Origin of the sequence: Streptomyces sp. D2-8, from assembly GCF_023184515.1 — a bacterium.
Taxonomy (GTDB): Bacteria; Actinomycetota; Actinomycetes; order Streptomycetales; family Streptomycetaceae; genus Streptomyces.
The window spans coordinates 1-162,531 of record NZ_JAAHBP010000026.1 but is presented as its reverse complement, the minus strand read 5'-3'; the positions used below and the strand labels follow the sequence as shown (position 1 = coordinate 162,531).

Genomic DNA, 162,531 nt, shown 5'->3' with positions numbered 1-162,531 from the left:
GTCTCCGACGGCACCTCCCGGGCCCGGTGACACCACCCCCCAGGTCATCCGTTCGACAGGGGGCAACAGTCATGGCGGGCCCGGAGGCCAGCGGTCCCGTTGCGGAACCGCGGAAAACATAACGGGGCCGGGCCGCGCGTGGTCACAGAGACCCGCTCCTTCGCGTCTCCCCGCTCTGCCCGGCCGACAGCACCCGGCCCCCGTCCGCCTTCTCCGCCTTCTCGTTCTCCCCCTCCTCCGACACCCGTCGCATCAACACGGCGTACCCCACCCCGGCCACCGTCCCCACCACCGCGCACAACCCCCACAGCCACTGCGCCCCGAACCGGTCGATGACGAACCCGGACAGCAGCGGAGCGACGAGGGCGGCCACGGACCAGGACATCGTGTACATGCCCTGGTAGCGCCCGCGCCCGTGCACCGGGGACAGCCGTACGACAAGGCTCGTCTGGGTCGGCGCGTTGACGATCTCCGCCAGCGTCCACACGCACACCGTGAGCGCGATGACCCCCCAAGACCCCGCGAAGGCGGTGAGCGCGAAGCCGTACCCCGCGAGGACGGACGAGACGATCAGCAGCCGGCGGGGATCGCGGTGTTCGATGAAGCGGGTGACCGGGATCTGGAGGACGACGATCAGTACGCCGTTGACGGCGATCGCCATGCCGTACTCGGCCGGAGTGAAACCGGCCTCGCCCATCGCCACCGGCAGCCCCACCGCCCCCTGCTGGAAGATCAGCGCGACGAGGAACGACAGCCCGACGACGCTCATGAACCGCCCGTCGCGCAGCACGGTGCGCAGGCTCACGGAGTCGTCCCGCGAGGCCGCCTTCACCGCCGTCTCGGCCGGCCTGGACTCCGGCAGCCGCAGGAAGACGAGGATCGCGCAGACCATCGTCATGGCCGCCTCGATCAGGAACCCGGCGCGGTAGCTGACCTCGGCGATGAACCCGGCGGCCGTGGAGGAGACGGCGAAGCCGAGGTTGATGGCCCAGTAGTTGAGGGAGAAGGCGCGGATACGGTCCTCGGGCCGGACGATGTCGGCCATCATCGCCTGCACGGCGGGCCGCGAGGCGTTGCTCGCCATGCCGACGAGGAAGGCGACGCCGCCGATCGCCACCGGGTCGCGCACGAAGCCCAGCAGCGCCACGGACACGGCGGTCGAGGACTGCGCGATCAGCAGGGTCGGCCGTCGGCCCAGCCGGTCGGTCATCACCCCGCCGCCCAGCGAGGAGACGACCCCGCCGAGCCCGTGCAGGGCGACGACCAGACCGGCGTACGTGGCGGAGTAGCCGCGGTCGAGGGTCAGGTACAGCGCCATGAACGTGGCGACGAAGGCGCCGAGCCGGTTGACCAGCGTGCTGGTCCACAGCCACCAGAACTCGCGGGGGAGACCGGAGACCGTCTCCCGGACGGCACGTCGGGCACGCAGGGCGTACGGCATGGATCCCCCGGAGGCAAAAAGTGACAGCGGCGCTCGTAGCCAGCGCATGTAAGCAGCGCCGGAAGTAAGCGCAAATTACAAGCCGCCGGTTGCCAGGGGCCACTCGATTAACAGATCCGGTCAAACGTCCGCCTGCCGGGCAGCCACGCGAACGGGCGAAAGCGTGGATTACGCTCTGAGGCATGGCCGACGCACCGTACAAGCTGATCCTCCTCCGCCACGGCGAGAGCGAGTGGAACGCGAAGAACCTGTTCACCGGCTGGGTGGACGTCAACCTCAACGAGAAGGGCGAGAAGGAGGCAGTCCGCGGTGGCGAGCTCCTGAAGGACGCCGATCTTCTCCCCGACGTGGTCCACACGTCCCTCCAGAAGCGCGCGATCCGCACGGCCCAGCTGGCGCTGGAGGCCGCGGACCGCCACTGGATCCCGGTCCACCGCTCGTGGCGCCTGAACGAGCGCCACTACGGCGCCCTGCAGGGCAAGGACAAGGCGCAGACGCTCGCCGAGTTCGGCGAGGAGCAGTTCATGCTGTGGCGCCGGTCCTACGACACCCCACCGCCGCCGCTGGACGACGACGCCGAGTACTCCCAGTTCTCCGACCCGCGCTACGCGACCCTCCCGCCGGAGCTGCGCCCGCGCACGGAGTGCCTGAAGGACGTCGTCGTCCGCATGCTCCCGTACTGGTTCGACGCGATCGTCCCCGACCTGCTGACCGGTCGCACGGTCCTGGTCGCGGCGCACGGCAATTCGCTCCGCGCCCTGGTCAAGCACCTCGACGGCATCTCCGACGCGGACATCGCGGGCCTCAACATCCCCACGGGCATCCCGCTCTCCTACGAGCTCGACGCCGACTTCAAGCCCCTGAACCCGGGCGGCACGTACTTGGACCCCGAGGCGGCTAAGGCGGCCATCGAGGCCGTCAAGAACCAGGGCAAGAAGAAGTAACACGCCTCCAGCAAGCCCCCGACCTGCGAGTTCCTCGCGGGGCGGGGGCTTCTTGGTGGGGCTGGGCCGTCTGTGGGCCGCCAGAGGCCGCGTGCAGCCGGCGTAGGCAGCGGCCAACGCGCGGTCCTGCCGTACGAGAGCGGGGCGTCGTCGCCGTGCTCCGCCGGCCGGCGGTCGACCCGGGCGAAGAAGTCGTCCTCAAAAAGGTGCCGCCGGCGAACTGCTGGGGGTCAGCGCAGCCGGTCCTTGGCCTTGCAGTACGCCCCGGCGAAGGGCAGGAACCAGGCGGTGCCGCCGTAGAACGGGACCGGAACCTTGGAATCCGAAGCCACGCATGGGTCGATCCTCACCCCGGCCATCTGCGGGCTGACGCGCCACTCGCCTCTTCCTCGCCTCGTCCTTCCCCCCTTGCTCTCCCCTGGTCTGTTTCCGGACCGTTCCCGAACCCCGTTGACAACGGCCACCACTCCCTTCCATCATCATTCCACTAATCACATAGTGGAATGATGATGGAAGGGAGTGGTGGCCGTGGAGTACCGCATCGACAGGCGGAGCGGGGTCCCCGCCTTCCAGCAGATCGTGCAGCAGACCAAGCAGGCCCTGCGGCTGGGCGTACTGGTGCCGGGCGACCGGCTGCCCACCGCCAAGGAGGTCTCCGAGACGAGCGCGGTCAACCCGAACACCACCCTCAAGGCGTACCGCGAGCTGGAGCGCGAGGGCCTGGTGGAACCGCGGCCGGGCCAGGGCACCTTCGTACGCCGCACGCTGGGCCGCCCCGAGACGGGCACCGACTCGCCGCTGTACGGGGAGTTGGTGGCGTGGATGGCGAAGGCGGCCGGGGCCGGTCTGGAGCAGGAGGACGTGGCCGCGCTGGTCGCGTCGGCGCTGGAGAAGCAGTACGCCACCGGGACCACGGCGGTCGCGGGGGTCAGGACAACGAGGAGCACAGGTGAGTGACGTCATGTACGCGGGGGATCCGGCGCTCGAGGCGCACGGACTGGGGATGCGCTACCGGCGGGGCTGGGCGCTGCGGGACTGCACCTTCCGGCTTCCGGCGGGCAGGATCTGCGGGTTGGTCGGCCCCAATGGGGCGGGCAAGACCACGTTGCTGAACATCGCGGCCCATGTCCTGAAGCCGACGCAGGGCTCGCTCAGTCTGTTCGGCGAGGCGCCGGGCTCGGTGGAGTCCGGTCGGCGTACGGCCTTCCTCGCGCAGGAGAAGCCGTTGTTCCGTCGCTTCACCGTGGCGGAGACCCTGCGGCTGGGGCGGGAGCTGAACCCCGGCTGGGACCAGCGCGCCGCCGAGGACATCGTCCGTGCGGGCAACGTGCCCTTCGACGCGAAGATCGGCACCCTCTCCGGCGGCCAGCGCACCCGCGTCGCCGTCGCCCTGGCCTTCGGCAAGCGCCCCGACCTGCTGCTGCTCGACGAGCCGATGGCGGACCTCGATCCGGTCGTGCGCCACGAACTCATGGGCACCCTCCTGGCCGAGGCCGGCGAGCGCGGCACCACCGTGGTGATGTCGACCCACGTTCTCGCCGAGTTGGAGAACGTGAGCGACTTCCTCGTCGTCGTCTCCGGCGGCGGAGTGCGCGTCGCCGGTGACGTGGACGAGCTGCTGGCCATGCACACCGTGGTCACCGGGGCCAGGGAGGGTGAGGGCCTGCCCGACTTCCTCGGGTACCACACCCTCGTCGAGGCCCGGACCAGCGGACGGCAGTTCACCGCGCTCATCCGCCCGGAGGGCCCGGTCACCGGCCCCTGGGAGGCGGCCGCCCCGAGCATGGAGGAACTCCTGCTCGCCTATCTCCGCTCACCCGACGCGCCACCGCTGATCACTCCCACTGCCCAGGTCCAGGGCCAGGCGTTCGGCACCGGGACGGTGGCGGCATGAGCACCTTCACCAACCCCTCGACCGACGGCAGGAACGGGACGGCGAATCGGACGATGAACGGGACGATGAACGCAACGAAGAACGGACCCAGGCACGGGGCCGGGAACGCGAGCACCACGGAGGCCACCCGGCGCCCCCGCCTGAGCGGTATGACCTGGCTGGTCTGGCGCCAGCACCGGGCCGCGTTCTGGACCATGATCGCCGCCACCGTGCTCTGCGCGGCCTGGATGATCTACCAGCGCGCCCAGATGATGGACTTCCTCAACGCCTACGGCTTTCCCGCCAAGAACCTCGACGGCGCGGAGAAGGAGTTCGAGCCCTACATCGGCGCGTTCACTTCCGTCACCACGGGTCTCACGGCGATACCCATCATGCTCGGTGTCCTCCTCGGCGCCCCGCTGCTCGCAGGCGACCTGGAGAACGGCACGGCCAAGCTGATCGCCGCCCAGTCCGTGAGCCGCAACCGCTGGCTCGCCACGAAGCTGGCGCTGACCGGGCTGGCGGTGACGGTGACCACGGTCACGCTGTCGGCGGTGTTCGCCTGGTGGTGGAACCCCATCAAGCTCCATTACACGGACATCGACTGGACCACCAGGGAGTTCTTCAACACAACGGGCCCGGCGCCCGTCGCCCTCTCCCTCCTCTCCGTGTTCGGCGGGGTGCTGATCGGTGTGATCCTGCGCCGCACGCTGGCGGCCATGGTCGTGACCCTCGGATTCACCGTCGCCCTCCAGGCCGTCTGGGGCTACTTCAAGCTGTCGCTCGGCGACATCGTCACAGCCACCAGCAAGCCGGTCAGTCCCGGCACTACGATCACCTTCCCCCCGATGCCCCGCACCGCGCACTGGCTCGACACCTCGTATGTCAGCGGCAGCGGCAAACTGTTCGACCCCCTGACCACGTGTACGCCAACGCTGAGGGAGTATTCGACTACGTCGTGCATGAAGAAAGCGGACATCGTCGGCGCGTCGATCGACTACATCCCCATATCGCAGATGAGCAGTATGCAGTGGTTCGGGGCGTCGATTCTGTTCGCCCTGACGGCCGGCGTCGTGGCGTTCCTCTTCTTTTGGGGTCGTAAGCGGCTCGTCTGAGGAGCCGTTCGCGCCACCGCGATCACCGAAGGCGGTGAGCAGGTGAGGCTTCGGCCCTCCCCCTGCTCACCGCCGCCGACGCGACTACCTTCTCAGCCACGCCAAGGACGACTGGAGCAACGTCGCACCGGCCGTGGCCGTACCCCTGGACGACGTCATAGCGCGACTCCGGGAAGGCTGACGGTCTTCGCCTCACCGAGGGCGTTCCGGTACGTGCTCCGCGCGCCAGTTCGTGATCAGCGCGCGCAGCGTGAGCCGCGCCGGCGCGGCAATCGGCAGCAGAGGAAGTTCCCAGTCCCGGATGGGGCGTGCCCGTTCGTAGCCGGTGACGAAGGCGCAGGCATCCCGCATCTCCTGGGGTCCTGCGCGCAGAGCGTTACCGTTCTCGAGAACCCGCTGCTGCAATCCAGGACCGCGGCGTCGGCGGCCACAGGGATCGAGCTGCCGGCAAAGGTGCTGAAGTACTCCAGCCGTAGTTCGTGACTCGACGAGCACCAGGTCCGCCGCTATGCCTCCTGGTCCCGCTGGGTCACCCTCGCCATGCTCGCGCACGCCTTCCTCGCCGTCGTACGGTTCGGCATGGTTGCCTTGGACCGTCCCGCCCACCGCTGATCTCGCCAAGGTGCAGAAGCTGCTCAGCCATGGCATGGCCAGGGAGTGGTGGGACATGGAAGAGGGGTGCATCACCGCGCAGTGGCGGGTTATCTCCGCCGGCTGAGGCCGTTCATGTGATCCACGGCTGGACCGTGAAGATCAGCAGGGCCCCGCACCCTGTGCCGGGTTCACGCGCTCAAGCTTGGTCCGGCCGGATCAATGACGTAGTGGAGCAGTTCGACAAGCGCCGCGCCGCCCGAGGAAACCGGCTGACGGGTCGTAATTCGGTGGCGGGTCCGCTCCGCCCGGTCCACCATGCCCGCATGGTCTCAGGCGAGCACACCGGCGAGCACACCGGTGAACAAGCGGCGAACGAGCCGTCAGCGATATCAGCGGCATCAGAGAGTCCAGCGGCATCAGAGAGCTCAGCGACAGAAGAGAGCTCAGCGACGTCGGGCACGGCCCGGTGGACGCAGTCGACCATCTACCCCGACATGTGGGTCGACCCCGACGACGACCCCCGCGAGACCGACGCCCAACCGGCCGACGAACGCGGCATTCTCCTCGACTACCTGCGCAACTACCGCCTCACCCTGGAGATGAAGTGCGCGGGCCTGGACGCCGAGCAGATGGCCCGGCGGTCCGTCCCGCCGTCCACGATGTCCCTGCTCGGGCTGGTGCGGCACCTGACCGAGGACGAACGGCACCTCCGCCGGGTGATGGCCGGTGAGGACGCGCCGAAGCTGTACCGCACGGAGGAGGACCGGGACGGCGACTTCAATGGTGCCGTCGCCGACCAGGCGGTCGTGGACGCGGCCTGGCGGCAGTGGCGTGCCGAGACCGAGCGCACCGACCGCTACCTGGCCGGCGTCACCGACCTCGCCACCCGTAACGCCGGCTACTCCGACTACGGCCCCGAACCCGGCGGACAACTCCAGCTCCGCGACCTCCTGGTCGCGCAGATCGCGGAGTACGCACGGCACTGCGGCCACGCCGACCTCCTGCGCGAACGGATCGACGGCCGCGTCGGGCAGTGAGCACCGGCCCATGGAAGATTCGGTGGCAAAAAAAGTCGGCGGCGATGTCGAGAATCCGCGCCCTGCTCCGTCCCCGGGGTGAAGGCGGCCAAGATGGGCCGCACCAGCACCGAGGAGAGTCACCATGGCCAAGTACCTGCTGCTGAAGCACTACCGCGGCGCCCCGACGCCCGTCAACGACGTGCCCATGGACCAGTGGACGCCCGAGGAGATCTCGGCGCACGTGCAGTACATGAACGACTTCGCGGCCCGGCTGGAGAAGACCGGCGAGTTCGTCGACGGTCAGGCGCTGGCCCCCGAAGGGGCATGGGTCCGGTACGACGGTGAGGGGCGGCCGCCGGTCACCGACGGGCCGTTCGCCGAGACCAAGGACCTCATCGCCGGCTGGATGATCATCGACGTCGACGGCTACGAGCGTGCCGTCGAGCTGGCCGGGGAGCTGTCGGCCGCCCCCGGGGCGGGCGGGAAGCCGATCCACGAGTGGCTGGAGGTGCGCCCCTTCCTGGCCGCCCATCCCACCGTCACGGAGTGACCTCACCGATGGACGAGGCCCTGATCAGAAGCCTCACGCCCAGCGTGCTCACGATCCTCGTCCGCCGCGGAGCCGACTTCGCGGCGGCCGAGGACGCCGTGCAGGACGCGCTCGTCGAGGCGTTCCGCGTCTGGCCGGCCGATCCGCCCGGAGACGCGAAGGGCTGGCTGGTCACCGTGGCCTGGCGCAAGTTCCTCGACCAGGCACGGGCGGACACCGCCCGCCGCCGGCGTGAGGACCGCGTCGACGAGGAGCCGGCGCCCGGGCCCGCGCCCGACGTGGACGACACGCTCCAGCTCTACTTCCTGTGCGCCCACCCCTCGCTGACACCGTCGTCGGCGGTCGCGCTCACGCTGCGCGCCGTCGGCGGGCTCACCACCCGGCAGATCGCCCAGGCCTACCTCGTGCCCGAGGCGACCATGGCGCAGCGCATCAGCCGGGCCAAGCGCACCGTCTCCGACGTGCGATTCGACCAGCCCGGCGACGTCGCCACCGTGCTGCGCGTGCTCTACCTGGTCTTCAACGAGGGCTACTCCGGCGACGTCGACCTCGCCGCCGAGGCCATCCGGCTCACCCGGCAGCTCGCGGCCGCGATCGACCACCCCGAGGTGGCGGGGCTGCTCGCGCTCATGCTGCTCCACCACGCCCGGCGCGCCGGCCGGACCGCGCCCGACGGCAGCCTGGTGGCGCTCGCCGAGCAGGACCGCGGCCGCTGGGACACCGGGTTGATCGCCGAGGGGGTCGGGATCCTGCAGGCGGCCCTCGCCCGTGACCGGCTGGGCGAGTTCCAGGCCCAGGCCGCCGTCGCGGCGCTCCACGCCGACGCGCCCACCGCCGAGGAGACCGACTGGGTGCAGATCGTCGAGTGGTACGACGAACTGATCCGCCTGACCGACAGCCCGGTCGTCCGGCTCAACCGCGCGGTGGCCGTGGGGGAGGCCGACGGACCGCGCGCCGGACTCGCGGCGCTCGCGGCACTGGACGACTCACTGCCCCGCCACGCCGCGGTGGCGGCCTACCTCCACGAACGCGACGGCGACCCGGAGACGGCGGCCCGCCTGTACACCGAGGCGGCCCGCAAGGCTCCCAACCTCGCCGAACGCGACTACCTGACCCGGCAGGCGGCCCGTCTCAACGCCGGCCGGCGCCGCTGACGGGCCGCGTGCGGCAGGTCACTGCACCGTCAACGGCACAGGGTGCACCTCGTCCGCCTTGTGCCCGGCGCGCTCGTGAATGCGCTGGACCGCTTCGGCCGAGGGGGCCTCGGAGAGGCAGTAGACGTGGCCGGACTCCGGGTCCGCCCAGGCCATCTCGAAGTGGACCTGCTCGTCCCCCTCTATTGCGAGGTCCGCGTTGTGGGCCTCGCGCAGCTGTTCTTCCGTGATGCCCTTCATGCCGCGGTGGACATCCATGAACTTGGCCATGACCGCGCCTCCTTCCCGGCACGGAGCCTGCCCGCGCCGCCTTGCCTCCCTCTCATGCTCCGCCTGTACGGCCACCCGGGCGACCCCAGGCCCCGAGAACCCGCACACCCCAAGAACTCCCAGGCCCCAAGAAGCTCAGACCTCAGACCCTCAGGCCCCCAGCCCTCAGACCTACGCCGACCCCAACGGCGTAGGGCCCCGGCGACACCGCCGAGGCCCCACAGGTCGTACGAACGACGATGCGCCGGCGTCAGCCGCACTGGCAGGGGCTGCCCGACTGGCACCCGCAGCCGCACCCCGAGCCGCAGCCGCACGCGGCGATCAGGGGCAGGCTCCTGATCTCGGCGGGCTGCTCGGTCTCACGCTGCCGGGCGGGGTCGGGCGTCGTGCTGGGGGATTCGGCCATGGGTCCCTCCTCGAGGCTGGTGCCTGTGCCCATTGGATGCCCCTTCCGCTGGGCGCATCAACGGCGCATTGAGGCGCTCGCGCGCCCCGGCCGATCCCCGGCCGCCCCCGGTCCGTTCCCGGCGCCCGCCCCCCCCAAGCGGCCCGTCAGGCGCTCTCGGTCCCCGAAACCGCCTGGATCTCCGGCTGCGTGTCCGCCTGGAGCTCGTCCGCGTGCTCACCCGTCACCAGGTACACCACGCGCTTGGCCACCGACACCGCGTGGTCGGCGAACCGCTCGTAGTAGCGGCCGAGCAGCGTGACGTCCACGGCCGTCTCGATGCCGTGCTTCCAGCGGTCGTCCATCAGGTGCTGGAAGAGGGTGCGGTGCAGCAGGTCCATCTCGTCGTCGTCCTGCTCCAGCTGGAGCGCCAGGTCGACGTCCTTGGTGATGATCACCTCAGCGGCCTTCGCCATCAGGCGCTGCGCGAGCTGGCCCATCTCCAGGATGGTGGCGTGCAGGTCGCTCGGGACCGCGCGGTCCGGGTAGCGCAGGCGCGCGAGCTTCGCCACGTGCTGGGCGAGGTCGCCCGAGCGCTCCAGGTCGGCAGACATCCGCAGCGACGTGACGACGATGCGCAGGTCCGTCGCCACCGGCTGCTGCCGCGCCAGCAGGGCTATGGCCCTCGCCTCCAGTTCGTGCTGGAGCTCGTCGACCCGCTGGTCGGCCTCGATCACGTTCTCGGCCAGCTTCAGGTCGGAGTCGAGCATGGCGGTCGTGGCGCGCCCGATCGCCGACCCGACCAGCCGGGCCATCTCCACCAGACCGTCGCCGATCGAGTCCAGTTCCTCGTGGTACGCGTCCCGCATCAGGCTTCCCTCTCGTGCGTCTCAGTCGGGGGTCCAAGGGCCGGGGCCCACCGGACAACCGGCGGTACGACCGTCGCACAACCAACGGTCCGAACCCCACGCTCCCACGTTCCGACCTGTACGCGTCCGTTTCCGTCATCCCAAATGAACCAATACTGGCTCCAAGGTGAACTCTGGGCGACGAGTGTTCGAGCTCGCAGCCCGACAGCTGTGGAGGGTGCCCGAGCCATGCCTAACCTGGGTGCATGGACGTGAACGCGGCGGTCGCCGCAGCGGCTGCGATCACCGGGGTGCTCACCGGTGTCATCGCCATGCTCGCGTTCCGCTGGAGTGAGCGCGAGCAGAAGCGCCCCACCCGTAGCTCCCTGCACACGGACGCGGTGCTTCCGCCGGGCGTGGACACGGTCCTGTCGGTCCTCAGGTCGTCAGCCGTCGTCCTCGACGAGGCGGACGCCGTGGTCAAGGCCAGCTCGGCGGCGTACGCCCTCGGCCTGGTCCGCGGCGGCAAGCTCGCCGTCGAGCCGATGCTGCAGATGGCCCGGGACACCCGGCGGGACGGAGAGATACGCCAGGTCGAGCTGGACCTGCCACGCCGTGGCACCGGACGCGGAGAGGCCCTGGCCGTCTCCGCGCGGGTCGCGCCGCTCGGCTCCCGCCTGGTGCTGCTGCTCGTGGAGGACCTGACCGAGGCCCGCCGCATCGAGGCGGTCCGGCGCGACTTCGTCGCCAACGTGAGCCATGAGCTGAAGACGCCCGTGGGTGCCCTCTCGCTGCTCTCCGAGGCCGTGATGGACGCCTCCGACGACCCCGAGGCCGTCGAGCGGTTCGCCGGGCGCATGCAGATCGAGGCCACCCGGCTCACCAGCCTGGTGCAGGAGCTCATCGACCTCTCGCGGGTGCAGAACGACGACCCGCTGGAGGACGCCGAGCCGGTCCGCGTCGACGAGCTCGTCGCCGAGGCCATCGACCGCTGCCGGCACCAGGCCGGGGCCAAACAGATCACCATGGCCTCGAATGTCTGGGCGCCCGAAGGGCCCGATCAGGGTGGTGGCGGGCGACGGGAGGGCGGCACCACCGACCTGCGCGTATGGGGAAACCGCGGCCAGCTCGCCGCCGCACTCGGCAACCTCGTCGAGAACGCGGTCAACTACTCGCCCGCCCGCACCCGCGTCGGCATAGCGGCCCGCAGCGTCAACGCGCCCGGCGGGGACCACATCGAGATCGCCGTCACCGACCAGGGCATCGGCATCTCCGACAAGGACAAGGAGCGCATCTTCGAGCGCTTCTACCGCGTCGACCCGGCCCGCTCCCGTGCCACCGGTGGTACGGGACTGGGTCTGGCGATCGTGAAGCACGTGGCCGCCTCGCACGGCGGGGAGGTCTCGGTGTGGAGCGCCGAGAACCAGGGCTCCACCTTCACCCTGCGGCTGCCGGAGGCCGGTGCGGCCCGAGAACGCGCACATCAGCAGCCCGCCCGAGAGATACGCGCAGGAGGCGCGGGCCTCGACGAGGAGGCCGGGCGGTCCACCCCCACATCCCCCGAATCAACCGCGTACGAAACGCTTCCCGCCCCGGAGGTCCTTCCGTGACCCGAGTGCTCGTCGTCGAGGACGAGGAGTCCTTCTCCGACGCCCTGTCGTACATGCTCCGCAAGGAGGGCTTCGAGGTCGCCGTCGCGACCACCGGGCCCGACGGACTCGACGAGTTCGAGCGCAACGGCGCCGACCTCGTCCTCCTCGACCTGATGCTGCCCGGCCTGCCGGGCACCGAGGTGTGCCGCCAGCTGCGCGGCCGCTCCAACGTCCCCGTCATCATGGTGACCGCCAAGGACAGTGAGATCGACAAGGTGGTCGGGCTGGAGATAGGAGCCGACGACTATGTCACCAAGCCGTTCTCCTCGCGCGAGCTGGTCGCGCGTATCCGTGCCGTACTGCGCCGCCGCGGCGAGCCCGAGGAGGTCACCCCGGCGGCCCTGGAGGCCGGTCCGGTCCGCATGGACGTCGACCGGCACGTGGTCACCGTCGGCGGCACCAAGATCGACCTGCCGCTCAAGGAATTCGACCTGCTGGAGATGCTGCTGCGCAACGCCGGCCGCGTCCTGACCCGCATGCAGCTCATCGACCGCGTCTGGGGCGCCGACTACGTCGGTGACACCAAGACCCTCGACGTCCACGTCAAGCGCCTGCGCGCCAAGATCGAGCCGGACCCGGGCGCCCCGCGCTACCTGGTGACGGTCCGCGGCCTCGGCTACAAGTTCGAGCCGTAAACCGGCCGCGCACGACGACGGAAACAAGGGCGGGACCTCTCGGAGGAGAGGTCCCGCCCTTGTTTCCGCGACTGCTCAGTGCCCGGCGCTCGCCGAGGCCGCGTCGGTCGGTGTGCCGGAGGCCCCGTGGCCACCCGGCGTCTCACCGCCCGCGGGGCTCTCCGGCGCGCCCGACTCACCCTCTGCGGGAGAACCGGACGGCGACCCCGACGGCGAACCGGAAGGCGACGACGAGGCACCCTGCGCGGCCGGGACCTCGGACGGGCCCCACTCGGCGAAGTAGTGCTCGGCGGGGACGACGAACGCGCGCAGGCTCACGGCACCCGTCTTGCTGAAGGTGAAGGTGACCTTCTGGGCGTTGCCGTCCTGCACGGCCTCACGGCTGCTCGGCAGCATCGCCGTGGCGTTGTTCTTGCCGCCCAGGATCAGCGAGCCGCCGGCCGGGATGCTGAGGCTGCCGCCCTTGGCGGGCTTGAGCTCGGCGGTCTTGCCGGTGCCGGGGAGGGTGATGGACTCCAGCGTCTCGGCGCTCTTGCCCGAGTTGAAGAAGGTCGCGGAGATCGCGGCCGGGCCGGTCGACTCGAGGTCGGGCTGTGTGATCACGATCGCGTTCTGGACCTTGATGTCGCCGACGCTCGTGGCCGCGTTGTCCGGCTTGATCTCCAGGGTCTGAGCGCTGTTGCCGGCGCCGCACGCGGCGAGCGAGGCGATCGAGAACGCGGTGACGGCGGCGGCGAGGGCACCGCGTCGAAGGCTGCTGCTCACGGCGGCGGCAACTCCTTGAACTCGAGCGGAGCGGCCGGAAAAGCCGCCCTAAGTGTCTGTCAGCGGGCCTTAGGTTACCGAGCCGTCCCTGTCCGGCCGCACCCGACCCCCCGGCACCGCCGATCCCACCTGAGTCACACATGACCTCGGGCCACATTGGCGTGGTGCTCGTCCGGCATTCACATAAGAGCCCCGGGCGGTACCGCAAATTTTCCGTGAAGGAATGCACGGACCGCCTCGGAATTGATCATCGGAGGCTCGTCATGGCACCTCGTGATCAATTCCGGATTCGACCGGAACCCGGCTCGGCCCTCCGAACGGAGTAGCGGAAGTCGATCACACGGAACCGGACATATGGGGATGTTCGGCCGTCTGGAGGGTGCTCCGGATGCGTGTAACGTACGCGTTTCGCTCACCCCGGAGAGCCGCTCCCACCTGCGAATACCTTCTTCCACTCCCTGTCCGAAGCACGTTCCTGTCGGAGTTGTCAAGCCCCGAGATATGCCCTGACCTGCGAAAACGCCATTCAGAACCCGCAGTTTCCGTGTTACCCTGGATAGCCACGGAAGGGGTACCTGTCACATGACGTTCAAGGTTGGCGACACCGTGGTCTATCCCCATCACGGGGCCGCGCTGATCGAGGCTATCGAAACTCGCCAGATCAAAGGCGTGGACAAGACCTACTTGGTGCTGAAGGTCGCCCAGGGCGACCTGACGGTACGTGTGCCAGCGGACAATGCGGAGTTCGTCGGCGTGCGTGATGTGGTCGGTCAGGACGGGCTGGACCGGGTCTTCGAGGTGCTGCGCGCGCCGTACGCCGAGGAGCCCACGAACTGGTCCCGTCGATACAAGGCAAACCTGGAGAAGCTCGCCTCGGGCGATGTCATCAAGGTCGCGGAAGTCGTGCGTGACCTGTGGCGTCGTGAGCGTGAGCGCGGACTCTCCGCTGGTGAGAAGCGCATGCTCGCCAAGGCCCGCCAGATTCTGGTGAGCGAGCTCGCCCTCGCGGAGAACACCAACGAGGACAAGGCCGAGGCTCTGCTCGACGAGGTTCTCGCCTCCTGAGGCGAAACCCGTCGCTCAGCGCAACTGCTGCTTATCAAGCGCGCGCCTGCACATCGAAATGCCGCGGTGCCCGATGACGAATTTCCTGTCGCCGGGCGCTGCGGCATGTTCGTACTCCGACGCCGATGCGCCGTCACCCCGGGATGTGTTATCACTCACGCCCCGGTGTCTGGCGTGCCGGGCCCGGGCAGCCGGCTCGACCAGCGTCACGGAAGGGTCCGGTCGAGCGCGTCGCGCCCGGCACTCCTCCAGGCCATACCCACGCCAGGCCAGCACACAAACCTGACAGGAACCGATGTCTGACGATTCGCGTCCCTCGCCGTCCGCCGGCCCCTCCGCGGCCCGTACGGCGGCCGTGATCCCGGCCGCCGGCCGTGGTGTCCGGCTCGGCCCGGGAGCCCCCAAGGCGCTCCGCGCGCTGGGCGGCACCCCCATGCTGATCCACGCGGTCCGCGCGATGGCCGCCTCCCGCGCCGTCTCCCTGGTCGTCGTCGTGGCCCCGCCCGAAGGTGCCGCCGAGGTCAAGTCGCTGCTCGACGCGCACGCGCTGCCCGAGCGGACGGACTTCCTCGTCGTCCCGGGCGGGCAGACCCGCCAGGAGTCCGTGAAGCTCGGCCTGGACGCCCTGCCGGCCGGCCACGACATCGTGCTGGTCCACGACGCGGCCCGGCCGCTGGTGCCGGTGGACACGGTCGACGCCGTGATCGAGGCCGTACGGGACGGCGCAGCGGCCGTGGTCCCGGCGCTGCCGCTCGCCGACACCGTCAAGCAGGTCGAGCCGGCCGAGATCCCCGGCGAGCCGGAGCCGGTCGTCGCCACTCCGGAGCGTGCCCTGCTGCGGGCGGTGCAGACCCCGCAGGGCTTCGACCGGGCCACGCTGGTCCGGGCGCACGAGACGGTGACCGGCGAGGTCACCGACGACGCCGGCATGGTCGAGCAACTCGGCCTCACGGTCGTGGCCGTCCCCGGTCACGAGGAGGCGTTCAAGGTCACCCGTCCCCTGGACCTGGTCCTCGCGGAGGCGGTCCTGGCCCGCAGGAGGCTCAACGATGGCTTCTGAGGCATCTGATGTCCGGCTGCCGCCGGGTGGGATCCCGCTTCCCCAGGTCGGCATCGGCACCGACATCCACGCCTTCGAGGAAGGGCGCGAGCTGTGGTGCGCCGGCCTGAAGTGGGAGGGTGAGGGCCCGGGCCTGGCCGGCCACTCCGACGCGGACGTCGTCGCCCACGCCGCCTGCAACGCCCTCTTCTCCGCCGCCGGCCTCGGCGACCTCGGGCAGCACTTCGGTACAGGCCGTCCCGAGTGGTCGGGCGCCTCCGGAGTCATCCTGCTGACGGAGGCCTCGCGCATCGTGCGCGAGGCCGGCTTCCGGATCGGCAACATCGCCGTACAGGTGGTGGGCCCCCGCCCGAAGATCGGCAAGCGCAGGGACGAGGCGCAAAAGCTGCTGTCCGAGGCGGCCGGAGCCCCGGTGTCGGTGTCGGGCGCGACGACGGACGGGCTCGGCTTCCCCGGCCGGGAGGAAGGGCTGATGGCGGTGGCCACGGCGCTGGTCGTGCGCGCCGGCTGAAGGCAAGGCTTCGGGGCGTTCCCGTTGCCAATGTCACGAATGTGTGCGCCCCGAGGTGAAGGTCCTGAGGCACCCCCCGGGGCCCACTACCCTGGAGTGGTGACTATTCGCCTGTACGACACCAGCGCCCGGCAGATCCGTGACTTCTCCCCGCTCCAGCCGGGTTGCGTCTCGATCTACCTGTGTGGTGCCACCGTGCAGGCCGCCCCGCACATCGGGCACATCCGGTCCGGGCTGAACTTCGACATCATGCGCCGCTGGTTCGAGTACCGCGGCTACGACGTCACGTTCGTGCGGAACGTGACGGACATCGACGACAAGATCATCGCCAAGTCGGCCGACCAGAACCGCCCCTGGTGGGCCATCGGCTACGAGAACGAGCGCGCGTTCAACGACGGCTACCACGCCCTCGGTTGCCTGCCCCCGACGTACGAGCCCCGGGCCACCGGCCACATCACCGAGATGGTCGAGATGATGCGCGGCCTCATCGAGCGCGGGCACGCCTACGTCGCGGACGGCAGCGTCTACTTCGACGTCCGCTCCTTCCCCGAGTATCTGGCGCTGTCCAACCAGGACATCGACGACCTGCGCCAGCCCGACGAGGGCGTCTCGGGCAAGCGCGACCCGCGTGACTTCGCCATGTGGAAGGCCACCAAGCCCGGCGAGCCCGACTGGGAGACGCCCTGGGGTCGCGGCCGTCCCGGCTGGCACCTGGAGTGCTCGGCGATGGCGCACAAGTACCTCGGGACCGCCTTCGACATCCACGGCGGCGGCCTCGACCTGGTCTTCCCGCACCACGAGAACGAGATCGCCCAGGCCAAGGCCTACGGCGACGAGTTCGCCCGGTACTGGGTGCACAACGCCTGGGTCACCATGAGCGGCGAGAAGATGTCCAAGTCGCTCGGCAACTCGGTCCTGGTCAGCGAGATGGTCAAGCGCTGGCGTCCCATCGTGCTGCGCTACTACCTCGGCACCCCGCACTACCGCTCGATGATCGAGTACAGCGAGGAGGCGCTGCGCGAGGCCGAGTCGGCGTTCGCGCGGATCGAGGGCTTCGTGCAGCGCGTGGTGGAGAAGGCCGGCGTCGTCGAGCCCGCCGCCGAGGTGCCGCTCGCCTTCGCCGAGGCGATGGACGACGACCTGGGCGTGCCGCAGGCGCTCGCCGTGGTGCACACCACCGTCCGGCAGGGCAACAGCGCGCTGGCCGCCGACGACAAGGAAGCCGCCGTGGCCCGGCTCGCCGAGGTCCGTGCGATGCTCGGCGTGCTCGGCCTCGACCCGCTGGACCCCCGGTGGGCCGGGGAGAGCGACCGCGGTGACGACCTGCACGGCGTGGTCGACACGCTGGTCCGCATGGTCCTCGACCAGCGCGAGGCCGCCCGGGCCCGCAAGGACTGGCCCACCGCGGACGCCATCCGCGACCAGCTGGGGCAGTCCGGCCTGGTCATCGAGGACAGCCCGCAGGGACCGCGCTGGAGCCTCGGCCCGCGCTGAGAGAAGCCCCACGGGCTGATCGATTGTGCCGCCCGGGCCTCCGGGCGGCACACTGCATAGACGTAACAGACGTACACAGACGTACGTACGAATCACTTCACGGAGACGGGTAGCTCAATGGCCGCGAACAACCGCCGCATGTCCGGCAAGAAGGGCGCGCAGGTCGGCAGTGGCGGCCAGCGACGCAGGGGCCTCGAGGGCAAGGGCCCGACGCCGCCCGCCGAGATGCGCAAGGGGCACAAGAAGAACCGCGTCGCCAACGCCAAGGCGAAGCAGGCCGTGCGCCGGCCCACCGTGCGCGGCCGGGGCGGCAAGGGCACGTCCGAGCTGGTCGTCGGACGCAACCCGGTCCTGGAGGCGCTGCGCGAGGGCGTCCCGGCCTCCACCCTCTACGTCCAGCAGTTCATCGACAACGACGAGCGGGTGCGCGAGGCCCTCCAGGTCGCCGCCGAGCGCGGCGGCATCAACCTCATGGAGGCCCCGCGTCCCGAGCTGGACCGGATGACCAACGGTCTCAACCACCAGGGCCTGGTCCTCCAGGTCCCGCCGTACGAGTACGCCCACCCCGAGGACCTGGCGTCCGCCGCCTACGACGACGGTGAGGACCCGCTGATCGTCGCCCTCGACGGCGTCACCGACCCGCGCAACCTCGGTGCGGTCGTCCGCTCCGTCTCGGCCTTCGGCGGCCACGGCGTCGTCGTGCCCGAGCGCCGTGCGGCCGGTATGACGGCCGGTGCCTGGAAGACGTCCGCCGGTACGGCGGCCCGCACCCCGGTCGCCCGTGCCACCAACCTCACCCGGGCGCTCGAGGCCTACAAGAAGGCCGGCATCGTGGTCGTCGGCCTGGCCGCCGACGGCGATGCCGAGATCGGCGAGCTGGAGGCGCTGAGCGGCCCCGTCGCCATCGTCGTCGGCAGCGAGGGCAAGGGGCTGTCCCGGCTGGTCGGGGAGACCTGCGACTACCGGGTGCGGATCCCGATGCCGGGCGGCGCCGAGTCGCTCAACGCCGGTGTGGCGGCAGGGATCGTGCTGTACGAGGCGGCCCGCCGACGCCGCTGAACAGGCGTCCGGAAGTTCACCCGTACGGGGTAATTCCGGTGTCATCGGGGCGACGAGGACAAGCTTGACGGGGTCCGGACAGATCCGGCGAGTCAAAGCAGTGTCCTAACCCGACGTCACTCGGTTAGATGAGTGTGGACACCAGAACACCCCGCACACCCACGGGGGACCGCTCGTCGGGACTCGACGACGCTCCCGCGCTGAGCATGGTGAAGGTGCCGAGCGACCCGGCGCAGGTCATCGTCAATCACGCGAGTTTCCGCGTGCAGTTGGGCGTCTCGACGCGTCGCGTCCAGTCCCCCCGGGTCGCACGGCATCTGACCGCCACTGAGGACACCGCCCGCATCCCCCACGCGGGGGGCGAGGCGGACGGGGCCACCGCCCGTCGCCGGCCCGTCGTCTGGAGCGGCAGATCAGCCCCCGACGACACCGGCGCGCACCGGCTCCTGCAGGCCGTGCGGTACGAGAGCGTCCGCCACGCCGAAGAGCCCGTCTCCGACACCGGAGCCACCCAGGTCATCTCCCGCGTGGACCCGGGCTACGACAGCCCCGGATACCAGGGCGCGGGCTACGGCGGCGCCGGCTACGGGGACGACCTCGCCCAGACCGTCGAGACCCCGGTCGTCGGCCCCCAGCGCACCCACGAGCCCGCCGACGGCACCCGGCTGCTGCCGCCCATGCGCACCGTAGGCAGCGTCTACGACGAACCGGCCTACGAGGACGACGAGTTCGAGGATTCCGCCGCGGACGCGGACGCGGACGACACCGGGCGCCGGGGCAAGCGGCACGGCGATGACCCGGCCCGGCACGCCTACTACCCGGGCCGCCGGATGAACCTCGGCGTCGTCCTGCTCCCGCTGCGCGTCTTCCTCGGCTTCATCTCCATCTACGCCGGCATGGGCAAGCTGTGCGACCCCGTCTACTTCGAAGGCGGCAAGCGCGGCTCCATGGTCAAGTGGCTCAACACCCTGCACCCGTGGGAAGTCGCCGAGCCGCTGCGCCAGTTCGCCCTCGAGCACCCGGTCGGCGCCGGCCTGGTCATCGCCTTCGCCCAGGTCATCGTCGGCGTCCTGTCGGTGCTGGGATGCTGGCAGCGCGTCGCCGCGTGTCTCGGTGCCCTGCTGTCGGCCGCGCTGCTGGTCACGGTCAGCTGGAAGAGCGTCCCCGTCTACGAGACCCCCGACATCATCTACCTCGCCGCCTGGTCCCCGCTGATCATCGCCGGTGCCCCCGTCTACTCCGTCGACGGCCGGCTGGCCGGCAGCGCCTGGCGTCGTCTCGGCCCCCGCGCCGACATCTGGGACCTGCGCCGCTACGTGCTGCGCCGCGGCGCGCTCGTCACCGCCGTCGCCACCGGCATCACCCTGCTCGTCGGCTCGCTGCTCGGCGGCGCCGTCCGCGACGCCGACCGGGTCGTCGTCCCGGGCCCGGGCGAGGCCCCGCGCAACGAGCTGCCCGGCTCCCCGCTCCCGGGTGAGCCCGGCGGCAAGCGGCAGGACAGGCGGACCCCGTCGGCGGCCTCCTCCTCGCCCACCCAGGGCGCCACGGCCGGCTCGGCGAGCCCCAGCGCGGGCACCACGACCCGGCCGGGCGCCACCCGCGACACCACCGGCACCGTCACCGGCGGCGCCCCCAGCCAGACCCAGGGCACCGCGGGCCAGGCCCCGCCCCAGCAGTCCTCCCCGGCCGACCAAGCCCCGAGCACCACGTCCGGCCCCACGTCCGGCGGCACGGCGACGGGCGGCGCGGACTCGACGGGCGGCGCGGACCCAACGGGCGGCTCGGGCAGCGGCGGCTCCTCCAACAGGCGTCCGGGCCTGGTGGGCGGCCTGCTGGGCTAGCGGCCGACCCGAACGACAGAGGGCCCCGCACCAAGAAGGTGCGGGGCCTTTGCACGCGTCAGGGGCAACGGGCTTCAGGGGGCGCGGGGAACTGCGCGACAAGCCACAACGAGCGGTCAGCCGCCGTCCGGAAGTAACCGGCCGCCGAGCTCTCAGTGCCCCAACGCCACCAGCTCCTTGAGGGACGTCAGGCCCCTCGCCGACTGGCGCGACCGGCGGAGCCCTCAGCGCCCCAACGCCGCCAGTTCCTTCGCCGCCTCGGTCAGATCCTTGGCCGTGTCGATGGCCCGCCAGTACGACCCCTGGGGGATCGTGAACCCGGCCAGCCGCCGCTCACGGGCCAGTCGTGGAAACGTCGTCCGCTCGTGGTCTCCGCGGTGCGGCAACAGCCCGGCGAACTCAGGGGAGAAGACGTACACGCCGGCGTTGATCTCGAAGGTCGACGGCGGCGCCTCGATGAAGTCGGTGATCCGCCCGAACCCGTCGGTCTGCACCGCCCCCCACGGCAGCCGGGGCCGCGCCAGCGCCAGTGTGGCCGTGGCGTCCCGCTCGGCATGGAAGTCGGCCATGTCGCGCAGCGAGAACCGCGTCCAGATGTCGCCGTTCGTCGCGTACCAGGGCTGGTCCGGGTGGGGGAGACGGGCCGCGGCGTACTTGAGGCCGCCGCCGCGCCCGAGCGGCTCGGGCTCGACGACCGTCGTGACGGAGACGGGCAACTCGGCCGTCTCCAGCCACTTCTGCAGCACCTCGGCGAGATGGCCGCAGGAGACCACGACGTCCGTCACACCCTCGTCGGCGAGCCAGGACAGCTGATGGCCGATGATCGGCGTCCCCGTCCCGGGGATCTCGACCATCGGCTTGGGCCGGTCGTCGGTGTACGGACGCAGCCGGGAGCCCTGGCCACCGGCCAGAACGACGGCTTGAACGGGGCGGGACGCGGCGCTCGGATCGCTCATGGACACGAACTGTACGTGGCGTCCCGCCCGGGATTGCGGCTGACGATCGTTCCCGCGTCAGCCGTCAGGGACTTCCCACCCGGTGGCAGGGCGGTGCGCTCAGCTGTGCGCGGCGGCGACGCCGGTGGCGAAGGCGGTGTCGCAGACCGGGCGCGCGTAGGACTGGGCGCGGGTCGGGCCGTAGACCTGGACGGCGGCCTGGCCGAGGGCGCGGGCGATGGACGCGCAGTGCTTAGCCAGCGACGGGCGGCCGTTGACGGCCTGCTGGAGGTGGGTGAGGGCGACGCCCGGGTTCTCCTCCTGCAGTTCGGTCAGCAGTTTGTCGCGCAGGACGTCCTGGGGGGCGCGCTTGGCGGCCCGTGGGGTGCCCACGGAGGTGTCCGCGGCGGTGAGCACCGGGTCGGTGGAGTTCCCCGACCAGTTGACTCGGGTGACCGCGAGGGTCCCGGAGAGCACCAGGACGACGGGCAGGACGAAAGCGAGGGTGCGGCCGATCCGGCGGGCGGGGCCCCGGCCGCGTCGCGTCTGTTGGTTCATGGAGTGCTTCACGCGTGTGAGGGTAGCGCCCGGTAGTGGTTTGTAGACATTTAGTCACCGGTTCGGGGGACGAGAGAGTGCCACTTTCCGGGTAAGGCATTGACGCACAAAGCTCGAAACGTCCGGTCTGTCGGGGTATTTGTCGACACCGAGAAGGGCCCCGCAGCACGCTGCGGGGCCCTCTTCGTCAACTTGGGTGAATCACCCGGGGTTGTGCGCTTGCTGGTTGATCAGTCGGACAGACGCGCACCGGTCGACGTCGAGAACACGTGGGTCTCGCCGGAGCGGGGCACGACGTGCAGCTGGCTGCCCTTCTCCGGGACGTCACGGCCGCTGACGCGGACGACGAGGTCCATGGCGTCGTCGCCGACCTTGGCGGTGCCGTAGACGTAGGCGTCGGCGCCGAGCTCCTCGACGACGTTGACGGTGACCGCGAGGCCTTCATCGGCGTCCGACACCTCGAAGTGCTCGGGGCGGACGCCGACGGTGACGGTCTTGTCGGTGGCGGCGGCGATCGCGTCGCGCTGCACCGGGACGACCGACTTGCCGAACTTCACGCCGCCGTCGGTGATCGGCACCTCGACGAGGTTCATCGCCGGGGAGCCGATGAAGCCGGCCACGAAGAGGTTGGCGGGCCTGTCGTACATGTTGCGCGGGGTGTCGATCTGCTGGAGCAGACCGTCCTTGAGGACCGCCACACGGTCGCCCATCGTCATGGCCTCGACCTGGTCGTGGGTGACGTAGACGGTGGTGATGCCCAGGCGGCGCTGGAGCGAGGCGATCTGCGTACGCGTGGAGACACGGAGCTTGGCGTCCAGGTTGGACAGCGGCTCGTCCATGAGGAACACCTGGGGCTCACGCACGATGGCGCGGCCCATGGCGACACGCTGGCGCTGACCGCCGGAGAGGGCCTTCGGCTTGCGGTCCAGGTACTCGGTGAGGTCGAGGATCTTCGCGGCCTCCTCGACCTTCTGCCGGATTTCCGCCTTGTTGACGCCGGCGATCTTGAGCGCGAAGCCCATGTTGTCGGCGACGGTCATGTGCGGGTAGAGCGCGTAGTTCTGGAACACCATGGCGATGTCCCGGTCCTTGGGCGGCAGGTGCGTGACGTCGCGGTCACCGATGCGGATGGCGCCGCCGTTGACGTCCTCGAGCCCCGCGAGCATGCGGAGCGAGGTGGACTTGCCGCAGCCGGAGGGGCCGACGAGGACGAGGAACTCGCCGTCCTCGATGTCGATCTCCAGCGCGTCGACGGCGGGCTTGGTGGAACCCGGGTAGATCCGGGTCGCCTTGTCGAACGAGACAGTGGCCATGGTGAATGAACCCCTTCTACCGGCAGGAACGTGCCGGACGATCCGAGTAGGAAGGCGGTGCCACGACGGTGGTTGCCGTTGTGGTGTAGTCCACGCGTGTGAACTGGCTCAGGACGGTACCTGGCGTTCACACGTCTGTCAGTAGTTCCGGGCCTGTGAACTTCGCGGAAATTTTCGAAGCGGCGCCTCTTGGCCGTCTGTAGCCGCTCATGGCTCTCCGTGCATCGCACAACACGGGGAGACGGCGGCTGTGGCGTACCTCTTCGCGTGCGGGGCGCCGTGACCCCGGCCCGAGCGGAACGTCGTGGCTCGGCGTAACGGGCTCTGTGTACAGTGGTGCCGCCTCGCGTACGGCGTCGTAGTGCGCGCGCCTCCTTAGCTCAGATGGCCAGAGCAACGCACTTGTAATGCGTAGGTCGTCGGTTCGAATCCGACAGGGGGCTCTGCTGAACCCCAGGTCAGGCGTATCTGACCTGGGGTTTTGTCGTCAGAGGATGCGGCGGCGGCGCCGGGCGCGGGCCGCTCGGGTGTCGGCGGTCTCAGTTCTGGTCTCAATGGGGCCCGGATCCGCGGTGGTGGGCGCGGGTACGAAGAACTCGCCCATGCGTCGCATGGCGTCCTTGGACAGGTGGGACCGGCCCTTCACGTACCGCCGGGTCTGGCTGATCTGGGTGTGTCGGAGAATCTCCATGATCGTGGGCATGTCCACGCCCAGCTCGTTGAGGATGGTGCCGGCGGTGTGGCGGCTCCCGTCGTAGAGGCGGCGGTCATCGATCCCGGCCTCCTTGAGCAGCTCCTTGAATTCCTCGTAGTCGGCGCGTGGGTCGAGCGGGCGTCCGTCCGGCCGCGAGAACACGACGTCGTGCTCCTGCCACAGTTCGCCGGCGGCGGCCCGCAGCTCCTCATGCCCGGCCTTGTGCTCGTGAAGGAACGGAATGAAGACGGGCGGGATCGGGACGGCGTTCCGGCTCTTCTTGGTCTTCGGGCGGGTGAAGACGAGACCGCCTTCCTTTCGCTGCGGGCAGGCGCTCGCGTGCCTGGTGCATGCCTTGGGGCACGGCTTCGGGCAGCCGCGCTTGTAGCTCTTGTGCCGGACGCATCCGGCGGGGCATGGCTCGAAGCGGTGCAGGCGCGCCCCGCAGGCGTGGGGGTCGGCGCAGCCGTGCCGCCACGTGAGGCGCTGCAACTGCCACTCGGGGCGGAACAGCTCCGCCTCCAGGTCGACGTACGACCAGCGCAGTCCGAGCGTCTCGCCCTGCCGGAACCCCATGCCGACACCGACAATCCACCGCATGAACGTGGGCCGCTTCGAAGCGGCCTCCAGGAAGGCCTTGGCCTCCTCCTTGGTGAAGGGGTTGGCCTCGATCTCGTCGACGCTCGGTGGGTCCACGAGCGTGGCGACGTTCTCGCCGATGATGCGGCGACGGTGGGCGATCTTCAGGGCCCGGGACAGGATGCGGTGCACCTTTACGACGTGCGAGGGAGCGTGGCCGTCGTCGAGCATGGCCCGGTACATCCGCTCCAGGTGCTCGGGCTGCAGCTTGTCGATGCGGTGCTCGCCGACGCCGGGGATGATGTCGTTCCGGGTCTTCGACCAGTAGTCATCGAGCGACCGCGGCTTGAGCTTCAGGCTCGCGATGTCGGTGAGGTAGGTCTCCATCCACTTCGCGACGGTGGGCTTTCGCCCCGCGGTGGTCGCGCGGCCCTGGTCGCGCAGCCGCTCCAGCTCCCGGACCTTGCGGCGTACCTCCGCCCTGGTCTTGGCGCGGCGGTGCCGGCGGTCGGGGCTGCCGTCGTTCTTCACGCCCATCGTGACGCGTCCGTGCCACCAGCCGTCCGCACCGAAGTAGATGGTCGATTCCATGTTGGGCTTGCGGGGGCTCATGTGCTCCTCCATGCGGGAGGCGCCCCGAGCGGAGTGCTCGGGGCGCCTCGGGGCGTGCTCTGGTTCAGTTGGGCAGGGGGGCGAGGCTCGCCACGTAGGCTTCGAGGTCCGTTCGCCGGATCCGGCGCGTGCGGCCCAACTTGATGTACTTCAGGGCGCCTTCGGCCATCAGCTCGTAGACGGTGGATCGGCCGATGGCGAGCGCTTCGGCAGCTTCCTCGGGCTTGTACAGGAGTCGGTCGACGGGGGCGGCGGTCGCCGTGGTCATCCGGGATGCCTCCTAGACGGGACGGAGGGGTCTTGGGCGCTCTCAGGTCTCGTGTCTGTCCGAAGTGCGGATTTCTGCGTCATTGCGTCATCAGCGTCATCCGCGGTGCTGACCTGCGGCTTTGGGTGACGCAGTGGTGTGGGGGTGCGTCATCGGGGCGTCATGGGCTGCGTCATCGGGTGACGCAGATGACGCAGGATGACGCAGACACCGCCGTCTGCGTCATGCCCCTAGCCGCAGGTCAGGGGCCGTTTCTCTACGTGCATGACGCAGATGACGCAGGGTTCCTCCCCTTGGGACAAAAGAGGGGGTGGTGTCTGTTGCGGTGCGGTGCCGCTTCAAGCATGAAGAGCGAGCCGCTACGCGGCGCGTCCCTCGCAGGGCGCCTGTCGCCGCCGAACAGCAAGAAGAGCACGCCTGGCCGGTGGTGCTCTTCTTGCTTGTCCGGGGACCGTACGCGGGCGCGGGGTCAGAACATCCGCTTCTCCTCGTGGGGCGGCGGCGCCTGCAGGTGGGTCATTTCGAGGTAGCGGCCCTCGCTGGTGCGACCCGATTCGATCAGGACACCCCGGGCGGCAAGCGTGGGCTGGAGGCGCTTGAGCCGGTCGGAGAGGACCTTGCCGGTGGTCGGCCACCCCTTGGGCAGCGGACGCATGTCGTCGCCGCTGTAGAGACGGCTGAGGCAGTGCAGCCACTCCGTGGAGGTCATCCGCTGCCCGCCGCCCGGCTCGATGGTCTCGGCGTGCTTGAGAACGGTCTGCGCGAGCAAGTCGCCCTCGATCACGTCGTCGTTGAGGTCGTCGAGGCTGCGCCGGTAGGCGGCGAGTGCTCCCAGGCCGGTCGCGGCGTCGAGCTGCGCGCACAGATGCGCGAAGTCCGCCATCCGCAGATCGGTCGGGGTCTCTGCCTCAGCCGCGCGGACCTTGACCGTGAGGTCGAGCAGGGAACCGAGAATGACCGGCAGAGCCTCGGCGTACTCCGCCCACAGCTCCGCCTCCGTGCGCCGGACGCGCGGGCGCTCCAGGCGCAGGGGCAGGAGGCGTTCGGCGAGGTCGGGCCGGATAACGCCGACGTCGATGCCGGTCAGAAGCATGGGGCGACGGTAGCGGGCGCGGACCACATCCCCGTCGGTGTACAGGGCGCGCTTGACGTTCTCGGCGCCGGTGACGATGCAGCACATCGCGTCCGACAGGTCCGGGGTCATGTGGGAGAGGTTGTCCAGGGCGGTGACCCATCCGGCGGCCACGGCCGCGATCAGGTTCTCCTCGTCCTTTGGGGCGCGGCGCAGGTCGCCGCTCATGCCCTCGATGATCCGCACGAGCATCCGCCCGCCCGTGGACTTGCCGGCGCCCTGCGGACCGGTCAGGAACGGTGCCGGGACGGGCACGGACGGCCCGAGACAGCCGATCAGCCAGGCGATGGCCAGGCACTCGGTCTCGGCGCCGGCGAAGTTGCATAGCCGGAGAAGCAGATCGATGCCCTTGCCGTCGGTGTCCTTGACCGGTAGAGGCAGTTCGCCCGTGAGCTGTGTGCGGCGCCAGCACACTTCCCGCGGGTCGGGGATGGCAATGTCCCAGCCGGTGGGGTGGATACGGACGGACTGGCCGTCGGTGCGGCCCAGGTCCAGCCACGTCGCCCCGTCGAACCCGGGCGCCACGCGGATGTGGACGGGCTGCACGTCTTCGGTCAGCGCCAGGGCCTCGATCAAGTCCAGTGCCTCCTTGAGGGCGGTTCCGTTGAACACGCCGTGTCCGTCGCGGTAGAGACCGACCATGAGTTCCTGGCGGTGGCTGCCCGTCGTGCCCTGCGAGCGGATCGGGCGGGCCACGGGGTGCCCGTTCTTCTGCGCATACACGGTTCCGTCCGCGGTGCGGAAGTACCGGAAGTGGGCCTGTGCGTAGTCGGTGATGACCTCGCGGGCCGGGGTCTTGTCGTCGTCGGACATGCTCACAGCCCCAACCTGGTACGGGCGTTGGCCCACGCGTCCGTGCAGTGCCCCAAGGTCTCACCCTTGGCCTGCGCGGCGGCGAACAGCCGCGCGATGTACATGTCGGTGAGGCAGCCACACCGACCGTGCGTCGAGAGCACGGCGAGGAACGTGCGGTACACGGTGGTGTGGACCGCGCTGCGGGCCTGCGTGATGCGCTGCTCCGCCATGGCGATGCCACGCTCTAGGAAGGCGGGCGTGCGATGCGGGCACTCAGCCTCCCCGGCCGCTGCAGGGACGGAGAGGCCATGCGGCACCGGCCGGACCGGGGAGGGCTCCTTCACGGCAAGCGCTCGAACGGCGTCCGGTAGAGCGGTCACGGCTCCGGTGCCGGAGCCGAGGTAGCGGGCGTAGGACATGGTCGACTTGATGTCGACGCCGGGCCGCACCGCGTTGTGCGACGACATCGCGCCCCGGTAGATCCAGTGCTCACCACGCGTCGTCTCCACGGTCCGGGTGACAGGCAGGGCGGTGCGGGCCCATGCGACGGCTTCCGCGTCGTCCAGGTCCACCACAGTCAGTTCGGCGCCGCCGGGATGGTAGGCGACGCAAGCGGCCCGTCGCCATGCAGCCATCCAGGCCGGGGAGGTGAGCACGGCCGGATCGGTGGTGGCGGCGGCCCAGCCGTGACATGGAACCGGGCACTGGCAGGGACCCGCCGCCTTCATGTTGGGTCGGTCCCCACAGCCGCCATCCCTGCAGTCGGGGCAGTTGCCGAACGGCATCTTCCCCGCGCGCAGGGGTAGCACCGGCACACCGGTAGCGGCCAGTGTCAGCGCGGTCCGCAGGGCTTCGGGCAGTGCGCTCGTATCGCCGCGCCCTCGCCGGATCAGGGTCGGTTGCGTCATGCTGGGAGACCTCCACAGGTCAGTTGGATGGCAGGTGGGCAAGGGCGGCCCCGGTTCCTTTGGCGAGATGCGGGGGCCGCCCTTGGCGTAGCTAGAAGGGCGGTTCGTCGCTGTATCCGTTGGGCGCCCACGGGTCGGGGTCCTGCCGGTGCCGGTACAGCCAGCGGGGGCGGCGGGGGATGGGCAGCAGGAACCAGCGGCGGTCCTCGTTCCAGCAGGTGCAGGGCTCCCAGTTGGTGCCCGCGTACTCGCCGGTGTCGTGGTCGCCGTAGTGGTGCTCGGTGCCGCCCACGCCGTCGCACTCGGGGCAGTCGGGGTGGGGCGTGTCGGTCAGGATCAGCGCGTTGCGCGGCCACGTGGCGCGCTGGATGCGCAGTCGCATTTGGTCTCCTTGTCAGTGCTTGCCGCGGGTCAGGCGCAGGGTGATGCCGCCGATGCCGACGGGTCCGGCGACTCCGGCGATGACGGTGGCGGTGTGGGCGGCTGCGTCGAGCAGGAAGCACAGGGCGGCGACCAGTCCCCAGCCACCGGCGACGGTCGCCCCGGCGATGGCGAAGGGGATCAGGATGCGGCGCCACGGAATGCCGTTCGGCGGGGCGTCGTGGACGACGATGACGATGGGCTGTCCGGTGGCCTGTGCGCGCTGCCAGTCGTCGGCGGGTATGTGCGGGGCGATGTTCCCCGGCGGGGTCCGGTGGTCCATTGCGGGACTCCTCTTGGATGAGCCGCGGGCCCGCACCATCCGGTGGTGCGGGCCCGTGCGGGTGGGTGTGTGCTTGTCGCGTTGCTTGTCGTCTCCCTTGTCGCGTGCTTGTCGTCTGGCTTGTCGCTTGTCTTGTCTTGTCGCTTGTCGCCTTGCAGGTCACAAGCTGTTTCCGCGCTCTCAGACACGGCACGGCGGCATGTGTTCCGGCGAGGGCGACAAGCGACAAGTGATCAGTCCTCGGGGGGCTGGTCGGGGGCGTGGTGGCGGTGGACGTAGCGGGCTTTGGTGCCCTCTCCGACGCGGACGGCGGTGCCGTCCTTCACCCAGTCGCGCAGCCAGCCGACGACCGTCTGACGGGATGTGCCGTGTTCGTCGGCGAGTGCGCGGGCGATCGCGGAGGCGCCGGTGCCCTCCCGTCCGGCGGCGAGCAGCAGCGCCAGGGCGGCCTGCTGGGCCGGGTTGTCCTGCTCGCCCCGCAGCGCCGACAGGTTCAACCCACCCGCGGTCGGCGTCCCGTGACTCCCCGCGGGACTCTGCGGTTCGGGGGCGGTGCCGAACTGTGCGTCGATCTGCTCCCGGAACTTGCGCAGCATCTCGTCTTCCGGCGAGAGCGGCGCCTGCTCCTGGTCGCTCAGGGCGGACAGCTTCAGCCCTGCTCCCGCCGTGTCGGTGGTGCTGCCGGCGTCGCCGTTGACCTGGTCGTGCATCCACGCGGTGCGCTCCGAATCCCAGCGGCGCGTGTAGGCGGGCCCGGCGGCCTTGGCGGACACCGCGTCGAGGGTGGGGTGTCGGTCGGAGGTGGCGGCGATGATCTCCCGGATCTGGTTCGGCAGGATCCGCCAGGCTTTGAACAGCGCGGCTGGGGACTCCGGGGTGCCCATGAATCCGGCGCCCTTGTGCGGGGCCTGGTCGACGCGCAGTCCGCGGGAGCCGGGGAACATCTTCGACAAGTCCATGCCCTCGGTCTCACCGCCGGTCAGGGCAACCCTGACCTTGGCTTCCCGCCGGATCATGAGGTTGCTCAGCACGCTCCCGGTCGCCCCGAGGGCGGTGAGGACGGTGCGGATGCCCATGGCGCGGGCGATCCGGATCACTTCCAGGATCTTCTCTCCGAGCTTGCGCACTTGGCGGTCCGGGCTGGCCAGGATCTCCGCGCCCTCGTCGATGACCAGCATGATCTGCGGGATCTTGGCGCTGATGGGCAGCAGATCGGTGTTGGCCTTGGCTAGGACGTCCTGGTAGCCCATCTTGCGCTGCTTGGCGACCCTGACGGCGGTGTCCAGCATGGTCATGGCCTCGTTGTACGTCCCAGCGAGCCAGTCAATGCCGGGCCGGACTGGCTTGCCGTCCGGGGTGCTGATCTCGCCGTTGAGGGCGGGGAGCACCCATGGCAGGCCGGCCGATCCGGCGTTGAGGTCGATGACCCAGGTCAGGATGTCGTCGGCGCGGGCGAACCCGGCGAGGATCGAGTGGACCATGTTCGTCTTGCCCGATCCGGTCGGGCCGACGATCAGCGCGCACTGCTCGCGCAGGTAGGCCAGGATCTGCTCGGCGTTGGTCCGATACCCCCACGGGATGCCGGTGTGAACGGACAGCGGCCCGTAGTCGGCGGGGTAGGTGCGCTCCTGCTCCAGCACGTTGACTGTGGTCACGTCGATGATGACGCGTCCCTGGTGGATGCCGGGGGAGGCGGTGGCGGTGCAGCCGTGCGGCAGCCGAGCGTCCGCGGACAGGCGGGCGGACTCGGCGGCAATCTTGTTCCAGGTGGCGCCACCGGCCGGGAGTTCGGCGTCGATGGAGTATCCGGCGCCGGTGGCCCACTGTTCGACTCCGACCACGCGCACGGTGATCGAGCACACCCGCTGGATGCGCTCCACCCACTCCGCAGCGATCGCCCGCCGGTCGGCGGACAGCTCGGCGGCGATCTGCCGCTGCTCCGCCGTGATGGCCTCTTCCTCCCGGGCCTCTTCGAACAGCGCGGTGGAGCGGGCGGCGGCGCCGATGCCGACGCCGATCGTGGCGAGGGAGCCGAGGGCGGCCCAGGTCAGGGGGCCGTGGGTCATGGCCCATGTGGTCCATCCGGCGCCGACGAGCCAGGAGGCGGCGCGGGTGGCCAGGGTGCGGCCGGCGTTGCGCACGCGCAGGCCGACGATGGTGTGTCCGAGGGCGCCAGCGGCGCCGACGGCCAGGGCCCAACCGGGGGGCATGGCGGTGGCGGCGCCGGTGGTGGCGACGGCGAAGGCTCCGGTGGTGGCGGACAGGGCGCCGGTCACGGGTCCGTGACCGGCAGCCCAGTCCAGCACCGGGCCACTGCCCTGCTGTTTGGCGGTGGCGGTGCTGCTCATGTCAGACGTTCCAGCCCTTCTCGGCCTCGGTGCCGTTGCGGGGGTCCTCGTGCCGGGCGATGTCCTGCTCGTGCACCTCGCGGAACAGCGGGCCCATGTCCTCCGCGACCGCGACGGCGGCCATGAGGGCGCCGAAGATGTCGTTGAAGCCGTCGGCAACCGCCTTCTCCAGCGGGAACTCCGAGTCGGAGCGCTCCGCGAGGATCTTCATCACGTTCGCCACGCTCGTGAGCGCGGCGGGCAGGCCCTCGACCATGGCGAGGATCTCCATGGCGTTGTCGGGGTCGTAGGAGTTGGCGGCCTGCTCCATTTCGGCAGCGGCCTCTTCGAACCGGAAACCGGACACGTGCGCTCCTTCACTCGGGTCGTTTGTGCTGGTGGGAACGGTGGACGCGGGCCGCTCCACGCTGTCCGCGATGCCGTCCGCGCCGTCCTTTGCCGCCTCCGCCTCGGCGGCGGCTTCCTGCTCGGCCTGCTCCTGGCGGATGGCCTCATCCCGCGCGGCCCGCTGCTCGGCAGCGACACCGGCCAGCCGCCGGTACAGGCGCCGGCCGGGGTGGATCAGCCAGGGCAGGTTGAGCTTCCGGCCGATCGGGCTGGTGACCAGCCCGAGCAGACCAACCGGCAGGGCGAGCAGGGCGGCGAGCAGGCGACGGCCGTGGAGCCGGGCCGCAGAGCGGCGCAAAGCCTGCCGGGCCGCCCGGCGGGCCGGGGCTTTGCGGACCGCTGCCCGCTTGGCCGCGACCGTGCCGGCCGTCTTGGCGTCCCGCTTGGCGCGGCTCTTGGCGACCGCAGCGTCCCGCGCGGCGCGGGCCTTACGCGCGGTGCCCCCGAGCATCCGGCCCGCCAGAGCACCCTTTCGCCCGGCGCGGGACAGGGCGTCCTTGCCGCCGCCGGTGGTGCGGGCCTTGGCGTTGCGGCGAGCGTCGGCGACCGCGCGGCGGGCGGCGGTGGTCTGTGCACGCTGTCCGGCGCGGGATCCGGCCGTGGCCTGCTGCGCGGTCCGCAGAGCCTTGACCTGTCCTACCCGGCCCGCCGCCTTACCCAGGGCGCCGGCCGCGCGCTTGGACGAGCCCTGACCGGCCTTGCTGCGGGTCTTCCCGGCCGTGGCGGTGCTGCCGTGCCGGGCACTCGTGCCCGCTCCGCGGCGGTGCTGGCCGGACCCGCTGCCCGACCGGCCACCACGAGCAGCAGACGATCGGCCCCCAGCGCGGCTGCCGGGAGCTCCCGCACCGCCGCGGCGCAGACCCGCGCTGCGTGCAGCGGAGCGGCCGGCGGTACGGGCCGCTGCCCGGCGGGCTTCCTTGCGCGGGTCGGCCTTGCGGCTGCGGGTGGCGGCGACGGTGCCGAGGACGACGGCGCCGGTCGCGGCCACCATCGCGGCGATCGGGCCGCCGGCCAGGGCGGCGGTGGCGACCATGCCCACGGTGCTGTTCGCCCCGGACAGAGCGAGCGGCACGACCGGCCAGCCGCCGGGTGTGTGCTCCACCTCGGCCACAACCGGAGCCGGAGCCTGCTCCGTTGGTGCAGGAGAGGGCGGGGGCGGTGCGGGCGCGGGAGCCTCGACGGCTACCGGCTCGGTGCTGAGTTCCGTCATGCTGTGAGCACTCCTTACGGGGAGTAGGGCCCGGCCAGGGCTGTAGGAGGCGTATGGCCGGGCCCGCCAACAGGGCTTATGCGGCGCGCTGTTCGTCGGGGAAGGCGCACGAGGTGCACATGCCGAGTGCCGGCGGGATGACGTATCCGGCATCCCGCCGGCACTCGGGGCAGATACGGCGGGCGGCGTTGGCCTTGGCCAGGGCCGCCCACTTCGCGGGCGTCATCGGCCGCACCGGCTTGGCCGTATCGATGCGGTAGAGGTAAGCGACCAGCGGGTCACGACGGCGCCGGGGACGCTCCACTTGCGCTGCCACGTCCTGCCCACCGGGCCGCAGCCCGAGGGCGCGCAGCTGGCGACGCGTGGCCAACCCGTCCGGCGCCAGGCGCCACCGGTAGACGGGCAGGGCACCCATCACTGACCCGCGATGGCGAGTTCAGCGCGACCACCGTCGGCGGGGTCGCGGTGCTCGGCGTAACGCTGGGAGACCCAGCCGACCGACCAGCCGCACAGCTCCGCAGCCTGGCGCACCGACAGGCCCGACTCGAACGCAGCCGCCACGATCCGGCGCGCCTCGACCTCCGGCAGCTTGTCCTCAGCCGGGCCGCGCTCCAGCAGCGCGGCGCGTTCACGCTCGGCCCGCTCCTCGCGTTCACGGCGTTCACGCTCCGCCGTCTCGGCGCGCTCGCGCTGCTCGGCCTCGGCCCGCTCCCGGGCCTGCTGTTCAAGCCGCAGCCGCTCTTGTTCACGCTGTTCACGCTCGCGTTCACGGCGTTCACGAGCCTCCCGCTCGGCAGCCTCAGCCCGCTCCCGGGCCTCACGCTCCTCGCGCCGCTGCCGCTCCTCCCGCTCCGCCTGCTCACGGGCCAAGCGGGCTTCATGTTCACGCTGTTCACGCGCCAACATCGAGGCGTGCTCACGCTCCTCCCGCGCCTCCGCACGGGCCTGCTCGGCACGCTCACGGGCCACCCGCTCCCGCCGTTCCCGCTCGGCTCTCTGCTCAGCTTCCAGGGCCGCCACGGCGGCGGCGATCGCCCGCCGGTAGGCCAGGCTGGTCTCTGCCGTGACGATCAGCAGCAGCGGAGCAACCGAGTGGACGGCCACGCCCACCAGGTCTTTCTTCAGTGCGGAGTCAGCGGTGTTGAGGGCGAGGGTCATCAAGCCCGTCATCCAGCGCAGGGTGATGGGCCAGCGTCCGCCGTTGCCGCCCAGGCGGGCCAGCACGTCATCGAGCTTGACCACGATGACCACCGCCGCGTCCACCACCAGAGGCAGGATCGGGGCCGTCCAGTCCCATTTCTCGGCCGTGTGCTTGGCCATCAGCGGCGTCACGGTGAGGATCGAGTACAGCATCGCCCCACACACGATCAGCCACGTACCGCCCGATAGGGCGCGCTCCGCTGAACGCGTCTGAACACTGTTCACGCTGCCCCCTCGATCGGCTTGCGGTCGGGCATGTGCGCGCGGCGGAACCCGTTGGAGGCTGCGTTGTAGATGAACGCCTCACACCGCCACATGGACGCGGATGCCGGGCGTTCACCGGCAGGCACCCACACAGCGGTCGGCGAGGTGCCGTGGGTGGCGGTGTCGGCGTAGGCGTCCTCGCGGCTGGCATAGATGGTGTGCGGCTCGCCGTAGTGCAACAGCACCGTCAGCGACCGCCCCTCCATCGACTCGCCCTCCAACTGCTCCCGCAGCCGACGGATCTCGATGTCCTTCAACAGCAGCTCCTGCTGCGCGGCGGCCAGCTCCGCCACCGCGCCGGCCAGGATCTCGCCCACCTCGGCCGTGGCAGCCTCCGCCCGCTCCGCGCGATCGGTGACAGAGAAGAGCTCCCGCACGTGGCGGCCCCAGGCTGCATCTGCCTGCGCCTGCGTGTCCCGGGCGCGGGTGCGTGCCTGCCCGGTCTCCCGCTCCAGCCGACGCAGACGGCCGACGGTCACGATGCGGATCACGCCGCACCCCCAATGAGCTCCGGGGCGCATGCGTCGCTGTAGCCGGTCAACTCCAGCGCGGATCCCGCGAAGTCGGCGGACGCCTTCAGCACGCGCGTCCGGCCGTCGCCCTGCTCGCGGTAGACCACCGCGTCCGGCGAGATGCCCAACGCCTCCCGCCAGACCTCGAAGTCCGGCAGGCCCCGGTGGAAGCCCAGCTCCAGCCGGTCCGGGAAGACGGGGGACACCTGCACGTCCGGCGCGGGAAGATGGCTGAAGTCCACGGCCAGCAGACGCAGCGACCGCAGCGCCACGGCCAGGCCGCCCAGCATCAGGTTCTCGCTCACGCCCCCACCTCCGTCACCGGGCAAGCCTGGTTCGTGAGCTCGCGCCGCGCGGCCAGCACCTTGCGCCGGGCCCGGCGCAGCCGCCGCGCGTCCAGCTCGGTCACCGACCGGTCCATGAGACTGATACGAACGTCCAGCTCCTCGACCTCCGCGCGGATCAGCGGCATCTCGGCGTCGATGGCGTCCAGCTCCGCGTCCGTCGGCTCGCGGTCCTGCTCGATCGCGTCGATGTCGGACAGCTGGTGAAGGGGGAGAATCTTCATGGGTCGTGTTCCTCTCGAAGGGTGGAACGGCCCGAACGCGGCTCCCGGGAGGCACCCCGGGGGCCGCTTGCCGTTGAAGCCGGAAACGTCTCGGCTCCCCACGCCCCGCCCGTACGGCCCCCGCGCGGTACGCGGGCCCGGACGGGCGAGGGAGGCAACCGGCCGCAGCGCTAGCCGCTGCGATGGCAGGAAGAGAGCGGACCGGTTCGGCCGTGAGCGTGCGTTCCGCTCGCGGACCTGGATGACGTACTGGCGCCCGCCGGCCGATCCGTCACGGCGGCGCCCAAAGTCTTCGTCGATGCACTGGAATGCCTATCTGTCGAGGTCAGCAGGGGTGAAGCACTGCAAGGGGGACCACGTCCCCACCCTCCGGCCGTTGCTCGCGGTCGCCGGGCCACCTCGCCAGTACGGGCCGAAACCCTGTTCTGCCTGGCCTTCAGCGGGATTGCAGCGTCCCCGCCTTCTGCGCATGCGGCATGCAGCCGCCTTCCGACCGAGGTGTCGCGTTCGGTCGTTGCAGTACCTGTTTTACAGGTGCTGCATGAGGGTCCGTCAAGTGCGCCGACGGGACCTCTCGTTTTTCGCGCCTGGACTTCTTGGCGCACCATCAGAATCGCCGCAGGTCAGGGGCGTTCGTAACCGCACCCTTGGAAAAGTCGGGGAGCGCTGACTACGCTCAAGAAGTCCCTACAAGTCCCTCAGGGGGTGCAGATGTCCAACGAGCGCTTGAGGTCGGCTCTGTTAGCGCGCGGCATGACTGTTCAGGACCTGGCTGAGGAGATCGGCGTCATCCCGAAGACGGTCGAGCGCTGGATCACACAAGGGAAAGTCCCGTACCGGCGTCACCAGTACGCGACAGCGTCAGCGCTCAAGGTCGACGTGACAACGATCTGGGACGACGGCCGGACCAACGAGAGCGCGGCGGACCTGTCGAAAGCCGAGATAGCGGCCGTCTACCCGCACCGCCACACGGTGCCACCGGGGCTCTGGCGGGAGCTCTACGGCCGCGCTGAGCAGAACCTGGACGTGCTCGTCTACTCCGGGTTGTTCCTCTCCGAGGATCCGCTGTTCCACGACCTCGTGAAGGCGAAGGTGGAAGCCGGAGCCCAGGTCCGGATCCTCCTCGGTGACCCTGAGTGCGCTGCCGTACGGCAGCGCGGCATCGACGAGGGGCACCAGATCATGGACGGCAAGATTCGCAACGCCCTGCTTCACTACCGCGCTCTCATGCGGACCCACCCGGACGTCGGGTTCCGGCTGCACGACTCGACGCTCTACAACTCGATCTACCGAGCCGACGACGAGATGCTGGTGAACCCTCACGTCTACGGCATCGGCGCCTTCATGGCGCCCGTCCTCCATCTGCGCCGTCTACCGGGCGGCGGCATGTTCGACACATACGCGAATAGCATCGAGCACACGTGGGACAACGCCCGCCCGATCACCGAGCAGGACATAGCGAGCATCACGGGAGCCTGAGCCATGGGACGTATCGACTACCTGCACGACCCCGACGCCCCGCCGGCCAACTCGGTGGTGCCGTCCGTCGTCGCGTTCGTGCAGAACGACGCGGGACAGGTGCTGATGATTCAGCGCTCCGACAACGGACGCTGGGCACTGCCCGGCGGCGGTCACGACGTAGGGGAGTCGATCAGCGATACCGTCGTGCGCGAAGTCTGGGAAGAGACCGGGATCAAGGCGGAGGTCGTCAACGTGTCCGGGCTCTACACCGACCCCGGTCACGTGATGCAGTACGACGACGGCGAGGTGCGCCAGCAGTTCAGCATCTGCTTCCGCGCGCGGCCGGTCGGCGGCGAACTGCGTACGAGCAACGAGACGACGCAGGTCCGCTGGGTCGACCCGGCGGACCTGACGACGTTGGACGTACACCCCACGATGCGGCTCCGGATCGAGCACGCCATGGACCGGGCGCGCTCGACTCCCTACATCGGCTGACGCTTGGCCGCGGCGACCCGTTCGAGCACGCGGGACGTACAGGCCAGGATCTCCGGTTCGGCACGGCGGATGAATTGCCCGATCAAACTGTCCGGCCCGTACCGACCGGCGATCTCGTTGATCCGGTCGATCGGGTTCGTGGACGTGCCGTCCGGCGTGGTGTTCATGTCGCAGTAGCAGAGCGCGTCATTCAGGTGCGCTTGCTCGCGAGGGAACTCGCCCTCCAACTCCTCGCGCATGCCGCGCGCCTCCGCCTCCATCCAGGCGCAGGAGTGGTGGGCGACCAGATTGATGACCCGTTCGTCGGCGCCGGCCACGTCCCGGAGGTAGCGAGCCCCGTCCAGCGGGTGAAAGCCCGTCTTGGCCAGGTCCGGCGCGTAGCCGATGTCGTGCAGGACCGCGGCGGCCTCCAGCAGATCGGCGTCCTGGTCGAGAACGAGCGCGATCGTGCGGGCCCTCTCTGCGACACCGAGGCAGTGATTCCACCGCCGTGGCAGCGGCTCGGCAAGCAAGGACTCGGCCAGGGGATAGGCCCACCCAGTCAACTTCGGCAAGCTACGAACGCTCCTTTCGCGTAGGTGCAGCGCGGACAGTCCGCACCTTGCCCTGCCCTCCGTTCGCGAGCACACCGAGGGCCTCCAACCTGTCGAGAGCCTTGGTCACGGTCGGTCGAGACACCCCGAAACGCGTAGCTAGAACACTCGCACTGGGGAAAGCTGCCCCTACTTCTAGGCCTTCATCCGTGACTATGTCCGCAATACGGTCCTCTAGCGGGCGTCGTTCAGTTCGCTCGCCAGCGCGCACGACACACCACCGTCCGCCTGGCGTCGGCTGGGCGATGCCGTCTTGTTGGAGGACGGCGAACGCACGGAGAGCTACTCCGCGCGAAATCCTGTAGTCACGCATGAGTTCAGCAGCAGACGGAAGCTCTGTCATGTCCGGGTCCGCCTCGATACGGGCCCTCACCGCGTCTGCGATCTTCCGGAAGGTCCCCCGAGGGCTGGCCTGCTGCGACACGAAGTCTCCCTCCTGACCTAGTCGTCGTCAGCGACAAGTTTCGCATGTTCTGGCAGCTCCTCAAGATGCGAGGTGTGAATGCCATACTTCTTACCGAGTTGAGGACCCGCAACCCAGGCGTCGGAGATGCCTCCTCGCAAATCCCAGCCGTACGTGGCTAGTCGCTCTGCTTCAACTCCAAGCCCGTTAGTGCGTAACGCCTCAACCGCGATCCGCGTAGACGCCCAGTTCCCAGCCATGGCTGAGCGTCTGAACCAGCGCAACGCCTGATCGATTCGACCCCTATGTAGGAATTCTTCAGAGACTGATGCAAGCACATGGACATGGCTCTTATTGAGTGCGCGCTCAATCCATTCCTCGGCCTCGTTGAGGCGGCCTGCACGAGCAAGGCGTAGTCCTGCGGTGCAGAGCGACTCATCGTCTCCAGCGGAAGCGGCACGTTCATACCAATAGAGCGCCTCGTCCATCTCGCCGGCAGAGGCCAATTCATTAGCAGCCGCTTGCGCAGCGCCCGTATCGCCGGAACGAGAAGCGCGTTCAAACCAGTCGAGGCCTTCTGGTAGACGGTTAGCTTCCGCAAGCACGTGACCGGCACTTCGAAGCGCCATAAGGCTCCCGGCCCTGGCAGCGCGTTCGTACCAACCCAGCGCCTCGTCGACCCTCCCACTCTTAGCGAGCATTTGAGCTGCCTCGGTCAGGGCGTGTAAGTGGCCTAGTTCCGCTGCCTGTTCGTAGAAGTCGAGCGATTCTTCGATGTGGTCTTGGGAGGAAAGTTTGCGTGCAGCAATGAGGGAAAGCCAAAAACGGGCCTTTGGGGTCTTGCTTAGCTGCTCTGGAGCCCCCCAAATTTCGCTTCTGACGCCCAGTCGGTGTGCTGCTTCGAGTGGGGCAGACTCGTCACCTGTCGCGACAGCTTCTTCGTACCAATCTTGTGCCTCTTCTAGCCTTCCCCTGCCCGCTAGATAATTTGCCGCAACCCGAAGAGCCGAGGGATCTCCAGCTTGGTGGGCCCGCCGGTACCATTGCAGGGCCTCATCGATGCGATCAGTCTCGGCGAGCGCGTCAGCGCCATCTCGTAGGGCCGCCACCTTATTAGTGGCAGCTGCTCGCTCGAACCAGTTGAGGGCCTCGTCTAAACGGCCCGCCTCCGCTAGCTGGTTAGCAGCGGACCGTAGGGACTTCTTACTGCCTGCTTCGGCTGCCCTCTGGTACCAGGTGAGTGCCTCCGGCCAGCGGCCTTGCTGGCCTAGGCGATATGCGGCGATGTGAAGGGCGGTAGGGTCACCACACCTGTCGTACCAGTCCAGAGCTTCATCGAGGTGGCCGAGGCTCACCAGCCTATTCGCTGCTAGCCGAAGGGCAAACGAGTTGCCAGTGTCTGCGGCCTGCTGGTACAGCGTGAGAGCTCTGTTCAAGCGTCCCCGAAGCACGAGTTTATCGGCCACGCCTGTGAGTGACTCCATGAACTGAGGTATGGTCGCCCGCTTGAGCAGATCCCTCGCTTCTTTGCGGCGTCCGGCAGACCTGAGTCTTCCTGCGACAAATGGAATCAGATAGGTATCCCCCTTTTCAATTGCTCGCAAGTAACACGGGAGCGCCTCATCGAGTCTCCCTGCGTATGCAAGCTCATTCGCGATATGAACTAACGCCGGACCTGTGTCTGCTTTAATTGACAACAGGAAGGATATCTGCATGAGTCCGTGCTTGGCAGCTGCTACGGCCAGAGGCTCTGCCCTTTCGCTCTCGCAATGGCGCACTGCTGCCAGCCAGAACTCTCCAGGTACTGCATCATGTCGAGTGCTTCGGCCTAGTTGTTCGAGATAGTCGGCCAATCGGTAACTCGGCCCCGGCTTCACTGACGATCCCGCGCCGCGAGGCCTACGAATCGGAGTCAGGGCTCCCCTGGCTCCCTTGACCATTTCCGTAAGGAAGGCGAATGCCCGTTCAAGCCAATTATCAGGAAGAAGGTCCCATTCAGTGTCGGATAGATACCCCTCGGCTGCTTCAGCGAGGAAGGAGTATGGAAGTGAAAGTGGATGTCCCAGTCGGCGCGCATCCATTGCTGCTTCTAGTATGGCTCTGGCGCCAGGCGTCGCTCTGCGGTATCTAGCAAGGAGCTCCGGCGCTCCAGCGAGGTACTGGGTAATCATCCCGTCCTCGGCGTGAGTTGCTGCTGCGACCAAGCGTGGGTCGGACCCCCGCCGGAGGCGTGAAATAGTCAACCGATCGAATTGATTAGGAACAACCAAATCTCTGCCAGCCAGCAGATGGCGGGCTTGTGAATGACTGTCGCCTTGATCCCTAGTGGCAGGCTCTCTCGTGAGCCTCTCATGGTACTCGGGCCAGATTGTGCCCAGCACTAGAACTGGAGCGCGCGAAGTGTCACTAAGTAGTGACCGGAGCTTGGCTGCGATCGCCTCGCCATGAGAGGAAAGGAGGTAATGCTGCGACTCGTTCAGCCAGACGACCGTACGAGGGCCGACATTCGCCAGGTCCCGCAATGCCGCTTCTGGACGATCAGGATCGATTGGGTGCCAGACATGCCAGGTGTCAGGTAGGGCTTGAATCGCCTCCCAGCAGGCGCGTGTCTTACCGGTGGAGGAAGGCCCCACGAGCATCAGCAGATCACTCTGTCCTTCTGCGGCCCTTTCAACAACTTGCGTCAGACGAGCGTCGTGCTCACGTCTCGCATACTCAGGTAGCTCTGGCCACGCATGTTCCGCACCTGCAACATCAATAGCGCGGTGCACTTCCAGGTCCCACGGATCGAGTTTGCTGATCGGGCGACCAAGTACGCACCTATCCTCGTCGCTGGGCTCAGCTTCCCCCTGAAGGCGACTTTGTGGTTGGGATCCTTGCTGACCGGGTGGGACCGCGTTCGCTTGCCTGAGCAGCTCAAGCAACTGCTGGGCGTCTAGACGCAACGGCCCGGCAAGGCAGGCCAGCGTCTCAGCGCTGATGGGACCGCCGTTCAGTGCGTTGCTGACAGTCGTTCGACTCAGCTCAGCTCGCTGAGCGAGGCGCGTGACAGTCCAGCGACCGCGGGCCTTCGCGTCGTTGAGCTGCTGCCGAATCTGCTCCTTCGCTGAAAGATCAGTCTGGTTACCCACCAAGCCTGCCCCCTCGGAGTGTTCAGGAGTGTTCATCTTCGTACGGCTGAACCCTGACGCACAGCCAAACGCCGACCGTCATGTCGGAAGCCGTCCGCTCCACTCAAGCAGCTAGGGGACATGTAGCCGATGACCGTCAGGATGCTCGTCGTCTTCGCCGTATTCACGTTGGTGGCCGTAGTCGCTACCTTGATCGCCGCAGTCACCGCCGTACTGGCAAGGGCTGAGGGCGCCTCCTACGTAACCGCACTTACGAGGGCATCTGCCGCGTTTGCGGCGGTGGTGGGTCTGTGCGCCGCGCTGGCGAGCGCCGGGGCGACGCTGCTTGCGCTTGGGTGACACAGCCGGAATGAGTGGTCTCAGTCTTGGTTTCAGTCGACTGGTTTTCCGGGGCTCACCGTGGGTGTCTGCCGGCGTCCACTCCTGCCTTTGAGCAGGCGTGTCATGCTCGCCGTGGACGATCGTGGACACCCCCGGACCAAGATCGGACAACTTGTAATGCGTAGGTCGTCGGTTCGAATCCGACAGGGGGCTCCGCTGGAACCCCAGGTCAGGTGTGCTCTGACCTGGGGTTTTGTCGTCAGCGGATGTGACGGCGGCGCCGGGCGCGGTCCGCGCGGCTGTCTCGGGGCTCAGTTGTGGCGTGACCTCACCGGCCTGGAGGACGGCGAAGCCCTCGCCGCCGCACCAGGCGACAGCGTCCTGGGGGTCATCACCTTCGAGGTCCTGGCCGACTCCCGGATCGCGAAGGTCCAGTTCGCGATGAGCAGCGGCTTCGCCGGCGACACCGGCCAGTGGAACGTCCCGGCCCGGTGACCGTTGAGCTCCAGGCCGGGAAGGAACGGCGGCACCGGTCAGCACCCGTGGGATCGGAGGCGGCGGGCGATTTCCAGCTGGGCGGCGTCGAGGGGGCGGGCGTCCTCGATGTCCCACAGGGCGTTCTGGAGGAGGCGGCCGAGGGTCCAGGCGCGGGCTCGGGGGCGGTCCAGGGTGAGGATGTCGGTCATGGCGTCGAAGCGCCAGAGGATGTCGTCGGCGGCGTAGCGGTTGTCGATCGCGGGCCACAGTTCGAAGCCGGGGTCGCCGGCGAGGGGCTTGGGGTCGATCGCGAGCCAGGGGGCTCGGTCGGAGGCGAGGACGTTCTCGTCGTGGAGGTCCCAGTGGAGGAGGCGGTCCCCCGGCTCGTCCACGACCTCGCGTACGGCGGCCGCGCAGTCGGCGACCAGGCGGCGGGCCTCGGGGTCGTGGATGCGGCCCAGGGCCCACGGGGTCCGGTCGAGCATGGCCCGGGCGATGTCGCCGAGGCGGCGCAGGCCGGGCGGGGCCGGGAAGGACGTGAGGTGGGCGAGGAGTTCCGCGAGGGTGACGACGGCCTGGTGGGTGTCGGGGACCCGGGACAGCGTGCGGGTCTCGTCGAGGCGCTCCAGCAGCATGGTGCCGGTGGGCTCGTCGTGGTCGAGGAGGCGGACGGCTCCGTCGCCGTTCCAGGCGCGCAGCGCGACCGGTTCGCCCTCGCTCTCCTCGTCGAGGATCTGGAGCTTGAGGACCGCGGGGGTGCCGTCGCGGCACAACACCGGGAGGACCAGGGCGCAGACGCCGTGCATGGGTGGTCCGTCGGGTCTCAGGTCCCAGTGGTCGAGGAAGCGGGCCGTCTGCTCGGGCAGTCCGGCGATGAAGGCGCGGCCCGCCTCGCCGTTGAACTTCTCCTGTGATGCCGCCAGTTCCCGGGGAATGTCGATCACTCCCGGCACGGTAGTGGGGCGCGCCGGGTGCGGCATGTGGATTTGGAGCATGTGGATTTGGAGCATGTGGATTTCGGCCGCTACTCGTCCGGCCGCCACCCGTCCCTCAGGCCACCGGTTCCGGCACCGGCGCGTCCGCCGGTGTGCCGTGTTTCGGGGCCTTCTTCGTCACCATCAGGCCCGCGATCAGGCCGGCCAGCAGCATGATGCCGGCGGCCCACCAGATGGCGACGGTGTAGCCGTGGACGACGCCCTCCCGGACGACCCGGGTGCGGTCCGACGGGTCGGTGAGGTGGGCGGTGACGTACGTGGCGGTGCTGGTCGTCGCGATGGTGTTGAGGAGGGCCGTGCCGATGGAGCCGCCGACCTGCTGCGAGGTGTTGACCGTCGCGGAGGTCACGCCGGAGTCCTGCGGGGCGACGCCCGCGGTGGCGGTGGCGAAGACCGGCATGAACGTCAGGCCCATGCCGAGGCCGAGCAGCAGGAGCGCGGGCAGGATCTCGGTGGCGTAGGACGAGTGCGTCGTCATCTGGGTCAGGATCACCATGCCGCCCGCCGCCAGGACCATGCCGGGCACCATCAGCATCCGCGGCGGCACGCGCGGGAGCAGCCGGGCGGAGATCTGGGTCGAGCCGATGATGATCGCGGCCGTGAGGGGCAGGAAGGCCAGGCCCGTCTTGACGGGGGAGTACACGAGGACGGCCTGGAGGTAGTACGTCATGAACAGGAACAGGCCGAACATGCCGACCACGGCCAGGGCCATGGTCAGGAAGCAGCCGGCGCGGTCGCGGTCGCGGATGATGTGCAGCGGCAGCAGCGGCATGGGCGCCCGGGACTGCCACCACACGAACACCGTGAGCAGGACGACGCCGGCGGCGAAGAGCGACAGCACCGTCGGGTCGGTCCAGCCGAGGGACTCGGCCTCGCTGAAGCCGTAGACGATCGCGACGAGGCCGCCGCAGCCGAGCAGGACGCCGGGGACGTCGAGGCGGGCGCCGGCGTGGCCGGGGCGGTCGTGCAGCAGGGCGAGGGCGCCGAACACGGCGGCGATCGCGATGGGCACGTTGACGTAGAGGCACCAGCGCCAGCCCAGGTACTCGGTGAGCAGCCCGCCGACGATGAAGCCGATCGCGGCGCCGCTGCCGGCCAGGGCGCCGTAGATGCCGAAGGCCTTGCCGCGCTCCTTGGGGTCGGTGAACGTCGTCGTCAGCAGGGACAGCGCGGAGGGGGCCAGGAGGGCGGCGAAGACGCCCTGCAGCGCGCGGGCGCCGAAGAGCATGCCCGCTCCGGTGGCGGCGCCGCCGAGCGCCGAGGCGGCGGCGAAGCCGACCAGCCCTGTGACGAAGGTCCGTTTGCGGCCCACCAGGTCGGCGATCCGGCCGCCCAGCAGGAGCAGTCCGCCGAAGGCGAGGGTGTAGGCGGTGATGACCCACTGCCGGTTGCCGTCGGAGATGCCGAGGTCGCGCTGTGCGGAGGGGAGGGCGATGTTCACGATGGTCGCGTCGAGTACGACCATCAGCTGGGCCAGGGCGATGACGACCAGGCCCCACCAGCGGCGCGGGTCGGTGTCCACGGGAGGGCCCTGACCGCCGGTCCGGGTGGCACTCATCTCGTCAGAAGACCATGGATCGGAGCGGCCTGCATCCGCGGATTCGTTGCCGCCCGGGCGGCGTGGGGTCATGGCTCCAGAACCACCTTTCCGGTCGTGCCACGGGTCTCCAGCGCGCGGTGCGCGGCCGCGGCCTCGGCGAGCGGGAAGCGCTGTACGGCGGGGGTGAGCCGGCCGGCGGCGGCCTCGGTGAGGGCGCGCAGTTCGAGGGTGCGCAGAGGGTCGGACCCCCCGGCCTTCCGCAGCATCACCGGGCCGAGGACCTCCTCGGAAACGCCGTCGACGAGGTAGGGGCCGCCGTCCTGGATGCCCTCGCCGGACCAGCCGAAGACGATGTGCTTGCCGCCCGGGCCGAGGAGTGCGACGGCCTCGCGGGCGATGTCGCCGCCGACGCCGTCGAAGACGACGGTCGCGGTCCGGCCGCCGAGGTGCGCACGGACCTTCGCGGGCCAGCCGGGGTCCTTGTAGTCGACGGCGAGATCGGCGCCGCCCGCCTGCACGCGCGCGGTCTTCTCCGGCCCGCCCGCGAGTCCGACGACCGTCGCGCCGGCGTTCCCGGCGTACTGCACGAGGAGGGTGCCGATGCCTCCGGCGGCGGCCGGGACGATGGCCACCGAGTCGGGGCCGAGGTCGGCGAACTGCAGGATCCCCATCGCCGTACGGCCCGTGCCGATCATGGCGACGGCCTCGGCGAAGTCCAGGTTCCCTGGGATCTCGTGCAGGCGCTCGACCTCGGTGACGGCCAGTTCGGCGTAGCCGCCGGGGACGAAGCCGAGGTGGGCGACCACCTGCTTGCCGAGCCACAGCCCGGCGACGCCCTCGCCCAGGGACTCGACGACACCGGCGACCTCGCGGCCCGGGACGGTGGGCAGCGGCGCCCGCTCGTTCGCCGGGCCGCCCCGCATGCCCTCGCGCAGGGCGGCGTCCAGGAGGTGGACGCCCGCCGCGCGTACGGCGATGCGGACCTGGCCGGGGCCCGGCCGGGGGTCCTCGACCCGCTCGTAGGTGAGGTTCTCGGGCGGGCCGAAGGCGTGCAGGCGGATGGCGTGCATGGCGACTCCTCTGGTGGGGGCGTCCGGTGCGATCAGCCTGCAACCTCAAGCATGCTTGAGGTCAAGCTCGCGCCGGCCGAGGGCCAGGGAGACCGCCGTGAGGGCGCTGTTGAAGGACACCTCCGACAGCACGCCGGGGGCAGCGACCTGGTCACCGGCGAGATAGACCCCGTCGCCCCGGTCCACGGCCGGCCGGTCGCGCCAGCTGGTGCCGGGCGGATCGACCGCGCCCGTACGGCCGCCCGCCACCGACGAGCGCCGCCAGGTGACCCGCTCGCGCCAGCCCGGGAAGCCCAGGTCGAGCAGCTGCTCGGCACGGGCGGTGCCGTCGGCCTTCGATTCGTGCGGGGCGATGGGGATCTGACCCTGGATCAGCTGCTCGCCGGCCGGGGCGAGGCTGCGGTCCTGGGCGGTGAACCGTTCGAGCCAGCCGGGCGCGTCCAGGTCGGAGACCGCGAAGGCGTCCCCGCGCCGGGTGCGTACGGCCAGGTCGACGAGGGCGGTGCGGCCGCTGGGCCAGGTCAGGGAGTCGTCGGCGAGCAGGCGGCGGGCGGCGTCGAGGGAGGTGGCGACGACGACGGGTGTGTCGGTGGGGAGCGTGTCGACGCGGGACAGGGTCTCCATCCGGACGCCCAGGTTCCAGGCGCGGGCGGCCATCCGGTCGATGAGGCTCGCCCAGCCGCCGCGCGGGTAGTGCGCCTCGGGCGGCAGCTTGGTCGCGCGGCGCAGCCGTTCCTGCACGAACGCGGCCGACAGCGACCCGGGGTCGTGGTGGAACAGGGCGACCGCGGAGTAGTGGGCGGCGGCCCGGGCCCCCTCCTCGCCCGCGATGCCGGTCGCCCAGGTCAGGAAGTCGGCGTCGACGGGTGCCCGCCGGCCCGTGCGGCGCAGCAGCTTCAGCATCGGGAAGGGCGGGGTGCGGCGCAGCACGCCCTGGTGCCGCAGGCGGAGCCGGGCCGCCTCCAGGGGCGGGAGCGGGGCGAGGGGCCCGATGAGGTCGCGCTGCTTGAGCCAGGCCCAGTGCGGGCCGCCGTTGTAGAGGGCGTGCGGGCCCTCGTTGGTGCGGTACGGGCCCTCGGCGGTGCGCGCCCGGCCGCCGAGGGTGTGATGGGCCTCGTGGACGGTGACCTTGGCGCCCGCCTCCGCAGCGGTGATGGCCGCGGTCAGACCGGCGAAGCCGCCGCCGATGACGGTGATGCGGTGCATGACTGTGGATCTCCCTCGGGTCGGGGCCGCCTTCTGGGAGTACGACCGATCGAGGGCGCCGGAATGTGACATCACTGACCTCCGCGCAGGTCAGGGCCGTTGTCAGTGGCGGGGTGCAGCATGGGGGCATGGCGAGGAGAGCGGCGGGCGGTACGGGTGTGAAGGGCGCGCGGCGACCGGAGGTGCGGCTGCCGGTGCTGGAGCCGTACGAGGGCGGCGAGCTGGAGCCGGACGGGGATTACGACGGGCTGGAGTTCCGGGAGGCCGACCTCTCCGGGCAGGACGGAGGGGGCGCCCGCTTCATGGACTGCGCCCTGACGGGCTGCGCGCTGGACGAGACCCGGCTGCGGCACGCCCGTGTCCTGGACTCGGCCCTCACCGGCGTCCGGGGCGTCGGCACCGACCTCGCCGAGGCGACCCTGCGCGACGTGGAGCTGACCGATGCCCGGCTCGGCGGACCGCAGCTGCACGGGGCGGTGCTGGAGCGGGTGCTGATCCGCGGCGGCAAGATCGACTATCTGAACCTGCGCACGGCCCGGCTCAGAGACGTCGTCTTCGAGGGCTGCGTCCTGGTCGAGCCGGACTTCGGCGGTGCCCGCCTGGAGCGGGTGGAGTTCGTCGACTGCGCCCTGAAGGGCGCCGACCTGCACGCGGCGACCCTCACGGACGTCGACCTGCGCGGCGCCGCGTCCCTGGAGATCAGCCGCGGACTGGACCGGCTGTCGGGGGCGGTGATCAGCCCGGCCCAACTGCTGGATCTGGCCCCGGTGCTGGCGGCGCAGTGGGGGATCCGGGTGGAGGGCTGACCGGGGCCGCGTCTACGGGAGGCGGGGAAAGCGGGCCTGGAGGGTCCAGAGGGCCGGGTTGTCCCCGAGGTCGTCGTGCAGGTCGGTGAGGTCGGCGATCAGGTCGTGCAGGAAGTCCCGTGCCTCGCGGCGCAGTGCGGAGTGGGAGACGGTGAGCGCGGGCTCCTCCGCACGCATCCAGTCGGCCTCGATGTCCACCCAGCCGAAGCGGCGCTCGAAGAGCATCCGGTCCGTCGACTCGGTGAAGTCCAGCTCGGCCCGCTGCGGCCGGGACGCCCTCGAGCCGGCCGGGTCCCGGTCGATCCGCTCCACGATGTCGCACAGCGCCCACGCGAAGTCGAGTACCGGCACCCATCCCCAGGCTGTGGACACCTCGTGATCCGTCTTGGTGTCCGCCAGGTAGACGTCCCCGCAGAACAGGTCGTGCCGCAGCGCCCGGACGTCCGCGCGGCGGTAGTCGGTCTGCGGCGGGTCGGGGAAGCGGTTGGAGAGGGCGTAGCCGATGTCGAGCACGGAGGTGATGGTGTCACGCGCCCGTAGGATCGCGATCGTGGCCCGATCTGTACGCCTTGTCCCCACGCTGCCCGCAGCCACCCTGCTCGCCTCGGCTCTCGCCTTAAGCGCGTGCGGCGGCGGAGTGCACGGCACCCCGGGCGGTTCCGGCGTCCGCGACCCGTACTTCCCGAAGGCCGGCAACGGCGGCTACGACGTCACCCACTACGGCCTGCGCCTCGCCTACGACCCCGATGCGCACCACCTCACCGGCACGGCCACCCTCACCGCCCGCGCGACCAAGGACCTCTCCGCCTTCAACCTGGACCTGCTCGGCATGGAGGTCGAGAAGGTCACCGTCGGCCGCGAGACCGCCCGCTGGAACCGTGCCGGGCAGGAGCTGACCGTCCGGCCGCACGGCGACATCGACCGGGACGAGACGTTCCGCGTGACCGTCCGCTACTCCGGAGCGCCCGAAGCCGTCACCGACCCGGACGGCTCCCAGGAGGGCTGGCTGCGCACCACGGACGGGGCACTCGCGCTCGGCGAGCCGACGGGGTCCATGGCGTGGTTCCCCGGCAACCACCACCCCTCCGACAAGGCGGCGTACGACCTCACCGTGACCGTGCCGAAGGGGCTGCGGGCCGTCTCCAACGGGGAGCTGCGGAGCGAGACGACCGCGCGGGGGCGTACGACGTTCGTGTGGCACACCGGTGAGCCGATGGCGAGCTACCTCGCCGTGCTCGCGATCGGCCGCTTCGACATCAGCCGTTCCCGGGCCGGGGACCTGCCCCTGTACACGGCCGTCGACCCGGCCGAGGCGGCGGCGAGCCGGCCGGTGCTCGCGCGGATCCCCGAGGTGCTGCGGTGGGCGGACCGGCGGTTCGGGCCGTACCCCTTCTCCACCACCGGCGCGGTCGTCGACAGCGCGGCCTCCGTCGGCTACGCCCTGGAGACCCAGAGCCGGCCGGTGTTCCCCGGTGCGCCCGACATCACGCTCCTCGTCCATGAGCTCGCCCACCAGTGGTACGGCGACTCCGTCACGCCCGGGAGCTGGCGGGACATGTGGCTCAACGAGGGGTTCGCGACCTACGCGGAGTGGCTGTGGGAGGAGGACCACGGCGGGGAGAGCGCGCGGGAGACGTTCGACGCGGTGTACTCCGGCGAGTACTTCGACACGGAGGAGGCCGGGGAGGAGATCTGGGAGTTTCCGCCGGCGGACCCGCCGAGCGCCGCGCGGATCTCCGACCCGCCGGTGTACTGGCGGGGGGCGATGGTGCTCCAGAAGGTGCGGCAGGCCGTCGGGGACGACCGGTTCTTCGCGATCCTCCGGGGGTGGGCGGCGAAGTACCGGTACGGGAACGCCGATACCACCGACTTCACGGCCTATGTGGAGGAGCGGGCGCCGGGGGCGGACCTGGAGGGGGTCTGGGAGGAGTGGCTGTACGGGGAGGGGAAGCCGGAGCGGGCCTGAGGGCGCTATGACGTCTGCGGGTTGGTTGTGGCTGGTCGCGCAGTTCCCCGCGCCCCTGAGGCGAAGCCCCCCGGGCCGGTCTCCGGCCCGGGGGGCTTCCCCGCGAAACGCTCAGGCGTCCGTCAGACGTTCACGCCGAAGTCCTGGGCGATGCCGACCAGGCCCGAGGCGTAGCCCTGGCCGACCGCGCGGAACTTCCACTCCGCGCCGTTGCGGTACAGCTCGCCGAAGACCATGGCCGTCTCCGTCGCCGCGTCCTCCGACAGGTCGTAGCGGGCGATCTCCGCGCCGCCGGCCTGGTTGACGATGCGGATGTAGGCGTTGCGGACCTGGCCGAAGTTCTGGCTGCGGTTCTCGGCGTCGTAGATCGAGACCGGGAAGACGATCTTGTCGATGTCGGCCGGGAGGGCGGCGAGGTTGACGTTGATCGCCTCGTCGTCGCCGGCGCCCTCGCCCGTGCGGTTGTCGCCCGTGTGGACGATGGTGTTGTCCGGCGTCTGCTTGTTGTTGAAGAACACGAAGTGCGCGTCCGAGTAGACCTTGCCCTGCGTGCTGACCGCGATCGCGGAGGCGTCGAGGTCGAAGTCCGTGCCGGTGGTGGTGCGGACGTCCCAGCCGAGGCCCACGGTGACGTCGGTCAGGCCCGGAGCCTCCTTGGTGAGCGAGACGTTGCCACCCTTGGACAGGCTTACAGCCATTGTTGGGAGTCCCTTCCCTCGTTTACGTGCGGCAAAGAAGCTGCGGCAAAGAAGCTACAGCTACCCCCATGAACGTGGAGAGGGGTACGCGAGGTTCCAGCTCCTTTACTTTCTTTACTCGCGATTATTCGGGTGACGTGGACGGGACAGGAGCGGGAACATGGACGGCATGTCTGGTCCTCACGTCATCCGCGGCTCCGTCTCCCTGCCCGAGGCCGAGCTCATGTGGCGTTTCTCGCGGTCGTCGGGGCCGGGCGGGCAGCACGTCAACACCAGCGACTCGAAGGTCGAGCTGAGCTTCGACCTGGCGAAGACCGAGGCACTGCCCCCGGTGTGGAAGCAGCGGGCCCTGGAGCGGCTGGCCGGGCGGCTGGTCGACGGGGTCGTCACCGTACGGTCCTCCGAGCACCGCTCCCAGTGGCGCAACCGCGAGGCCGCCGCCGTACGCCTCGCCGCGCTCCTGGCCGAGGCCACCGCACCCCCGCCCAGGCCCCGCAAGCCGACCCGGTTTCCCCGGGGTATCAACGAACGCCGGCTGCGGGAGAAGAAGCAGCGCGCGGAGACCAAGCGGGGGCGCTCCGCGCGGGACTGGGGTTAGGCCGGCTCGAGCACTCCCACCGTCTGGCCCCCGCTGTCGCTCGGCGGCGACGGACTCGACGGCGATGGGGTCCCCCTGCTCGAGCGGAGCCGTACCGGTCGATGCCGGGGCGACCGTGTGCTCCTGGCCGGGGTGGACGCGGACGCCGAGGGCGGCGTCGGGATTCGCGGGGGTGATCTCTGCGAGGCGTGGGCCGGTCCTGGTCATGCGCGCACCCTGGGAGGGCGGATCACCACCGGACCGGCGATTTCCTCAGCCCAACTGCCGGTACCTGCCCCGGAAATGCGTCAGGGGGCCGCCGTCCGCGCTCGGGACGTGGGCGGTCAGGACGCGGCCGATGACCAGGGTGTGATCGCCCGCCCGGACGCGCTGCTCGGTGCGGCACTCCAGGACGGCCAGGGCGCCGCCGACCAGCGGGGCGTCGGTGTACTCGCCGCGGGTGTACGGGATGTCGGCGAACAGCAGCCGGTCACTGAGGCGGCCCTTCATCGCGAAACGGCCCGCGATGTGCCGCTGGCTCTCGGACAGGACCGAGACCGCCCACAGGTCCTGTTCCTCCAGCAACTCGTCCATACGGGAGCCCTCGCGCAGGCTCACCAGGACCAGGGGCGGGTCCAGGGACACCGACATGAAGGCCGTGGCCGTCATACCCACGTCCTCGACGTCCGGCGCCGTGGGGTCGTCCGGGTCGAGCGGCGGCTCCTGCGCGGTCACCAGGACCACGCCCGAGGCCAGCCGGGACATGGCGGCGCGGAACTCGTCGTTGCTCACCCCCTCAGCATGCCCGGAGGCGGGCGACGGAATGATCGGGGACGTGGCAGCGGGAGTGTTCGGCACACGGGAGACGCTAATCTCCGTCCCGCGCGCCCCGCATCGGACTCCCGCCCGATCACGGTCTTAGGACTACCGACCGAGCCGGCCCGCGGCGGACGTCCGCGGTCTCCCGACGGACACCGGGGAAATACATGTGCGCAACCTGACAAAGTTTGCGTTCGGTAGACGCACGTGAAGAACGCAGAAACTCCTCTCAATTGTTCAGGTTTGCCTGTGACTTGAGTCACAAGGGGCAGGAATTGTTGACCCTGTGTACCGAGTGAGCAGCGCGCTGTGATTCAGTGGCGGGGAAGCTGCCAGGACGATACGCCGACGAGAACCCTTGAATCGCTGCGAGTACTCGGGGGGAGGGCGAGCATGGAGACCGAGTCGGAGCCCTACGTCCGTCTTGCGTCCCTGCGACAACTGCACCAGGTCATGGCCGACATGAACACGGCCCGGAGCCTGGCGGACACACTGCAGACCGTCGCGGAGGGCGTCGTGGCGGCCCTCGGGTACGAGCTGGCGTGCGTGAACCTCGTACGGCCGGACGGCGACCTCGTCGTCGCCGCCTTCGCCGGGAACCCCGCCGCCGAAGCCCTCATCACCGGCCGCGTCGGCTCGCGCGACTCCTGGGAACGCCGCCTCGGCATGGGCGAGCACTGGGGCGACCTGGTGTTCATACCGCACACCGAGGGCTGGGTCCTCGACGACGACGACGTCCCGCAGTGGTACACCGACGGCCCCGCCCCCCGCTTCGAGGACGAGTGGCACCCGGCCGACCGGCTCTTCGCGCCCATGTACGCGCCGGGACCGCAGGGCGGCGGGGGGTGCGGCGAACTGGTCGGCGTGCTCTCCGTGGACCGGCCGCGCAACGGCCGCCGCCCCGGCGCCTGGGGCCGCGAGGCGCTCCAGATGTACGCCTTCCAGGCCGCCATCGCCATCAGCAACGCCCGGCTGCGCGCCAACATGCAGCGCGCGCTCGTCCGCCTGGAGCGGGAGCAGCAGGCGCTGCGGGCGAGCGAGGAAAGCTTCAGGCAGGCCTTCGAGTACGCGCCGTCCGGCATGGCCATCGCCGAGATGGGCGGCGACCAGCACGGCCGCATCCTGCGCACGAACGACGCGCTGTGCCGACTGCTGGGCCGGCCCGCCTCCGCGATGCGCCGCTACTCGTTCTCCGACCTGGTCCACCCCGAGGACATAGGCACCCTGCTGCGCACCTCGGCGGAGGGCGGCCGCGCGGAGCTCCGCCTCGGCCGCCGCGACGGCACGTACGTGTGGGTCAGCCTGCGCAACAGCGTCGTCGCGGACGCCGCCGACGGGCCGCGCTTCCTGCTCACCCACGTCGAGGACATCGAGGAGCGTAAGCGCCGCGAGCTCCAGCTCGCCCACCGCGCCTCGCACGACTCGCTCACCGGCCTGCCGAACTCCGCGGAGCTGCGCTCGCGCCTGTCCGCCAGGCTGTGCCAGCGCACCGCGTCCCCGCACGCCGTGGTCGAGTCGGTCGACGCGGCCTACGGCCACACCTTCGACGTCGTCGGGCCCGGCTTCGACTTCCGGCAGAGCGCCGAGCCGTACGACGCCTACGACCACCATGTGCACACCGTCGCCCCGGACGGGAACCACGACGACGGCACCAAGGGCCTCGCCGTGCTCTTCTGCGACCTCGACGGCTTCAAGTCGATCAACGACCGGTTCGGGCACAACGCGGGTGACGCGGTTCTCATCGAGGTCGCCCGGCGGCTGAGCAACGGCGTACGCGACGGCGACACGGTCGCCCGGCTCGGTGGTGACGAATTCGTCATCCTCGCCGACGGTCTCGGCCGCGCCGACGCCCAGGACCTCGCGGTCCGGCTGCGGAACGAGATCATCCAGCCCATCCGAGCCGAGGGACGGGCCGTCCGGGTGGGCGCCAGCTTCGGCATCGGATGGGCACACTGTGGAATGACGGCGGACGAAGTGTTGAAATCCGCTGACGAGCGGATGTACGTCGAGAAACGATCTCGTCCCAAACAACACAGACGTGCCGGGTGATGCCCAGGTCAGCGAGTTGATGCGGTCTGAGTCACCCGTTTGGGTCTCTGGGAGCGGGTAGGCTCGCTTACTCACCCGTGTACCGCATGCACCGCACCTGACTGAGGAGACCAAGGGATGACGCCCGGCAACAACGGCGCGAGCACGCCCGAGGACGACGACCCGTTCGGCTATCTCTACGCCGACGGGCAGGCCAACGGAGCCCAGCCGCCGTCCGGGGGCTACGGCTACCCGAACTCGGTCAACCGGGTGCGGGCGGTCGGCACCCGCCCGTACGGCCAGCAGTCGCAGGCCGCACAGACCGCGCCCTACGGCCAGGTCCCGCAGCAGCAGGGTGGCTACAACCGGCCGAACGCGCACTACGCGGCGCCGGAGACGCTGCCGGGCGGTGCGACCACCACGCAGCACCAGATGTCGGGCGGCGGTGGCGGCGGCCGGGGTGGCCGCGGCCCGAACACCAAGGGCCTCCTGATCGGCGCGATCGCGGTGGTCGCCGCGGTCGTCATCGGCATCGGCGTGGCCATGCTGGGCGGCGACAAGGACAAGGACGACGCGTCCGACGAGGTGGGCACGAACCCGACCCAGTCCCAGGAGTCGAAGCCGAGCCCTTCGGCCAGCAAGGCCGGCGAGAGCCAGGTCGACCTGCCGACGATCGACGCCAAGGCACTGCGCCTCGGCGGCGGCGCGGCGCTCGCCCAGGACGTCAAGGGCGCCCAGTCCGACGGCGGCATCTACGTGGGGAACCTCAACCAGGTCGGTTCCTCGGTCACCTGGACCGTCAACGGTGTCCCCAAGGACGGTGCCTACACAGTCTTCGCCCGCTACAGCACGGTGGACGAGGACCAGGAGATGACCCTTACGGTCAATGGCAAGCCGTTCGGCAGCAAGCTGAACATGGGCAACTTCACCCACACCAAGGGCGGCGACTTCGCCAAGGGCTGGACGAAGACCTACGCCTGGCCGACCCTCAACAAGGGCTCCAACACGATCACGGTCTCCTGCGCGGAGGGCGACAAGTGCAACGTCCTGCTGGACCAGCTGTGGCTGAAGGCGGGCCAGGTCAAGGACTGAGCCGGCCCGAAATCTAAGCCGCGCTGACCTCCCCCGAAACCGTCACCCTCCCCAGCAGTTCCTCGTACACCCCCCGGTCGAACTCCCCGGCCACCGGTGCCTGCACCGTCGCCGCGGACAACGCCGTCCCCCGGGCCAGGCGGTCCGGCCACGGGAGGTGTTCGATCAGGCCCGACAGCAGGCCCGCGACCACCGAGTCGCCTGCGCCTGTCGGGTTGCCTCGCGTCGAGGTCGGTGGGGTGGCTCGCCAGCGGCCTTCCCGGGTGACGGCGAGGAGGCCCTCGGGGCCGAGGGACGCGACCACCGCGCCCGCGCCCCGGCGGCGGGCGTCCTGGGTGGCGCGCAGGGGCTCGTGGGAGCCGGTCAGTTCCGCAAGTTCGTCGGCGTTCGGCTTGATGATGTCCGGGCGGGCCGCGACGCCCCGGCGCAGGGGTTCGCCGCTGGTGTCCAGGAGGACCGGTATCCCGAAGGCCCGGGCCGTACGGACCAGGCCCGCGTACGCGCCCACCGGTACGCCCGGCGGCAGGCTGCCGCACAGGGCTATCGCCGAGGCGGAGGGGAGCAGGTCCTCGTAGGCCTCCTGGAAGGCCGACCACTCCGCGGGCAGGACCGTCGGACCCGGTTCGTTCAGCTGGGTGGTGTCGCCGGTGAGCTGGTCGACCACGGCGACCGTGCGGCGGGTCGCGCCCGAGACCGGGACCAGCGCGTCCACCACGCCCGGTACCGCCGCGAGCCTCTCCTGCACGACCCGGCCCGTCGCCCCGCCCGTGAACCCCGTCACCGTCACCTCGTGCCCGAGCGCCGCGAGCACCCGGGCCACGTTGACGCCCTTGCCGCCGGGGCGTTCCGTCACCTCGGAGACGCGGTGGGAGGCGTGCGGCCTGAGGGACCGTACGCGGTACGTGATGTCGAGAGCGGTGTTCAGCGTGACCGTGAGGATCACCTGGGCCGACCTCCCCCCGGGACGCGCTTGTTGCCGTGAACGTTCCCTGATCATGCCAAAGAGACAGCGGTCGGCCCAGTCCTGGAGCCGGCCACCGTCTCCCGACTGGGGGATGGATCAGCCCAGTTGGGGACCGACCACCCATTCGCCTCGGCGCATCACGCCCTTGAGGTCGTATGCGGAGTCCAGCAGCAGCAGGTCGGCGTACTTCCCGGGCTCCAGTGAGCCGATCGTGTCGGCCATGCCGAGCAGGCGGGCGGGGGTCGCCGAGAGGGCCTGCACCGCGTCCTCGACCGACAGGCCGTCGACCGTGACCGCCCGCTTGAAGGCCCGGTCCAGGGTGAGGGTCGAGCCGGCGATCGTGCCGTCCTCGACCAGACGGGCCACGCCGTCCGCGACCTCCACCTCCAGCGGGCCGAGCCAGTAGCGTCCGTCGCCGAAACCGGCCGCGTCCATCGCGTCCGTGATGAAGGCGACCCGGCCCGCGCCCGCGTGGTGGAACGCCAGCTGGAGCGCCGCCGGGTGCAGGTGTGTGCCGTCGTTGATCAGCTCGATCGTGATCCGGTCGTCCTCCAGGAGCGCGGTGATCGGGCCGGGCGAGCGGTGGCCGAGCGGCGGCATCGCGTTGAAGAGGTGCGTGGCGACCGTGGCGCCCGCGTCGATGGCCTCCACCGTCTGCTCGTACGTGGCGTCGGTGTGGCCGATCGCCGCGATCACGCCGTGGTCGGCGAGGAGGCGTACGGAGTCCAGGCCGCCGGGGAGTTCGGTGGCCAGCGTGAGCATCTTCGCCCGGCCCCGGGCCGCGTCGATCAGCGTGCGGACGTCCGCGGGGTGGGGGTCGCGCAGGAGGGCCTCGGAGTGGGCGCCCTTGCGGCAGGGGGAGATGAACGGGCCCTCGAAGTGGATGCCGGCGATCTCGCCCTGCTCGGCCAGTTCGCTCAGCAGGCCGGCGCGCCGGGTGAGGAAGTCCATGTCGCCGGTGACGGTGGAGGCGACCAGGGTGGTCGTGCCGTGCAGGCGGTGGGTGTGGATGCCCTTGAGGATGTCGTCGACCGAGCCTGAGGTGAAGGAGGCTCCGCCGCCGCCGTGGTTGTGGAGGTCGACGAAGCCGGGGATCACGTAGTGGCCGGTTGCGTCGATGACGTGGGCGTTTTCCGGGGCTGTGGTGGTGATGCGGGTGCCGTCGATGATCAACCGGCCGTTGTGGACGGTTTCGGTCGGGAGGACGACGGTAGCGCCGGTGAGGACGGCGGGGTGTCCGGCCGTGGCGGGGTGCGGGTGCGTGGTGGCTGGTCGCGCGGTTCCCCGCGCCCCTGGGGGCGTTGCCATCAGGTGGATACCTCCGAACGGTCGGTCGATGTCAGAAGATCCCAGGCCAGCAGGCCCGCCCCCAGGCAGCCGGCGGAATCCCCCAGCGCCGCGGGGACGATGGACGGCTGTTTCTGGAAGGTGATGCGGCTGCGGATCGCTTCCCGCAGGGGTGTGAAGAGGGTTTCCCCCGACTCCGCCAGCCCGCCACCGACGATCAGAGTGCGGGGGTCCAGCAAGGTCAGGGCCGTGACCAGGCCGTCGGCGAGGGCGTCGACCGCCGCCTGCCAGACCGCCCGGGCCTTCGGGTCGCCGGAGTCCACCGCCTTCGCGCAGTCCGCCGCGTCCGCGCCCGGGTCGCCCGAGGCCGCGGCCCAGGCCTCGCTCACGGCCGCCGCCGAGGCGAAGCGCTCCAGGCAGCCGTGCTGCCCGCACGGGCAGGGGGCCCCGCCGGGGCGTACGACGATGTGGCCGATCTCGCCCGCGAAGCCGTGCGCGCCCGCCTCGACCCGCCCGTCGACGCCGATGGCGCCCGCGATGCCGGTGCCCAGTGCCACGAACAGGAACCGGTCCGCGCCGCGGCCCGCGCCGACCCGGCCCTCGGCGAGACCGCCGGTGCGCACGTCGTGGCCGAGGGCGACCGGGACGCCCAGCCGCTGCGTCAGCAGGTCGCGCAGGGGGACGTCGCGCCAGCCGAGGTTGGCCGCGTAGGCGGCGATGCCGTGCGCCTCGTCGACGATGCCGGGGACGGCCACGCCGGCGGCGGACGCGGGCGTGCCGAACTGCTCGGTCCCGTACGCGCGCAGCTCGGCGGCGAAGTCGAGGATGCCCGCGACGACGGCGTCCGGTCCCTGGGCCCGCTCGGTGGCCCGGCGGGCCCGGTGCAGTACCTCGCCCCCCGGTCCGGCCAGGGCGGCCTTCATTCCGGTGCCGCCCACGTCGAGGGCGATGACATGTCTCACGGGGACAGTGTGACCCGGGGACCCGCAAGAGGTCTAGTCCACTCACGTGGTGTAGACCTTGTTCCGCATATCGAAAAGTTTCGGCGGCGGACCACGCCAGAGTTTGGCGAGTGACGCCAGGGTTGGGGAAGAGCAGCGGTGCAGCGGCGGCGGATGGCAGGAACGATCGCGGCGGCGTCCGCACTGGGCATGACGGCGGTCCTCGGCGGCTGCGGCGTCACGGGCGGCTCGGCCGACGTGACCCTGAAGCTGGTCGCCGCCGACTACGGCGACAGCGCGTCCAACAGCTCGAAGAAGTACTGGGACAAGCTCGTCGAGGAGTACGAGGACGACCACCCCGACGTCGAGATCGACGTCAGCGTCTACTCCTGGAACGACGTCGACCGCGAGGTCAGGGAGATGGTCGCCGCCGGGGACCCGCCGGACATGGCGCAGATCGGCGCGTACGCCGACTACGCGGCCCGCAACCAGCTCTACAAGGCCGACGACCTGCTCTCCATACCCGTGCAGGCCGACTTCGTCGGGCAGCTGGCCTCCGCGGGCCAGGTCAAGGGCGTGCAGTACGGGATGCCGTTCGCCGCCTCCACACGGGTGCTCTTCTACAACAAGGCCCTCTTCGCCAAGGCCGGCATCACCCCGCCCGAGTCCTGGGACGATCTGGCCGAGGACGCCGAGGCGCTCAAGGCGGAGGGCGTGAAGGTCCCGTACGCGCTGCCCCTCGGTCCGGAGGAGGCGCAGGCCGAGACCATGCAGTGGATGCTGAGCGGCGGGGGCGGCTACACCGACAGCGTCGACGGCTACGGCATCGACTCCCCGGAGAACATCGACACCTTCTCCTGGCTGAAGGACGACCTGGTCGGCAAGGACCTGACCGGGCCGGTCGCGCCGGGCAACCTGAACCGGGCCGCGGCGTTCGCCGGCTTCGCGAAGGGCGAGGTCGGGATGCTCAACGGCCACCCCTCGCTGATGAAGATCGCCGCCAAGAACGGCATCAAGTACGGCATGGTGCCCACGCCGGGCCACGAGGGCCCGAGCAGGTCCACGCTCGGCGTCTCCGACTGGATGACGGCGTTCCGCAAGAACGGCAACCGCGACCAGGTGGGCGACTTCCTCGACTTCGTCTACAGCGAGAAGAACGTGCTGGCCTTCTCCCGCGAGTACGACCTGCTGCCGGTCACCTCCTCCGCGTCGACCACCATGGCCGCCGCCGACGAGGACCGGCACCTCAGGCCGTTCCTGGAGGAGCTGCTGGCCTCCGAGCTCTACCCGGTCGGCAAGACCTCCTGGGCCGACGTCAGTTCCCAGGTCAAGCAGCAGATCGGCAAGGCCGTCGCGCCCGGCGGCAGCCCCTCGGGCGTCCTGGGCCACCTCCAGGCGGCCGCGAGCCGGGCGGAAGGCGCGGAGTAGGCGCTGTCGGTGGCGGGCGCTACGGTGCCGGGCATGGACGAGGAGTACGACGGGACGCGGCTGGGGCGCCGGGAGCAGGACATCCTCGCGCTCGAACGCCGCGGCTTCTCCGGCCCCGGCGCCAAGGAACGCGCCATACGCGAGGAGCTGGGCCTCGCCCCCGTGCGCTACTACCAGCTGCTCAACGCCCTGCTGGACGATCCACGGGCCCTGGCCCACGACCCGGTGACGGTCAATCGGCTGCGGCGTGTCCGGGAGCGGCGTCGGTCTGAGCGGTGAGGGCCGTGGGGCTTCCGGCCGTCGCGGGGTGCGGGTGCGTCGTGGTTGTTCGCGCAGTTCCCCGCGCCCCTAGGGGACGTCGCCCTTCAGTCGATCCGGTTCGCCAGCGCGGCCAGTAGCCGTACGACTCCCTCCGGGCCGTCCACCACCAAGTCCGCCCGCTCCCTGAGCTCCGTCACCTCGTCGCTGCCGCTGCACACCAGCAGGCCCGGGGTGCCGGCCGCGCGGAGGGCGTCGACGGCGGAGTAGGCGGGCAGGTCGCCCAGGTCGTCACCGCCGTAGAGGACGGACTCGGCGCCGATCTCCCGGGCGAATTCGCTCAGGGCGACGCCCTTGTCCATGCCGGGCGGGCGCAGTTCGAGGACCATCCGGCCGGGCTCGACGATCAGGCCGTGCCGGGCCGCCAGGTCGGTGAGCGGCTCGCGCAGGGCCTCGAAGGCGGCCTGCGGGTCGGCGGCCCGGCGGGTGTGCACGGCCACGGCCCGGCCCTTGTCCTCGACCCAGGTCCCGCTCCCTTCGACGAGGCCGGGCAGTTCGGCGCGCACGGCCGCGACACCGGGGTGCGGCTCCGGGGCGCTGAGTTCACCGCTGCGGGCGTCCCACCGCTCGGCCCCGTAGTGCCCCAGAACGACGAGGTGCTCAAGGCCGGGAACGCCGGCGAAGCCGCCGTTGCGCACCGCGACCTCGGCGGGCCGGCCGGTGATCACCGCGACGGCGGCGACCTTCGGGGCGAGGGCGGCCAGCGCGGGCACCGCCCCGAGGTGGGCGCGGGCCTTCTCGGGATCGGCCACGATCGGCGCGAGCGTCCCGTCGAAGTCGAGCCCGATCAGGGCCTTGCCGGGGCGCGCGAGGAGGGCGTCCAGGCCCTCCCGGCCCGCTTTCGTGGCCGGCGTGGGCAGGATCGTGCCGCTCATCCCCGCAACGCCTCGAGCTGGTCCACGAACCACTGCGCCGGCGGCAGCGCCGTCGCCGCCGCTGCCAGCCGCTTGCTGCGCTCGGCGCGTTCCTCCGGGCGCATCGACAGCGCCTCGTGCAGGGCCGCCGCCGTGCCGGTCACGTCGTACGGGTTCACCGTGATCGCGTCCTCGCCCAGCTCCTCGTACGCCCCGGCCTCCCGCGACAGCACCAGCGCGCAGCCCGCGTCGGAGACGACCGGGACCTCCTTGGCGACGAGGTTCATGCCGTCGCGGATGGGGTTGACGAGTGCCACGTCGGCCAGCCGGTACGCGGCCAGGGAGCGGGCGAAGTCGTCCTTGAGATTGAGTACGACCGGGGTCCACCCCGGCGTCCCGTACGCGGCGTTGATCTCGTCCGAGACCCGCTGCACCTCGGCCGTGTAGTCCCGGTACACCGCGAGGTCCTGCCGCGAGGGGTAGGCGAAGGCCACGTGCACCACGCGCTCGCGCCACTCGGGGTGGTCGTCGAGGAGCTGCCGGTAGGCCAGCAGACCGCGCACGATGTTCTTGGACAGCTCCGTGCGGTCGACCCGGACGATGCTGCGGCGGCCCTCACCGATCTCCTCCCGCAGCGCGGCCATCCGCTCCTCGACGTCCGGCTCGTGCGCCCGCTCGCGCAGGAAGTCCGCGTCGGCCCCCAGCCCGTGCACCCCGACCCGCGTGCCGCCGAGCCCGCCGGCGAACTGCTCGGCGCACGCGGTGAACGCCTCCGCCCAGCGCTCGGTGAGGAAGCCCAGCCGGTCCGCGCCGAGCATGCCGCGCAGCACCTGCCCGGCCACGTCGTCCGGCAGCATCCGGAAGTACTCGGGCGGCGCCCAGGGCGTGTGCGAGAAGTGGCCGATCCGCAGGTCGGGCCGCAGCTCGCGGAGCATGCCCGGGACCAGCGTCAGGTGGTAGTCCTGCACCACGACCGCCGCGCCCCGCGCCGCCTCCTCGGCCAGCGCCTCGGCGAACGCCCGGTTGTACGTCTCGTAGGACGCCCACTGCCGCCGGAACTCCGCGTCGAAGACCGGCTCCAGGGGCGTCTGGTAGAGCATGTGGTGCACGAACCACAGGACCGAGTTGGCGATGCCGTTGTACGCGTCGGCATGGACGTCGGCCGGGATGTCCAGCATCCGCACGCCGTCCTCGCCGACCCCGCGCCTCACCGCCTCCCGGTCGCCGTCGGACAGCGCCGAGCACACCCACAGCGCGTCGGCGTCCGAGCCGATCGCGGAGAGCCCGGAGACCAGCCCGCCGCCGCCCCGCCTGGCGTCCAGCGAACCGTCCTCGCGCACCGCGTACGAGACCGGCCCGCGGTTGGAGGCCACCAGCACCTGTGCAGCACCGTACGTAGAAGCCATAAGCCTCAACCTAGCCCGGCCCGGAAACGCTCAAACGTACGGATCTTCCGTACCCGGCCGAAAACGGCCCCGGTCAGGCCGCCTTCCGCGCCTGGTACTCGGCGATCTCCACCATCGGCGGACGCTCCTCGGTGTCCACGGAGTACGTCCGCGGCTCGAAGCCGTCCTCGGCCCGCTCGAACTGGGTCAGGGACGGCCGGATCAGATGCCCGCGGGCCAGCCGCAGCTGGGCCGTGCGGTAGATCGCGGCGGCCATCCGGCCCAGTGCCTGCCCGTCCTGGTGCCGGTGCTTGCGCACCCCGACGTCCACCTGGGCGAGGGCGTCCAGGCCCACCAGGTGCAGGGCGTCGACCAGCATGCCCAGCTCCACGCCGTACCCGACGGGGAACGGCAGCTGCTCCAGTAGCGAGCGGCGGGCCGCGTACTCGCCGCCGAGCGGCTGCACGAAGCCGGCCAGCTGCGGCCAGTGCATGTTGAGCAGCGGGCGCGCCATCAGCTCGGTGACCCGGCCGCCCTGCCCGGCGGTCTTGCCGGAGGCGAGCGAATCGAAATCGGTGCCGAGCGGACGGTCGTACATGGCCTTCACCAGGTCCACGTCCGGATCGGTGAGCAGCGGGCCCACGATCCCCGAGACGAAGTCGGACGAGAAGTCCCTGAGGTCCGCGTCGACGAAGCAGACGATGTCCCCGCGGGTGACGAGCAGCGAGCGCCACAGCACCTCGCCCTTGCCGGGCACGACGGGCAGGCGCGGGAGTATCTCGTCCCGGTGCACCACCCGCGCGCCCGCGGCGGCGGCGACCTCGGACGTGCGGTCGGTCGACCCGGAGTCGACGACGACCAGTTCGTCGACGAGCGGGACCTGCCGCATCAGGTCGTGGCGGATGACGGCGACGATGTCGCCGACCGTCGCCTCCTCGTTGAGCGCGGGCAGCACGACGCTGACCGTCTGGCCCGTGCGCTGTTTGGCGGCCAGGATTCTATGGAGCGGGCGATCGTTCGCGGACCAGGAACGGGTGCTCAGCCAGCGCTCGACTTCTTCCAGCACCGTGGCGGCTCCTCTGCGTACTCCAGGCGGGACGGACTGTGATCCATCTCGCGGTTCGGACGACTATCTCAACTGTCCTGGTCGTCGGTTACAGTCTTGAACAAGGCGGATGACCATCGCATGTCCGGGGTCACCCGCCGCCTACAACCACATACAGCTCATCCAGAGGGGCAGAGGGAAACGGCCCGTTGAAGCCCCGGCAACCCTCCAGTCGGTACTCGTAGGTCACTGTCGACCACATGCGCGAGGCTCCCGGCTAGGGAAGGTGCCAAATCCGTCTCACGGCGAGATGCGTCGTGAGGAAGATGAGGAGAAAGGGCCTCGCCTCACATGGCTGTGCAGACTGTTGCAAGCACCACTGACTCCACCGTAGACCTGGGTCCCGCGGCTGCCCTGAGCTGCCGCGAGTGCGGTCACCGCGTACCCCTCGGCCCGGTCTTCGCGTGCGAGGAGTGTTTCGGCCCGCTGGAGATCGCCTACGACTTCTCGGCCTACGACACCGAGGAACTCCGCAAGCAGATCGAAGCGGGACCCGCGAACATCTGGCGTTACGCCCCGCTGCTGCCCGTCCCGGCCGACGTGGCCGACAAGCCGAACATCAACCCCGGCTGGACCAAGCTCGTCAAGGCCGACAACCTGGCGCGCGAGCTGGGTGTCGAGGCCGGCAAGCTCTTCGTCAAGGACGACTCCGGCAACCCGACGCACTCCTTCAAGGACCGCGTCGTCGCCCAGGCCCTGGAGGCCGCCCGCGCCTTCGGCTTCACCACCCTCTCCTGCTCCTCCACCGGCAACCTCGCCGGTGCGGTGGGTGCCGCCGCGGCCCGCGCCGGCTTCCGCTCCTGCGTGTTCATCCCGCACGACCTGGAGCAGGGCAAGGTCGTCATGGCCGCGGTCTACGGCGGTGAGCTCGTCGGCATCCAGGGCAACTACGACGACGTGAACCGCTTCTGCTCCGAGCTGATCGGCGACCCGGCCGGCGAGGGCTGGGGCTTCGTCAACGTCAACCTCCGGCCGTACTACGCGGAGGGCTCCAAGACCCTCGCGTACGAGATCTGCGAGCAGCTCGGCTGGCGGCTGCCGGACCAGATCGTGGTGCCGATCGCCTCCGGCTCGCAGCTCACGAAGATCGACAAGGGTCTCCAGGAGCTGATCAAGCTCGGTCTGGTCGAGGACAAGCCGTACAAGATCTTCGGCGCGCAGGCCGAGGGCTGCTCGCCGGTGTCGACCGCCTTCAAGGCCGGCCACGACGTCGTACGCCCCCAGAAGCCCGACACCATCGCCAAGTCGCTCGCCATCGGCAACCCGGCGGACGGGCCCTACGTCCTGGACATCGCGCGCCGCACGGGCGGTGTCGTGGAGGACGTGACCGACGAGCAGGTCGTCGAGGCGATCAAGCTGCTCGCGAGGACCGAGGGCGTCTTCGCGGAGACCGCCGGCGGTGTGACGGTGGGCGTGACGAAGAAGCTGATCGAGAGCGGCGCGCTGGACCCGTCGCTGACGACCGTGGTGCTGAACACGGGCGACGGTCTCAAGACACTGGACGCGGTCGCGGGTACCGGACTGACCGCGACCATCCGTCCCAGCCTGGAGTCGTTCCGGGAAGCCGGTCTCGTCTGACCGTCGTTCGCTGCGGGCCTGCGGGGGCTGGTCGCGCAGTTCCCCGCGCCCCTAGGTTCCGACACCCAACCGGAGGATTTGAAGTCATGAGCGTGACCGTCCGCATCCCCACCATCCTGCGTACCTACACCGGCGGGCAGGCCGAGGTCGCCGCCGACGGGGCGAATCTCGGCGAGGTCATCGCCGATCTGGAGAAGAACCACACCGGGATCGCCGCCCGGGTGCTCGACGACCAGGGCAAGCTGCGCCGGTTCGTCAACGTGTACGTCAACGACGACGACGTGCGTTTTGAACAGGGGCTGGAGACGGCCACGCCGGACGGTGCCGGTGTGTCGATCATTCCCGCCGTCGCCGGTGGCTGAACCGGTCGACCGACTGGTTTGTTACCTTCGGTAACGACGGTTACTGAGAGTTCATCGAATTGCCCCCTCCGTGAGAGAAGCGGAGGGGGCAATTCTGTGTGATTGAGCGCGGTACAGTTGGGGAACGCGATCCCGATCCCCTGATCGGAACCCTGAATTCCCGCCGCGAGCCCGACAGGATGTAGCCAAAGTGTGCGCATCTTTTGTGGCTTTTGTTCCTTTTGTGTGGCCCGACTTGCCCTGAATTCAGGCGAATTCTCCCTACATTCCGGACCTTGTGCGTCCAGAATTCTCGTCCGATTGACCTGTTGCAGACGGCAGTTGGACAGATACATTCAGCCGCGGTCGACGCGTTCCGGCGCACGCCCCCAACCGTGGGGGGTGAGGTCTGACCCGGGTCCGCGAAGTGTGGATCTGTGCAAGGGCCAGTAATAGGGGAGTTAGGCATGGCTCAGGGCACCGTCAAGTGGTTCAACGCGGAGAAGGGGTACGGCTTCATCGCGGTCGACGGTGGTGCGGATGTTTTCGTCCACTACAGCGCGATTCAGATGGACGGCTACCGCACCCTTGAAGAGGGCCAGCGGGTCGAGTTCGAGATCTCGCAGGGTCAGAAGGGGCCGCAGGCCGACATGGTTCGCGTCGCTGCCTGAACGCGCACCACGACCAACGCTCAAGCGACCGGTCTTCTCAGAAGGGCCCGTACCCCCCGGGGTGCGGGCCCTTCGGCCTGTTCGAAGGGCCCGCCGGGCGGTGTTCGCGGGCGGCTGACGACCCCGCCCGATCCCATGGAGGCGCTTGCGCCCGCCCGTCACCCGACCACCACCCCTCAACGAGCACTCGCTACGCGAGCGCGCCTTGCACTCTCGGGGGTCGAGTGCTAATCATTGCGTTAGCACTCTGAAGGTGAGAGTGACAACGTAAGGACCGGGTCGGTGAGGCCCGCAGGCCGGGTGGGGAAGGAACCACAAGGCAAGCGAGCCGTCCGTCGCGGGCGCGGGCGCGGTCCGAAGTAATCACCCCCAGTCCTGGAGGGACCACTTCACATGGCCAAGATCATCGCGTTCGACGAGGAGGCGCGGCGCGGCCTCGAGCGCGGCATGAACCAGCTCGCGGACGCCGTCAAGGTGACGCTCGGCCCCAAGGGCCGCAACGTCGTCCTCGAGAAGAAGTGGGGCGCGCCCACGATCACCAACGATGGTGTCTCCATCGCCAAGGAGATCGAGCTCGAGGACCCGTACGAGAAGATCGGCGCCGAGCTGGTCAAGGAAGTCGCCAAGAAGACGGACGACGTCGCCGGTGACGGTACGACCACCGCGACCGTTCTCGCCCAGGCCCTGGTCAAGGAGGGTCTGCGCAACGTAGCCGCCGGCGCCAACCCGATGGCCCTCAAGCGCGGCATCGAGCGCGCCGTCGAGGCCGTCTCCGCCGCCCTGCTGGAGCAGGCGAAGGACGTCGAGACCAAGGAGCAGATCGCCTCCACGGCCTCCATCTCCGCCGCCGACACCCAGATCGGCGAGCTCATCGCCGAGGCCATGGACAAGGTCGGCAAGGAAGGCGTCATCACCGTCGAGGAGTCCCAGACCTTCGGTCTGGAGCTGGAGCTCACCGAGGGTATGCGCTTCGACAAGGGCTACATCTCGGCGTACTTCGCCACCGACATGGAGCGTATGGAGGCCGTCCTCGACGACCCGTACATCCTGATCGCGAACTCCAAGATCTCCAACGTCAAGGACCTGCTCCCGCTCCTGGAGAAGGTCATGCAGTCGGGCAAGCCGCTGCTGATCATCGCCGAGGACGTCGAGGGCGAGGCCCTGTCGACCCTGGTCGTCAACAAGATCCGCGGCACCTTCAAGTCCGTCGCCGTCAAGGCCCCGGGCTTCGGCGACCGCCGCAAGGCGATGCTGCAGGACATCGGCATCCTCACCGGCGGCGAGGTGATCTCCGAGGAGGTCGGCCTCAAGCTGGAGAACGCCACGGTCGACCTGCTGGGCAAGGCCCGCAAGGTCGTCATCACCAAGGACGAGACCACCATCGTCGACGGTGCCGGCTCCGCCGACCAGGTCCAGGGCCGGGTCAACCAGATCCGCGCCGAGATCGAGAACAGCGACTCGGACTACGACCGCGAGAAGCTCCAGGAGCGCCTGGCGAAGCTCGCCGGCGGCGTGGCCGTCATCAAGGCCGGTGCCGCCACCGAGGTGGAGCTCAAGGAGCGCAAGCACCGCATCGAGGACGCCGTGCGCAACGCCAAGGCGGCCGTCGAGGAGGGCATCGTCGCCGGTGGTGGCGTGGCCCTGCTGCAGGCCTCCCAGGTCTTCGAGAAGCTGGAGCTCGAGGGTGACGAGGCGACCGGTGCCAACGCCGTGAAGCTCGCGCTGGAGGCCCCGCTGAAGCAGATCGCCGTCAACGGTGGTCTCGAGGGCGGCGTCGTCGTGGAGAAGGTCCGCAACCTCACCGTCGGCCACGGCCTGAACGCCGCGACCGGTGAGTACGTCGACATGATCGCCGAGGGCATCATCGACCCGGCGAAGGTGACCCGTTCCGCGCTGCAGAACGCCGCCTCCATCGCCGCGCTGTTCCTCACCACCGAGGCCGTCATCGCCGACAAGCCGGAGAAGGCGGGCGCTGCCCCGGCCGGCGGCGGCATGCCGGGCGGTGACATGGACTTCTGATCGACCTGGTCGATCAACGTCCTTACCGAGGGCGGTACTTCCTGTTCCGACAGGGGGTGCCGCCCTCGGGCGTGTCCGGGGCGTGTCCGGGGCGTGTCCGGGATCACAGCAAGGGCGGGATGCCCCGGGCGGGCCGGGTGGTTGAAACTTGCGTCCTATGCGTATGCACATACCTTCCGGTATCCGAAAGTGAGCCCCCACGTGACTGTCGCCGCCTCCGCTTCCCGCGCCGCCGAAATCCTGTCCCGGCCCGTATCGCTGGGCGGCCTGACCGTTCCGAACCGGATCGCGATGGCGCCGATGACCCGCATGTTCTCTCCGGGCGGTGTGCCCGGCGAGGACGTCGTCTCGTACTACGCGCGCCGCGCCGCCGCCGGAGTCGGCCTGATCGTCACCGAGGGCACCTACGTCGGCCACGACTCGGCCGGGCAGAGCGACCGCGTGCCGCGGTTCCACGGCGATGAGCAGCTCGCGGGCTGGGCGAAGGTCGCCGGCGCGGTGCACGCCGCGGGCGGCACGATCGTGCCGCAGCTGTGGCACATCGGCATGGTCCGCAACCAGGGCGAGCCGCCCGTCGCCGACGCCCCGGCCGTCGGCCCCTCCGGCCTGCGCATCGGCGCGACGGAGCCCACCGGCAAGGCCATGACGCAGGCCGACATCGACGCCGTCATCGGTGCCTTCGCCGAGGCCGCGGCCGCCGCCGAGCGCGTCGGCTTCGACGGCGTGGAACTCCACGGCGCCCACGGCTACCTGCTGGACCAGTTCCTCTGGGAGGGCACGAACCGCCGCACCGACGCCTACGGCGGCGACCGCGTCGCCCGCGCCAAGCTCTCGGAGGAGATCGTCGCGGCCGTCCGCGAGACCGTCTCCGCCGACTTCCCCATCATCTTCCGCTACTCCCAGTGGAAGCAGGAGGCCTACGACGCCCGCCTCGCCGAGACCCCCGAGGAGCTGGAGGCCATCCTGACGCCGCTGGCCGCCGCCGGCGTCGACGCCTTCCACGCCTCCACCCGCCGCTACTGGGTTCCCGAGTTCGACGACTCGGACCTCAACCTGGCCGGCTGGACCAAGAAGCTCACCGGCAAGCCCTCCATCACCGTCGGCTCGGTCGGCCTGAACGGCGACTTCATCAAGGCCTTCCAGGGCCAGGGCGCCGAACTGGGCGACCTCGACAACCTCCTGGACCGCTTCGAGCGCGACGAGTTCGACATGGTCGCCGTCGGCCGCGCCCTGCTCCAGGACCCCGAGTGGGCCCGCAAGGTGCTCGACGGCCGCCTCGAGGACCTGGCGCCGTACAACCCGGCGTCGCTGAAGACCCTCAGCTGAATCCCCCTCCCGGGGGGCTCTGGATCTGCTTCTGTCACTCAAGGACACTGGCCGAGCGCCTGTTCACCGGCATTCCGTGAGGAGATCCAGATGACGACGACCGAGTCCCGCCCGCCGCACGACGGCTCTGCCGGGCAGCCCGGACCGGTGGTGCGCACCACCGCCGGATCGGTCCGGGGCCGCAGGGAGGCGGGGCTCGCGGTCTTCCGCGGCATCCCGTTCGCCGCACCCCCGGTGGGCGAGGCCCGCTTCATGGCCCCGCGCCCCGCCCGCCCGTGGGACGGCATACGCGACGCGTACGCCTTCGGCCCGCCGCCCCCGCAGGACCTCGGCGGCCTGGGCGGCCCGGGCCTGCTCGACGTGCCCGAGGGCGACGAGTGGCTCACGGTCAACGTCTGGACGCCCGAACCCGACCCGGCCGCCCGTCGGCCGGTGATGGTGTGGATCTACGGCGGTGCCTACAAGCTCGGCCACTCCGGCAGCCCCGGCTACGACGCCCGGCACATCGCGGCCGACGGCGACGTGGTGGTCGTGTCCCTCAACTACCGCGTGGGCATGGAGGGTTTCACGTTCATCGAGGGCGCGCCCGCCAACCGCGGCCTGCTCGACCAGGTGGCCGCGCTGGAGTGGGTGCGGGACAACATCGAGTCCTTCGGCGGCGACCCCGGGCAGGTCGCGGTCTTCGGCGAATCGGCCGGCGCGGGATCGGTCGCCTCGCTGCTCACCATGGAGCGCGCGTCCGGGCTGTTCCGGCGGGCGATCGCGCAGAGCGTGCCCGGGACGTTCTTCTCCGACGCCCTGGCCCGTGACATCGGTACCGCCCTCGCCGCCGAGGTGGGCCTGCGCCCCACGGTCGCCGACCTGGCGACGGTCGATCCGCACCGGCTCACGTCGGCGGGGGAGACGCTGAGCGCCAAGATGCTCCAGTACGTCGACCGCTGGGGGCAGGCGGCGCCCACGGTCACGCCCTTCTCACCGGTGGTCGACGGCGAGGTGCTGCCGACGGGCCCGTGGCAGGCGCTGGCGGCCGGATCGGCGAAGGACATCGACCTGCTCGTCGGCCACAACCGCGACGAGTACCGCCTCTTCACCGCCATGGCGGGCCGACTCGGCCAGATCACGGAGGAGCAGGCGGCGTCGGCCCTGCGTCTGTTCGCCCCCGGTGGGGAACAGGCCTACCGCGCCGCGTTCCCCGACGCCTCCCCGGGCGAGCTCTACGAACGCGTCCAGACGGACTGGCTGTTCAACATGCCCTCGCTGCACCTGGCCGAGGCACAGCGCGCGGGCGGCGGACGCGCCCACGTCTACGAACTGACCTGGCCCGCCCCGGGCAACGGCGGCGCGCTCGGCGCCTGCCACGGCCTGGACATCCCGCTGCTGTTCGGCACGTACGGGGCGGACCTGGGGCTTCTGCTGTTCGCGGGCGTGGAGCCCTCCGCCGAGGCGCTGTCGCTGTCGTCCCGTTTCCGTGCGTCCTGGACCTCCTTCGCGCGGTCGGGAGACCCGGGCTGGCCGGCGTACGACGACGAGCGGCGGCTGGTGCAGGTGCTGGACGCGGAGCCGGTGGTCACGGCGTACCCGGAGGAGACGTCGCGGCGCCTGTGGGAGGGCTACGACTTCCCGCCCCTGCCGCTGCTGTGAGCGCGGGAGGTCAGAGGTTGCCCATGGGCTCGATGTCCACCTTCACCGGCGTCCCCCACACCCGCAGCACCTCGTAGTCCGTGAACTCGTGCACCAGCCGGTACGCCATGGCTGCCCGGGGAGCCTTGCGCTGGGCCGCGATGAACAACTCCGCCTCGCGTCGGTCCCGGCGCGGGGTGCCGCACAGCTGCCAGGTCTGGCCGTTCCACAGCTCCGCCAGCCAGCGCTGCTGGGGCTGGGGGCGGTCGCCGCGTGCGCCGTAACGGGACTGGACGGGTTCGGTCTGCGGCTGCTGGGGCGCGGGCCCGTTGAACTCGTTGCGGCGGGCGGCCCTGCGCCGGGTCTCGCACAGCAGGCACAGGTCGGGGGCGGCCTCGTCGACCGGGCCGTTGGGATGTTCGGGGCAGCGCGTACTGGGTGCCGCGGTCGTGACACTGTCCTCCAGCAGGTCCAGGGCGCGCTTCAGGTCGCCCTTGATCTCGTGCAGCTTGGCGTCGGGGGTGTCGGAGGTGAGGGCTTCCCCGTGCTCACCGAGCAGACGGAGAGCACGGCCTAGGGCGGTGAGCTGGGCGTGGTTCATGGGCCCATTGTCCTCAGTCGGCGTAGTCCTTGAGCTTCTCGGTTTCCAGGGTGATGTTCACGGGGGCGGGGAGCTGGACCGTGGCGCCCCAGGGGTGCGGGGAGATCTGCTGGTAGCCGCCGTCTTTGGGCTCGCTGAAGACCGTGAGGGTGTGGTTGTCGCGGTCGATCAGGAGGTAGACGGGGATCTCGGCTTCGGCGTACCCGATGGGCTTGTCGATGCGGTCGCGTTGGTCGGTGTCGCGGTCGTGGGAGGTGATCTCCACGGCCATGAGGGAACCGTCGGGGTCGGACCATTCGCCGTCTCCCCTGAAGCGACCCACGGCCGCGAGGGTGCCGTCCGTCCGTGCTCGGCCCTTGCGATAAGGCTCCGCCTTGACTCCGGATTCGGGGACGAGATTGAGGTCGGGGCGCTGCATCAGGCACTGACGTAGCAGCCACATGAAGATCTCGCGGTGGTTGCCGTCCGGCATGGCCTTGACCTCTAGTTTTCCGTTGATGTACTCAAGCCGCACGGTCTCCGGGGCGCGGCGTTCCAGTTCTTCGAAGTCCTCGACGGTGAGTGGGTCCTTCGTACGGACACGCCCGTCGACGTACTCGAGTCGCACGCCCTTCGGGGCCACCTCGGCCAGATCCTCGAAGTCCTCGATGGGCATCAGCGGGCGGTCAGCGGTACCAGGGGTCATGGTGGTGCCTCCTCCCTTCCATCGTGCCCTGCGGGAGTGACGTCGGACCGTAGGTGCCGTCATGTGCGTGCCTTCTCTCGGCGTCGTTGGGACATCTCGGCGCGGATCTGGGCCGCGCGGTCCTGAACCGTGGGGGCGGACAGGGGTGCAGGGGGTTGCGCGGGGGAGCGTTCGCCCCGGCAGGCGCTGCAACGGCCCCCTGGGAGGGACTCTGGACGCCCCGGGGCGCCGCAATTCGCGCACTCCAGGACCCGCAGGGGTGGGCGTGGAGCGGGTGATGGCGGGAGTTTGCTGGTCAGGCGGTTGCGGACGAGCGCGGCGGGGTGGTGGACGGGCGTCGGCAGGCCGGCGGTGAGCGCGCGCAGTACGTCGTCCTCCGAGGCGCCCCGCTCGAGCCACTCCGTCACCAGCGGGGCGAGTGCCGCGCAATCGGCCTGGGAGAGGGACAGGACGGGTGCCGTACGGCCGAGGGCGGCCAGGAGGATGTGGGCGCGGGAGCGGGTGGGGCGCGCTGCCTGCTTCGGTACGTCGCCGCGGGTGAAGGCGGCCCACCAGTCGTCATCCCGGGCGGTGCGGGTGAACCACGTTCGGGTGATCCAGCGGGAGCTGCCGTCGTCGGCCGTCACACACTCCCGGCCTCGCCGTAGGTGGCCCGCCTGCTGGATGCGGTTGAGGGCGGTGCCGAGGGCGCACTGCCCGTACGGGAGCTGTTTGGCCAGCGTCTTCACCGAGATGTCGGCGCCGTCGGGGAGGCGGTCGAGGTAGGCGGCGATGGCGGCTTCGCGGGGTGGGAGGTGGGCGAAGTCGTGGCTCGTGCCGGGGAGTTGGTCGGGGGCGGTGCGCTTGCCGTAGCCCGGACCCGCCATGGGGTGCGCGGACGGGGAGGCAGCACTAAAGTTGGCGTCAGCCATGGGATCGTTGCTTCCGATCTCGATGGTTAAGCCCCCGCAGGTGTTGGCGCACCGGGCGGGGGCTGTTGCGTATGCAGGCACGTTAGAGGCCTGTCACTGTCCGTGGCAAGCCGAACGCGTCAAGTCAACACGCGGGGTGGGAGGGCGGGTTGAGGCCCTCTTCCCGTTCCTTGAAAAGAGGGCTCGAAGCCCGGGTCCCGAAGCTCAGGCCGTCTCGTCCTTGAGGTTCTCGACGAACGCGGTCCAGGCAGTGGCCCGGAACACGAGCTTCGGGCCGTGGGGGGTCTTGGAGTCGCGGACGGGGATGACGTCAGGGAATGCCTGGGTGACTTCCAGGCAGTTGTCGCCGCTCCCGCCGCTGTAACTGGACTTGTACCACTCAGGCGTGTTCCTCATGGTCGTAATCCTGCGTCATTGCTTCGAGCAGAGCTAGAGACTTCTCAGGCGAGAGTGCGGAGGCCGCGAGGAACTCGTAGTAGAAGCGGTACTCCGCGACGGTGGCGGGATCGTCGTCCAGTCGCCCGGTGCCGACGCCTTCCAGGTACGCCAACGGAGGCGCGTCGGCGAAGTCCATCAGCTTGACGCACCCCTGCATGGCAGGGTGCGCCCCCGCGTCGAACGGCAGCACCTGCACGATGGACCGGCTGCGGCGGGCCAGGTCGGTGATGTGTCGCAGAGCTTCGGCCATGACATCCGGCCCACCTGTCACCCGGCGCAACGCCGACTCGTCAATCACGGCCCACAACAACGGCTTTGTTGGATCGTCGAGGATGCGGGTCCGCTCCATGCGAGCGGCCACCCTCTTCTCGATCTCCTCATCCGGTGCCGTCGGCTGGTAGGCGCGGCACACCGCCCGGGCGTAGGCGGGGGTCTGCAACAGGCCGGGAATCAGCATCGACGCGTACTCCCTGATGGCCGTAGCCCGGGCCTCCGCCTCCGCCGCCTCCGCAAAATGCTCCGGATACTTCGACTTCGCCGCCGCCGCACAGTTCCGCTGGAAGAAGTCCTCCGTCCCCAGCGCCTCGTCCAGCAGCCGCGCGTACTCCCGCTGCAACCTCCGCGTCCCCGCCTCCAGCTGCCCGATGAACGACCCGCTCACGAACAGCCGCTGCCCCAGTTCCTCCTGGCTCAGGCCGGCCTTCTCGCGGGCGTGGCGGAGTTCGGCGCCCAGGAGGGCCCGAGGTGAGGAGGACGGGTCGAGGTCCCTGGATCCCGGCATGGGCGACTCCCTGTCGTACAGATCGGGTTGTTGGACCGCCGTCTCTGGCCAGGTTAGGGACGCGTCGGCCACGCTGTGTGGTGAATCGCCAACTCAGCGTGGAGGTAGCAGAAGGTGCGCTCGACCGAAGAGATCGTGAAGTCGCTGCGGGACGCACTCGCGGGAGTCGGCGTTGTGCTGCCGTCCCTGCGCGTCGATCCGGTCACGGCCGCGAGCAACGAGCCGTTCGCCCTGGTCGATCTGGGGCGGTGCAACGTACGGACGGCCGAGCAACTCACCGACGTCCTGCGGTCGTTGCCCGCGCGGGACACGTTGCGGGCGCGCGTGCGGCAGGTCAACCGGGAGCCGAAGTCACGGTGAAGTAATAGCCAACGATGGATGTACAACCATTCGCCCTCCACCGCCGTCGAACAGGCGTATCGCGCATACGCCGGCGTTCGCCCCACAGCACGCCACTCCGGAAATCACATCCTTTCCCCAGAGGAATCCTGCCTTATGACGTTCCGTTGGCTGTGCGGTGTCCTGCGCGTGCGCGGGAAGACCGACCTTTTGCTTGTGTTCCTGTTCGCTGCCGGTTTCGCCGCCCTGCCCGTCTTCGCGTTGCTCCCGTCCCTGTGGGGTTTCGCCGCGGCCTCGGCCGTGACGTACGCCGTGGACGAGGTGCTGCACACGCGCTCTCCCGCCTTCGTGCGGCGGCTGGCCGCGCTACAGCTGGACCGCACCATGCGGTTCGCCGTGCGGACGGTGATGCTGCTCGCCCTCGCCGACCGGATGAACGCGCCGGGTGCGGTGCTGGTGGCCGCGCTGGCGGTGTTCAGCGCTCACTTCGCGCTGGTGATGATGTACACGGCGGTGCACCACGCGATTCGCCGGCGCCGCACGCTGCCGGTCGTGGTGCGCAACCTGGACATGAGCGGGGCGGGGATCCCGGCGGCGCCGCCCGGCTTCCTCTACCGGCGTTTTCTGCGCAAGCTGTTGCATCTCGACGTGCCCGCGCACGCGGGGCTGGTCGTCGCGCTGGCGGTCGGGGAATGGACCTCGGCGGGCATCGGCTTCGTGGTGACGGCCGGGCTCGGGGTCGCGGCCGTCGTGGCGCTGCTCGGGCAGCTGCGCCGGGCCCGCCGGATGCCCTCGGGGGACGAGGTGATCGCCGAGGTCAACCGGCAACTCGCCGTGTACCGGCCGGAGGTGGCGCTGTACTTCAGTTTCGCGGCCGTGTCCCGGGACTTCATGTACCAGGTCAACATGTGGATCGAGACGCTGGAGCAGCTCGACCGGCGGCCGTTGATCATCCTGCGGGAGCGGGCCTCGTTCCGCTATCTCAGCCGTACGTCGATCCCGGTCGTGTGCGTGCCGAAGGCCGATGACGTGGCGCAGCTGGAGATGCCCGAGCTGCGGGTCGTCCTCTACCCGGGCAACGCGGGCAAGAACGTGCACATGCTGCGCGTCGCCGAGGCCAAGCACGTCTTCATCGGGCACGGCGACAGCGACAAGCTCGCCAGCAGCAACCGGGTGAGCAAGGTGTATGACGAGATCTGGGTGGCCGGGCGGGCCGGGCGCGACCGCTACCAGCGGGTGCGGCACGCCATCAGTGACAACGCGATCGTCGAGGTGGGCCGCCCGCAGCTGTCGTCGATCCGGCTGCACACCGACCACGTGCCGGGGCTGCTGCCGACCGTGCTGTACGCGCCGACCTGGGAGGGCTGGAGCGACGACGACTGCCATACGTCCCTGATCCCGATGGGCGTGCCGCTGATCGAGAAGCTGCTCGCCGAGAACGTACGGGTCCTCTACAAGCCGCATCCCCTCACCGGCAAGCGCTCCCGCGCGGCGGCCGAGGCGGACCGGGCGATCCGGGAGCTGCTGTGCGCCGACAACGAACGGCGTGACGCCGAGTGGGCGGAGGCCGCGGCCGCCGCCGCGCGGCCCCGGCTCGCGGAGATCCAGGCCCGGCTCGGCGAACTGTCCGGGCGGCTCGGCGGCGACGACGCCCAGCAGACCCGCGAAGCGCGTCTCCCCGACCTGGACGGGGAGACCGAGTGGCAGGAGCTGCGCGCCGAGTGGCACCGGATCTTCTGGGAGAGCCGGGGCCCCGCCCGGCACCACGTCATCACCGGGCAACTGCCCACGCTCTACGCGTGCTTCGACCAGGCCGACATCCTCATCAGCGATGTGTCGTCCGTGGTCGCGGACTTCGTGGCGAGCCTCAAGCCGTACGTCCTGACCAACGCGAACGACCTGCCCGACGAGGACTTCCGGGCGGCCTACACCACGGCCGGCGGCGCGTACCTGCTCGACCGGGCCTGCACCCGGCTCCCGGAGATCCTCGACTCGGTCCGCGAGCCCAGGCGTGACCCGATGGCACCCGCGCGCCGGGTCCTCAAGGAGTACGTCCTGGGCCAGGACCGCCCCACCTCGATGGAACGGTTCAGCGCGGCGGTCAACGCCCTGGCCGAGAAGGCGACGGCGGAACAGGCCGAGCGGCTGGGGGAGGGGCTGCGGGTGGCTGTGGGGGTGTCCGACCGGGTGGGGTAGATCCAGTATCCCAGCACCCGGGGGGCCGTGTCACCGTTCTCCGGAATGATCTTCATGGGTGGAATGCGGCTTTAGGGTTTGGGTCAACGCCCCTTCTGCGAAAGGAAGTTCGCGATGACCCTCGCCGCCCTCGCCGAGGAACTCACCGCCATGGCCGCCGCCGACCACGAGCAGGCCGCCGCCGGAGCCGCCCACAGCGACGACCCGGCCGGGCAGCTCGCCTGGCGGCGGCTCACCGCCCGGCACGGGGACCGGCTGAACGAGATCATGGACGAGGCCGGCTGGCCCACGGCGGACCTCGTCGGCGCGGACGCCGCCCGGGCCGCCTGGATCCTCGCTCAGCATGCCGACCGGCAACTGGACGTGCAGCGGCGGGCGCTGCGGCTGCTGGAGGAGGCCGTGGCGGCGGGGCGGGCCGGTGCCCGGGAGCTGGCGTTCCTGCGGGACCGCACGCTCGTCAACGAGGGGCGGGAGCAGGTCTACGGCACCCAGGTCGCCGGAGTGAGGGAAGACGGCAGCCCGATCCCCTGGCCCTGTGCCGAGCCCGGCCGTGTGGACGAGCTGCGCGCAGGGGTGGGCATCGAGCCGTTCGCCGAGTACGTCGCCCGGTTCCAGTGAGTGGAGGCCGGTCAGCGCCGCCGGGGCCGGTGAGTCAGCCGGCCGCCGTCAGGGCCGCTCGCAAGTGCCCGCCGGACTCTTCCAGCAGGCGGGCCGCCGTCGGGCCGTCGACGTCGGCGAGGAGGGTGAGGATCGCGTGCTTCACCTCGCCGTCCGTGGCGGTCAGGGCCCGTTCGATGTCCTTGTCGGCGGCGCCGGTCGCGAGGGCCACGATGCGGTGGGAGCGGGCGCGGAGCTTGTCGTTCGAGGCGCGGACGTCGACCATCAGGTTCCCGTAGGTCTTTCCCAGCCGGATCATCGTGATCGTCGAGAGCATGTTGAGGACGAGCTTCTGCGCCGTGCCGGACTTCAGACGGGTGGAGCCGGTGAGCAGTTCGGGCCCCACGACGATCTCGATGCCGTGGTCGGCGGCGGCCGCGAGCGGGCTGCCGGGGTTGCAGGCGAGGCCGATGGTGAGGGAGCGGCGGGCGCGGGCGTGTTCGACCGCGCCGATGGCGTACGGCGTGCGGCCGGAGGCGGAGATGCCGACCACCGTGTCGTCGGGGGTCAGGGCGAGGGGCGCCAGGTCGGCCCTTGCCAGTTCCCGGGAGTCCTCCGCGCCCTCGACCGAGGTGACCACCGCGTCCGGGCCGCCCGCGATCAGGCCGACGACCCGGGAGGGGTCGGTGTTGAACGTGGGCGGGCACTCGGAGGCGTCCAGGATGCCCAGCCGGCCCGCCGTGCCGGCGCCCGCGTAGATCAGGCGGCCGCCCCGGGCCATCCGCTCCGCGACGGCGTCGATCGCGGCGGCGATCTGCGGCAGCCGCGCCGCGACCGCCCCGGCCACGGTGGCGTCCTCGCCGTTCATCAGCCGGGCGATGTCGAGGGTGGGCAGCCGGTCGATGTCCGCGAGTTCCGGCCGGAAGGCCTCGGTGGTCAGGGACTCCAACTCGGTCCTGAGATCACGGGGGCTGGAGGTGGAGGTCATGAACGGCTCTTTCCGTGTCTTTCCGGTGCTGGGCGGGGCGGCGCGCCTCAGGAGCGATGCCGGTGGGCCAGCGCCTCGTAGGACGCCGACAGCGCCGGCGCCGCCTTCTCGTAGGTCCGCTGCGCCACCCCCACGAACAGGCAGTCCACCACGAGGAGCTGACCGGTACGGGACGACATCGCCGCCGGACGCAGCTCGCTCTCGCGTGCGGTGGACGTGGTGAGGACGTGGTCGGCGTACTGCGTGACCGGGCCGGTGGGCCGGCCGGTGATCGCCACCGTCGTCGCCCCGCGCTCGAAGGCGACCCGCAGCGGTTCGATGACGTCCCCCGTCGCCCCGGAGTGCGTGATGGCGATCGCGACATCGCCCGCGCGCAGTTGCACCGCGTTGGTGACGGCGAGGTGCGGGTCGCTGTGGGCGTGCGCTATCAGCCCTATGCGCAGCAGCTTCTGTGTGAGGTCCTGCGCGACCAGGCCGGACGCCCCGACGCCGTACACATCGGTGCGGCGGGCCGTGGTCAGCGCGGTGACGGCCGCGCCCAGTTGGACGGTGTCGAGGCCGGCGGCGGTGTCGGCGAGGGTCTGCTGCTCGTCGTAGGCGAGCTTGGCGACCACGTCGGCGATCGGGTCGTCCACCGCGATGTCCGTCGTGATGGCCGGGGCGCGGCCCGACTGCTGCTGCGCGGCGAGTCCGGCGAGGGCCAGGCGCAGATCCCGGTAACCCGGATAGCCCAGCAGGCGGGCGGTGCGTACGACGGTCGCCTCGCTGGTGCCGGTGAGTTCGGCGAGGCCGGTGACCGTGAGGGCCGCGCAGCCGGCCGGGTCGCCCGCGACGGCCTCGGCGACGCGCTGCATGGAACGCGTCATCGACGGGCCCAGCGTGCGGACCTTGGCCGCGAGGGCGGCGGGGGCGGGCGGGGTGCCGCTCGCTCCCGAGGGGCCGCCGCGTTCGCTGGCGAAAATTTCCTTCACGTCTCGGGTCACATGTGAAAGATATTTTCGTCGCGGTGTTCGGGTCAAGAGTGCGCACAATGGGTGCATGGATCCCATCAGCCCCCTGGAGCAGGCGCTGCACGCCGCGCGCGCCCTCGTGCTGGCCGACCTCGTCGCGGGCCGCGTCGCCGAGGCCGATGTCGTGTCCCTGGTCGAGCAGTCCGTCGCGCAGCGGCGATGGTGGGTCGAGCAGTGGCCCGAGGGCGCGCAGTACGTGGCCGGCCTGGTCGCGCAGGACGTCCAGGACTCCCTGCTGGAGCGGTACGGCCGCTGGCCGCTGTGCCCGGTGTGCGGCACCGGCGACCCGCACGCCCTCGACGTGGAACCGGAGTTGGGGCCCGACCCGCACTGGGTGTGCAGCGAGGCGGGCGTGAAGGTGGCGGCGGTGGGGTCGCTGAACGAGGCCATCGGCGGGGCGGCGTCCTCGTGAGGCCCTCGTGACGATCTACATCGACCCGCCGGCCTGGCCCGGCCACGGCCGCATGTGGTCCCACCTCGTCAGCGACGTCTCCTTCGACGAACTCCACACCTTCGCCGCCCGCCTCGGCCTCCCCCGCCGGGCCTTCGAGCGCGACCACTACGACATCCCCGACCAGCGGTACGCCGACGCGGTGCGGGCCGGGGCCGTGGAGGTCAGCAGCCGCGAGGTGGTGCGGCTGCTGTACGGGGCGGGGCTGCGGCGGCCCAAGGGGCGCTATCCGTCGCGCGGTTCGCACAGTTCGTAGGTCAGTTGCTCGGGGTCCTCGGCGACCTGGGTGAATCCGGCCCGCGCGAGCACGTTCTGCGAGGGCAGGTTGTCCCGCTCGACCATCGCGACCACGGTCCGCACCTCCGGCCGGTCCAGCGCCCAGGCCGACAGCGCGCGCAGCGCCTCGGTGGCGTAGCCGTGACCGCGGGCGCCCTCGACCAGGTCGTAGCCGACCTCGACCCGGCCCGTCTCGTCCGGGACGCTGTGGAAGCCCATGGCGCCGATCGCGCGCTTGTCCTCGCGCCGGACCAGCACGTACATGCCCCACTCCGGCCGGTGGACCCCGTCCTCGTACTGCTTGTACACCAGCCCGGCGCCGACCCGGGTGCCCTCGATCGGGCCGCCCTCGATCCACTCGAAGCCGCCGTCGCCGACCGCGGACAGGTCGGTGGCGGCCGCGGGGGTGACGCCCTCCAGGGTGAGCCGCTCGGTGCCGATCACCAGGTTGTTGTTCCAGCGCCACTCGGTCACCGGGGCGCGGTCGGCCAGTTCCCCGCGGCCGGTGGCCCACAGCAGGGTCGGCCACGGGGTGGGCCCCGGCTGGACGTGCGGGAAGATCCGGGTGAGCACGAAGTCGCACAGCTCGGGCGCCGGTTCGTAGGACAGGCCCAGTCCCTCGGCCACGTCGTGCGTGTGCAGCAGCACCTCGACCACGCCCATGGCGGCGAACCCCTCACGGTTCGCGCTGCGGAACGGGTACGGATGGAAGGCCCGCACGTCACGCGGGGTGGTGCGGACCGCCGCGGCGAGCAGGGTCCCCATCGCGCCGATCACCCGCAGCGCACCCGCGTTGTCGGTCCCCTCCTCCAACGAGAGCTCGAACGGCGCGTACCCGTCCTGCTCCCGCCCCGCCAGCTGGCCCGCGTAGGCGATGAGATCCTCCGCGATGTGCACCGCCGTCCTGCGGCAACTCCACTCCAGCCGCCCGGCCCGCACCCCTTCCCAGTCCCGATCGGCGACCGCCCCCAACAGCCCGACGCACTCGGCGACGGCCTGCTCCACCTGTTCCGCTCCCGTGGTCCACATGGTGGGCAGGCTACGAGGCGTCGTGAGGTGAGAGCGACAGCATTTCCAGCTCGCCGGTGAGGTTGTAGCGGGCCGTGGCCTCCCACTCGGCTGCTCCGTACGGCGTCCTGAACAGGCGCGGGAGGTCCAGGAGTTGGCGCAGGATCGCGGCGCGGCCCGCGCGGAAGGCGTCGCTGGGGACGAAGTGGTACTCCTCGCGGACGGCCGTGGTGTAGGCGGCGTACGCCGACGGGGGCGAGGCGAGGATCGCGAGGTCGGCGTCGCACAGGACCTGGCCGTCGGGGTCGTCGTCAGCGGGGTCGTGGGTGACGGTGAGCCGGACCAGGCGGGCCACCTCGGCGGTCTTCGCGTCGGGTACGCCGGCTTCCGGGAGGGCGCGCTCGGCGAGGCGGGCCGAGCGCTCCTCGTTCTCGGAGCGGTCGGGCAGGTAGACCGCGTCGTGGAACCAGGCGGCCAGCCGCACCACGTCCGGGTCGTGCGCGTACCGCTCCAGTTCGTCGACGCGGTCCAGGACCGCGGTGAGGTGCTCGACCGTGTGGTAGCGGCGCTGGGGCTCCTGCCAGCGGGTGAGCAGGGCGTCGGCGTACGGCGCCGGGTCCGGGCCGCCGGCCGGGCCCCGGGCTGCTTCCAGGGTGCGGGCGAAGCGGGTGTGCAGGGTGTCGAGGTCGACCATGGTGGCATTCTCCCGCTCAGCGGGGTCGGGCACCAAGGGCCTGCCGTTTGGGTCAGGTCGCAGGGAAGCGACGGTGCCATTCGATGCCGGTGAGCGGGGTCTGGTGCGTGCAGCTGCAAGGCGGAGGAGGGCGTCGACGCGATGGGGGTCCCCCCTGCTCGAGCGAAGCCGAGAGCTTGGGGGAGTCGGCAACCGACGACAACGCGGCAGATGCGCGTGCCAGGCCCCGCGTCTGCGGCCTGATCCAAACGGCAGGCCATAGCGTGGGGGCATGACGACTCCTGCTGATGTGCATGACGTACGGGACCCCGAGCAGCCCGGACGGCTGCTGACGATCGAGCGTGACGCCCTGATCCCGCTGCTGCGGGGCCGGGCCGGGGAGGACTTCGCGCGGCCCGTCGCCGCGTGTCCGGGCTGGACGGTGCGGGATGCGCTGGCGCACTGCTCGGCCGCGCTGACGCGGGTGACGGAGGGCAGGTTCGAGGAGGGCGTGTTCTCGCCCGAGGTAAACGACCGGGACATCGCGGAGCGGTCCGGCTGGAGCGACGCACAGATTGTCGACGAGCTGGAGCGGGGGATGGGCGAGGCCGGGCCGCTCATCGCCGGGGCCGGCGGGAAGCTGGACGGTCTCGCCCTCGGGGTGTGGGTGCACGCCGGGGACGTGCGGGAGGCCTTCGGGGAGCCGGGGGCGTACGGCGGGGCCGGGCTGCCGGACGCGCTGGCGCTGCTCGCCCGGATCACCCGCGAGCGCGGGCACGTGCCGCTGCACGCCGACCTCGACGACCTGGACGAGCCGCTGCGGCTGGGGGAGAGCGGCGGGGAGCGTCCCCCGGGCCGTTTCATCGGGGACGGACCGACGCTCGTACGGCTGTACACGGGGCGGCCGGTCGACGGGGCGCCTTCGTTCGAGCTGGCCGGGGTGGAGGCGAAGGAGCTGAACATCTTCGGCTGAGGCGCCGGCCCGGGGCCCGGGGGCTTGGGATTCGGCGGGAGTGGGCAGCGTAGTCTTGATTGGACTAGACCTGTCGCGACCGTCAGGCGTCCGTACGCCGACGCCGTGCCGACGAAGGGGCCCCATGAGCAAGCGTGCAGTCCTGGAGGTGATCGCCCTCGGCGTCGAGGACGCGGTCGCCGCCCAGGCGGGAGGCGCGGACCGCCTCGAGCTGGTCACCGACATGGCGGCCGACGGGCTCACCCCGTCGGCCGCCACCGTCGCCGGGATCCGCCGGGCGGTCGACATCTCCCTGCGGGTGATGCTGCGGCCGGCCGACGGGTTCGCGGCCGGGGACGTGGACCGGCTGGCGCGGGTGGCGGGCGAGCTGCGGGAGGCCGGGGCGGAGGAGTTCGTGCTGGGGTTCCTCGATGCCGGGGGTGCGGTGGATCTGGCGGCTGTGGAGCGGGTGGTGGGGGTGCTGGACGGCTGCCCCTGGACCTTCCACCGGGCGATCGACCGGTCCGCGGACCGGGACGCCCTGCGCAAGCAGCTGGACGGGATGCCGGGGCTGGACACGTACCTGACGGCCGGGGCTTCGGGTGGGGTCGATGACGGGCTTTCCGTGCTGCTCGCGGAGGCGGCCCGGCAGGGACAGCCGGGGTACGAGCAGCATCTCCTGGTGGGGGGCGGGCTCCGGCTCGACCACGTGCCGACGCTGCTGACGGCCGGGGTCGACGGCTTCCACATCGGCGGGGCGGCTCGGCCGGAGGGCTGGGGGGCACCGGTGTCGGCGGATGCCGTCGCACGGTGGCGGGCCGCCCTGGACGCCGTCTGAACGCCCCCGGCCCTCACCCCTGGGTGACGGTGACCCCGCGTGCGGTTGTCCGCCATCACCGAGTCGTGGACTCCCCGCCGCCGGTGCGCCCCTCCCGGCATCACGAGGCGCCGCAGGGCCGGCGGACCGAGCAGGCCGGGGAAGTCGAGTCCCTGGGAGGGGGCCGTAGCGGTGATGTCTGACAACACCCTGACCGGCGACGGCAGTTCGCCGTCCCGCGTTTCTCCGGGTCGCCTCTGTACGGGGAAGCGGGGGACGGGCTCGTGCGTTGTGCCGTTGCATGAGCCTGCGCTTCTCACTGATGGGTCCGGTACGAGCCTGGAACGACGAAGAGGAGATCGAACTGGGGCCGCGCCAGCAGCGGGCAGTGCTGGCGGCGTTGCTGCTGAACAACGGCATCCGGCTGAGCAACGACCAGTTGATCGGCATGGTCTGGGACGACCCGACGCCGAGCGCGGTGATGGCGTTGCGGACGTACGTGTACAAGATCCGCAAGATCCTTCCGGAGCTGAACCTGAAGTCCAGGGACGGGGGGTACACGGTCCGCGCGGAGATCGTCGACGATTGCCGCGGAGAGCCCTTGGAAGGCCTCCGGAGTGCCTACTTCGACGCGCAACGGGTGCGGCTCGGCGACTACCGGCTCAAGGCGCGGGAGGACTGCCTCGAACGTGAACTCGACGTGCTGGAGCTGCAAAAGCACGTCGCCGCCTTCCCCCTCAGGGAACGACCGCGCGCTCTCCTGATGCGCGCGCTCTACCTGGAGGGCAGGCAGGGCGAAGCACTTGACCATTTCCACCAGGCGCGCGCACGCCTCAACGAGGAGCTCGGCCTCGAACCAGGGCCGGAGCTGCGCAAGGTCCACGCGCGGATCCTCAACGGCGACCTCACCCCGCCGCGCAGACCGGAGCAGCTGCTGCCGGATCTGATCGACTTCACCGGCCGCGCCGAGGAGATCGCGCAGGCTCTCCGGACGTTGCCGGGCACCGTGGGCATCACCGGTATGCGGGGCAGCGGCAAGACCGCGCTGGCCACCCGGATCGGCCACCTCGTCAGGGGCCGCTTCCCGGACGGGCAGATCTTCGTCAGGGGCGGGGACGTCGCCGACGAGCTGTTGCGCGCGGTCGGCGTGGAGAACCCCGTCGGCGACAAAGCCGCACTGTGGCGGGAGAAGGCGCGGGGCAGGCGATTCCTCGTCGTGGTCGACGACGTGCGGGACGCGGCGGCCGTACGCGATCTCGCCACGCCCGGCTCGGCGATGATCCTCACGAGCGTCCGCCGGTTGAACGAGCTGCCGGGGGTGACCTGGCTGAAGACCGCCGGGCTGGCCGAGCGGGAGGCACGGGACTTCTTCCGCAAGGTCCTCGGTCCAGTGCGCGCGGACGCGGAACCCGGGCAGGCCGAGGTGCTGCTGGACCGCCTCTCGCGCCTGCCGGGCCCGATCAGGGTGATCGGCGGCAAGCTCAGCTCGCGTCCGCACTGGACGATCGGGATGGTTCTGCTGCAAATGGAGCGGGAGAGCAAGCTCGACGGCGTGATCCCCTCCGACTGCGCTGCGATGTTCGCCCCGTTGATCGCGGCCGAGGAGCAGCTGAGCGATCCGGAACGGCACATGCTCAGGTGCTTCGCGCGCCAAAACACCGAGGTGATCGACAGCCACCATGCGGCGGAGATGTCCGGGGCCGACCCCGGTGAGATCGAGCTGGTGCTGGAGTCGCTCACGGGCGTGCACCTGATCGAGCCGCTCGTACTCGGCCGCTACCGGCTGCCGCAGTTCGTGCGCCTCTACTTCAGGCTGCGCACAGTGGCCCTGACCACTTGATCCATTTCGACGTCTTCGGCCTGACCAGGCCGTATATCCGGAAATTATGCTCCGACGATCTGGCACCGCCACGTTTGCAGACATGTCAGCCAACGAACTTCAGGACAAGAAGGCACTCGTCACCGGCGCCACGTCGGGGATCGGCCGCGCGATCGCGGTCAAGCTCGCGGAGGCGGGTGCCACCGTCTACGTGACAGGGCGCAGGGCCGAGCTCGGCAAGGAGACCGTCGAGCTGATCGAGCAGGCGGGCGGGACGGGCCACTTCGTCGTCGCGGACGTCGCGAACATCGACGACGTCCGCAAGCTCGCCGAGGAGGTCGGCGAGGTGGACATCCTGGTGAACAACGCGGGCATCTTCCCGTTCTCGCCGACCCCTGAGCAGTCGCTCGACAGCTACGAGCGGGTGTTCGACATCAACGTTCGTGCGTCCTACTTCCTGACGGCCGCGCTCGCGCCGGCCATGGTGACCAAGAAGAAGGGTGCGATCGTCAACGTGTCGTCGGTCGCCGCGCAGATCGGCACCCCGGTCGGCTCCGTCTACAACGCCTCCAAGGCCGCGATGGACGCGCTGACCCGGTCGTGGGCCGTCGAGTTCGGCACGGCGGGCGTTCGCGTCAACTCCGTGGCGCCCGGCCCGATCCGGACCGACACGGCCGTCGACACGGTGGGCGAGATGTTCGAGGCGTTCAGCCAGAGCACACCGCTCACCCGCGCCGGCGAGCCCGAGGAGATCGCCGAAGCCGTGGTGTTCCTGGCCTCCGACAAGGCCAGCTACATCACCGGCGCGGTGCTCACCGCCGACGGCGGCTTGGTCGCGACCTGAGCGCAGGAGCGACTGCCCGGCGCTGAGGGGCGACGCCCGCGGGCATCACCGCCGGTGATGCCCGTCGCACAGGCCCGACCCTTCAGTGAAGGGTGGTTGACGCCAACTGCGGCGGCAGCCCGGCCGTGTGCGTGACGATCAGGCCCGACACAGCTCGCGTCAGCGCCACATACAGGCGTCGCAGGCCCGTCCGTTCGTCCGGTTCGCCGTCGACCACCGCCCGGGGTTCGTCCAGGACGACGTAGTCGTACTCCAGGCCCTTCGCGAGGGACGCCGGGACCAGGGTCAGGCGGGTGTCCTGGGTGGTTTCCTCGCCGGGGCCCAGGTACGGGATCCCGGCCTCCGTCAGGGACTTGGCCAGCTCCGGGACGCGGGCGTCCGCCGCGATGAGGCCCGTCGAGCCCTCGTGGCGCAGCGACGCGCGGCAGGCCTCGACGACGTCCGACGTGCCGGAGACCGGCCGGACCTCGAAGTGGCCGGGGTTCTCGCGGATCGAGACCACCGGGGTGAGGCCCGGGGCGATGTGCGGGAGCAGCCGGGACGCGTAGGTGATGACGTCCGTCGGGACGCGGAAACCGGCCGTCAGCTCCTCCACCGGCGCCTCCGGCTTGCCCAGGTGTGTCAGCGCCTCCTGCCAGCCCCGGGTCGCCCACGGCGTCGTGCCCTGCGCCAGGTCGCCGAGGACGGTCGCGCTGCCGGTGGTGCAGCGGCGGCCGACGGCCCGGTACTGCATGGGGGAGAGGTCCTGCGCCTCGTCGAGGACGACATGCCCGAGGGAGTGCGTGCGCTGGATCAGGTCGGTGGCCTCGTCGATCAGGACGGCGTCCGCGGCCGACCACCTGGCCGACTTCACACTGCGCGCCGGCTTCACCCAGAGGATCGCCTTCTGCTCGTCCTCGTCGAGGATCCCGTCGGCGTGGACGGCGAGGAACTCCGCGTCCGACAGCAGGCGGAGCACCAGCTTCGCCGGGTCAACGGCCGGCCAGACCGCCTTGACCGCCGCCTTGACCGCGCTGTTGCGGGCCACCGCGTCCTGCACCCGGTCGTCCGGCGCCTCACCCGACCGTTCCATCTGCACCAGCACGGCATGCGCGATGCGCTGCGGCAGGGCCTCGCGGGCGGCGCCGTAGCGGATGTCGCGGTCGAGCAACTCGCGGACGAGCTCCTCCAGTTCGTACGCCGGGACCCGCCAGCGGCGGGAGCCGCGCACCACCACGACCGGCTCGGCGGGCATCGTGACGTGCGCGTAGAGGGCCCGGCGCAGCACCTGCGCCAGCCGGGCGTCGCCCTTGACGACGGCGGCCGTCGCGTCGTCCGTGCCCTTGATCTCGACGTGGGCGACGAGGTCGTCGACGGTCGCCTGCTGCACGGTCAACTCGCCCAGCGCAGGCAGGACTTGCTCGATGTAGTGCAGGAAGGACCGGTTCGGCCCGATGACCAGCGTGCCGGTACGGGCGAGCCGCTCGCGGTGGGCGTAGAGGAGGTAGGCGACCCGGTGCAGGCCGACGGCGGTCTTCCCGGTGCCCGGGCCGCCCTGCACGCACACCGTGCCGGAGAGGCCGGAACGGACGATCTCGTCCTGCTCCGGCTGGATCGTCGCGACGATGTCCCGCATCGGGCCGACACGCGGCCGCTCGATCTCCTGCTGGAGCAGCTTGCTGGTCCGGGCCGCCTCGGCAGGGTCGGAGAGGTGCTCGTCCTCGTACGCCGTGATGTCGCCGCGGGTGTAACCGAAGCGGCGGCGCAGCACGACGTCCATCGGGTCCTTCTTGGAGGCCCGGTAGAACGGCTGTGAGACCGGCGCGCGCCAGTCGATGACCATGGGATCGCCGTCGTGGTCGTGCACATGCCGCCGCCCGATGTAGAAGCGCTCGCCCTCCGCGCCCTCCGCCTCCTCGGCGCCCGGGGCGTGCAGGTAGTCGAGCCGGCCGAAGAACAGCGGGGTGTCGCTGAGGTCGGCCAGGGCCTTGATGCGTTCCTCGATCTGGCGGCCCAGCACCTCGGCGTTGACCCAGTTCGCGGTGACGTCGCTGATGTCGAGGGCCTCGACGTCCGCGCGCATGGCACGCAGGGCGGAACGGGAGGCGGAGAGGTGGGAGCGCTCACGCGAGAGCGGGTCGTCGACGGGCGTGGACAAGGGGGTGCCTCCGGAGGGACCTGCTGAAGAGATGGCGGTGAGATGCCGGCCGGTTTCCGTCCGGTCGGCGGCGCTCCGTGAGGGAGGCGGGCAAGAGCGGAGATCTTAGAGGAGCGGAGGTGCCGGCCGCGAACGGTTTTCTCCGCTCGTTCCCTTCCCTCATCCCTTAGGGGACAGGGCCCTCCTCCCTGAGGGGCGGGGTCGCCCCACGGGCGTACACGGACCACCGCACAGCTCGGTCCGGAGACCGACGCTGGCTTTACGGACGAAAGCGCACCATGGAGACATGAGCGCAGCAACCATCTCCCCCGCCCCGGCACCGGGCCGCCCGCCCGGCGCCACCGCCGTGGCAGGCAGCCACCGACACCGGCTCGGCGATGCCCTGCGCGCCGTGAAGGTCTTCGCGGGCGCAGCCTTCGACGTGGTCGTCCTCGGCCAGTACGGAGAGGAAGTCGGCGTGGTCCGCCGCCACAAGTGAGTGCCACGAGTGAGAGGGGTCGCCCTCCTCAGCTCTCCGCGAGCAGCTCGTCCGCGTCCATGATCCGGTACGCGTAGCCCTGCTCCGCCAGGAAGCGCTGGCGGTGGGCCGCGAAGTCCTGGTCGATGGTGTCCCGGGCGACCACCGAGTAGAAGTGCGCCTGGTGGCCGTCGGACTTGGGACGCAGGACCCGGCCGAGCCGCTGGGCCTCCTCCTGCCGGGAGCCGAACGTGCCCGAGACCTGGATGGCGACCGTGGCCTCCGGCAGGTCGATCGAGAAGTTCGCGACCTTGGACACGACGAGCACGCTGATCTCGCCCTCCCGGAAGGCGTCGAAGAGCTTCTCCCGCTGCGCGTTCGACGTCTCGCCCTTGATCACGGGCGCCCCGAGATGCTCTCCCAGTTCGTCGAGCTGGTCGATGTACTGGCCGATGACGAGGATCTGCTGACCGGCGAAGCGGCGGACGATCGCCTCCGTGACCTTCCGTTTCGTCGCGGTCGTCGCACAGAAGCGGTACTTCTCCTCCGTCTCGGCCGTGGCGTACGCGAGCCGCTCGGAGTCCGTCAGATTGACCCGGACCTCCACGCAGTCGGCGGGCGCGATGTAGCCCTGCGCCTCGATCTCCTTCCACGGCGCGTCGAACCGCTTGGGACCGATCAGGGAGAACACGTCCGACTCGCGGCCGTCCTCACGCACCAGGGTGGCGGTCAGACCGAGCCGCCGACGCGCCTGGAGGTCGGCGGTGAACTTGAAGACCGGCGCGGGCAGCAGGTGCACCTCGTCGTAGACGATCAACCCCCAGTCCCGCGAGTCGAACAGCTCCAGGTGCGGGTAGACGCCCTTCCGCCGGGTCGTCAGCACCTGGTACGTGGCGATCGTGACGGGCCGGATCTCCTTCTTGGTCCCGCTGTACTCGCCGATCTCGTCCTCGGTGAGCGACGTCCGCTTCACCAGCTCGTGCTTCCACTGCCGGGCGGAGACCGTGTTCGTGACCAGGATCAGGGTCGTGGACTTGGCCTGCGCCATCGACCCGGCGCCGACCAGCGTCTTCCCGGCGCCGCAGGGCAGGACGACGACGCCCGACCCGCCGTGCCAGAAGTTCTCGACGGCCTGCTTCTGGTACGGCCTGAGCGCCCAGCCGTCCTCGGCCAGCTCGATCTCGTGCGCCTCGCCGTCGACGTACCCGGCGAGGTCCTCGGCCGGCCAGCCCAGCTTCAGCAGCGTCTGCTTGATCTGTCCGCGCTCGGAGGGGTGCACGGCGACCGTGTCCGGGTCGATGCGGGCGCCGACCAGGGGCGTGACCCGCTTCGACCGCAGGATCTCCTCCAGCACCGGGCGGTCGGTGGTGGTCAGGACCAGCCCGTGCGCCGGGTGCTTGGACAGGGTGAGACGGCCGTAGCGGTCCATCGTCTCGGCGATGTCGACGAGCAGCGCGTGCGGCACCGGGTAGCGGCTGTACTGCACGAGCGCGTCCACGACCTGCTCGGCGTCATGGCCCGCCGCGCGGGCGTTCCACAGGCCCAGCGGGGTCACGCGGTAGGTGTGGATGTGCTCCGGCGCCCGCTCCAGTTCCGCGAACGGGGCGATGACCCGACGGCAGTCGTCGGCCTGCTCGTGGTCGACTTCCAGGAGCAGGGTTTTGTCGGACTGGACGATCAGCGGACCATTCACGCGCGGCACCCTTTCTGCGGCCGGACGGCTCGGACGGTTCGACAGCGCGACGCCCCGGCCAAACGTCTAGTGTGCCTGATCGACCGCGTCAGGTGCTGTGATCTGCGCGTCCGGTCGTACTGAATGCCTATTCATCCCAACGTGTGGTGTGAATTCAGTTTTTCCATCGCGGCCCCGAAGAATGGCGCACGTGCAGAACCCGACGACCACCACCCTCGGATACGCCCTGTTCGCCACCCGCTGGCTCCAGGCCCCGCTGTACTTCGGGCTGGTGGCAGCACAGGGCGTCTACGTCTACAAGGTCTTCAAGGAGCTCGGGACCTCCGCGGCGGACGTCTCGCGGCGGCCCCACCCGGACGTCGACGCCGAGGCCCGGATCCGTGCCGCCGGTTTCCCGGCCCGCAAGCTGCTCGAGGAATTCGACCAGCAGCATCCCCGGGAGTTCGACCGGGAGACCGTGGCCCGGCTCGGCAAGGCGGACATCGTCACCACCCGGCGCAACGTGGTCTTCGTCGGCTCGCCCGGCACCGGCAAGACCCACCTGGCCGTCGCCCTGGGCGTACGCGCCTGCCAGGCCGGGCACCGGGTGCTGTTCGCGACCGCCGCCGAGTGGGCCGGCGGCCCGCGGGTGCCCGGGCCGCCGGCCGGCCGGTGGCTGCCCCCGCGCGCACGGCGTGATGCGGCACGCCCGGGAAGGTCGCCCAACGGTGGGACATCCCCGGCGTGGCGTGCATAAACGCCCGCCCGCACCCGAACGGGTGACGGACCGCGAGCTGCCGTCAGCCCGCGTCGTCGGCGAGCTCCGCGACCCCGGTGATCCGGTGCAGCGGATACGTGCGGACCTCGTCCGCGGTGTGGTCGTACGCCGTGACGAAGCCGCCCTCGACGCGGATCGGGGCGACGACCCGCTGGCTGGCGGCGCCCTCGGCGTTGACGTAGCCGATCCACAGGGCCTCGCCGGTGAGGACGGCGGCCTGCATGGTGGCGAGGGTCTCGGCGGTGCCGGTGCGGGGCAGCTCACCGTTGACCACGGGGGCCGTGCCGGGCTTGCGCGGGGTGGTGGAGGCGAGGTCGCCGGCCCGGATGGCGCGCAGCGCGGCCGCGAGGAGCGTGTCGTCGGGGACCGGCGGGCCGTCCGGGACCGGCTCGGGCGCGGTGCGCGGCGGGGTGCGGTGGGCCAGGGCGCGGGTGATCAGCACATCGCCCTCGGCGGACTCGGCGGCCGGCGCGAACCCCATCGCCCGCAGGCCCTCCAGGAGCCCGGCCGGGTCGGCCTGCGCGGCCAGCACGGTCGAGGCGAGCCGGCGCAGCCCGAGCCCGGCGGCCCGCTTGTCGGCGAGGATCTCGCTGAGCACCGCGTCGTCGTCGCAGCGCACGTACGCCGAGGCCGCGCCGACCCGCAGATGGCCGTGCCGGCGGGCCACGTCGTCGATCAGGTACGCGAGCGGCTGCGGCACCGGGGTGCGGGAGTGCGCGGCGAGGAAGGCGTGCAGGTCGGAGGCGGCCTGCCCGGCGTCCAGCGCCCGCCGCACCGAGCCGGGCGTGAACCGGTAGACGGTGGCCCCGCCCTTGGACTCGACGTCCGCCAGCACGCCCAGCATGTCCGCGAGCGGCCGCTGCAAGGGGCCCGGCGCCACCGCCGTCAGGTCGGCCTGGAGCAGCACGTGGTCCAGCGGCTCGGGCAGGAGCGGTGCGAGCAGCCGGGCCGCCGCGGCGGCGGCGACGGCCTGTTCGGCGGGGGAGAGCGAGACGAGCGGGGCGGGGCGGTGATGGTGATGGACGGGCAGCTTGTCCCCCGGCCCGGAGGGCTCCGCTTCCGGGCCCTTCACGGGAGCCGCGGGTGCGCCCAGCAGCGCCCGGCCCTGCGCCGACAGCGCGCCCCGGCCCGTGACGCCCAGCAGCTCCGCCTCGGACAGGGCCCACTCGGCGAGTCGGCTCCGCAGGTCGTCCTCGCGCCGGTCGCCGCGCAGGGGGCGCTCCCAGCGCAGCCGGGCCAGCACCGACCCGGCGGCCGGAGCGGCACCCTCCGGCAGCCCGGCCAGCAGCGCCAGCACCCGGTGCCGTACCTCGGGCGCCGCCGAGCGGTCCAGGCCCGGCCCGAGCGCCGACAGCGTACGGTCCTTCGCGTCCCGCCCGCCCACAAGACCGGCCGTCCGGGTCGCCGCGAGCCACGCCGTGACCAGCCGCGACCAGCGCTCGGCAGCGGGCAGCTCCAGCCACTCGTCGTACGCCGGGGTCGCCGCGTACCGCTCGTCGGCCTCGCCGTCGGAGGCGATCAGGCCCGCCGCGTACGCCAGCTCCACCCAGAACGCGGCGACCGGCTCGGACACGTCGAGGGCGACGGCGGTCCGCTTCAGGTCCCGCACGCTCAGCCCGCCGGCCCGCAGCACCGCGGGCCCGCCCTCGTCCCAGTCCTTCAGCAGTTCCTCGACGGTCGCGAGCGCGGTGTGGGCCTGCCCGGCCGCGGTGCTGTCCACAACCTGTGGACGATGCGCGGCCGCCGCCTCGACCACCGGCGGGACGGGCTCGGGCGCCCGGTGCGCCAGGCCCCGCCGCAGATGCAGGGCGACCTCGCGCGGCAGGACGACCGTCCCGGGCGCCGTCGGCAGCAGCAGTCCGCGGTCCAGCAGCCAGCGCAGCCGGGGCGCCGGATCGGCGGTGACCTGCCCGTACGGCGGCCCCCACACCAGACGCTCCAGTACGTCGAGGGAGTCGGCCGGGGCGTCGGCGAGCAGCGCGGCCATCCGGGCCCGGTCCGTGAACAGCCCGGCCAGGGCGGTCACCGCGGAGACCGAGTCGTGCGTCGAGGCCAGCCCGGCGGCCGTGACGATCTCCTGGATCCGGCCCGGGGACATCCCGGCGGTGGCCTCCTGGACCGTCGGGCCGAGCCCGGTCGGCGAGGGGTGCTGCGGCGAGGGCGCCAGCAGCTCACGCGCCGTGCGGACCAGCCGCAGCCGGTCGTCGCCGCCCCACACCAGCGCCTGCTCGCGCAAGCCGTCCAGGGCGTGCGGCAGCGCGGCGGCGACGGCCGGGTCGGCGTCGTCCCCGGCCATGAGCCCGAGCAGCTCGTCGTACGGCGCCGGGTCCGCCGCCACGGCCAGCGCCTCCGCCGTCTGCAGCGCGAACCGGTCCAGCCGTTCCAGGGCCCGCACGACCGAGGCACGGGTGCCGGCGCGGGTCGCGAGCTGGGTGAGGTCGGTGGGGACGGGCGTGATGAGATCCGGGCGGCTGCGCAGGAGTGCGCCCAGCGAAGCGTCGCCCCGCGCGCGGAGCGCTTCCGCGAGGGAGCGGGGGGCCGGGGGCCTGTCCTCGGTGCTCATCCGGTCCACGGTAGCGGGTTGCCCGCGGCGGCCGGGCCGACTGTGCGCGGCCTCGTCCCCCCGAACGCGGGACGGGCTTTTGGCCGCCCCGCGGGCACTCGCGGTACCGTCGTCCGACGGCGTCACGCAACGCACCCGCCCCGGAGGGGACTTCGTGGGGATTGAGAGCGACCAGGTCGTTTACGAGTATCTGAGCCGCGTCGGCGACGTGGCCCAGCAGCGGCAGTTGTCGTCGGCCACCCGGATGCGTCTGGTCGCGGACCTGCGCAACGAGATCGACAAGCGCCGTGCGAAGGCCACCGTCGACTCGCCCGCCGCCGTCCGCCGCATCCTGTCGCGCCTGGGCAGCCCCGACGACGTCGTGACCGCGGCAGCGGGCGGCACGGGCGTCGAGCCGCGCGGCGCCGCCCCCGCCTCCGTCCCCGTACAGCGCGAGGCCGAGCCGGAGGAACGGGCGAAGAGCGTCATGCGGCGCGTCGTACCGCGCCCCCGCCCGGCGCGACCCGCCGAGGAGGCGCACCCCGCGCCCCTCGACGGCCCTGCCCCGCCGCATCTGGCCGCAGGGCGCGAGCTCGGCGACAGCGCGGTCCAGCCGGACTGGTGGCGGGTGGACAGCAGCCCGTTCGGGGTGGGCGACGAGGTGCCGGGCTTCGTGGGCGGCGTGGTGCCGGACCTGCTGAAGCCGCCGGCGCAGCGCAAGGCGGAGCCGGAGAAGCCGGCGGCCGGGGAACCGGCCCCGGTCGTCGAGGCGGCGGAGGCGGCCGAGGCGGCCGGGGAGCGGAGCCGCCGCCGTCTCCCGCGCCTTGCCGCCGGAAACTGGAGCAACCCGCTCCTCCTGATCGCCGCCGGCCTGCTCGTCGCCGGTGCCGTGCTCGGCAACTGGTTCGTCCTCCTGCTCGGCTGGCTCATCGCCTACGCCTCCCGGCGCCTCACCCAGGCCGAGACGAAGTGGGCGGTAGTGATCCTGCCGGGCCTCGCCGTGGCGGGGGGCCTGGTCTGGCTGTGGGGCCGGATGAACGGCCGCTGGGGCGCCCCGATCGCCGAGGGCCACATGAACGCCGCGGTGGCGGAGACCTGGCCGTGGGTGGTCAGGGGCGCGGCGGTGGCGTCGGCCCTGTTCCTGGTGTGGCGTTCCCAGCGCTCGCGCTAGCCGGTCACAGGGGGACGGGGGCGTCTGCCGTTCACACCGGCTGGGCACAATGGCCCATATGGCTCTCACCGTCGGCTTCGACCTCGACATGACCCTCATCGACTCCCGTCCCGGCATCCGCGCCTGCTACCGGGCGCTGTCCGAGCGGACGGGGACGTACATCGACGCCGACCTGGCGGTCACGCGGCTCGGGCCGCCGCTGGCCGAGGAACTGATCAACTGGTTCCCGGCCGAGAAGGTCCAGGTCATGGCGGACCTGTACCGGGAGATGTACCCGTCGATCGCCATCGCCGCGACCCCGGCGATGACCGGCGCCCGGGAGGCCATCGCGGCCGTACGGGAGGCCGGTGGACGCGCGATAGTCGTCACCGCCAAGTACGAGCCCAACGCCAAACTGCACCTGGCCCACCTCGGCATCGAGCCCGACGCCGTCATCGGCGACCTGTGGGCCGAGCAGAAGGCGGAGGCCCTGCGCGAGCACGACGCGGGCGTCTACGTCGGCGACCACGTCGGGGACGTCCGCGGCGCCCGGGCCGCCGGGGCGCTCTCGGTGGCGGTGGCCACCGGCCCCTGCCCCGAGGAGGAACTGCGCGCGGCGGGCGCGGACGTCGTCCTCACCGATCTGACCGGATTTCCGCGGTGGCTTTCGGACTACCGTCCCGCGCGCGCCTGACGGCGGCCCGCTGCCACGGAACGCAGCATTCCCGCACCGGCCATCAGGAATCCGACTGCCATGAGCATGCTCAATCCGAACATGTACGTCGGAAAGGGCGTCGTCCCGAGGAGCAACGGGGCGACCGTGACCAGTGTGGCCAGGGCGCCGATGAAGAAGACGACGGCTCCGGCACGGACCAGGCGGTCACCGGGAGCGGCGGAATTCGTTTGGGTTTTGTCACGCACCCGACCAGGGTAGTTCCCAGCGCGAAGGAACAACCCGGTGACGTCTTGTCACCGGCTGCAAGAGCATTAGCCTTGGTACCGGCGGGTCCGTTCGACCCGCCCGAGTGCTATCAAGAGCCGTTTCCAGAAGCAGTTTTCCGACGAGTACGAGGACGAGGACAGACATGCCCACCGGCAAGGTCAAGTGGTTCAACGGCGAGAAGGGCTTCGGCTTTCTCTCCCGCGACGACGGCGGTGACGTCTTCGTCCATTCCTCGGTCCTCCCCGCCGGAGTCGAGACGCTCAAGCCCGGTCAGCGCGTGGAGTTCGGCGTGGTCGCCGGACAGCGCGGCGACCAGGCGCTGTCCCTGACGATCCTGGACCCGACCCCGTCCGTCGCCGCCGCGACCCGCAAGAAGCCGGACGAGCTGGCCTCCATCGTCCAGGATCTGACGACGCTCCTGGAGAACATCACGCCGATGCTGGAGCGCGGCCGCTACCCCGAGAAGACCGCCGGCAAGAAGATCGCCGGCCTGCTGCGCGCGGTCGCCGACCAGCTGGACGTCTGAGGCTTCAGGGAAAACGCAGCGCGTCCGGGCCGAGGGGCGGTACGAGTCCCTCGGCCGCCGCGCGGGTCAGCAGCCCGCGTACGGCCGCGTAGCCGTCCTCGCCGAGGCCGGCGGTGAACTCGTTGACGTACAGCCCGATGTGCTGGTCGGCGACGGCCGGGTCCATCTCCTGGGCGTGCTCCATGACGTACGGCCGGGATGCCTCGGGGTCGTCCCAGGCGGCGCGCACCGACGTCCGGATCGAGTCGGCGAGCAGCCGCAGCCCCTGCTCGCCCAGCGACCGCTTGGCGATGATCGCGCCCAGCGGGATCGGCAGCCCCGTGGTGTTCTCCCAGTGCTCGCCCATGTCGGCGAGCTTGTGCAGCCCGTACGCGCCGTACGTGAAGCGCGCCTCGTGGATCACGAGTCCCGCGTCGACCTTGCCGTCCCGCACGGCCGGCATGATCTCGTGGAACGGCATGACGACGATCTCGCCGACCCCGTCGGCCAGGGTGTCCGCGGCCCACAGCCGGAACAGCAGGTAGGCGGTCGACTTCTCACTGGGCACCGCGACCGTCCGCCCGGTGAGGTCGACGTCCGCCTCCCGCGTCAGCACCAGCGGCCCGCAGCCCCGCCCCAGCGCACCCCCGCAGGGCAGCAGGGCGTAGTCGTCGAGAACGTAGGGCAGCACGGCGTACGACACCTTCAGCACGTCGAACTCGCCGCGCTCGGCCATGCCGTTGGTGATGTCGATGTCGGCGAAGGTCACGTCGAGGGCGGGGGCGCCGGGGACCCGGTCATGGGCCAGGGCGTCGAAGACGAACGTGTCGTTCGGGCAGGGCGAGTACGCGATCCGCAGCTGCTCAACTGTCATGCCGGTCCCAACTCTCCAGTACGGGCACGAGCTTCCCGAACCCCTCGCTCAAGGCTGCCAGAGCGTCCCCGATCCGCCACGCGGCGCGGTCACGCGGCCCGACGGGATTGGAGATCGCCCGGATCTCCAGCACGGGCACCCCCTGCGCGGCGGCGGCCTCGGCGACGCCGAAGCCCTCCATGGCCTCGGCGAGGGCGGTGGGGTGCCGTTCCCGCAGTGCGGCGGCCCTGGCGGCCGTCCCGGTCACGGTCGACACGGTGAGCACGGCCCCGGTCCGGGCCCCGGTGGCGTCGGCGACCCGCCGGAGAAGATCCGCGGGCGGCTGATGCCGGACGGTCCCGAATCCGAGCTCGGTGACCGGCACGAACCCGTCCTCGGTCTCGGCCCCCAGGTCGGCCGCCACGATCCCGTCGGCGACGACGAGCGATCCCACAGGAGCCTCGGGCTGGAACCCGCCCCCGATCCCGGCGGAGACCACGAGACCGTAGGGCTCGCCCCGGAGGGAGGCGGCGGTGAGGGCGGAGGCGACGGAGGCGGCGGCGAGAGCGGGCCCGACACCGGCGGCGATCACCTCGATGCCGCCGGCCCCGGGGCAGGCCCGGGCCACCGCGTCCTGTTCCACGGAAACCGCGGTGGCGACCAGCACCCGGTCAAGCCCGGCGGCAGCGATCAGGCGTCCTTCTCCAGCTTGAAGTTCCACAGGCCCGACGTGTCCTTCTCGCCCTCCTTGATGGACACCAGCGTCGAGTTGCCCTGCGCGCCGTACTGGGCGTTGAAGAACACGCTGCCCGGAATCGTGCGGTAGGTCTTCGTGCTGGCGTCGGTCAGCGGCTGACCGTTCATCAGGATCGTCCAGCCCTTGTCGGCGATCTCGGGGTCGACACCGAAGCGCACGGTCTCGTCGGGGTCGACGGAGATGCTCTTGATGCCCTTGTCCTTCAGGCACTGGGTGAGATCGGACGGCTTCAGGGTGTCGCCCTCGCCGCCGCAGGTGGCCTCGGAGTTCACCGAGTCGCTGCCCACGGTGACCGTGGCCATCGGCGTCGGCTTGTCACAGGCCGACAGGACGAGCAGTCCGGCGGATACGACACCGGCGACAGCGACGGCGCGGCGGCGTCGCACAGCGGATTGCAACGTGTTCATGGGCGAAGGCTATCGGGCCCGCGGGTCGCACCGCCCACGCGGGGTACGGCTCCCTGGGAGATCCATCAGAAGGGCCCTACGCGACGCGTGCCCGCCCCGGGCCGCCGTGCCGCGCCGAGTCGATCAGCCCCCGTACGGTCGTCAGCCACCCGGCGCCGACGATCGCGGCGCCCACCGCGAGCCCGGCCGTGCCGTTGAGCGGCACGGCGATGCCGATCGCCCCGCCCAGCACCCAGGACATCTGCAGCAGGGTCTCGGAGCGGGCGAAGGCCGACGTACGGACGCTCTCGGGGACGTCCCGCTGGATCAGCGCGTCCAGCGACAGCTTGGCCAGGGCCTGCGCGAACCCGGCGATGGCGGCCAGCGCGGCCACCATGACCGCGCTGAAGAACACCGCGGCCGTGATCGCCGCGCCCGCCACGCACGCCACGACCACGACGATGATGATCTCCGGCGCCCGGGAGCGCAGCCACGCCCCGACGGCCGTGCCGAGCGCGTTGCCCACGCCCGCCGAGACCGCCACTATCCCCAGGGACACCGCGGCGCTCTGGCCGGAGACCGGGTGCTCGCGCAGCAGGAACGCCAGGAAGAAGATCAGGAACCCGGTCAGGCAGCGGATGGCGGCGTTGGCGCCGAGGGCGTGGGTGACGGCGGGGCCGACCGTGCGCAGCCCGGGGCGCTTGACCGGCTGCCGGTGCGGCCCGTGCAGGTGCTGCTCGTCCGCGGCCAGCAGGGCGCGGTCCTCGCCCTTGGCGGAGTCGACCTTCGGCGGCAGCGTGAACGACAGGATTGTCCCCGCCACGAAGAGCACGAAGGCGCCGTAGAGGGGCCAGCGCGGCCCGATCTGCTGGAGCCCGGCGCCGATGGGCGCGGCGATGCCGGTGGCGAGGAGGCCGCCGAGGGTGACGCGCGAGTTGGCCTTCACGAGGGAGAAGCGGGGCGGCAGCAGCCGGGGCACGACGGCGCTTCTGACCACGCCGTACGCCTTCGACGAGACGAGGACGCCGAGCGCGGCCGGGTACAGCTCGAGGCCGCCGCTGACGACCGCGCCGGACAGGATGAGCGCGAGCAGCGCCCGGGCCAGCATCGCACCCGCCATCGCGGCGCGGCGGCCGTGCGGGATGCGGTCGAGGAGGGGGCCGATGACGGGCGCGAGGAGGGTGAAGGGCGCCATGGTGATGGCGAGGTACAGGGCGACGCGGCCGCGGGCCTCGTCGGTGGGCACGGAGAAGAAGACGGTCGAGGCGAGGGCGACGGTGATCATGACGTCGCCGGCGCCGTTCACGCCGTGCAGTTCGATCAGCTTGCCGAGGCCGGACTCGCCGGCGCCGTGCGCGTGCGTGGCCTTGCGGATGCCGCGGGCCGTGCCGGTCACCGGGAAGTGCAGGGCGCGGCCGACCGCGCGGAGGGAGCCGCCCAAACGGCCCGGTCCGCCCGGTCGGCTGCTTCCCTTAACCCCTTTCGACCCACCGGTCCCGGTGGCGCCCGGGGGTGTCTTCGCGGCTGCCACGACGTCATAGTGCCCCGATAAGGCTGTGGCTAGTGCCATTACCGCTTGTATAGGGCCTGTGGGGTGACTGTCCGGGGTGCGCTCGGGGTCCGGTGGGCGGCGCAACAGGACCGTCGGTGTACGCGAAGTGGGGCGGAAGGGTAGCGTGCGTATCTCAGCCATCCCGCAAAATGGATGAAGGATGTCGACGCGGTCCCCCGGTCCGCTCCGTCCGCCCCCGCGCTGGGAGTGGCGCACTCGTGAGACGGCGTATGGAGAGAAGCGATACCTGTGAGCGCAGCGACAACGCGAAGCCGCACCCCTGACCGTCTGTGCGCCGAGGCCGTCGACCTCGCACGCGCCGCAGCCGAGGAGGCCGCCGCGCCAGGAATCGTCGGGGAGCACGTGGGCGTGGTCTCCGAGGGGGACCGTGTCGTCACGCACTTCTTCCAGTGCCGGGAGCTCGGGTACCGGGGCTGGCGCTGGGCCGTGACGGTGGCCCGGGCCTCCCGGGCGAAGATCGTCACGGTGGACGAGGCGGCGCTGCTGCCCGGCCCGGACGCCGTGCTGGCGCCCGAGTGGGTGCCGTGGAGCGAGCGGCTGCGTCCCGGCGACATGGGGCCGGGCGATCTGCTGCCCACCGACGCCGAGGACCTGCGGCTGGAGCCGGGCTACACGGGCGAGGACGAGCCCGCGCCGAACGTTCCCGTGTCGCACGAGATGGCCGACCTGGTGGAGGCGGAGGACGCGGACCTCACCACGGCTGCCCCGTCCGGCTTCACGGTCGCCCCCCTGCGCGGTTCGATCCCGGCGGTCGCCGAGGAACTGGGCATGCGCCGGGCCCGCGTCCTGTCCCGCTACGGCCTGCACACCGCGGCCGACCGCTGGGAGGAGGCGTTCGGCCCCAAGACCCCCATGGCCCAGGCGGCCCCCGCCGCCTGCGTCAGCTGCGGCTTCCTCGTCCCCATCGGCGGCTCCCTGGGTCAGGCCTTCGGCGCCTGCGCCAACGAGTTCTCCCCGGCCGACGGCCGTCTGGTCTCCCTCGCCTACGGCTGCGGCGGCCACTCCGAGGCCGCGGTCATGCCCCGTCCGCCCCAGCCGGCCGCCCCGGTCATCGACGAGACCCGGGTCGACCCGTTCCCGCTGCGCCCGTCCTCGGACTCGGGCTCGGTATCGGCGACGGCGGACCAGGACACGGAGGAACTGGGCCACTCGTAGCGGCAGCCGCCCGCGCCGGGCGGGGGCACGCCGTCCGCTTCCCAGGCGGTACCTTCATCCTCACGTCCACGAGGAGAAGGAACGGAACGTGAGCAGCAAGTTCGTGCGGCCCGCCGCCGAGGGGGCCGATCCGTTCGGCACCGCCCGTCTGCGGCGCGGTGTCCTCGATTCCTGGGCCACCAGCCCCGCCCGGTTCCGTGAGGACGCCAACGCCGAGGAGGACCTGGCTCTCGGCGGCTACCGGGACCGGCTCGTCGTGGAACTCGCCCAGAACGCCGCCGACGCGGCGGCCCGGGCCGCAGTGCCGGGGCGGCTGCGGCTCACCCTGCGCGACGGGGTGCTCGTCGCCGCCAACACCGGCGCCCCGCTGGACGCGGCCGGGGTCGAGTCGCTGTCCACGCTGCGGGCGTCGGCCAAGAGGGACACGGGCGACACGTCCTCCGTGGGGCGGTTCGGAGTCGGATTCGCCGCGGTGCTCTCCGTCACCGACGAGCCCGCCGTCGTCGGCCGGCACGGCGGTGTGCGCTGGTCGCTGGCCGAGGCCAGGGCACTGGCCGCCGACACCGCCCGGCACAGCCCCGGCCTCGGGGACGAGGTCCGGCGCCGGGACGGGCACGTACCCCTGCTGCGGCTCCCGTACGCCGCCGAGGGCACCGCCCCCGGCCCGTACGACACCGCCGTCATCCTGCCGCTGCGGGACGCGGCCGCCGCCGATCTCGCCGAGCGGCTCCTGCGGGCCGTCGACGACGCCCTGCTGCTCACCCTTCCCGGACTCGAAGAGCTGGTCGTCGAGATCAACGGGGAGAGTCCGCGGACCCTCACCCGCCGGTCCGACGGTCCCTTCACCGTCGTCGACGACTCCGCCCACGGCGTCACCCACTGGCGCACCGCCGTCGCCCACGGCCCCCTCACTCCCGAGCTCCTCGCCGACCGGCCCGTCGAGGAGCGGCTGCGGCCCCACTGGTCGGTCACCTGGGCCGTGCCCGTGGACAGCGACGGCAGCCCGGCCCGGCCCCGCACCAGCGCGGTCGTGCACGCCCCGACCCCGAGTGACGAACCGCTCGGCGTCCCGGCCCTGCTCATCGCCTCGTTCCCGCTGGACTCCACCCGCCGGCACGCCGCCCCCGGCCCGCTGACCGACTTCCTCGTCCGGCGCGCGGCCGACGCCTACGCCGAACTCCTCGGCGACTGGCGGCCGGTGACCTCCGGGATCATCGGCCTGGTGCCCGGCCCGCTCGGCAAGGGCGAGCTGGACGGCGCCCTGCGCCGGGCGATCCTGGAGCGGCTGCCGCGGACTGAGTTTCTCCCGCCCGCCCACCCGGCGTTCCGCCCGCCCGCCCTCCCTCCCCGCGAGGACGACGACCTGCGGGAATCCCTGCGGCCCCGGGACGCCGAGGTCGTCGAGGGCGCGGGCGCGGACACCGTGCGGGTGCTCGCCGAGGTGCTGCCCACGCTGCTGCCCGCCGGGCTGGAGCGCCGCGCCGAGCTGCGGACCCTGGGCGTCGCCCGCGTCCCGCTGACCGACGCGATCGACCGGCTGGCCGGTCTCGAGAAGGAACCCGGCTGGTGGCGGCGGCTCTACGACAGCCTGGCCGGGATCGACCCGGACCGCCTGTCGGGGCTCCCGGTGCCGTTGGCGGACGGCCGTACGACCATCGGGCCCCGGCAGGTCCTGCTGCCGAGCGCGGAGGCCGCGCGGCTCGACCCCGAGGTGCTGGCCCGGCTCGGTCTGAAGGTCGCCCACTCGGACGCCGCCCACCCGCTCCTGGAGAAGCTCGGCGCCCTGCCCGCGACACCCCGGGCCGTCCTCACCACCCCGCAGGTCCGGGCCGCCGTCGCCGCGTCCCTGGACGACGAGGGCGGCGTGAACTGGGAGGAGGACTCCCTCGACGCCGGTGAACTGGCCGACACCGTACTCGCGTTGGTGCGGGACGCCGGGCTGGAACCCGGTGACGAGCCCTGGCTCGGCGCGCTCGCCCTGCCCGACGAGGAGGGCGAACCGGCCCCGGCGTGCGAACTCGTCTTTCCCGGCAGCCCCTTCGCCCAGGTCATGCGCGAGGGTGAACTCGCCGCCGTGGACGCCGAGCTGGCCGGCACGTGGGGTGAGCAGCCGTTGGCCGCCTGCGGTGTCCTGGTGAGCTTCGCGGTCGTCCGCGCCACCGACATCGTTCTCGACCCGGACGAACTGGAGCCCCGCGAGGGCGACTTCGCCGAACCCGACGACGCGGGCCTGCTGGACGCCGTCGACGTCTGGTGCGAGGACATCCTCGACCGCTTCCCGGACAGCCCGGTGCCGCCGGTCGCCACCGAGATCATCGCCGTGCGGGACCTGGACCTCGTGGACGAGGACAAGTGGGCGCAGGCGCTGGCGCTGCTGTCCCAGCCGCCGCTCAGGGACGCGATCGTGCAGCCCGTGCGGATCCTGCTGCCGGACGGGACGTACGAGGTCGTCCGGCCGTACACCGCCTGGTGGCTGCGCGGGAACCCCGTGCTCGACGGCCGCCGCCCGGCCGGTCTGCGGTCCGCCGGCGGCGACCCGCTGCTGCGCGGGCTCTACGACGAGGCCGACGCGACCGGGTTCGAGGACGAGCAGGTGCTGCGGGCGCTGGGCGTGCGGACGTCCGTCGCCGCGCTGTTGGACGAGCCCGGTGGTGCCGCCGAGCTGCTCGACCGGCTCGCCGACCCCGAGCGGGAGGTGACGGGGACTCAACTGCACGCCCTGTACGGGGCGCTGGCCGAGCTGGACCCGGATCAGGTGACCCTGCCGGACGACCTGCGGGCCGTCACCGACGGCCGGGTGGAGGTCGTGGACGCGGCCGACGCCGTGGTGTGCGACTCGCCCGATCTGCTGCCGTTCACCGAGGGCGTCCCGCTGCTTCCGGTACGGCCGTCACGCGCCGCCGAGCTGGCCGAACTGTTCCAGGTGCGGCGGCTGAGCGAGTCCGTCACCGGGGAGGTCACCTCCGAGGGCACCGAGCACGACGTCCCGGAGCCGGTGCGGGTGCTGCTCGGCCGGCGGACCCCGTCCTTCTACGTCGAGCACGAGGAACTCGTCGTCGACGGCGTGGAGATCGACTGGCGGCTCACCGACGACGGCGTCCTGCACGCCGCCACCCTGGAGGGCGTCGCCGCGGGGCTCGCCTGGGCGGCGGGGCAGTGGCCACGGCGGTTCGAGGTGGCGGCGCTGCTGGAGGATCCGTCACGGACGCGGGAACTGGCGCGGGACCGCTGGTTCGACTGATCCGGCGGTGACGTACGGCCGTTGGTGAAAAGTTCCGCACAAATTTTTCACCTGTCGTACAACCATGCGCACTGCTGAGGAATCTGATCACGTGAGTCAACAGACTCCACGATCACTTGGGCCCCGAGAGCCGACGATGAGCACCGGGGCCCCTCTCCACTTGGAGAACGCATGCGTATCCGAGCCACCGTGGCCGCCGTCACCGGCGCCCTGGCCCTCTCCGTCCTCGCCGTGCCGGCCGCGCAGGCCGCCGACGTCCCGTCCTCGGGCAAGGCCGCCTTCGGCGCCGCCACCGCCGACGGTGAGGTGAGCACCACCGCCGCGCTCGACGTCACCTTCTCGAACATGAAGGTGAACAGCGGCAAGAACATAGTCGTCGGCACCACGAACGCGGTCAGGGTTCCGGTCACCTACACCCTGAAGCACCCCTCCGGCATGGACACCGGCGCCGACACCTTCGCCTCCGGCCCGCTCATCTACAAGGGCTCCTCGGTGGACACGGCGAGCAACGTGCTGATCAGCGACGACCCTGCGACCTGCACCACCACCTCGTCGACCACGCTCAGCTGCAAGGGCGTCATCGTCATCCGCCCCGCCGACGGCGAGCTGTCGAGCTCCGAGGCAGGCACCTGGAAGGCGGGCGGCCTCGCCGTCACGAGCGACGACGACGTCACGACGCAGGGCGGTCTCGGCACCACCCGGGTCCAGCGGTACTCCAAGCTGACGGTCAACGCCTCGCCGGAGCCCGTGAAGAAGGGCAAGACCATCACGGTCACCGGCAAGCTGTCCCGCGCCAACTGGGACGACAACAAGTACCACGGCTACACCAACCAGCCGGTGAAGCTGCAGTTCCGCAAGAAGGGCTCCAACACCTACACCACGCTGAAGACCATCAAGTCGAACAGCACGGGCCAGCTGAAGACCACCGTCAAGGCCTCCACCGACGGCTACTTCCGCTACTCCTTCGCGGGCACGACCACCACCCCGGCGGTCAACGCCACGGGTGACTTCGTCGACGTGAAGTAGGGCCCGCTACGCGGGAAAGCGGCGGTCCACCCACCTCCACACGAGTTCCAGGGCGGCCGCCGCCACCGCCGCGATGCCGACCGCGATCCACGGCACCGTCATCCCCACCAGCTTCAGCGCGAAGAAGTGCTGCAACCACGGCACGACCAGCACCAGCAGGAACGCCCCGGCCATGGACGCGACGAGGACGACACGCCACCAGGTGTAGGGCCGGGCGATGATCGCCAGCACCCACATCGAGATGAGGAACAGCGTGAGCGTCGCCGCGCTGGTCTCCGCGTCCAGCGCCCCCGCGCCCGTGTAGTGCTCCCGGGCGATGAGGTACGTCGCGAAGGTCGCCACCGCCGCCACCACCCCGCCCGGGATCGCGTACCGCATGACCCGCCGTACGAAGTTCGGCTTCGCGCGCTCCTTGTTGGGCGCGAGCGCGAGGAAGAACGCCGGGATGCCGATGGTCAGCGTCGACAGCAGGGTCAGGTGGCGCGGCAGGAACGGGTACTCCACCTGGGAGCAGACCACCAGGACGGCCAGCAGCACCGAGTACACCGTCTTGACGAGGAACAGGGTCGCCACCCGCGTGATGTTGCCGATGACCCGGCGCCCCTCGGCGACCACCGACGGCAGCGTCGCGAAACTGTTGTTCAGCAGCACGATCTGCGCGACCGCCCGGGTCGCCTCCGAGCCGGAGCCCATCGCGACGCCGATGTCGGCGTCCTTCAGGGCGAGGACGTCGTTCACCCCGTCGCCCGTCATCGCGACGGTGTGCCCGCGGGACTGCAGCGCACCCACCATGTTCCGCTTCTGCTGCGGGGTGACCCGCCCGAACACCGTGCCGTCGTCGAGCGCGTCGGCCATCCCCTCCGGCTCGGCGGGCAGCCGGCGCGCGTCCACGGTGGTGCCGGACAGCCCGAGCTTGGCGGCGACCGCACCGACCGACACCGCGTTGTCACCGGAGATGACCTTGGCCCGGACGTTCTGGTCGGCGAAGTAGCGCAGCGTGTCCGCCGCGTCCGGCCGCAGCCGCTGCTCCAGCACGACCAGGGCGGTGGGCTTCGCCCCCGTCGTCACCTCGGGATCGTCCAGGTCCCCTGCGACGCGGGCGAGCAGCAGCACCCTGAGGCCCTGCTCGTTCAGCCGTCCGGTCTCGGCCAGGGCCGGATCGTCGTCCGCCAGCAGCACGTCGGGCGCGCCCAGCAGCCACCGGCCGGCCTGCCCGTCGTCCTCGCTGAACGCGGCGCCGCTGTACTTGCGGGCGGAGGAGAACGGCAGCGCCTTGGTGCAGCGCCAGTCCTCGACGGCCGGGTAGGTGTCGATGATCGCCTTCAGGGAGGCGTTCGGCCGTGGGTCCGACGCGCCGAAAGCCCCGAGCACCTTCCGTACGTACGTCTCGTCGGCTCCCTGGAGCGGCCGCAGCTCGGTGACGTCCATGCCGCCCTCGGTGAGGGTGCCGGTCTTGTCGAGGCAGACGGTGTCGACCCGGGCCAGCCCTTCGATCGCGGGCAGCTCCTGCACCAGGCACTGCTTGCGGCCCAGGCGGATCACGCCGATGGCGAAGGCGACCGAGGTGAGCAGGACCAGCCCCTCGGGGACCATCGGGACGATGCCGCCGACCGTGCGGGCGACGGAGTCGTCGAAGGCGTTCTCCTTCACGACCAGCTGGCTGATGACCAGGCCGATCGCGGTCGGGACCATCATCCACGTGACGTACTTGAGGATCGTGGAGATGCCCGACCGCAGCTCCGACTGGACGAGGGTGAAGCGCGAGGCCTCCTCGGCGAGCTGGGCGGCGTAGGCCTCGCGGCCGACCTTCGTCGCCTGGAAGGCCCCGCCGCCCGCCACCACGAAGCTGCCCGACATGACCTGGTCGCCCGGGTGTTTGACGACCGGGTCGGCCTCGCCGGTGAGCAGCGACTCGTCGATCTCCAGCCCGTCCGTCTCGACACAGACGCCGTCGACGACGACCTTGTCCCCGGGCCCGATCTCGATCAGGTCGTCCAGCACGATCTCGGACGTACTGACCTGCCCGGCCGCCCCGTCCCGGCGCACGGTCGGCCTGACCTCGCCGATCAGCGCGAGCGAGTCCAGCGTCTTCTTCGCCCGCCACTCCTGGACGATCCCGATGCCGGTGTTCGCGAGGATCACGAACCCGAACAGGCTGTCCTGGATCGGCGCGACGACCAGCATGATCAGCCACAGCACGCCGATGATCGCGTTGAAGCGGGTGAAGACGTTGGCCCGGACGATGTCGACGGTGGACCGGCTGCTGCGCACCGGCACGTCGTTGACCTGGCCGCGCTCCACCCGCTCGGCGACCTGAGCACCGGTCAGGCCGGTCTCGCGGGAGGTGACCGTCGCCGGCCGCGCGGAGTCGGGCCGGGCACCCGCGTCGAGATGCGTCATGCAATCGACGGTACGTGCGGATTTGACGCTTCACCCGCTGAATGCGGCGAAGATCCGACCTGGGGAGGACGGACTTCGTGCCGTGGTCGTACGGCAGTTGTACGCCGTCGGACCACGGTGCCGCGCCCCGGTGTCAGCCCGCCCGGCGGGCGGTGAACAGCAGGTACTCCCACTCCAGGACCGTCCTGCCCGAGCCGGTGCCCAGGTCGCCGTCGCGGGCGAGGTCCACCAGGGCGGCGTCCAGGGCGGCGGTGCGTTCGGGCTCGCCGGCGATGGCCTTGTAGACGGTGATGGTCGGGCCGTAGCGCTCCTTGAAGTAGTCGCGGAACGTCTCGGGCGTCTCGAAGCGGTCGACCCGGACCGTGCGGCGTTCGGCTCTGACGTCCGTGACCCGGTCGCCGAGGAGGGCGCGCACATGGTCCTCGTCTCCCCACAGCGGCGGCGGCTGGGCCCCGGGCGGGGGCGGTGGCGCGTAGGGCTTCAGCGCGGCGAACATCCGGCCGATGAAGCCCTGGGGCGTCCAGCTCAGCAGGCCGATGGTGCCGCCCGGACGGCAGACCCGGACGAGTTCGTCGGCGGCCTGCTGGTGGTGCGGGGCGAACATGACGCCCACGCAGGACAGCACGGTGTCGAACTCCGCGTCACCGAAGGGCAGGGCCTCGGCGTCGGCCTCCTGCCAGGCCAGCTGCGCACCCTGCTTCTCCGCCACCCGCCGGCCGGCCTCGAACAGTTCCGGCGTCAGGTCGGAGGCCACCACGTCCGCGCCGGCGAGGGCCGCCGGGATCGCGGCGTTGCCGGAACCGGCGCCCACGTCCAGCACCCGCCGGCCGGAGCTCACCCCGCACGCCTCGACCAGGACCGCTCCCAGGTCGGGGATGACCTCGGCGGCCAGGGAGGGGTAGTCGCCCTGGGCCCACATCGCGCGGTGCTTGGACTTCAGGGCGCGGTCGGCCTCGGCCGCGCTGTTCTGCATCGTCATCGCTGCGCTCCTCACCGGTCGGGCGGCGGTTTCGCGCTGACGGTTTTCGAGCGTTTCGCCGCCTTCTACGAGCGTAGGGAGGGTGCGGTGACGTGTCTCGCGGGAGAGCGGGCAGGACGGTGCCCCGGCCCTACTCGGCCGAGGGCGTCGCCGTCAGCCCCTCGGCGGCCGCCGCCCGCTTGAGCGCGGCTTCGCGCTTGCGGACGTACCAGATGCCGATCAGTCCCAGCCCGCCGCCGGCCAGGCAGGTCCACACCCACCAGGTGTGGCCGTGGTCGTCGAACCAGCCGTAGAAGGGGAGCTGGACCAGGAAGAGGACGAACCACAGGATGGTGCCGCCGGTGATGGTGGCGACCACGGGGCCCTCCAGGGGCTCCGGCGCCTCGTGTCGGGGGGTCCATTTCGCCATGGGGACAGCTTACGAGCCGATCAGGTCTACGCGCGGAGATGTGCGATCGGGACCTTATATGTTCATACTGAAACGGTTTGTGTCTGACCACTTCTCTTCGTAGGAAACACCAAACACATGTCCTCCTCGGCTCCCGCCAAGGTCCCCGCCCCTGAACAGCCGGGAGCCGGGCCCACGTACGGCGCACTCGACCGCTTCTTCCGGATCTCCGAGCGGGGCAGCACCCTGTCCCGCGAGGTCCGCGGCGGTCTCGCCACCTTCTTCGCGATGGCCTACATCATCGTGCTGAACCCGATCATCCTCGGCAGTGCCAAGGACATGTACGGTCACCAGCTCGACAACGGGCAGCTGGTCACCGCGACGGCCCTCACCGCCGCGCTCACCACCCTCCTCATGGGCGTCATCGGCAACGTCCCGATCGCGCTGGCCGCCGGCCTCGGCGTGAACTCGGTCGTCGCCCTCCAGCTCGCCCCGCGCATGTCCTGGCCGGACGCGATGGGCATGGTGGTCCTCGCCGGGTTCGTGGTCATGCTGCTGGTCGCGACGGGGCTGCGCGAGCGCGTCATGAACGCCGTGCCCTACGGGCTGCGCAAGGCCATCTCCATCGGTATCGGCCTGTTCATCATGCTGATCGGGCTCGTCGACGCGGGCTTCGTCTCCCGGATCCCGGACGTCGCCCAGACCACCGTCCCGCTCCAGCTCGGCGGCGACGGTCACCTCGACGGCTGGCCGGTCCTCGTCTTCGTCGTGGGTGTACTGCTGACCCTCGCGCTCATCGTGCGCAAGGTCTCCGGCGCGATCCTGATCTCCATCGCCGCCATGACGGTCCTCGCGGTGATCATCAACGCGGTGGCCAAGGTGCCGAGCTGGGGTCTGACCACGCCCAAGTGGCCCGGCAACCCGGTCGCGAGCCCCGACTTCGGGCTGATCGGGCAGGTCAGCCTGTTCGGCGGCTTCGGGAAGGTCGGCATGCTCACCGGCGTGCTCTTCGTCTTCACCGTGCTGCTGTCGTGCTTCTTCGACGCGATGGGCACGATCATGGGCGTCTCCGACGAGGCGAAGCTGACCGACGGCGAGGGGCAGATGCCCGGCATCAACAAGGTGCTGTTGGTCGACGGCCTCGCGGTCGCCGCCGGCGGCGCCAGCTCCTCCTCCGCGACGACCGCCTTCGTCGAGTCCACGGCGGGTGTCGGCGAGGGTGCCCGGACCGGTTTCGCGAACGTCGTCACCGGCGGCCTCTTCGCCGTCGCCCTCTTCCTGACGCCGGTGGCCACGATGGTCCCGTCCCAGGCGGCCACGCCCGCGCTGGTCGCGGTCGGCTTCCTGATCATGGCCGGATCGGTCAAGGAGATCGACTGGGCGGACTACACGATCGCCGTCCCGGCCTTCGTGACGATGCTGATGATGCCGTTCACCTACTCGATCACCAACGGCATCGGCATGGGCTTCATCACCTTCGTGGTGCTGCGGCTGGCGGCCGGGCGGGGCCGCGAGGTGCCGGTGGCGATGTACGCGGTGTCGGCGGTGTTCGCGTTCTACTACCTGATGCCGGCGCTGGGACTGACCTGATCCCCGTCACCGGAGTCGGCTGACCCGTAGAACCTCTCCGTCTCCTCGACGGCGGACTGGAACCGCTGGTCGAAGTCATCTCGAATGAGCGTCCGGACGACATGGTCCTGGACGCTCATTCCCCTTTTCGCGGCATGGTGCCGGAGCCGTTCGAGCAGGTCGTGGTCTATTCGCAGGCTGAGCACGCTGGTCCCCATGACCACGAGGGTCGCGGCAGCCTTCGGTCCGGTGTGTCGCGTTCCGCTGCCGGATCACCCATATGAGTGATGTCGCGGTTCAGTGGCGGGCGTCACGGACGTTCCTGCGTGTTCCGGCTGGTCTTTAGCGAGAGTAATGAGTTACGCTAAAGAACATGCCGGACCTCAGCCATGGCGACGACGTAGCCGCCGTGAACTCCCTCCGATCCGCAGTGATGCGGCTGTCCCGTCGGCTCAAGCACCAGCGGGTCGACGAATCGCTCAGCCCCACCGAGATGTCGGTGCTGGGCACCCTGTCCCTGTGCGGCAGGGCCACACCGGGCGAGCTCGCCCGAAAGGAGCACGTCCAGCCGCCGTCGATGACCCGCATCGTGGCGCTGCTGGAGGCCAAGGGACTGGTCCGGCTGGAGCCGCACCCCGAGGACCGGCGCCAGAAGGTCGTCACGCGCACCGAGCAGGCCGAGGCCATGCTCGAGGAGAGCCGCGCCAAGCGGAACGCGTTCCTGGCCACGCTGGTGGAGAACCTCGACGAGGACGAGTGGGCGAAACTCCGCGCCGCCGCCCCCGTGCTGGAGAAGCTCGCGCATCTGTGAGAAGGCCGTTGCAAGGAGGCGACACATTTGAGTTCGGGACCCGGAGCAGCTTCCGCCCCCGCACCTGATCCCCACCATTCCCCGCCCACCTCCGACGCACCCGCCGCCCGGCCCGCCCGCAAGTCCTCGATGTTCTCCTCCCTCAGGGTGAGGAACTACCGCCTGTTCTTCATGGGGCAGGTCGTCTCCAACACCGGTACCTGGATGCAGCGCATCGCCCAGGACTGGCTGGTGCTCAGCCTCACCGGCTCCTCCGCCGCCGTCGGCATCACGACCGCGCTGCAGTTCCTGCCGATGCTGCTCTTCGGCCTCTACGGCGGTGTCCTGGTCGACCGGCTGCCCAAGCGGCCCACCCTGCTCGTCACACAGTCGTCGATGGCCGTCACCGCCCTCGCCCTCGCCCTCGCCGTCCTCACCGGCCAGGTCCAGGTGTGGCACGTGTACGTGGCCGCCTTCGCGGTCGGTCTCGCCACCGTCGTCGACAACCCGGCCCGGCAGTCCTTCGTCTCCGAGCTGGTCGGCCCGGGGCAGCTGCAGAACGCGGTCAGCCTGAACTCGGCGAACTTCCAGTCCGCCCGCCTGGTCGGCCCCGCCGTCGCCGGCCTGCTCATCACCGGCGTCGGTACCGGCTACGCGTTCCTCTTCAACGGCCTGTCCTTCATCGCGCCCCTCACCGGCCTGCTGCTGATGCGCGCCCGCGACCTGCACGTCGTCGAGCGCGCCCCGCGGGGCAAGGGGCAGCTGCGGGAGGGCGTGCGCTACGTCACCGGCCGCCCGGAGCTGATCTGGCCGATCGTCCTGGTCGGCTTCGTCGGCACGTTCGCCTTCAACTTCCCCGTCTACCTCTCGGCCTTCGCGGACGACGTGTTCCACGCGGGGGCGGGCGCGTACAGCATGTTCAACACGCTGATGGCGGTCGGCTCGGTCGTGGGCGCACTGCTCGCGGCGCGGCGGGGCACGGCCCGGCTGCGGCTGCTGATCGTGGCGGCCATGGCCTTCGGCGCGCTGGAGATCCTGGCGGCCACGACCCCCACGCTGTGGATGTTCGCCCTGCTCATGGTCCCGCTGGGCCTGTTCGGCATGACGGTCAACGTCACGACGAACACCAGCATCCAGATGTCCACGGACCCGGCCATGCGCGGCCGGGTCATGGCCCTCTACATGATGATCTTCCTCGGCGGCTCGCCGGTCGGCGCCCCGATCGTCGGCTGGATCACCGACACCTACGGCGCCCGGGTCGGCCTCGCGGCCGGCGGCGCGGTGGCGGCGCTCGCCGCGGCGGTGATCGGCCTGATCCTGGCCCGCGTCGGCAACCTCCGCCTCTCGGTCGGCTGGCACGGCGGCCATCCCCGGGTGCGCTTCGTGCCCCGGGAGCATCAGGAGGAGCTGGCCCGGGCGGCGTAGGGCGCCGTCAGTCCCGGGGGAACTCGCCGGTCTGGAGGACGAGCCCGACCACGGTGCCCGTCAGGTCGATCTCGTCCCCGAAGTCCAGACTCAACTCGCCCCGGTACTCGCCGTCCTTGGGCTTGGTGTGCAGATGCCAGCGGCCGGTGTACGGATCCACGATCAGGTACACCGGCACGCCGGCCGCGGCGTAGGCGTCCTTCTTCGGGCCGTAGTCGTTGGCTCCGGTCTTCTTGGAGATCACCTCGGCTACGAACTCGACGTCCTGGTAGCGACACAGCCCCTTGGCGTTCTCCGTCGCGCCCTCCGCCATCACCGTCACGTCGGAGGCGAAGCCGTTGAGGTGGCCCGGGTAGTCGACGCGGACGTCGGACCTCACGCGCTTGCGCGGATACTTAGCGCGCAGCTGCTCGACGATGTCCAGGATGATGTCCCAGTGAGTGGCCCGCTGAGGCGCCATAAAGATGTTCCCCCCGACGATCTCAACCTTGTAGCCCTCGGGGACCGGCATCGTCTCCACCCACTCGAACATCGTGTCGAGGGTGAGTTCACCGCTGCTGTCGGCCATCTCGATCCTGTCGTCAAGGACGGTCATCGTGGCGCTCCTCCCCGGCCGTGCCCCGTGGACCGACTCGGCCGCGCGGTACAACGATACGCACGGTGACCTGGACACGCCCGGGTCCGGAGGCCGCCTACACCCGCCGTGCCAGCAGCTGCCCCGGCCACTCGTTCTCGCCGACCGTGAAGGCCTCGGTGCGCGTGAAGCCGTTGGTCTCGTAGTAGCGGACGAGTTTCCCGTCGTCCCCGGCGTAGCAGTCGACGCGCAGGAGGGAGATCCCGGCGCGGCGGGTCTCCTCGGCGGCGTGGGCGAGCAGGGCGCTGCCCACGCCGTGTCCCTTGAAGCGGCGGTCGGAGGCCAGCCAGTGGATGTAGCGCTCAGGTTCGCCGGGCTGCGGGAGGTGGGACAGGTAGGCGCCCGCCGAATCGGTGAGGGTGAGGGTCCCGGCCGGGACACCGTCGACGTCGGCCATGTACACGCTGCCCTCCGCCATGTACCGGCCGACCGACTCCACCGTCTTGGGGCTCTGCGACAGGGGCCGCGTCCCCCACTGCCCCGTGCGCCCCTGGGAGACCAGCCACTCCACACAGCTGTCGAGCATGCCGAGTATCGCGGGAATGTCGTCGGGCCCGCCGTCCCGGATGGTGATCCGCATGGCCTCATGGTGCCAGGCTTGTGCGCATGAGACTCTTCGCGGCCGTGCTGCCCCCTGACGAGGTGTGTCGTGAACTCGGGTCCGTGGTCGACGAGTTGCGCGAGCTGCCCGGCGCCGACGGCATGCGCTGGACCGGCCGTCCCGGCTGGCACTTCACCCTCGCCTTCTACGGTGAGGTCGACGACGGTCTCGTCCCCGCGCTGTCGGAGCGGCTGGAGCGGGCCGCGCGCCGGACCGAGCCGTTCCCGCTGGCCGTGCGGGGCGGGGGGCAGTTCGGGCACGGGCGGGCGCTGTGGGCCGGGGCCGAGGGGGACCTGGCGACCCTGCGGCTGCTGGCCGAGCGGGCCGAGGCGGCGGCGCGGAAGGCGGGGGTGGCGATGGGGGAGCACCGGCGGTACAAGGCGCATCTGACCGTGGCGCGGAGCCGGGCGGCAGGGGAGGTGCGGGCCTTCCTGGACACGCTCGCGGGATTCACGGGCCGGACCTGGACCGTGGACGAGCTGGCGCTGGTGCGCAGCAATCTGCCGGTCTCGGGGGTGCCGGGGGAGCAGCCCCGGTATGAGGCGGTCGGGCGCTGGCCGCTCGGGGGCGCCGGTTAGGCTCGGTGCCGTGGACCCGAAAACCCGTAACCGGATCATGGCCGGTGTGCTCGTGCTGATGTTTCTCGTCGTCGCCCTGGCTGCCGCGCTCGGCAGGTAGGGGGGCGGGGGACTGCCCGTTGCTCTCCGGCTGCGGGCCGGTGGGGGGCTTGTCGCGCCCACGCGGCGCCAGCCGCACATTGACACAGCCCCGCGCCCCTTCAGGGCGTCACCAGGTTCAGGGCGTCACCAGGCGAAGGCCTCCGGAGACGGGCCCGGGCCCGGGAAGATCTCGTCCAGGCCGGTCAGGAGCTCCCCGGACAGCTCCAGCTCGGACGCGCGGACCGCGGAGGCGAGCTGCTCGCCGGTGCGCGGGCCGACGATCGGGCCGGTCACGCCGGGGCGGGTGAGCAGCCAGGCCAGGGCGGCCTCGCCGGGCTCGACGCCGTGCTTGTCGAGCAGGTCCTCGTAGGACTGGATCCGCGCGCGGGTGCCGGCGTCGGCGAGCGCGTCGGCCGCGCGGCCGGAGGCGCGGCGGCCGCCCTCGACCTCCTTCTTGATCACACCGCCCAGCAGACCGCCGTGCAGCGGTGACCAGGGGATGACCCCGAGGCCGTACTCCTGAGCGGCCGGGATGACCTCCATCTCGGCGCGCCGCTCGGCGAGGTTGTACAGGCACTGCTCGCTGACCAGCCCGATGGTCCCGCCCCGCCGGGCGGCGATCTCGTTGGCCTGGGCGATCTTGTAGCCGGGGAAGTTCGACGACCCGACGTAGAGGATCTTGCCCTGCTGGACCAGGACGTCGATCGCCTGCCAGATCTCGTCGAAGGGAGTGGCGCGGTCGATGTGGTGGAACTGGTAGACGTCGATGTAGTCCGTCTGGAGCCGCTTGAGGCTGGCGTCCACGGCACGTCGGATGTTGACCGCGGAGAGCTTGTCGTGGTTGGGCCAGGCCGGGCCGTCGGCGGCCATGTTGCCGTAGACCTTCGTGGCGAGGACGACCTTGTCGCGCCGCCCCTCGCCCTTCGAGAACCAGTTGCCGATGATGCTTTCGGTACGGCCCTTGTTCTCGCCCCAGCCATAGACATTGGCGGTGTCGAAGAAGTTGATGCCCGCGTCCAGCGCCGCGTCCATGATGGCGTGGCTGTCGGCCTCGTCGGTCTGCGGGCCGAAGTTCATGGTGCCGAGGACGAGCCGGCTGACCTTGAGTCCCGTGCGTCCGAGCTGCGTGTACTTCATGGTGTCCAAGCCAACGTCTTGAAGTGCGCTCCAAGCAAGCACAAACCTGGGAGAACCCGGGCTCGACTGCCGGTGGGGCCGAGCTACTTCTCGTAAGGGCCGGCCAGGTCCCAGCCCTGGTGCATCGCCTCCGCGAAGGCCGCCGCGATCTTGTGTTCGCCGCTCGCGTTGGGGTGGGTGCCGTCGTAGGTGTCGGTGGCGACGTCGTACGACGGCGGGGGCGTGGCCAGGAGGACGGGGGAGCCGGGCTCGTCGAGGTCCGCGGCGGTCTTGGCGAGGAGTTCGTTGAAGCGGGCGACCTCGGTGGCGAAGGCCGCGTCCGACTGGGCGCGCACGTTCGGGGTCACCGGCAGCCACACCATCCCCACCCGGCGGTTCGCGGCCCGCGCCTCGGCCGCGAAGGCGCGGACGTTCTCGGCGGTCTGCTCCGCGTTCGTGTAGAAGCCCAGGTCGATCAGGCCCAGGGAGACCAGGAGCACGTCCGCGCGGCACGACCGCACCGCATCGCCGATCAGCGGCGCCATGTGCAGCCAGCCCTCGCCCCAGCCGGCCAGGTGGGCACGCGGGAAGTCCGGCTCGGCGTACGCGTGCGACACCGGGGCTTCGGCGAGCTGGTCGTAGAGCGTCTCGCGCGGGCCGACGAGGGTGAAGGGGCTGCCGTAGGAACGGCACAGGTGCTGCCACAGCCGGTAGCGCCATGTGTGTTCGCCAGTGCTTCCGATCGTCATGGAGTCACCGACGGGCATGAACCTGAGCATCCGCTCATGATGAACGATCTCGATGGCCGACGGAGTGTGAGTCGGGACACGCCCCTCGGCCAGGCCGTCGGGCCCTTGATCCGTTACGCCGATGAACCGCGGAGCGGGATGGCAGGCTTGGGGCATGCGCAGACCGTTCGCCCTTCTCGCCGCGGCCCTCCTCACGGGCGCCCTCGCCGTGCCCGCCTCCGCCGCCGACGGCGACGAGAAGTTCACGATCAGGGACCCGCGCATCACCGAGTCCAGCGGTCTGGCGGCCTCGCGGCAACACCCCGGCGTCTACTGGACGCACAACGACAGCGACGACGGGGCGTACCTCTACGCCGTCGACAGCGCGACGGGCGAGACGGTCGCCACGATCACCCTGTCCGGCGTGGGCAGTCCGCGCGACGTCGAGGCCATCTCGATCGGGCCGGACAACCAGATCTACGTCGGCGACATCGGTGACAACCTCGGCGGCAGCTGGCCGTACGTCTGGATCTACCGGCTGCCCGAGCCGAAGAACCTGCGCGACCAGACCATCCGGGCCACGCAGTACGTCGTGAAGTACTCCGACGGCGCGCGGGACGCCGAGTCCCTCGTGGTGCACCCGAAGACCGGCCGCGTCTACATCGTCGACAAGAACGAGAAGGGCGGGCACCTGTACGAGGGCCCCGCCCGGCTCTCCTCCTCCGGGTCGAACACGTTCCGGCCCGTCGCGGCCGTCCCCGACCTGGAGGCCACCGACGCCACGCTCTCCCCGGACGGTGAACACCTCGTCGTACGCAGCTACTTCGGCGCGATCGCGTACGACTGGAACGGCGGGAAGATCAAGCGCAAGGAACGGCTCGGCGTGCCGTTCCTGGGCCAGGGCGAGTCCGTCACCTACACCGCGGACGGCAAGAAGCTGATGTACGGCGCCGAAGGGGCGGACAGCCCTGTGGAGCCGCAGGACGCGCCGGGGGGCGGGGGATCCGACTCCTCGTCCGGCAGCGGGAGTTCGGCCGCGTCCGACGGTGGGGGAGACGGCCTGGGCGGCAACCTCAAGACGGGGGCGATCGCCGCCGGTGTCGTCCTGGTCGTCGTGCTGGGTCTGCGGGGGATGAGGCGGCGGCGGGGGTAGGAGACGGGATCAGGAGCCTTGCTCTTGGGCTCCCCGGCTTGCCGCGCACCTCCCGGAGAACTGACGCAACATGAGCACGTCAAGACTCTGGGAGGTGTGGGACCGCCGCAATCGCTATCGGCTCAGCTTCCTGAACCGCCGTACCGCCAGCGGCAGGAAGATCGCCGTCAGGATCACCGGCCACACCCCGGCCATCAGCAGCGCGTGCTGCTCGACCCAGGTGTCACCGGTGACCGGCCTGCCGAACAGCTCGCGGGTCGCCGCCGCCGTGGACGAGATCGGGTTCCAGACCGCCAGCCAGCCCAGCCAGTCGGGCATCTGCTGCGGCGCGACGAAGACGCTGGAGACCATCGTCAGCGGGAAGGCGACCGCGAACAGGCCGCCCGCGGCCTCCGGGTTGGGCACGAGCAGGCCGAGCCACACGCCGATCCAGATCAGCGCGAACCGCAGCCAGAGCAGCAGCCCGAACGCGGCGAGGAAGCCGAAGCCGCCGTCCGGGCGCCATCCCATGGCCAGCGCGGTGAGCATCATGATGGTCAACTCGGCACAGGCGATGATCAGATCGGTGATCCCGCGCCCGGCCACCACGGCCGAGGACGCCATCGGCATCGAGCGGAAGCGGTCGATGACGCCCTTGGTGGAGTCGTACACCACGACCGTGGCGGTGTTGATGAAGCCGAACGCCATGGTCATCACGAACATGCCCGGCATCAGGAAGTCCTTGTAGTTCCCGCCCGGCACCTTCATCGCGCTGCCGAAGACATAGCCGTACATCAGCACGGACAGGATCGGGAAGCCCAGCTGCCAGGCGATGTTGACGGGCTGGCGCTGGTAGTGGGTCAGACCGCGGCGGACGATGTTCCAGCAGTCGGCGAGCAGCCAGTACGCACCGCCCCGCGCGCTCGGGGTGCTCAGGTCGAGGGCGCTCACGCCGTGGCCTCCTTCTCGGTCCGGTGTCCGGTCAGGCGCAGGAACACGTCGTCGAGGCTCGGCCTGCGCAGCCCGATGTCCTCGACCCGGACGCCCTCGTCCTGGAGGGTCCGCGCCACTTCGGTGAGTGCCGTGACCCGGTCGGTGACCGGCGCGTGCACCCGCAACTCGGTCTCGTCCGCCTCGGGTTCGCCGTCCGTGACCCGGGCGACCACCTTCACCGCCCGCGGGATCTCGGACCGCTCGGCGACCACGACCTCGATGCGGTCGCCGCCGACCAGGTTCTTCAGTCCGTCCGGGGTGTCGTCGGCGATGGCCCGCCCCTGGTCGATGACGGTGATGCGCGAGGCGAGCTTGTCGGCCTCCTCCAGGTACTGCGTGGTCAGCAGGACGGTGGTGCCGCTCGCCACCAAGGCCCTTACGGACTCCCAGACTTCGCCCCGGCTGCGGGGGTCCAGGCCGGTCGTCGGCTCGTCGAGGAAGAGGACGGCCGGGGCCAGGATCATGGACGCCGCGAGGTCGAGCCGGCGCCGCATGCCGCCGCTGTACTTGCCCACCCCCCGGTCGGCGGCGTCGGTCAGGTCGAACTGCTCCAGGAGTTCGGTCGCCCGGAGCCCGGCCCGCTTGCCGCCCAGGTGGAACAGGCGGCCGAACATCTCCAGGTTCTGCCGGCCGGTGAGCACCTCGTCGACCGCCGCGTACTGGCCGGTGAGGCCGATCCGGGCCCGCACCTCGCGTGCCTGCCGGACGACGTCCAGCCCGGCGACCGTGGCACTGCCCCCGTCCAGCCGGAGCAGTGTGGACAGGATGCGCACGGCGGTGGTCTTGCCCGCCCCGTTCGGCCCGAGCAGGCCGTGCACCGTGCCCTCGCGCACCTCCAGGTCGAAGCCGTCGAGGGCGCGTTTCTCGCCGTACCTCTTCTCCAGCCCCTCGGCCCGCACCGCGTATCCGTCCATGTCGTCCCCTCCCGTGCGCCCGTGCCACCTCGGCACTGAACTGGGTACAGCGTACCCGATTGCGCGTACGCCGTACCCAGTTTTTGGGCGGGGACCTAAGCTGGGTTCCATGACGAGTGGCACGGGCGGTACGGAGACCAGCGGCAGCGGCGACATCGCCCGCACCCTCGAACTGCTGTGGGACACCGGCCGCCGCCCCACGCGCGGCCCCAAACCGACCCTGACACTGGACCGGATCGTGGAAGCGGCCATCCAGGTGGCGGACACCGAGGGTCTGGAGGGGCTCTCCATGCGCCGCGTCGCGACCGAGCTCGGCACCGGCACCATGTCGCTGTACCGGTACGTGCCCGGCAAGGGCGAGCTGCTCGACCTCATGCTGGACCGGGTGCAGCGCCCCTCGGAGAACCCGGCCGACCTCGGCGACGGCGGCTGGCGGGCGGCCCTGGAGGCACTGGCCCGCGCCACCCTCGCCCTCTACCGCCGCCACCCCTGGCTGCTCCAGGTCAACCAGACCCGCCCGATCCTCGGCCCCAGCGCCCTCGACGGGATGGAGAGGGTCCTCACGCGGATCCGCCCGATGGGGCTGACCGACCCCGAACTGGTCTCCGCGATCATCATGATCGACGGATACGTCGTGGGGGCCGCGCGCACGCAGCTCTACGAGCAGGAGGCGGAGCGCCGGACGGGTCTGACGGACGCCGAGTTCTGGCAGGCGCAGGTGCCGGCCCTGGAGAAGGCCATGGCCTCGGGCCGCTACCCGGTGATGGCGTCCCTCGCCGAGGACGCCTTCGGCGCGGAGTTCGACCACTTCGAGTTCGGATTGCAGCGCATCCTGGACGGGTTGGACGTACTCGTGGCGCAACGAGGCCGCCGATAGGCTCACATGCCATGAACACGGGGGCTGTGGCACACACGATGACGACCGTCCCGCCCGGCCGGGTGACCCTGTCGGACCGGCGGACGCGGCGCAGCTGGACGGTCGAGGTCGCACCGTTTCGCCTCGCGGCGTTCCCGGTCACGCAGGCGTGGTACGCCGAGGTCACCGGCGAGCGTCCGAGCACGGCCCGGGGTGACCGGCTGCCCGTCGAGGGCGTGTCCTGGTGGGACACGATCCGGTTCTGCAACACCCTGTCCCGGCGCGAGGGCCTGACCCCCGCGTACGAGGTGCGGCCCGGCACCGGGGAAGTCGAGTGGGACACCGCCGCCGACGGCTACCGGCTGCCGACCGAGGCCGAGTGGGAACACGCCTGCCGCGCCGGCAGCACCGGCCCGCGCTACGGCCCGCTCGACGACATCGCCTGGTACCGCGGCAACGCGGCGGACGCCCTCCACCCCGTGGGCGGCCGGCAGCCCAACGCCTGGGGCCTGTACGACATGCTGGGCAACGTCTGGGACTGGTGCTGGGACCTCTACGACGCCGAGGTCTACGGCAGCTACCGCGTCCTGCGGGGCGGCGGCTGGTCCGACGAGCACTGGAGCTGCCGGGCCTCGGTGCGGCGCCGGAGCCATCCGACGTTCCGGATCGACGACGTGGGGTTCAGGGTGGCGCGCTCGACGCCGGGCGCCGGGGGCACCGGGCCGGCCTGAGCACGAGAGAGGGCGCCCCGCACGAGCGGGGCGCCCTCGACACTCATGGACCCGTGAAGGTCAGAGCTTCTCGATCACATAGTCGACGCACTTCGTGAGCGCCTCGATGTCCGCCGGGTCGATCGCCGGGAACATCGCCACGCGCAGCTGGTTGCGGCCGAGCTTGCGGTAGGGCTCGGTGTCGACGATGCCGTTGGCGCGCAGCACCTTGGCGACGGCGGCGGCGTCCACCTCGTCCGTGAAGTCGATCGTGCCGATGACCTGCGAGCGCTTGGCCGGGTCGGTGACGAACGGGTTGGCGTACTTGATGTCCTCGGCCCAGCCGTAGAGCGTGCGGGCGGAGGTGGCCGTGCGCCGGACCGACCAGTCCAGGCCGCCCTGGCCGTTGATCCACTCCAGCTGCTGGTTGAGCAGGAAGAGGGTCGCGAGGGCCGGGGTGTTGTACGTCTGGTTCTTGCGGGAGTTGTCGATCGCCGTCGGCAGCGAGAAGAACTCCGGGACGTGGCGGCCGGACGCGTGGACGCGCTCGGCGCGCTCGATCGCGGCCGGGGAGAAGACGCCGATCCACAGGCCGCCGTCGGAGGCGAAGGACTTCTGCGGGGCGAAGTAGTAGACGTCGGTCTCGCTGACGTCGACGGGCAGGCCGCCGGCGCCGGAGGTGGCGTCCACGAGCACCAGGGCGCCCTCGTCGGCACCGGCCACGCGCTTGATCGGCATGGCGACACCGGTCGAGGTCTCGTTGTGGGTGAACGCGTAGACGTCCACGCCCGCCTCGGCGACCGCCTCGGGGTGCGTGCCCGGGTCGGCGGAGATGACGTCCGGCTCGGCGAGCCACGGCGCGAGCTTCGCGGCCTTGGCGAACTTGGAGGAGAACTCGCCGAAGCTGAGGTGCTGCGACCTGTTCTCGATCAGACCGTGCGTCGCGACGTCCCAGAAGGCGGTCGAGCCGCCGTTGCCGAGGATCACCTCGTAGCCGTCGGGGAGCTGGAACAGCTCACTGATGCCCTCGCGCACCTGGCCGACCAGGTTCTTGACGGGAGCCTGGCGGTGGGAGGTGCCCATGAGAGAGGTGCCGGTCGCGGCGAGGGCGTCCAGCGCCTCCGTCCGCACCTTGGAGGGACCCGCGCCGAAACGTCCGTCCGCGGGCTTGATGTCAGAGGGAATCCGGATCTCAGCCACGCAGGGGAGCGTAGCCGTTTCCGGAAACGCGGGCGAAACGTCGTCCGTCGGGTGAGACGGTGTCCGGTGGCCGGTCAGCCGAGCGACGGGCCGGGCCAGACGGCCGAGGCGTCGTCGCGGTGCGGGGCGGGCAGCCGGACCGGGCGGACGGGCACGGGACGGACGCCGCCCTCGGTGGTGGCCGTCCAGGGGGCGGGGCGGCCGGAGTAGCACAGGGTCGTGAGGACGAAGACGCCGTCGGCGTAGACCTCGACGTACTCGCCGACGGTGAGGATGCGCAGCGAGGCGGCGGGCTCCGGCAGGAGGGTCTCGCCGAGCGGGACGCCGTCGGGGCCGGTGACCCGCAGGCCCTTGCCGTCGCAGGTGATGGTCAGCGCGGGGCGGTCCGCGTCGGAGACATGTGTGCGCAGGGTGATCTCGGTGCGGCCGGAGAGGCCGATGTCGCCGACCGCGTGCAGGGGGGCGTCGTACGTCTCCTCGCCGAGCCAGGGGTCGAGGCCCGGCCACCATTCCAGGCGGGGCGCCGCGTCCTCGGGTACGACGAGGGACTTGGGCTGGGCGAGCATGCCGCGGCAGCGGTCGCCGGTGTCGGTGAGGCCGACGCGGCGCGGGGTGGTGTGCAGCACGACGCGGGAGCCGTCGGGGGCGGCGACGACGCGCGGGGCGTACGCGCCCGTCGGGCCGAGCGGGCCGCGGCGGGTCCACGGGCCGCGCAGGCGCGGGGCGGTCCACGCCTCGAAGCCCCGGGTGGCGCCGATGGAGCCGAGCAGCAACCAGCTGCCGTCGTCGAGGCGTTCGAGGACCGGGCACTCCAGCTCGTCGACGTCGCCGGGGGAGATGAGCGGCGGGTGGACGTTCCAGTGCTCCAGGTCGTCGGAGGTGGCCCAGGCGACGCAGCCGCTGACCTCGACCGGGAGGGAGGCGTCGGCGGCGCAGATCACCATGACCCAGCCGTCGGATGCGTCGTCGCGTACGACGAAGGGGTCGCGCCAGCCCATGCGTTCGCCCGTGCGGTACCAGCGCCCGTCCGCCTCGACGACCGGTCCCGTGCCGTGGCGGCGCCAGCCGGTGCCGTCGGTGCGGTCGGAGTGGGCCAGGCCGACCGACTGCAGGGGCCAGCCCTCCGGGGTGAGCCCGGAGACCGCGGTGTAGAGCATCGCCATGCCGGTGCCGTGCGGGAAGGCGTGCATGGTCCACACCGCCTGCTGGTCGAAGCGGCCCGGCAGGCCGTTGCCGAAGGCCGTTCCCTGCGGCTCCCAGTGGACCAGGTCGGCGGAGGTGGCCCGGCCGTAGGAGGTCTCCATGCGCAGGTGGTCGAACTCGGCCGTCCACGGGCCCTGCAGGTGCAGCACCGTGTAGGTGCCGTCCGCGTGGCGCAGGAGGTCGAAGTCGTTCACGCAGAGGCCGGGCGGCGCGTATCGCATGGACAGGTCCTGTCTGCCGACAGCGGCACTCAAACGCGTGCGCTGTGTTCTGGCTGGCGGGGGTTTCTCTGAGAGTCAGCCGAAGTAAATCTGAACGCAAACGCTTGCGCAACAACGGGGGCGGGTTTACGGTCTCGTCACTCCCCCTCACGCCGACGTGCTTCCGGGCCCCGACCCGCGGCGTGCACCCGATCAAGGAGCGTCCCGTGACGGTCAGCATCACCGATGTCGCCGAGGCCACCGGGGTCTCGGCGTCCACCGTGTCCCGCGCCCTGCGCGGCCGTCCCGGAGTGTCGGAGGAGATGCGGGCCCGGATCGTCGCGGCCGCCGCCGAGCTGGGCTACACCGCCTCCCGCTCGGCCTCCAGCCTGGCCAGCGGACGCACCCACACCATCGGCGTCGTCGTCCCGTACGTCGGCCGCTGGTTCTTCGGCACCGTGCTGGACGCGGCGGAGAAGGTCTTCAGCACCGCCGGCTACGACGTCCTGCTGTACAACCTCGGCTCACCGGAGGCGCGCAAGCGCTTCTTCACCAACCTGCCGATCCGCAAGCGGGTCGACGCCGTGCTGTCCCTGCTGATCCCGGACCCGGACGAGGCCGCCGCCCTGCGCTCCCTCGACGTGCCGCTGGCCACCACGGTCGGCGGCGCCCGGCCCGGCTTCACGGTGGTCGGCATCGACGACCGGGGCGGGGCGGAGAGCGCCGTACGGCATCTGGTGAACCTCGGCCACCGGCGCATCGGCATGATCTCCGGGGCCAGCGAGCCGCTGCACTGGACCACGCCCCTCGACCGCCGGCAGGGCTATCTGGACGTGCTGACCGACGCCGGGGTCGAGCCCGACCGCGCCCTGGAGGCGGACGGCGGATACACGGTCGAGGGCGGTGAGCGGGCCATGACCGAGCTGCTGGCGCTGCGTCACCCGCCGACCGCGGTGTTCGCCCAGTCCGACGAGATGGCGATGGGCGCGCTGCGTGCCCTGCGCCGGCACCGGCTGAGGGTCCCGGAGGACGTCTCCGTCGTCGGTTTCGACGATCACGAGCTGTCCGAGGTGGTCGGTCTGACCACGGTGGCCCAGCCGGTCGCGGCCCAGGGCAAGGAGGCGGCCCGGCTGCTGCTGGCGCAGCTGGACGACCCGGACGCGGGGCCGCCGCGCCCCGTCGAGATGCCCATTCGCTTCATCCTCCGCGAGACCACCGCTCCGCCGCACAGCGGCCGGCAGCGGTAACCGAACCACTCCCCTCAACCGCCCGTCCCCGCAGGGCCGTTCTCGTCCCTGGCCCCGACAGTCCGCGCACCACCCATCCCCGCACGGAGGCACCACCATGATCACCGGTCACAGAAGGCACCGTCGTACGGCCCTGACCGCCCTCGCTCTGCTGCCCCTGGCCGCGCTGTCCGCCTGTGGCGGGGGCGGCGGCAGCGACACCTCCGCCGAGGAGGGCAGCGGCAAGGGCACCATCAGCGTCTGGGCCCACCAGGGCCAGGCGAGCGAGACGGCCGCGCTGCAGAACGCGGTGAAGTCCTTCAACTCCTCGCAGAACGACGTCAAGGCCGAGCTGAAGCTGATACCCGAGAAGGACTACACGAAGACCATCACCGCCACCGACGCGTCCGAACTGCCGGACGTGCTGGAGTTCGACGGCCCGACGATGGCGAACTTCGTCTACAACAGCAAGCTCGCCCCGGTCGACGGTCACGTCTCCGCCAAGACCCTCGGCAACGCCACCGACGCGATCAAGGCGCAGGGCGAGATCGGCGGCAAGCATTACGGCCTGGGCATGTTCGACGCCGGGCTCGGCATGTACGCCAACAAGAAGCTGCTGGACGCGGCCGGCGTGACGTACCCGAAGAGCGTGGACGAGGCCTGGACGCCCGAGGAGTTCGGCAAGGCCCTCAAGGCGCTGAAGGGCAAGGACTCCGACGGCAAGGTCCTCGACATATCGGAGCAGTACGGCCTGGCCTCCGAGTGGGGCACCTTCGGCTTCTCCCCGATCCTCTGGTCGGCCGGCGGCGCCCTGCTGAAGGACGGCAAGGCGGAGGGCGCCCTCGACAGCCCGAAGGCCGTGTCCGCGATGAAGACCTTCCAGTCCTGGAAGACGTACGTCGACCCCAACACCGACGGCAACGCCTTCGCCAAGGGCAAGGTGGCGCTGAGCTGGGTCGGCCACTGGAACTACCCCGCCTACAGCGAGGCCCTCGGTGACGACCTCGCCGTCCTGCCGCTGCCGGACTTCGGCAACGGCCCCAAGACCGGGCAGGGTTCGTGGGCCTGGGGCATCGGCGCCGACAGCAAGAACGGCAAGGCCGCGGGCACCTTCCTGGACTACCTCCTGAACGACGCCAACGTGGGCGCGATGACGAAGGCCAACGGCGCGGTGCCCGCCACCAAGTCCGCCCTCGCCAAGAGCGAGCTGTACAAGAAGGGCGGACCGCTCCAGCTCTTCGCCGACCAGCTCGCCCGGCCCTGCGGCGACAGCGACATCAACGCCTCCTGCGTCGCCGTCACCCGCCCGGTGACCGCCGGATACCCGACGATCACCGCCAAGTTCAACACGGCCCTGAACTCGATCTACGGCGGCGCCGACCCGGAGGAAGCCCTGCAGAAGGCGGCCCGCGCCATCGACCGGGACTTCACCGACAACGCCGGCTACGAGATCCCGTAACCCCGCAGGACGCATCGGCCGGAGCGGGCCGTCGGCGACGTACCGACCGCGCCCGCCCCGCCGGGAAGAGGACCCTCCCGTGAAAACCGTGGAACCCGCGCACGGCGCGGCCCCAGACCGGGCGCAGGCCGTCTCGCCCGCGCCCTCCGCGAAGCCCCCGCGTCCGTCGCGCGGCAACCGCGACCGGCTGCACGGGCTGCTGATGTCCGCCCCGGCCGTCGGCGGGCTGATCGCCTTCGTCGGCATCCCGTTCGGCTACGCCGTGGTGCTCTCCTTCTACAACGTCCGCCTCGGCTCGCCGCTGGAGCCCGCCTTCTTCGGCGTGGAGCACTACCGGCGGCTGTTCACCGACCCCGACCTGTCCGGCCCGTTCCTGCGGGCGCTGCTGAACAACCTGACCTTCGCCGCGGTCGTCGTACCGCTCCAGACGGGCCTCGCGCTGGCGCTGGCGATCCTGCTCAACCGCAAGCTGAAGGCCATCGGCCTGTTCCGGTCCTTCTTCTTCATGCCGGTGGTCTTCCCGATGGCGCTGGTCGCCGTGATCTGGCGGCTGATCCTCGCCCGCAGCGAGCAGGGCATGCTCAACTCGCTGCTGGACACGGTGAGTTTCGGCAACTGGGGTGCCTTCGACTGGCTCGGCGACGGCCTCACCGCGATGGGCTCGATCATCGTGCTGTCGGTGTGGCAGGGCGTCGGCTTCCAGATGGTCATCCTGCTGGCCGGCCTCCAGCAGATCCCGGGCGAGCTCTACGAGGCCTCCGAGCTGGACCGTGCCTCCCGCTGGCAGCAGTTCCGGCACGTCACCCTGCCCGGCATCCGCGGCACCCTCGTCTTCGTCGCGATGCTGACCTCGGTGCTGTCCTTCCGGGTCTTCGACCAGGTGTACATCCTCATCCGCGGCGGCGGCCTGGACGAGGACGCCACCCGGACGGTGATGTACCAGGCCGTCACCACGGCCTTCGACCAGAACAACATCGGCCAGGCCTCGGCCGTCACGGTGGTGTTCTTCCTGATCGTCGTCGCCCTGACGATCGTCCAGCGCCGCGTCGTCCGGCCCGACAACGAGGACTGACTGACCCATGGCCATGACCCGTACGCCCGTACGCCGCGTCCTCGACTACACCGTCCTGAGCGTCCTGGCGTTCGTCTTCGCCCTCCCCGCGCTCTACCTCTTCCTCGGCAGCCTCAAGCCGTCCGACGAGGTCCTGAACGGCCTGTCCGGCTTCCTGCCCACCCACCTCTCCTTCGACAACTACGCCGCCGTCCTCGACAGCCTCAACTCCGACAGCACGGGCTACTTCTGGCAGTTCATGGGCGTGTCGGTGCTGCTGTCGTTCGTCGTGGTGACGGGCGGACTGATCGTCAACTCGATGGCCGCGTACGGGCTGACGCGGCTGAAGTGGCGGGGACAGAACGCGGTGTTCACCCTCGTCCTGCTGCTGATGCTGATCCCGTTCGAGTCGGTGGCGGTGCCGCTGTTCTACATGTTCAACGGGCAGCGCAACACCCTGTTCATCCAGGCGCTGCCGTTCGTCGCCAACGCCTTCGCGATCTACCAGTTCCACACGTTCTTCAAGAAGATCCCGCCGAGCATCGAGGAGGCGGCCCGGCTGGACGGCGCCGGGCCCTGGCGCACCTTCTTCGCGATCATCGTGCCGATGTCCAGGCCGGTGTTCGCCTCGGTCGCGATCCTCACCTTCCTCATCCAGTGGGGCTCCTTCCTGTGGCCGGTGCTGATGGTGTCCGACCCGTCGGTGCGTCCCCTCCCCCTGGAGATGAGCGTCTTCCAGGGGCAGCAGCCCCCGGACTGGGGTCAGATCCTCGCCTTCGGCGTGCTGCTGGTGCTGCCCGTGCTGATCGTCTTCGCGTTCTTCCAGCGCTGGTTCGTCGAGGGCGTGGCCAGCTCCGCCGTCAAGGGCTGAGGCCCCCGGGGGCATGCTGGACGCATGACGGATTTCGGGGATCTCCCCGCCCTCGGGACGGAGCTGAGCCGGGTCGTCCGGGGTGACGTGGGCTTCGACGCCACCTCCCGGGCGCTGGTCACCATGGACGCCTCCAACTACCGGCGGGTACCGCTGGGTGTGGTCGCTCCGCGGGACGCCGACGACGTGGTGGCGGTCCTGGAGGTGTGCCGGGAGCGGGGGGTGCCGGTCGTCGCGAGAGGCGGCGGCACGTCGATCGCGGGGCAGGCGACGGGCACGGGCGTGGTGCTGGACTTCACCCGGCACATGAACCGGCTCGTGTCGCTCGACCCGCGGACCCGCACCGCCGTCGTGCAGCCGGGGCTGGTGCTCGACCGGCTCCAGGAGGCCGCCGCCCCGCACGGGCTGCGGTTCGGGCCGGACCCGTCCACGCACAGCCGGTGCACCCTCGGCGGCATGATCGGCAACAACTCCTGCGGCTCGCACTCCGTGGCGTGGGGGACCACCGCGGACAGCGTGCGGGAGCTGGACGTCGTCACCGCCCGGGGCGAGCGGCTGCGGCTCGGGCAGGACTGGGCCGGGGCACCGGACGGGCTGCGGGCCCTGGCCGAGGGGGAACTGGCGCGCCTGCGCACCGGCTTCCCGGAGCTGCCCCGCCGCATCTCCGGATACGCGCTGGACGCCCTGCTGCCCGAGCGCGGCGCCGACGTGGCCCGCTCCTTCTGCGGCTCCGAGGGCACGCTCGGTGTGCTGACGGAGGCGGCCGTACGCCTGGTCGAGGCGCCACGCGCGCGTGCCCTGGCCGTGCTGGCGTACGCGGACGAGAGCGCGGCGGCGGAGGCGGCGGCCGGGCTGCTGCCGTACCTGCCGCTGACCGTCGAAGGCATGGCGGCGGACCTGGTGCCGTCCCCGGAGGCGCTGCCGCGCGGCGGGGCCTGGCTGTTCGTGGAGACCGGCGGGGAGTCGGAGGCGCAGGCACGCGCGCGTGCGCGGGAGATCGTGCGGGCGGCCGACGTCGTGGACGCGCTCGTGGTCACCGACCCGGCGGGGCAGCGCGCGCTGTGGCGGATCCGGGAGGACGCGAGCGGCACGGCGACGCGCATGCCGGACGGGACCGAGGCGTGGCCGGGCTGGGAGGACTGCGCGGTGCCGCCCGCCCGGCTGGGGGCGTACCTGCGCGACTTCCGGGCGCTCATGGCGGCGCACGGGCTGCGCGGCACGCCGTACGGGCACTTCGGGGACGGTTGCATCCACGTCCGTATCGACTTCGACCTGCTGACGCGGCCCGGCGTCGCCCGGTTCCGCCGCTTCTCGGAGGAGCTCGCGGAGCTGGTGGTGGCGCACGGCGGGTCGCTGTCCGGGGAGCACGGCGACGGGCAGGCCCGGGCGGAGCTGCTGCCGAGGATGTACGGGGCCGAGATGGTGGGCCTGTTCGAGCGGGTGAAGGGGGTGTGGGACCCGGACGACCTGCTCAACCCCGGGATGCTGGTGCGCCCCGCGCCCCTGGACAGCGGCCTGCGCTTCTCCGTGCTGCCCCGCGAACCGGTCGACGTGGCCTTCGGCTACCCCACCGACGGCGGTGACTTCTCGGCGGCGGTGCGGCGCTGCGTGGGCGTCGCCAAGTGCCGTACGACATCGGTGTCCGGCGCGGGCGTCATGTGCCCGTCCTTCCGGGCGACGGGCGCGGAGGAGCACTCCACGCGCGGGCGGGCCCGGCTGCTGCACGAGATGCTCGCCGGTGAGGTGGTGACGGACGGCTGGCGCTCGACCGAGGTCCGGGACGCGCTGGACCTGTGCCTGTCCTGCAAGGGCTGCCGGTCGGACTGCCCCGTCGGGGTCGACATGGCCACGTACAAGGCGGAGTTCCTGCATCAGCACTACGCCGGGCGGCGCCGGCCCGCCGCGCACTACGCGATGGGGTGGCTGCCGGCGTGGCTCCGGGCGGTGTCCCGCACGCGCACGGCGTGGCTGGTCAACGCGCTGTCCGCGGTACGGCCCGTCGCGTGGGCGGCGAAGCGGCTGGGCGGGCTCGCGCCCGAGCGGGAGATTCCACGGGTGGCGTCGCGGACGTTCAGCCGGTGGTGGGAGCGGCGGCGCGAGGGGGCCGCAGGGCAGGGGCCGCTCGTCGTGCTGTGGCCCGACACCTTCACCGAGCACCTCTCGCCGGCCGTGGGGCGGGCGGCCGTACGCGTACTGGAGGCGGCCGGGCTGCGGGTGGCGCTGCCACCGACCCTGCACCTGGCGAAACCGCCGGTGGGCGACGGCAGGACGGTCGCGCTCGACCCCCTGTCCCTGCTGCGGGGCCGGGGGCGGGTCTGCTGCGGGCTGACGTATGTGTCGACGGGCCAGCTGGACCGCGCCCGGGCCGTCATGCGCCGCACGCTCGACCTGATGGAACCGGTGCTGGAGACCGACGCCCCGGTCGTGGTCCTGGAGCCGAGCTGCGCCGCGGCCCTGCGCACGGACGTCCCCGAGCTGCTGCCCGACGACCCGCGCGCGGCCCGCCTCGCCGCGAGGGTCCTCACCTTCGCGGAGGCGCTGGAGCGCCACGCCCCCGGCTGGGCGCCGCCGCGCGTGGACCGCCCGGTGGCCGGGCAGACCCACTGCCACCAGCACGCGGTGCTCGGCGACGCCGCCGACCGCCGGCTGCGGGAAGCGGCCCTGCTCACCGGCGAACTGAGCGGCGGCTGCTGCGGCCTCGCGGGCAACTTCGGCTTCGAGAAGGGCCACTACGAGGTGTCCACCGCCTGCGCGGAGGAGCAACTCCTGCCCTCCGTACGCAACGCCCCGGACGGCACGGTGCTGCTGGCGGACGGCTTCTCCTGCCGCACCCAGCTGGAGCAGCTGGCGGGTGTACGGGGCAGACATCTCGCGGAGGTCCTGGCCGACGCGCTGGACGAGAACCACCGGCGCGACGGCGCGTGAGGCGTTCGGGCCACGGGACGGGCGGACCCGAGTGTCTGAGCCGGGGGAGGCCGGGGCCGCTCCTAGGCTCGCGGGACCAGCCACCGCCCGCCTTGGGCCGCTGCTCGAAGGAGCCCGCGCATGAGCGTCCGCGTCCAGCCGATCACCCGTGACGAGCACCTCGCGTTCGTCACGGCCCGCCCCTCCGCCAGCCACACCCAGGTCCCGTCCTGGGGCGAGGTGAAACCCGACTGGCAGGCGGAGAGCCTCGGCTGGTTCGACGCCGGCGGGCAGCTCGTCGGCGCGGGACTGGTGCTGCTGCGCCCCCTGCCCGGACCGCGACTGCCCGGGCTGCGGCGGTACCTCGCGTACCTGCCCGAGGGCCCGCTGATCGACTGGCACGAGCCGGGCCTCGACCGCCTGCTGGAACCGATGCTCGCGCACCTGAGACGGCGGGGCGCCTTCGCGGTGCGGATGGGCCCGCCCGTCGTGGTGCGCCGCTGGGACGCCGAGGCGGTCAAGGCGGCGATCGCCGACCCGGCCGCCCGGCGGCTGCGCGACGTGCGGGCCACGTCGTACGAACCGCGGGCCGGTCACGTCGCGGACCGTCTGCGCCACATGGGCTGGCGGCAGACCGAGGCCTCCGGCGAGGACGGCTTCGCCGCGGGGCAGCCCCGGTACGTCTTCCAGGTGCCGTTCGCCGGCCGGTCGCTGGAGGACATCCACAACGGCCTGAACCAGCAGTGGCGCCGCAACATCAAGAAGGCGGAGAAAGCCGGGGTGAAGGTCGTACGCGGCGACCTGGAGGACCTGCCGGCCTTCCACGAGCTGTACAGCGAGACCGCCGAGCGGGACCGCTTCCTCCCGCGCCCGCTGCCGTACTTCCAGCGCATGTGGACCGCGCTCACCGCCGAACACCCGGACCGGATGCGGCTCTACCTCGCCTACCACGACGGCGAGGTGCTCGCCGCGGCCACCATGCTGACCGTCGGCGACCACGTCTGGTACTCCTACGGCGCCTCCACCGGCCGCCACCGCGAGGTCCAGCCGAGCAGCGCCGTGCAGTGGCGCATGATGACCGACGCGCACGAACTCGGCGCCGCCGTCTACGACCTGCGCGGCATCACCGACACCCTGGAGGAGTCCAGCGACCTGCTGGGCCTGCTGCGCTTCAAGGTCGGCACCGGCGGCGAGGCCGTCGAGTACCTCGGCGAGTGGGACTACCCGATCAACCGGCTGCTCTACAAGGCGCTGAACCTGTACCTCGCCCGCCGCTGACGTCTCACAGCCCGAGACAGAGGCAAAAGGGGTTCACGCACCTGACGGAGTCCATTACCCTGGACTGCGCGGTGCACCGGGCTGTACGTTGAGTGCATTCAGGTGTACGCACCGCACACACGCAGCACCCCGGACACCGACCCCGAGCACAGGACCCGCCCGTGACCACGCCGGAGACCGCCACCTCGCCCCAGCCCGCGAGCACCGCCGCCCCTGACGGCACCACGCCGGCCGCCGGCCCGGGCCGGCTCGGCTCCCTCGGGCCCGTGGGCCTGGTGCTCGCGGGCGGGATCTCCGTACAGTTCGGCGGCGCCCTGGCGGTGACCCTGATGCCCCGGGCGGGTGCCCTCGGGGTGGTGGCACTGCGCCTGCTGGTCGCGGCCGTCGTCCTGCTCCTGGTCTGTCGTCCGCGGCTGCGCGGCCACTCGCGCACCGACTGGGGCACGGTCGTCGTCTTCGGCATCACCATGGCCGCCATGAACGGCCTCTTCTACCAAGCCGTCGCGCGCATCCCGCTGGGCCCCGCGGTCACCCTGGAGGTCCTCGGCCCGCTCGCCCTCTCGGTCTTCGCCTCCCGCCGCGCGATCAACGTCGTCTGGGCGGGGCTCGCTCTCGCCGGTGTCTTCCTCCTCGGCGGGGGAGGCCTCAGCGGCCTCGATCCCACCGGAGCGGCCTTCGCCCTGGGTGCCGGCGCCATGTGGGCCGCCTACATCGTCTTCAGCGCCCGTACGGGCCGCCGCTTCCCGCAGGCGGACGGGCTGGCGCTGGCGATGGCGGTGGGGGCGGTGCTGTTCCTTCCCCTGGGCATCGCCGAGTCGGGGACGAAACTGCTCGACCCGGTGACGCTGGGCCTGGGCGCGGCGGTCGCCCTGCTCTCCTCGGTCCTGCCCTACACCCTCGAACTCCTCGCCCTGCGCCGCCTGCCCGCCTCCACGTTCGCGATCCTGATGAGCCTCGAACCGGCGATCGCCGCGACGGCCGGCTTCCTCATCCTCGACCAGGTCCTCAGCGCCGCCGAGGCCGCCGCGATCGCCCTCGTCGTCGCGGCGAGCATGGGCGCGGTGCGCACCCAGGTGGGCGGCGGCCGCAAGAAGACGGCGGCGCTGGAGGGCACGGGCCTGGAGGGCTGACCGGCCCTCGTGAGGGAAACGGCCGCGGTTCCGGTCCGGCCCGGGTGTCGGTGCCGGGTGCGAGACTGCCCGCATGACCGCACCGGATCCCAAGGCGGACCTCCTCCGCTACCTCCAAGACGCTCGCGACGCCCTGCTGTGGAAGCTCGACGGGCTCTCGGAGTACGACATCCGCCGCCCCCTGACACCGACCGGCACCAATCTGCTGGGGCTGGTCAAGCACACCGCCGGGGTGGAGCTCGGGTACTTCGGCGACACGTTCGGCCGACCGTTCTTCGACGGGAACCCGCCGCCCTGGTGGTACACGCAGGACGCCGAACCCCACGCCGACATGTGGGCCACCCCGGACGAGTCGCGCGAGGACATCGCCGGGCTGTACCGCCGGGCGTGGGAGCACGCGAACGGCACGATCGCGGCGCTGCCGCTGGACGCGACCGGTCACGTCCCCTGGTGGCCCGAGGAGCGCCGGGAGACCACGCTGCACCACATCCTGGTACGCGTGATCGCCGACACCAGCCGTCACGCCGGTCACGCCGACATCGTGCGCGAACTCATCGACGGGTCGGTCGGCCTGACGCCGGGCAAGGACAGCATGCCCCCGGGCGACCGGGCCATGTGGGAGGCCCATCGGCACCGCCTGGAGGAGGCGGCGCGCGAGGCGGACAAGACCGACTGAGCCGACCGTGGCGGGCCGGGCCCGATCGCGCCGCCGAAGAACACCCTCTCGGTCACCCCCACAATTTCATGCAAGCACGCTTGATTGTTTCTTGTGCCGCTGCCATGCTCCTCAGCACGCCGCACCACCCCGCACACCGCCGTGCCCCGAGGGGAGCGCCCGTGTCCGATCCGACGTCCGTGCTCGACGATCTGCGCGAGGAGAGCGAGGAACTCGACCGCCTCGTGGCCGGGTCGAGCGCGCACCGCTGGTCGCTCGCGACCCCCGCGCCCGGCTGGACCGTGGCCCACCAGATCGCCCATCTCGCCTGGACGGACCGCTCGGCCCTGCTCGCCGTCACGGACGCCGACGGCTTCCACGCGCTGGTCGACAAGGCCCTCGCCGCGCCGGGGTCCTTCGTCGACGAGGGCGCCGAGGAGGGCGCGAAGCTCCCGCCCGACCAGCTGCTCGCCCGGTGGCGCGGCGGCCGCAGGGCACTGGAGGAAGCCCTGCGGGCCGCCCCGCCCAAGGCGCGCTTCCCCTGGTACGGCCCGCCCATGTCGGCCGCCTCCATGGCGACGGCCCGTCTCATGGAGACCTGGGCCCATGGGCAGGACGTGGCCGAGGCCCTGGGTGTGGTGCGCCCACCCACCGACCGGCTGCGGCATGTGGCCTGGCTCGGGGTACGGACCCGGGACTTCGCCTTCGGTGTGCACGGCCTGACCCCGCCCGCCGACCCGTTCCGCGTCGAACTGCGCGCCCCCTCCGGCGACCTGTGGACGTACGGCCCCGCTGACGCCACGCAGCGGGTCACCGGGCCCGCCCTCGACTTCTGCCTGCTGGTCACCCAGCGCGCCCACCGCACCGACCTCGCCCTGCGCGCCGACGGCCCCGACGCCGACCGCTGGCTCGGCATCGCGCAGGCCTTCGCGGGACCGCCGGGCAGCGGACGCCCGCCGAAGGAGCCGGCCTCGTGACCCTCCGCATCGGCAACGCCTCCGGCTTCTACGGCGACCGCTTCGACGCGATGCGCGAGATGCTCATCGGCGGCGAACTCGACGTCCTCACCGGCGACTACCTCGCCGAGCTGACCATGCTCATCCTGGGCCGGGACCGCCTCAAGGACCCCGCCGCCGGATACGCCCGCACGTTCCTGCGGCAGGCGGAGGACTGCCTGGGGCTCGCGCACGAGCGGGGCGTCAGGATCGTCACCAACGCCGGCGGACTCAACCCGGCCGGACTCGCCGACGCCGTACGGCACGTGGCGGACCGGCTGGGCATCCCCGTGCGCGTCGCCCATGTGGCGGGAGACGACCTCACCGCCGCACACCCCGGCAGCCTCGCCGCCCACGCCTACCTCGGCGGGTTCGGCATCGCCGAGTGCCTGCGGGCGGGCGCCGACGTCGTCGTCACCGGGCGGGTGACGGACGCCGCCCTGGTCACCGGGCCCGCCGCGGCCCACTTCGGATGGACACCGCGGGACCACGACCGGCTGGCGGGTGCCGTGGTCGCGGGACATGTCCTGGAGTGCGGGGCGCAGGCCACCGGGGGCAACTACGCCTTCTTCCGGGACGGCGACGTCCGCCGCCCCGGCTTCCCGCTCGCCGAGCTGCACGAGGACGGCAGCTGCGTCATCACCAAGCACCCCGGCACCGGCGGTTTCGTCGACGTCGGCACGGTCACCGCGCAGTTGCTGTACGAGACGGACGGTGCCCGGTACGCGGGGCCGGACGTCACCGCCCGGCTGGACACCGTACGGCTGAGCCAGGACGGGCCCGACCGGGTGCGGATCGAGGGCGTGCGCGGAGAGGCACCGCCGCCCACCCTCAAGGTCGGGCTCAACCGGCTCGGCGGCTTCCGCAACGAGGTCGTCTTCGTGCTCACCGGCCTCGACATCGAGGCCAAGGCCGCCCTGGTGCGGGAACAGATGGAACCCGCCCTCGGCAAAGTCGCCGACGTGCGCTGGGAACTGGCCCGCACCGACCGCTCCGACGCCCCGGGCGAGGAGCTGGCGAGCGCGTTGCTGCGGCTCGTCGTGCGGGACCCCGACCAGGAGGCCGTCGGGCGGGCGCTGAGCGGGGCGGCCGTCGAGCTGGCACTCGCCAGCTACCCCGGCTTCCATGTGCTGGCCCCACCCGGAAAGGGCTCGCCTTATGGGGTCTTCGAGGATGTATACGTCCCCCATGGTGCCGTCGACCATGTGGCGGTCCTCCATGACGGAGACCGGGTTGCGGTGCCGCCGCCCCACGACACCCTCGTACTCCACGACGTTCCGGAGCCTCCGCTCCCCGAGCCGCTTGCGCCCGGGCCGGTGAGCCGGGCCCCCCTCGGCCTCGTCGCGGGCGCCCGCAGCGGGGACAAGGGCGGCAACGCCAACGTCGGGGTGTGGGCGCGCACGGACGATGCCTGGCGGTGGCTCGCGCACGAGCTGACCGTCGACCGGTTCCGGGAGCTGATCCCCGAGAGCCGCGAGCTGACCGTCGTACGGCATGCGCTGCCCAGCCTGCGCGCCCTCAACTTCGTCGTCGAGGGGATCCTCGGCGCCGGTGTCGCCGCCCAGCACCGCTTCGACCCGCAGGCCAAGGCCCTCGGCGAATGGCTGCGCTCCCGCCACCTGGAGATACCGGAGGCCCTGCTTTGACCGTCCTGACCTCCGCGCTCGACCCCGCCGGCCCCGGCCATCAGTCGAACCGCGAGGCGATGCTCGCCAAACTCGCCGCGCTCGACGCCGAGCACGCCAAGGCCCTCGCGGGCGGCGGCGAGAAGTACGTCGCACGGCACCGGAAGCGCGGCAAGCTCCTCGCCCGTGAGCGCATCGAGCTGCTCCTCGACCCCGACACGCCGTTCCTGGAGCTGTCCCCGCTGGCCGCCTGGGGCAGCGACCACACCGTCGGGGCGTCCCTCGTCACCGGCATCGGCGTCGTCGAGGGCGTGGAGTGCCTGATCACCGCAAACGACCCGACCGTGCGCGGCGGAGCGAGCAACCCCTGGTCGCTGAAGAAGGCCCTGCGCGCCAACGACATCGCCCTCGCCAACCGGCTGCCCTGCATCAGCCTGGTGGAGTCCGGCGGCGCCGACCTGCCGTCGCAGAAGGAGATCTTCATCCCCGGCGGCGCCATCTTCCGCGACCTCACCCGGCTGTCCGCCGCCGGGATCCCGACCGTCGCGGTCGTCTTCGGCAACTCCACCGCCGGCGGCGCCTACATCCCCGGCATGTCCGACCACGTGATCATGGTCAAGGAGCGCGCCAAGGTGTTCCTCGGCGGCCCGCCGCTGGTGAAGATGGCGACCGGCGAGGAGAGCGACGACGAGTCCCTGGGCGGCGCCGAGATGCACGCGCGCACCTCGGGCCTCGCCGACTACTTCGCCGTCGACGAGCCAGACGCGCTCCGGCAGGCCCGCCGCGTGGTCGCCCGCCTCAACCACCGCAAGGCGTACGAGGATCCGGGGCCCGCCGAGCCGCCCGAGTACGACGCGGAGGAACTGCTGGGCATCGTCCCCGGCGACCTCAAGAGCCCCTTCGACCCGCGCGAGGTCATCGCCCGGATCGTCGACGCCTCCGACTTCGACGAGTTCAAGCCGCTGTACGGCACGAGCCTGACGACCGGCTGGGCAGCCCTGCACGGCTACCCCGTCGGCATCCTCGCCAACGCCCGGGGCGTCCTGTTCAGCGAGGAGTCGCAGAAGGCCGCCCAGTTCATCCAGCTCGCCAACCAGCGCGACATCCCCCTGCTCTTCTTGCACAACACCACCGGCTACATGGTCGGCAAGGAGTACGAGCAGGGCGGCATCATCAAACACGGCGCGATGATGATCAACGCGGTCAGCAACTCGAAGGTCCCGCATCTGTCCGTGCTGATGGGCGCCTCCTACGGCGCCGGCCACTACGGCATGTGCGGCCGGGCCTACGACCCCCGCTTCCTCTTCGCCTGGCCCAGCGCCAAGTCGGCCGTCATGGGCCCGCAGCAGCTCGCCGGCGTGCTGTCGATCGTCGCCCGCCAGTCGGCCGCCGCCAAGGGGCAGCCCTACGACGAGGAGGCGGACGCGGCGCTGCGCGCCATGGTGGAGCAGCAGATCGAGTCCGAGTCGCTGCCGATGTTCCTGTCCGGGCGGCTGTACGACGACGGCGTCATCGACCCGCGCGACACCCGCACCGTCCTCGGCCTGTGCCTCTCCGCGATCCACACCGCCCCCTACGAGGGCGCCCGCGGCGGCTTCGGCGTCTTCCGGATGTGAGGCCCATGATCACTTCAGTTCTTGTCGCGAACCGGGGCGAGATCGCCTGCCGTGTCGTCCGCACCTGCCGTGCGGCGGGAATCCGGACGGTCGCCGTGCACTCGGACGCTGACGCGCACGCCCTCCACGCGCGCGTGGCCGACACCGCCGTACGGCTGCCGGGGTCGGCGCCCGCCGACACCTATCTGCGCGGCGACCTGATCGTGAAGGCCGCCCTGGCCGCCGGCGCGGACGCCGTGCACCCCGGTTACGGCTTCCTCTCCGAGAACGCCGGCTTCGCGCGGGCCGTCCAGGACGCCGGTCTGGTGTGGATAGGGCCGCCCCCGGAGGCGATCGAGGTGATGGCGTCCAAGACGCGCGCCAAGGAGCTGCTGGGCATCGAGCCCCTGCGGGAGGCCACCGAGGCCGACCTGCCGGTGCTGGTGAAGGCGGCGGCGGGCGGCGGCGGCCGCGGCATGCGCGTCGTACGGCACCTGGCGGACCTGGACGCCGAGTTGGCCGCCGCCCGCGCCGAGGCCGCGAGCGCCTTCGGCGACGGCGAGGTGTTCGTCGAGCCGTACGTGGAGGGCGGCCGGCACGTCGAGGTGCAGGTGCTCGCCGACACGCACGGCACGGTGTGGGCGCTCGGCACCCGCGACTGCTCCCTCCAGCGCCGTCACCAGAAGGTGATCGAGGAGGCCCCGGCGCCCGGACTGTCCGCCGCACTCGACGCGGAGGTCCGCGCCCTCGCCGTACGGGCCGCCCGCGCGGTGGGGTACGTCGGCGCCGGAACCGTGGAGTTCCTCGTCGCGGGCGAGCAGGCGCACTTCCTGGAGATGAACACCCGCCTCCAGGTGGAACACCCCGTGACGGAGGCGGTGTTCGGGGTCGATCTCGTCGCCGAGCAGATCCGCGTCGCCGAGGGCCACGCCCTCGCGGACGACCCCCCACGCGCGCGGGGACACGCCGTCGAGGCCCGCCTCTACGCCGAGGACCCGGCCAGGGACTGGGCACCGCAGACCGGCCGACTGCACCGCCTCGCCGTCCCCGACGCCGTGCGCCTGGACACCGGTTACGCGGACGGCGACGACATCGGCGTCCACTACGACCCCATGGTCGCCAAGGTGGTCGCCCACGCCCCCAACCGCGCCGAGGCGATCCGCAAGCTGGCCGCCGCCCTCGACCGCGCGGTGATCCACGGCCCCGTCACCAACCGCGACCTCCTGGTCCGCTCCCTGTGCCACCCGGAGTTCACCGCGGCCCGCATGGACACCGGCTTCTACGACCGCCACCTGCCCGGACTGACCGAACCGGCCCCCGACCCGCACGCCCCGCTCGCCGCCGCCCTCGCCGACGCCCACGGCCGCTCCCGCTTCGGAGGCTGGCGCAACGTACCGTCCCAGCCGCAGAGCAAGCGGTACCTGATGGCGGGCGAGGAGCACGAGGCCCGCTACCGGCACGGCAGGGAGGGCCTGGAGGCGGACGGGGTGCGGGTGGTGCACGCCGACGCGCGTCTCGTGATCCTGGACGTGGACGGGGTGCAGCGGAAGTACGAGGTCGCCCGCCACGGCAACCAGGTCTACGTCAACACAACGGCCCTGACCGCCCTGCCCCGCTTCCCCGACCCCACCACCCAGCACGCCCCGGGCTCCCTCCTGGCCCCCATGCCGGGCACGGTCGTCCGAGTCGCCGACGGCCTCACGGCAGGAACACCCGTGAAGGCGGGCGACCCCCTCCTCTGGCTGGAGGCGATGAAGATGCAGCACAAGATCACAGCGCCGGTGACGGGCACGCTGACCGAGTTGCCGGTGGCACCCGGCCAGCAGGTGGAGCCGGGGATGCTGCTGGCGGTCGTACAGGAGGCCTGAAGGGGCGCGGGGAACTGCGCGACCAGCCACGACGAGCCCGCACCCGAAAGGACTCCCATGGACACGGAAGACCACAAGGCCCTACGAGAGGCCGTCGCCGCACTCGGCACACGCCACGGTCGCACCACCGACACCACCCCACTCTGGTCCGAGGCAGGCAAACTCGGCTACCTGGGCGTCAACCTCCCCGAGGAGTACGGAGGCGGCGGCGGAGGCATCTCCGAACTCTCCATCGTCCTCGAAGAACTCGGCGCCGCAGGCTGTCCCCTCCTGATGCTGGTCGTCTCACCAGCGATCTGCGGCACCGTCATAGCCCGCTTCGGCACGGACGCCCAGAAACAACAGTGGCTCCCCGGTCTGGCCGACGGCACTCGCCTCATGGCCTTCGGCATCACGGAACCCGACGCGGGTTCCAACAGCCACCGCATCACCACCACGGCACGAAAAGACGGAGCCGACTGGCTCCTCACCGGCCGCAAGGTCTTCATCTCCGGCGTGGACATCGCGGACGCGACCCTCATCGTCGGCCGCACCGAAGACGCCCGCACCGGCCGCCTCAAGCCCTGCCTCTTCATCGTCCCGCGCGACACCCCCGGCTTCACCCGCCGCCCCATCGACATGGAACTCCACGCCGCGGAGAAGCAGTTCGAGCTCATCCTGGACGACGTGCGGCTGCCCGCCGACGCCCTGGTCGGCGACGAGGACGCGGGACTCCTCCAGCTCTTCGCCGGCCTCAACCCCGAGCGCATCATGACGGCCGCCTTCGCGATCGGCATGGGCCGCCATGCCCTCGCGAAGGCCATCGAGTACGCCCGCGACCGCACCGTCTGGAGCACCCCCATCGGCGCCCACCAGGCCATCGCCCACCCCTTGGCCCAGGCGCACATCGACCTCGAACTCGCCCGCCTGATGATGCAGAAGGCCGCCGCCCTCTACGACGCGGGCGACGACATGGGCGCCGGAGAGGCCGCCAACATGGCGAAGTACGCCGCCGGTGAGGCCTGTGTGAAGGCGGTCGACCAGGCCGTGCACACCCTCGGCGGCAACGGCCTCACGCGCGAGTTCGGCCTCGCCTCGCTGATAACGGCCGCGCGCGTGGCTCGTATTGCGCCGGTGAGCCGGGAGATGATTCTCAACTACGTCTCCCACCAGACCCTGGGCCTGCCCAAGTCGTACTGAGGACCCTGAGACGGCCCGCGCCGCGAGGAGGAACCGCCATGTTCCGCAGCGAGTACGCAGACGTCCCGCCCGTCGAACTGCCCATCCACGAAGCGGTCCTGGCCCGGGCCGCCGAGTTCGGCGACACCCCGGCGCTGATCGACGGCACGGACGGCACCACCCTCTCGTACGAGCAGGTGGACCGGTTCCACCGGCGCGTCGCCGCCGCCCTCGCCGAGGCCGGTGTCCGCAAGGGCGACGTCCTCGCCCTGCACAGTCCCAACACCATCGCCTTCCCTACCGCCTTCTACGCGGCCACGCGCGCGGGTGCCACCGTCACCACCGTGCACCCGCTCGCCACCGCCGAGGAGTTCGCGAAACAGCTGCGGGACTCGGCGGCCCGCTGGATCGTCACCGTCTCACCCCTGCTGGACGTCGCCCGCCGGGCCGCCGAACTCGCGGGCGGCGTACGCGAGATCTTCGTGTGCGACAGCGCGAGCGGCCACCGCTCCCTGATCGACATGCTGGCCTCCGCGGCCCCCGAGCCGCAGGTCGCCATCGACCCCGCCGAGGACATCGCGGCCCTGCCGTACTCCTCCGGTACCACCGGCATCCCCAAGGGCGTGATGCTCACGCACCGGCAGCTCGCCACCAACCTCGCCCAGCTCCACCCGGCGGTCCCCGCGGGCCCGGGGGACCGCGTCCTGGCGGTGCTGCCCTTCTTCCACATATACGGCCTGACCGCCCTGATGAACGCGCCCCTGCGGCAGGGCGCCACCGTCGTCGTCCTGCCCCGCTTCGACCTGGAGCAGTTCCTCGCGGCCATCCAGAACCACCGCATCACGGCGCTGTACGTGGCCCCGCCGATCGTCCTGGCCCTCGCCAAGCACCCGGCCGTCGCCCAGTACGACCTGTCGTCCCTGGAATACATCATCAGCGCCGCCGCGCCCCTGGACGCCCGTCTCGCCGCCGCCTGCTCCGAGCGGCTCGGCCTGCCGCCCGTCGGCCAGGCCTACGGCATGACGGAACTGTCACCCGGCACGCACGTCGTCCCCCTGGACGCCATGAGCCAGGCCCCGCCCGGAACCGTCGGCAAGCTCATCGCCGGCACCGAGATGCGCATCGTCTCCCTCGACGACCCCGCCAAGGACCTCCCCGCCGGCGAATCCGGCGAGATCCTCATCCGCGGCCCCCAGGTCATGAAGGGCTACCTCGGCCGCCCCGACGCCACCGCCGCGATGATCGACGCCGACGGCTGGCTGCACACCGGGGACGTGGGACACGTGGACGGTGGGGGAGGCTGGCTCTTCGTCGTCGACCGCGTCAAGGAACTCATCAAGTACAAGGGCTTCCAGGTGGCCCCCGCCGAGCTGGAGGCCCTGCTCCTCACCCACCCGGGCATCGCCGACGCCGCCGTCGTCGGCAGGTACGACGACGACGGCAACGAGGTCCCGCACGCGTACGTGGTCCGCCAGCCGTCCGCCGCGGACCTCACCGAGGCGGAGATCATGATGTACGTCGCCGAGCGCGTGGCCCCCTACAAGCGGATCCGCCACGTCACCTTCATCGTCGGCGTCCCCCGCGCGGCCTCCGGCAAGATCCTCCGCCGACAGCTCAGGGAGAGCGCATGACGCTGATCGCCCGTACCCGCGCGCGTGCCGTGGAGACCCTGTCCCTCGACTCGCCCCGGAACCGCAACGCCCTGTCGGCGGCCCTGGTCGGCGAACTGGCCGACGCGCTCACCGACGCCGGGAAGGACCCCGGGGTCCGCGCGATCGTCCTCACCCACACCGGCACCACGTTCAGCGCGGGCGCCGACCTCAAGGAGCCCCCGCCGCCCGAGGCCCTGGTCGCCCTGCTGCGGCAGATCATCGAGCTGCCCAAACCGGTCGTCGCCCGGGTCACCGGCCACGTCCGCGCGGGCGGCCTCGGCCTCCTGGCCGCCTGCGACATCGCGGCCGCCGCCACGGAAGCCACCTTCGCCTTCACGGAGGTCCGCATCGGCGTCGCCCCCGCGGTCATCTCCCTCCCGCTCCTGCCCCGCACGAACCCCCGCGCCCTGTCCCGCTACTACCTCACGGGCGAGCGCTTCGACGCGGCGGAAGCAACCGCAACGGGCCTGCTCACCACCCATGCCGCCGACGTCGACACGGCCCTGGCCCCCGTCCTGGAAGGCCTGCGCAAGTCCGCCCCCGACGCCCTGGCCGAGACGAAACGGCTGCTCACGACTAGGGTGCTGGAAGCCTTCGACCGGGACGCTGCCGACCTGACCGCGCTCTCGGCCCGGCTGTTCTCCTCCCCGCAGGCCCGCGAGGGGATGACGGCCTTCCTCGAACGACGGGATCCGGCATGGGTGGTGTGAGCGCGGTCGACCGTGCGGAGAGAGTCCCCAAGCAGGACCGCAGCCGGGCCACCCGGCAGCGGCTCCTCGAAGCCGCGGTGTCGTGCCTGGCCGAACACGGCTGGGCGGGATCCACCGTCTCCGTGGTCGCCGAACGCGCCGGCGTCTCCCGCGGCGCCGCCCAGCACCACTTCCCGACCCGCGAGGACCTCTTCACGGCCGCCGTCGAGTACGTCGCCGAGGAACGCTCCACGGCCCTGCGCGCCCTGTTCCCCGAGGGCGCGGCCGGAGACCGTCACGCCGTCGTCGCCGCCCTGGTCGACCTCTACACGGGGCCGTTGTTCCGCGCGGCCCTCCACCTCTGGGTCGCCGCCTCCAACGAGGAGCAGCTCCGGCCCCGCGTCACCGAGCTCGAATCCCGCGTCGGCCGCGAAACCCACCGCATAGCCGTCGACCTCCTCGCCGCCGACGAATCCGTCCCCGGCGTCCGCGAAACGGTCCAGGGCCTCCTCGACATGGCCCGCGGCCTGGGCCTCGCCAACCTCCTCACGGACGACGCGGCCCGCCGGGAACGGGTGGTGGCCCAGTGGGCGGGGCTGCTCGAGGAGTCGCTGGGCTGACCATGGGGGACCGGTTCCAGACGATCGTCGACCTCGACGCCGGCGCGGCGGACGCCGAACCCCTGGCCACCGGGTCGTGGAGTGGCTCGTGGCGGAGGGCGTCGTCCTCGCCGACCGCACGCGGTGCGTCCTCGGACAGCCTCTGGGCCATCCCCCCGGGCCCCACTGGGAGCGGGCCGTGAGCGACGACTGGGACCACGAGCCCTGGGACGGCCTCGCCGTCCACACGGGCCGCACGGGCTTCACCAGTGGCGCGGACATGCCGGGGGCGGCCGTCTGCCCGCGCTGCCGGGCGGTCACCGCGCTGGACGACGACGTGTGGCCGCGCTTCAGCACCGCGATGCAGACCTGGTACGAGACGGGGAGCGCCTCCGTGCCCTGCCCCGCCTGCACGGCGGCCGTCGCCGTCCCGGACCGGTCCTGGGACGAGTGCCCCCTGGCCTTCGGCCACCTCGGCTTCGAGTTCTGGAACTGGCCCGACCTCACCGAGGACTTCCGCACCCGCCTGGCCGCCCTGCTCGACGGCCACCGCACGGCGTACGTGTGGGGAGCGATCTGAGCCCGAGGAAGCCTCAGGGGCTGAGCCGCTCCACGCGCCAGCTTCCGTCCGGCCGCTCCACGTACCGCAGCCGGTCGTGCATCCGGTTCTCGCGGCCCTGCCAGAACTCCACCGTCTGCGGGGCCACCCGGAAGCCGCCCCAGTGCGGGGGCACGGGCACCTGCTCGCCCTCGGGGTAGCGGGCGGCCAGCTCGGCGTACGCGCCGTCGATGTCGGCCCGCGTGGAGATCACCGAGGACTGGGCGCTGGCCCATGCCCCCAGCTGTGAGCCGTGCGGCCGGGTGCGGAAGTACGCCGCCGTCTCGTCCCGGCCGGTGCGCCGGGCGACCCCGGTCACGATGACCTGCCGGGCCATGGGGTGCCAGGGGAACAGCAGCGAGACGTACGGGTTCTCCGCCAGGTCACGGGCCTTGCGGGAGTCGTAGTTCGTGTAGAAGACGAAGCCCTGCTCGTCGAAGTGCTTGAGCAGCACCGTGCGGGAGCTCGTCCGCCCCTCGGCGTCGGCCGTCGAGACGATCATGGCGTTCGGTTCGAACAGCCCGCCGTCCGTCGCGGCCTGTTTGAACCAGCGCGCGAACTGCTCGACGGGCGTGGCGGCCAGCTCGGTCTCGGAGAGCCCCTCGGCCCGGTACTGCTTGCGCATCGAGGCCAGATCGAAAGGGACGTCGTCGCGGTCGGTCACCCGGTCATCTTGCCGTATGGACGGTGTCCTTCGTCACTGCGTGGCACTGAGTGCCGTGAACCCTCCCCAACGGTGGCACTCGGGGATATCGTTTCCGTGCCGTTCCGGTTGGGTGACCGCCAGCCGTTCGGGGCATCACAGGGGGAGGCCGGCCAGGACCGCGAGTCGCAGGGACGACCGCGGATCCACCGGGCGGCCGCCCGCTTCGCCAGCTGACTGACACATGGTTCGTTCCACCCCACATCACACCATCTGTCACTTACATCACGAGGAGCCGCCTGATGTCCGACTTCGTACCCGGGCTCGAGGGAGTCGTCGCGTTCGAGACGGAGATCGCCGAACCGGATAAGGAGGGCGGCGCACTCCGGTACCGGGGCGTCGACATCGAGGACCTCGTCGGCCATGTCTCGTTCGGCAACGTCTGGGGCCTGCTCGTCGACGGCGCCTTCAATCCCGGGCTGCCGCCCGCCGAGCCGTTCCCCATCCCCGTGCACTCCGGCGACATCCGCGTGGACGTCCAGTCCGCCCTGGCCATGCTGGCGCCCGTCTGGGGCCTCAAGCCTCTCCTCGACATCGACGCCGAAGAGGCCCGCGAGGACCTGGCCCGAGCGGCCGTCATGGCGCTCTCGTACGTCGCCCAGTCCGCCCGCGGCCAGGGCCTGCCGATGGTTCCGCAGCGGGAGATCGACAAGGCCCAGTCCGTCGTAGAGCGCTTCATGATCCGCTGGCGGGGCGAGCCGGACCCCAAGCACGTGGCGGCGGTGGACGCGTACTGGACGAGCGCCGCGGAGCACGGCATGAACGCGTCCACGTTCACGGCGAGGGTCATCGCCTCGACCGGCGCGGACGTGGCGGCGGCGCTCTCCGGCGCGGTGGGCGCGATGTCCGGCCCGCTGCACGGCGGCGCCCCCTCCCGCGTCCTCCACATGATCGAGGAGATCGAGCGCACGGGTGACGCCGAGGCCTACGTCAAGCAGACCCTCGACAAGGGCGAGCGCCTCATGGGCTTCGGCCACCGCGTCTACCGCGCCGAGGACCCGAGGGCGAGGGTTCTGCGCCGTACGGCCCGCGAGCTGGGCGCCCCCCGCTTCGAGGTCGCCGAGGCCCTGGAGAAGGCGGCCCTCGCGGAACTCCACGCCCGCCGCCCCGACCGCGTCCTCGCCACGAACGTCGAGTTCTGGGCGGCCATCGTCCTGGACTTCGCCGAGGTCCCGGCCCACATGTTCACGTCCATGTTCACCTGCGCCCGCACGGCCGGCTGGTCCGCCCACATCCTGGAGCAGAAGCGCACCGGCCGCCTGGTCCGCCCCTCGGCCCGCTACACCGGCCCGGGCACCCGCAGCCCGCGCGAGATCGAGGGCTACGAGGACATCGCCCACTGATCCGACCCGCTCACGGCCTCACCCACCTCCGGGTGAGGCCGTCCGCACGTCTCACCCCGCGAGCCGGTCCAGCTCCTCGCCGATGGCCTCCCGCAGCGGGTCGTGCGCCGGCCCGAGCGCGTACCGCTCCTCGCTCCACATCCTCCGCGGATAGAGCCACACGGGCAGCCGTACGAGCTCCGCGGGCTCCCATTCGTAGCGCGGCCACACATGCGCGTGCAGGAACCCGTCGGCGTTCCCGAGGATCTCCAGATTGACCCGCCTGAACCCCGGCCCCATCCGCCGGCAGGCGCGCTCGACGGCTTCCCCGAGCCGGTCCATGTCGGCCAGGAACGCCAGCCGCCCGCTCCGCGGCAGCTCGGACAACCGCTGCACCGCCGGATCATCGGTCAGCAACACCGAGTAGCCGGGCAGGAACTGCACATCCCCGATCGCCGCGAACCCGGAGCCCAGCCTCCGCATCACGGCCGGGTTCTCCCCCCGCAGGGCACTGCCGATCCGGTCGTCGCGCCACGTATCCACCGTCGTCGCCCCCGAAAAAGCGCGGAAAAAGCAGGCGACCCGCGAGTCTGGTTCCTCCTGAGGAGGAGCCGGCCGGACGTACCGGCGACTCGCGGGTCGGGTGACTGCTTGAGATTGGGCCGGCTGCACGTTGCTCACGCGCTGGCTCGGCACCGCACTGAATGTGGTGTCGGGCCGTCAGCCCGCAGCCACCTCTTCCGTCCGGTATCCATACATCTGCCGAACCACCTCCCTTCTGAAGTGCTTGCCACCCTAGGCAGCCCGCTGTCGGCGGCTCAACTGTTTTTCCGAGACTTCAGGGCGTGCCTCGTCCCGCATTGGACGTATGAACGATCCCCTGCCTAGCGTTCGGCGCATGACGGAGCGGCGGCAGGCGATTCTCAGTGGTTCGGTGTTCGAGGAGCGGATCGGGTACGCCCGGGCCGTCGTGGACGGGGACTGGGTGCACGTCTCGGGGACGACCGGGTTCGACTACGCGGACATGACGATCTCCGAGGACGTGGTGGAGCAGGCCGAGCAGTGTCTGCGGAACATCGGGGCCGCGCTGGAGGAGGCCGGGTCTTCGTTCGCGGATGTCGTGCGGGTGCGGTACCTGCTGCCGGAGCGGGAGGACTTCGAGCCGTGCTGGCCGGTGCTCCGCGCGTGCTTCGGTGAGGTGCGGCCGGCCGCGACGATGTTGGTGTGCGGGCTGGCGGACCCCCGTATGAAGATCGAGATCGAGGTGTACGCGCGGCGGGGGAGCGGCGCCGGGGCTGCGCCGTTGATCGACTGACGGCGTCCATCGGCTGACGGTGTGGCCCGCCGGGCGGCCTCCGGGGCGTTGACGTGGGGATTGCCGCCGTACAACGATTCCTTCAATGTTGTGGGAACTCGGTGTGCGCTGGGTCACGTTCCAGTTGAATGATTGCAAGGAGCGAACCGACGTGCCGTACGTGCGGACGCAGCCTGCAGGGGGTCCAGGTGAGTGCTTCCCGGCGTAGTGGGACCACCGACGAGCTGGGGCCGGACGAGCCCGAGCGGGAGAGCTCGGATGGTTCGGATCTGCTTGCCGCTTTGCTGGACGGGATGGACGCGGCGCTGTGCGCCTTCGACGCCGACGGGGTCGTGACGCACTGGAACCGCGAGGCCGAGCGGATCCTGGGGTGGAGCGCGGACGAGGCCGTGGGGCGGCGTGGGCTGGCCGGGTGGGCCGTGCGCACCGCGGACGCCGAGGCGGTCGAGGGGCGGCTGTTGTCGGTCATGCACGCGCCCGGGCGGCAGGTGCACGAGTTCGCTCTGCTGACGAAGGACGGCGGGCGCGTGCTCGTCCGGACGCAGTCGGCGGCGGTGCGCGGGCCCGACGGAAAGCCGGCGGGTGTGTACTGCGCGTTCAGCGAGGTGCACGCGCAGATCGATCTGGAGCGGTCCATCGCGCTGAGCGAGGCGCTGTTCGAGGACGCCAGCTGGGGCGTCGTGCTGGTCGACGTGGACCTGCGGCCGGCCGTGGTGAACGCGCACGCGGCCCGGGCGCTGGGCACGGGGCGTACGTCGGTGCTGGGACGGCCGCTCGGAGAGCTGCTGTCGCAGGGCGTGGAGGAGCTGGAGAGCGCGTTGCAGCACGTGCTGGCGGAGGGTGCGCCGCCCGCGCCCGCCGAGGTGTGGGTGAGTGTGCGCGCCTCGGAGGGCGAGAAGCGCCGGTGCTGGCGCAGCGGCTTCCTGCGGCTGGCCTCGCCGCTCGCGGAGGAGCCGGTTCCGCTGGGCGTGGGCTGGCTGTTCCAGGACGTGACGGAGGCCAAGCAGGCCGAGCAGGAGGCGTCCCTGCTGCGCTTCCGTACGCAGCAGCTGCACCGGGCGTCGCGGGCAGCGGCCGAGTGCGAGGACCCGACGGAGTCGGCGACGGTCCACCTGGACTTCGCCCTGGCCGGTTTCGCCGACCACGCGCTGATCGACCGGGTCGCCGGCGGCGCGCTCACCGACGCGGAGGCCGAGGGGCCGGTCCGGCTGGTCCGGGTCGCCGCCACACCCTCCGGAGCGCCGGGCCCGAGCAAGCTCGCCGGCCGCGCGGGCCTGCCCGTCCGCTACGCCGAGGGGCACCCGGCCCTGCAGTGCGTGGAGCGCGTGGGAGCCCTGCGCGCGAGCGCGGGCGCCGCCCCGCCCGAGGCGGCCCGTGAGTGGGCCCTGGCCCGCCAGTGGCCCCCGGACGCGGTCCACGCCCTGTGCGCGGTGCTGCGCAGCCGGGGCCGGACCCTGGGCGTCGTGACGTTCCTGCGGGGCGCGGGCCGCAGCGCCTTCGAGCGCTCCGACGCGATGTACGCGGAGGACGTGGCGCTACGGATCGCGGCGGCGCTGGATCTGGCGGGGCTGCCGGATCGCTGAGAGGCGCCCGCCCCGGCTCGCTCAGTGCCGGTAGAAGATCCGGTCGCGGTACTGCTCCATCACCCGGGCGTTCCAGTCGTGGCCGCCGTCGACGTTCCCGGAGCGCAGCAGGGGCGGTTCGATGCCGCGGTCGGCGAGGGCGGTGGCCGTCGTCGCCATGACGGCCTGGAGGAGGGCCGAGGTGACCACCGTCGAGGCGGGGGCGAAGGGGGCGGGGATGTCGTCGTGGGTGAGTTCCGCGTCGCCGACCGCGATCTTCGAGTCGAGCACGAGGTCGCAGTGGTCCTTCAGATACGTCCCGGAGGCGTGCCGGGACTTCGTCTCGGAGGCGTAGGCCACCGACGTCACGCCGATGACCTTGACGCCGAGGGCGCGCGCGTTCATGGCCATCTCCACGGGCAGGGCGTTGCGCCCCGACAGCGAGATGATCAGCAGGGCGTCGCCCGCGCGGAGCGGGGAGCTGTCGAGGACGGCGCTCGCGAGGCCGTCGACGCGTTCCAGGGCGGAGCCGAGCGGCGCGGGCATGACGTCGACGCCGACGACACCCGGCACGGCGAGCAGGTTCATCAGCGCGAGACCGCCGGCGCGGTAGACGAGGTCCTGCGCGGCGAGGGAGGAGTGTCCGGCGCCGAAGGCGAAGAGCCGGCCGCCGCCCGCGACGGTGTCGGCGAGCAGCGTCCCGGCCGCGGCGATGCCGTCGCTCTCCTCGTCGCGGAGCTGCCGCAGCAGGCCGATCGCGGCGTCGAGGAACTGGCCGGCCGGCGTGCGGTCGCTCATACGGGGTCCCTTCGGGCTGGCCTCGGCGGCTTGTGTCGCGCATCACGGTGCGGTCTGGACCAGTGCGGTGTCAATACGGCCGTGAGTGCGGCCGCCGCCCGCGCGCCGAGCGCCGGGAGGTCCCCGAAAAGGAAAGTCCGTACCCTGGCGCCCGGCCGGTTAATCCCCCGGCTTTCCCTCCGGCGGCACGGTTGTCGGTGGTATCCGGCAGAATTGGGTGCAGGGCCAGCGCACACGCCGGTGAGCCGTCCAGCCTCCGGCAGATCTCATTCGAGGGGCACGTATGTCCGGACTGATCGACACCACGGAGATGTATCTCCGCACCATCCTCGAGCTGGAGGAAGAGGGTGTGGTCCCCATGCGCGCCCGTATCGCCGAGCGGCTGGACCAGAGCGGGCCGACCGTCAGCCAGACCGTGGCGCGGATGGAGCGCGACGGCCTGGTGTCCGTCGCCAGCGACCGGCATCTGGAGCTGACCGACGAGGGCCGCCGGCTGGCCACGCGCGTGATGCGCAAGCACCGCCTCGCCGAGTGTCTGCTCGTCGACGTGATCGGTCTGGAGTGGGAGCAGGTCCACGCCGAGGCGTGCCGCTGGGAGCACGTGATGAGCGAGGCCGTGGAGCGCCGCGTCCTGGAGCTGCTGCGGCACCCGACGGAGTCGCCGTACGGCAACCCGATCCCGGGTCTGGAGGAGCTCGGCGAGAAGGACGGCGCCGACCCGTTCCTGGACGAGGGCATGGTGTCGCTGGCCAGCCTCGACCCGGGCGCCGAGGGCAAGACGGTCGTGGTGCGCCGGATCGGCGAGCCGATCCAGACGGACGCGCAGCTGATGTACACGCTGCGGCGGGCGGGCGTGCAGCCCGGCTCGGTGGTGAGTGTGACCGAGTCGGCCGGTGGGGTGCTGGTGGGCAGCGGCGGCGAGGCGGCCGAGCTGGAGTCGGACATCGCGTCCCACGTGTTCGTCGCCAAGCCCTGATCCGACCGACCGACCCGGCCGGTCCCCGGTCAACTCCCGTGGCGTATGAGGCTGTTGTGGCGTTGGCGTGATCCGCACCGAATCCGGGATCCAGTCCGTCGAATGGCAGCGCTCGTACGATTCCCGTGCGACGCTGTCGCGTGAGGCATATGACCTGAGGGGCTCTTGGCCGCGGCTCGACAGCGATGTCACCCGGCCGGGGAGGGGCGGGAGGATGTGCCGTGGAGCTGGGGAGGGCCCCGGCGCCTTGTGGCGCCGGGGCCTGTCCTCCCCTGTGCTGACCCGGAGCCCCGAGCTCTCAGGGTCATTCCCCTCGGACCGGTTTCCCCGAGCGGTCCGCCTCCCGATGAAGATCTCCCCTCGGCAGCGGAGATCAATCCCCGGGGGTGGTCACTCGAACGAGGGGTGTTGCCCGCGAGAACCCCATTCTCGAAAGCGCATTCGATAGTCTGCGGGCGGGGCACGGCACACTTGCACCGACAGGTACGGCAACCAGCACGGCAGAAGGCACAGCAGGCAGAACACGGTTCACAGGACCGGCCGGCTCGAGGGAGCCCCGGTCCGCGCGAAGCTTGGGGGGTGCCAGGACATGGCGCGACGCATCGACGTGACCGGGACGGGCGGCGTACGCCTGGCGGCCTGGGAGTTCGGCGACCCGCCCAAGACCGATCCGGCGCAGGACACGCAGGGGGCGCACGACGGGCACACCGCGCCGGAGGGTTCCCCGGGCGTGCTGTTACTGCACGGCCTCATGGGCCGTGCCTCGCACTGGGCGTACACCGCCCGCTGGCTCTCCGCGCGCTACCGCGCCGTCGCCCTCGACCAGCGCGGCCACGGCCGCAGCGACAAACCCCCGCAGGGCTCCTTCACCCGTGGCGCCTATGTCGACGACGCCGAGGCCGCCCTCGAGCAGCTCGGCCTCGCCCCGGTCGTCCTCATCGGCCACGCCATGGGCGCGCTGACCGCCTGGCAGCTCGCAGCCCGGCGTCCCGACCTGGTCCGCGGGCTGATCATCTGCGACATGCGGGCCTCCGCGCTCGGCGCCGCCTCGCAGCGCGAGTGGGGCCAGTGGTTCAAGGCCTGGCCGCTGCCCTTCGCCACGCTCGCCGACGTCCGCAAGTGGTTCGGCGAGGACGACCCCTGGGTGGAGCGGCCCAATCCGGCCCGTGGCGAGTTCTACGCCGAGGTGATGGCCGAGTCCCCGGACGGCTGGCGCCCGGTCTTCGAACCGGAGCAGATGCTCCGCTCCCGCGAGACGTGGGTGTACGACGCGCACTGGGAGGAACTGGCCCAGGTGCGCTGCCCCGCCCTGGTCGTGCGGGGTCTGGACGGCGAGCTGGGCCGCGCCGAGGCCCAGGAGATGGTCCGGGTCCTGCCCCGCGGCCAGTACGCGGAGGTCGCCGACGCCGGCCATCTGGTGCACTACGACCAGCCGGAGGCCTGGCGCGCCGCCATCGAACCGTTCCTGGACTCGCTGGGCGACAGCTGACGGCGCTCCCCGCCGGCCGTGCCGAGTCACCCCTCGCCGACCGGGTCAGCCCTCGCCGCCCGGCTCACCCCTTGCTGACCGCCGCCAGGATCTCCGGCAGCCGCCGGGCCGTCTGCGGAGCGGCCAGTTTCAGCCCCGCCGCCGTGAGCGCCGCCCCGTACACCGTGCTCACCGGAAGCAGCAGCCACGTCCAGTCGTCGCCGTCGGCGCTCACGTTCAGCCAGATCGTGAGCGCGATGACGGGCGCGCACAGCAGGGCGGCCGCCATCATCCCGCCGAAGATGGAGATCCAGGCGAGCCCGGTCTGCCCGGGGGCCACGTTCTTGTAGCCCTCCTGCGGGATGGAGTACGGGAAGCGGGCGGAGGTCCACGCCCCGGTCGCGAGCATCGCGCCGAGCAGCGCGAAGGACAGCCCCAGGGCCTCGGGCAGCCGCCGCCAGTCGCCGAGCATGGCCGTCGTCAGGACCGTCACGAGCGTGGCGTACGGCAGGGTGATCAGCAGCAGGGCGTACGCCCGGGCGCGCAGTTCGACGTAGGCGTCACGTGTCGATGAGATCGTCATCGCGACCATCCAGAACGCCGAGGTGTCCTGCCCGAACTGGTTGTACATCTGGATGCCGAGCATCCCGGCGGCGAAGCACGCGAAGTACACCGACCCGGTGCCCTGCCAGGCGTTGAACACCGGCACGATCAGCCCGATCGCCAGCGATGTCACCCAGGCGGCCTTGGTCTTCGGGTCGCGCCACACATACCGCAGGCTGCGCTCCATGACCGTGCCCGTACGCCCCGCCGGCAGCAGCCGCCCCAGCCCGGCGGACGAGCGCTCCCGGGCGGCCGACTCGGCGCTCGGCAGGGTGGATCCGTCGGGTGAGGTCATCAGCCGGGTCAGATGCCGCGACCAGAGCGCGAGCAGCGCCACCAACGCACCCGCCGTCAGCGCCAGTTGCGCGACGGCGATGCCGTACGAGCCCTCGCTCACCGCGTGCACGGCCCCGACCGCCGACGCGGGCGGCACCCACTGGAGCACCTCGGCCGCCGGGTCGAGTTCACCCAGCCCCGACGCCCCGAGCCGCTGCGCGCCGAAGTTCACGATCTGCGCCCCGATCGCGATGACGAGGCCGCTGAGCACCGCGAGATCCCGCCCCTTGCGGCTGGTCAGCAGCCGCACGTTGGCGGCGGCGACGGCCCGCGCGAGGGCCACGCACACCAGCAGCGCCAGGGCGACGGCGACGACCCCGACGGCGAACGCGGCACCGCCCCGCGCCACCGCGACCACGGACCCGACCAGCAGGCACAGTGTGAACAGAGGCCCGATCCCGACCAGCGAGGCCGTGAGCAGCGCCCGCACCAGCGGCCGGGGCCGCAGCGGCAGCATCACCAGCCGGGTCGGGTCGAGGGTCTCGTCACCGCTGGGGAAGAACAGCGGCATCACCGCCCACCCGAGCCCCAGCACCGCCACCGCCAGCACGACCACCGACTCGGCGTGCGCGTGCCCGCGCAGCGCGATCAGGCCGATCAACTGCAGTGCGGCGAACAGCAGGGCGAAGACGGCCGACGTGATGTAGGCGGCCTTCCGCCCGCCGGACTGCCGCAGTCCGTTGCGCAGCAGCGACAGCTTCAGCCGTACGAAGACGGGGGTGATCGCGGGGGCGCTCACCGCGCCCCGCCGCCCAGCCAGTCGAGGTCGGACCCGGCGTCCCGGCTCTGCGCGCCGACGAGTTCGAGGAACGCCCGCTGGAGCGAGGGCGCGTCGCCGCGCACCTCGGCGAGCGTGCCGGTGGCGCGGATCCGCCCGGCGGCCATGACGGCGACCCAGTCGCACAGCGACTCGACGAGCTCCATGACGTGGGAAGAGAACACGACCGTGGCGCCCGAGGCCGTGTACCGCTCCAGGACGCCCCGGATGGTCTGGGCGGAGACGGGGTCGACCCCCTCGAACGGCTCGTCCAGGAACAGCACTTCGGGATTGTGGAGGAGAGCGGTGGCGAGCCCGATCTTCTTGCGCATACCGGTCGAGTAGTCGACGACGAGCTTGTGCTGGGCGCCCGCCAGATCAAGGACGTCGAGAAGCTGCGTGGCCCGCTTGTCGACCTCGGCACCGGGCATCCCGCGCAACCGCCCGCTGTACGCCAGCAGTTCCCGCCCCGACAGCCGCTCGAACAGCCGCAGCCCCTCCGGCAGCACCCCGATCCGCGCCTTCACCTCGACGGGGTCCCGCCACACGTCGTGCCCGACCACCTCGACGGTCCCGTGGTCGGGCCGCAGCAGCCCCGTCACCATCGACAAGGTGGTGGTCTTCCCGGCCCCGTTCGGCCCGACGAGCCCGATGAACTTGCCCGCGGGCAACTCGAGATCGACCCCGGCAACAGCGACCTGCTGCCCGAACCGCTTCCAGAGCCCCTGTACACGCACAGCGCTGGATCCCACCGCGCCTCCCTCCGTCACCTTGCACCCTACGGTGGCGGAACGGACCCAAGGGGCGCGGGGAACTGCGCGACAAGCCACGGACAACTCGCAGCCGCCGACGAAGACGAACCAGGCAGACGCTCAGGCGCCTAACGATCCCGGCCGCACGCATAGGCCAACGGCGAGATCAACTCCTCCGCATCCGGCAGCCACCGATTGGCCGGGGTCGGCCGGCAGGCCCACTGCACAGCCCCCCGGGACCCGAACCGCGTGGGCGGCGCCGCCACATACGCACCCTCGCCCAGCACGGTCAGATCCAGCGACGGCACCGACCACCCCAGCTTCCGCACCAGATCGGGCACCTTCACCGCGGCCCCCGGCAGCACGAAGAACTCCATCCGCCGATCCGGCGTGAGCGTCACCGGCCCGAGCGTCAGCTCCATCCGCTCCATCCGCGCCAGCGCGAGGAACCCCGCGGTCTCCGGCACGGAGATCGCGTCGAACGTCCGCCCCGTCGGCAGCAGGATCGACGCGGTCGGCTGCTTCTGCCACATCCGCCGCGCGACCGTCGCACTGCCCGTCGCCTGCGTCGCCCAGTCCGGACGCGCCGGGTGCGACCCGGGCGCCGGACACGCCACGTCACCGCAGGAGCAGCGCTGGCTCCCGTCGACGGCTTCCAGCCAGGTGCCCGGGAACACGTCCCAGTGGCGCTCCTCGGCGTAGCGAACAGCGGCCTCCAGCAGCGATTCCCCGCGCTGCTTCGGGATCTGAGCGGCTTCGGTGCCGGCGATCGTCTCTTCCACGATGAACACAACTCTGGTCGTCACCAGGGGTTACGCCCGCCCGCGTGCGCGGGGGAGAGCATCGCCCCCGTTCCCGGGGCGCATGGGTGCATGTGCGGGGGCGCGCAGGAGGATCCGTCGCCGGAGCTGGGTAGCCACGAGTGGGGCCGGCACCAGCCGTTACCCCGGCATTCCTCACATGCCTCGCATTTTCGCCTGGTCGGCGGGGCATTGATCTTCACGGCCGGATCCTTTCGCCGGGACGTGAGGGGTTCGGCCGCGGAAGACACGTCAACTCGGTGCGTGGGCAGGCACCGCAGCCACAGGGGGTACGCCATGGCCGCAAGGCCGCTCGTCGCCAGGCAGCCGAACGAACGGCTCCAGGCGCTCATCCAGGAAGCCGGATGCTCCAACGCCGGCCTGGCCCGCCGGGTCAACATGTGCGGTGCCGAGCACGGTCTCGACCTGCGCTACGACAAGACGTCGGTGGCGCGCTGGCTGCGCGGACAGCAGCCACGGGGCCGGGCCCCGGCGATCATCGCCGAGGCCCTGGGCCGCAAACTCGGCCGCACGGTCACGATCGACGAGATCGGCATGGCCAACGGCAAGAACCTCGCCTCGGGCGTGGGCCTCCAGTTCTCGCCGACGGTACTGGGGGCCATCGAGCAGGTCTGCGAGCTGTGGCGCAGTGACGTGGGGCGGCGGGACTTCCTGTCCGGCTCGTCCGTCGCCGCGTCCGCGCTGGTCGAGCCCAGCCGGGACTGGCTGATCTCCGCGCCCGACGCGCAGGTGTCGCGTTCGGCGGGGCCGCGGGTGGGGCAGTCCGACGTGCAGGCGGTCCAGGCCATGACGCAGGCGCTGGTGGATCTCGACCACCAGTACGGCAGCGGGCATGTGCGGCCGGTCGTCGTGCACTACCTCAACAGCGTCGTCTCGGGGCTGCTGGCGGGGTCGTACCGGGAGGCGGTCGGGCGGGACCTGTTCGCCGCGGTGGCCCGGCTGACGGAGCTCGCCGGGTACATGGCCGTCGACACGGGACAACCCGGCCTGGCCCAGCGCTACTACATCCAGGCACTGCGACTGGCGCAGGCCGCCGGGGACCGCGGCTACGGCGGGTACGTCCTCGCCGCCTCCATGAGTCATCTCGCCGCCCAGCTCGGAAACCCGCGGGAGATCGCGCAGTTGGCGCGGGCGGCGCAGGAGGGGGCGCGGGGGCGCGTCTCGCCGCGGGCGGAGTCGATGTTCCTCGCGGCGGAGGCGCGCGGGCACGCCCTCATGGGCGACGTGCGCGCCGCCCAGTCCGCGGCAGGGCGCGCCGTGAGCGCCCTGGAGGCGGCCGACCCTGCCGCCGGGGACGACCCGGTATGGATCGCGCACTTCGACGAGGCGTATCTCGCCGACGAGTTGGCCCACTGTCACCGGGATCTCGGGCAGGCCGAGGCGGCGGCCCGGTGCGCGCAGGAGTCGCTGGCCGGGCATCCCGAGTCGCGGGCGCGCCGCCGGGCCATCGGTTATGTGCTGTTGGCCACGGCGCAGGTGCAGCAGCGCGAGATCGAAGAGGCCTGAAACACCGGCATGAAGGCCGTGGAACTGCTCGAGGGGCTGCGCTCCAACCGGGGCGCCGAGTACCTGGAGGACTTCCAGCAGCGGCTGGAGCCGTATCGGGACGAGGCGGTGGTAAGGGAGTTCGGGGCGCGGCTCGACTTGCAGGCGGCGGCGTGAACACAGGGTCTGCGCATGCATGAACGTGCGGGAAACGGCAGCCGGGTGCGCAGGAGGTGAAGTGAGCGGCGCACCGTGATCCGGCGGTGTTACCGCGCTCACAGGGCATGAGGTCGGGCCCTGTGCTGCGTGGCACGGGGCTCTGGGGACCCGGTAGCGTGACCCGACGATTCACAAGGTCCCCCATTAGTAGGAGTCCCGGTGACGCAGAGTGGACAGGGCGAGGAGCCCTCGGCGCGCCCCGCGCGCGAAGGCATCGTGCTGCCCTCCGACGGTGGCGAGCCCCTGCTGCCGGGCATGACGAGCGGACCGGGTGACGCCCCCGGCCGCCGGCCCGCCCCGCCTTCGCCGGGCGGGCCGCAGGCCTCGGCTCCCGCGGAGGGCCAGACCTGGGGCCAGCCCTGGGGCCCCGACCAGCAGCAGACCCCGCCGCCGGGACAGACCTGGCAGTCCCAGCCCCAGCAGTGGAGCACCCCGGAGCCGCCCGCGTGGGACGCCCAGGCCCCGGGCGCGCTCCCCCCGGAGGGCACCCCGCCCCCCAACCCCGGCCCGTACGGCACGGCCCAGCCGCCCGCGGCCGCCGGCGGGTACGACCCGTACGGCGCCCCCGGCGGGGCAGCCCCGCTGCCTCCGGAGGGTCCCGGAGCGCACGGTGATGGATCCACCGGCGGGCAGCTGCCGCAGGGAGGCTCCGGGTACGGGTATCCGCAGGGTGCCGATGCCTATGGCGCTTCCGCCGGGGGTGGCGCGCAGTCGCAGCCGGGGACCGGTGCGCATGGTGCCGGACCCGGCGGTGGGCAGTTGCCGCAGGGAGGGTCCGGGTACGGGTATCCGCAGGGTGCCGATGCCTACGGCGCCCCGGGCGGGGGAGCCTCGCAGGCGCCGGACGCCGGGGCGTACGGGCACGCCGCAGGAGGCGCACCCCTGCCGCCGCCTGCCGACGAGGGCGCGACCCAGTACATACCGCCCGTCGCGGGGGACGCGGCCACGCAGTACATACCGCCCGTCGCGCCGTCCGCCGACGAGGGGGCGACCCAGTACATACCCCCGGTGGGCCCGGGAGTGCTGCCGCCCGAGAGGCCTTCCGGCGAGGACCCGGAGGCGACGCGGTTCCTCGGGACCGGGCCCCGGGCCGGGGCGGGAGCCGGACCGCTGCCGCCCGCCTCGAACCCGGACGCCGAGGCGACCCAGTACATCGCGCCGGTGCCCGGCGGGGACAAACAGCCGCCCGCCGAGTTCGACAACCTCTTCCGCAGTGAGCCCGGCGCCGAGAGCCCGGCCGGGGCCACCCAGCAGATGCCCCGCATCGAGCAGCCCCCGCCGCACGCCTCGTACGGCGCTCCCCAGCCTTCCCACGCCCCGCCCGCCGGAGGCCGGTCGCGCGGCGGCCGTTCGGGCTCGCGCGTCCCCGTGATCGCCGCCGTCGGCATCGGCATCGCCGTCCTCGGCGTCGGCGCGGGCGCGCTGCTCGCCGGCGGCGGAGGCGGTGGTGACGACGACGGCGGCGACAACAAGACCGTGGCCGCCTCCGCGCCCGCGACGGAGGAATCCGCCTCGCCGTCGGCCGACCCGGCCCGGGCCCAGGCGGTCGAGCTGGACAAGCTGCTCGCCGACAGCGGCAACAGCCGCAGCACCGTGATCAACGCGGTCGCCGACGTCAAGGGCTGCGACAACCTCCCCCAGGCCGCCAAGGACCTGCGCGAGGCGGCCAAGCAGCGCAACCAGCTGGTCACCCGGCTCTCCGGCATCGAGGTCGACAAGCTGCCCGGCCATGCCGCGCTGACCACCGCCCTCACCAAGGCCTGGCAGGCCTCCGCCTCGGCCGACAACCACTACGCGGCCTGGGCCGACCAGACCGCGGGCAAGAAGGGCTGCAAGAAGGGCCAGGCCCGCACCACCAACCAGACCCAGGCCGGCAACCGGGCCAGCGGCGTCGCCAGCGCCGAGAAGGCCAAGGCGGCCGGGCTGTGGAACGGGATCGCGAAGAAGTACGGCCTGACCGAGCGCCAGCCGACGCAGCTCTGAGGGATCTGGGAGATCTGGATCTCTGAGAGATCGGGGAGATCGGGGAGATCCGGGAGATCCTGCCCGGACGTGAACTGCTGAGCGGGGCGCTCAGTAGTTCACGTCGGCGTTCTCCAGCGTCCTCGTCGTGTCGACGAAGCCCTTGCGCGCCGAGACCAGCCGCCCCTCCCGCACCACCTGAAGGGTGACGTTCGCGTTGACCAGCCGCGGGAAGCCCACGGCGGCGAGCTTGGCCTGGAACCGCCACTGCAGCGTCGGTGTGAGCCCGCCCGTGCTGACCTTCAGACCGTCGTCCAGGGCCTCCGCCACCGTGTCGGCGCTCACCTCGCCGCCGCCGAGCGACTCGACGATCTGCGTGAACACCGTGTAGGCGATCCACGTGGTCTGCACTCCGGCGTCCGCGGGGTCGATGCGGTTGTCGCCGAAGGCCTCCTCCCGGATCACCCGCTTCATCCCGTCCCAGCGCGGATCGCTCGCCACCGGGTACCAGCCGGTGATGTACGAGCCCTCGTAGGGCCCCGATGCCCCGCCGGTCGCGTCGATCACCGTCTGGTCGGCGCTGCCCAGCACGGTGGCCGTCCGCACCTCCGGGTAGTCCTCGCGGGCCCGCCGGAAGGAGTCCATGAAGGTGCCGTTGCGGTCCCCCAGCGCGGGCACCACGCACCCGTCGTCCGCCGCGCCGGACGTCGTCGTGCGCAGGGCCCGCTCGGCCTGGTCGTCGTACTCGGTGGCGTCCTCCGCCGCCCGCTGGTCGTTCGAGGCCCGGTGTCCGCCCGCCTTCAGGCCGGAGTCGAGCAGCGGGGGCAGCTGGTCGCCCGCGATGGTGTCGGGCCGGATCAGCGCGACGGGCCCGCAGCCGGCGAGGGCGCTGCCGAGACCGGCGAGCAGCGCGGGCTGGCCGCCGTTGACGGGGTAGGACAGGGGGCTGGTGAACTCGGCGTTGGTGATGCCGTAGCCGCCTATGTAGGGGATGCCCGCGCCCTCGAGCGACGGGAAGAAGGAGTCGGCGTACTGGCTGTAGGATCCGACGACCGCGACCGCGTTCTCCTTGGCGGCCCGCCGGGCGCACTTCGCGGCGTCCACGCTGTCGTTGTGGTCGTTGCAGGTCAGCACGTTGAGCTTGCGGCCGTTGATCCCGCCCTTGGCGTTGATCCAGCGGGCGTAGGCGTGGGCGAAGGCGGGCATGCCGGGCTTGTTGGTGGCCTTGGTGTCCTGCGGAGCCCAGGTCATGACGGTGATGGTGTCGTCCCCGACACCCCCCGTGGTGCCGGGGACGACCCCGCATCCGGCGAGGAGCGACGCGCACGCGACCGCAGTGCCCGCGGAGAGGGCGCCGTTTCTGGCGTGACGGGTGAGGAGGCCGGGGAGGAATGTGCTGCGGGTGCGTCGCCTGCCGGTCATGGTTCCGCACGATTCCGTCACACGGCTAACCCGTGAGTGATCAGGGGTCAACAATTGGTGACGCACAGATGAATTGCGGGGGCCGGTGTGACCGATGTGGAGGGGAACGTACGATCGATGACCGTGCAAGCTTCGGAGAACTCTTCCCGTCGTGGCCGTCGCTCATCCACCATGGGCGGCATGCCTGCCAACGACATGCCGTGGTGGCGCTGGCGCAGCAACGTGCGCTCGGCGCTGCACATGCTCTCCGATCCCGGGTTCCAGCGGGACGTCTGGCTGGCCGGCGTGGACGGCTACGGCGACGTGACCGACGCGGTGTACCGGCTGGTCGAGGACACCTGGCTGGACCACTGGTCCGCCGAGAAGTACGTCGGCACGATCTTCCGCGACTCGCAGGAGGCGGCCCTCGTCGACACCGCCGTGCTGCGGGTGCTGCGGATCATGCACCAGGTCGGGCCGGACGCGCCGGTCACCGCGTACCTCGAACACGAGGCGTGGCCGGAGGCGGTCCAGGCCGCCCGGGACGCCCATGTGCGGCTCGCGGCGAGTGACGGCGACGAGCCGGACGCGGCGCCGCGCAGCCTGGAAGTGCTGCGGATCATGACCAGGTCCGCCTAGGGGGCTTCTGATGGATCTCCGCGGCGTCGCGACGCCCGGCACGCACTCTCGCCGCACCGGACGCCGCTCCTTCTTCCACGGAGATCCATCAGAAGCCCCCTAGTAGTGCTTCGTTACGTTGAGTGATCTCGGCTGGTCGTGGGTAGCTTCCTGGAGTGAGGTTGGGGGAAGTGGAGCGGCTCCGGGGTGAGTTGGCGGAGTTCGTTGCCGATGTGTTCGGGTCGT

Annotated in this window: 153 protein-coding genes, 1 tRNA gene, 1 pseudogene and 1 riboswitch; of the genes and pseudogenes, 82 read left to right on the top strand and 73 right to left on the bottom strand. The window is 71.4% G+C overall.

The genetic code is table 11. From position 1 onward, the window contains the following. Positions 1-142 precede the first annotated feature (142 nt). Positions 143-1,441 carry an MFS transporter gene (locus G3I77_RS35385; RefSeq protein WP_248510494.1) on the bottom strand — a complete coding sequence of 433 codons (1,299 nt, stop codon included), beginning with the start codon at positions 1,439-1,441 and terminating at the stop codon, positions 143-145. Positions 1,442-1,623: 182 nt separating this feature from the next. Between G3I77_RS35385 and G3I77_RS35380 the strand changes: the two genes are divergently transcribed. The 8 genes from G3I77_RS35380 to G3I77_RS35350 all read left to right on the top strand — a co-directional run bounded on the left by G3I77_RS35380 (position 1,624) and on the right by G3I77_RS35350 (position 8,690). After that, entirely contained in the window at positions 1,624-2,385 is a 762-nt protein-coding gene (locus tag G3I77_RS35380) for a phosphoglyceromutase (RefSeq protein WP_248510493.1), read from the top strand. A 519-nt stretch (positions 2,386-2,904) separates the two neighbouring features. After that, a complete protein-coding gene (locus G3I77_RS35375) occupies positions 2,905-3,342 on the top strand; it encodes a GntR family transcriptional regulator (RefSeq protein WP_248510491.1) in 438 nt (145 codons plus the stop codon). A gap of 4 nt (positions 3,343-3,346) precedes the next feature. Continuing rightward, positions 3,347-4,279 (top strand): ABC transporter ATP-binding protein, encoded by a 933-nt coding sequence (locus G3I77_RS35370; RefSeq protein ID WP_248510510.1) that lies wholly within the window; start codon positions 3,347-3,349, stop codon positions 4,277-4,279. Then, positions 4,276-5,373 (top strand): ABC transporter permease subunit, encoded by a 1,098-nt coding sequence (locus G3I77_RS35365; RefSeq protein ID WP_248510487.1) that lies wholly within the window; start codon positions 4,276-4,278, stop codon positions 5,371-5,373. Before G3I77_RS35370 ends, G3I77_RS35365 begins: the two co-directional genes overlap by 4 nt. A 583-nt stretch (positions 5,374-5,956) precedes the next feature. Next, positions 5,957-6,091, top strand: a complete 135-nt coding sequence (locus G3I77_RS40750; RefSeq protein ID WP_282574338.1) for a hypothetical protein — start codon at positions 5,957-5,959, stop codon at positions 6,089-6,091. A gap of 370 nt (positions 6,092-6,461) precedes the next feature. After that, the gene (locus G3I77_RS35360) at positions 6,462-7,004 is read left to right on the top strand and encodes a DinB family protein (RefSeq protein ID WP_248510486.1); all 543 of its coding nucleotides are present in this window, start codon (positions 6,462-6,464) and stop codon (positions 7,002-7,004) included. Between the two features lie 124 nt (positions 7,005-7,128). Then, entirely contained in the window at positions 7,129-7,536 is a 408-nt protein-coding gene (locus G3I77_RS35355; protein WP_248510485.1) for a YciI family protein, read from the top strand. 8 nt (positions 7,537-7,544) lie between these two features. After that, a complete protein-coding gene (locus G3I77_RS35350) occupies positions 7,545-8,690 on the top strand; it encodes an RNA polymerase sigma factor (protein WP_248510508.1) in 1,146 nt (381 codons plus the stop codon). An 18-nt stretch (positions 8,691-8,708) separates the two neighbouring features. Here the strand turns inward: G3I77_RS35350 and G3I77_RS35345 are convergent, their stop codons facing one another. The 3 genes from G3I77_RS35345 to phoU all read right to left on the bottom strand — a co-directional run bounded on the left by G3I77_RS35345 (position 8,709) and on the right by phoU (position 10,214). Next, positions 8,709-8,960, bottom strand: coding sequence for an SCO4226 family nickel-binding protein (locus G3I77_RS35345; protein ID WP_248510484.1), 252 nt, complete (start codon positions 8,958-8,960; stop codon positions 8,709-8,711). A gap of 250 nt (positions 8,961-9,210) precedes the next feature. Further along, positions 9,211-9,366, bottom strand: coding sequence for a hypothetical protein (locus G3I77_RS35340; protein WP_167345925.1), 156 nt, complete (start codon positions 9,364-9,366; stop codon positions 9,211-9,213). 146 nt (positions 9,367-9,512) lie between these two features. Next, on the bottom strand, positions 9,513-10,214 hold the full coding sequence (gene phoU / locus G3I77_RS35335; RefSeq protein WP_248510483.1) for a phosphate signaling complex protein PhoU: 702 nt from the start codon (positions 10,212-10,214) through the stop codon (positions 9,513-9,515). A 245-nt stretch (positions 10,215-10,459) separates the two neighbouring features. On the opposite strand from phoU, the gene G3I77_RS35330 reads away from it, so the two are divergent. Both G3I77_RS35330 and G3I77_RS35325 read left to right on the top strand, forming a co-directional pair. Next, entirely contained in the window at positions 10,460-11,803 is a 1,344-nt protein-coding gene (locus G3I77_RS35330; RefSeq protein ID WP_248510482.1) for a cell wall metabolism sensor histidine kinase WalK, read from the top strand. Further along, positions 11,800-12,480 carry a response regulator transcription factor gene (locus G3I77_RS35325; RefSeq protein WP_030243122.1) on the top strand — a complete coding sequence of 227 codons (681 nt, stop codon included), beginning with the start codon at positions 11,800-11,802 and terminating at the stop codon, positions 12,478-12,480. The genes G3I77_RS35330 and G3I77_RS35325 overlap by 4 nt, the downstream gene beginning before the upstream one ends. Positions 12,481-12,555: 75 nt before the next feature. Here G3I77_RS35325 and G3I77_RS35320 read toward each other — a convergent pair whose 3' ends face one another. Further along, on the bottom strand, positions 12,556-13,245 hold the full coding sequence (locus G3I77_RS35320; protein WP_248510473.1) for a copper chaperone PCu(A)C: 690 nt from the start codon (positions 13,243-13,245) through the stop codon (positions 12,556-12,558). Positions 13,246-13,827: 582 nt separating this feature from the next. Here G3I77_RS35320 and G3I77_RS35315 point away from each other — a divergent pair. The 6 genes from G3I77_RS35315 (at position 13,828) to G3I77_RS35290 (ending at position 20,275) form a co-directional block, all read left to right on the top strand. Beyond that, on the top strand, positions 13,828-14,310 hold the full coding sequence (locus tag G3I77_RS35315; RefSeq protein ID WP_003953493.1) for a CarD family transcriptional regulator: 483 nt from the start codon (positions 13,828-13,830) through the stop codon (positions 14,308-14,310). Positions 14,311-14,605: 295 nt separating this feature from the next. After that, positions 14,606-15,370, top strand: a complete 765-nt coding sequence (gene ispD, locus G3I77_RS35310) for a 2-C-methyl-D-erythritol 4-phosphate cytidylyltransferase (RefSeq protein ID WP_248510471.1) — start codon at positions 14,606-14,608, stop codon at positions 15,368-15,370. Then, positions 15,360-15,881, top strand: coding sequence for a 2-C-methyl-D-erythritol 2,4-cyclodiphosphate synthase (gene ispF, locus G3I77_RS35305; protein ID WP_248510469.1), 522 nt, complete (start codon positions 15,360-15,362; stop codon positions 15,879-15,881). Before ispD ends, ispF begins: the two co-directional genes overlap by 11 nt. Before the next feature lie 99 nt (positions 15,882-15,980). Beyond that, a complete protein-coding gene (gene cysS / locus G3I77_RS35300; RefSeq protein ID WP_248510467.1) occupies positions 15,981-17,375 on the top strand; it encodes a cysteine--tRNA ligase in 1,395 nt (464 codons plus the stop codon). A 117-nt stretch (positions 17,376-17,492) separates the two neighbouring features. After that, a complete protein-coding gene (gene rlmB / locus G3I77_RS35295; protein WP_248510465.1) occupies positions 17,493-18,434 on the top strand; it encodes a 23S rRNA (guanosine(2251)-2'-O)-methyltransferase RlmB in 942 nt (313 codons plus the stop codon). A 128-nt stretch (positions 18,435-18,562) separates the two neighbouring features. Next, on the top strand, positions 18,563-20,275 hold the full coding sequence (locus G3I77_RS35290; protein ID WP_248510463.1) for a DoxX family protein: 1,713 nt from the start codon (positions 18,563-18,565) through the stop codon (positions 20,273-20,275). A gap of 224 nt (positions 20,276-20,499) precedes the next feature. On the opposite strand, the gene G3I77_RS35285 is transcribed toward G3I77_RS35290, so the two are convergent. From G3I77_RS35285 to G3I77_RS35275, 3 genes are all read right to left on the bottom strand, one after another. Continuing rightward, positions 20,500-21,231 carry a nucleotidyltransferase family protein gene (locus G3I77_RS35285; RefSeq protein ID WP_248510461.1) on the bottom strand — a complete coding sequence of 244 codons (732 nt, stop codon included), beginning with the start codon at positions 21,229-21,231 and terminating at the stop codon, positions 20,500-20,502. A 99-nt stretch (positions 21,232-21,330) separates the two neighbouring features. Beyond that, a complete protein-coding gene (locus G3I77_RS35280) occupies positions 21,331-21,780 on the bottom strand; it encodes a hypothetical protein (RefSeq protein WP_248510459.1) in 450 nt (149 codons plus the stop codon). A gap of 218 nt (positions 21,781-21,998) precedes the next feature. Further along, positions 21,999-23,081 (bottom strand): ABC transporter ATP-binding protein, encoded by a 1,083-nt coding sequence (locus G3I77_RS35275; protein ID WP_248510457.1) that lies wholly within the window; start codon positions 23,079-23,081, stop codon positions 21,999-22,001. Positions 23,082-23,450: 369 nt separating this feature from the next. On the opposite strand from G3I77_RS35275, the gene G3I77_RS35270 reads away from it, so the two are divergent. Beyond that, a tRNA-Thr gene (locus G3I77_RS35270) sits at positions 23,451-23,524 on the top strand. Positions 23,525-23,568: 44 nt separating this feature from the next. Here G3I77_RS35270 and G3I77_RS35265 read toward each other — a convergent pair. From G3I77_RS35265 to G3I77_RS35205, 13 genes are all read right to left on the bottom strand, one after another. Continuing rightward, on the bottom strand, positions 23,569-24,966 hold the full coding sequence (locus tag G3I77_RS35265; protein ID WP_248510455.1) for a site-specific integrase: 1,398 nt from the start codon (positions 24,964-24,966) through the stop codon (positions 23,569-23,571). Positions 24,967-25,030: 64 nt separating this feature from the next. Then, positions 25,031-25,234 carry a helix-turn-helix domain-containing protein gene (locus G3I77_RS35260; RefSeq protein WP_248510453.1) on the bottom strand — a complete coding sequence of 68 codons (204 nt, stop codon included), beginning with the start codon at positions 25,232-25,234 and terminating at the stop codon, positions 25,031-25,033. Between the two features lie 469 nt (positions 25,235-25,703). Further along, a complete protein-coding gene (locus G3I77_RS35255; protein ID WP_248510506.1) occupies positions 25,704-27,179 on the bottom strand; it encodes an ATP-binding protein in 1,476 nt (491 codons plus the stop codon). Positions 27,180-27,181: 2 nt separating this feature from the next. Continuing rightward, positions 27,182-28,069, bottom strand: coding sequence for a bifunctional DNA primase/polymerase (locus G3I77_RS35250; protein WP_248510452.1), 888 nt, complete (start codon positions 28,067-28,069; stop codon positions 27,182-27,184). Between the two features lie 91 nt (positions 28,070-28,160). Continuing rightward, on the bottom strand, positions 28,161-28,451 hold the full coding sequence (locus tag G3I77_RS35245) for a hypothetical protein (protein ID WP_248510450.1): 291 nt from the start codon (positions 28,449-28,451) through the stop codon (positions 28,161-28,163). A 12-nt stretch (positions 28,452-28,463) separates the two neighbouring features. After that, positions 28,464-28,772, bottom strand: coding sequence for a hypothetical protein (locus G3I77_RS35240; protein ID WP_248510448.1), 309 nt, complete (start codon positions 28,770-28,772; stop codon positions 28,464-28,466). Between the two features lie 233 nt (positions 28,773-29,005). Beyond that, the gene (locus G3I77_RS35235) at positions 29,006-31,120 is read right to left on the bottom strand and encodes a hypothetical protein (protein ID WP_248510447.1); all 2,115 of its coding nucleotides are present in this window, start codon (positions 31,118-31,120) and stop codon (positions 29,006-29,008) included. A 1-nt stretch (position 31,121) separates the two neighbouring features. Further along, a complete protein-coding gene (locus G3I77_RS35230; protein ID WP_248510446.1) occupies positions 31,122-32,717 on the bottom strand; it encodes a hypothetical protein in 1,596 nt (531 codons plus the stop codon). Between the two features lie 76 nt (positions 32,718-32,793). Further along, positions 32,794-33,132: an RRQRL motif-containing zinc-binding protein gene (locus G3I77_RS35225; RefSeq protein ID WP_248510445.1), complete on the bottom strand. Its 339-nt coding sequence runs from the start codon at positions 33,130-33,132 to the stop codon at positions 32,794-32,796. Then, positions 33,132-34,142 carry a DUF2637 domain-containing protein gene (locus G3I77_RS35220; protein ID WP_248510444.1) on the bottom strand — a complete coding sequence of 337 codons (1,011 nt, stop codon included), beginning with the start codon at positions 34,140-34,142 and terminating at the stop codon, positions 33,132-33,134. The genes G3I77_RS35225 and G3I77_RS35220 overlap by 1 nt, the downstream gene beginning before the upstream one ends. Next, complete coding sequence (locus G3I77_RS35215; protein ID WP_248510443.1) at positions 34,139-34,672, bottom strand: hypothetical protein; 534 nt, start codon at positions 34,670-34,672, stop codon at positions 34,139-34,141. Before G3I77_RS35215 ends, G3I77_RS35220 begins: the two co-directional genes overlap by 4 nt. Then, positions 34,669-34,998 carry a hypothetical protein gene (locus G3I77_RS35210; RefSeq protein WP_248510442.1) on the bottom strand — a complete coding sequence of 110 codons (330 nt, stop codon included), beginning with the start codon at positions 34,996-34,998 and terminating at the stop codon, positions 34,669-34,671. Before G3I77_RS35210 ends, G3I77_RS35215 begins: the two co-directional genes overlap by 4 nt. After that, entirely contained in the window at positions 34,995-35,261 is a 267-nt protein-coding gene (locus tag G3I77_RS35205) for a DUF6284 family protein (RefSeq protein WP_248510441.1), read from the bottom strand. Before G3I77_RS35205 ends, G3I77_RS35210 begins: the two co-directional genes overlap by 4 nt. A 753-nt stretch (positions 35,262-36,014) precedes the next feature. Here G3I77_RS35205 and G3I77_RS35200 point away from each other — a divergent pair. Together G3I77_RS35200 and G3I77_RS35195 are read left to right on the top strand one after the other, a co-directional pair. Continuing rightward, complete coding sequence (locus tag G3I77_RS35200; RefSeq protein ID WP_248510439.1) at positions 36,015-36,740, top strand: XRE family transcriptional regulator; 726 nt, start codon at positions 36,015-36,017, stop codon at positions 36,738-36,740. Positions 36,741-36,743: 3 nt separating this feature from the next. Then, positions 36,744-37,217 (top strand): NUDIX domain-containing protein, encoded by a 474-nt coding sequence (locus tag G3I77_RS35195; RefSeq protein ID WP_248510437.1) that lies wholly within the window; start codon positions 36,744-36,746, stop codon positions 37,215-37,217. Here G3I77_RS35195 and G3I77_RS35190 read toward each other — a convergent pair. The 3 genes from G3I77_RS35190 to G3I77_RS35180 all read right to left on the bottom strand — a co-directional run bounded on the left by G3I77_RS35190 (position 37,205) and on the right by G3I77_RS35180 (position 39,928). After that, positions 37,205-37,771 (bottom strand): HD domain-containing protein, encoded by a 567-nt coding sequence (locus G3I77_RS35190; protein ID WP_248510435.1) that lies wholly within the window; start codon positions 37,769-37,771, stop codon positions 37,205-37,207. The genes G3I77_RS35195 and G3I77_RS35190 overlap by 13 nt on opposite strands. A 1-nt stretch (position 37,772) precedes the next feature. Then, positions 37,773-38,123 (bottom strand): GntR family transcriptional regulator, encoded by a 351-nt coding sequence (locus tag G3I77_RS35185; protein ID WP_248510504.1) that lies wholly within the window; start codon positions 38,121-38,123, stop codon positions 37,773-37,775. Positions 38,124-38,251: 128 nt separating this feature from the next. After that, positions 38,252-39,928 (bottom strand): tetratricopeptide repeat protein, encoded by a 1,677-nt coding sequence (locus G3I77_RS35180; RefSeq protein ID WP_248510433.1) that lies wholly within the window; start codon positions 39,926-39,928, stop codon positions 38,252-38,254. 2,052 nt (positions 39,929-41,980) lie between these two features. On the opposite strand from G3I77_RS35180, the gene G3I77_RS35175 reads away from it, so the two are divergent. Next, positions 41,981-42,160 carry a hypothetical protein gene (locus tag G3I77_RS35175; RefSeq protein ID WP_248510431.1) on the top strand — a complete coding sequence of 60 codons (180 nt, stop codon included), beginning with the start codon at positions 41,981-41,983 and terminating at the stop codon, positions 42,158-42,160. A 38-nt stretch (positions 42,161-42,198) separates the two neighbouring features. Here the strand turns inward: G3I77_RS35175 and G3I77_RS35170 are convergent, their stop codons facing one another. The 4 genes from G3I77_RS35170 to G3I77_RS35155 all read right to left on the bottom strand — a co-directional run bounded on the left by G3I77_RS35170 (position 42,199) and on the right by G3I77_RS35155 (position 46,953). Beyond that, positions 42,199-43,122, bottom strand: a complete 924-nt coding sequence (locus G3I77_RS35170) for an aminoglycoside phosphotransferase family protein (protein WP_282574334.1) — start codon at positions 43,120-43,122, stop codon at positions 42,199-42,201. A 70-nt stretch (positions 43,123-43,192) separates the two neighbouring features. Beyond that, complete coding sequence (locus G3I77_RS35165) at positions 43,193-44,695, bottom strand: MFS transporter (protein ID WP_248510427.1); 1,503 nt, start codon at positions 44,693-44,695, stop codon at positions 43,193-43,195. A 68-nt stretch (positions 44,696-44,763) separates the two neighbouring features. Next, the gene (locus tag G3I77_RS35160; protein ID WP_248510426.1) at positions 44,764-45,747 is read right to left on the bottom strand and encodes a zinc-binding dehydrogenase; all 984 of its coding nucleotides are present in this window, start codon (positions 45,745-45,747) and stop codon (positions 44,764-44,766) included. A gap of 45 nt (positions 45,748-45,792) precedes the next feature. Further along, entirely contained in the window at positions 45,793-46,953 is a 1,161-nt protein-coding gene (locus G3I77_RS35155; protein ID WP_248510425.1) for an FAD-dependent oxidoreductase, read from the bottom strand. 128 nt (positions 46,954-47,081) lie between these two features. Here G3I77_RS35155 and G3I77_RS35150 point away from each other — a divergent pair, with 128 nt between their 5' ends. Beyond that, on the top strand, positions 47,082-47,759 hold the full coding sequence (locus G3I77_RS35150; RefSeq protein ID WP_248510424.1) for a pentapeptide repeat-containing protein: 678 nt from the start codon (positions 47,082-47,084) through the stop codon (positions 47,757-47,759). A 12-nt stretch (positions 47,760-47,771) separates the two neighbouring features. Here G3I77_RS35150 and G3I77_RS35145 read toward each other — a convergent pair whose 3' ends face one another. Then, the gene (locus G3I77_RS35145; protein WP_248510422.1) at positions 47,772-48,272 is read right to left on the bottom strand and encodes a hypothetical protein; all 501 of its coding nucleotides are present in this window, start codon (positions 48,270-48,272) and stop codon (positions 47,772-47,774) included. A 37-nt stretch (positions 48,273-48,309) separates the two neighbouring features. Here G3I77_RS35145 and G3I77_RS35140 point away from each other — a divergent pair, with 37 nt between their 5' ends. After that, positions 48,310-49,725, top strand: a complete 1,416-nt coding sequence (locus G3I77_RS35140; protein WP_248510420.1) for a M1 family metallopeptidase — start codon at positions 48,310-48,312, stop codon at positions 49,723-49,725. A gap of 122 nt (positions 49,726-49,847) precedes the next feature. Here G3I77_RS35140 and G3I77_RS35135 read toward each other — a convergent pair whose 3' ends face one another. Further along, a complete protein-coding gene (locus tag G3I77_RS35135) occupies positions 49,848-50,423 on the bottom strand; it encodes a TerD family protein (protein WP_248510418.1) in 576 nt (191 codons plus the stop codon). Between the two features lie 160 nt (positions 50,424-50,583). On the opposite strand from G3I77_RS35135, the gene arfB reads away from it, so the two are divergent. Further along, entirely contained in the window at positions 50,584-51,021 is a 438-nt protein-coding gene (gene arfB, locus G3I77_RS35130) for an alternative ribosome rescue aminoacyl-tRNA hydrolase ArfB (RefSeq protein WP_248510416.1), read from the top strand. A gap of 252 nt (positions 51,022-51,273) precedes the next feature. Here arfB and G3I77_RS35120 read toward each other — a convergent pair whose 3' ends face one another. Further along, entirely contained in the window at positions 51,274-51,858 is a 585-nt protein-coding gene (locus tag G3I77_RS35120; protein WP_248510414.1) for a flavin reductase family protein, read from the bottom strand. A gap of 354 nt (positions 51,859-52,212) precedes the next feature. Between G3I77_RS35120 and cdgB the strand changes: the two genes are divergently transcribed. Both cdgB and G3I77_RS35110 read left to right on the top strand, forming a co-directional pair. Continuing rightward, positions 52,213-53,868: a diguanylate cyclase domain-containing protein gene (cdgB, locus tag G3I77_RS35115; RefSeq protein WP_248510412.1), complete on the top strand. Its 1,656-nt coding sequence runs from the start codon at positions 52,213-52,215 to the stop codon at positions 53,866-53,868. 117 nt (positions 53,869-53,985) lie between these two features. Continuing rightward, positions 53,986-54,939: a carbohydrate-binding protein gene (locus tag G3I77_RS35110; protein WP_248510410.1), complete on the top strand. Its 954-nt coding sequence runs from the start codon at positions 53,986-53,988 to the stop codon at positions 54,937-54,939. Positions 54,940-54,952: 13 nt separating this feature from the next. On the opposite strand, the gene G3I77_RS35105 is transcribed toward G3I77_RS35110, so the two are convergent. From G3I77_RS35105 to G3I77_RS35095, 3 genes are all read right to left on the bottom strand, one after another. Continuing rightward, complete coding sequence (locus G3I77_RS35105) at positions 54,953-55,882, bottom strand: 1-phosphofructokinase family hexose kinase (protein WP_248510408.1); 930 nt, start codon at positions 55,880-55,882, stop codon at positions 54,953-54,955. 117 nt (positions 55,883-55,999) lie between these two features. Beyond that, on the bottom strand, positions 56,000-57,211 hold the full coding sequence (gene nagA, locus G3I77_RS35100; protein WP_248510406.1) for an N-acetylglucosamine-6-phosphate deacetylase: 1,212 nt from the start codon (positions 57,209-57,211) through the stop codon (positions 56,000-56,002). After that, positions 57,211-58,152: an ROK family protein gene (locus tag G3I77_RS35095; protein WP_248510398.1), complete on the bottom strand. Its 942-nt coding sequence runs from the start codon at positions 58,150-58,152 to the stop codon at positions 57,211-57,213. The genes nagA and G3I77_RS35095 overlap by 1 nt, the downstream gene beginning before the upstream one ends. A gap of 153 nt (positions 58,153-58,305) precedes the next feature. Between G3I77_RS35095 and G3I77_RS35090 the strand changes: the two genes are divergently transcribed. Further along, positions 58,306-59,559 carry an ABC transporter substrate-binding protein gene (locus G3I77_RS35090; protein ID WP_248510396.1) on the top strand — a complete coding sequence of 418 codons (1,254 nt, stop codon included), beginning with the start codon at positions 58,306-58,308 and terminating at the stop codon, positions 59,557-59,559. A 33-nt stretch (positions 59,560-59,592) separates the two neighbouring features. Beyond that, entirely contained in the window at positions 59,593-59,838 is a 246-nt protein-coding gene (locus G3I77_RS35085; RefSeq protein ID WP_248510389.1) for a DUF3263 domain-containing protein, read from the top strand. Positions 59,839-59,924: 86 nt separating this feature from the next. On the opposite strand, the gene otsB is transcribed toward G3I77_RS35085, so the two are convergent. From otsB to G3I77_RS35070, 3 genes are all read right to left on the bottom strand, one after another. Next, positions 59,925-60,752: a trehalose-phosphatase gene (gene otsB / locus G3I77_RS35080; RefSeq protein WP_248510387.1), complete on the bottom strand. Its 828-nt coding sequence runs from the start codon at positions 60,750-60,752 to the stop codon at positions 59,925-59,927. Continuing rightward, positions 60,749-62,137 carry a trehalose-6-phosphate synthase gene (locus G3I77_RS35075; protein WP_248510385.1) on the bottom strand — a complete coding sequence of 463 codons (1,389 nt, stop codon included), beginning with the start codon at positions 62,135-62,137 and terminating at the stop codon, positions 60,749-60,751. Before G3I77_RS35075 ends, otsB begins: the two co-directional genes overlap by 4 nt. A 73-nt stretch (positions 62,138-62,210) precedes the next feature. Continuing rightward, positions 62,211-63,182 carry a glucosyl-3-phosphoglycerate synthase gene (locus G3I77_RS35070; RefSeq protein WP_248510383.1) on the bottom strand — a complete coding sequence of 324 codons (972 nt, stop codon included), beginning with the start codon at positions 63,180-63,182 and terminating at the stop codon, positions 62,211-62,213. A gap of 155 nt (positions 63,183-63,337) precedes the next feature. Then, positions 63,338-63,494, top strand: a riboswitch (SAM riboswitch). 18 nt (positions 63,495-63,512) lie between these two features. Here G3I77_RS35070 and thrC point away from each other — a divergent pair. From thrC to G3I77_RS35040, 6 genes are all read left to right on the top strand, one after another. Continuing rightward, the gene (thrC, locus tag G3I77_RS35065) at positions 63,513-64,799 is read left to right on the top strand and encodes a threonine synthase (RefSeq protein ID WP_248510381.1); all 1,287 of its coding nucleotides are present in this window, start codon (positions 63,513-63,515) and stop codon (positions 64,797-64,799) included. 86 nt (positions 64,800-64,885) lie between these two features. Further along, the gene (locus G3I77_RS35060) at positions 64,886-65,161 is read left to right on the top strand and encodes a MoaD/ThiS family protein (protein WP_062927577.1); all 276 of its coding nucleotides are present in this window, start codon (positions 64,886-64,888) and stop codon (positions 65,159-65,161) included. A gap of 446 nt (positions 65,162-65,607) precedes the next feature. Next, complete coding sequence (locus G3I77_RS35055; protein ID WP_003949956.1) at positions 65,608-65,811, top strand: cold-shock protein; 204 nt, start codon at positions 65,608-65,610, stop codon at positions 65,809-65,811. 393 nt (positions 65,812-66,204) lie between these two features. Next, positions 66,205-67,830 carry a chaperonin GroEL gene (gene groL, locus G3I77_RS35050; RefSeq protein ID WP_248510379.1) on the top strand — a complete coding sequence of 542 codons (1,626 nt, stop codon included), beginning with the start codon at positions 66,205-66,207 and terminating at the stop codon, positions 67,828-67,830. Positions 67,831-68,031: 201 nt separating this feature from the next. Further along, complete coding sequence (locus G3I77_RS35045; RefSeq protein WP_248510377.1) at positions 68,032-69,156, top strand: NADH:flavin oxidoreductase; 1,125 nt, start codon at positions 68,032-68,034, stop codon at positions 69,154-69,156. Between the two features lie 90 nt (positions 69,157-69,246). Then, positions 69,247-70,797, top strand: coding sequence for a carboxylesterase/lipase family protein (locus tag G3I77_RS35040; protein WP_248510375.1), 1,551 nt, complete (start codon positions 69,247-69,249; stop codon positions 70,795-70,797). Positions 70,798-70,807: 10 nt separating this feature from the next. Here G3I77_RS35040 and G3I77_RS35035 read toward each other — a convergent pair whose 3' ends face one another. The 5 genes from G3I77_RS35035 to G3I77_RS35015 all read right to left on the bottom strand — a co-directional run bounded on the left by G3I77_RS35035 (position 70,808) and on the right by G3I77_RS35015 (position 74,192). After that, positions 70,808-71,377: a hypothetical protein gene (locus G3I77_RS35035; RefSeq protein WP_248510374.1), complete on the bottom strand. Its 570-nt coding sequence runs from the start codon at positions 71,375-71,377 to the stop codon at positions 70,808-70,810. Between the two features lie 13 nt (positions 71,378-71,390). After that, positions 71,391-72,062 carry a Uma2 family endonuclease gene (locus G3I77_RS35030; RefSeq protein WP_248510365.1) on the bottom strand — a complete coding sequence of 224 codons (672 nt, stop codon included), beginning with the start codon at positions 72,060-72,062 and terminating at the stop codon, positions 71,391-71,393. A gap of 59 nt (positions 72,063-72,121) precedes the next feature. Beyond that, entirely contained in the window at positions 72,122-72,928 is an 807-nt protein-coding gene (locus tag G3I77_RS35025; RefSeq protein WP_248510363.1) for a hypothetical protein, read from the bottom strand. 249 nt (positions 72,929-73,177) lie between these two features. Continuing rightward, a complete protein-coding gene (locus G3I77_RS35020; protein ID WP_248510362.1) occupies positions 73,178-73,369 on the bottom strand; it encodes a DUF397 domain-containing protein in 192 nt (63 codons plus the stop codon). Then, complete coding sequence (locus G3I77_RS35015; RefSeq protein ID WP_248510361.1) at positions 73,353-74,192, bottom strand: helix-turn-helix transcriptional regulator; 840 nt, start codon at positions 74,190-74,192, stop codon at positions 73,353-73,355. Before G3I77_RS35015 ends, G3I77_RS35020 begins: the two co-directional genes overlap by 17 nt. Before the next feature lie 114 nt (positions 74,193-74,306). Between G3I77_RS35015 and G3I77_RS35010 the strand changes: the two genes are divergently transcribed. The 3 genes from G3I77_RS35010 to G3I77_RS35000 all read left to right on the top strand — a co-directional run bounded on the left by G3I77_RS35010 (position 74,307) and on the right by G3I77_RS35000 (position 77,345). Further along, a complete protein-coding gene (locus tag G3I77_RS35010) occupies positions 74,307-74,552 on the top strand; it encodes a hypothetical protein (protein ID WP_248510359.1) in 246 nt (81 codons plus the stop codon). A 135-nt stretch (positions 74,553-74,687) separates the two neighbouring features. Further along, on the top strand, positions 74,688-76,727 hold the full coding sequence (locus tag G3I77_RS35005) for a hypothetical protein (RefSeq protein ID WP_248510358.1): 2,040 nt from the start codon (positions 74,688-74,690) through the stop codon (positions 76,725-76,727). A 114-nt stretch (positions 76,728-76,841) separates the two neighbouring features. Further along, the gene (locus G3I77_RS35000; RefSeq protein ID WP_248510357.1) at positions 76,842-77,345 is read left to right on the top strand and encodes a DUF6624 domain-containing protein; all 504 of its coding nucleotides are present in this window, start codon (positions 76,842-76,844) and stop codon (positions 77,343-77,345) included. A gap of 34 nt (positions 77,346-77,379) precedes the next feature. On the opposite strand, the gene murQ is transcribed toward G3I77_RS35000, so the two are convergent. Continuing rightward, entirely contained in the window at positions 77,380-78,312 is a 933-nt protein-coding gene (murQ, locus tag G3I77_RS34995; protein ID WP_248510356.1) for an N-acetylmuramic acid 6-phosphate etherase, read from the bottom strand. 47 nt (positions 78,313-78,359) lie between these two features. Beyond that, positions 78,360-79,295 carry a MurR/RpiR family transcriptional regulator gene (locus G3I77_RS34990; protein ID WP_248510355.1) on the bottom strand — a complete coding sequence of 312 codons (936 nt, stop codon included), beginning with the start codon at positions 79,293-79,295 and terminating at the stop codon, positions 78,360-78,362. Positions 79,296-79,350: 55 nt separating this feature from the next. Here G3I77_RS34990 and G3I77_RS34985 point away from each other — a divergent pair, with 55 nt between their 5' ends. Together G3I77_RS34985 and G3I77_RS34980 are read left to right on the top strand one after the other, a co-directional pair. After that, entirely contained in the window at positions 79,351-79,734 is a 384-nt protein-coding gene (locus tag G3I77_RS34985) for a hypothetical protein (RefSeq protein WP_248510354.1), read from the top strand. Positions 79,735-79,741: 7 nt separating this feature from the next. Continuing rightward, complete coding sequence (locus G3I77_RS34980; protein WP_248510353.1) at positions 79,742-80,029, top strand: DUF4031 domain-containing protein; 288 nt, start codon at positions 79,742-79,744, stop codon at positions 80,027-80,029. Here the strand turns inward: G3I77_RS34980 and G3I77_RS34975 are convergent. Then, positions 79,999-81,054, bottom strand: coding sequence for a GNAT family N-acetyltransferase (locus tag G3I77_RS34975; RefSeq protein WP_248510499.1), 1,056 nt, complete (start codon positions 81,052-81,054; stop codon positions 79,999-80,001). The two genes, G3I77_RS34980 and G3I77_RS34975, sit on opposite strands and share 31 nt — an antisense overlap. Before the next feature lie 34 nt (positions 81,055-81,088). Beyond that, positions 81,089-81,751 carry a hypothetical protein gene (locus G3I77_RS34970; protein WP_248510352.1) on the bottom strand — a complete coding sequence of 221 codons (663 nt, stop codon included), beginning with the start codon at positions 81,749-81,751 and terminating at the stop codon, positions 81,089-81,091. 271 nt (positions 81,752-82,022) lie between these two features. Here G3I77_RS34970 and G3I77_RS34965 point away from each other — a divergent pair, with 271 nt between their 5' ends. The 4 genes from G3I77_RS34965 (at position 82,023) to G3I77_RS34950 (ending at position 86,162) form a co-directional block, all read left to right on the top strand. Continuing rightward, positions 82,023-82,703 carry a maleylpyruvate isomerase family mycothiol-dependent enzyme gene (locus G3I77_RS34965; RefSeq protein ID WP_248510350.1) on the top strand — a complete coding sequence of 227 codons (681 nt, stop codon included), beginning with the start codon at positions 82,023-82,025 and terminating at the stop codon, positions 82,701-82,703. Between the two features lie 124 nt (positions 82,704-82,827). Next, positions 82,828-83,520: a copper homeostasis protein CutC gene (locus tag G3I77_RS34960; RefSeq protein ID WP_248510348.1), complete on the top strand. Its 693-nt coding sequence runs from the start codon at positions 82,828-82,830 to the stop codon at positions 83,518-83,520. A gap of 280 nt (positions 83,521-83,800) precedes the next feature. Further along, complete coding sequence (locus G3I77_RS34955; RefSeq protein ID WP_248510346.1) at positions 83,801-85,339, top strand: BTAD domain-containing putative transcriptional regulator; 1,539 nt, start codon at positions 83,801-83,803, stop codon at positions 85,337-85,339. 82 nt (positions 85,340-85,421) lie between these two features. Next, positions 85,422-86,162: an SDR family NAD(P)-dependent oxidoreductase gene (locus G3I77_RS34950; RefSeq protein ID WP_248510345.1), complete on the top strand. Its 741-nt coding sequence runs from the start codon at positions 85,422-85,424 to the stop codon at positions 86,160-86,162. 82 nt (positions 86,163-86,244) lie between these two features. Here G3I77_RS34950 and G3I77_RS34945 read toward each other — a convergent pair whose 3' ends face one another. Next, positions 86,245-88,299 carry a UvrD-helicase domain-containing protein gene (locus G3I77_RS34945; protein ID WP_248510344.1) on the bottom strand — a complete coding sequence of 685 codons (2,055 nt, stop codon included), beginning with the start codon at positions 88,297-88,299 and terminating at the stop codon, positions 86,245-86,247. A 286-nt stretch (positions 88,300-88,585) separates the two neighbouring features. On the opposite strand from G3I77_RS34945, the gene G3I77_RS34940 reads away from it, so the two are divergent. Next, the gene (locus G3I77_RS34940) at positions 88,586-88,777 is read left to right on the top strand and encodes a hypothetical protein (RefSeq protein ID WP_248510343.1); all 192 of its coding nucleotides are present in this window, start codon (positions 88,586-88,588) and stop codon (positions 88,775-88,777) included. A gap of 28 nt (positions 88,778-88,805) precedes the next feature. Here G3I77_RS34940 and G3I77_RS34935 read toward each other — a convergent pair whose 3' ends face one another. After that, a complete protein-coding gene (locus G3I77_RS34935) occupies positions 88,806-90,449 on the bottom strand; it encodes a DNA repair helicase XPB (RefSeq protein ID WP_248510342.1) in 1,644 nt (547 codons plus the stop codon). Between the two features lie 190 nt (positions 90,450-90,639). Here G3I77_RS34935 and G3I77_RS34930 point away from each other — a divergent pair, with 190 nt between their 5' ends. After that, positions 90,640-91,185, top strand: coding sequence for an ATP-binding protein (locus tag G3I77_RS34930; RefSeq protein WP_308311437.1), 546 nt, complete (start codon positions 90,640-90,642; stop codon positions 91,183-91,185). A 43-nt stretch (positions 91,186-91,228) separates the two neighbouring features. Here G3I77_RS34930 and G3I77_RS34925 read toward each other — a convergent pair whose 3' ends face one another. Next, positions 91,229-93,769 (bottom strand): helicase C-terminal domain-containing protein, encoded by a 2,541-nt coding sequence (locus G3I77_RS34925; protein WP_248510341.1) that lies wholly within the window; start codon positions 93,767-93,769, stop codon positions 91,229-91,231. Between the two features lie 154 nt (positions 93,770-93,923). On the opposite strand from G3I77_RS34925, the gene G3I77_RS34920 reads away from it, so the two are divergent. Beyond that, positions 93,924-94,919 (top strand): hypothetical protein, encoded by a 996-nt coding sequence (locus tag G3I77_RS34920; RefSeq protein WP_248510339.1) that lies wholly within the window; start codon positions 93,924-93,926, stop codon positions 94,917-94,919. Positions 94,920-94,968: 49 nt separating this feature from the next. Further along, complete coding sequence (locus G3I77_RS34915; protein ID WP_248510337.1) at positions 94,969-95,592, top strand: HAD family hydrolase; 624 nt, start codon at positions 94,969-94,971, stop codon at positions 95,590-95,592. On the opposite strand, the gene G3I77_RS34910 is transcribed toward G3I77_RS34915, so the two are convergent. Then, entirely contained in the window at positions 95,571-95,819 is a 249-nt protein-coding gene (locus G3I77_RS34910; protein ID WP_248510336.1) for a hypothetical protein, read from the bottom strand. The genes G3I77_RS34915 and G3I77_RS34910 overlap by 22 nt on opposite strands. A gap of 164 nt (positions 95,820-95,983) precedes the next feature. Here G3I77_RS34910 and G3I77_RS40745 point away from each other — a divergent pair, with 164 nt between their 5' ends. Beyond that, positions 95,984-96,367 (top strand): cold-shock protein, encoded by a 384-nt coding sequence (locus G3I77_RS40745; protein WP_282574310.1) that lies wholly within the window; start codon positions 95,984-95,986, stop codon positions 96,365-96,367. 4 nt (positions 96,368-96,371) lie between these two features. On the opposite strand, the gene G3I77_RS34900 is transcribed toward G3I77_RS40745, so the two are convergent. From G3I77_RS34900 to G3I77_RS34885, 4 genes are all read right to left on the bottom strand, one after another. After that, on the bottom strand, positions 96,372-97,220 hold the full coding sequence (locus G3I77_RS34900; protein WP_248510334.1) for a 1,4-dihydroxy-6-naphthoate synthase: 849 nt from the start codon (positions 97,218-97,220) through the stop codon (positions 96,372-96,374). Then, complete coding sequence (locus G3I77_RS34895) at positions 97,210-97,920, bottom strand: futalosine hydrolase (RefSeq protein WP_248510332.1); 711 nt, start codon at positions 97,918-97,920, stop codon at positions 97,210-97,212. Before G3I77_RS34895 ends, G3I77_RS34900 begins: the two co-directional genes overlap by 11 nt. After that, entirely contained in the window at positions 97,890-98,363 is a 474-nt protein-coding gene (locus G3I77_RS34890; protein ID WP_248510331.1) for a DUF2771 domain-containing protein, read from the bottom strand. The genes G3I77_RS34895 and G3I77_RS34890 overlap by 31 nt, the downstream gene beginning before the upstream one ends. Before the next feature lie 76 nt (positions 98,364-98,439). Further along, positions 98,440-99,873, bottom strand: coding sequence for an MFS transporter (locus tag G3I77_RS34885; RefSeq protein ID WP_248510329.1), 1,434 nt, complete (start codon positions 99,871-99,873; stop codon positions 98,440-98,442). A 270-nt stretch (positions 99,874-100,143) separates the two neighbouring features. On the opposite strand from G3I77_RS34885, the gene G3I77_RS34880 reads away from it, so the two are divergent. The 3 genes from G3I77_RS34880 to G3I77_RS34870 all read left to right on the top strand — a co-directional run bounded on the left by G3I77_RS34880 (position 100,144) and on the right by G3I77_RS34870 (position 105,337). Further along, the gene (locus tag G3I77_RS34880) at positions 100,144-101,070 is read left to right on the top strand and encodes a DUF3027 domain-containing protein (RefSeq protein ID WP_248510327.1); all 927 of its coding nucleotides are present in this window, start codon (positions 100,144-100,146) and stop codon (positions 101,068-101,070) included. An 88-nt stretch (positions 101,071-101,158) separates the two neighbouring features. Next, the gene (locus G3I77_RS34875; protein ID WP_248510322.1) at positions 101,159-104,311 is read left to right on the top strand and encodes a sacsin N-terminal ATP-binding-like domain-containing protein; all 3,153 of its coding nucleotides are present in this window, start codon (positions 101,159-101,161) and stop codon (positions 104,309-104,311) included. A gap of 171 nt (positions 104,312-104,482) precedes the next feature. Next, entirely contained in the window at positions 104,483-105,337 is an 855-nt protein-coding gene (locus tag G3I77_RS34870; protein WP_248510321.1) for a hypothetical protein, read from the top strand. A 6-nt stretch (positions 105,338-105,343) separates the two neighbouring features. Here the strand turns inward: G3I77_RS34870 and G3I77_RS34865 are convergent, their stop codons facing one another. The 3 genes from G3I77_RS34865 to G3I77_RS34855 form a co-directional block, all read right to left on the bottom strand. Next, positions 105,344-107,737: an HAD-IC family P-type ATPase gene (locus tag G3I77_RS34865; protein ID WP_248510320.1), complete on the bottom strand. Its 2,394-nt coding sequence runs from the start codon at positions 107,735-107,737 to the stop codon at positions 105,344-105,346. Between the two features lie 133 nt (positions 107,738-107,870). Continuing rightward, on the bottom strand, positions 107,871-108,716 hold the full coding sequence (locus G3I77_RS34860) for a class I SAM-dependent methyltransferase (protein ID WP_248510319.1): 846 nt from the start codon (positions 108,714-108,716) through the stop codon (positions 107,871-107,873). A 130-nt stretch (positions 108,717-108,846) separates the two neighbouring features. After that, complete coding sequence (locus G3I77_RS34855) at positions 108,847-109,125, bottom strand: DUF2530 domain-containing protein (RefSeq protein WP_248510318.1); 279 nt, start codon at positions 109,123-109,125, stop codon at positions 108,847-108,849. Between the two features lie 117 nt (positions 109,126-109,242). Here G3I77_RS34855 and G3I77_RS34850 point away from each other — a divergent pair, with 117 nt between their 5' ends. Further along, positions 109,243-110,694 carry an NCS2 family permease gene (locus G3I77_RS34850; protein ID WP_248510315.1) on the top strand — a complete coding sequence of 484 codons (1,452 nt, stop codon included), beginning with the start codon at positions 109,243-109,245 and terminating at the stop codon, positions 110,692-110,694. Here the strand turns inward: G3I77_RS34850 and G3I77_RS34845 are convergent. Continuing rightward, positions 110,664-110,891, bottom strand: a complete 228-nt coding sequence (locus tag G3I77_RS34845) for a ribbon-helix-helix protein, CopG family (protein WP_248510314.1) — start codon at positions 110,889-110,891, stop codon at positions 110,664-110,666. The two genes, G3I77_RS34850 and G3I77_RS34845, sit on opposite strands and share 31 nt — an antisense overlap. Before the next feature lie 155 nt (positions 110,892-111,046). On the opposite strand from G3I77_RS34845, the gene G3I77_RS34840 reads away from it, so the two are divergent. Together G3I77_RS34840 and G3I77_RS34835 are read left to right on the top strand one after the other, a co-directional pair. Further along, positions 111,047-111,484, top strand: coding sequence for a MarR family winged helix-turn-helix transcriptional regulator (locus G3I77_RS34840; protein WP_030849396.1), 438 nt, complete (start codon positions 111,047-111,049; stop codon positions 111,482-111,484). 27 nt (positions 111,485-111,511) lie between these two features. Further along, a complete protein-coding gene (locus G3I77_RS34835; RefSeq protein WP_248510313.1) occupies positions 111,512-112,888 on the top strand; it encodes an MFS transporter in 1,377 nt (458 codons plus the stop codon). 7 nt (positions 112,889-112,895) lie between these two features. Here G3I77_RS34835 and G3I77_RS34830 read toward each other — a convergent pair whose 3' ends face one another. Both G3I77_RS34830 and G3I77_RS34825 read right to left on the bottom strand, forming a co-directional pair. Next, on the bottom strand, positions 112,896-113,483 hold the full coding sequence (locus tag G3I77_RS34830; protein WP_248510311.1) for a Uma2 family endonuclease: 588 nt from the start codon (positions 113,481-113,483) through the stop codon (positions 112,896-112,898). Between the two features lie 97 nt (positions 113,484-113,580). Next, positions 113,581-114,102 (bottom strand): GNAT family N-acetyltransferase, encoded by a 522-nt coding sequence (locus G3I77_RS34825; RefSeq protein ID WP_248510309.1) that lies wholly within the window; start codon positions 114,100-114,102, stop codon positions 113,581-113,583. A gap of 26 nt (positions 114,103-114,128) precedes the next feature. Between G3I77_RS34825 and thpR the strand changes: the two genes are divergently transcribed. Continuing rightward, entirely contained in the window at positions 114,129-114,701 is a 573-nt protein-coding gene (thpR, locus tag G3I77_RS34820) for an RNA 2',3'-cyclic phosphodiesterase (protein ID WP_248510307.1), read from the top strand. 225 nt (positions 114,702-114,926) lie between these two features. Here thpR and G3I77_RS34815 read toward each other — a convergent pair whose 3' ends face one another. Continuing rightward, positions 114,927-115,919, bottom strand: coding sequence for an aldo/keto reductase (locus tag G3I77_RS34815; protein WP_248510305.1), 993 nt, complete (start codon positions 115,917-115,919; stop codon positions 114,927-114,929). Positions 115,920-116,002: 83 nt separating this feature from the next. Continuing rightward, positions 116,003-116,677: a GDSL-type esterase/lipase family protein gene (locus G3I77_RS34810; RefSeq protein ID WP_248510304.1), complete on the bottom strand. Its 675-nt coding sequence runs from the start codon at positions 116,675-116,677 to the stop codon at positions 116,003-116,005. Positions 116,678-116,801: 124 nt separating this feature from the next. Between G3I77_RS34810 and G3I77_RS34805 the strand changes: the two genes are divergently transcribed. Then, the gene (locus G3I77_RS34805) at positions 116,802-117,779 is read left to right on the top strand and encodes a WD40 repeat domain-containing protein (RefSeq protein WP_248510303.1); all 978 of its coding nucleotides are present in this window, start codon (positions 116,802-116,804) and stop codon (positions 117,777-117,779) included. Positions 117,780-117,893: 114 nt separating this feature from the next. Here the strand turns inward: G3I77_RS34805 and G3I77_RS34800 are convergent, their stop codons facing one another. Continuing rightward, the gene (locus tag G3I77_RS34800) at positions 117,894-118,709 is read right to left on the bottom strand and encodes an ABC transporter permease (protein WP_248510302.1); all 816 of its coding nucleotides are present in this window, start codon (positions 118,707-118,709) and stop codon (positions 117,894-117,896) included. Beyond that, entirely contained in the window at positions 118,706-119,665 is a 960-nt protein-coding gene (locus G3I77_RS34795) for an ATP-binding cassette domain-containing protein (protein WP_248510301.1), read from the bottom strand. Before G3I77_RS34795 ends, G3I77_RS34800 begins: the two co-directional genes overlap by 4 nt. A gap of 109 nt (positions 119,666-119,774) precedes the next feature. Between G3I77_RS34795 and G3I77_RS34790 the strand changes: the two genes are divergently transcribed. After that, positions 119,775-120,542, top strand: a complete 768-nt coding sequence (locus G3I77_RS34790; RefSeq protein WP_248510300.1) for a TetR/AcrR family transcriptional regulator — start codon at positions 119,775-119,777, stop codon at positions 120,540-120,542. 11 nt (positions 120,543-120,553) lie between these two features. Further along, positions 120,554-121,252 (top strand): formylglycine-generating enzyme family protein, encoded by a 699-nt coding sequence (locus G3I77_RS34785; RefSeq protein ID WP_248510299.1) that lies wholly within the window; start codon positions 120,554-120,556, stop codon positions 121,250-121,252. Between the two features lie 60 nt (positions 121,253-121,312). Here the strand turns inward: G3I77_RS34785 and serC are convergent, their stop codons facing one another. Next, positions 121,313-122,431 (bottom strand): phosphoserine transaminase, encoded by a 1,119-nt coding sequence (gene serC / locus G3I77_RS34780; protein ID WP_248510298.1) that lies wholly within the window; start codon positions 122,429-122,431, stop codon positions 121,313-121,315. A gap of 74 nt (positions 122,432-122,505) precedes the next feature. Then, complete coding sequence (locus G3I77_RS34775) at positions 122,506-123,855, bottom strand: mucin-1 (RefSeq protein WP_248510297.1); 1,350 nt, start codon at positions 123,853-123,855, stop codon at positions 122,506-122,508. 206 nt (positions 123,856-124,061) lie between these two features. Between G3I77_RS34775 and G3I77_RS34770 the strand changes: the two genes are divergently transcribed. From G3I77_RS34770 to G3I77_RS34690, 17 genes are all read left to right on the top strand, one after another. Further along, positions 124,062-125,081: a LacI family DNA-binding transcriptional regulator gene (locus G3I77_RS34770; RefSeq protein WP_248510296.1), complete on the top strand. Its 1,020-nt coding sequence runs from the start codon at positions 124,062-124,064 to the stop codon at positions 125,079-125,081. Between the two features lie 97 nt (positions 125,082-125,178). Next, positions 125,179-126,519: a sugar ABC transporter substrate-binding protein gene (locus G3I77_RS34765; RefSeq protein ID WP_248510295.1), complete on the top strand. Its 1,341-nt coding sequence runs from the start codon at positions 125,179-125,181 to the stop codon at positions 126,517-126,519. Between the two features lie 79 nt (positions 126,520-126,598). Next, positions 126,599-127,591 carry a carbohydrate ABC transporter permease gene (locus G3I77_RS34760; protein WP_248510294.1) on the top strand — a complete coding sequence of 331 codons (993 nt, stop codon included), beginning with the start codon at positions 126,599-126,601 and terminating at the stop codon, positions 127,589-127,591. 7 nt (positions 127,592-127,598) lie between these two features. After that, complete coding sequence (locus tag G3I77_RS34755; protein WP_062927522.1) at positions 127,599-128,441, top strand: carbohydrate ABC transporter permease; 843 nt, start codon at positions 127,599-127,601, stop codon at positions 128,439-128,441. Positions 128,442-128,465: 24 nt separating this feature from the next. Continuing rightward, on the top strand, positions 128,466-131,366 hold the full coding sequence (locus tag G3I77_RS34750; RefSeq protein WP_248510293.1) for an FAD-binding and (Fe-S)-binding domain-containing protein: 2,901 nt from the start codon (positions 128,466-128,468) through the stop codon (positions 131,364-131,366). A gap of 120 nt (positions 131,367-131,486) precedes the next feature. Beyond that, positions 131,487-132,623 (top strand): peptidoglycan bridge formation glycyltransferase FemA/FemB family protein, encoded by a 1,137-nt coding sequence (locus G3I77_RS34745; RefSeq protein WP_248510291.1) that lies wholly within the window; start codon positions 131,487-131,489, stop codon positions 132,621-132,623. A 161-nt stretch (positions 132,624-132,784) separates the two neighbouring features. Next, positions 132,785-133,753 carry a DMT family transporter gene (locus G3I77_RS34740; protein ID WP_248510290.1) on the top strand — a complete coding sequence of 323 codons (969 nt, stop codon included), beginning with the start codon at positions 132,785-132,787 and terminating at the stop codon, positions 133,751-133,753. 73 nt (positions 133,754-133,826) lie between these two features. After that, positions 133,827-134,429, top strand: coding sequence for a DinB family protein (locus tag G3I77_RS34735; protein WP_248510289.1), 603 nt, complete (start codon positions 133,827-133,829; stop codon positions 134,427-134,429). A 161-nt stretch (positions 134,430-134,590) separates the two neighbouring features. After that, positions 134,591-135,385, top strand: a complete 795-nt coding sequence (locus G3I77_RS34730) for a TIGR03084 family metal-binding protein (protein ID WP_248510288.1) — start codon at positions 134,591-134,593, stop codon at positions 135,383-135,385. Beyond that, positions 135,382-137,049, top strand: coding sequence for an acyclic terpene utilization AtuA family protein (locus tag G3I77_RS34725; protein WP_308311436.1), 1,668 nt, complete (start codon positions 135,382-135,384; stop codon positions 137,047-137,049). Before G3I77_RS34730 ends, G3I77_RS34725 begins: the two co-directional genes overlap by 4 nt. After that, the gene (locus G3I77_RS34720; RefSeq protein WP_248510287.1) at positions 137,046-138,644 is read left to right on the top strand and encodes an acyl-CoA carboxylase subunit beta; all 1,599 of its coding nucleotides are present in this window, start codon (positions 137,046-137,048) and stop codon (positions 138,642-138,644) included. The genes G3I77_RS34725 and G3I77_RS34720 overlap by 4 nt, the downstream gene beginning before the upstream one ends. 5 nt (positions 138,645-138,649) lie before the next feature. Then, positions 138,650-140,491: a biotin carboxylase N-terminal domain-containing protein gene (locus G3I77_RS34715; RefSeq protein ID WP_248510286.1), complete on the top strand. Its 1,842-nt coding sequence runs from the start codon at positions 138,650-138,652 to the stop codon at positions 140,489-140,491. A 57-nt stretch (positions 140,492-140,548) separates the two neighbouring features. After that, on the top strand, positions 140,549-141,670 hold the full coding sequence (locus G3I77_RS34710; RefSeq protein WP_248510285.1) for an acyl-CoA dehydrogenase family protein: 1,122 nt from the start codon (positions 140,549-140,551) through the stop codon (positions 141,668-141,670). A 38-nt stretch (positions 141,671-141,708) separates the two neighbouring features. Next, positions 141,709-143,280: a 4-coumarate--CoA ligase family protein gene (locus G3I77_RS34705; RefSeq protein ID WP_248510284.1), complete on the top strand. Its 1,572-nt coding sequence runs from the start codon at positions 141,709-141,711 to the stop codon at positions 143,278-143,280. After that, on the top strand, positions 143,277-144,011 hold the full coding sequence (locus G3I77_RS34700) for an enoyl-CoA hydratase family protein (RefSeq protein ID WP_248510282.1): 735 nt from the start codon (positions 143,277-143,279) through the stop codon (positions 144,009-144,011). Before G3I77_RS34705 ends, G3I77_RS34700 begins: the two co-directional genes overlap by 4 nt. Next, positions 143,999-144,610: a TetR/AcrR family transcriptional regulator gene (locus tag G3I77_RS34695; RefSeq protein ID WP_248510280.1), complete on the top strand. Its 612-nt coding sequence runs from the start codon at positions 143,999-144,001 to the stop codon at positions 144,608-144,610. The genes G3I77_RS34700 and G3I77_RS34695 overlap by 13 nt, the downstream gene beginning before the upstream one ends. A 76-nt stretch (positions 144,611-144,686) precedes the next feature. Then, positions 144,687-145,169, top strand: a complete 483-nt coding sequence (locus G3I77_RS34690) for a hypothetical protein (protein WP_248510279.1) — start codon at positions 144,687-144,689, stop codon at positions 145,167-145,169. 13 nt (positions 145,170-145,182) lie between these two features. Here G3I77_RS34690 and pdxH read toward each other — a convergent pair whose 3' ends face one another. Further along, positions 145,183-145,851 (bottom strand): pyridoxamine 5'-phosphate oxidase, encoded by a 669-nt coding sequence (gene pdxH / locus G3I77_RS34685; protein WP_248510278.1) that lies wholly within the window; start codon positions 145,849-145,851, stop codon positions 145,183-145,185. Positions 145,852-146,132: 281 nt separating this feature from the next. On the opposite strand from pdxH, the gene G3I77_RS34680 reads away from it, so the two are divergent. After that, positions 146,133-147,233, top strand: coding sequence for a citrate synthase 2 (locus G3I77_RS34680; RefSeq protein WP_248510277.1), 1,101 nt, complete (start codon positions 146,133-146,135; stop codon positions 147,231-147,233). Positions 147,234-147,284: 51 nt separating this feature from the next. On the opposite strand, the gene G3I77_RS34675 is transcribed toward G3I77_RS34680, so the two are convergent. Continuing rightward, positions 147,285-147,695: a diadenosine tetraphosphate hydrolase gene (locus G3I77_RS34675; RefSeq protein ID WP_248510497.1), complete on the bottom strand. Its 411-nt coding sequence runs from the start codon at positions 147,693-147,695 to the stop codon at positions 147,285-147,287. A gap of 415 nt (positions 147,696-148,110) precedes the next feature. Here G3I77_RS34675 and G3I77_RS34670 point away from each other — a divergent pair, with 415 nt between their 5' ends. Together G3I77_RS34670 and G3I77_RS34665 are read left to right on the top strand one after the other, a co-directional pair. Beyond that, the gene (locus G3I77_RS34670) at positions 148,111-148,527 is read left to right on the top strand and encodes a RidA family protein (RefSeq protein WP_248510276.1); all 417 of its coding nucleotides are present in this window, start codon (positions 148,111-148,113) and stop codon (positions 148,525-148,527) included. Between the two features lie 128 nt (positions 148,528-148,655). Beyond that, on the top strand, positions 148,656-150,110 hold the full coding sequence (locus G3I77_RS34665) for a PAS domain-containing protein (protein WP_248510273.1): 1,455 nt from the start codon (positions 148,656-148,658) through the stop codon (positions 150,108-150,110). Positions 150,111-150,131: 21 nt separating this feature from the next. On the opposite strand, the gene G3I77_RS34660 is transcribed toward G3I77_RS34665, so the two are convergent. Then, positions 150,132-150,887, bottom strand: a complete 756-nt coding sequence (locus G3I77_RS34660) for an SIS domain-containing protein (protein ID WP_248510271.1) — start codon at positions 150,885-150,887, stop codon at positions 150,132-150,134. Between the two features lie 283 nt (positions 150,888-151,170). On the opposite strand from G3I77_RS34660, the gene G3I77_RS34655 reads away from it, so the two are divergent. Together G3I77_RS34655 and G3I77_RS34650 are read left to right on the top strand one after the other, a co-directional pair. Next, positions 151,171-151,863, top strand: coding sequence for a metal-dependent transcriptional regulator (locus G3I77_RS34655; RefSeq protein WP_053671441.1), 693 nt, complete (start codon positions 151,171-151,173; stop codon positions 151,861-151,863). Positions 151,864-152,452: 589 nt separating this feature from the next. Beyond that, positions 152,453-153,352: an alpha/beta fold hydrolase gene (locus G3I77_RS34650; protein ID WP_248510268.1), complete on the top strand. Its 900-nt coding sequence runs from the start codon at positions 152,453-152,455 to the stop codon at positions 153,350-153,352. Between the two features lie 64 nt (positions 153,353-153,416). Here G3I77_RS34650 and G3I77_RS34645 read toward each other — a convergent pair whose 3' ends face one another. The 3 genes from G3I77_RS34645 to G3I77_RS34635 form a co-directional block, all read right to left on the bottom strand. Continuing rightward, positions 153,417-155,009 (bottom strand): transporter, encoded by a 1,593-nt coding sequence (locus tag G3I77_RS34645; RefSeq protein ID WP_248510267.1) that lies wholly within the window; start codon positions 155,007-155,009, stop codon positions 153,417-153,419. Further along, on the bottom strand, positions 155,006-155,797 hold the full coding sequence (locus tag G3I77_RS34640) for an ABC transporter ATP-binding protein (RefSeq protein WP_248510266.1): 792 nt from the start codon (positions 155,795-155,797) through the stop codon (positions 155,006-155,008). The genes G3I77_RS34645 and G3I77_RS34640 overlap by 4 nt, the downstream gene beginning before the upstream one ends. A 110-nt stretch (positions 155,798-155,907) precedes the next feature. Beyond that, positions 155,908-156,570 carry a bifunctional DNA primase/polymerase gene (locus G3I77_RS34635; protein ID WP_248510496.1) on the bottom strand — a complete coding sequence of 221 codons (663 nt, stop codon included), beginning with the start codon at positions 156,568-156,570 and terminating at the stop codon, positions 155,908-155,910. A 306-nt stretch (positions 156,571-156,876) separates the two neighbouring features. On the opposite strand from G3I77_RS34635, the pseudogene G3I77_RS34630 reads away from it, so the two are divergent. Then, positions 156,877-158,262 (top strand): annotated as a pseudogene (locus tag G3I77_RS34630) (transcriptional regulator). A 201-nt stretch (positions 158,263-158,463) separates the two neighbouring features. After that, positions 158,464-160,287: a hypothetical protein gene (locus G3I77_RS34625; protein ID WP_248510264.1), complete on the top strand. Its 1,824-nt coding sequence runs from the start codon at positions 158,464-158,466 to the stop codon at positions 160,285-160,287. A 90-nt stretch (positions 160,288-160,377) separates the two neighbouring features. Here G3I77_RS34625 and G3I77_RS34620 read toward each other — a convergent pair whose 3' ends face one another. Beyond that, positions 160,378-161,688, bottom strand: coding sequence for an ABC transporter substrate-binding protein (locus G3I77_RS34620; protein WP_248510262.1), 1,311 nt, complete (start codon positions 161,686-161,688; stop codon positions 160,378-160,380). Positions 161,689-161,805: 117 nt separating this feature from the next. Here G3I77_RS34620 and G3I77_RS34615 point away from each other — a divergent pair, with 117 nt between their 5' ends. Further along, on the top strand, positions 161,806-162,306 hold the full coding sequence (locus G3I77_RS34615) for a hypothetical protein (RefSeq protein WP_248510260.1): 501 nt from the start codon (positions 161,806-161,808) through the stop codon (positions 162,304-162,306). The last annotated feature ends 225 nt before the right edge of the window (positions 162,307-162,531 follow it).

Excerpts from the sequence above, each read along its gene's own strand:
- G3I77_RS35170 (WP_282574334.1), bottom strand. The coding sequence starts at position 43,122 with ATGCCGCACCCGGCGCGCCCCACTACCGTGCCGGGAGTGATCGACATT.
- G3I77_RS35290 (WP_248510463.1), top strand. The coding sequence starts at position 18,563 with ATGAGTGTGGACACCAGAACACCCCGCACACCCACGGGGGACCGCTCG.
- G3I77_RS34815 (WP_248510305.1), bottom strand. The coding sequence starts at position 115,919 with ATGAAGTACACGCAGCTCGGACGCACGGGACTCAAGGTCAGCCGGCTC.
- G3I77_RS34715 (WP_248510286.1), top strand. The coding sequence starts at position 138,650 with ATGATCACTTCAGTTCTTGTCGCGAACCGGGGCGAGATCGCCTGCCGT.
- G3I77_RS34750 (WP_248510293.1), top strand. The coding sequence starts at position 128,466 with ATGACGGATTTCGGGGATCTCCCCGCCCTCGGGACGGAGCTGAGCCGG.
- G3I77_RS40745 (WP_282574310.1), top strand. The coding sequence starts at position 95,984 with ATGCCCACCGGCAAGGTCAAGTGGTTCAACGGCGAGAAGGGCTTCGGC.
- G3I77_RS35365 (WP_248510487.1), top strand. The coding sequence starts at position 4,276 with ATGAGCACCTTCACCAACCCCTCGACCGACGGCAGGAACGGGACGGCG.
- G3I77_RS34790 (WP_248510300.1), top strand. The coding sequence starts at position 119,775 with ATGACGAGTGGCACGGGCGGTACGGAGACCAGCGGCAGCGGCGACATC.
- G3I77_RS35250 (WP_248510452.1), bottom strand. The coding sequence starts at position 28,069 with ATGACGCAACCGACCCTGATCCGGCGAGGGCGCGGCGATACGAGCGCA.
- ispF (WP_248510469.1), top strand. The coding sequence starts at position 15,360 with ATGGCTTCTGAGGCATCTGATGTCCGGCTGCCGCCGGGTGGGATCCCG.
- G3I77_RS34950 (WP_248510345.1), top strand. The coding sequence starts at position 85,422 with ATGTCAGCCAACGAACTTCAGGACAAGAAGGCACTCGTCACCGGCGCC.
- G3I77_RS34825 (WP_248510309.1), bottom strand. The coding sequence starts at position 114,102 with ATGCGGATCACCATCCGGGACGGCGGGCCCGACGACATTCCCGCGATA.
- G3I77_RS34785 (WP_248510299.1), top strand. The coding sequence starts at position 120,554 with ATGAACACGGGGGCTGTGGCACACACGATGACGACCGTCCCGCCCGGC.
- G3I77_RS35200 (WP_248510439.1), top strand. The coding sequence starts at position 36,015 with ATGACTGTTCAGGACCTGGCTGAGGAGATCGGCGTCATCCCGAAGACG.
- G3I77_RS34700 (WP_248510282.1), top strand. The coding sequence starts at position 143,277 with ATGACGCTGATCGCCCGTACCCGCGCGCGTGCCGTGGAGACCCTGTCC.
- G3I77_RS35315 (WP_003953493.1), top strand. The coding sequence starts at position 13,828 with ATGACGTTCAAGGTTGGCGACACCGTGGTCTATCCCCATCACGGGGCC.
- ispD (WP_248510471.1), top strand. The coding sequence starts at position 14,606 with ATGTCTGACGATTCGCGTCCCTCGCCGTCCGCCGGCCCCTCCGCGGCC.
- G3I77_RS34660 (WP_248510271.1), bottom strand. The coding sequence starts at position 150,887 with ATGAGCGACCGCACGCCGGCCGGCCAGTTCCTCGACGCCGCGATCGGC.
- G3I77_RS35135 (WP_248510418.1), bottom strand. The coding sequence starts at position 50,423 with ATGGCTGTAAGCCTGTCCAAGGGTGGCAACGTCTCGCTCACCAAGGAG.
- G3I77_RS35055 (WP_003949956.1), top strand. The coding sequence starts at position 65,608 with ATGGCTCAGGGCACCGTCAAGTGGTTCAACGCGGAGAAGGGGTACGGC.
- nagA (WP_248510406.1), bottom strand. The coding sequence starts at position 57,211 with ATGGCAACGCCCCCAGGGGCGCGGGGAACCGCGCGACCAGCCACCACG.
- cdgB (WP_248510412.1), top strand. The coding sequence starts at position 52,213 with ATGGAGACCGAGTCGGAGCCCTACGTCCGTCTTGCGTCCCTGCGACAA.
- G3I77_RS35160 (WP_248510426.1), bottom strand. The coding sequence starts at position 45,747 with ATGCACGCCATCCGCCTGCACGCCTTCGGCCCGCCCGAGAACCTCACC.
- G3I77_RS34985 (WP_248510354.1), top strand. The coding sequence starts at position 79,351 with ATGGATCCCATCAGCCCCCTGGAGCAGGCGCTGCACGCCGCGCGCGCC.
- G3I77_RS34890 (WP_248510331.1), bottom strand. The coding sequence starts at position 98,363 with ATGAACACGTTGCAATCCGCTGTGCGACGCCGCCGCGCCGTCGCTGTC.
- G3I77_RS34845 (WP_248510314.1), bottom strand. The coding sequence starts at position 110,891 with ATGGGGACCAGCGTGCTCAGCCTGCGAATAGACCACGACCTGCTCGAA.
- G3I77_RS34970 (WP_248510352.1), bottom strand. The coding sequence starts at position 81,751 with ATGGTCGACCTCGACACCCTGCACACCCGCTTCGCCCGCACCCTGGAA.
- G3I77_RS34955 (WP_248510346.1), top strand. The coding sequence starts at position 83,801 with ATGAGCCTGCGCTTCTCACTGATGGGTCCGGTACGAGCCTGGAACGAC.
- G3I77_RS35205 (WP_248510441.1), bottom strand. The coding sequence starts at position 35,261 with ATGAAGATTCTCCCCCTTCACCAGCTGTCCGACATCGACGCGATCGAG.
- G3I77_RS34735 (WP_248510289.1), top strand. The coding sequence starts at position 133,827 with ATGACCGCACCGGATCCCAAGGCGGACCTCCTCCGCTACCTCCAAGAC.
- G3I77_RS34670 (WP_248510276.1), top strand. The coding sequence starts at position 148,111 with ATGACGGAGCGGCGGCAGGCGATTCTCAGTGGTTCGGTGTTCGAGGAG.
- G3I77_RS35150 (WP_248510424.1), top strand. The coding sequence starts at position 47,082 with ATGGCGAGGAGAGCGGCGGGCGGTACGGGTGTGAAGGGCGCGCGGCGA.
- rlmB (WP_248510465.1), top strand. The coding sequence starts at position 17,493 with ATGGCCGCGAACAACCGCCGCATGTCCGGCAAGAAGGGCGCGCAGGTC.
- G3I77_RS35165 (WP_248510427.1), bottom strand. The coding sequence starts at position 44,695 with ATGAGTGCCACCCGGACCGGCGGTCAGGGCCCTCCCGTGGACACCGAC.
- G3I77_RS35255 (WP_248510506.1), bottom strand. The coding sequence starts at position 27,179 with ATGTCCGACGACGACAAGACCCCGGCCCGCGAGGTCATCACCGACTAC.
- G3I77_RS34960 (WP_248510348.1), top strand. The coding sequence starts at position 82,828 with ATGAGCAAGCGTGCAGTCCTGGAGGTGATCGCCCTCGGCGTCGAGGAC.
- G3I77_RS35005 (WP_248510358.1), top strand. The coding sequence starts at position 74,688 with ATGACGTTCCGTTGGCTGTGCGGTGTCCTGCGCGTGCGCGGGAAGACC.
- G3I77_RS35195 (WP_248510437.1), top strand. The coding sequence starts at position 36,744 with ATGGGACGTATCGACTACCTGCACGACCCCGACGCCCCGCCGGCCAAC.
- G3I77_RS34965 (WP_248510350.1), top strand. The coding sequence starts at position 82,023 with ATGACGACTCCTGCTGATGTGCATGACGTACGGGACCCCGAGCAGCCC.
- G3I77_RS35245 (WP_248510450.1), bottom strand. The coding sequence starts at position 28,451 with ATGCGACTGCGCATCCAGCGCGCCACGTGGCCGCGCAACGCGCTGATC.
- G3I77_RS35020 (WP_248510362.1), bottom strand. The coding sequence starts at position 73,369 with ATGAGGAACACGCCTGAGTGGTACAAGTCCAGTTACAGCGGCGGGAGC.
- G3I77_RS35030 (WP_248510365.1), bottom strand. The coding sequence starts at position 72,062 with ATGACCCCTGGTACCGCTGACCGCCCGCTGATGCCCATCGAGGACTTC.
- G3I77_RS35060 (WP_062927577.1), top strand. The coding sequence starts at position 64,886 with ATGAGCGTGACCGTCCGCATCCCCACCATCCTGCGTACCTACACCGGC.
- G3I77_RS35340 (WP_167345925.1), bottom strand. The coding sequence starts at position 9,366 with ATGGCCGAATCCCCCAGCACGACGCCCGACCCCGCCCGGCAGCGTGAG.
- G3I77_RS35040 (WP_248510375.1), top strand. The coding sequence starts at position 69,247 with ATGACGACGACCGAGTCCCGCCCGCCGCACGACGGCTCTGCCGGGCAG.
- G3I77_RS35180 (WP_248510433.1), bottom strand. The coding sequence starts at position 39,928 with ATGCAGATATCCTTCCTGTTGTCAATTAAAGCAGACACAGGTCCGGCG.
- G3I77_RS35360 (WP_248510486.1), top strand. The coding sequence starts at position 6,462 with ATGTGGGTCGACCCCGACGACGACCCCCGCGAGACCGACGCCCAACCG.
- G3I77_RS34680 (WP_248510277.1), top strand. The coding sequence starts at position 146,133 with ATGTCCGACTTCGTACCCGGGCTCGAGGGAGTCGTCGCGTTCGAGACG.
- G3I77_RS34865 (WP_248510320.1), bottom strand. The coding sequence starts at position 107,737 with ATGACGCATCTCGACGCGGGTGCCCGGCCCGACTCCGCGCGGCCGGCG.
- G3I77_RS34755 (WP_062927522.1), top strand. The coding sequence starts at position 127,599 with ATGGCCATGACCCGTACGCCCGTACGCCGCGTCCTCGACTACACCGTC.
- G3I77_RS34710 (WP_248510285.1), top strand. The coding sequence starts at position 140,549 with ATGGACACGGAAGACCACAAGGCCCTACGAGAGGCCGTCGCCGCACTC.
- G3I77_RS35275 (WP_248510457.1), bottom strand. The coding sequence starts at position 23,081 with ATGGCCACTGTCTCGTTCGACAAGGCGACCCGGATCTACCCGGGTTCC.
- G3I77_RS34765 (WP_248510295.1), top strand. The coding sequence starts at position 125,179 with ATGATCACCGGTCACAGAAGGCACCGTCGTACGGCCCTGACCGCCCTC.
- phoU (WP_248510483.1), bottom strand. The coding sequence starts at position 10,214 with ATGCGGGACGCGTACCACGAGGAACTGGACTCGATCGGCGACGGTCTG.
- G3I77_RS34830 (WP_248510311.1), bottom strand. The coding sequence starts at position 113,483 with ATGACCGTCCTTGACGACAGGATCGAGATGGCCGACAGCAGCGGTGAA.
- G3I77_RS35185 (WP_248510504.1), bottom strand. The coding sequence starts at position 38,123 with ATGCGTGACTACAGGATTTCGCGCGGAGTAGCTCTCCGTGCGTTCGCC.
- G3I77_RS35240 (WP_248510448.1), bottom strand. The coding sequence starts at position 28,772 with ATGGACCACCGGACCCCGCCGGGGAACATCGCCCCGCACATACCCGCC.
- G3I77_RS34855 (WP_248510318.1), bottom strand. The coding sequence starts at position 109,125 with ATGGCGAAATGGACCCCCCGACACGAGGCGCCGGAGCCCCTGGAGGGC.
- G3I77_RS35380 (WP_248510493.1), top strand. The coding sequence starts at position 1,624 with ATGGCCGACGCACCGTACAAGCTGATCCTCCTCCGCCACGGCGAGAGC.
- G3I77_RS34860 (WP_248510319.1), bottom strand. The coding sequence starts at position 108,716 with ATGACGATGCAGAACAGCGCGGCCGAGGCCGACCGCGCCCTGAAGTCC.
- G3I77_RS34805 (WP_248510303.1), top strand. The coding sequence starts at position 116,802 with ATGCGCAGACCGTTCGCCCTTCTCGCCGCGGCCCTCCTCACGGGCGCC.
- G3I77_RS34925 (WP_248510341.1), bottom strand. The coding sequence starts at position 93,769 with ATGAGCACCGAGGACAGGCCCCCGGCCCCCCGCTCCCTCGCGGAAGCG.
- G3I77_RS34810 (WP_248510304.1), bottom strand. The coding sequence starts at position 116,677 with ATGCTCAGGTTCATGCCCGTCGGTGACTCCATGACGATCGGAAGCACT.
- groL (WP_248510379.1), top strand. The coding sequence starts at position 66,205 with ATGGCCAAGATCATCGCGTTCGACGAGGAGGCGCGGCGCGGCCTCGAG.
- G3I77_RS35075 (WP_248510385.1), bottom strand. The coding sequence starts at position 62,137 with ATGGCTTCTACGTACGGTGCTGCACAGGTGCTGGTGGCCTCCAACCGC.
- G3I77_RS34795 (WP_248510301.1), bottom strand. The coding sequence starts at position 119,665 with ATGGACGGATACGCGGTGCGGGCCGAGGGGCTGGAGAAGAGGTACGGC.
- G3I77_RS35025 (WP_248510363.1), bottom strand. The coding sequence starts at position 72,928 with ATGGCGGGTCCGGGCTACGGCAAGCGCACCGCCCCCGACCAACTCCCC.
- G3I77_RS34775 (WP_248510297.1), bottom strand. The coding sequence starts at position 123,855 with ATGCGATACGCGCCGCCCGGCCTCTGCGTGAACGACTTCGACCTCCTG.
- G3I77_RS34620 (WP_248510262.1), bottom strand. The coding sequence starts at position 161,688 with ATGACCGGCAGGCGACGCACCCGCAGCACATTCCTCCCCGGCCTCCTC.
- G3I77_RS35085 (WP_248510389.1), top strand. The coding sequence starts at position 59,593 with ATGGACGAGGAGTACGACGGGACGCGGCTGGGGCGCCGGGAGCAGGAC.
- G3I77_RS34695 (WP_248510280.1), top strand. The coding sequence starts at position 143,999 with ATGGGTGGTGTGAGCGCGGTCGACCGTGCGGAGAGAGTCCCCAAGCAG.
- G3I77_RS35090 (WP_248510396.1), top strand. The coding sequence starts at position 58,306 with ATGGCAGGAACGATCGCGGCGGCGTCCGCACTGGGCATGACGGCGGTC.
- G3I77_RS34915 (WP_248510337.1), top strand. The coding sequence starts at position 94,969 with ATGGCCCATATGGCTCTCACCGTCGGCTTCGACCTCGACATGACCCTC.
- otsB (WP_248510387.1), bottom strand. The coding sequence starts at position 60,752 with ATGAGCGGCACGATCCTGCCCACGCCGGCCACGAAAGCGGGCCGGGAG.
- G3I77_RS35265 (WP_248510455.1), bottom strand. The coding sequence starts at position 24,966 with ATGAGCCCCCGCAAGCCCAACATGGAATCGACCATCTACTTCGGTGCG.
- arfB (WP_248510416.1), top strand. The coding sequence starts at position 50,584 with ATGGACGGCATGTCTGGTCCTCACGTCATCCGCGGCTCCGTCTCCCTG.
- G3I77_RS35225 (WP_248510445.1), bottom strand. The coding sequence starts at position 33,132 with ATGGGTGCCCTGCCCGTCTACCGGTGGCGCCTGGCGCCGGACGGGTTG.
- thrC (WP_248510381.1), top strand. The coding sequence starts at position 63,513 with ATGGCTGTGCAGACTGTTGCAAGCACCACTGACTCCACCGTAGACCTG.
- G3I77_RS34745 (WP_248510291.1), top strand. The coding sequence starts at position 131,487 with ATGAGCGTCCGCGTCCAGCCGATCACCCGTGACGAGCACCTCGCGTTC.
- G3I77_RS34840 (WP_030849396.1), top strand. The coding sequence starts at position 111,047 with ATGCCGGACCTCAGCCATGGCGACGACGTAGCCGCCGTGAACTCCCTC.
- G3I77_RS35355 (WP_248510485.1), top strand. The coding sequence starts at position 7,129 with ATGGCCAAGTACCTGCTGCTGAAGCACTACCGCGGCGCCCCGACGCCC.
- G3I77_RS34940 (WP_248510343.1), top strand. The coding sequence starts at position 88,586 with ATGAGCGCAGCAACCATCTCCCCCGCCCCGGCACCGGGCCGCCCGCCC.
- G3I77_RS34655 (WP_053671441.1), top strand. The coding sequence starts at position 151,171 with ATGTCCGGACTGATCGACACCACGGAGATGTATCTCCGCACCATCCTC.
- G3I77_RS35000 (WP_248510357.1), top strand. The coding sequence starts at position 76,842 with ATGACCCTCGCCGCCCTCGCCGAGGAACTCACCGCCATGGCCGCCGCC.
- G3I77_RS35035 (WP_248510374.1), bottom strand. The coding sequence starts at position 71,377 with ATGAACCACGCCCAGCTCACCGCCCTAGGCCGTGCTCTCCGTCTGCTC.
- G3I77_RS35350 (WP_248510508.1), top strand. The coding sequence starts at position 7,545 with ATGGACGAGGCCCTGATCAGAAGCCTCACGCCCAGCGTGCTCACGATC.
- G3I77_RS35385 (WP_248510494.1), bottom strand. The coding sequence starts at position 1,441 with ATGCCGTACGCCCTGCGTGCCCGACGTGCCGTCCGGGAGACGGTCTCC.
- G3I77_RS34900 (WP_248510334.1), bottom strand. The coding sequence starts at position 97,220 with ATGACAGTTGAGCAGCTGCGGATCGCGTACTCGCCCTGCCCGAACGAC.
- murQ (WP_248510356.1), bottom strand. The coding sequence starts at position 78,312 with ATGACCTCCACCTCCAGCCCCCGTGATCTCAGGACCGAGTTGGAGTCC.
- G3I77_RS35110 (WP_248510410.1), top strand. The coding sequence starts at position 53,986 with ATGACGCCCGGCAACAACGGCGCGAGCACGCCCGAGGACGACGACCCG.
- G3I77_RS35015 (WP_248510361.1), bottom strand. The coding sequence starts at position 74,192 with ATGCCGGGATCCAGGGACCTCGACCCGTCCTCCTCACCTCGGGCCCTC.
- G3I77_RS35155 (WP_248510425.1), bottom strand. The coding sequence starts at position 46,953 with ATGCACCGCATCACCGTCATCGGCGGCGGCTTCGCCGGTCTGACCGCG.
- G3I77_RS35230 (WP_248510446.1), bottom strand. The coding sequence starts at position 32,717 with ATGACGGAACTCAGCACCGAGCCGGTAGCCGTCGAGGCTCCCGCGCCC.
- G3I77_RS34705 (WP_248510284.1), top strand. The coding sequence starts at position 141,709 with ATGTTCCGCAGCGAGTACGCAGACGTCCCGCCCGTCGAACTGCCCATC.
- G3I77_RS35260 (WP_248510453.1), bottom strand. The coding sequence starts at position 25,234 with ATGACCACGGCGACCGCCGCCCCCGTCGACCGACTCCTGTACAAGCCC.
- G3I77_RS34675 (WP_248510497.1), bottom strand. The coding sequence starts at position 147,695 with ATGCGGAGGCTGGGCTCCGGGTTCGCGGCGATCGGGGATGTGCAGTTC.
- G3I77_RS35285 (WP_248510461.1), bottom strand. The coding sequence starts at position 21,231 with ATGAGCGATCCGAGCGCCGCGTCCCGCCCCGTTCAAGCCGTCGTTCTG.
- G3I77_RS34665 (WP_248510273.1), top strand. The coding sequence starts at position 148,656 with ATGATTGCAAGGAGCGAACCGACGTGCCGTACGTGCGGACGCAGCCTG.
- thpR (WP_248510307.1), top strand. The coding sequence starts at position 114,129 with ATGAGACTCTTCGCGGCCGTGCTGCCCCCTGACGAGGTGTGTCGTGAA.
- G3I77_RS35370 (WP_248510510.1), top strand. The coding sequence starts at position 3,347 with ATGTACGCGGGGGATCCGGCGCTCGAGGCGCACGGACTGGGGATGCGC.
- G3I77_RS34650 (WP_248510268.1), top strand. The coding sequence starts at position 152,453 with ATGGCGCGACGCATCGACGTGACCGGGACGGGCGGCGTACGCCTGGCG.
- G3I77_RS34850 (WP_248510315.1), top strand. The coding sequence starts at position 109,243 with ATGTCCTCCTCGGCTCCCGCCAAGGTCCCCGCCCCTGAACAGCCGGGA.
- G3I77_RS34615 (WP_248510260.1), top strand. The coding sequence starts at position 161,806 with ATGACCGTGCAAGCTTCGGAGAACTCTTCCCGTCGTGGCCGTCGCTCA.
- G3I77_RS35235 (WP_248510447.1), bottom strand. The coding sequence starts at position 31,120 with ATGAGCAGCACCGCCACCGCCAAACAGCAGGGCAGTGGCCCGGTGCTG.
- G3I77_RS35330 (WP_248510482.1), top strand. The coding sequence starts at position 10,460 with ATGGACGTGAACGCGGCGGTCGCCGCAGCGGCTGCGATCACCGGGGTG.
- G3I77_RS35345 (WP_248510484.1), bottom strand. The coding sequence starts at position 8,960 with ATGGCCAAGTTCATGGATGTCCACCGCGGCATGAAGGGCATCACGGAA.
- G3I77_RS34870 (WP_248510321.1), top strand. The coding sequence starts at position 104,483 with ATGCGTATCCGAGCCACCGTGGCCGCCGTCACCGGCGCCCTGGCCCTC.